Source organism: Bacteroides sp. f07 (assembly GCF_042854785.1).
Taxonomy (GTDB): Bacteria; Bacteroidota; Bacteroidia; order Bacteroidales; family Bacteroidaceae; genus Bacteroides.
Window position 1 is genome coordinate 346,028 of record NZ_BAABXI010000001.1, and the last position, 230,686, is coordinate 576,713.

At 42.7% G+C, this 230,686-nt stretch carries 165 protein-coding genes, 2 tRNA genes, 1 other RNA gene and 1 pseudogene (2 of these 169 cut by a window edge); 92 read left to right on the forward strand and 77 right to left on the reverse strand.

Going from position 1 to position 230,686, the window contains the following annotated elements; genetic code table 11:
• From ACGHVY_RS01470 to ACGHVY_RS01490, 5 genes are all read right to left on the reverse strand, one after another.
• A protein-coding gene (locus ACGHVY_RS01470; protein ID WP_390596640.1) for a Gfo/Idh/MocA family protein crosses the window boundary here: on the reverse strand, window positions 1-83 show its 5' end (the start). 1,171 nt of this gene lie to the left of the window's left edge; the window shows 83 of its 1,254 coding nt (coding positions 1-83); the start codon lies at window positions 81-83; the stop codon falls past the left edge of the window.
• A 62-nt stretch (window positions 84-145) separates the two neighbouring features.
• Window positions 146-218: transfer RNA gene (locus tag ACGHVY_RS01475), tRNA-Gly, on the reverse strand.
• Window positions 219-226: 8 nt separating this feature from the next.
• Window positions 227-309: transfer RNA gene (locus ACGHVY_RS01480), tRNA-Tyr, on the reverse strand.
• Window positions 310-361: 52 nt separating this feature from the next.
• Window positions 362-856, reverse strand: coding sequence for a 6,7-dimethyl-8-ribityllumazine synthase (gene ribH, locus ACGHVY_RS01485; RefSeq protein WP_390596643.1), 495 nt, complete (start codon window positions 854-856; stop codon window positions 362-364).
• 159 nt (window positions 857-1,015) lie between these two features.
• Entirely contained in the window at window positions 1,016-1,699 is a 684-nt protein-coding gene (locus ACGHVY_RS01490) for a tol-pal system YbgF family protein (RefSeq protein WP_303877075.1), read from the reverse strand.
• Window positions 1,700-1,859: 160 nt separating this feature from the next.
• Here ACGHVY_RS01490 and recF point away from each other — a divergent pair, with 160 nt between their 5' ends.
• Together recF and ACGHVY_RS01500 are read left to right on the forward strand one after the other, a co-directional pair.
• Window positions 1,860-2,969, forward strand: coding sequence for a DNA replication/repair protein RecF (gene recF, locus ACGHVY_RS01495; protein WP_390596645.1), 1,110 nt, complete (start codon window positions 1,860-1,862; stop codon window positions 2,967-2,969).
• Window positions 2,966-3,253, forward strand: a complete 288-nt coding sequence (locus ACGHVY_RS01500; RefSeq protein ID WP_175630220.1) for a DUF721 domain-containing protein — start codon at window positions 2,966-2,968, stop codon at window positions 3,251-3,253. The genes recF and ACGHVY_RS01500 overlap by 4 nt, the downstream gene beginning before the upstream one ends.
• Here ACGHVY_RS01500 and ACGHVY_RS01505 read toward each other — a convergent pair.
• From ACGHVY_RS01505 to gap, 7 genes are all read right to left on the reverse strand, one after another.
• A complete protein-coding gene (locus tag ACGHVY_RS01505) occupies window positions 3,240-4,031 on the reverse strand; it encodes a histidinol-phosphatase (RefSeq protein ID WP_390596648.1) in 792 nt (263 codons plus the stop codon). The two genes, ACGHVY_RS01500 and ACGHVY_RS01505, sit on opposite strands and share 14 nt — an antisense overlap.
• A complete protein-coding gene (locus tag ACGHVY_RS01510; RefSeq protein ID WP_390599636.1) occupies window positions 3,976-4,500 on the reverse strand; it encodes a 5-formyltetrahydrofolate cyclo-ligase in 525 nt (174 codons plus the stop codon). Before ACGHVY_RS01510 ends, ACGHVY_RS01505 begins: the two co-directional genes overlap by 56 nt.
• Window positions 4,478-6,229 carry a S41 family peptidase gene (locus tag ACGHVY_RS01515; protein ID WP_390596651.1) on the reverse strand — a complete coding sequence of 584 codons (1,752 nt, stop codon included), beginning with the start codon at window positions 6,227-6,229 and terminating at the stop codon, window positions 4,478-4,480. The genes ACGHVY_RS01510 and ACGHVY_RS01515 overlap by 23 nt, the downstream gene beginning before the upstream one ends.
• Window positions 6,230-6,259: 30 nt before the next feature.
• On the reverse strand, window positions 6,260-6,709 hold the full coding sequence (locus ACGHVY_RS01520; protein ID WP_390596654.1) for a dCMP deaminase family protein: 450 nt from the start codon (window positions 6,707-6,709) through the stop codon (window positions 6,260-6,262).
• Between the two features lie 12 nt (window positions 6,710-6,721).
• On the reverse strand, window positions 6,722-7,228 hold the full coding sequence (locus tag ACGHVY_RS01525; RefSeq protein ID WP_390596657.1) for a DUF4847 family protein: 507 nt from the start codon (window positions 7,226-7,228) through the stop codon (window positions 6,722-6,724).
• A gap of 16 nt (window positions 7,229-7,244) precedes the next feature.
• Complete coding sequence (locus ACGHVY_RS01530; RefSeq protein ID WP_390596660.1) at window positions 7,245-9,305, reverse strand: M3 family metallopeptidase; 2,061 nt, start codon at window positions 9,303-9,305, stop codon at window positions 7,245-7,247.
• A gap of 171 nt (window positions 9,306-9,476) precedes the next feature.
• Complete coding sequence (gene gap / locus ACGHVY_RS01535; protein ID WP_073347768.1) at window positions 9,477-10,487, reverse strand: type I glyceraldehyde-3-phosphate dehydrogenase; 1,011 nt, start codon at window positions 10,485-10,487, stop codon at window positions 9,477-9,479.
• Window positions 10,488-10,628: 141 nt separating this feature from the next.
• On the opposite strand from gap, the gene mscL reads away from it, so the two are divergent.
• Both mscL and guaA read left to right on the forward strand, forming a co-directional pair.
• Window positions 10,629-11,075, forward strand: coding sequence for a large-conductance mechanosensitive channel protein MscL (mscL, locus tag ACGHVY_RS01540; protein WP_308746877.1), 447 nt, complete (start codon window positions 10,629-10,631; stop codon window positions 11,073-11,075).
• A 129-nt stretch (window positions 11,076-11,204) separates the two neighbouring features.
• Complete coding sequence (gene guaA / locus ACGHVY_RS01545) at window positions 11,205-12,728, forward strand: glutamine-hydrolyzing GMP synthase (RefSeq protein ID WP_308746876.1); 1,524 nt, start codon at window positions 11,205-11,207, stop codon at window positions 12,726-12,728.
• 122 nt (window positions 12,729-12,850) lie between these two features.
• On the opposite strand, the gene ACGHVY_RS01550 is transcribed toward guaA, so the two are convergent.
• The gene (locus ACGHVY_RS01550) at window positions 12,851-13,516 is read right to left on the reverse strand and encodes a Crp/Fnr family transcriptional regulator (protein ID WP_308746875.1); all 666 of its coding nucleotides are present in this window, start codon (window positions 13,514-13,516) and stop codon (window positions 12,851-12,853) included.
• A gap of 137 nt (window positions 13,517-13,653) precedes the next feature.
• On the opposite strand from ACGHVY_RS01550, the gene ACGHVY_RS01555 reads away from it, so the two are divergent.
• On the forward strand, window positions 13,654-14,253 hold the full coding sequence (locus ACGHVY_RS01555; RefSeq protein ID WP_308746874.1) for a MarC family protein: 600 nt from the start codon (window positions 13,654-13,656) through the stop codon (window positions 14,251-14,253).
• A gap of 23 nt (window positions 14,254-14,276) precedes the next feature.
• Here ACGHVY_RS01555 and ACGHVY_RS01560 read toward each other — a convergent pair whose 3' ends face one another.
• Window positions 14,277-14,927: a rhomboid family intramembrane serine protease gene (locus ACGHVY_RS01560; protein ID WP_308746873.1), complete on the reverse strand. Its 651-nt coding sequence runs from the start codon at window positions 14,925-14,927 to the stop codon at window positions 14,277-14,279.
• Between the two features lie 214 nt (window positions 14,928-15,141).
• On the opposite strand from ACGHVY_RS01560, the gene ACGHVY_RS01565 reads away from it, so the two are divergent.
• Genes ACGHVY_RS01565 through ACGHVY_RS01575 form a run of 3 tightly spaced genes read left to right on the forward strand, consistent with a single transcriptional unit; the run spans window position 15,142 to window position 19,828 of the window.
• The gene (locus tag ACGHVY_RS01565; protein WP_390596666.1) at window positions 15,142-17,079 is read left to right on the forward strand and encodes a glycogen debranching enzyme N-terminal domain-containing protein; all 1,938 of its coding nucleotides are present in this window, start codon (window positions 15,142-15,144) and stop codon (window positions 17,077-17,079) included.
• A 17-nt stretch (window positions 17,080-17,096) separates the two neighbouring features.
• Window positions 17,097-18,365, forward strand: a complete 1,269-nt coding sequence (locus ACGHVY_RS01570) for a glycosyltransferase (protein ID WP_308746871.1) — start codon at window positions 17,097-17,099, stop codon at window positions 18,363-18,365.
• Window positions 18,366-18,382: 17 nt separating this feature from the next.
• Window positions 18,383-19,828: a glycoside hydrolase family 57 protein gene (locus tag ACGHVY_RS01575; protein WP_390596669.1), complete on the forward strand. Its 1,446-nt coding sequence runs from the start codon at window positions 18,383-18,385 to the stop codon at window positions 19,826-19,828.
• 300 nt (window positions 19,829-20,128) lie between these two features.
• Here the strand turns inward: ACGHVY_RS01575 and ACGHVY_RS01580 are convergent, their stop codons facing one another.
• On the reverse strand, window positions 20,129-21,829 hold the full coding sequence (locus tag ACGHVY_RS01580) for a DUF4270 domain-containing protein (protein WP_390596671.1): 1,701 nt from the start codon (window positions 21,827-21,829) through the stop codon (window positions 20,129-20,131).
• Between the two features lie 19 nt (window positions 21,830-21,848).
• Complete coding sequence (locus tag ACGHVY_RS01585; protein WP_390596674.1) at window positions 21,849-22,688, reverse strand: glycogen/starch synthase; 840 nt, start codon at window positions 22,686-22,688, stop codon at window positions 21,849-21,851.
• A 142-nt stretch (window positions 22,689-22,830) separates the two neighbouring features.
• On the opposite strand from ACGHVY_RS01585, the gene panC reads away from it, so the two are divergent.
• Both panC and panD read left to right on the forward strand, forming a co-directional pair.
• A complete protein-coding gene (gene panC, locus ACGHVY_RS01590; RefSeq protein ID WP_308746868.1) occupies window positions 22,831-23,676 on the forward strand; it encodes a pantoate--beta-alanine ligase in 846 nt (281 codons plus the stop codon).
• An 18-nt stretch (window positions 23,677-23,694) separates the two neighbouring features.
• Window positions 23,695-24,048: an aspartate 1-decarboxylase gene (gene panD, locus ACGHVY_RS01595; RefSeq protein WP_004301789.1), complete on the forward strand. Its 354-nt coding sequence runs from the start codon at window positions 23,695-23,697 to the stop codon at window positions 24,046-24,048.
• Between the two features lie 80 nt (window positions 24,049-24,128).
• Here panD and ACGHVY_RS01600 read toward each other — a convergent pair whose 3' ends face one another.
• The 14 genes from ACGHVY_RS01600 to miaA form a co-directional block, all read right to left on the reverse strand.
• Window positions 24,129-26,429 (reverse strand): bifunctional dihydroorotate dehydrogenase B NAD binding subunit/NADPH-dependent glutamate synthase, encoded by a 2,301-nt coding sequence (locus ACGHVY_RS01600; RefSeq protein ID WP_390596677.1) that lies wholly within the window; start codon window positions 26,427-26,429, stop codon window positions 24,129-24,131.
• Between the two features lie 144 nt (window positions 26,430-26,573).
• Window positions 26,574-27,785 carry a glucose/galactose MFS transporter gene (gene gluP / locus ACGHVY_RS01605; protein WP_308746867.1) on the reverse strand — a complete coding sequence of 404 codons (1,212 nt, stop codon included), beginning with the start codon at window positions 27,783-27,785 and terminating at the stop codon, window positions 26,574-26,576.
• 83 nt (window positions 27,786-27,868) lie between these two features.
• Complete coding sequence (serS, locus tag ACGHVY_RS01610) at window positions 27,869-29,143, reverse strand: serine--tRNA ligase (protein ID WP_390596682.1); 1,275 nt, start codon at window positions 29,141-29,143, stop codon at window positions 27,869-27,871.
• A gap of 148 nt (window positions 29,144-29,291) precedes the next feature.
• The gene (gene rpmA, locus ACGHVY_RS01615) at window positions 29,292-29,555 is read right to left on the reverse strand and encodes a 50S ribosomal protein L27 (protein WP_065537887.1); all 264 of its coding nucleotides are present in this window, start codon (window positions 29,553-29,555) and stop codon (window positions 29,292-29,294) included.
• Between the two features lie 22 nt (window positions 29,556-29,577).
• Window positions 29,578-29,895 (reverse strand): 50S ribosomal protein L21, encoded by a 318-nt coding sequence (gene rplU, locus ACGHVY_RS01620; protein WP_024986326.1) that lies wholly within the window; start codon window positions 29,893-29,895, stop codon window positions 29,578-29,580.
• A gap of 593 nt (window positions 29,896-30,488) precedes the next feature.
• Window positions 30,489-31,124 (reverse strand): HAD-IA family hydrolase, encoded by a 636-nt coding sequence (locus ACGHVY_RS01625; RefSeq protein WP_390596686.1) that lies wholly within the window; start codon window positions 31,122-31,124, stop codon window positions 30,489-30,491.
• 56 nt (window positions 31,125-31,180) lie between these two features.
• Complete coding sequence (locus ACGHVY_RS01630; RefSeq protein WP_390596689.1) at window positions 31,181-32,065, reverse strand: TraB/GumN family protein; 885 nt, start codon at window positions 32,063-32,065, stop codon at window positions 31,181-31,183.
• 34 nt (window positions 32,066-32,099) lie between these two features.
• Window positions 32,100-32,612: an NlpC/P60 family protein gene (locus ACGHVY_RS01635; RefSeq protein ID WP_308747433.1), complete on the reverse strand. Its 513-nt coding sequence runs from the start codon at window positions 32,610-32,612 to the stop codon at window positions 32,100-32,102.
• Window positions 32,613-32,659: 47 nt separating this feature from the next.
• Window positions 32,660-33,364: an ABC transporter ATP-binding protein gene (locus ACGHVY_RS01640; RefSeq protein WP_390596691.1), complete on the reverse strand. Its 705-nt coding sequence runs from the start codon at window positions 33,362-33,364 to the stop codon at window positions 32,660-32,662.
• Window positions 33,365-33,402: 38 nt separating this feature from the next.
• A complete protein-coding gene (locus tag ACGHVY_RS01645) occupies window positions 33,403-34,896 on the reverse strand; it encodes a DUF5687 family protein (protein WP_390596694.1) in 1,494 nt (497 codons plus the stop codon).
• 23 nt (window positions 34,897-34,919) lie between these two features.
• Window positions 34,920-37,757: a M16 family metallopeptidase gene (locus tag ACGHVY_RS01650; protein ID WP_390596697.1), complete on the reverse strand. Its 2,838-nt coding sequence runs from the start codon at window positions 37,755-37,757 to the stop codon at window positions 34,920-34,922.
• Between the two features lie 82 nt (window positions 37,758-37,839).
• Window positions 37,840-38,640, reverse strand: coding sequence for a 3-deoxy-8-phosphooctulonate synthase (kdsA, locus tag ACGHVY_RS01655; protein WP_390596700.1), 801 nt, complete (start codon window positions 38,638-38,640; stop codon window positions 37,840-37,842).
• A 104-nt stretch (window positions 38,641-38,744) separates the two neighbouring features.
• Window positions 38,745-39,671, reverse strand: a complete 927-nt coding sequence (locus ACGHVY_RS01660; RefSeq protein ID WP_308745074.1) for a YegS/Rv2252/BmrU family lipid kinase — start codon at window positions 39,669-39,671, stop codon at window positions 38,745-38,747.
• 57 nt (window positions 39,672-39,728) lie between these two features.
• Complete coding sequence (miaA, locus tag ACGHVY_RS01665) at window positions 39,729-40,649, reverse strand: tRNA (adenosine(37)-N6)-dimethylallyltransferase MiaA (RefSeq protein ID WP_390596703.1); 921 nt, start codon at window positions 40,647-40,649, stop codon at window positions 39,729-39,731.
• Between the two features lie 175 nt (window positions 40,650-40,824).
• On the opposite strand from miaA, the gene ACGHVY_RS01670 reads away from it, so the two are divergent.
• The 10 genes from ACGHVY_RS01670 (at window position 40,825) to bglX (ending at window position 60,298) form a co-directional block, all read left to right on the forward strand.
• Window positions 40,825-43,647 carry a hypothetical protein gene (locus tag ACGHVY_RS01670; protein ID WP_390596706.1) on the forward strand — a complete coding sequence of 941 codons (2,823 nt, stop codon included), beginning with the start codon at window positions 40,825-40,827 and terminating at the stop codon, window positions 43,645-43,647.
• A gap of 183 nt (window positions 43,648-43,830) precedes the next feature.
• A complete protein-coding gene (locus tag ACGHVY_RS01675) occupies window positions 43,831-44,610 on the forward strand; it encodes a family 16 glycosylhydrolase (RefSeq protein WP_390596708.1) in 780 nt (259 codons plus the stop codon).
• Between the two features lie 20 nt (window positions 44,611-44,630).
• Window positions 44,631-46,664 (forward strand): glycoside hydrolase family 2 protein, encoded by a 2,034-nt coding sequence (locus tag ACGHVY_RS01680; protein ID WP_390596711.1) that lies wholly within the window; start codon window positions 44,631-44,633, stop codon window positions 46,662-46,664.
• Between the two features lie 23 nt (window positions 46,665-46,687).
• The gene (locus ACGHVY_RS01685) at window positions 46,688-48,511 is read left to right on the forward strand and encodes a glycoside hydrolase family 2 protein (protein WP_390596714.1); all 1,824 of its coding nucleotides are present in this window, start codon (window positions 46,688-46,690) and stop codon (window positions 48,509-48,511) included.
• Between the two features lie 41 nt (window positions 48,512-48,552).
• On the forward strand, window positions 48,553-51,693 hold the full coding sequence (locus tag ACGHVY_RS01690) for a SusC/RagA family TonB-linked outer membrane protein (protein ID WP_390596717.1): 3,141 nt from the start codon (window positions 48,553-48,555) through the stop codon (window positions 51,691-51,693).
• Window positions 51,694-51,708: 15 nt separating this feature from the next.
• On the forward strand, window positions 51,709-53,364 hold the full coding sequence (locus ACGHVY_RS01695; RefSeq protein WP_390596720.1) for a RagB/SusD family nutrient uptake outer membrane protein: 1,656 nt from the start codon (window positions 51,709-51,711) through the stop codon (window positions 53,362-53,364).
• 19 nt (window positions 53,365-53,383) lie between these two features.
• Complete coding sequence (locus tag ACGHVY_RS01700) at window positions 53,384-54,400, forward strand: hypothetical protein (RefSeq protein ID WP_167962862.1); 1,017 nt, start codon at window positions 53,384-53,386, stop codon at window positions 54,398-54,400.
• A gap of 29 nt (window positions 54,401-54,429) precedes the next feature.
• A complete protein-coding gene (locus tag ACGHVY_RS01705; protein ID WP_390596723.1) occupies window positions 54,430-57,114 on the forward strand; it encodes a hypothetical protein in 2,685 nt (894 codons plus the stop codon).
• Window positions 57,115-57,122: 8 nt separating this feature from the next.
• Window positions 57,123-58,064, forward strand: a complete 942-nt coding sequence (locus ACGHVY_RS01710; RefSeq protein ID WP_245208446.1) for a glycosyl hydrolase — start codon at window positions 57,123-57,125, stop codon at window positions 58,062-58,064.
• A 35-nt stretch (window positions 58,065-58,099) separates the two neighbouring features.
• Complete coding sequence (gene bglX / locus ACGHVY_RS01715) at window positions 58,100-60,298, forward strand: beta-glucosidase BglX (RefSeq protein ID WP_390599637.1); 2,199 nt, start codon at window positions 58,100-58,102, stop codon at window positions 60,296-60,298.
• A gap of 284 nt (window positions 60,299-60,582) precedes the next feature.
• On the opposite strand, the gene ACGHVY_RS01720 is transcribed toward bglX, so the two are convergent.
• The 10 genes from ACGHVY_RS01720 to ACGHVY_RS01765 all read right to left on the reverse strand — a co-directional run bounded on the left by ACGHVY_RS01720 (window position 60,583) and on the right by ACGHVY_RS01765 (window position 72,370).
• Window positions 60,583-63,240 carry a TonB-dependent receptor plug domain-containing protein gene (locus ACGHVY_RS01720; protein ID WP_390596726.1) on the reverse strand — a complete coding sequence of 886 codons (2,658 nt, stop codon included), beginning with the start codon at window positions 63,238-63,240 and terminating at the stop codon, window positions 60,583-60,585.
• A gap of 120 nt (window positions 63,241-63,360) precedes the next feature.
• On the reverse strand, window positions 63,361-64,566 hold the full coding sequence (locus ACGHVY_RS01725; protein WP_390596729.1) for an ABC transporter permease: 1,206 nt from the start codon (window positions 64,564-64,566) through the stop codon (window positions 63,361-63,363).
• Window positions 64,567-64,630: 64 nt separating this feature from the next.
• Window positions 64,631-65,275, reverse strand: a complete 645-nt coding sequence (locus tag ACGHVY_RS01730) for an ATP-binding cassette domain-containing protein (protein ID WP_390596732.1) — start codon at window positions 65,273-65,275, stop codon at window positions 64,631-64,633.
• Between the two features lie 19 nt (window positions 65,276-65,294).
• The gene (locus ACGHVY_RS01735) at window positions 65,295-66,842 is read right to left on the reverse strand and encodes a DUF4836 family protein (RefSeq protein WP_390596735.1); all 1,548 of its coding nucleotides are present in this window, start codon (window positions 66,840-66,842) and stop codon (window positions 65,295-65,297) included.
• A 41-nt stretch (window positions 66,843-66,883) separates the two neighbouring features.
• Entirely contained in the window at window positions 66,884-67,582 is a 699-nt protein-coding gene (locus ACGHVY_RS01740) for a 16S rRNA (uracil(1498)-N(3))-methyltransferase (RefSeq protein WP_390596738.1), read from the reverse strand.
• Between the two features lie 8 nt (window positions 67,583-67,590).
• Window positions 67,591-68,184 (reverse strand): bifunctional nuclease family protein, encoded by a 594-nt coding sequence (locus ACGHVY_RS01745; RefSeq protein ID WP_308745082.1) that lies wholly within the window; start codon window positions 68,182-68,184, stop codon window positions 67,591-67,593.
• Window positions 68,185-68,196: 12 nt separating this feature from the next.
• The gene (locus ACGHVY_RS01750; protein WP_390596742.1) at window positions 68,197-69,447 is read right to left on the reverse strand and encodes a nucleoside permease; all 1,251 of its coding nucleotides are present in this window, start codon (window positions 69,445-69,447) and stop codon (window positions 68,197-68,199) included.
• Window positions 69,448-69,868: 421 nt separating this feature from the next.
• The gene (locus ACGHVY_RS01755; protein ID WP_390596745.1) at window positions 69,869-71,047 is read right to left on the reverse strand and encodes a class I SAM-dependent rRNA methyltransferase; all 1,179 of its coding nucleotides are present in this window, start codon (window positions 71,045-71,047) and stop codon (window positions 69,869-69,871) included.
• Between the two features lie 6 nt (window positions 71,048-71,053).
• The gene (locus ACGHVY_RS01760; protein WP_390596748.1) at window positions 71,054-71,698 is read right to left on the reverse strand and encodes a 3'-5' exonuclease; all 645 of its coding nucleotides are present in this window, start codon (window positions 71,696-71,698) and stop codon (window positions 71,054-71,056) included.
• A 6-nt stretch (window positions 71,699-71,704) separates the two neighbouring features.
• On the reverse strand, window positions 71,705-72,370 hold the full coding sequence (locus ACGHVY_RS01765; RefSeq protein ID WP_308745087.1) for a DUF5063 domain-containing protein: 666 nt from the start codon (window positions 72,368-72,370) through the stop codon (window positions 71,705-71,707).
• A gap of 124 nt (window positions 72,371-72,494) precedes the next feature.
• On the opposite strand from ACGHVY_RS01765, the gene ACGHVY_RS01770 reads away from it, so the two are divergent.
• The 8 genes from ACGHVY_RS01770 (at window position 72,495) to ACGHVY_RS01805 (ending at window position 84,935) form a co-directional block, all read left to right on the forward strand.
• A complete protein-coding gene (locus ACGHVY_RS01770; protein WP_308745088.1) occupies window positions 72,495-74,993 on the forward strand; it encodes a DNA translocase FtsK in 2,499 nt (832 codons plus the stop codon).
• Window positions 74,994-75,012: 19 nt separating this feature from the next.
• Window positions 75,013-75,660, forward strand: a complete 648-nt coding sequence (locus tag ACGHVY_RS01775; RefSeq protein ID WP_390596752.1) for a LolA-like putative outer membrane lipoprotein chaperone — start codon at window positions 75,013-75,015, stop codon at window positions 75,658-75,660.
• Window positions 75,661-75,698: 38 nt separating this feature from the next.
• Window positions 75,699-76,649, forward strand: coding sequence for a thioredoxin-disulfide reductase (gene trxB, locus ACGHVY_RS01780; protein WP_308745091.1), 951 nt, complete (start codon window positions 75,699-75,701; stop codon window positions 76,647-76,649).
• A 575-nt stretch (window positions 76,650-77,224) separates the two neighbouring features.
• A complete protein-coding gene (locus ACGHVY_RS01785) occupies window positions 77,225-80,305 on the forward strand; it encodes a SusC/RagA family TonB-linked outer membrane protein (protein ID WP_390596756.1) in 3,081 nt (1,026 codons plus the stop codon).
• A gap of 16 nt (window positions 80,306-80,321) precedes the next feature.
• Window positions 80,322-81,893: a SusD/RagB family nutrient-binding outer membrane lipoprotein gene (locus ACGHVY_RS01790; protein ID WP_390596759.1), complete on the forward strand. Its 1,572-nt coding sequence runs from the start codon at window positions 80,322-80,324 to the stop codon at window positions 81,891-81,893.
• Between the two features lie 21 nt (window positions 81,894-81,914).
• Window positions 81,915-83,066 carry a glycoside hydrolase family 18 gene (locus ACGHVY_RS01795; RefSeq protein ID WP_308745094.1) on the forward strand — a complete coding sequence of 384 codons (1,152 nt, stop codon included), beginning with the start codon at window positions 81,915-81,917 and terminating at the stop codon, window positions 83,064-83,066.
• Window positions 83,067-83,101: 35 nt separating this feature from the next.
• Window positions 83,102-84,244: a DUF1735 and LamG domain-containing protein gene (locus ACGHVY_RS01800; protein ID WP_308745095.1), complete on the forward strand. Its 1,143-nt coding sequence runs from the start codon at window positions 83,102-83,104 to the stop codon at window positions 84,242-84,244.
• A 160-nt stretch (window positions 84,245-84,404) separates the two neighbouring features.
• A complete protein-coding gene (locus ACGHVY_RS01805; protein ID WP_390596762.1) occupies window positions 84,405-84,935 on the forward strand; it encodes an RNA polymerase sigma-70 factor in 531 nt (176 codons plus the stop codon).
• Window positions 84,936-85,041: 106 nt separating this feature from the next.
• On the opposite strand, the gene ACGHVY_RS01810 is transcribed toward ACGHVY_RS01805, so the two are convergent.
• The 15 genes from ACGHVY_RS01810 to ACGHVY_RS01880 form a co-directional block, all read right to left on the reverse strand.
• Window positions 85,042-87,471 (reverse strand): family 20 glycosylhydrolase, encoded by a 2,430-nt coding sequence (locus ACGHVY_RS01810; protein WP_390596765.1) that lies wholly within the window; start codon window positions 87,469-87,471, stop codon window positions 85,042-85,044.
• 158 nt (window positions 87,472-87,629) lie between these two features.
• On the reverse strand, window positions 87,630-88,919 hold the full coding sequence (locus tag ACGHVY_RS01815) for a thioredoxin domain-containing protein (protein ID WP_390596768.1): 1,290 nt from the start codon (window positions 88,917-88,919) through the stop codon (window positions 87,630-87,632).
• 17 nt (window positions 88,920-88,936) lie between these two features.
• Window positions 88,937-90,097, reverse strand: coding sequence for a hypothetical protein (locus tag ACGHVY_RS01820; RefSeq protein ID WP_308745099.1), 1,161 nt, complete (start codon window positions 90,095-90,097; stop codon window positions 88,937-88,939).
• A gap of 1 nt (window position 90,098) precedes the next feature.
• On the reverse strand, window positions 90,099-91,238 hold the full coding sequence (locus ACGHVY_RS01825) for a hypothetical protein (protein WP_390596771.1): 1,140 nt from the start codon (window positions 91,236-91,238) through the stop codon (window positions 90,099-90,101).
• 10 nt (window positions 91,239-91,248) lie between these two features.
• Window positions 91,249-92,955: a S8 family serine peptidase gene (locus ACGHVY_RS01830; RefSeq protein WP_390596773.1), complete on the reverse strand. Its 1,707-nt coding sequence runs from the start codon at window positions 92,953-92,955 to the stop codon at window positions 91,249-91,251.
• 31 nt (window positions 92,956-92,986) lie between these two features.
• Window positions 92,987-93,994 (reverse strand): peroxiredoxin family protein, encoded by a 1,008-nt coding sequence (locus tag ACGHVY_RS01835; protein ID WP_390596774.1) that lies wholly within the window; start codon window positions 93,992-93,994, stop codon window positions 92,987-92,989.
• A 96-nt stretch (window positions 93,995-94,090) separates the two neighbouring features.
• Window positions 94,091-95,182 (reverse strand): hypothetical protein, encoded by a 1,092-nt coding sequence (locus ACGHVY_RS01840; protein ID WP_390596776.1) that lies wholly within the window; start codon window positions 95,180-95,182, stop codon window positions 94,091-94,093.
• Window positions 95,183-95,232: 50 nt separating this feature from the next.
• On the reverse strand, window positions 95,233-96,801 hold the full coding sequence (locus ACGHVY_RS01845; RefSeq protein WP_390596778.1) for a RagB/SusD family nutrient uptake outer membrane protein: 1,569 nt from the start codon (window positions 96,799-96,801) through the stop codon (window positions 95,233-95,235).
• Window positions 96,802-96,820: 19 nt separating this feature from the next.
• Window positions 96,821-100,399: a SusC/RagA family TonB-linked outer membrane protein gene (locus tag ACGHVY_RS01850; protein WP_390596780.1), complete on the reverse strand. Its 3,579-nt coding sequence runs from the start codon at window positions 100,397-100,399 to the stop codon at window positions 96,821-96,823.
• A 26-nt stretch (window positions 100,400-100,425) separates the two neighbouring features.
• The gene (locus tag ACGHVY_RS01855) at window positions 100,426-101,586 is read right to left on the reverse strand and encodes a FecR family protein (protein ID WP_390596781.1); all 1,161 of its coding nucleotides are present in this window, start codon (window positions 101,584-101,586) and stop codon (window positions 100,426-100,428) included.
• 66 nt (window positions 101,587-101,652) lie between these two features.
• A complete protein-coding gene (locus ACGHVY_RS01860) occupies window positions 101,653-102,207 on the reverse strand; it encodes an RNA polymerase sigma factor (RefSeq protein ID WP_390596783.1) in 555 nt (184 codons plus the stop codon).
• A gap of 31 nt (window positions 102,208-102,238) precedes the next feature.
• Window positions 102,239-102,940, reverse strand: a complete 702-nt coding sequence (locus ACGHVY_RS01865; protein ID WP_073347808.1) for a Crp/Fnr family transcriptional regulator — start codon at window positions 102,938-102,940, stop codon at window positions 102,239-102,241.
• Between the two features lie 116 nt (window positions 102,941-103,056).
• Window positions 103,057-105,246 carry a glutamine synthetase III gene (locus ACGHVY_RS01870; protein WP_390596784.1) on the reverse strand — a complete coding sequence of 730 codons (2,190 nt, stop codon included), beginning with the start codon at window positions 105,244-105,246 and terminating at the stop codon, window positions 103,057-103,059.
• A gap of 324 nt (window positions 105,247-105,570) precedes the next feature.
• The gene (locus ACGHVY_RS01875; protein ID WP_390596786.1) at window positions 105,571-107,370 is read right to left on the reverse strand and encodes a hypothetical protein; all 1,800 of its coding nucleotides are present in this window, start codon (window positions 107,368-107,370) and stop codon (window positions 105,571-105,573) included.
• Between the two features lie 6 nt (window positions 107,371-107,376).
• On the reverse strand, window positions 107,377-107,790 hold the full coding sequence (locus ACGHVY_RS01880; protein ID WP_390596788.1) for an HU family DNA-binding protein: 414 nt from the start codon (window positions 107,788-107,790) through the stop codon (window positions 107,377-107,379).
• A 554-nt stretch (window positions 107,791-108,344) separates the two neighbouring features.
• Between ACGHVY_RS01880 and ACGHVY_RS01885 the strand changes: the two genes are divergently transcribed.
• The 5 genes from ACGHVY_RS01885 (at window position 108,345) to ACGHVY_RS01905 (ending at window position 113,690) form a co-directional block, all read left to right on the forward strand.
• Window positions 108,345-108,734: a DUF5640 domain-containing protein gene (locus tag ACGHVY_RS01885; RefSeq protein WP_308745111.1), complete on the forward strand. Its 390-nt coding sequence runs from the start codon at window positions 108,345-108,347 to the stop codon at window positions 108,732-108,734.
• A 72-nt stretch (window positions 108,735-108,806) separates the two neighbouring features.
• Window positions 108,807-109,343: a DUF4468 domain-containing protein gene (locus ACGHVY_RS01890; protein ID WP_308745112.1), complete on the forward strand. Its 537-nt coding sequence runs from the start codon at window positions 108,807-108,809 to the stop codon at window positions 109,341-109,343.
• Between the two features lie 60 nt (window positions 109,344-109,403).
• Entirely contained in the window at window positions 109,404-109,979 is a 576-nt protein-coding gene (locus ACGHVY_RS01895) for a hypothetical protein (protein ID WP_308745113.1), read from the forward strand.
• Window positions 109,980-110,147: 168 nt separating this feature from the next.
• Window positions 110,148-112,355, forward strand: a complete 2,208-nt coding sequence (locus ACGHVY_RS01900) for a DUF5686 family protein (RefSeq protein ID WP_374047380.1) — start codon at window positions 110,148-110,150, stop codon at window positions 112,353-112,355.
• Window positions 112,356-112,559: 204 nt separating this feature from the next.
• A complete protein-coding gene (locus tag ACGHVY_RS01905; RefSeq protein WP_390596790.1) occupies window positions 112,560-113,690 on the forward strand; it encodes a retron St85 family RNA-directed DNA polymerase in 1,131 nt (376 codons plus the stop codon).
• 16 nt (window positions 113,691-113,706) lie between these two features.
• Here the strand turns inward: ACGHVY_RS01905 and ACGHVY_RS01910 are convergent, their stop codons facing one another.
• The gene (locus ACGHVY_RS01910) at window positions 113,707-119,628 is read right to left on the reverse strand and encodes a DUF3320 domain-containing protein (protein WP_390596792.1); all 5,922 of its coding nucleotides are present in this window, start codon (window positions 119,626-119,628) and stop codon (window positions 113,707-113,709) included.
• A gap of 168 nt (window positions 119,629-119,796) precedes the next feature.
• Between ACGHVY_RS01910 and rpsA the strand changes: the two genes are divergently transcribed.
• From rpsA to ACGHVY_RS01940, 6 genes are all read left to right on the forward strand, one after another.
• On the forward strand, window positions 119,797-121,593 hold the full coding sequence (rpsA, locus tag ACGHVY_RS01915) for a 30S ribosomal protein S1 (RefSeq protein WP_390596794.1): 1,797 nt from the start codon (window positions 119,797-119,799) through the stop codon (window positions 121,591-121,593).
• Window positions 121,594-121,727: 134 nt separating this feature from the next.
• The gene (locus tag ACGHVY_RS01920) at window positions 121,728-122,666 is read left to right on the forward strand and encodes a ribonuclease Z (protein ID WP_308744370.1); all 939 of its coding nucleotides are present in this window, start codon (window positions 121,728-121,730) and stop codon (window positions 122,664-122,666) included.
• Window positions 122,656-124,203, forward strand: a complete 1,548-nt coding sequence (locus ACGHVY_RS01925) for a L,D-transpeptidase family protein (RefSeq protein WP_390596796.1) — start codon at window positions 122,656-122,658, stop codon at window positions 124,201-124,203. The genes ACGHVY_RS01920 and ACGHVY_RS01925 overlap by 11 nt, the downstream gene beginning before the upstream one ends.
• 25 nt (window positions 124,204-124,228) lie before the next feature.
• On the forward strand, window positions 124,229-124,780 hold the full coding sequence (locus tag ACGHVY_RS01930; RefSeq protein WP_390596798.1) for an RNA polymerase sigma factor: 552 nt from the start codon (window positions 124,229-124,231) through the stop codon (window positions 124,778-124,780).
• Window positions 124,781-124,827: 47 nt separating this feature from the next.
• Window positions 124,828-125,205 carry a hypothetical protein gene (locus tag ACGHVY_RS01935; protein WP_390596799.1) on the forward strand — a complete coding sequence of 126 codons (378 nt, stop codon included), beginning with the start codon at window positions 124,828-124,830 and terminating at the stop codon, window positions 125,203-125,205.
• Window positions 125,206-125,231: 26 nt separating this feature from the next.
• Window positions 125,232-125,687, forward strand: coding sequence for a hypothetical protein (locus tag ACGHVY_RS01940; RefSeq protein ID WP_308744374.1), 456 nt, complete (start codon window positions 125,232-125,234; stop codon window positions 125,685-125,687).
• A 118-nt stretch (window positions 125,688-125,805) separates the two neighbouring features.
• Here the strand turns inward: ACGHVY_RS01940 and mazG are convergent, their stop codons facing one another.
• Together mazG and ACGHVY_RS01950 are read right to left on the reverse strand one after the other, a co-directional pair.
• Window positions 125,806-126,594 (reverse strand): nucleoside triphosphate pyrophosphohydrolase, encoded by a 789-nt coding sequence (mazG, locus tag ACGHVY_RS01945; RefSeq protein ID WP_390596801.1) that lies wholly within the window; start codon window positions 126,592-126,594, stop codon window positions 125,806-125,808.
• An 86-nt stretch (window positions 126,595-126,680) separates the two neighbouring features.
• Window positions 126,681-127,733 (reverse strand): DUF3810 domain-containing protein, encoded by a 1,053-nt coding sequence (locus ACGHVY_RS01950; RefSeq protein ID WP_308744376.1) that lies wholly within the window; start codon window positions 127,731-127,733, stop codon window positions 126,681-126,683.
• 254 nt (window positions 127,734-127,987) lie between these two features.
• On the opposite strand from ACGHVY_RS01950, the gene ACGHVY_RS01955 reads away from it, so the two are divergent.
• Together ACGHVY_RS01955 and ACGHVY_RS01960 are read left to right on the forward strand one after the other, a co-directional pair.
• Window positions 127,988-130,627, forward strand: a complete 2,640-nt coding sequence (locus tag ACGHVY_RS01955) for a valine--tRNA ligase (RefSeq protein WP_390596804.1) — start codon at window positions 127,988-127,990, stop codon at window positions 130,625-130,627.
• Window positions 130,628-130,745: 118 nt separating this feature from the next.
• Window positions 130,746-132,641, forward strand: coding sequence for an ATP-binding protein (locus ACGHVY_RS01960; protein ID WP_390596806.1), 1,896 nt, complete (start codon window positions 130,746-130,748; stop codon window positions 132,639-132,641).
• 61 nt (window positions 132,642-132,702) lie between these two features.
• On the opposite strand, the gene ACGHVY_RS01965 is transcribed toward ACGHVY_RS01960, so the two are convergent.
• Entirely contained in the window at window positions 132,703-133,278 is a 576-nt protein-coding gene (locus tag ACGHVY_RS01965; RefSeq protein ID WP_308744379.1) for an RNA polymerase sigma-70 factor, read from the reverse strand.
• Window positions 133,279-133,414: 136 nt separating this feature from the next.
• Here ACGHVY_RS01965 and ACGHVY_RS01970 point away from each other — a divergent pair, with 136 nt between their 5' ends.
• From ACGHVY_RS01970 to ACGHVY_RS02005, 8 genes are all read left to right on the forward strand, one after another.
• Entirely contained in the window at window positions 133,415-134,431 is a 1,017-nt protein-coding gene (locus ACGHVY_RS01970) for a FecR domain-containing protein (RefSeq protein WP_390596808.1), read from the forward strand.
• A 168-nt stretch (window positions 134,432-134,599) separates the two neighbouring features.
• A complete protein-coding gene (locus ACGHVY_RS01975) occupies window positions 134,600-137,983 on the forward strand; it encodes a TonB-dependent receptor (protein WP_390596809.1) in 3,384 nt (1,127 codons plus the stop codon).
• A gap of 18 nt (window positions 137,984-138,001) precedes the next feature.
• A complete protein-coding gene (locus ACGHVY_RS01980) occupies window positions 138,002-139,543 on the forward strand; it encodes a RagB/SusD family nutrient uptake outer membrane protein (protein WP_390596811.1) in 1,542 nt (513 codons plus the stop codon).
• 39 nt (window positions 139,544-139,582) lie between these two features.
• Window positions 139,583-140,962 carry a SusE domain-containing protein gene (locus tag ACGHVY_RS01985; protein ID WP_390596813.1) on the forward strand — a complete coding sequence of 460 codons (1,380 nt, stop codon included), beginning with the start codon at window positions 139,583-139,585 and terminating at the stop codon, window positions 140,960-140,962.
• A gap of 23 nt (window positions 140,963-140,985) precedes the next feature.
• Window positions 140,986-142,563 carry a DUF4874 domain-containing protein gene (locus ACGHVY_RS01990; protein WP_390596815.1) on the forward strand — a complete coding sequence of 526 codons (1,578 nt, stop codon included), beginning with the start codon at window positions 140,986-140,988 and terminating at the stop codon, window positions 142,561-142,563.
• A gap of 95 nt (window positions 142,564-142,658) precedes the next feature.
• Complete coding sequence (locus tag ACGHVY_RS01995; protein WP_390596817.1) at window positions 142,659-144,227, forward strand: beta-N-acetylhexosaminidase; 1,569 nt, start codon at window positions 142,659-142,661, stop codon at window positions 144,225-144,227.
• Between the two features lie 29 nt (window positions 144,228-144,256).
• Window positions 144,257-146,554: a beta-galactosidase gene (locus ACGHVY_RS02000; protein WP_390596818.1), complete on the forward strand. Its 2,298-nt coding sequence runs from the start codon at window positions 144,257-144,259 to the stop codon at window positions 146,552-146,554.
• Window positions 146,555-146,626: 72 nt separating this feature from the next.
• Window positions 146,627-148,750: an alpha-N-acetylglucosaminidase gene (locus tag ACGHVY_RS02005; RefSeq protein ID WP_390596820.1), complete on the forward strand. Its 2,124-nt coding sequence runs from the start codon at window positions 146,627-146,629 to the stop codon at window positions 148,748-148,750.
• Window positions 148,751-149,367: 617 nt separating this feature from the next.
• Here ACGHVY_RS02005 and ACGHVY_RS02010 read toward each other — a convergent pair.
• The 5 genes from ACGHVY_RS02010 to ACGHVY_RS02030 form a co-directional block, all read right to left on the reverse strand.
• The gene (locus ACGHVY_RS02010; protein ID WP_308744387.1) at window positions 149,368-149,814 is read right to left on the reverse strand and encodes a hypothetical protein; all 447 of its coding nucleotides are present in this window, start codon (window positions 149,812-149,814) and stop codon (window positions 149,368-149,370) included.
• Between the two features lie 61 nt (window positions 149,815-149,875).
• Window positions 149,876-150,982: a DUF6340 family protein gene (locus tag ACGHVY_RS02015; RefSeq protein ID WP_308744388.1), complete on the reverse strand. Its 1,107-nt coding sequence runs from the start codon at window positions 150,980-150,982 to the stop codon at window positions 149,876-149,878.
• A 195-nt stretch (window positions 150,983-151,177) separates the two neighbouring features.
• The gene (gene secA, locus ACGHVY_RS02020) at window positions 151,178-154,498 is read right to left on the reverse strand and encodes a preprotein translocase subunit SecA (RefSeq protein ID WP_308744389.1); all 3,321 of its coding nucleotides are present in this window, start codon (window positions 154,496-154,498) and stop codon (window positions 151,178-151,180) included.
• Window positions 154,499-154,603: 105 nt separating this feature from the next.
• On the reverse strand, window positions 154,604-156,178 hold the full coding sequence (locus tag ACGHVY_RS02025) for an alkaline phosphatase family protein (protein WP_390596822.1): 1,575 nt from the start codon (window positions 156,176-156,178) through the stop codon (window positions 154,604-154,606).
• Window positions 156,178-157,365, reverse strand: a complete 1,188-nt coding sequence (locus ACGHVY_RS02030; protein WP_390596823.1) for a DUF4105 domain-containing protein — start codon at window positions 157,363-157,365, stop codon at window positions 156,178-156,180. Before ACGHVY_RS02030 ends, ACGHVY_RS02025 begins: the two co-directional genes overlap by 1 nt.
• 192 nt (window positions 157,366-157,557) lie before the next feature.
• Between ACGHVY_RS02030 and ACGHVY_RS02035 the strand changes: the two genes are divergently transcribed.
• The 15 genes from ACGHVY_RS02035 to ACGHVY_RS02105 all read left to right on the forward strand — a co-directional run bounded on the left by ACGHVY_RS02035 (window position 157,558) and on the right by ACGHVY_RS02105 (window position 173,523).
• Window positions 157,558-158,289: a type III pantothenate kinase gene (locus tag ACGHVY_RS02035; RefSeq protein ID WP_390596825.1), complete on the forward strand. Its 732-nt coding sequence runs from the start codon at window positions 157,558-157,560 to the stop codon at window positions 158,287-158,289.
• Complete coding sequence (locus ACGHVY_RS02040; RefSeq protein WP_390596827.1) at window positions 158,276-159,565, forward strand: outer membrane protein transport protein; 1,290 nt, start codon at window positions 158,276-158,278, stop codon at window positions 159,563-159,565. Before ACGHVY_RS02035 ends, ACGHVY_RS02040 begins: the two co-directional genes overlap by 14 nt.
• A 63-nt stretch (window positions 159,566-159,628) precedes the next feature.
• On the forward strand, window positions 159,629-160,954 hold the full coding sequence (locus ACGHVY_RS02045; protein WP_308744394.1) for a hypothetical protein: 1,326 nt from the start codon (window positions 159,629-159,631) through the stop codon (window positions 160,952-160,954).
• A 43-nt stretch (window positions 160,955-160,997) separates the two neighbouring features.
• Entirely contained in the window at window positions 160,998-161,612 is a 615-nt protein-coding gene (gene lptC / locus ACGHVY_RS02050; protein ID WP_308744395.1) for an LPS export ABC transporter periplasmic protein LptC, read from the forward strand.
• A gap of 53 nt (window positions 161,613-161,665) precedes the next feature.
• Window positions 161,666-162,922 carry a hemolysin family protein gene (locus ACGHVY_RS02055; RefSeq protein ID WP_390596829.1) on the forward strand — a complete coding sequence of 419 codons (1,257 nt, stop codon included), beginning with the start codon at window positions 161,666-161,668 and terminating at the stop codon, window positions 162,920-162,922.
• Window positions 162,923-163,041: 119 nt separating this feature from the next.
• Window positions 163,042-165,183, forward strand: a complete 2,142-nt coding sequence (locus ACGHVY_RS02060) for a SurA N-terminal domain-containing protein (RefSeq protein WP_308744397.1) — start codon at window positions 163,042-163,044, stop codon at window positions 165,181-165,183.
• Between the two features lie 141 nt (window positions 165,184-165,324).
• Window positions 165,325-166,359, forward strand: a complete 1,035-nt coding sequence (gene rlmN / locus ACGHVY_RS02065) for a 23S rRNA (adenine(2503)-C(2))-methyltransferase RlmN (protein WP_390596831.1) — start codon at window positions 165,325-165,327, stop codon at window positions 166,357-166,359.
• Between the two features lie 18 nt (window positions 166,360-166,377).
• Window positions 166,378-167,418, forward strand: a complete 1,041-nt coding sequence (locus ACGHVY_RS02070; protein ID WP_390596833.1) for a DUF4837 family protein — start codon at window positions 166,378-166,380, stop codon at window positions 167,416-167,418.
• Between the two features lie 4 nt (window positions 167,419-167,422).
• Window positions 167,423-168,517 (forward strand): 4-hydroxythreonine-4-phosphate dehydrogenase PdxA, encoded by a 1,095-nt coding sequence (pdxA, locus tag ACGHVY_RS02075; protein ID WP_390596835.1) that lies wholly within the window; start codon window positions 167,423-167,425, stop codon window positions 168,515-168,517.
• 84 nt (window positions 168,518-168,601) lie between these two features.
• Window positions 168,602-169,846 carry a sigma-54 dependent transcriptional regulator gene (locus ACGHVY_RS02080; protein WP_308744402.1) on the forward strand — a complete coding sequence of 415 codons (1,245 nt, stop codon included), beginning with the start codon at window positions 168,602-168,604 and terminating at the stop codon, window positions 169,844-169,846.
• On the forward strand, window positions 169,833-170,360 hold the full coding sequence (locus tag ACGHVY_RS02085) for an LptE family protein (protein ID WP_308744404.1): 528 nt from the start codon (window positions 169,833-169,835) through the stop codon (window positions 170,358-170,360). Before ACGHVY_RS02080 ends, ACGHVY_RS02085 begins: the two co-directional genes overlap by 14 nt.
• A gap of 5 nt (window positions 170,361-170,365) precedes the next feature.
• Window positions 170,366-171,124, forward strand: a complete 759-nt coding sequence (locus ACGHVY_RS02090; RefSeq protein ID WP_390596837.1) for a tetratricopeptide repeat protein — start codon at window positions 170,366-170,368, stop codon at window positions 171,122-171,124.
• Between the two features lie 6 nt (window positions 171,125-171,130).
• Complete coding sequence (gene secG / locus ACGHVY_RS02095) at window positions 171,131-171,526, forward strand: preprotein translocase subunit SecG (RefSeq protein ID WP_308744406.1); 396 nt, start codon at window positions 171,131-171,133, stop codon at window positions 171,524-171,526.
• Between the two features lie 255 nt (window positions 171,527-171,781).
• Window positions 171,782-173,170, forward strand: coding sequence for an MFS transporter (locus ACGHVY_RS02100; protein ID WP_308744407.1), 1,389 nt, complete (start codon window positions 171,782-171,784; stop codon window positions 173,168-173,170).
• Window positions 173,171-173,175: 5 nt separating this feature from the next.
• Window positions 173,176-173,523: a PqqD family protein gene (locus ACGHVY_RS02105; RefSeq protein WP_390596839.1), complete on the forward strand. Its 348-nt coding sequence runs from the start codon at window positions 173,176-173,178 to the stop codon at window positions 173,521-173,523.
• Window positions 173,524-173,658: 135 nt separating this feature from the next.
• On the opposite strand, the gene ACGHVY_RS02110 is transcribed toward ACGHVY_RS02105, so the two are convergent.
• The 3 genes from ACGHVY_RS02110 to ACGHVY_RS02120 form a co-directional block, all read right to left on the reverse strand.
• On the reverse strand, window positions 173,659-173,943 hold the full coding sequence (locus ACGHVY_RS02110) for a hypothetical protein (protein WP_308744409.1): 285 nt from the start codon (window positions 173,941-173,943) through the stop codon (window positions 173,659-173,661).
• A 24-nt stretch (window positions 173,944-173,967) separates the two neighbouring features.
• Window positions 173,968-175,035 (reverse strand): DUF4831 family protein, encoded by a 1,068-nt coding sequence (locus ACGHVY_RS02115; RefSeq protein ID WP_390596840.1) that lies wholly within the window; start codon window positions 175,033-175,035, stop codon window positions 173,968-173,970.
• 73 nt (window positions 175,036-175,108) lie between these two features.
• Window positions 175,109-176,620 (reverse strand): NAD(P)H-hydrate dehydratase, encoded by a 1,512-nt coding sequence (locus ACGHVY_RS02120; protein WP_308744411.1) that lies wholly within the window; start codon window positions 176,618-176,620, stop codon window positions 175,109-175,111.
• Between the two features lie 594 nt (window positions 176,621-177,214).
• Between ACGHVY_RS02120 and ACGHVY_RS02125 the strand changes: the two genes are divergently transcribed.
• From ACGHVY_RS02125 to ACGHVY_RS02165, 9 genes are all read left to right on the forward strand, one after another.
• The gene (locus ACGHVY_RS02125) at window positions 177,215-177,439 is read left to right on the forward strand and encodes a winged helix-turn-helix domain-containing protein (RefSeq protein ID WP_308744432.1); all 225 of its coding nucleotides are present in this window, start codon (window positions 177,215-177,217) and stop codon (window positions 177,437-177,439) included.
• 245 nt (window positions 177,440-177,684) lie between these two features.
• Window positions 177,685-179,229 carry a peptide MFS transporter gene (locus tag ACGHVY_RS02130; protein ID WP_308744412.1) on the forward strand — a complete coding sequence of 515 codons (1,545 nt, stop codon included), beginning with the start codon at window positions 177,685-177,687 and terminating at the stop codon, window positions 179,227-179,229.
• Between the two features lie 41 nt (window positions 179,230-179,270).
• Window positions 179,271-179,807: a hypoxanthine phosphoribosyltransferase gene (hpt, locus tag ACGHVY_RS02135; RefSeq protein WP_308744413.1), complete on the forward strand. Its 537-nt coding sequence runs from the start codon at window positions 179,271-179,273 to the stop codon at window positions 179,805-179,807.
• 58 nt (window positions 179,808-179,865) lie between these two features.
• Window positions 179,866-180,435 carry an adenylate kinase gene (locus ACGHVY_RS02140; RefSeq protein ID WP_308744414.1) on the forward strand — a complete coding sequence of 190 codons (570 nt, stop codon included), beginning with the start codon at window positions 179,866-179,868 and terminating at the stop codon, window positions 180,433-180,435.
• 73 nt (window positions 180,436-180,508) lie between these two features.
• On the forward strand, window positions 180,509-181,672 hold the full coding sequence (gene obgE / locus ACGHVY_RS02145; RefSeq protein WP_390596844.1) for a GTPase ObgE: 1,164 nt from the start codon (window positions 180,509-180,511) through the stop codon (window positions 181,670-181,672).
• The gene (pgeF, locus tag ACGHVY_RS02150; protein WP_390596846.1) at window positions 181,669-182,481 is read left to right on the forward strand and encodes a peptidoglycan editing factor PgeF; all 813 of its coding nucleotides are present in this window, start codon (window positions 181,669-181,671) and stop codon (window positions 182,479-182,481) included. Before obgE ends, pgeF begins: the two co-directional genes overlap by 4 nt.
• A 55-nt stretch (window positions 182,482-182,536) precedes the next feature.
• Window positions 182,537-183,202, forward strand: coding sequence for a B3/4 domain-containing protein (locus tag ACGHVY_RS02155; protein ID WP_390596848.1), 666 nt, complete (start codon window positions 182,537-182,539; stop codon window positions 183,200-183,202).
• Between the two features lie 33 nt (window positions 183,203-183,235).
• On the forward strand, window positions 183,236-183,883 hold the full coding sequence (locus tag ACGHVY_RS02160) for a M23 family metallopeptidase (protein WP_390596850.1): 648 nt from the start codon (window positions 183,236-183,238) through the stop codon (window positions 183,881-183,883).
• Window positions 183,884-184,049: 166 nt separating this feature from the next.
• Window positions 184,050-186,275: a beta-N-acetylglucosaminidase gene (locus ACGHVY_RS02165; RefSeq protein WP_390596852.1), complete on the forward strand. Its 2,226-nt coding sequence runs from the start codon at window positions 184,050-184,052 to the stop codon at window positions 186,273-186,275.
• On the opposite strand, the pseudogene ACGHVY_RS02170 reads toward ACGHVY_RS02165, so the two are convergent.
• From ACGHVY_RS02170 to ACGHVY_RS02180, 3 genes and pseudogenes are all read right to left on the reverse strand, one after another.
• A pseudogene (locus ACGHVY_RS02170) lies at window positions 186,276-186,344 on the reverse strand (AraC family transcriptional regulator); the annotation flags it as partial. It lies immediately after the preceding gene.
• A 260-nt stretch (window positions 186,345-186,604) separates the two neighbouring features.
• The gene (locus ACGHVY_RS02175; protein WP_390596854.1) at window positions 186,605-187,756 is read right to left on the reverse strand and encodes a lactonase family protein; all 1,152 of its coding nucleotides are present in this window, start codon (window positions 187,754-187,756) and stop codon (window positions 186,605-186,607) included.
• Between the two features lie 23 nt (window positions 187,757-187,779).
• Window positions 187,780-190,620, reverse strand: a complete 2,841-nt coding sequence (locus tag ACGHVY_RS02180; RefSeq protein ID WP_390596855.1) for a glycoside hydrolase family 3 N-terminal domain-containing protein — start codon at window positions 190,618-190,620, stop codon at window positions 187,780-187,782.
• A gap of 154 nt (window positions 190,621-190,774) precedes the next feature.
• On the opposite strand from ACGHVY_RS02180, the gene ssrA reads away from it, so the two are divergent.
• Window positions 190,775-191,171: a transfer-messenger RNA gene (gene ssrA, locus ACGHVY_RS02185) on the forward strand.
• Window positions 191,172-191,250: 79 nt separating this feature from the next.
• Here ssrA and ACGHVY_RS02190 read toward each other — a convergent pair.
• A complete protein-coding gene (locus tag ACGHVY_RS02190) occupies window positions 191,251-192,672 on the reverse strand; it encodes a DUF4419 domain-containing protein (RefSeq protein ID WP_390596856.1) in 1,422 nt (473 codons plus the stop codon).
• Window positions 192,673-192,870: 198 nt separating this feature from the next.
• On the opposite strand from ACGHVY_RS02190, the gene ACGHVY_RS02195 reads away from it, so the two are divergent.
• The 13 genes from ACGHVY_RS02195 (at window position 192,871) to ACGHVY_RS02255 (ending at window position 220,310) form a co-directional block, all read left to right on the forward strand.
• Window positions 192,871-195,516: a hypothetical protein gene (locus tag ACGHVY_RS02195; RefSeq protein WP_390596857.1), complete on the forward strand. Its 2,646-nt coding sequence runs from the start codon at window positions 192,871-192,873 to the stop codon at window positions 195,514-195,516.
• A 17-nt stretch (window positions 195,517-195,533) separates the two neighbouring features.
• Complete coding sequence (locus ACGHVY_RS02200) at window positions 195,534-197,177, forward strand: GH39 family glycosyl hydrolase (RefSeq protein ID WP_390596858.1); 1,644 nt, start codon at window positions 195,534-195,536, stop codon at window positions 197,175-197,177.
• 711 nt (window positions 197,178-197,888) lie between these two features.
• Window positions 197,889-200,660 carry a two-component regulator propeller domain-containing protein gene (locus ACGHVY_RS02205; protein ID WP_390596859.1) on the forward strand — a complete coding sequence of 924 codons (2,772 nt, stop codon included), beginning with the start codon at window positions 197,889-197,891 and terminating at the stop codon, window positions 200,658-200,660.
• 162 nt (window positions 200,661-200,822) lie between these two features.
• Complete coding sequence (locus tag ACGHVY_RS02210; protein WP_390596860.1) at window positions 200,823-201,341, forward strand: sigma-70 family RNA polymerase sigma factor; 519 nt, start codon at window positions 200,823-200,825, stop codon at window positions 201,339-201,341.
• 98 nt (window positions 201,342-201,439) lie between these two features.
• Window positions 201,440-204,622, forward strand: a complete 3,183-nt coding sequence (locus ACGHVY_RS02215) for a SusC/RagA family TonB-linked outer membrane protein (protein WP_390596861.1) — start codon at window positions 201,440-201,442, stop codon at window positions 204,620-204,622.
• A 14-nt stretch (window positions 204,623-204,636) separates the two neighbouring features.
• Complete coding sequence (locus ACGHVY_RS02220) at window positions 204,637-206,592, forward strand: RagB/SusD family nutrient uptake outer membrane protein (protein WP_390596863.1); 1,956 nt, start codon at window positions 204,637-204,639, stop codon at window positions 206,590-206,592.
• A gap of 118 nt (window positions 206,593-206,710) precedes the next feature.
• Window positions 206,711-208,444, forward strand: a complete 1,734-nt coding sequence (locus tag ACGHVY_RS02225) for an IPT/TIG domain-containing protein (RefSeq protein ID WP_308744649.1) — start codon at window positions 206,711-206,713, stop codon at window positions 208,442-208,444.
• A 163-nt stretch (window positions 208,445-208,607) separates the two neighbouring features.
• Window positions 208,608-211,412, forward strand: coding sequence for a hypothetical protein (locus ACGHVY_RS02230; RefSeq protein ID WP_390596865.1), 2,805 nt, complete (start codon window positions 208,608-208,610; stop codon window positions 211,410-211,412).
• 216 nt (window positions 211,413-211,628) lie between these two features.
• Window positions 211,629-213,875, forward strand: coding sequence for a beta-galactosidase (locus ACGHVY_RS02235; protein ID WP_308744647.1), 2,247 nt, complete (start codon window positions 211,629-211,631; stop codon window positions 213,873-213,875).
• A gap of 13 nt (window positions 213,876-213,888) precedes the next feature.
• A complete protein-coding gene (locus ACGHVY_RS02240; protein WP_390596867.1) occupies window positions 213,889-216,336 on the forward strand; it encodes a glycosyl hydrolase family 95 catalytic domain-containing protein in 2,448 nt (815 codons plus the stop codon).
• A gap of 77 nt (window positions 216,337-216,413) precedes the next feature.
• Complete coding sequence (dinB, locus tag ACGHVY_RS02245) at window positions 216,414-217,505, forward strand: DNA polymerase IV (protein ID WP_390596869.1); 1,092 nt, start codon at window positions 216,414-216,416, stop codon at window positions 217,503-217,505.
• A 107-nt stretch (window positions 217,506-217,612) separates the two neighbouring features.
• On the forward strand, window positions 217,613-219,547 hold the full coding sequence (locus tag ACGHVY_RS02250) for a heparinase II/III family protein (RefSeq protein ID WP_308744644.1): 1,935 nt from the start codon (window positions 217,613-217,615) through the stop codon (window positions 219,545-219,547).
• 61 nt (window positions 219,548-219,608) lie between these two features.
• Window positions 219,609-220,310, forward strand: a complete 702-nt coding sequence (locus ACGHVY_RS02255; RefSeq protein WP_308744643.1) for a DUF4627 domain-containing protein — start codon at window positions 219,609-219,611, stop codon at window positions 220,308-220,310.
• A gap of 89 nt (window positions 220,311-220,399) precedes the next feature.
• Here ACGHVY_RS02255 and ACGHVY_RS02260 read toward each other — a convergent pair whose 3' ends face one another.
• Together ACGHVY_RS02260 and ACGHVY_RS02265 are read right to left on the reverse strand one after the other, a co-directional pair.
• Window positions 220,400-221,578, reverse strand: a complete 1,179-nt coding sequence (locus ACGHVY_RS02260) for a C1 family peptidase (protein ID WP_390596871.1) — start codon at window positions 221,576-221,578, stop codon at window positions 220,400-220,402.
• Between the two features lie 98 nt (window positions 221,579-221,676).
• On the reverse strand, window positions 221,677-221,814 hold the full coding sequence (locus ACGHVY_RS02265; protein ID WP_004301914.1) for a hypothetical protein: 138 nt from the start codon (window positions 221,812-221,814) through the stop codon (window positions 221,677-221,679).
• A gap of 301 nt (window positions 221,815-222,115) precedes the next feature.
• Here ACGHVY_RS02265 and ACGHVY_RS02270 point away from each other — a divergent pair, with 301 nt between their 5' ends.
• The 4 genes from ACGHVY_RS02270 (at window position 222,116) to ACGHVY_RS02285 (ending at window position 227,085) form a co-directional block, all read left to right on the forward strand.
• Window positions 222,116-224,803 (forward strand): transglutaminase domain-containing protein, encoded by a 2,688-nt coding sequence (locus ACGHVY_RS02270; protein ID WP_390596873.1) that lies wholly within the window; start codon window positions 222,116-222,118, stop codon window positions 224,801-224,803.
• Window positions 224,804-224,926: 123 nt separating this feature from the next.
• Window positions 224,927-225,304 carry a hypothetical protein gene (locus ACGHVY_RS02275; protein ID WP_308744640.1) on the forward strand — a complete coding sequence of 126 codons (378 nt, stop codon included), beginning with the start codon at window positions 224,927-224,929 and terminating at the stop codon, window positions 225,302-225,304.
• 120 nt (window positions 225,305-225,424) lie between these two features.
• Window positions 225,425-225,856 carry a LapA family protein gene (locus ACGHVY_RS02280; protein WP_308744639.1) on the forward strand — a complete coding sequence of 144 codons (432 nt, stop codon included), beginning with the start codon at window positions 225,425-225,427 and terminating at the stop codon, window positions 225,854-225,856.
• Between the two features lie 14 nt (window positions 225,857-225,870).
• Window positions 225,871-227,085: a sodium ion-translocating decarboxylase subunit beta gene (locus tag ACGHVY_RS02285; protein ID WP_390596876.1), complete on the forward strand. Its 1,215-nt coding sequence runs from the start codon at window positions 225,871-225,873 to the stop codon at window positions 227,083-227,085.
• Here the strand turns inward: ACGHVY_RS02285 and ACGHVY_RS02290 are convergent.
• The 4 genes from ACGHVY_RS02290 to ACGHVY_RS02305 form a co-directional block, all read right to left on the reverse strand.
• On the reverse strand, window positions 227,080-227,829 hold the full coding sequence (locus ACGHVY_RS02290) for a copper homeostasis protein CutC (RefSeq protein ID WP_308744638.1): 750 nt from the start codon (window positions 227,827-227,829) through the stop codon (window positions 227,080-227,082). The two genes, ACGHVY_RS02285 and ACGHVY_RS02290, sit on opposite strands and share 6 nt — an antisense overlap.
• A 126-nt stretch (window positions 227,830-227,955) precedes the next feature.
• The gene (gene rny, locus ACGHVY_RS02295) at window positions 227,956-229,491 is read right to left on the reverse strand and encodes a ribonuclease Y (RefSeq protein ID WP_308744637.1); all 1,536 of its coding nucleotides are present in this window, start codon (window positions 229,489-229,491) and stop codon (window positions 227,956-227,958) included.
• Between the two features lie 119 nt (window positions 229,492-229,610).
• The gene (locus tag ACGHVY_RS02300; RefSeq protein WP_390596878.1) at window positions 229,611-229,901 is read right to left on the reverse strand and encodes a cell division protein ZapA; all 291 of its coding nucleotides are present in this window, start codon (window positions 229,899-229,901) and stop codon (window positions 229,611-229,613) included.
• Between the two features lie 11 nt (window positions 229,902-229,912).
• Complete coding sequence (locus tag ACGHVY_RS02305; RefSeq protein ID WP_024988162.1) at window positions 229,913-230,227, reverse strand: hypothetical protein; 315 nt, start codon at window positions 230,225-230,227, stop codon at window positions 229,913-229,915.
• A gap of 177 nt (window positions 230,228-230,404) precedes the next feature.
• Here ACGHVY_RS02305 and ACGHVY_RS02310 point away from each other — a divergent pair, with 177 nt between their 5' ends.
• Window positions 230,405-230,686, forward strand: the 5' portion of a protein-coding gene (locus ACGHVY_RS02310; RefSeq protein ID WP_390596880.1) for a nucleosidase. 285 nt of this gene lie beyond the right edge of the window; only the first 282 of its 567 coding nucleotides appear in the window; its start codon is at window positions 230,405-230,407; its stop codon lies off the right edge, out of view.

Consider the following 230,686-nt stretch of genomic DNA (forward strand, 5'->3'; position numbering starts at 1 on the left):
AATCCTATGATTCCGATATGGACAGTAGGGATAGGAGAATGTGCTAACCGGAGTACGTGAGTTTGTGCCAGAGAATCTTTCATAATCATAGTGCTCTAAAGTAAAACAAAAAAAGAGAATCTAATTTCTCAGATTCTCTTTGGAGAGCGGAAGACGGGGCTCAAACCCGCGACCCTCAGCTTGGAAGGCTAATGCTCTATCAACTGAGCTACTTCCGCAATTTTTGTGGGCAAAGATGGATTCGAACCACCGAAGTCGAAAGACAGCAGATTTACAGTCTGCCCCATTTGGCCACTCTGGTATTTGCCCTTTTTTTTGCTTTTGAGTTAGTTTGTTTCTCAATTGCGGTGCAAAGATACAACTATTTATTTAAACTCCAAACAAAATCGATCATTTTTATTGCAGAAATTGCACATTCGTCTCCTTTGTTACCCAGCTTGCCACCGGCACGATCCTCTGCTTGCTCCATTGTATTGGTGGTAATTAATCCGTAAATGACTGGTATATCGCCAGTTGCGTTTAATTCGGTAATACCTTGGGTAGCTCCCATGCAAACATAATCAAAATGTGGAGTATCTCCTTTAATTACGCAACCAATTGCAATAATTGCATCAATATCGCAATTTTCCATCATTTGGTTGGCGCCAAATGTAAGTTCGAAACTTCCCGGAACAGTTTTTACCAGAATATTTTCTTCTTTTGCTCCATGTTTTTTTAATGTATCGACCGCGCCTTTCAGCAAAGCGCCTGTTATATTGAAATTCCATTCGGATACAACGATGCCGAATTTCATATTTTCAGCATTCGGAACTGAATTAAAATCGTATTCGGATAAATTATGATAAGCTGTTGCCATGAGTAAATTATAGATTAAAAATTAAAAATTGGAAGTTTGGAAAGGTTTCTGGAAAAAAGGCACGGATTACACGGATTTCACGGTTGTAGTTGATAACTGTTTTTAATCCGTGTCAATCTGTGTAATCCGTGCCTAATATCTTATATATAATAAGGTATCTTATTTTTTCATCAGTTTAGCCTGCTCGATATATTTGTCGATGTCCATAGCTTGGTAAGATTGGAAGTATTTGTCCTTGATCTTGGTATAAGCGCTTACTGCATCGTCAAATTTGCCTTGTTTCACCAGGATTTCTCCGGCTTGCAACAAGAAGATCGGACTCAATGTGTTGTTGTCAGCTTTGTCTGCTGCCGACAGCAAGGTAGAAGCTGCCTTGTCCAATTGTCCGAGTTGTGCATAGCAGTTACCTGCAGCACCCAGGATTGCGGGAGCAACCATTTGGTCTTTTCCGTTAAAGTCATCCAGCATTTTCACTGCTTCTTCATATTTGCCGAGTTGTGCATAGCAAATACCTGCATAGGCTTTTGCCAGATTAGCCGCCTTTGTTCCACTGTAATCGTCGGCTACTTTCAGGAAGCCGGCGAAACCGATGCTGTCACCGTTCAGTGCTTGCTCGAAAGCATCCTGTTCAAAGTATTCCTGTCCTTTGAAAAGAGCTGCCTGTGCTTTTTCTTCACGTGGTTCAGCATAGAGGTTTTTGTACATGATAATACCTGCTACAATAATAATCACAGCAACAACACCGCCGATGATTGCGTTTTTGTACTTGATAAGAAATGCTTCCGATTGTGTCAGTGCATCTTCTACGTTCAGATGTTCGTTCTGATTCTTTTGTTCTGCCATTTTATATGATTCTTTTTGTTATTATTCACGGTTTGATATTTCGACTCGCAAAAGTAGTTTTTTTATATCTACAAATGAAATTTAGAGCCATCTTTTTTTGTTTTACACCCGAAAACCACGAAAATCTTGCTACTTTTGTGAGCAAATTAACGTGTACATAATGATACTGAAACGAATATCCATATTAAATTATAAGAATTTGGAAGAAGTGGAGCTGGGATTCTCCGCCAAACTGAATTGTTTTTTCGGGCAGAACGGAATGGGAAAGACGAATCTGCTGGATGCGGTGTATTTCTTGTCTTTCTGTAAAAGTTCCGGCAATCCGATTGATTCTCAGAATATTCGTCATGAACAGGACTTCTTTGTTATTCAGGGGTTTTATGAAGCTGAGGACGGGACTCCCGAGGAAATTTATTGCGGGATGAAACGTCGCTCCAAGAAGCAGTTCAAGCGTAATAAGAAGGAATATAGCCGCTTTTCCGATCATATAGGTTTTTTGCCTTTGGTGATGGTGTCGCCTGCCGACTCCGAATTGATTGCCGGGGGAAGTGACGAGCGGCGTCGGTTTATGGATGTTGTGATTTCGCAGTATGACAAGGAATATCTGGATGCGCTGATACGGTATAACAAGGCGTTGACACAACGGAATACTTTGCTGAAAAGTGAGTTTCCTGTGGAAGAGGAACTGTTTTTGGTGTGGGAGGAAATGATGGCGCAGGCCGGTGAAATTGTATTCAAGAAGCGTGAAGCGTTTATCAAAGAGTTTATTCCTATCTTTCAGTCTTTTTATTCTTTCATTTCCCAGGATAAGGAATATGTAGGATTGTCTTATGAATCTCATGCGCGGGAGGCTTCTTTGCTGGAAGTGTTGAAGCAAAGCAGAGAGCGGGACAAGATTATGGGATTCTCTTTGCGCGGGATTCATAAAGATGAGCTGAATATGCTGTTGGGCGAATTTCCGATAAAGAAAGAAGGTTCGCAGGGACAGAACAAAACGTATCTGGTAGCTTTGAAGTTGGCGCAGTTTGATTTTCTGAAACGTACCGGAAAAACTGTCCCTTTATTGTTGCTGGATGATATTTTTGATAAGCTGGATGCTTCGCGTGTGGAACAGATAGTCAAATTGGTGGCGGGCGATAACTTCGGACAGATATTTATAACGGATACGAACCGTGGACACTTGGATAGTATTTTGCATAAAGTGGGTAGTGATTATAAGATTTTCCGTGTGGAAGAAGGAGTCATTCACGAAATGGAGGCTGAACAATGAAACGCAATGATGCCGAACAAATAGGAAAACTGATTCAGCAGTTTCTTCGCCAGGAGAGTCTGGAGTCTCCGTTGAACGAACAAAGATTGCTGGATGCCTGGCCCAAAATACTGGGACCTGCGGCAACCTATACCAGCAATCTTTATATTCGTAACCAGACTTTATATGTGCATCTTACTTCTGCCGCTCTACGTCAGGAGCTGTTGATGGGGCGCGAAATGCTGATACGTGCACTCAATGAGAAAGTAGGAGCTACGGTAATTACAAATATCATTTTCCGTTAAGGAAAGGAATCCGGTCTATTGTTTTTATTCCCAGTTCTTTCAGAATCTTGGTGGCGCGGTCATAATAGAAAGGCGTTTCCAAATATTGGTTATTATGTGCATCCACTCCGATAATGGCAGTACAACCTTCGTGGGCTGCTATTTCCCAAAAATCGGGGTGGGGAATAGTTGTAATTCCATGCGTGTCATTGTAGTCTTCATAGCCGAGGTTATACTCCAACGGCAGATTTAACCGTGCCGCTGTCCGGCAGATATGTCTGCTGACTAGTTTGCAGTGACGGTCGAATCGGGGGTAGGAGCGCATGAATAAATCAGGATGTGCCAGATAAGCGAATAATCCGCTTTCCATCCCTTCGATGGAGCTCTCTTCGTAAAGTTCGAGCATATCCACCGTATCTGTATGCCTGCCGAAGTAGGGGAACTTTTCGTCCGTGTGAAAATGGTGATTCCCGAAAATGACGTAATCCAACTGGTATTCCTTGATGATGCCTTTCAGCCAATGCAGGTAATCCGGGAAATACTCACATTCCAGTCCAATTCTCAGACTGATTTGGTCTTTGTACTTTTCCCGTAACGAACGGAGGCTTTCTACATATTCCGGCAATTCTTCGGGAGTCATGCGGATGTCCGATATATAGCCGGTGCGGTATTTCCACGGGGTATGGTCTGAGAAACCTAATTCTTGATAACCGCCTTTGATGGCGCTTAAAACAAATTCTTCGTCACTCCCTGTCGCATGATGGCAGCGGGTGGTATGGGTGTGATAATTCGTCCTCATTGCTTGTTATGATTATGTCCATGCGAATGTCATATGATTCCGCAGGAACTTCTTCTACTAATTGAAACGGAAAACAAATACCTGCCTTGAAAGCAGACGGAATGCGTGGCAGAAGACGGTCGTAATAGCCCTTTCCCCGTCCCAGCCGGTTGCCTTTTGAGTCAAAAGCGACTCCGGGAACGGCAATGAAGTCTATGGCGGTATAGTCTGTGAATAGTTCACCGGTCGGTTCCTCTATACCATAACTGCCGGTTGCCATATCTTCAGGGCCGCTATATATACGTAATTCCAAGTCGTCACCTACAACTACCGGAAGCACGATCCGCTTTTTATTGCTCCATTTCCGGATAAACGAGTGCGTGTCTACTTCGTCTTTTAGCGAATAATAAAGTAATATAGTATTTGCCGCCCTGAAAGCCGGATGGGCTTCGAGGGCGGCAAGTACTTTAGCTGATTGCAACTTCCGCATAGCTGAATCCTCGTGACGGGTCTTCAGTGATGCTATATACTTGCGCAGTTCTTTTTTTCTTTCCATCTTTTTTGTCCTTTGTCACTTCTTCCTCTTCGACTGCTACCGGAGCTTTAGGAAAAGCTTCTCCTTTTTCGAGTATCTCGATTCCTTTATTGACAGTAGCATCTGTCTTATTGAAGTATTGGAGATAGGCTTCCAGTCCCAGCATATTGTAGATGATGTTGCCATAGATATTCTTTTCCAGCAGTTTATATGATTTCTGGATAAGGATATTTCTTCTTTTCACTCCCTTGCTTTCGGCAAAACGAACAAACTGTTCAACCAGGCCTTGGTGGCGTAGATAGTTCAGCAGTTCTTCTTCCGTTTCATATTGACTGAGCTTTTTCCGGTTGTTGTCCGTGTATTGGAATGTAAACTGGATAGTCAGTCCACGGTTGATGACTGTAGAAAGATAGGAAGTGACTCCTGTCGTATCCTGTGGCACAAATATATCGGGCATGATACCGCCACCGCCGTATACAGTACGTCCCAGGCTGGTGTTATAGCGTTCATTCTCATTTTGCTTGATGCTGTCGCGTGAGAAGAACTCTCCGTGTTCGTAACGGTTGTATAAGTCCAGTTCGTAGTTGCGGTCTTTACCACTTTCGTAAGGTCGTTGGATGCAGCGTCCGGACGGAGTGTAATAGCGGGCAATCGTTAGGCGGATAGCCGAACCGTCACTGAAATCGATAGGCTGCTGGACGAGTCCCTTGCCAAAAGAACGGCGTCCTACTACCGTACCCCGGTCATTATCCTGAATAGCTCCGGTAAAGATTTCACTGGCTGAGGCAGAACCTTCGTCAATCAATACGACGAGCGGCATCTTCTGGCAACTACCTGTGCCGTTGGCAAATTCTTCTGCACGCGGATATTTGCGGCCTTGGGTATATACGATAAGTTTGCCTTCGGGCAGGAATTCATTTACCATACGGATAGCGGCTTCCATATATCCGCCGGTGTTGCCGCGCAGGTCGATAATCAGTCCTTTACATTTCTTATGGTTAAGTTGCGCCAGTGCATTGAGTAATTCTACATGGGTGGTACGGCCGAACTTGCTAACCTTTACGTAACCGATGTCATCATTCACCATATAGGCTGCATCCACTGTGTTTTGTGGAATATCACCACGGGTAATGCTGAAATTCAGTAAGTCTTTTTCTCCCATACGCTTGACTCCCAACTTCACTTGAGAACCTTTAGGCCCTTTGAGAGTGCGCATGGCTCGCTCGTTGGTCACTTTTTTGCCGACGAACAGACTGTCGTCTACCATGACGATACGGTCGCCCGCCATCAGACCTACTTTTTCAGAAGGACCGCCTTGAATGACTGCATTCACATGAATTGTGTCGTTCTGTATAGTAAACTGGATACCGATTCCGCTAAAGCTACCTTCCAGTTCAGAGTTGACTTCTTCGAGATTCTGAGCCGGAATATAAGTTGAATGTGGATCGAGCTCGGCCAGAATTTGCGGCATTGCTTTTTCTACGAGGTCGGTCATATTAACTGTGTCTACATACTGGTCATCTACGATTCGCAACAATGCATTCAGCTTGTTGGAAGAACCGTTTATGATACCCAGGCGGTTACCGGCGAAATGCTTGGCATAAAATGTGCCGATAAGAATTCCGATTACCACGCTGACAGCTATGATGACAGGTGTGAAACGTGAAGAGTTCTTTGTACTCATGTCTATTCCTTTTTTAAAACGTTCGTTTTACTATTTGTCCGAAGCAGAATTGTTATCCGGTTCTGTATAGATGACTTCAATTCCTGCCCGTTTTAATAATTCTATTCCATCTTCCAGGCGATAATGTTCGGAATAAACTACCCGTTTGATTCCTGCCTGTATGATTAACTTCGCACATTCAATGCAGGGTGAAGCCGTGACATACATCGTGGCTCCGTCGCTGCTGTTATTTGAACGTGCTATTTTTGTAATGGCGTTCGCTTCCGCATGCAGAACGTATGGTTTTGTCAGGTTGTTTTCATCCTCACATACATTCTCGAAACCGGAAGGCGTTCCGTTATATCCGTCGGAGATAATCATTTTGTCCTTAACGATTAAAGCCCCTACTTTACGGCGTTCGCAATAGGAGTTTTCAGCCCATATGCTGGCCATGCGTATATAACGTTTGTCAAGTTCTAATTGTTTCTTTTCTGAGTCCATGTCGTTTTGCGATTAGTTGTTTACTACACGGAAAACCATGCGGAAAGTTTGCTGGCTTCCGTTAGGCTTATATAAAAGGTATAAGTTTTTATTGTCTCCTTCATAAGATGTTGCATTGTTGAGCCCTTCCAAGAAATTCTTGGCGAGTCTGTCTCCACCATCGTTTCCTGTGACATTGGCATTAAAATTATTGTTTTTGCCATTTGCGCTCCAAGTTCCTGCAAGTGGATAAGAAGCGATTACGTTTCCTCTTATTTTTCCACTGATAAGATCGCCTTCGGCTACACCTTCAAATACGACATTGTATGTTCCATTTTTGTTGAGTTCTTTAATGCTTGCTTCTTCCTTCAATTTATCTCCCCAAAAATCAAACATTTCATGACTACCGTCAACAGTGATATAATTTAGCTTCCATGTTTTTCCTGTAAAGATGGAAGCTACATCATCCGAATCGTTGCACCCTGAAAATAAAGGAAGCAACAGCAGCAACCCTATAATTTTATATATACTTTTTTTCATACTTATTACCTAATACTTATTTCTTAATTCCGTTTCTGATTAATAAAGCATCAATACTCGGCTCTTGTCCGCGGAAACGTTTATAAAGCGTCATTGGATGCTCTGTGCCACCTTTCGACAGGATATTGTTACGGAACGAGTCGGCAATTTCCTTATTGAATATTCCTTTCTGCTTGAATAGTGAGAATGCATCGGCGTCCAGTACCTCCGCCCATTTGTAGCTGTAATATCCGGCAGCATATCCCCCGGCAAAGATATGAGAGAACTGTGTACTCATGCAAGCCTCCTGTACCACCGGTAATATTTGCGCTTTCTTCCAGGCTTCTTGTTCATAGGTTTTCACATCTCCATCGAAAGGAGTAGTGCGAGTGTACCATGCCATATCAAGCAATCCGAAACTTAGTTGTCTCAGGCAGGCATATGCGATATTGAAGTTCGAAGCATCTACCAGGCGTTTGATTAATTCATCCGGCAAAACCTCTCCGGTCTGATAATGGCGGGCGAAAGTATTCAGAAAATCTTTCTCTATCGCGAAGTTCTCCATAATCTGTGAGGGAAGTTCCACAAAGTCCCAATAAACATTTGTGCCGCTTAAACTCTTGTAAGTAGAATTGGCAAACATACCATGCAGACTGTGTCCGAATTCATGTAGGAATGTTTCTACTTCATTGAATGTCAATAGTGCAGGCTTGTTCTCGGTCGGCTTGGTGAAGTTCATTACAACGGATACGTGCGGACGGCTGTTCTCCCCCGTCTGTCGGTCTATCCACTGGTCTTTGTAACTTGTCATCCAAGCACCGGAACGTTTTCCAAGACGCGGATGGAAGTCGGTATATAGGACAGCAAGGAATTTTCCGTCCTTATCGAACACTTCGAATGCTTCGACGTCTTTATGGTAAACAGGAATCTCCGTGTTCTTCCGGAATGTGATTCCATATAGCTTTTCTGCCAATCCGAACACTCCCTTTTTTACCTGTTCAAGTTCGAAGTAGGGGCGGAGCATCTCCTCGTTGATATTGAATTTCTTATCTTTCAGCTTGTTTGAATAATAACTCCAGTCCCAAGGCATTACAACAAAGTCGTCTCCCTGTTCCTGGCGGGCCAATTCCTGCACTTCTTTGTATTCCTGCCGTGCGGTGGGGCTATAAGCTTCCAGAAGTTGATTGAGCAGTTTATATACAGATTCGCTGTTTTCGGCCATTCTTTTCACAAGCATATATTCCGCATAATCTTTGTATCCCAGCAACTGGGCTATCTTCATGCGTGTATTGGCTATTTTCTTCACGATTTCGATATTGTTGAACTCATTATCGTGCGTACATTTGGTATTGTAAGCCATATAAAGTCTCTGACGTAAATCACGGTTGTCCGCATATGTCATAAAAGGAACATAGCTTGGTGCATGAAGGGTGAATGCCCATCCTTCCTTATCTTCGCTTTTCGCTGTTTCGGCAGCGGCTTCTACGATAATATCGGGCAATCCGGCAAGACTTTCCTTTTTCGTCAATAGCATTTGGTAAAGGTTCGTTTCTTTCAGGTTGTTCTCGCTGAAGTCAAGAGTCAGTTTGCTCAATTCGGTAGTCAGTCGGCGGTATTCTTCGCGAGCTTCACCTTCCAGGTTGGCACCGTGGCGAACGAAACTGTTGTATGCATTTTCCAGTAGCTTACTTTGTTCCTGTGTGAGTTGTAAGTTCTCTTTTTGGTTATACACTTCTTTCACGCGTGCGAATAATTTTTCGTTCAGCGTGATATTGTTGCTATGCTCACTAAGCAGCGGCATGATTCTCTGAGCCAGTTCCTGCAGGTCGTCATTCGTTTCTGCACTAAGCATATTCCCGAAAACGGCTACTACTCTGTCCAATAAGTCTCCCGATGCTTCAAAAGCCTCTATCGTATTACTGAAAGTCGCTTTTTCCAGATTCTGTATGATGGCATCTATTTCTGCATTCTGCTGCTTGATTCCTTCCAGGATTGCAGGTTCATAGTGTTCGGTTTTTATCCGGTCAAAAGGCACGGTTGAGTGCGGAGTTTGGTACTGCCCGAAGAACGGATTCTGGGCATTTGTTATATTGTTCATAGTGCAAACAAGTATCAATGTTATTAATAATCTCTCCATAGAGTCACAAAGCTACTAAAATTGTCGCTTACTCAGCGGATAACAGCTTGCTTTTTAACAATATATAAAATGAAATGTATAAAAAAACCGCTACGGTTGCCCGCAGCGGTTTTATCTATGTTAATCTTCTAATTAAGCGTTAACTGATGCCATGTGAGCGATCAAGTCAAGAACTTTGTTAGAGTAACCGATTTCGTTGTCATACCAAGATACAACTTTAACGAATGTATCAGTCAAAGCGATACCAGCTTTAGCATCGAAGATAGAAGTACGAGCATCACCCAAGAAGTCAGAAGAAACTACTGCATCTTCAGTGTAACCCAGAATACCTTTCAATTCGCCTTCAGAAGCTTCTTTCATAGCAGCGCAGATTTCAGCGTAGCTAGCCGGTTTAGCCAAGTTAACTGTCAAGTCAACTACAGATACGTCCAAAGTCGGAACACGCATAGACATACCAGTCAGTTTGCCGTTCAATGCAGGGATAACTTTACCTACAGCTTTAGCAGCACCAGTAGAAGAAGGGATGATGTTGCCAGAAGCAGCACGACCACCTCTCCAGTCTTTCATAGAAGGACCGTCAACTGTTTTCTGAGTAGCAGTTGTAGAGTGAACTGTAGTCATCAAACCGTCAAGGATACCGAACTTGTCGTTCAATACTTTAGCGATAGGAGCCAGACAGTTAGTAGTACAAGAAGCATTAGATACGAACTGAGTACCTTTAACGTATGTTTTTTCGTTTACACCGCAAACGAACATCGGAGTATCATCTTTAGAAGGAGCTGACATTACAACATATTTTGCACCAGCTTCAATGTGAGCCTGAGCTTTGTCTTTGCTCAAGAATAAACCTGTAGATTCAACAACGTATTCAGCTTCTACTTCATTCCATTTCAAGTCAGCCGGATTTCTTTCAGCTGTGATACGGATAGCTTGACCGTTAACGATCAATTTGCTGTTTTCAACATCTGCTTCGATAGTACCGTCGAACTGACCGTGCATTGTGTCATACTTCAACATATAAGCCAAGTAATCAACCGGGCAAAGGTCATTGATACCTACGATTTGAATATCGTTTCTTTTCATTGCAGCGCGGAAAACGAAACGTCCGATACGTCCGAATCCATTAATACCTACTTTAATCATTTTGTTTAAACTTTTAAGGGTTTTATAATATTTGTTCAAATATCTCTCGGTCTCCGCATTTGTTTTACTTTCAAATGCGGTGCAAAATTACAAAAATGTTTTTATATTCGCGCATTAAATTCACATTAAATATTGAAAAAGATGGGAAAGAGCACATTTTTACAGGACTTTAAGGCGTTTGCCATGAAAGGAAACGTTATCGACATGGCTGTCGGTGTAGTAATTGGTGGTGCGTTTGGAAAAATCGTATCATCATTGGTTGCTAATGTAATTATGCCTCCAATCGGCTTACTGGTTGGCGGTGTGAATTTTACGGATTTGAAATGGGTAATGAAAGCGGCTGAAGTAGGGGCCGACGGTAAAGAGATTGCGCCTGCAGTATCTTTGGATTACGGTCAGTTTCTGCAAGCAACTTTTGATTTTCTGATTATTGCCTTTGCCATATTCTTATTTATACGACTGCTGACTAAGTTGACGGCGAAGAAAAAAGAGGAAGCCGCAGCCGTACCACCCGCTCCACCGGTACCTACAAAAGAAGAAGTGTTACTGACGGAGATTCGCGATTTGCTGAAAGAAAAGAGTATTTGAGCTAATTAAAATAAAGGAGATTTCAAGTGTTATCTTGTGAATCTCCTTTATTTTTTTCTTCATTATTATATAGATTGCGTACTTTTTCCTACTTTTGCAGACCATTTTATTCAAAATCCAACCATTAATATGCAGGAGAAAATAATAATTCTTGATTTTGGTTCGCAGACTACACAGCTTATAGGCCGTCGTGTCCGCGAATTGGACACGTATTGCGAAATTGTTCCTTACAACAAATTTCCTAAGGAAGATACAACAATTAAAGGGGTAATCCTTTCGGGAAGCCCTTTTTCTGTTTATGACAAAGATGCTTTTAAAGTCGATTTGAGCGAGATTCGCGGTAAATATCCTATATTGGGTATCTGCTATGGAGCACAGTTTATGTCGTATACCAATGGCGGAAAAGTAGAGCCGGCTGGTACGCGCGAATACGGACGTGCTCATCTGGCTTCTTTCTGCAAGGATAATGTGTTGTTCAAAGGAGTTCGTGACGGTTCGCAGGTATGGATGAGTCACGGTGATACGATTACGGCTATTCCGGATAATTTTAAGAAAATCGCTTCGACGGATAAAGTAGAGATTGCTGCTTATCAGATAGAAGGTGAGGATGTATGGGGTGTGCAGTTTCATCCTGAAGTGTTTCACAGTGAAGACGGTACACAGATTCTGAAGAATTTCGTGGTGGATGTTTGCGGTTGCAAGCAAGACTGGTCGCCTGCTTCCTTTATCGAAAGCACGGTTGCCGAATTGAAAGCTCAGTTGGGCGATGATAAAGTAGTACTCGGTTTGAGTGGTGGCGTAGATTCTTCTGTTGCTGCGGTATTGCTGAACAAAGCCATTGGCAAGAATCTGACTTGTATCTTCGTAGATCATGGTATGCTACGTAAGAATGAGTTTAAGAACGTGATGGCTGATTACGAATGCCTCGGTCTGAATGTAATCGGCGTAGATGCCAGTGAGAAGTTCTTTTCCGAATTGGCCGGTGTGGCTGAGCCGGAAAGAAAGCGTAAGATTATAGGTAAAGGCTTTATTGATGTGTTCGATGTAGAAGCTCACAAGATAAAAGATGTGAAATGGCTGGCTCAGGGCACCATCTATCCGGATTGCATCGAATCATTGTCTATCACAGGAACAGTGATTAAGAGTCATCACAATGTAGGTGGTCTTCCTGAAAAAATGAATCTGAAATTGTGCGAACCGCTTCGTTTGTTGTTTAAGGATGAAGTTCGCCGTGTAGGTCGTGAATTGGGTATGCCGGAACATCTGATTACCCGTCATCCGTTCCCGGGGCCTGGCTTGGCTGTACGTATCTTGGGAGATATTACTCCGGAGAAAGTGCGTATCCTGCAAGATGCTGATGATATATTCATCCAGGGATTGCGTGACTGGGGATTGTATGATAAAGTTTGGCAGGCAGGAGTTATCTTATTGCCGGTACAGTCTGTTGGCGTAATGGGTGATGAACGTACCTATGAAAGAGCAGTTGCCTTGCGCGCCGTAACATCTACGGATGCCATGACTGCCGACTGGGCACATCTGCCCTATGAATTTATGGGTAAAGTTTCGAATGATATTATTAATAAGGTGAAGGGCGTGAACCGCGTGACTTATGATATCAGCTCCAAGCCACCGGCAACCATAGAATGGGAATAAAATATCCATCATAAGAAAAGCCTCAATGGGATTTCCCGTTGAGGCTTTTCTTATGATATGACTTGCTTGTTGTATTATATGTGTCAGCACTTGTGAAGCATCTGGATATTATTCTAAACTTATTAGATTAGCAGCCGTTGTGCATCCGGAATAAGAACCTCTTTCCGTCGCAATTCAACCAAACCGTTGTCTTGCAATTCATTAAGCGCTTTGGAAGTATTCAACCGGGTGTCGTCCAAATAGCGGGCAAGGTCGTCCATCTTAATTTTGAATATCTTTTCTCCTTGAGGCTTTTCGCAATGCAGCAGAAAAAAACGGATGATTTTGCTTTTCAAATCCAGTGTGGACTCTTCCCATAAACGTGAATAAAGGTTCTGTGCCCGATTGCTCACAATATTCATGTAGTTGAGCCGGAAGATTTCGTAGTTAAACAGGTCGCTGAGTACAAACGCTTTGCTGATGCTCACGGTGTGGGCTTCCGTATGCGCTATATAAGAAGAATTATAATTGGTATTCATTCCGAATAACGACTGCGGCTCTATCAGATAGGGCGCTTCCATTCGCTCAATGACAGTATAAATGTTTTCTTTGGAATTTGTGACGATTGAAACTTCGCCTTTCAGCAGAAAACGGAGCTGTGTACAAGGACTGCCACTTTCAATGATAGTTTCTCCCGCTTTATGCTTGATAAAGTGTAACTTTACCTTATCCAGTATGCTGGTGAAATCTTCATGGCAAAGACCTTGGAATAAAGGCAATTGGAGTAAAGTGTCGAACATCGTTTCCATACGTCGTAATCTCTTGTTAATCGTACAAATTTACTCATAATACAACACTGCTGTCAACATATGACCTCTCTTTTTGTTTTTTTTATTGTTTGAATGCATAAAAATAGAGTATATTTGCAGAAAAAAAGGAGGAAATTATGTTTGCAGGCTTCAATTGGCAACAGATGATCAGTGCGTTTATCGTACTTTTTGCGGTAATAGATATTATCGGTTCTATACCTATTATCATTAATCTGAAGGAAAAAGGGAAAGATGTGAATGCAATGAAAGCTACTGTCATCTCTTTTGTCTTGTTGATAGGATTTTTCTATGCGGGAGATATGATGCTGAAACTCTTCCATGTAGATATTGAATCGTTTGCCGTTGCAGGTGCATTTGTTATTTTCCTCATGTCTTTGGAAATGATTCTGGATATTGAGATTTTCAAGAATCAGGGTCCTATCAAAGAAGCCACTTTGGTGCCGCTTGTCTTTCCTTTGCTGGCAGGTGCCGGGGCTTTCACTACATTACTTTCCCTGCGGGCGGAATATGCCAGTATTAATATTATCATAGCCTTGGTGTTGAATATGATTTGGGTTTACTTCGTGGTAAGTATGACCGGACGTGTGGAGCGTTTTCTCGGAAAAGGCGGTATTTACCTTATCCGTAAATTCTTCGGCATCATTCTGCTGGCTATTTCAGTAAGGCTGTTTACTGCAAATATAACCTTGCTGATTGAGGCGTTGCATAAGTCCTGACAGGAAGTTGCTGTATACCTGTTTTATGTGTTTTCGCCTTCTTCCGGAGTTGTTGCTGCTTCGCTGGCTTCTTCCTCCTCCTCTTCATCTGCAAAAGGTTCCGGTCGTTGAGGCCCGTGATTTACGAAGGCAAATGCGCAGAGCACTCCCATGATTCCACCGCTGAGATGCCCTTCCCACGACATATTGGCGGGAGAGAAGTAGGGAAACATATGCCAGATAATCCCGCCATATAAAAAGGTGACAAGCAGTGAAATGGCAATAAGCGGGACATATTTGCGGAGAATACCGCTGAAAAAGAGAAAGAAAGCCAGTCCGTAGATAAGTCCGCTGGCACCGATATGCCATCCCGGTTTACCTATTATAAAGGTGAGCAGTCCCGCGCCGAGCCAGATAAGCACAAAAATTCTGCCGGCTATTCCCCGGTAAAAGTAAAAAAGACACCAGGAAAGAAAAAATAAAGGGAGTGTGTTTGCCAGTAGATGACTGAATCCGCTGTGTATCAGCGGATGAGTTAAAATACCGGTCAAACCACGCTTTTCCATAGGGTATACCCCCAGATGGGAGAAGTCCCAGTCCATCCCGACTTCGAGCAACTTGAGTATGTATAATATGAAAATTAAGAACAAGGGCTTTGCGGCAGCCACCATGATACGCTGAATATCTTGCTTCATGACATTCTTTTCTTTAGATATTTTACGCAATACTACGAATATTTGCACAAAATCTGAAAATAAAAAGGCTTTTTATTTTTGTTTTTATCTATAATTTGTACATTTGGGCGTTATACCTGTTGTATATACTGTTACAGCCGATATATATGCGGTGTAACATAGATATATATACAATAATAATAGCCAATAATTAACCTTTAAATAATGCACAACTATGAGTTATTTACGATTTGACAAGACCCTCATGACGAATCTGGAAGAATCTCTTCAGAGAGAAATACTCCGGACGAACAAGGCAGGAGCTTATCATTGTACAACGATTGTTGATTGTAACACACGCAAATATCACGGCCTGTTGGTGATTCCTGTTCCCAATCTCGACGATGAAAATCATGTGCTGCTATCTTCTCTTGATGAAACGGTAATTCAACACGGTGCAGAGTTTAACCTGGGATTGCATAAATATCAAGGAAACAACTTTAGTCCCAACGGACACAAGTATATCCGCGAGTTTGATTGTGAGCATATCCCGGCGACGACTTACCGTGTTGGAGGTGTGGTTCTCCGCAAAGAAAAAATTTTTGTACATCATGAAAACAGAATCCTGATTCGTTATACTTTGCTCGATGCGCACTCGGCAACGACGTTGCGTTTCCGCCCGTTCCTCGCTTTCAGAAGCGTACGCGAGTACACTCACGAAAACGCACAGGCAAGCCGCGAGTATCAACTTGTGGAAAACGGTATAAAGACGTGTATGTATCCCGGTTATCCGGAACTTTACATGCAGTTGAACAAGAAGTGTGAGTTCCACTTTCAGCCCGACTGGTATCGTGGTATTGAATACCCGAAAGAACAGGAACGCGGATATGACTTCAATGAAGACCTTTATGTTCCCGGTTATTTCGAGGTGGATATCAAGAAAGGCGAGAGTATCGTGTTCTCTGCCGGAATTTCGGAAACATCCCCTCGCAGACTGAAGCAGACCTTTGAAGCGGAAGTGGCTGACCGTACGCCACGCGACAGCTTCTACCACTGTCTGAAAAATTCAGCCCACCAATTCCATAACCAGCAGGAAGGAGAACATTATATCCTTGCCGGTTATCCCTGGTTCAAATGCCGTGCGCGTGATATGTTCATTGCGTTGCCGGGACTGACACTTGCCTTGGATGAAGTTGATGAATTTGAGGATGTAATGAAAACGGCGGAAAAGGCGGTTCGTAACTTTATCAACGAAGAGCCTGTCGGATACAAGATTTATGAAATGGAGCATCCTGATGTCCTGCTTTGGGCGGTCTGGGCTTTGCAGCAATATGCTAAAGAGACTTCGCGCGAACAATGCCGCCAGAAATATGGAAAACTCCTGAAAGATATTATGGAGTTTATCCGCCAGCGGAAACATGATAATCTCTTCCTGCATGAGAACGGATTGCTTTATGCCAATGGCACGGAAAAAGCGATTACATGGATGAACTCTACAGTGAACGGACATCCGGTGATTCCACGTACGGGATATATTGTTGAGTTTAACGCCTTGTGGTATAATGCATTGCGCTTTGTGGCGGATTTGTCGCGTGAGGGTGGTGATGTATATCTGGCAGATGAACTCGATGCGCAGGCAGAAGTGACAGGAAAGTCATTTGTCGATGTATTCCGCAATGAATACGGGTATCTGCTTGATTATGTGGATGGCAATATGATGGATTGGAGTGTACGTCCCAATATGATATTTACCGTGGCATTTGATTACTCTCCGCTAGACCGGGCGCAAAAGAAACAAGTGCTCGATATTGTGACCAAGGAATTGCTGACTCCTAAGGGAATACGTTCCTTGAGCCCGAAGAGTGGGGGATATAATCCGAATTATGTCGGACCGCAGATACAGCGTGACTATGCATATCATCAGGGAACGGCTTGGCCTTGGCTGATGGGATTCTATTTGGAAGCTTATCTTCGGATTTATAAGATGAGCGGTCTGTCATTTGTGGAACGTCAACTGATTAGCTATGATGATGAAATGACAATCCATTGCGTTGGTTCCATTGCGGAATTGTTTGATGGAAATCCGCCTTTCAGGGGACGTGGCGCTGTATCATTTGCGATGAATGTGGCAGAAATCCTGCGTGTTTTGAAGCTGCTGTCTAAGTATTATTAAAAAAAGGAGGAACGAAGATGAAAGTTTTAATGTTTGGATGGGAATTCCCCCCAAAAATATATGGTGGTCTTGCAGTTGCTTCTTACGGAATAACTAAGGGATTGAGCTTGCAGGGTGATATGGAAACAATCTTCTGTATGCCTAAACCCTGTGGCGAAGAAGAACAGTTCTTGAAAATAATCGGTATGAATCAGGTGCCTGTCGTATGGCGTGACGTTAATTACGACTACCTGAAATCCCGCTTGCAGGCGCATATGTCACCGGAAGAGTATTACTCTTTCCGTGATCATATCTATGCTGATTTTTCTTATATGCATGTCAATGATTTGGGATGTATGGAGTTTGCCGGCGGTTACCCCGGAAACTTGCATGAAGAAATCAATAATTTCTCCATAATAGCCGGAGTAGTTGCTCGTCAGCAGGAATTTGACATTATTCATGCACATGACTGGCTGACTTATCCTGCCGGTGTACATGCCAAGATGGTAAGCGGCAAGCCGCTTTGTATCCATGTGCATGCTACGGATTTTGACCGTTCCCGCGGCAAAGTCAATCCTACTGTTTATTCGATAGAGAAGAACGGCATGGATCATGCCGACTGTATCATGTGCGTGTCCGAGCTGACCCGCCGAACGGTTATTAACGAGTATCATCAGGATCCGAGAAAGGTATTTGCCATGCACAATGCCGTTTATCCGTTGTCACAAGAGCTTTTGGATATTCCGCGTCCCGATCATTCTAAAGAGAAGGTGGTTACTTTCCTCGGACGTATTACCATGCAGAAAGGGCCGGAGTACTTTGTGGAAGCTGCCGCGCTTGTATTGAAACGCACCCGTAATATCCGTTTCGTAATGGCGGGTTCGGGTGATATGCTGAATGCCATGATTAATCTGGCGGCAGAACGCGGCATTGCCGACCGTTTCCACTTCCCGGGCTTTATGAAAGGTAAACAAGTATATGAGGTTTATAAGAATAGTGACGTATTTGTCATGCCTTCTGTCTCCGAGCCTTTCGGTATCGCTCCTTTGGAAGCTATGCAATGTGGAACGCCTTCCATCATTTCCAAGCAATCGGGCTGTGGTGAAATTCTCGACAAGGTGATTAAGACCGACTACTGGGATATTCATGCTATGGCGGATGCTATCTATTCCATCTGTACGAATCCATCTCTTTTCCAATATCTCCAGGAAGAAGGAAAGAAAGAGGTTGACGGAATTACTTGGGAAAAAGTAGGTTTAAGAATCCGTGCTCTTTACGAGGATGTGTTAAGAAACTATGGTAAATAACGAAACAATATACAAAAATGAGAACTATCTGTCTTTATTTTGAGATACATCAAATTATACATTTGAAACGCTACCGTTTCTTTGATATCGGTAATGATCATTATTATTACGATGATTATGCGAATGAAACGGGCATGAATGAAGTGGCCGAACGTTCATATATTCCTGCTCTCAGCACATTGATTGAGATGGCGAAGAATTCGGGCGGTGCTTTTAAGGTTGCGCTGTCCATTTCGGGAGTAGCTTTGGAACAACTCGAGATCCATGCTCCGGCAGTGATTGACTTATTACATCAATTGAATGATACTGATTGTTGTGAGTTCCTTTGTGAACCTTATTCACATGGCTTGTCTTCACTTGCCAATGAAGATTGCTTCCGTGAAGAAGTGCTTCGTCAGCGTGATAAGATGAAACAGATGTTTGGAAAGGAACCGAAAGTGTTCCGTAATTCCAGTTTGATTTATTCGGATGAGATTGGCGGCTTGGTGGCTTCTATGGGTTTCAAGGGAATGTTGACTGAAGGTGCCAAGCATGTGTTGGGATGGAAGAGCCCGCATTATGTATACCACTGTAATCAGGCTCCGAGCCTCAAACTTCTATTGAGAGATTTCAAACTGTCGGATGATATAAGTTTGCGTTTTTCTAATTCGGATTGGGCGGAATATCCTTTGTTTGCAGACAAATATATCAATTGGATTGATGCATTGCCACAGGAGGAACAGGTTATCAATATCTTTATGGAGTTGAGTGCGCTGGGTATGGCTCAGCCGTTATCTTCCAATATCCTCGAATTCTTGAAAGCGTTGCCGGAATGTGCGAAAGCGAAAGGTATTACTTTCTCTACGCCAACTGAAATCGTGACGAAGTTGAAATCTGTTTCCCAGCTTGATGTTGCTTATCCGATGTCATGGGTGGACGAAGAAAGGGATACTAGCTGCTGGCTGGGTAATGTTATGCAACGTGAAGCTTTTAATAAATTGTATAGTGTAGCAGAGCGTGTTCATTTGAGTGACGATCGTCGTATCAAGCAGGACTGGGACTATTTGCAGGCCAGCAATAATTTCCGTTTCATGACTACAAAGAATAACGGTATGTGGTTGAATCGTGGTATCTATGACTCTCCTTACGATGCTTTCACTAACTACATGAATATTTTAGCTGACTTTATCAAACGGGTAGACTCATTGTATCCTTCAGATGTTGACAGTGAAGAACTTAACTCTTTGTTGACTACGATTAAGAATCAAGGTGACGAAATCACTGAGTTGGAGAAAGAGGTTGAGAGGTTGCAGGCGAAAGTTGCAAAGGAAGCCGCTAAAAAGGCTACGGTAAAGAAGCAGACTGCTGCTACTAAAGATCCGGTGGCTAAAGCTGCTACTAAGAAAGCTGCAATTAAACCAGTTGCTGAACTAAAGAAACCGGCGGGCAGGACTAAGAAAGTTGCTGCAAAGAAGGAAGAATAGGTCTAATGCTTTGTTGTTGATAGATTAAAAACCGTGAGCTTGATGGAAATTGAGCTCACGATTTTTTTATTGTTATATTGAGAATGTCCAGGAAATATGTAAGCCATATAAATTTGTCATTCAGAACGTATGAAAAATCTCTTTTTTATTAAATCTGAGAGCAGCTTTTCGGCAAACTCAGGATGACAAAGTAAGATGATAGTAAATGTTATCTTTTTTGGGGGCTATATCTATAAAATAGTAACGCAGATTACATCAAGTAATCCGCGTTATTATTTTATAGATGTTTTCTATGATTTCTTATTTTGATTGAGACTGTGGCTTTTTAAAACTTGTAGATACAACTTCAAGTTGCAATACATTAGCGGGGTTAGTTCCACCTTTCAGGCGTGCATAGCTCGGTTTCAAGTCATGTTGTATACTTATAATCTGACTAGAGCCGTTACCGTAGTAGTTATTGCTTGAAGAAGAATCTTTGGTAACAAGTACCGGAATAAGTACAAATTTATCCCATTCAGTTAATTCTTTCCAAATTCCAATCTCCTCAACTTTTTGCTCTATTTTAGGACCTTTCGGATCATCCGGATCAGGTATTGAAACCATTATAAAACCTTTATCGTCTATTTCTTTCTGCGCAGCTGTGCTATCTGCTAAACATTTATTTATCATTTGTGTGATATTATTAAATGTATATTGTGTAAAGCTAGATGTTGAAGATGAATTATCAAATAAAGAGGAGGTTATACCGTCACTCAACTTATTATTCTTAAAGAAATCATCTTTATCGTTTTTACGTATTAGCAAAACGCTCCTAGGAACAGACATACCAAATTTCTTGTTATTTGTTTCATTGTAGATAGGAATACCTAATTTAACGGCATTCAAAATGTCGCCATCAAGTTGGCTGTTTATTTTACCAATAGGCAGGGTTACTTGAGTAAATATTCCTGCAGGACTTTTTATATAAGTCCAATCAGGATTGTCAATACATGCCTGAATAGCATCTTTTTCATTATTCAAACTATTTGCCTGAATTACTTCACGAGTAGAAGTAAACATACGATACCCATAATAAGTGGAGTCTTTGCTTTCTCCATCATGTATTACTTTCCTTTGTAATATAGAACCTGTAATCGTGTCTACTGCATAACATTTATATACTACATTCATTTGGATTTGGTCTATATAAAGTACTGTGCCGTCACCATAGTCACTCTTTACATAGAGTCCTTTAATAGCCTCTTTAAGTGTCTTTCTATCAAAGTTTGCTCCTGCTTTATAGGCTTCTTCTATTATTTTTTTACCTATTTCTTTAGCAGCCTTATCTTCAAAAGTAACATGCACGCTAGGAACATATGTGCTAAGATTCCGAATAGAGTCTTTAATAGATAGATCAACAGCTGTATAAGCTTTGGTTCCTAACGGTTTTTCTAGAGGATTATAAAATTCTTCAGGGTTAATGTCCGTATAATACGCATCGTCCTCACTAAGCTCTTTTCCTAATTTGTAAACACTTAAGCGGGAAGCTGTTAGTGAGTCTCCGAAATAGCTATCGTACCACAAATAAAGTTCAATTGTGTGGATATTGCCTATAAGTTCACCGTTATTGTACACAAACTCAAGTCCTTCTTTATCTATAGGGTCTCCACCTTCGCCTACCATCGTCTGTGTAGGTTTGTTTTTGTTGTCGAGAGATGTATTCTTTTCATAATTATATACTCCGGGGAACGTCATCCCTTTGGAACAATTCAGTTCAGCCAAAAATCCCGCCTGGTAAGTACCAAACAGGTCATCAGTAAACTTTCCTACATAGCCGATGTTACTCATTGCATAAATCTGACCTGCATGAATAGATTCCGTTGTAACAGGGAATGTCGTCAGTTTTCCATTAATATCTTGGTCACTTCCCGGAAACATTCCCAGTCCTAATCCTGCTGTGTTATCATCACAACCGAAAAACGTGATTGCCAGTAAAGCTATTAAGGCGTATTTTGCTTTCATGATCGTCGTATCTTGATTTTTATTCTTCTTCGTTGTTGCTGGAAGTGGCATCCCATACCTGGTCGTAAAACTCGTTGCAAGCGTCTGCATAGTTTTCCGGAGCCTGGTAATCAAGTACCAATTTGCCTGATTGGCGGGCGTATTCGATGATAGACTCATCTACCTTTTCACTATTCTGTATTACTCCGTCGGAGTAGTCAACAGCAAGTTTGCAAAGAGCAGCGTAATCTACCGGTTCTTTCAAATCCCCCAAGTCTTTCTTTGAAATACCCTTCAGCATCAGCTTTGTGGCGAAGTCGTCGCTAAGTGTATTCTTGAAGTCGTCCTCATAAACAGAGAAAACAACCTTGGCATCACGGAAAGAAGGCTCGTCTTTGTAGGCTTTCTTAATATAAAGAGGAGCCAGAGCCGTCATCCAGCCATGGCAATGGATTACATCCGGACACCAGCGAAGTTTCTTCACTGTTTCCAGTACACCTCGTGCATAGAAGATAGCGCGGCTGTCGTTATCATCATATTCCACGCCATTTTCGTCCGCTGTCTGCATACGGTTCTGGAAATAATCATCGTTGTCGATGAAATATACCTGCATGCGTGCGGATTGGATGGAAGCGACTTTTATAATCAGTGGGTGATCAGTATCGTCGATAATCAGGTTCATACCGGAGAGGCGAATCACTTCATGCAGTTGGTTCCTGCGCTCGTTGATGTTTCCCCATTTGGGCATGAAAGTTCTGATTTCACGGCCTTTTTCTTGTATCGCCTGTGGAAGGTTCCTACCTATATTGGCCATTTCGGATTCTGAAACGTAAGGTGTAATCTCTTGAGTAATAAATAAAACTTTATTCGCCTTTGTCATAATAACAATAGTTCTCTATAATATTCTGCAAAGATACGAAAAAAAAGACACATTAAATAAGATATTCTTTCTTTATGTGGCAAATATTAGTTTATTTTGCAGAGTTTTTGCAAACGAGTAAAACATAAACCAATTGACGAAAATGAAAATAGTGCACACTATCAAGGACTTACAGGCAAATTTGACTGCCCTGAGAGCCCAAGGTAAAACGGTAGGACTGGTTCCTACAATGGGTGCTTTACACGCGGGACATGCATCTCTGGTAAAGCGCAGCGTAAGTGAGAATGGTGTAACTGTTGTGAGTGTTTTTGTAAATCCCACACAGTTTAACGATAAAAACGACTTGGAGAAATATCCGCGTACATTGGATGCAGACTGCCGTCTGTTGGAAGAATGTGGCGCTGCATTTGTGTTTGCTCCTTCCGTGAGCGAGATGTATCCGGAGCCGGACACCCGTCAATTCAGCTATGCTCCGTTGGATACAGTGATGGAAGGTGCGTTCCGTCCAGGGCATTTCAACGGTGTTTGTCAGATTGTCAGCAAGTTGTTTGACGCTGTGCAGCCGGACAAGGCTTATTTCGGCGAGAAAGATTTCCAGCAATTAGCAATTATTCGTGAGATGGTACGCCAATTGCAATATAAGCTCGAAATAGTAGGCTGTCCGATTGTGCGTGAAGAAGACGGACTGGCATTGAGCAGCCGTAACAAGCGTTTATCTGCACAAGAACGTGAAAATGCTTTAAATATTTCTCAGACCTTATTTAAAAGTCGTAACTTTGCAGCCACTCATACGGTGAGTGAAACGCAGAAGATGGTTGAGGATGCGATTGAAGCTGCTCCGGGCTTGCGGTTGGAGTATTTTGAAATCGTAGACGGAAATACATTGCAGAAGATAAATGATTGGGAAGATACTTCCTATGCAGTGGGATGCATCACGGTATTCTGCGGTGAAGTCCGACTGATTGATAACATTAAATATAAAGAATAACTAAAAAGACGAAACCTTATGATGATTGAAGTGTTGAAGTCGAAAATTCATTGCGCACGAGTTACAGAGGCCAACTTGAACTACATGGGTAGTATCACGATTGACGAGGACCTGCTGGATGCTGCGAACATGATTCCGGGAGAAAAAGTGTATATCGCTGACAATAACAACGGCGAACGCTTTGAAACCTACATTATCAAAGGTGAACGCGGCTCGGGTAAGATTTGCCTGAATGGTGCCGCTGCACGCAAGGTGCAACCGGATGATATTGTCATTATCATGTCCTACGCATTGATGGATTTTGAGGAAGCCAAGTCGTTCAAACCGGCTGTTATTTTTCCGGATCCTGCGACGAACAAAGTAGTGAAGTAAGAAAGTATCTCTGATATTTTAATAAAAAGAAAAGCCCCGTCTGCTCAGTGTAGACGGGGCTTTTCTTATCTCGTTTATGGTTATTTCCCAATGCTTGCTTTTATCTGTTCATTCATGGCGGCGGCAGCCTTGCGGCCGTCTCCCATTGCAAGAATGACCGTGGCTCCACCGCGAACAATGTCGCCACCCGCATAAATCATAGGGATGGAAGATTCCATATTGTCGTTGACAGCAATCGTCCCTTTGCGTCCCAATTCCAGTCCTTTGATTGAGCTCGGCACAATCGGGTTGGGCGATACGCCGACACTTACGATAGCCAAATCAATATCGATCGTTTCTGTTGCACCAGGAATAGCTACAGGGCTACGACGTCCGGAATCGTCCGGTTCGCCCAATTCCATCTTTTGCAGGATAACCTGTTTTACGCAACCCTGCTCATCAGCGATATATTCGAGCGGATTATGCAGTGTCAGGAATTCTACTCCCTCTTCCTTGGCATGCTTTACCTCTTCGATACGTGCGGGCATTTCTTCTTCCGAACGGCGGTAGATAATCATGGCGCGTTCAGCTCCCAGACGTTTTGCCGTACGGACGGAGTCCATAGCGGTATTACCGCCGCCAATCACCGCAACATTCTTACCGAAAGTTACCGGGGTATCAGAGTCTTCACTGGCAGCATCCATCAGATTGACACGCGTAAGGTATTCGTTGGACGACATGATATTGATGGAATTTTCTCCAGGGATATTCATAAAGTTGGGCAGACCGGCACCGGAAGCCACGAATATGCCTTTGTAGCCTTCCTCTTTTAGGTCTTCTACGCTGATCGTCTTTCCTACGATGCAGTCTTTGACAAAGTTAACCCCCATCTTGGCGAGGTTTTCAATTTCTACATCTACAATCTTGTTAGGCAGACGAAATTCGGGGATACCATATTTCAATACACCGCCGATTTCGTGCAATGCTTCGAATACGGTTACGTCATATCCATATTTCGCCATATCTCCGGCAAATGCCAGTCCGGCAGGGCCCGAACCGATAACAGCTATTTTTATACCGTTTTTATCTGCGATGACGGGAACAGAAATCTGTCCGCTTTCACGTTCATAATCAGCCGCGAAGCGTTCAAGATAACCGATAGCCACCGGCTTTTCATTCATTTTCAGATGAATACATTTGGATTCGCACTGTTTTTCCTGCGGACAAACACGACCGCAGACAGCCGGAAGCGCACTCGTCTCTTTCAGTGTCTTGGCAGCTTCGAGGAATTCTCCGCGTTCGATGTTCTTGATGAAGCGGGGAATGTCGATACCTACCGGACAGCCTTCCGTACATCCCGGATTGGCACAGTCGAGGCAGCGTTTGGCTTCTGTGACCGCCTGCTCTGCAGTCAACCCCTGGTTTACTTCCTCTTTGCGGCTATGTGAACGGTATTCTGCATCGAGTTCGTTCATTTCGACACGGGGAATGGCTGTACGTTCTTTCGGTTTCATTGATTTACGCAATTCTTGTCTCCATGCAGCATTGCGGCTCTTTTCGTCGATTTCTTTGGTCGCCTCACATTCAGGCTGCAACTTGTGCATTTCTTCGCGCTCGATTTTCTTGAACGCCCCCATACGTTTCAGCATTTCGTCAAAATCCACCTGATGACCGTCAAATTCGGGGCCGTCCACGCAAACGAATCTTGTTTTTCCGCCTACGGTGATGCGGCAGGCGCCGCACATTCCTGTTCCGTCCACCATGATGGTGTTTAACGAAACATCAGTCGGAATCTCATATTTTTTAGTCAGCAGACAAACGAATTTCATCATGATAGCAGGGCCGATAGCGAAGCATTTATCAACTTTTTCGCGTTTGATAACCTCTTCCACGCCTTCCGTCACCAGACCTTTGCGACCGTAAGAACCGTCGTCTGTCATGATGATTACTTCATCGGAGCTTTCGCGCATTTCTTTTTCCAGGATAATAAGGTCTTTGTTGCGTCCTGCCAATACGGTAATCACACGGTTGCCGGCAGCTTTCAAAGCCTGTACGATAGGAAGCATCGGAGCCACACCTACACCGCCACCGGCGCAAACCACTGTTCCGAACTTCTCAATATGTGTAGCTTGTCCCAACGGGCCTACTACGTCGGTAATGTAGTCGCCTTCGTTCAGTTCACAAAGGCGGGTGGAAGACAGTCCGACTTCCTGTATAACCAAAGTGATAGTGCCTTTCTTTACATCGGAACCGGCAATAGTCAAAGGCATACGTTCCCCTTTTTCGCCTACACGTACGATGACGAAATGGCCGGCCTTACGAGATTTAGCAATTAAAGGAGCTTCAATTTCAAATTTGAACACCTTCTCCGAAAAGCGTTCTTTGCTAATGATTTTGTTCATTATCTAATTAATTTGTTGGTTTTATTACGTAACTGCTAGCAGAATGTTATAAATTTCGGCAAAGATACGGCTTATTTACGAAAAACAAAAAGAAAAGCCACTCTTTTGATGAGTGGCTTCCTATATATGAGTGAATCTCTCTTTTTATTTCGTTCTGATTTTGTATCCGGCCACTCCGTAATATAGGATGAACAGGAAGCAGGGGAGACACAGCCAGTATGCCTGTTGGGGAGTGGCTACGTCTTTCAGCCAACCGTAAAGGGTGGGGATAACGGCTCCGCCGAACATTGCCATGATAAGCAATGACGAGCCTGCTTTCGTGAATTTGCCGAGGTCTGCCATGGCGAGCGGCCACAGTGCCGGCCACATCAGTGAGCATCCCAATGCCATAAACGAAATGAAATAGATGGAAATGTGGCTTGGAGTGAGTACTACCAGCAGTGAACCGATGATTGCCAGAATAGAGCAAATTTTCAAGGCTGTTGCCTGGCTGAGGTATTTCGGGATAAAGATGATACCGCAGATATAGCCGATAACAATACCGATAGGAGCAATCCATGCGTAGTTGGCAGCGCCTTCCAAGCCGAGTTCTTTGGCATAATCGACCAGCGTACCGAGTGAGACTGTTTCAACACCTACATAAAGGAACAGTGCCAGACAGCCCAACAGCAAGTGCGGGAACTGAAAAACGGAAGTTTTACTAGCAGCATACGGGCAGGCTTCGGCTTCGTCCTCGCTTTCATCTTCTCCGGCTGCTTTGACTTCGGGTAGCGGTGCGAAGAATGCCATGACACCCAAGGCGACAAAAGCGCAGATGATGATAATGAACGGCTTGCTCAAATCTTCAATACCAATCAGGCTGACATCTTTGCCCAGCAGCCATACAATGAAGATAGCAGGAATAGGCCACGCCAGCTTGTTGCAGATACCCATTATACTGATACGTTTTGCGGCACTGTCCAGTGGTCCCAGTATCGTAATATAAGGATTGACGGATGCTTGCAGATATGCATTGGCGGCTCCGCTGATGAAAGATGCCAACAGGAATAAGGTGAAGCTTTCCTGTGATGCCGACAGGATGAACAGGTAAAATGCCACAGCAAAAATAAAGAAAGACAGTGACATGGTACGTTTGTAGCCAATCGCCTTGATGGTGAGCCCGGCAGGATAGCCGAATACCAGGAATGGAATAAAGGTTGCAGCAATGATAAGGTAAGAAGCCGTGTTCGAGATTCCCAGTGATTTTTGTAGTACGGGAACCAATAGTGAATTAATTCCTAATGCGAAACCAATCGCGAAGAACATGATGCCGATGAATGTCAAAGGCAGTGCAAAACTCTTTGTGTTTTTTGTCATGGGGGTAAATCTGTTAAAAGGTTATGTAAAAAAACTCTTGTAAGAAGAACTTCCTTATTCTTACAAGAGTGAAAATTTCTTTTTTAGTCTATGATGTCGAAACCGCAGTACGGAACCAATGCTTTCGGAATTCTGATACCTTCCGGAGTCTGGTTGTTTTCGAGCAGAGCGGCAACGATACGCGGCAAAGCCAATGCGGAACCGTTCAATGTATGGCAAAGTTCGGTTTTCTTATCTGCGTTACGATAACGGCACTTCAAGCGGTTGGCCTGATAAGTGTCGAAATTGGATACGGAACTTACTTCCAACCAGCGTTTCTGTGCTTCGGAATATACTTCGAAGTCGAAGCAAAGCGCAGCGGTAAAGCTCATATCGCCGCCGCAAAGACGGAGAATGCGATACGGCAATTCCAGTTTCTGCAACAGGCCTTCTACATGATTCAGCATTTCCTGATGAGACTGTTTAGAGTGTTCCGGCTTGTCGATGCGCACTAATTCTACTTTGGAAAATTCGTGCAGACGGTTCAATCCGCGTACATCTTTACCGTAAGAACCGGCTTCGCGACGGAAACATTGCGTGTATGCGCAGTTCATAATCGGCAATTGTTTTTCTTCGAGTATTACATCACGATAGATATTGGTCACAGGAACTTCTGCTGTCGGAATCAGGTATAAGTCGTCTACTTCGCAATGGTACATCTGTCCCTCTTTGTCGGGAAGCTGGCCTGTACCATAACCGGAAGCGGTGTTGACTACTGTCGGCGGCATGATTTCGGTATATCCGGATTTGCGTGCTTCGTCGAGGAAGAAGTTGATAAGGGCACGTTGAAGTTGTGCGCCTTTACCTTTATATACAGGAAAACCTGCGCCTGTGATTTTAACTCCCAAGTCGAAGTCTATCAAATCGTATTTCTTTGCCAGTTCCCAGTGAGGGAGCGCGTCCTTGGGAAGTTCTGTTTCCATACCACCCATCTTTTCTACAACGTTGTCTTCGGCTCCTACACCTTCGGGCACTTCATCGTAAGGAACATTGGGAATGGTATAGAGGATATTCTGCATGTCGGTCGCAGCCTGCGTCATAGTGGCGTCCAGTTCTTTGTTGCCTTCTTTCAGTTCGGCAACGCGTGCGCGTGCAGATTCAGCCTCTTCTTTTTTGCCTTCCTTCATCAGTTGGCCGATAGTGCGTGAAAGCGAGTTGACTTCTGCCAGGTTTTTATCTAATTGGTTCTGCGTGCTACGTCTCTTGTCGTTTAGAGCGATCACTTGATCGATCGTTTCTTTTGCATTTTTGAAATGCTTCTTTTCCAGTCCGCGGAGTACCGCCTCTGTGTTTTCTGTAATTTGTTTAATGGTAAGCATATCTATACTTTTTATGAACTTTCGTTTAATGGATGCAAAGATAAAGAAAAAACGAACAATCAAGCAATGAAAACGGACATAAAAAAGAGAGGAGATGTAATCCTTTTCAGATTACATCTCCTTCTCTCGAATATTTTGGGTTATGCAATTATGCTTCAGTTGCAGGAACTACAGAAACATATCTTCTGTCTTCTCTACCAACTTTGAAACTAACTGTACCATCTACTAAAGCGAAAAGAGTGTGGTCTTTACCCATTCCGATGTTTTCACCCGGGTGGAATTCAGTACCTCTTTGACGAACGATGATGTTACCTGCTTTGCAAGCTTCGCCACCAAATATCTTAACGCCTAATCTCTTACTTTGTGATTCGCGGCCGTTCTTAGAACTACCGACACCTTTCTTGTGTGCCATTTCTTCTTACTTTTTAAATTGATTAAGCTACTACTTCTGTGATTGTTAACTCAGTGAACTGTTGACGGTGACCGTTCAGTTTTCTGTAACCTTTTCTTCTTTTCTTGTGGAAAACAAGAACTTTGTCGCCTTTAACCAAGTTTGAAACAACTTGGCAAACAACTTTAGCGCCTTCTACAACAGGAGCGCCTACAGTTACATTTCCGTCTTTGTCTACCAAAAGAACTTTTTCAAATTCTACTGTTGAACCGTTTTCTGCACCTTCGATGTGGTGAACGAACAACTTCTGACCAGCTTCTGCTTTAAACTGCTGACCGTTAATTTCTACAATTGCGTACATCTTATATATAAATGTATAAGTTAGCTCCGGCGGGTGGTCTTTAATCACTTAAAGAACTCTTTATCGAACCCGTTGCGGAATAATCGGGCACAAAAGTACTACTTTTATTCAATCCAAGCAAATGTTTCCGCTCTTTTTTTATTCAATAGGATTACTTTTTCTTCTCTACATAGTTTTTAAAACGCACAAACATCTGCCATCTACAACAATTTCGCTATAACTGTCAACTAATCAGGTTGTTATAGCGTTGCAGATACCTGTTGCAGATAGGTTGCAGAAACGGTATCTGCAACACACTCGTTATTGGTATTGAAAATCGGAAAGTAGGGGAAGACTTTCGTAATCTATAGGGGGACTTTGTGTTTCATGCCTTGAAACTGTTGGTTTCATACGGTGAAACACTTAGTTTCAAGCCGCTGAAACTTGAGTTTCAAGCGTTAGAAACTAAAGTGTCTAGCTGCGGAAACTGAAGTTTCCTGCCTTGGGTACAGGAGTTCCGACCGTTGAAACTGGAGTTTTGGCACAGGATGAGAGTAAAATCGCTATTAAACTTTTTCTGATCTCTTTTTAAAAGTTCTATTATGAGAAAAGAGCTAAACTAACTTTCCGAGATTCTCCATAATCATCCGATGTGGGTAAACACGAAGTTCGTCGGCAGTGGTCATTCCATTGAGTACGCCTGCAAAATCGACTCCTGCATTCCGGGCAGTTTCCGCATCTACGGTACTGTCACCGATGTATAATGTTTCTTGTGGGGTGCTTCCCAAATGTTCCAATGCAAAGAAAACCCCTTCGGGTGAAGGTTTTGCGGCTTTTACATCTTCTCCGCCTACCACTATATCAAGAAAGTCTTCCGGCAGATAATCGTCCAGGAAGCTCAATATGCGGAAACGGTATTTGGTAGAGATGATTCCGATGCGGGCACCTCGTGCCTTTAACGCTTTCAGTGTAGAAAGGGTGTCGGGGAAAAGACGGGTGTTCGCGTTCATGTGTACATCCGCTTCCAGTCTGTACTCCTGTCGGAAAGCTTCGAGTTGTGCCGGGTCAGTGATTCCGGTGAGAATGCTGAAAGACTCTTCCAGCGTTTTGCCGATAGTACGCTTGATGGCTTCATCGGTAACGGTTAAATACTGGTGGCGGGTGAGCACAATTCTGAAACATTTGACGATGCCACGTGACGAATCGGCTAGGGTATAGTCGAAATCGAATAAATAGGTGTTGTAGTTCATTGGGAAACTTTTCTGCAAAAGTACTAAATACTTTTCTTATTTCGCAGGTTCTACTCTTATTTCACAGGTTCCACCGTATATCCTTGCTTTTTTAGTAGATTTAGTAATCCTTTATTGCCGGGAAGGTGCAGGGCGCCGACGGCAACAAAAGTAGGAGCAGCTTTCATGATAGCCGGTAGTTTTCCAGCCCATGCCTTGTTGCGGTCGTAAATCATGGCATCTTCCTCACCGGGAGTCGCATCGCATTGATTGCCCCTACGCTCTTCGTTGAGTCGGAGCATTTCGTTCAAGTCCTGTTTCATGTAGGCGTTGGTGAGCTTTTTCAGGTTTTCTACTTCGGTGTCGATGTTGTTGAGCGTACACATTAGCAGTTGCGCTTGGCGTTGCAAGGAATAACCGTTGAAGAGCAGGTCAAATTGGAACTCCGCGGTTTCCAGTCCGTCTACTTTTTTTCCGTTTTGGGTGGCTTGGGACTGAAAGAAGGTGTCGAGTTGTTCTTGCGGATTGAATTTGCCTATATGTTTTACATAAGCTACCACTACTACATTATTCAATAGGAATGCAGGTTTCAGTTTGGGGGCTGCGTTTAAATCTATCATCAGGTTCTCTTTGCAGAATTTGTTGGCAGTTGCGAAGTCTTCGGGCGATAGGAGTGAAGCCAGTGTGGTGTCGTTGGCAATCATCATAGCCTGCTGCATCTTCTGCATGGTAGCCGGTGATTGCATTTCGGACATTTTCAGTTCGCCATATACCTGTTGGGTTTCTTTCATCGCTTTTTGAAGTCCGGCAATGCTGTCCATGATGCTGAACGGAGCCAGATGGTGTGTACCTATAATATAGGATGGTTGCTCCATCCCGTTGCCAGATACTTTCCACAAAAGTTGCGCGTTTGCGCTGAATGCCACGCAGATAAATATAACTGCTCCGATAAATGACTTCATAATGTGTTGTTATTTAGAGTTGTTGATTTGATTGTTAACGTATTCTGCCACCGCATATCCAATGCTTGCTATAATAATCTTCGCCCAGCCTGCTGACGATTACTCCCCGGCTCGTGCTGGAATGGATGAATTTCCCGTTCTTCAGGTAGATGCCTACATGGGCAACTTTCTTTCTCGAACGGTTGCTGCTGAAGAATACCAGGTCACCTTCCTTGAGATTCCTTTTGGCTATCTTATTGCTTTTATCTTTCAGCTCTTCCGAGTTTCGCGGCACTTGGGTACGATATACTTTCCGGTATATCTGATAAACCATGCCCGAACAGTCGGTTCCCCTTTTCGAATCTCCGCCGCCACGGTAAGGAGTGCCTATCCAGTCGGCGGCTTCCAGATAGAGTTTATGATTGTCCTCAAGATTGATGTCTACACCCAATAGGAGAGAAGCCCGCGCCAATGCCTGATAGTCCAGGCGGGGAGCGGACGTTCGACAGGAACTGAGAATGGCGGCCAGCCCTGCCAATATGAAAAATAGTTTGAAGTTAACTTTCATCATTTGTCTTCAATCGTAAATCGTAAATTGTCAAATCGTAAATCCCCTTACTCTTCTACATTGAAATAGGCTTCCAGTTCTGTCTCTGCCGAATTGTCCTCATTCATAATGTCCCGGATAATTACTCCATGCTCCAAGAGGGCAATCCGCGGACATACATCTACGGTATGATTCAGGTTATGGCTGGAAATGATAACCGTAGCCCGATGTTCTTCATTATACTTTTTGAGCAGGTGCTTGATGATAGACTGTGAGCTGGGGTCGAGGAAATTGAACGGTTCGTCCAATATCAGTAATTGCGGATAATGAAGCATGGCGGAGATAATGCCAATCTTCTGTTTGTTTCCGGCAGAGTAGTTGCGGATTAGTTTTTTTTGTCCGATGACTTCTCCGTTCATAAAACGTTCGAAAGGAACGAGACGCTCGTCCACTTCTTCTTTCTTCAATCCGTACATCTTGCCGATGAAGTAGAAATATTCTTCAGGGGTGAGGTAATCAATCAGGAAACCGTCGTCGATAAAAGCACCCGTGAAGGCTTTCCAGTCTTCGTTTTGGCTTACGTCGATGTCGTTGATAATCACTTTTCCACCGTCCGCTTTCAGTAAGTCCAGTATTAGTCGAAAGAGAGTCGTCTTGCCGGCACCGTTGTTTCCCACCAATCCGAGCATATCGCCTTGATTGATTTCGTAGTGTTCTATATCTACGGCAACCTTCTCGCCGAAATTCTTTTTAAGTTTGTCAATGGTAATCATGATTTTCAATGTTTATATGGTTAGTGACCCATGAGTGTCTATTGGCGGCTGTCTCTGAAACCTTCCATGTTCTCATATCTCCGTTTCATGAAGCGATGATACACATTCTTTATCCATAAAGGAGAGGTCAGGGTAAATCCCAGTCCAATCACCAACAGGATAATGTAGGCCATTGTTTCGCCTAAGAATGCGTTCAGTGTGCTATATAAGATAAGCGGTACGCCTAATGCTCCGAAATTGACAAGCATTTGTATTGCGCTGTTGGTCTGTCGGCTTGTCACTTTTTCGTTCAGGGTGACAGTCTGTTTGTTGTAAACCGCCAACTGGAAGAAACAGAAATAGATAAAGCCGATGGTATAGAAAAACCAGGCGAAAGCACCCAGCAGGGTGAGCTTGTCCATGATGATGGCGGGAATCATTAATATGAAAGGTATGATTTCGCCGATGCTGTATGTATAATATTTCGCTTTCAGCAGGCTCATGATTGACTCTTTGCGGGACATCAGTCCGTCGATGTAATTGCCTTCGAACGACATTAGCTGCGAAAGGATAATCATTCCGAATACGGCAAAGTTATAAACACAGATAAAGGAAGTCATGAAGTTGCCGTCGTAGACACTGGAAAAACTGAGTGCGATAGAGAAAGCTGCAACTACGATACCGACACTGCGCAGCGAACCTTTACAACGGCGGTTGCGCAAAAGCATTTTCAGTTCCAGTCTCATGTATTCGCCGACTTCTCCGTAGCGTTCGAAGAATTTGTATTCGGATACATTCTTTATTTGGGTATCGTCTGTCTTTGCCAGTTCTGCATAGATAAGCCCCGACATAATCTTGCGGTTGAGCAGCCATAAAAGGATGATGACCAGTATCGTGCCGAGGAAACAAAGAATATTCCCCTGAATGTATCCGTCTCCCAAATCCATAAAGAAATAGAAGAGAGGGCTGTCTTTGGGAATAAAAAGAAGGCAGCCTATTCCACCGTAGAAAGCGATGGGTAATAGAATCCACCAAATACGTTCATTGATAAGTGTGCGGCACAGCAAGTACCAGTAATTGTTGGCAATAATCAGAAGCAGGATACCTATAAGATAGGTGATGACACCAAGAATACCGAAATATTTGGTAATAGTGATGAAGGAAAAAGGGACAAACAGGAACAACCAGAACAGGTTGAACAGGCTGAGTCCGGAGCGGATAAGAAGGAAGTCGATGACACGGTTCCGTTTAACCGGCAGCAAGAGGTAAGGTTTTACCTCTTGCGTCGGTGTTTTTTGGAACGGAACACGCAACAGAAAGTCGAGTGCCAGGATAAATATCAGGACAACTGCGTTCATTACATGATATGGTTCCCGGTTGGGAACCATATCTGAAAATCCGAACGCGAACGTCGTACCGAAGAATATCAGGTAACCGGCCCAGAATGCGCCCATGACATAACCGAGTATTTTAGCGAATTTGTTCTTCTCATACATCGGATGCCGTTTGGCGGCAAGCCTTCCATGTTTGCGTAGTTCGTTGAGTATCATCATTCTGTTGGTATGCTAAAGGAATATTATTTGCTTTCTTCCGGCATGGTCATAATGACTTGAATTTCGTTGTCCTGTTTCAGCAGTTTGGCAAGGAAATCCTGAACTTCTTTTGCTGTGACGCTGCTGACCAACTTTTCATAGTCTTTTGTATTGTCGATGCCGGTGTAGAAGTATTCGTCCAGATTATTGAGCCAGTAGCCGTTTTCTTTCTGGGCGTCTTTGTACTTCTTCAACATATATTCTTTAATTTTCTGCATATGTTCGGCAGACGGACCTTCTTTTGCCATCTTGTTCAACTGTTCTACAACGATAGCAGACAATTTATCTTTCTTGGCTGGGTCGGTCTGGAATACAATCTGAAGAACCAGTTCTTCCTTCGGATACTTGCCGAGGTTTCCGCTACAGTTTACGCCGTATGTACCGCCTTCCTTTTCACGGATTTCTGCTGTGTAAACCATATCCAAGGCTTGGTCGAGGAAGCTGAGCAGGACATTGTTGCGCAAATCATATTTGCAGGTACCGCTGTAAAGGAACATGATGGTAGCCATCGGAGTTTCCTGTTTCTTGGCAAACTCGTTTTTGTATTGTCCTTTGCGGATATCCATCTTGTTGTCTTTGAAAGTTTCCTTGCGGTTGATAGACGGCAGGGCGCCCAGATATTTGGCAATCATAGGTTTCATTTCTTCCAGGTTCACGTTTCCTACCAGGTAGAAAGTGAAGTCGCTTGCATCTTTGAAACGGTCTTTGTACATTTCAAGAATACGGTCGTAGTTGATTTGGTCTACCATGTTTTCTCTCATCTTGATAGCACGCGGGTGATTGCCGTACAAAGCACGTGTCACTGTGTCGCTGAATGCCGTCATCGGGTTGGCGTCTGCATTCTGAAGTTGCGCTTTCAGACGGTTCTTGTAAGATTCGAATGCTTCGTTGTCTTTGCGCGGAGACGTGAATGTCAGGTAAGTAAGCTGCATCATTGTCTCGAAATCTTTCGGAGAGCAGCTACCGGAAATTGTTTCGGTCGTATTGCCGATACCCGAACCTACGGAAGCACGTTTGCCGGCAAGGGCTTTGCCTAAATCAACTTTGCTGAAATTACCGATTCCGCCTACCAGGGCTACACCGTTCAATTGAGAAATATTGATGATTTCTTCGTTCGGGAATACACTTGTTCCACCGAAACTTACCCCCTTCATCATAATCTGGTCAGCTTTGTAATCTGTCGGTTTCACGTACACTGTCACACCGTTGGAAAGTACCAGTTTCGTACTGCCATAAATGTCTCCGGCTTTTTCGGATACGATCTTCCCACCTTTGATGTCTTCGGAGATAAGCGGTTCGTTAGAAACCTTGTCTTCATATGGTTTCAGGTCGAATGACTTCATCTCTTTCAGCAGGGCTGCGATTTCTTCCTTGCTGGGATATTTCACGCCTTCTTTCTCGGGGCCGGCAAGCAGAACCACTTGATTGTTGTCTGTGATTAGCTGCTGCATAAACTTGTTGATTGCATCTACCGGAATGTTCGGTGCCATCTGGTTGACAAGCATATATTCGAATTCGATGCCCGGAATCGGTTCTTTGTCAAGGAAGTTGTTCACATATTCGTCAACGTATGCGCTACTCTTTGTCTTTTCACGTTCGTTATAGGCAGACTCTACAGCTTGCATATAGTTGGCGCGTGCACGTTCATATTCAGTAGCGGTGAATCCGAAGCGGCGTGCGCGTTCAGCTTCTTCCAATACGGTTTTCATCGCTAAGTCGATGCCGTCTATTTTGCTGCCTGCACTCAGGCTGAATGCTTCTTTGGTCTTGGCAAGGAAAAATTCACCGTATCCTGCGCCTGCACTGGTGAAAGGCGGGTTGGCTGTCTGACTAAGTTCGTTCAAACGGTTGTTCAGCATATTCATAGCCATGCTGAGCATATATTGGGTAGCATAATAGGCAATGGTATTCTTCATGGAATCCGGCGTAGCGTCTTGCTTGAAGAAGATGTTTACAGAAGGATTCTTCACTTCTTTGTCAGTACCGATGTAGATAAGCGGTTCCTGATTGTCTTCTACCGGATAGTAGATACGTTCGGCGGGATTGACCGGAGCTTTTACGTCGGCAAAAACCTTTTTCAGTTTCGCTTCTATCTCGTCCACGTTGATGTCGCCGACAATGATAATTCCTTGCAAGTCTGTACGATACCATTTTGCGTAGTAGTCGCGGATGTCCTGGTAAGGGAAGTTGTTGATAACGTCGATGCTTCCGATAGGCATACAGTCGGAGTATTTGGAGTTCGGATACAGGGTGGACTGTGCGTCTGTCATGATGCGGAGCATACCGCTGTTGCGGCTTCTCCATTCTTCACGGATGACCCCACGTTCTTTGTCGATTTCCTTGTCGGCAAGGTTGATGGCATTTGACCAGTCGTGAAGGATGAGCAGGCAGGAGTCTACGACATTGACATTCTCTGTCGGTACGTTGCTGATATTATAGACTGTTTGCTCGACACCGGTATATGCATTCAGGTTGGTTCCGAACTTGATACCTTTCGTTTCGCACCAGGGTACGATGCCTAGTCCGGTTTCATCGCCCGGGAAATTCTTTGTTCCGTTGAAAGCCATGTGTTCCAGGAAATGAGCCAGACCGCGTTGTTGCGGTTCTTCGAGAATGGAACCTACTTTCTGGGCAATGTAGAATTCTACGCGCTTCTCCGGAAGTGCGTTGTGCCGAATGTAATAAGTAAGTCCGTTGTCTAACTTGCCGATACGGACATTTTTGTCCACAGGCAGTTGCTGCATGGGTTGTGCAAGTACGGGCTGAAAATTGCAGCATATGATAAGTACTGCAATGAATAATCCACGTAATAAATGTTTCATGTTCTATTTAATTTAAATAAATGTTTCTGAGTAATTTGTCGTTGTATTTGGCCGCAAATCACAAATAGACAGGGAAAAAACGTTATTTTACAGCTTCCCGTATACGGACTAACTTAGTCAGCAACCCTTCCAGCAGGTCTAATTTGAGCATGTTGGCACCGTCACTTTTGGCTACGGCAGGATTTTCGTGCGTTTCGATAAAAATGCCGTCAACGCCTACGGCAATGCCTGCTTTGGCTATGGTTTCTATCAGTTGCGGCATTCCGCCGGTCACTCCGCTGGTCTGGTTGGGCTGTTGCAATGAATGGGTGACATCCAGGATAACAGGATAACCGAATGTCTGCATTTCGGGGATACCACGATAGTCAACTACCAAATCCTGATAACCGAAAGTTGTTCCGCGTTCGGTCAGCATCACATTTTTGTTTCCGGCTTCCACCACTTTGTCCGCAGCAAACTGCATTGCCAAAGGGGAGAGGAACTGCCCTTTCTTGATGTTAATCGTCTTCCCGGTCTTGGCGGCTGCGACCAGCAAGTCTGTCTGTCGGCAGAGGAAAGCAGGAATTTGAAGGATATCCACATATTCGGCTGCCATTTCCGCTTCTTCTGCGCTATGGATATCTGACACGGTAGGAACTCCGAACGTATCACGTACCTTTTGCAGTATTTTCAGCGCTTTCTCGTCGCCGATACCTGTAAACGAATCCAGTCGTGAACGGTTTGCTTTGCGGTAGGAACCTTTGAATACATAAGGAATCTGCAATGTCTCGGTGATTTTGACCACTCGTTCGGCAATACGCATTGCCATCTCTTCACCTTCTATCACACATGGCCCGGCAAGTAGGAAGAAGTTACCGGCAGGATTGTTTTTAAGTTCTATCATTTTTATGCTATTATTAGTTTATTTCTTAGGTACGGATTACGCGGCTTTTGCAGATTCTGATTTACTGGAAACCGTGTAATCTGCGTAATCCGTGCCTGAATTTATTAATTCGGAATAATAAGTGTCGTCTTTTCAGGAAGTATGCCCACCTCTAAAGGAAAATGCTTGGGCAATAAACGTCCGTCCAAATCCACAGACGCGTTTTGCGCCCGAAGTACTTTCACTTTCTTCGTCCGGTAGCTTTTCACTACTTTATGGTTTAGGATTCTTCCCTGAATAAGCATCCATAAGCCGGAAATGATTTGCAGGAATTCAGGACGGTAGATTACGGATACGTCCAGCCATCCGTTATAGGGAACAGCGCTTGGAGTCTGTCCCCATCCCCATGCACTGCCTACACATACCGTCATGATACGTCCGCGGATATGTTCGTCGTTAATACGTAAATGCATTCTGTATAGTTTCCGCTCGAATATCAGTGAGAATAGGGCGGCAACATATGAAAGGAATTTTACTCCCCAAAAACGTTTGGTCTGGTCGGTGATTTTCACAATCCGTGCACCCAAACCGATATTGACGGCATTAAGGAAATAACGGCGGCAGTGTTCTTTTCCATCATAGAAATTACAGTATCCTACGTCTATTTTCTTCAGCCGGTGGTTGATGATACAGTCAACAGCCGGCTTATACTCAGTGCTGAGTCCCCAGTATTTGGCAAAATCGTTCCCGATACCGTTCGGTATAAGGCCGAGGGCGATATTCTCTTTATCTTCGGCATCGGACAACATGATACCGTTGATGGCATCGTTCAATGCACCGTCACCGCCCACAATGACAATCGTGCGATAGCCGTTGTTTGCTAGAATCTTAGCGAGACGTTCTACCGAACCGAAACCTTCGGATTGCACATAATCATAGTCAACGCCTTTGCTGTCCATGTATTCCTTGATTTCTTTCCAGCGCTTCTTTACCTTTCGGGTACCGGCTTTCGGGTTATAAATCACCCCCCATTTCTTCGGTTCTACACTCATATCCGTATTTCTATCCTACTGTATTTAAAATCTCACTATAAATAACTGCCAAAGATACTAAATCCCTTCCAGTTTTTCTTTTACAAAGGCTATCTTTTCTTCCATCGGCAGCTCCGCGCTCATCCAGTGGATGGTAAATCCTCTTCTTTCCATGCCACGGAACCAGGTCATCTGCCGTTTGGCAAACTGATGAATCGCTATTTCCAGCCCGTTGAACATTTCTTCATAAGTCAGTTTGCCTATGACGTACAAGGTCAGATACTTGTATTCCAGCCCGTAGTATATCAAGTCATCCGGCGCGATGCCTTGTCCGATCAATCGTCGTACCTCGTCCACCATGCCTTCGTCCAACCGTTGTTTCAGTCGTCGGGTAATCTTCTCGCGACGCAGTTCCCGGTCGATATCCACACCGATAATAAGACTGTTCAAATCGGGAAATTCCCGTTCGGGAACAGGGTTGGTTGCATAATACTCTTCAATCTCTATGGCGCGGATGGCACGTTTCACGGTATCTACGTCAGTAGAGTTGTGTAACGTTTTATATCGGCTTAATATTTCCGTCAACTCTTCCAGAGAATGATTTGCCAGGCGGGCGCGCAATTCCGGATTTTCCGGCACGGGCATGAGCTTGTATCCTTTCAGTACGGATTCAAGATACATACCTGTCCCTCCACATAAAACGGGGAGACAGCCTTTTTGTTTGATTGATTCGTAAGAAATCAGGAAATCACGCTGATATTCAAATACATTGTATTTATATCCGGGGTCGGCAATATCAATCAAGTGATAGGGGATAGCACGTCCGTTTACCGTATAATCGGCAAGGTCTTTTCCCGTACCGAGATCCATCCCCCTGTATATCTGACGGGAGTCGGCACTGATAATTTCCGTGTTGAGTTCATTGGCCAAAGCAGCGGCAAAAGGTGTTTTACCCGAGGCTGTAGGTCCGAGTATGGCGATTAAATCATAGTCCGGCATAGCTTCATTCTTTTATATCCGCAAAATTACGAAATAAATTTTACTTGTTTGGGATTCAGTCGCTTTTTTATCGAGATAAGCGTCCCGGAAATTTGCAGAAAAGGCAGGAATGAGTATTTTTGCCTTTATTTAAAACAAGTCAGTGTGTGGTTCGCTGGATTTTAAATCTAATCGTATGATAAGAATTTACTTGCTATTCTTTTTGTTTTTCTGGTGTGCAAATTTATACCCGAACTCTATAGATGAGATAATCAGCAAGCCCGTTCGTTTTTATGCTCCTTCCGAATATAAAAGCGATGCGCAGGTATGGAGTATTTCAAAAGGAGAATATGATGATGTATATTTTGCGACTAATGAAGGCATTGTGCTTTATGACGGAGTACGGTGGGAAAAATATGTTACTCCGAATGAATGTATTATGCGGAGCGTCTTTTATGATGAAGAAAACAAAGTAGCGTATAGTGGCGGTGTGAATGAATTCGGATATTGGAAATATGATGAATACGGAAATTTGCAATACACTCTTTTATATGAGAATTCTCCAAGTGCGCCAACTCAGGAGTTTTGGAAAATAGCCAAAGTGTCGGGAAGTCATCTGGTTTATTTTGAGTCTCCTTTGTCGCTTTTAGTGTATGACACACAAACTGGTAAAACAACACCCTTGGAAGATGATGGGATGAGGTTTCATTTCCTGTTTATAGTTGGTAATGATGTGTATGTACAACAGAGTAATTATCTTTATCGGCTGGATGGATACGAAAAACGGGTAGTGACAGATCAGCTCGAAAACTTCTATTCGGTTTACATGACTTTAACTGGTAACGGCAAGCTTCGTCTCTTCAGTTCGGAAAAGGGCTCATTGTTATTGGATGAAAAAGGAAATGTTGAAAAACGGATATCCTATGAGACAGATATGCGAATCACTTCTATGAGCCGTTTGGGAGAAGATTATCTGGTTGGTACCGGTAATACAGGTTTTTACAGGATCGATGAAAAAGGTACTGTTCTTTCAAGGATAGGAGAGCAAATGGGGCTGAAGAATACGGTTTTGAGTGTGGGAGTAAATAATAGAGGAGATATATGGTTGGGGTTGAACGGTGGGATTATGATGATTGAGGAGAGCGTCAAGGAAGAGTCTTTGTTGCTCGACCCCCAAGAGAATATCGGATATGTATATTGTGCCGTCAATCAAAAAGAGCAGTTGTATGTAGGTACTAATAAGGGACTTTTTCGTGTAAACAAAGCGGATAAACAAGTCAATTTCGCATTAGTCCCTGAATCCAAAGGGCAGGTTTGGAACTTATATAATATCGGTGATGAAGTGATAGTAGCTCATAATAAGGGGTTGTTTAGCGTTTTCAACGGTATGTTCCGTGAAATAAAACATAGCGGCGTTTATGCATTGGTTCCGGTTCCCTCTCGCCCCGGATATTACATTAGCGGAAATTATGTAGGATTGTCCTTGTATGAAATAAAAGATGGTAAACTGGTGTTTCGTAATAACATATCCGGTTACGGAGATTTAGTACAGAACTGTGTATTTGATAAAGATGGAAACTTATGGATTGCTCATTCGAGAAGAGATTATATGCGGTTGCGTTTTAATGATGATTATACTTCTATTGTCGAGTCCGAAATATACACTGTGCCCACTACGGTATCCAAACGTGCTTTTCAGGTAAAGGTGGGCAACGACCTTATTTTTATGAATAATGAGGGCGGTGTTTATAAATATAATGAGTTGAATAATACGCTTCAACCGGATGAGTATTATGCTACCCTGCTGGAAACAATCAACCGGAATATATTGAAAATCCAGGCTTTTGATGACCGGTTTTGGCAAATCAATGAAGATGGCGTTTGTCTTTTACAGAAAAACTATAATAAGGTAAGGGTGAATGCCGGGTTGTTTGCCCGTATGAAAGACAAATTTATACCCAAAGGATTCCGTAAGGTTATTCAGTTGCAAGATAGCATTTATGCTATCGGTCTGGAGAATGGACTGGGGATTATGAATGTTGCCGCGTTGAATGGCCAGCCGTCCATGAAGCAGCCGCATATAAGAAAGGCGGAAATTGTGGGAGAGTCGGAAAATGTACTTTTAAGTTTGAAAGAGGGGAATCTGTTCATTCCTGCGCATATTAATATGGTACGATTGTGGCTGACTTCTTTGAACAGAAGTCAGCAAGTGGAATATCGTATCGTAGAACGTGGCGACAAATGGGAAACCTCTTCCGGTGGTTACGTCCAGTTGTCCTATCTTCATTCGGGAGACTTTACCTTAGAGATAAGGAGTAGCAATGGATATGGTATTTATTCGGACACCAATCAAATTATGTTACATATAGCATCACCGTGGTATGCCACTGTGTATGCTTATTTGTTCTACGGTTTACTGGTTGTCGGAACTATATTCCTTATATATAGAGTAATACTCGTTCAAACAAGAAAAAAGGAAGAGAAAATCCGCTTGAATGAAGAAAGAAAGCGGAAAGAGGAAATGGAACGTTATCAGTTAAGCTGCCTTCAGGAAGAGTTGGGCAATAAGAATAGCAAATTGATGAGTATCACAATGTTGGGCGTACAGAATAATACCTTCCTTAAAAAGATAAAGGATGCCGTGTTGGAGATAGATACAAACCAGTCTCCTGCTACCAGGCAACAGGTACAGCGATTGGTGAAAGATATTGAGCGGCAGTTGAACGATCAGAGCGGTTGGGATAACTTTGCCGAACATTTTAATAATACCTGTAACGGCTTCTTTGACCGCCTGATAGAAAAACACCCTAAACTGACTAATAGTGATTTAAGATTATGTGCCTATATTCGCTTGAATTTAAGCACAAAAGAAATAGCCTCTTTGATGAATGTATCCTCTTCTTCCGTAGAAATGGCTAAATATCGGTTAAGAAAAAAACTGGAATTGGATGAATCTGTTGCTTTACCTTATTATTTGACGGAAGTTATTGCCACATTAAAATCGTTTGTGAATAATTGATTTGTAGGGGGATTGTCTTTGAATTATATAGTTGAAATATAGATGGTTATAGGTTTCGTTGTTAGAGATTTGTAGGGGGATGGTAAATTACTTTTTTCAGGTTGTATAGTGTTTGTAGGGCTTTTATTTTTGGGAAGTGATTAAGACGCTCCTATATTTGCATCAACCAAAAAAAGTAATAGTATGAAAAAACTTCTTTTCAGTGCGGTTTGCCTGTTGTTATTTCAAATCACTTCTCTTTACAGCCAGCATCGGCTGATATGGAGTGACGAATTTAACTCCAAACAATTGGATGAAAGTAATTGGACTATGGCATTGGGGCACGGTTCACAAAATGATGGATGGGGAAATAAGGAACTTCAGAATTATACCTCAGATAATATTTCTTTTAAAAAAGGAAAGTTGGTTATTACTGCCAGAAAAGTAGGTGAGAGCAAGAAAAGAGGAGATTATACCTCTTCCCGTATTTCAACTAAGAATAAACAATCCTTCTTGTATGGACGTATCGAAGCACGTATGAAACTTGCTACAGGCAAGGGGATATGGCCTGCTTTTTGGATGCTTGGAGCAGAAGGCGGTTGGCCGGATGGCGGTGAAATATATATTATGGAGTATGTCGGTTATCAGCCGGGAGTGGCACATTCGGCTCTGCATACACGCTCCAGTCACGGCGGTACGATTAATAAAAAACATGTGGAAGTGAAAGATTTGGAGAAAGGATTTCATGTTTATGGTATCAATTGGGATAAAGACAAGATTGAATTTTATATTGATGACCCGGAAAAACCTTTCTATGTGTATGCTCCGGAAACGAAAACACCAAAGAACTGGCCATTTGACAAGCCACATTATATTTTATTCAACTTGGCAGTAGGTGGTGTTTGGGGTGGGAAAATGGGAATAGATAATTCTATCTTTCCACAAGACTTTGTCATTGACTGGGTACGTGTATATTCTAATTAATTAAAAACGTACTGGATACTATGAAACAGATTTATTTCTTTTGTATTTTCTGTTGTTCGCTGCTTAGTTCTGCTTATGCACAACGGATTTCTATCAATGAGCATTGGAAGTTTGCCAAAGGTGACATGGATTTTTCTATACTTAATCAGCAAGCGGCCTGGACTGATATTACCCTTCCACATACTTGGAACGGGCAGGACGGGCAGGATGGTGGCGACAATTATTACCGGGGTACAGGTTGGTATATGCACGACTTTTTGATAGATGAGAATGACCGTGGAAAATGTATTTATTTACGTTTCGGAGCTGCTAATTACTTTACGGAAGTATATTTGAACGGTGTATCTGTTGGTACACATTCGGGTGGGTACACAGCTTTTACGTTTGATATCACTCCGTTTGTCCGCTATGGCGTATCCAACCAATTAGCGGTGAAAGTGAGTAATGCAGAAGGATTATCGATTCCCCCTCTTTCTGCCGATTTCACCTTTTTCGGGGGATTGATTCGTGGCGTAGAGTTAATTAAAAAGAATAAAGTACATATCACAGCCGAAGATTATGGGTCGGATGGTGTATATATTCGTCAGGATAAAGTAACGAATGACGAAGCGACGCTGTCTTTTACTGCGAAAGTCCGTAATACGGAAACAAAGGCTCGAAAAGTAATCGTTTCTTTCCTGATTAAAGAACAAGATGGCAAGGTATTGGAAAAGCATAAACAGGAAGTAACTATTGAAGCCGATGCAACGATGCCCGTTACAGGTATTTTACGGGTGCATCATCCGCATTTGTGGAATGGTAAGAAAGATCCGTATTTATATACTACGGAAGTACAGGTAAAAATAGGTTCGAAGATTACGGATAACTATGTTTGTCCTTTAGGAATCCGCTATTATTCCATTGATCCGGATAAAGGATTCATCCTGAATGGACATTCATATCCTTTGCGGGGAGTATCGCTACATGAGGAGAGAAAAGATAAAGGGAATGCGGTAAGCGATACCGAACGCAAAGAAGATATTGACAGGATAGTAGCCATGGGAAGCAACTATATCCGTTTATCTCATTATCAACACGGTGATTTTACTTATCGCTACCTGGATTCTTTAGGAATTATCTGTTGGACAGAGACTCCCGTCATCAATAAGATAAAAGATACGGAAGAGTTTGCCGTTAACTGCGAAAACGGATTGAAAAGTCTGATTCGACAGTTGTATAATCACCCTTCGATAGTGGTATGGGGTGTTTCCAATGAGATAAATTATAGAAAAGGGCCTAATCCGGTTCCGTTGATTGAAAGACTGAATAGGTTGGTGCATCTGGAAGACCCGACTCGTCCCAGCACATTGGCTGCCATGTTTTCCGAAAGACCGACAAATTTTATCACAGATGTGTATTCTAACAATCGCTATGATGGGTGGTATTATAACACGGTGGAAGAGATAGGAACATTTGCTGATAAACTCCATCAGAAATATCCGCAGAGATGTATCGGATTTAGTGAATACGGGGCAGGAGCGCATCCGTATCATCATCAGGAAGGGAAAGGAAAACCAGATGTCGACGGACATTGGCATCCGGAAGGTTATCAGACTTATTTTCATGAAGGCTACCTGAAAGCCATCCAGCAACGTCCTTATCTGTGGAGCACTTCCGTATGGGCTGCTTATGATTTTGCTTCGGACAGTCGTAATGAAGGAAATCAGCCGGGAATCAATGACAAAGGCTTGATTACTCATGACAGGCAAATAAAGAAAGATGCCTATTATTTTTATAAAGTCAATTGGAATTCGGAGCCGATGGTGTATATCTGTGAGCGGCGGTTTGTCAATCGTACTCAACCGGAAACGACTCTGAAACTTTATTCCAATTGCGAAAGAGTGATTTTTAAACTTAACGGGAAAGAAATTCCATTAAAGAAAGGGGAGAACCACATCTATCTATCAGAAAAGGTCATATTAAAGCCTGGGGTGAATCATGCAGAGGCTTTTGCTTATCAAGGGGATAAGCGGCTTGAAGATAAGATTGTCTGGTACTATTTATCAGAAAATTAATATAGAAAACTAATATAGATACTATGAGAGATTATTTGAAATTAACTTGGATGTTCACATCCTTGTTGTGGATGCTGTTTCCGTTAGGACAGGATTTATGTGCACAGAGTAATCCGAAATTGGATCCTCTAATCCAAAATGTGTATGGAAGAAAAACGATTTCACTGAATGGCAGTTGGAGTTATCTGTTGGATCAGTTGGAAGTGGGATATTATAATTATCGCCGTACTCCCGACCCTAACGGATTCTTTAAAGACCCTATGGTGGACAACGTGACTGTTTACAAGGAATATGACTTTGATTCCGCACCTGTGATGTCCATTCCCGGAGATTGGAATACATGGGAAGACCGTTTCTTCTTTTACGAGGGAACGATGTGGTTCAAGCATAAATTTCTTTATAAAAAGACAGACAGCAGAGTCTATCTTTACTTGGGAGCCGTGAATTATGATGCGAAAGTGTATTTGAACGGCGTAAAGGTTGGCGAGCATATCGGGGGATATACACCTTTCAATATGGAAGTTACCGGACAGATTAAAGACGGAGAGAACTTTGTGGTAGTAAAGGTGGACAATAAACGTACTGCCGAAGGAGTGCCGACATTGAATTGCGACTGGTTTAACTTTGGTGGAATCACGCGTGACGTTATGTTGGTGGAAGTTCCCCAAACCTATATCAGCAATTACCGTGTGCAGCTCAAGAAAGGCAGTAAAGATACATTGACCGGCTACGTGAAGATGGACGGAACAGAAACTTCGCAAAAAGTACAACTCGAAATTCCTGAGTTGAAGATTAAAAAGGAATTGACTACGGATGCGAAAGGTTACGCTTCTTTTGAAATAAAGGCAAAACCTGTCTTATGGAGTACGGAAAATCCCTATTTGTACCGAGTATCTTTGAGCACAAATGCTGATAAAGTAGTAGATGAAATTGGTTTCCGTACGATTGAGACAAAAGGGCGTCAGATTCTTCTCAATGGTAAACCGGTATTTCTGAAAGGTATCAGCATCCATGAGGAAGCTCCTTTCCGTTCCGGCCGTATTTGCTCGGAAGAAGAAGACCTGACATTATTGAATTGGGCAAAAGAATTGGGTTGCAATTATGTGAGACTGGCGCATTATCCTCATAACGAAAAGATGGTTCGTCTGGCTGAAAAGATGGGACTGATGGTATGGTCGGAGATTCCCGTCTACTGGACTATCCAATGGGAAAACGAAGGAACTTATCAGAATGCGCACAACCAGTTGATGGAAATGATTGAACGTGACCAGAACCGTGCCGCAGTTATCATTTGGTCGATAGCCAATGAAACACCGCATGGGGATGCCCGTGACCGCTTCTTGTCCAATTTGGCGAAAGCTGCCCGTGAAAAGGATAACTCACGTTTATTGAGCATGGCGATGGAACGTTCGGATAAATCGGCTACGGTACTTTCCATTCAAGACAGGATGAGCGAATATGTGGACATTATTTCCTGCAATCAATATTTGGGATGGTATGACGGATTAAATGAAAAGATTGACCGTGTGCGTTGGGAAGTAGATTATGAGAAGCCTTTGGTGTTCAGTGAGATGGGCGGTGCCGCAGTTGCCGGATACCACGGAGATAAGACACAGATTTGGACGGAAGAATATCAGGAAGAATTATATAGGAAAACATTGAGAATGATTGATGAACGTATGCCACCGGTAGCAGGTATTTCTCCCTGGATATTGATGGATTTCCGTTCTCCGAGGCGATTACTTCCGCAAATTCAGGATGGATTCAACCGGAAAGGGTTGATTTCCAATCGTGGACAGAAGAAGAAGGCTTTCTATATACTTCAGGAGTGGTATCGGAATAAGTGATAAAGTATATTTTCTTTGATAAATTAACCAAAAGTAGTATTATGAAAAAGGTGTCGTATGTATGTTTATGCTCTTTCTCTCTGTTGCTGGCTATGTTGCCATTGCAACAGACTATGGGAGAGCAGGTAAGCAAAACAGAGACGTTGACTGCGCAAGGTGCACAGCAACAAGTGCGGAAAATCACCGGTCAGGTGGTGGATGACAAAACGGGTGATCCTTTGATTGGCGTGAATGTGAAAGTGAAGGGAACTACTACAGGGGCGATAACAGACCTGGACGGACAGTTCACATTGATGGTTACGGCTAAGAATCCGGTGATTATCGTTTCTTATATAGGTTACTCACAACAGGAACTGACCGCGTCAGGCAATCATCTGAACATAAAGTTGAAAGAAGACGCTATGGCGCTGGATGAGGTAGTGGTAGTCGGATATGGTGTGCAGAAGAAAAGCTTGGTGACAGGCGCTATCGCTTCCGTCAAGGGAAGTGAACTGGAAATGACCGGTATCATGCGTGCGGACGACGCTTTGCAGGGAAAGACTCCGGGTGTGCAGATTATATCCAATAGCGGACAGCCGGGAACGGGGACTGCTATCCGTATCCGTGGTGTCGGGACGAATGGTACGGCGCAGCCTATTTATATTGTTGACGGAATGGCAGTAGGAGATATCGAATACCTGAATCCAGCGGATATTGAATCTATTGAGGTTTTGAAGGATGCCGCATCATCTGCCATTTATGGAGCTCGTGGCGGTAACGGAGTTATTCTTGTAACCACGAAGAAAGGAAGCGAAGGTAAAACATCGGTTACCGCAAACTTCTCATATGGTATCCAGAACCTTGCCCGGAAAGTGGATGTGCTGAATGCGAAAGAATACTGTATTCTTCAGAATGAAGCAGCCCAAAATGGGGGACAACCTTTACCCTTTACAGATGAGCAAATAGCCCGGTATAACAAAGGTACGGATTGGCAGGAAGCTGTTCTTTATCGCAATGCTCCTACGATGCAGGCACAAGTATCCCTCTCCGGAGGAGATCAGAAAGGTTCTTTTCTTACTTCCGCTTCCTACTTTAATCAGGATGGTATTTTAGCAAAAGGGAAATCGAATTTCAAACGTATCACAGTGAACCTGAATTCAGAACGGCGTTTCTTCGACGATCATCTGAAAGTGGGAGAAAATGTATCCTTGTCGAAAGTAGAGCGGCAGTCGGTCACACAGAACAGTTTGACGGCAGGCCCGTTGGTAAGTGCATTGAATATGGATCCGTTGACTCCGGTGTATGATCCAAAGAATGAAGATCCGCTTTATGGTGGTTTTGGTTCATCGAAATATGTATCCCAGGAAATAGTGAACCCTGTGGCACGTATCCATTATTCCTATGGAAACTCTAATTACTTTAAATTGATTGGTTCGGCTTTTGCGGAAATCAGCTTTCTGAAAGACTTTAAATATCGTTTTTCTATCGGTACGGAACGTACATGGAATGTCTCCTATGGTTATACTCCTTTGTACAGACTGAATTCAACGACAGGAAATACGACCGCCAATGGAGCAAGTCAGAGTATGGAGAATTCCTGGTCTATGAGTTATGAGAATGTTTTGAATTGGGGACACGTATATGGTGTTCATAATATATCCGCTTTGATAGGTACTTCTTATATCGACCGTTCGGCTACGTTCATGTCAGGTAATCGCAATGATCTGATTATTGATGATCCGGAGTATGCTTATTTGAGTATGGCTACGGCTGCTACTGCCGGAGTATCCGGTGGTATGCGCAATCCGTCACGTCTGCTTTCTTATTTTGGTCGCGCCAATTACTCCTATGACGATCGGTATATGATGACCTTTACCTTACGTCGGGATGGTTCGTCCCGTTTCGGACCCAACAATCGTTTTGGTACTTTTCCATCTGTTTCTGTCGGATGGAACTTAATGAACGAACGTTTTATGTCGAAGTTCAATTGGTTGAACGCATTGAAACTGCGTGCAAGCTGGGGACGTAATGGTAACGAAAATATAGGTGATTTCCAATACATGTCTACTATTTCCACTTATGGCTTGGGATATGCTTTCGGAAGCCAGCTTGATGGGCAGGCTATTTCCACGGGTGCTGCTCCTACCAAGGTCTTGAGTCCCGACCTGAAATGGGAAACAATCGAACAGACTAATATCGGAGTGGATGCAACTTTGTTCAATTGCCTGACTGTCAACCTCGATTATTATCGCAAGAATACCAAAGACTTGTTATTGACTTCTCCGACTCCTTTATTCCTCGGAAATACTTTCCCGACAATGAATGCGGGATCAGTTCGCAATGAAGGTTTTGAGGCTTTTGTCAGCTACAAGCAACGAATCAACAAACTGAATATGACAGTAAGTGCCAACATGGCTTATAATAAGAATGAAGTAACTTACGTAGGCACTTATACCGGATTTGTGGCAGGAACTACCGTGCAGGGTATGTCCGGTGCTGTCACAAGAATGGAGAAAGGGTATCCTATGGCGTATTTCTGGGGATATAAGACAATGGGGATTTTCCAGAATCAAGATGAGATAAACTCCTATGTACATACCAATGAAGACGGAACCAGGCAACTTATCCAGCCGGATGCCAAACCCGGTGATTTCCGCTTCCAGGATACGAACAATGATGGAGTTATTGACGATAACGACCGTCAGAACCTAGGCAATCCTTATCCTGACGTAACTTATGGATTTAACCTGAATCTTGAATACCGGGGCTTTGATTTGACTGTGAATACGAGCGGAACAATCGGCAACAAAATTTTCAGCGTATTGCGCCGCATGGATTTGCCAATGAGCAATTACCAGTCATGGGCGTTAGAACGCTGGCATGGGGAAGGGACGTCCAACTCAATTCCTCGTGTGACAACCAATGATACGAATCAATCCTGGAGTAAACCATCCGATTTTCATGTGAAGGACGGCAGTTATTTCAGAGTTAGAAACATTATGCTGGGCTATACGACCAAGTTGTTGAAGAACTATTATATCGAGAGCTTGCGGGTTTATGCTTCGGTAAATAACTTGTTTACTTTTACTAAATACGAAGGTTATGATCCTGAAATAGGAGGTGGAGTGATGAGTACGGGAGTTGATTCAGGTGTATATCCTCATCCTCGCACAGTATCTTTTGGTATAAATGTAACATTCTGATAAAAACATACGATTATGAATAGAAATAATATATTGAAATCATCTATATTGGTGTTTACGTTGGGGCTTACGACTGCCTGTGGTGATTTGTTGGATTTGGAACCGCCTATGACACAGGTGACCGAGAATTTTTACAGAGATCAGAAGGATGCTTTCCAAGCTTTGACATCTGCTTATAATATATTGAATTGGAGTGCTCCGAGCACGGCTTCCGGCAGTCCGCAAAACTGTGCTTTTGAGGTGGTAAGCGAGATCTTGGGAGATGCCTGTTATGCCGGTGGTGCCAATGCCAATGACATTCCTACCACGGGACGTATCAACACTTTTGAAATGCGTGTGAATGACCCGGCACCGGAAGCGTTGTGGAATAAATACTTTACGGGCATTTACCGGTCTAACCAATTATTGGTGAAAATTGACGGAATTAAATTTGCAGAAGAGAATTTGAGAGCCCGATATAAAGCGGAAGCCTTGTTCCTGCGTGCTAATTATTATTTTGATCTGGTTCGCCTGTTCGGAAATGTGCCTTTGATTTTGACTCCGATAACTCCTGCCGATTATGCGCAGGTACAAATGGCACCGGAAATTATTTATAAACAGATTGCAGACGATTTGTTGGCAGCTATTCAGGCAAAAGATTCAGAAGGAAACTACAGTCTTCCGGCTTCTTCCTTGCAACTGGCTGCTGCCGATAAAGGGAGAGTTACACGTGCAGCAGCCCAATCCTTGTTGGCTAGAGTATGGTTGTACTATACAGGATATTATCAACAAAATGAACTTCCCGGAGTCAGTGCCCGGGATATTGTCGGACAAATTGAAGATGTGATAGAAAACAGCGGGCACAGCCTGATGCCAAATGCATATGACAGAGAAGCTACTTTAGCCGGCAAAACTTCGCCTTTGTTTGATGTCGCCAATAAAAACAATGTAGAAGGAGTTTTTGAAATTCAGTACACCGATTTGTCAAAATGGGGTTCTTGGAGTAACCGGCAAGGCTGTTTAGGTAATCAAGCGGTTGTACTTTGGGGAATGCGCGATGTAAGCGGGCTGTATGCTTCCGGCTGGTCATTCGCTCCTGTAAGTAAAAGACTTTTCGACAGGTTCGATTCAAGCGATCCGCGCCGGCTTGCTACTTTTATCAATGCTGAGGCTGCTGTGGGGGACAATGACGGAGAGGGGCTCAATTATACAAAAGGATATCAGAACACCGGGTATTTTAACCGCAAGTTCACGCCTCTAATTGCAAATAACGCTCGTTACGGCGGCACGCGGGAATTGAATTACCGGAATAACTATCCGATGATTCGTTTTGCTGATGTCCTGTTGATGGGAGCCGAACTGGAATTATTATATGGAGACAAAGCGAAAGCGTTGGATTATTATAAACGTGTGCGCGAGAGGGCGATGGGAGCAGGGAGTGTGAACATCTCCCAAAACCAACTGACTTTGGATATGATTGATAACGAGAGAATCTTTGAGTTGTCTTTGGAAGGACACCGTTACTGGGATATTCTTCGTCGCGGACAAGAGTATGCCGATAGAACACTGACTAATGGCGAATCGAATGAATTTAGTGTGACGTACAATAAGGCGAGAGCCGGATTAATGCCGATTCCGCAGTACGACATCAGCCAGTCGAAAGGCTCATTGAAACAGAATCCGGGATATTAACCATTAAAGAAGAAAAGCTATGATAAGAAATAAATATTTATATATCGCCCTAGTTGCCTTGTCTTTTTTGGGCAGTTGCTCACCGGACGACCGGATGGGACTGGAGGCTCCGATTCAAGATTTGAAGATTGTTGTTGTTCCAGGCGAACAGCCCAATACATATACCTTCAAGACAACGCCTGCTGATGTGATTGGATTTTGGGATTTGGGAAATGGAGTAGTTGCTGACGGAGTCAGTTCCGTGAAAGGTGAGTTTCCTTTCCCCGGTAATTATTCAATTACATTGAAGGCTTTCGGACAAGGCGGACAGACCAATTCGGTTTCTATTGTCCTTCCTGTCATAAAAAGTAATTATGATTTATTAAGCGACCCGATTTATGAGAAACTGACGGGTGGCATTAATAATGAAGCTGGAAAAACATGGGTGGTTGATTCCCTGCTTCCGGGACATTTGGTTAAAAATCCCTTGAATAATGGAGGGAATGGTGATTGGTCTGCCCAAATAGCAGGACATTTGAATCGTGCCAACAACAAGACTGGTGGCGGCATGTATGATGATGAAATAACTTTCAAGCTGACAGACAAGGATGGAGCTGCCTTTATTTATGAGAACAATGGTTCCAGTTGTGCGGCTTCTAATCCGATTGCTGCCGGAAACCCGAGTGCCGGGGCGGGGATTTATTCTCTGCTGGTCACGGATCCTGCATGGAAAACTACCCGGGCCGATAAAATCTCGGCTGTATATCCCGGCGGTTGTGGGGATTATCTTGTACGTTGTACTCCGCCCGATAAAATGACATGGACTATCTTGAAGGACGGTGCAGGCAATTATTCCTTATTGTTGCCTAAAACAGCGGATGGCAATGGCGGGTTCCTTTTCTATTTTACGGATTGGAGTGCTAATTATCAGATAAAATCAATAACGGACGATAAGATGGTAGTATGGAAAAGTTGCTCGGACGGAGCTACCCGTCAGATTGTGATGATCCGGAAAGGATGGATTGACCCGGAAGCGGCGACGGCTCCTGCCAATTAAGCGAATGTTGACTATTAAAATTGATAGAAATGAAAAATAATATACTGTTATATTTGCTGGGTCTTATTTTATTAGTAGGGTGTAGCAAGGATGAAGAGAACCGCTATATATCTTTTGCGCTGGATACCGAACATAACAGCGTAGAAGGCAGTTTCGTGCAGGGGGCAGAATTGCTTTCCAGTTGCCAGGCTTCAATCTCTTATGTGAATGCGGCAGGTGGTACGGCTACTTTCAGCTCGGAAGAGGTGAATGGCATTCGTATTGAGAAAACTTCTTTGCCGTTGGATGGTAAAACCGGTACTGTGAAACTGCGGATTACGGGCGTACCTGTTGAATTGGGAATTATGTATTTGCCTGTATTGGTAGAGTATATGGGCAACAAATATGAGACGACGGTATCTGTTGTAATCTTTGAAGATACGGATCCTTCGGGAAGTATTGAATTCCAGATGGAAACCAGCCCAATCACCCATATGAAGTCAGTCGTTGAAATTCCGTTTACCGTTGTGCCTACTATGTCTGCGGTTACGGCTTCCGAAATTCAGGGATTGAATGTGAAGATTACACAGGATTTGAATACCGGACAGGGGGTAGTGACATTAACTCCTACTGCTGAATTATTGTCAGGGACATTGGAGATTACAGCATCGTTCGGAGCCCGTACACCGGTTGTGAAAGAAATCAGCGTAAGTGCATTCGCAGAAGGAGAGGGCACGGCGGAATCTCCTTATAAAGTATCAGATGCCGACGGATTGAACAAATTAAAGTTCGGTTTGGATAAGGCATTTGTTCTCACGGATGATGTAGAAATAGAAGCAAACTGGACACCGGTAGGAACGACCGAATCACCGTTCGCTGGTACTTTGGATGGAGATAACCATAGGATTACATATCATATCAATGCTCCGGCAAGTGACTCACAAGCTTTCTTCGGAGTTGTAGGTGCCGGTGCGGAAGTGAAGAATCTGAATTTTGGCGGAGAAGTAACAGGACGTACCATCGTTGCCGGAGTGGCTGCCAGCAGTGCTGTGCCTTTGGAGAACTGTAATGCGGACGATGTGCTTGTCAAAGGAGAAAATCATCTTGCCGTATTGGTTGCTTCCGGTGATGGAAAAGATAATCGTATTTTGACAGTTGGTAAGAATTTCCCAACGCTGATTAATATCACTATAGGAGATACGTCGGCTAGCGAATTGCTTGATGTTCTTCCAATGGACATATCTGTAAATGTATTGGAGAATGTCACAAACGCGAATATTTCCTACGATAGCTCTAATGGGAAAATTACTGCCGATATAACGAATGGTGGATTTGAATGCGGTGATATTACGGTTGAACTGAAACTGGCGCAGAGCGGAAGCGGTTCAAATGTCGTATCGTTGGCGAAGACGATAACGATTGCTTCAAAGAGGATGAATGAAGGTGGCGATGGTTCTGAAGCTTCTCCGTATATTGTAGCGGATGGAGAACAGTTGGCAGCAATGATGACAAATGCTCCTTCCAGTTACATTGTCTTGCAGAATGATATTCTGCTGTCTGGTGAGTGGCTGCCCGTTGCAGAATTTACAGGCGATTTGGATGGCAAGGGATATGCTGTAACAGGATTGAAGATAAACGCAACAACAGCTAGTTCCGGATTTGTGAAAACAAATAAGGGTATTATCCATGACCTTAAATTTGTAGGTGTAGATATTACCACCACACAATCTTTCGGAACAATTGCCGGAATTAATCAAGGAACAATTCGTGATATAGAAGTATCCGGTAAAATAGCTAGTACGCATACTAGTGATTTGCTGGGTGGTATTGTTGGAGATAATATTGCGCAAGGCGTTATTGAAAACTGTTATGTAAATTTGGATATGACAGCCACTTGCGGTATGGTTGGAGGAATTGCCGGTCGTAACAAAGGTACGGGGAGTGGTGCCATAGTACGCAATTGTACATCGGAAGGAACTTTGACTGTCACCGCTTCTAAAACACGTATCGCCGGTATTGTAGGGCGTGGCGAAGGACCGGACTTGATAAAGGGATGTCTTTCTTCAATGACAATTACCGCTACTACTTCCGGAGCTAATGGCGTTGGAGGAATTTTCGGAGCCAACAATAACAATGACATGAAGATTGAGGAGTGTATGTTTACCGGAACTGTGAAGAGTGGAAATGATGTCGGAGGTATTGCCGGAGTAGGAGTTAATGTGCGAAACTGTCTGGTTGAAAATGCCTCGGTAAGCAATACGGTAAGCGGCTCTAACGGAAATGCAGCAGGCGTATGTGGTACTAATAAAAAGTATGCTACTAACTGTATCGTTCGCAATGCTGAAATATCCGGAATCGTTGGAACTGGTAAGGCTGTTTCCGGAATTAATGGAAACTATCAGAATAATGGAACCGCCAACGGTTGTGTGGTAGAGTCTGCTACAATAAAAGGTGCTAAGGTACAGCGCATTTCTGCTATCAATCCTGCAACTGTGAGCAGCAATCCGGGTGCTCCTTTGGCTAACAACTGGACATGTAATGTCACACTTCTCGACGGGAACAATGAAGATATAAGTTCTTCCGCAACTGATGACGCGGCAGGCTTGGACGGTGGAAAAGTGACCCCGAGTCAGATAAACCAGTCATGGTATGAATCATTAGGTTTTGATATGACTGTTTGGGAATGGAAAGATGGAAAACTGTCTCTTAAGAATGTTGGTTATAAACGTAAATGAGAAGAATTATGAAAAGGATAAATAAGATATTTACATTCATGTGCATACTGACCTTATTCAGTGCTTGCACCAAAGACCAAATGATTACTGATCTTACGGATGAAGATGGAACTGCTACTTCTTCCAACAAGGCAACCATCTATAAGCGTGGCTGTGGATTTAGCTTGGGTACAAGCACGGGGCAGTGGTGGGCGAATATTATAAATCTGAAGGCAAACTGGTATTATACATGGGGACTGACTGGCTGTCAGGACCCATATGCCCCGCAAAATGTAGAATTTGTTCCGATGTTCTGGGGACATACGAACGTAACTCAGTCCAACATTGATATGGTGAATGACTTGTATCGCCAGAAAAAGATATTCTATGTGCTTGGATTTAATGAACCGGATTTATCTTCTGAAGGGAATATGACCGTAGAACAGGCATTGGAAGACTGGAAGAAACTTTCGGACGGGCTTGACCCGGGTATAAAACTGGTAAGTCCGGCTGTATCCTGGCCCGGAGCTGCATGGTTCAATGACTTTATGAAAGGTGTGCAAAGCCAGAATCTGCGAATGGATTATATTGCCCTTCATATTTATATGGGGCAATCTCCCAAAACGTATTCAGATCAGGTAAAGAAAATATTCTCTACTTATGGCAAGAAGATTTGGATTACGGAGTTTGCGCCCAGAGATGACAGCGCGACGTCCGGAAAGCCAGAAACCAATAAAGTCTCAGAAGAGTGGATTCGTAATAATTTTATAGAGCCGGTACTGACAGATTATGAGAATATGGATGAAGTCTTTCGTTATGCTTGGTTCAGCGGAAGTCCGACAATGGCAGGCCTGTGGACTTCAATGTTAGTTGATAAAGACGGTAAACTGACTTCTTTGGGAGATTATTATGCAACGATTCATCCGAATGACGACGCTGCTCCTGCCAATGGAATGACAATGCCACAATGATGCTGTATATGAGAATAAAGATATTTGTATTTGCAATGAGTTGTTTTACCCTGACTGCTTTTGGTCAGGGTAACAATCCTGTTGAGGAGAGAATTGACGAACTGGTTTCGCAAATGACTTTACAGGAAAAGATCGGGCAGATGAACCAGTTGACAGGCATGGGACTTTCAAAAAACATGAAAGAATCAGTTAAGACAGGTAAGGTCGGGACGATTTTGAATGAGTTGAATGTGAATGTGGTGAACGAGCTTCAGCGCATAGCTGTGGAAGAGAGTCGTTTGCATATTCCTCTGATCGTAGCTCGTGATGTTATTCACGGGTTTAAGACTATTTTCCCCATACCTTTGGGACAAGCCGCTTCGTGGAATCCGGAAGTTGCGGAAGAAGGTGCCCGGGTAGCTGCTGTGGAAGCGAGTGCTACGGGGATTCGCTGGACATTTGCACCGATGATTGATATATCACGTGATCCCCGTTGGGGACGTATCGCCGAGTCTTGTGGGGAAGATCCTTACTTGACTTCTGTCATGGGAGTAGCCATGGTGAAAGGTTTTCAAGGGACGGATTTGTCAGCTCCCACAAGTATCGCTGCTTGTGCTAAACACTTTGCCGCTTATGGGGCATCTGAATCCGGTAAAGATTATAATACAACCTGGATTCCGGAAGTCTTGCTGAGAGATGTCTATCTCCCCCCGTTTGAAGCCGTAGCAAAAGCCGGAGCAGCAACTTTTATGTGTTCTTTTAATGATATAAACGGCATTCCATCTTCCGGAAATCCTTATCTGAATCAACAGATTTTACGTAACGAATGGCATTATGACGGAGTTTTGGTTAGTGATTGGGGCTCTATTCAGCAAATGATTCCCCATGGCTTCTGTGCCGATTTAAAAGAAGCGGCTATGAAAGCGGCCAATGCTTCAGTAGATATTGACATGATGGGCTATGCTTACACTAAACACTTGGAAGAACTGGTGAAGAGTGGGGAAGTTAGTGAAAAAACAGTGGATGAGGCTGTTCGTAATATCCTTCGTCTGAAGTTCAGGCTGGGACTATTTGACAATCCTTATACAAAGGTTGAAGGGAAGCCTTATTATACTGAAAAGGCATTGGATAAGGCAAAAAGGGCCGCTGCGGAAAGTGCTGTTTTGCTGAAAAACGATGGAGTATTGCCTTTAAAGAAAGACATAAAAACAATAGCCGTAGTAGGTCCTTTGGCGGATGCTCCGGCTGACCAGTTGGGTACATGGTGTTTTGATGCAGAGCCGGAAAGGGCTGTCACACCTTTGGCAGCTTTGCGCGATTTATATGGCAAGCGAGTGAAAATAATTGCGGAACTGGGGTTGCAATATAGCCGTGACAAGAGTGAAGAAGGAATCGCGAAAGCAGTAATGGCTGCTGAACAGGCAGATGTCGTACTGGCTTTTGTAGGTGAAGAAGCTATATTATCCGGTGAAGCACGTTGCAGGGCGGATATTGATTTGCCAGGCAAGCAGACCGAATTATTGGCAGCATTGAAACGGACAGGAAAACCTGTTGTCATGATAGTTATGGCGGGGCGTCCTCTGACGATTACTCGGGAAGCGGAAATGGCGGATGGCATTTTGTATGCTTTTCATGGTGGTACAATGGCAGGACCGGCTTTAGCCGATTTGATATTTGGTAAATCCGTCCCTTCGGGAAAACTTCCTGTAACTATACCGCGCATGGTAGGACAAGTCCCTATTTATTATGCACATAAAAATACAGGACGTCCTGCAAGTAATATAACTTTGATGGATGACATTGAAATCGGGGCCAAGCAGACGTCTATCGGTTTTACCAGTTACCATTTGGATGCGGGAGACAGACCTTTGTTTCCTTTTGGGTATGGACTGTCTTATACGGCATTTCAATATGGCGATGTGAGGCTTTCTTCCGGGAAACTGAAACAGGGGGATACATTAACTGTCACCTGTGATATTACAAATACAGGGAATTATGATGCCAGTGAAGTGGTGCAACTTTATATACGCGATAGGGTAGCTTCGTTAATTCGTCCGGTTCGTGAATTGAAGGGATTCAAGAAAGTGTTTGTAAAAGTAGGTGAAACTCATACGGTCAGTTTTCAATTGACTTCTGATGATTTAGCATTTTGGCAGAATGCGAAAATGAAGAAGGCGGAAGCCGGAGAGTTTCAAGTTTGGGTTTCTACAGATAGTCAGACGGGGACGCCGGCTCGTTTTCTTTATGAAGAGTAGCTTATGTGTCTTGGGAAATAAGTTGAGATACAGGTAAGTCAGCCCCAAGATATCGGCAGAGTAACGTTAGGATGCTGGTAACGTTGCTTTAAGATGCCGGTATTGTTCTGTCAAGGTACCGTTATCTTTAGCTTACCACAGGCGTGACGACTTCTCTTCTCACGGCTGTGGCGAATTAGGGATAGCGGCATCTTAGCAGAACAATACTTACTTGATAAGATAAGGATAATTGCATCTTAACGGAATTGTACTTGCTCGGTAGGGTGAAGATGATAGGTCGTATGTCATCCTTTGTTTATAGTTTGTATGACTCGGCATGCTTTCCCCTTTTTATCCACACCTTCTATTATTATATCTTCCGGTGCAGTGCTGTCCGGAGTATAATATTCAATGGTTACTTTTCCTTCTGCGTCCAATTGTAGTGACGGGTTCCAGTAGATAGTACTCCGTAAGTCTGAACGTTGTGCATTCTTCTTTTCGGGGGTATCGTAAGCAGGTACATAGAACTCAACCGAATCGCTGTATCCCAGTGGGGTGCACGTGATAATACCCTGTGCAGGTTTTGCGGGAAGGTCTTTTCCATCTTTTAATGTAATGACAATGGCACCTGCCGAACCACGGGAACCTAATATGGCGGCATCGGCTCCACGAAGAAGACTCAGACTAGACATATCGCTGGTTTGTATCATGGTCAGTATGTCGTTGTCGTCTTCATAGACGACGTCGTCAATGACAATGACCGGTTGTTCGGGATTATTGCGGATATGTATTTCGTTGCCGTTGGTTACACTGACTCCCGGAAGTCTGCTTACCGCATCGAAGGCGGTTTGGGCTCCACCACTTTCGAGTTTGTCTCCCTCGATGGTGTAAGTATTGATTCCGCCCGTGTAGATACTTTCTGAACGGGGCTTGGAACGGTTGCCTGTGATAAGTACTTCTTTCAGGTTATATACTCTCATACCGCCTTCCATATAATACTGGTCGCGTGTGTTGAGCAGATAGTCTTCCATGAAAGTTGCCGTGGCGTCGCGGAATGGAGATTTGTGCGAAGCAAGCGGGTATTTGGGAGTGTCGATTTCTATGTCTACTCCGGCAAATCCTCTTTTGGTACGCGCTTGGACGAGGAAAGTCGTGCTATCCCTGAAGGATGTATTCACGATAAATTCTCCTTTTTCATCTGTGGTGGTAGTGGCAATGATATTCTGTTTGGGAGCCAGGATACAAATAGGCCCTTTCTTCACATTACTTCCGAAGAAGCCTTTGATTCGTCCGCTGATGGTTTGCCCTTTTTCCATATAATTAGTGAGATTCAGTGAGGGGGCAGTCAGTACGTTTTTTATGTGATGTCTGCGCCATCCGTGAGTCATCATTAAGAAGTCAAGTGTTCTTAGTGTCCTGGGGTCTTGATGAAGAAAATAATATCCGGGGTCTTCTATATATCCTTTCAAATCAGAAGTCAGTAGCAGATTTGATAGGATATTATCTGCGAGAGAATCCGGTTGGATGCTTCTCCGGTCAGTGATGCTGATAGAGAAATTGCCTTCTATGGGGTTACCGTTATTATCTTTTGCTGAAATTTGTAGGGATACTTTTTCTCTTTTCCCGTATGTAGGTTTATCGGACTGGATTTGCCATTGGTGGGGATTCCGGTCGGGCACAAAGACTAACCGTTCACTAAGTGCGTTTCCTTGTTGGTCGATGAGCATAAAATGGGTAATGCCTGCGGTGAAGAGGCTATCATTCATTCTTCCGAAAGTCCTGTCGGTATTGATTGGTTGAAGAATAGCTAGTTTCCCACGGGTATGTGCTATTAAAAATAACTTTTGCGGCCATTCGGTAGTCTCCGTTTTCTGAATTTCATAGCGTATTTCCTTTTTGTAATGTGATATGGACAGTCCGATTCCTTTTTGCTCTACTGCGGGCAGGTCGAATCGTTTGCTGATGCCGTCGTTGGTTTTGGCTATCACATAATAGGAGTTTCCGTTGGTTGGATTTAATGTGAACACTCCCATGCCATCATGTTCTGAACGGAAAGCGGTCAATGTATCCCCTTTGGCATCGAACAGGAATCCTTCTATTTCTTTCGAGAAGCCATCGGTTCCCTGAGCTTTGAAAGCAATGTTTTGATGAGCGACAGCCAATAAAGCGCCACCTTCCGGGAAGAATTGAACGTTGAAGTCCTTGTTGAATAAAGGCAGATAAAAGGTCTTCTTATATATATACTGCGGGTTGTCAAACTCGACTTCGATATGTCGCGTTGCTGTGGACTTTAAATCCGGTAAGGAGATGGAAATCAATCCGCTCTCATCTGTCTTTCTTTTGCCTTTGTCTTTTACTTTGCCATTCTCAATGTAACGGTAGTGAACGGTGGTGTTTTTAAAAGCTTCCTGGATATTACTTGCGAATTTGACTTTAGCGGTATAATGCGTTTCGTCTTCTTTCTGATATTCAATATTCGAAACGATGGTGTTATCAATAGAATTACCAATCTTCAAGTTATGTGAATAAAAGAATTCCGGTTCTTGGTTGAGCATCCAATTGCTGTATGCCCGCAGGTAATAATCGCCGGCGGGAAGGGTAGGCGGGAGAGCAAAGGCATTGTGAAAGCCTAAGGAATCCCTGCGAATCTTTTTCCGTCCTATGATGGAGTCGGAACGATTGATGAGTTCTGTAATGATGAAATTACTCTGTGTGTTATCTTGGTGTGTGACTGCGTTTACCAAATATCCTTTGAACCATATTTTCTCTCCAGCTCCATAGAATGGTTTGTCAAGATGCAGGTACAACTTTTCCTGAGGTACATTTTTCAGGAGATTGAAATACGCAATAATCGTATCCTGCATATTTTGTGCGGATGCAGATAACGTAAACAGGCTTGAAAATATTCCGGCAAAGAAAACCTTCAAACCTTTATCTGTAAGGAACGTAGTCTTGCTTTTCATATCATATATGTCTTTGTGAAAACTGCGTAAAAGTACCACTTATTTCGAGAACGCAAAAAGGATTTATCGAAACAATACTGAATGTGTATGATATTATAAACTTTTGCAATATTATTGCATCTATGCCTTGTGCATCCAGATGGAAAGTATCTTTCTTTTGACTGCAAGTATGTTGATTACCGATACTATGATGAATAGAAGGATGCCCATGCTGATGGCTGCCCATAAGGTGCCTGTTTCCAGTTGCGGAAAAAGTAGCCTGATACTGTCAAGGTAGTAGCTGCGTAGCCAGCAGACCAGTCCGATGGATAGAACGAGTACGATAGTGTTCAGTCCTACTGTGAGTAACTGATAGGGTAATGCTACTCTGCCGGGACTGTATCCAATCAGCAGCAGGCTTTCCAGCTTGGCCGTATTCTTTTGCAGCAATAGGAAAATACTTAGCATCAGGATATAGAATGAAAGGATGCTGATAAATAAACCGACTCCCAATACGATGCCTACGATAAGGCGGAGAAAATATGTCGTTTTTCCGGCATCCAGTTTTCCGTCTTCCGTTTCATATCCTTTCTTTTGGAAATAGCTGGCAATGGAAGAATCTGCCGGATTGTTGACTTCGATAATCAATCGGGCAGGCTGTGCTTCCGCGTTCGGGGCGAAATTTTCGTTGGCCCATTTCATAAAGGCTTGGGGAACAAGGATGGTATTCAGGCGGTTGGAGAAACCGACAATATTTCCTTTGTACTGTTCTACCCGTCCGTTGCCGCGCATCATAATGTCCATTTGGATAAGACCCATTAATCCTTCCGATAGTTTAGGCAGGCTTCGGCTTTGGGCGAAACCGAAGTTATAAAGATTCAGATAGTTGCGGGGGATGATGATAGGGATTGTATGAGTCTCTTCGTCAAAGTGCCATTTGTCGAGCTTGATGTCAACAAATTCATCTGGAACCGATTCGAAAAACATATCTGTGGAGAGATGAATACCTGCTTCCCGCACTCCCAGTCCTGCCGATACTTTGAATTGGGAAGGAGTGAATGTTCCTATGGCCTTGGTGAACGGCTGTTTTTTCAGGTCGGCGATGTCTTCGGCAGTAAAGGTGTTGTTCTTTCCGGCAAAGGAGCCGAGTGTGCTGATTTTCTTTGTTGCTATGATGAAGTCTTGCTTCATAAAACTGTCGCCTTCGGTGAATACCGGGATTACATCTTTATAAAACTGCACACTGAGCAATACAATCATCATACCGAATAGATTGGCTAAAAAGAAACCGGCTAGTTGACCGATACTGATATGTTGGCGGAGAAGTTTCCAGACAAGGGTATTCATTGTTTTATACTTAATAATTTTAATACGTGCCTAATTACTTTATGATAATGCATAGCCATTTCTTTTATAAGCTGAGAATATGTTGATAAGGCAATTCTATATGCTTGCCGATGGAAGTCGCTATTACTCCGGCTCCTTGCTTTTCGGCTTCGGCAATAATGAGTTCTCCCATGATACGGCTATTGTCATCGTCCAAATGACTGATAGGCTCATCCAAAAACAGGAAATCGAACGGCTGGCAGAGCGCGCGGATAAAGGCGACACGCTGTTGCTGCCCGAAAGAAAGTTTACCGGCTTTGGCGTTTGTTTTATCTGCGATACCCAGTTGCTCGAAAAATCGAAGGATTTCCTTTTTCTTTTTGTATCCGGTAAGGTTGTTTTTCAGTTGCACATTCTCAAAAGCGGTAAGTTCGGTGAAGATGCGTAAATCTTGAAAAAGCATACTCAGTGAATGTTTTCTCAGGTCGACCCATTGCTTCACGGAGTATGCTTTGATATTGGTTTCATCGAAATTGATAATCCCCTGATAGTCGTTGCGGTAGCCGTAGATATAGCTGCACAATGACGATTTTCCGGTGCCGGAAGCAGCTTCAATCAGGTACATTTCTCCTTTCCGGAAGATAAGATCCTGATGCCATACGTCTGAGGTCACCGAATTACGGTCAGCAAACACTTGGGGAAGTGTTTGCTGTAGGTGAATACTATTCATACCGTTTGTTTACAGATTATTACATGCCGGCAAATTGCTTGGCAAAGTCCACAATTTGTTTAAGGGCATTGACATCTTTATCTTTCAGGCAGAGGTCCATTTCGCAGATTTCTCCTTCAGTGCTTATAGACAAGAAAGATATTTTATTGGCCAGTTCAAGATAAGTCTTCACTTCCTGACCGCCGAAACCTGCTGCCATTTTAACAATAGGAAGTTCGAGTATAGCATCGGTATTAATGGCAAAGAAAACTGTTTTTCCCTTCATCTCCGATGCATAAGGGGCTTCCTTGATGGACTTGTCCGCTGCCTTGCCCACATTTTTGTAGAGTAATTCATCGTTGGTGGCATACATTTGTTTGTCTTTGATTCCAAAGAATATATTCATACCTTTGGTTTTGTAGACATATTCGTCTTTTCCCAGTTCCAGAATATCTTCTCCTCTTTTCAAGCCCAACGATTGTTTGTTCTTATAAAGAGCTTCGAGTGCGTTTCCGTTTTTTACATCTGCGTATAGCATGAAGGTCGGAGCGCTGTTCATGGTTACGTTAATCAGTCCGGCAGAAATATCACCATTGAACGAACTGAATAATTCCTTCATTTCGTCCGCTTTAGCGATAGATATCGTATTACGGAAATCCTTGTTTTCGCTTAATAAGTTGTAAAGTCCTTCTCCTTTTACACCTGCATTAATGAACATTAATGTAGATGCTGGGAAATATTTAACAAAAGTACCGTTGACCTTTTCAAATGACTCCTTCTGTTTTTTCAGCAGTGCTTTTACTGCTTCGTTTTCTGTATAGTTCTCGGTTTTGAGGGCAATCTTTCCTTTTTCAAAATTCAGTCCGCCTACAATAGTGATGTCTTCCGGCTTCACTTCGGTGGGTAAGCCCATACTTGCCTGACTGCGGTAAGTTGCGGGAATAGCTGTCATAGAAGCGAAGAAGTTAACGTCACTTTTCTGTTTTTCCATTTTTTGGAAAGCACCGGATTTCACAACACTGTTGTCCGCAGACTGTTTCATCAGGGCAGTGATGCCTTCTTTGGCTTTTTCTATTTGGGAAGTACCGTTGACAGTAACAATCATTACGGTAGAGTTGTTGAAAGCAAGCAAACTACCTTTCATTGTTGTGAAGCTGTATCCGTCAGCTTCGCTGACCGGTTGGCAGATTTGTTCTTTAGCCATCACGTCCAATGAAGTGTGCAAATTATCCTCATTGTTGACCTTACCTACAACGGTCGAATATGGGAAAGAGGAGGAGGAAAACGCATAGAATGGGGATTCTACATCAATACCCGATTCGCTGGGATTCTTCATGACTTTTTCCAATTGCTGGAAAGTAGCGGCATTCATTCCGCTTTTCAGTGCTTCCAGTACTTTTTGTTTGGCGGCTTCATTCTCTTTATTATCCAGTCCCGCTTTGCTGGCGAGGGATTTGAGGTTGATAGAAGCGACTACCGAGGCATCAGCCGGTATCACGTTGGTGTACTCTGATGTCTTGGAACATGCTGCCAGAAAAACAATCAGTACTGCCAGTACCGAGAGTCGTGAAATCATTTTCTTTGCCATACTTATATTATTTAAAGTTGTATAATCATTGATTCGGACGGTTATTGATTTGACAGATTCAGCGTGTGGCAAGCTACCAGTGCTGCTGTTTCTGTACGAAGCCGTGATTTACCCAGGCTGATAGGGGCGAATCCCCGCTCAATGGCTTTCTTCACTTCTTCTTCACTGAAATCTCCTTCGGGGCCTATCAGTACAAGGGCGTCTTCTCCGGGTTTCAGGATATCCTTCAACATCGGTTTCTCTCCTTCGTAACAATGGGCTATAAACTTCTGTCCTTTGAATTCCTGAGCAATGAACTTATTGAAATCGGTCATTTCATTCAGTTTCGGCAGACGGGCTTTGAGTGATTGCTTGATTGCTGAAACGAGAATTTTCTCGATTCGTTCGGTCTTGATGACTTTACGTTCGGAGAAACGGCAGTTGAGGAAAGTCAATTCATCAAAGCCTATCTCGGTAGCTTTCTCTGCAAACCATTCGTTACGGTCCATATTTTTGGTTGGGGCCATGGCAATATGTAAGTGGCACGGCCAAAGCGGTTCTTGAAAGATCGTTTCTTTGATGGTTACCTGGCAACGTTTGTTGGTTGCAGCCGTGATTTCTGCTTTATAGAAATAACCCTTACCATCGGTGAGGGTTATTTCATCTCCGATACTCAACCGTAGAACACGGGTACAATGCTGTGCCTCCTCTTCAGGTAGTTCTTTGCTTTTTTGTATATCGGGAGTATAAAATACGTGCATAATATAAGTTACTGATTTTTGTTTCTTGAATTAATCTGATCCCGTATCTGTGCGGCCAATTCGTAATTCTCGTCTTTAACAGCCTGTTGTAAAGCCTCTTCCAGAGATATGGAAGAGGAACCGGATGAATTGCGTCTTTCTTCAGATTCTTCGCCATTCTCTTTTTCTACGGAACGGACTTTTTCTTCGTCGGATATACGCAGACATTCCTGTTCAAGGATAGATTCGTAAATCAGGATTGGACAGTCGGAACGCACAGCCAAGGCTATTGCATCCGAGGTACGCGCGTCGATACGTATAATTTCCTCATCTTTTTTGAGGTAAATATAAGAGTAGAAAATACCATCTTTCGCTTTGTAGATTAACACACGTATCAGATGGGCTCCTAACACAGTGAGAGTAGTAATGAATAAATCGTGTGTCAACGGGCGGGGCGTTTTAACCCCCTTCAGATATAAAGCGGTGGCTTGAGCTTCTGCCGGACCGATGATGATTGGCAGTTGCCGTTCACCGCTCACTTCGCCTAATAGCATGGCAAATGCGCCTACCTGAGCCTGGCTGTTTGTGATATTTATGACTTGTAATTCTACCTTTTTATCCATTGTCTTTCTTACTTAATTGGTGTGACTCTCCCGCTGGTGCTTGTATTTGAATACTAAAGCAAACAGAATGCCGATAACGAACGCATAAGCTGCAAATATCAGCCAGATATCCGTCCATTCACGACTTACCAGTTTACCGTCGGCATATACAGAGAATGCGTCTACCACAGCACCGCTGGCATATCCGCCGATGATTGCTCCCAATCCGTTGGTCATCATAAAGAATAATCCTTGTGCACTGGCACGGATGGAAGAACTGGTTTCCTGTTCAACAAACAACGAACCGGAAATGTTGAAGAAATCAAAGGCCATGCCGTAAACGATCATGGAAAGGATAAGCATCCACAGTCCGTTGCCCGGATCTCCGAAGCCGAACAGTCCAAAACGGAATACCCATGCGAACATACTGATAAGCATTACTTGTTTGATACCGAAATGCCTCAGGAAGAAAGGTATGGCAAGAATGAACAATGTCTCGGACATTTGGGATATAGATAACAGGATAACCGAATGTTTCACTCCAAAGGATTCTGCAAATTCAGGAATACTGGCGAAGCTACCCAAAAACAGGTCGCCGTACGTATTGGTAATCTGTAAAGCTGCCCCCAAAAGCATGGAGAAAAGGAAGAAAATGGCCATTTTCTTTCTCTTGAATAATACCAGTGCATCCAACCCGAAGGCTGAAAGCAGTGATTTGTTTTCCGATTTAGTGGGTCGGCAGGCCGGCAAGGTGAAAGAATAGAATCCGAGTAACAATGCAGAAGCGGCACCCACATAAAGCTGTGCGCTCGAATTTTTGAATCCCGTAAGGTCTACTGCCCACATGGCACAGATAAAGCCGATAGTTCCCCATACGCGGATAGGAGGGAAGTCTTTGATGAGGTCGCACTTATATTGTTCCAGGGAATTGTATGATACGGTGTTCGCTAGTGATAAAGTCGGCATATATACCAATAAGTTAAGCAGCATTGCCCAATACATCTGGTCATAACTTGTTGCCGTGGAAGCATAGAAGAGACAGGCTGCTCCTGCAATATGGCAAAGTCCATATAAACGTTCTGCATTAAACCATTTATCGGCAATAATACCGATGATTCCCGGCATCACCAAAGAAGCGATACCCATAGTAGCGAAAATGGCTCCGATCTGTCCACCTTCGAAGTGGAGTTCTCTACCCATATAACCACCTAGTGATATTAACCATGACCCCCAAACAAAGAATTGCAGGAAGTTCATAATAATCAAACGGACTTTTATACTCATGACTTTTTTAATTTGTGTTTCTCTTTTGTTGATAATAGATGCAAATATAATATTTTCATTGAATAGGTGGACTAGTAATTTGAGAAAAAGGGGATAAAAAAGGCATAAATGCTAAGAAACGAAGAGATTTGGAGTTGAAATCTAAGAAGCAGGGGGTGTAAAAAAAAGAAGGCTATCTATCCCAGACAGCCAATCTTTGTTAACCTTAAATCTAATACCATGAAAAACACAGTGCAAAGATAAAGGGTTTTATGTTATACAACATAATGTTTTCTTGTAAATCTTCTACTTGTTAACTCTAATTAACTTTAGTGTTTCCTTTTTTCTGTTACAAGCATCTGTTTGGTTATACCAACGGAGTGGTTTCTGACGGAGAAATGACTGATGTCTGAATGGAAACCTGACTCCGACGCTTTGTCGGTTACTCTACATAGAGTACTAATCCTTTCAGGTACTCTCCTTCGGGATGGTAGATATTTACCGGATGGTCGGCAGGCTGGGTAAGCTGGTGCAGAATACGCACACTGCGTCCTGACATGGCTGCAGCGGTAAATACGGCAGTGCGGAAATTATCCTTGGTTACTACTTGTGAGCAGGAAAAAGTAAACAATATGCCGCCCGGTTTGATTTTCTCGAATGCCTTGGCATTCAGTTTCCGGTAGCCTTGCAGGGCGTTTCGCAAAGCATCTTTATGTTTGGCGAAAGCGGGTGGGTCGAGGATGATTAAGTCGTATTGGTCACCCATACGGTCAAGGTACTTGAAGGCATCTTCGGCAAAAGCCTCGTGGCGGGGGTCGCCGGGGAAGTTCAATTCTACATTCTTATTCGTTAAATCAATGGCTTTGGCGGAACTGTCGACAGAGTGGACGAGTGTCGCACCGCCGCGCATGGCGTAGAATGAGAACCCGCCGGTGTAGCAGAACATATTCAGTACTGAACGGTCTTTGGCGTAACGTTCCAATAAAGAACGGTTTTCACGCTGGTCTACAAAGAATCCTGTTTTTTGGCCTTTCAGCCAGTCTACATGGAACTTCAGACCATATTCTTGCGCGATATTGTCACTGCTTCCTCCTTTTAGAAAACCGTTTTCAGGGAAAAGGTCGGCTTTGAAAGGAAGCGTTGTTTCTGATTTATAATAGATGTTTTCGATTTTATCCCCCATCACTTCGGATAGGGCTTCGGCGATTGCCATGCGGTCTACGTGCATTCCTGCCGAGTGGGCCTGCATGACAGCGGTTTTGGCGTAAATGTCGATAACCAATCCCGGAAGATTGTCTCCTTCGCCATGTACGAGACGATAGGTGTTGTTCGTCGGATTGGTGGCGATGCCGATGCTGCGGCGCATATCGTATGCTATTTCCAACTTATGTTTCCAGAAATTATGGTCAATCGGTTCCTGACGGAAAGAAAGTACGCGTACGGCAATACTTCCGATTTGGAAATGTCCTTCAGCGATAAATTCCTTTTTAGAGGTGTATACTTCTACGACTTCACCTTCTTCAGGTTCTCCGTCGAAACGGGAGATTGCGCCGGAGAAAATCCAGGGGTGAAATCTTTTGAGAGACTCTTCTTTGCCGGGTTTGAGGTATACTTTATGCATGATGTTTTATTTATCTGATTCAATTAAATGTTCTTCTTTCTTTTCTTCGGGGGCTATTTCATAATTGCCCGTCTGTTTCAACTCTTGCAACAGGTTATAGATATTGAGACAAGCCCAGGCGTCGGTAGCGGCATATTGTTTTTGCCCGTCGCTCAGTACATCGGCTTCCCAATTGGAGAGGCGTTGTGATTTGGAAATCTTTTCTTTAAACAGGATTGCGTAAATCTTTTGCAGGCTTTTGTCCTGAATGCCGAACTGGCGTACATAATCTTGCAACTCGATACAACTCTGTTGGTTGAAGGGCGCGCGTTTATGCAACATCATGAAGTCATCCTTTAGTGAAAGGCCGACTTTAATCACCCCCGGATTTTCCAATAAGTCGACTAATGGTTGGGTTAATCCGGTCATATTGAGACGAAACAAGAAACAGCATTCCTCGGAAGAAATCTGAAGGAGTGCTACTTTGTGTGATTGTCCTTTAGTGAAGGAAGGACGTGTTTCACTATCAATACCTATTACAGGCCTGGATTGCAGATAAACTACTGCTTTTTCCGTTTCCGCTTCTGACTGGATAACATGAATCCGTCCCGGAAAAAAAGTTTTCGGGAGTTCCTTTAATTCATCTTTATCTATGGTTCTTCTTACAATCATTGTTATTTATTCATCGTGATGGCAATGACAACCGTCCTCGTGGCAGTGGCAATCGTCCTCGTGGCAATGGCAACCGTCTGCTTCACAACAATTGTCGTCATCGCTTGGTTCGTAAAATCCTTCTTCAGTATCCTCTTCCGCTACTTCATTTTCGTCCTGCTGGTTGTACTTTACATCGTGGAGTGCACGCAACGTGTTTACCAGCTTCTGTCCCCACAACATTCCGAAGTTCTCTTGGCAGAGAGCCAGTGAATCGTTCATCGTTTCGTTCAGTCCCAGTTGGAAGACGAATATGAAGTCTTTGATATCCTGATAGATATCTGCCAAATCTTCCGAAATGGACTTCTTGATAGGTTGGTCGCTATAAACCATGTCTTGTACGAATACGTCCAGATAATCGTCTTTGTCGCCCAGTAACTCCGAAAGGTTGATGCGCAGAATCTCGTAGATTTCCTCTGTAACATACGTTTCGAGTAACTCGTCCCCGATAGTCTCACATTTTGGGAGCATGGATGCTTTTAGATAGAGTAGGGGGAGTATTTTCAGGGATGTATCGACAAAGTCGCTTCGCCTCGTGCGTTCGGCACGTTCGAGGAATGCGCAAAATTCGGCGGCTACCGTTACGAACTCAATTACATTCTTATCAAATATCGTTTGGCTTTCTTTTTCCATAATCAGTATTGATTTGAAACGCAAAGGTAAGAAAAAGGATTGAATGAGCGTAGCGCTCGTTATTTTTTTATTATTTTTGCAGCTCAGAATCTGATTCCAATTTTATAAATAGAATAAAAGACTCATGGCAAAGAAGAAATTAGATAAGGAGGCGGAACGCACTCCCTCTTCCCCAAGTAAAATCGTAGCAATAGTTAAAAGTGAAACTGTACATTTTGTCATCGGACTGATGCTGGTCATCTTTTCCGTTTACTTATTGTTGGCTTTTTCTTCGTTCTTTTTTACGGGAGCGGCCGACCAAAGTATTATTGACAGTGGAAATCCGGCTGACCTGTCGGTGGTCGACAATCATGTGAAGAACTACGCAGGTTCACGTGGGGCGCAATTGGCCAGTTATTTGATTAACGACTGTTTTGGTATCTCTTCTTTCTTTATCCTTGTTTTTCTGGCAGTGGCGGGGTTGAAATTGATGCGCGTACGTGTTGTCCGGCTATGGAAGTGGTTTATAGGGTGTACGTTGCTGCTGGTCTGGTTCTCGGTGTTTTTCGGATTTGCTTTTATGGACCATTATCAGGATTCTTTCATCTATCTGGGTGGTATGCACGGGTATAATGTCAGCCGTTGGTTGATTTCTCAGGTGGGTGTGCCCGGTGTATGGATGATTCTGTTGATAACGGCTATCTGCTTCTTTATATATATTAGTGCACGCACGGTTATCTGGTTGCGCAAACTTTTCGCATTAAGTTTTCTGAAACGTAAGAAGAAAGAAGAGGTGGAGGCGACTCCGGCAGATGCCAATAATCCGGAGTTTACGAACTCTCAACCGCAGGAGGTGGAATTTAACCTGAAGCGGACTTACAGGCAGACGCCGCCGGCACCTGTGATGGATGTACAGGTTGAAGAACCGGAAGAAGAGGAAAACTTCCTGGTGAGCAGGTCGGAGACGGAAGAACTTTCTCCTTTATCTGACGAAAGTGAAGGGGTAACTATGGTGTTTGAACCGACTGTTTCTAATCCGGTTTCACCAACACCAAAGGAAACTGTTGAGGATGAAGAACCTGGGTTTGAAGTGGAGCCAGCCGCTTCGGAAGAAGAATATCAGGGACCGGAAATGGAGCCTTACAATCCGACTAAGGATTTGGAAAACTATCGTTTCCCTACTATCGACCTGATGAAGCATTTTGAAAATGATGACCCGACGATTGATATGGATGAGCAGAATGCGAATAAAGACCGTATCATCAATACGTTGCGTAGTTTCGGTATTGAAATTAGTACAATTAAAGCAACGGTGGGTCCTACGGTAACTTTGTATGAAATCACTCCCGAACAAGGTGTGCGTATCTCCAAGATCCGCGGATTGGAAGACGATATTGCGTTGAGTCTGTCCGCCGATGGGATTCGTATCATCGCTCCGATACCGGGTAAAGGTACTATTGGTATTGAAGTGCCGAACAAGAATCCGAAGATTGTTTCTGGACAAAGCGTTATCGGCAGCAAGAAATTTCAGGAATCCAAGTTTGACCTGCCGATTGTGTTGGGTAAGACTATCACAAATGAGGTCTTTATGTTTGATCTTTGCAAGATGCCGCACGTATTGGTGGCAGGTGCAACCGGTCAGGGTAAATCTGTCGGATTGAATGCGATTATTACTTCCTTATTATATAAGAAACATCCGGCTGAACTGAAATTCGTCCTGGTGGACCCGAAGAAAGTGGAGTTCAGTATTTACTCTGTTATTGAGAATCATTTCCTGGCCAAGCTTCCCGATGGGGGTGAGCCGATTATTACGGACGTAACGAAGGTGGTGCAAACGCTGAATTCGGTTTGCGTGGAAATGGATACCCGCTATGACTTGTTGAAAATGGCTCATGTACGTAATGTTAAAGAATACAATGAGAAGTTTATCAACCGTCGTCTGAATCCGGAGAAGGGGCATAAGTTTATGCCGTATATCGTAGTTGTCATTGACGAGTTTGGTGATTTGATTATGACCGCGGGTAAGGAAGTGGAACTTCCGATTGCCCGTATCGCCCAGTTGGCGCGTGCTGTCGGTATTCATATGATTATCGCTACGCAACGTCCGACTACCAATATTATCACGGGTACGATTAAAGCCAACTTCCCGGCCCGTATTGCTTTCCGTGTATCTGCTATGATGGACTCCCGTACTATTCTTGACCGTCCGGGGGCAAACCGTCTGATTGGTAAGGGAGATATGCTCTTCTTGCAGGGGGCCGACCCGGTGCGTGTGCAATGTGCCTTTATCGATACGCCGGAAGTAGAAGAAATCACGAAGTTTATTGCCCGTCAGCAAAGTTATCCTACTCCGTTCTTCCTGCCCGAATATGTAAGTGAAGATGGAGGCGGTGAAGTAGGAGAGATTGATATGGGACGTCTTGACCCGTTGTTTGAAGATGCTGCCCGACTGGTGGTGATTCATCAGCAAGGTTCCACTTCGTTGATTCAGCGTAAATTTTCTATCGGCTATAATCGTGCCGGTCGTATTATGGATCAGCTCGAAAAAGCGGGAATCGTCGGTCCGACACAAGGAAGCAAGGCGCGTGATGTGCTTTGCATCGATGATAATGATCTTGAAATGCGTTTGAACAATTTGCAGTAATCAATCGTTTATTAAACAAATGAGAAAATACATTTTTAGTGTTTTAATAGCTTTACTGTCATTGCCTGTGATTGCTCAACAACAGCAGTCGCAGGCTAAAGCCGTTCTTGATAAAACGGCCGAAGCGTTTCGGAAAGCAGGTGGGGTGAAAGCGGATTTTACTATAAAGGCTGTGAAGAACGGTCTGGCGGAAGGATCGGAGAGTGGAACTATTCAATTGAAGGGAGAAAAGTTTGTGCTGAAAACCTCTGATGTAGTTACTTGGTTTGACGGGAAGACGCAGTGGAGCTATGTGATAAAGAATGATGAAGTGAATGTCAGTACCCCGACTCAGGAAGAATTGCAGCAGATTAATCCGTATACATTCCTTTATATCTATCAGAAAGGATTCTCTTATAAGCTGGGAGCAGTGAAAACATATCGGGGGAAGGCTGTTTGGGAAGTGGTTCTTACGGCTAAGGATAAGAAACAGGATTTGGAACGTATCATTCTTTATGTGACGCAGGATACTTACGATCCTCTGTATATTCTGCTTCAACAACGTGGGCAACAGACACGTAGTGAAATAACCGTTACGAGTTATCAAACCCGGCAGAATTATGCGGATGGTATTTTTACCTTCGACCGGAAACAATATCCGGGTGTGGAGATTATTGATTTGAGATAAAATATTTTTGAATAACAGAACAATAAAGGTATAATAAAATGGCAGAAATAGAAAAAGTTAAGTGCCTGATTATTGGTTCAGGACCTGCCGGATACACGGCAGCGATTTATGCAGGACGTGCAAATTTATGTCCGGTGCTTTATGAAGGATTACAGCCTGGTGGTCAGTTGACTACTACTACGGATGTTGAGAACTTCCCCGGTTATCCGGAAGGCATTAGCGGCCCGCAGTTGATGGAAGACTTGCGTGCGCAGGCCAGCCGTTTCGGAACAGATGTTCGTTTCGGTATTGCTACTGCGGCGGATTTGAGTAAAACTCCTTATAAAATAACGATTGACGGAGAAAAGGAAATCGAAACGGAAGCGTTGATTATCTCTACCGGGGCGACTGCTAAATATCTGGGATTGGAAGACGAAAAGAAATATGCCGGAATGGGTGTCAGTGCTTGTGCTACTTGCGACGGATTTTTCTATCGCAAGAAAGTGGTTGCCGTAGTCGGTGGTGGCGATACTGCTTGTGAAGAAGCGATCTATCTTGCCGGACTTGCATCCAAAGTATACTTGATTGTGCGTAAGCCTTTTTTGCGTGCATCGAAGATTATGCAGGAGCGTGTGATGAATCATGAGAAGATTGAAGTTCTTTTTGAACACAATGCTGTCGGTCTGTATGGGGATAATGGCGTAGAAGGCGTAAACCTTGTAAGACGCTGGGGTGAACCGGATGAAGAACGTTACAATTTGCCTATTGACGGTTTCTTCTTGGCTATCGGTCATAAACCGAATTCTGATATATTCAAGGATTATATCGACACGGATGAAGTGGGGTATATTATTACCGATGGTGATAGTCCACGTACGAAGGTACCCGGAGTATTTGCTGCAGGGGATGTAGCCGATCCCCATTACCGCCAGGCTATTACAGCGGCAGGAAGTGGTTGTAAGGCAGCTATTGAAGCTGAACGTTATCTTTCCGCAAAAGGAATTATCTAATATAGAGGAAGTTATCCGATAACTTTCTCCGACTATAATTGAACAGTAAGAGGTTAAGTTTTAAGTCCTCTTCAGAAAGAATCGCTTAAATTTTACCTAAGGTACGTTGAAACTCGTATCTTGGGTAAGGTTTGAGCGATTTTTATTATAAGTATCTCTCTGGTGCTGTTTTGTATATGCTTCTTTTAATCGATAACGTACATAAGGGTTATTTTTTGCAGGGTGACGTTGCCATAACTATTTATGAGTTTGTTTGGCTTATTTATAATTTCTTCAATAAAAATGTATGCTAATAATATTATGATTTGTATTGAAAATTTATTTGTATGTAATGGGCTGGTTTTTGTCGGATATTTAACATATATTTTATTGTGTCTTTGCTCGTAATGAGTATATTTGTGGCGTTAAACCTTTAAGGTGGGGTAAAAGTGGAAATATTACCTCATGGTGAATATGCTTCTGATATTTCAGGGGTATGTGTTTATTTGCTTAAAATATAGTTTGTATTAATATTTATGTAAATAAATATATTTATTGCATGTAAATAACTTTTTTAATTTTAAATTTATTATTGAATGAAAACAACTCTGAATCGCAAAGGCTTTTATCTGCTCTTTAGCTTTTTGTTGCTTGCAGGTGGTGGGAGTGTGTATGCATCCGACTCGCATGCTGTCAGTCAAGTGCAAGACAATGTAATCAGTGTTTCCGGTATTGTGAAAGATACCAAAGGAGAGCCTCTGATTGGTGTAAGTGTCCTGGTGAAAGGTACGACTAATGGTACGGTAACCGATCTGGATGGAAAATTCTCCTTGAAAGTTTCCACCGGTGATGTCCTTGAATTCTCGTATATTGGCTATGCTGCCCAATCTGTGACGGTAGCCAATGCTAATCCTTTAAATATTGTATTGGAAGAAGATACGGAAGTATTGGATGAAGTGGTGGTCACAGCTTTGGGTATCAAGCGTTCTGAAAAGGCGTTGACGTACAACGTACAGCAGGTGAAAGGTGATGAATTGACCGCTGTAAAGAGTTCTAACTTCATGAGCTCGTTGGCAGGTAAGGCTGCCGGTGTACAGATTAATAATAGTTCATCAGGTCCCGGTAGTGGTGTAAAGGTAGTGATGCGTGGTGCCAAATCTATCAGTCAGAACAATAATGCGTTGTATGTGATTGACGGTATTCCGATGTACAACGTCAATACGTCAAGTAGTGGGGATTCAATGAATTCTCGTGGTAGTACGGAATCTATTGCCGACATTAATCCGGATGATATCGAGAGTATGTCACTGTTGACTGGTCCTTCTGCAGCTGCCCTTTATGGTTATGAAGGTGCTAACGGAGTAGTGCTCATTACTACTAAAAAAGGTCGTAGCGGCAAAACGAGTTTAAGTTATAGTTTGAGTGCTACATTCAGCAATCCGCTGATGATGCCTGAATTTCAGAACAGATATGGTAATATGACAGGTGAATCGGATAGTTGGGGGAATCCTACGGATTATCGCTATGATCCTTCCGGATTCTTCAACACAGGAACGAACATTACTAATTCTGTAGCTCTTTCTACCGGTACCGACAAGAGTCAGAGCTATTTTTCTGTAGCTGCCACTAATGCCACAGGTATTCTGCCTAATAACGATTACGACCGTTATAACTTTACGTTTCGCAACACAGTTAATTTTTTGAATGATAAGTTTACTCTGGATACCAGTGCGAATTATATCATTCAGAATGATAAGAACATGATTTCCCAAGGATCTTATATGTCTCCGTTTCCGGCTCTTTATCTGTTCCCGCGTGGCGAAAGTTTCGACGATGTTGCCACTTACGAGCACTTCGATCCGTTGACAGGTGCCACAACGCAATTTTGGCCTTACGGTCAAATGGGGCTTGACCAGCAGAATCCTTACTGGACGATGAACCGTATGAACCGTGAGACGGAAAGAAGGCGTTATAAACTGGCTGCCAGTCTGCAATATAACATTATGGAAGGACTGAATGTACAGGGACGTGTCAGCATTGACAATACCGAAAATATCTTTACGGAAAAGTTTTATGCTGGGACATTGGCTACATTCTCCGGCCCAAAGGGACACTATAAAGAGGATATCCGTCTCGACCGTCAAACTTATGCTGATGTGATGGCTAATTTCAATAAGACATTCGGTGACTTCAATATAGTTGCCAACCTTGGTGCCTCTATCAAGGATACTCGTATGAAATCCAGTGTAATAACCGGAAACTTGGAATTGGTGACCAATCATTTTACAATTGAGAATCTGTCTCGTACCAATAACTATAAAGTAGAAGCTGACGGTTTGAAACGGCAGACACAGTCAGTTTTTGCCAATGCGGAAATCGGTTGGAGAAGTTTCCTTTATTTGAGTCTTACAGGACGTTCGGATTGGGATTCTGCATTTGCGTTCTCCGACAGAGGAACCAAGGCTTTCTTCTATCCTTCCATAGGTCTTTCCGGCATTCTGAGTGAAGTTATTAAACTGCCCGATTGGTTCACCTTCCTAAAGGCGCGTGTATCTTACACCTCTGTGGGTAACTCTTATGATCCGTATATGACTAAAGTGCGTTATGAATACGATCCCCAGAATCATGCCTACAAGGTGATGTCCCACTATCCGAACTCTGACCTGAAACCGGAAAAGACCAACTCTTTCGAAGCTGGTTTGAATATGCGTTTCTTCGACAATTCGCTGAACTTTGATATTACCTACTATACCTCTGATACTAAGAACCAGACGTTCTACGCACCACTTCCTGCAAGCTCCGGTTTCAAAGACGTAGCTATTCAGGCTGGTAGTGTACAGAACCAGGGTATTGAGATGGCGTTGGGCTATAACAATGAATGGAAAGATTTCGGTTGGAGCTCTAACCTGACATTTACTTACAATAAGAATAAAATCAAATCGCTGGCAAATGGCGTGCAGAATCCTTATACCGGTGAACTGATTCAAATGGACTTTGTTGAAAAGGCACGTTTGGGTAGCGGAAACGCTCCGACGTTGCGTCTGGTAGAAGGCGGCTCTATGGGTGATATTTATACTAACCGTGACTTCAAGCGTGACAACAACGGTTATATCAGCCAGGATCCCAAAACTGGATTGCCTACTATGATTGAGACAGAACACAGAAAGATTGGTTCCGTACTGCCTAAAGTCAATATGGGTTGGAGAAACTCGTTCACTTATAAAGGTTTCCGCCTGAATGTATTATTGAGCGGACGTTTCGGTGGTAACGTGGTTTCCGGTACACAGGCGTTTATGGACCGTTTCGGAGTGTCGGAATATAGTGCGAAATTACGTGATGCCGGTGGGGTAGTGATTAACGGACGAACTATCTCCGCCAAAGATTATCTGGGTATTGTGGCAGCCGGTTCTGGTGAAAGTGACTTCTATGTGTACGACGCTACCAACATTCGTTTGCAGGAAGTAAGTTTAGAATATACTATTTCCAAAAAGAAACTGCGTAATATTGCCGATGTAACGTTGGGCTTAATTGGAAACAATCTTGCCATGATTTATTGCAAGGCTCCGTTCGACCCCGAACAGGTGGCATCGTCTACCAGTACGTTCTACACGGGGGTGGATTATTTCATGCAGCCTAGCTTGAGAAACATGGGTTTCAGTGTAAAAGTACAATTCTAAAAAAATGGAACGAATTATGAGAAAAATCAATATGATTAAGACTGCAAGCGCAGTAACTTTCGCGTCATCGTTGTTGCTGGCTTCATGTACAGGAAACTTTGAAGATTTAAATACGCATCCCACGGATGTTTATGATGACCAGATGACCGAAATTGAAAAGGTCGGTTCGGTATTTCCCGTGATGACCTATCTGCTGAATCCGCAGCAGGAAAACAACAGCCAGATGACAGAACAGATGGTAGGCTCACAGTATGGCGGTTATTTTACGTGTACTAATAAATGGAATGGCACCAACTTCAGCTCGTTCAATCCTCAACTCAACTGGGTGGACACTCCTTTCAAGGATATGTTTACAGATTTCTATCCTAACTTCCTGAAGGTGAAAGAGCAGACCGGAGGTACCGGAACGATTTATGCCTGGGCTTCTATTATACGGGTAGGCGTAATGCTCCGTGTAGCCGACACATATGGTCCTATCCCTTATTCTCAGATGGGACAGGGAGAATTTGCTGTGGCTTATGATGATACTAAGGAACTCTATCACAATATGATTGCTGACTTGACAAAGAGTATTGAAGTACTTTCTGGCGTTAGTGGAACTTCCACTGCATATGCGGATTATGATGTAATGTATCAGGGAGATTTCAGCAAATGGGTGAAATATGCCAATTCCCTGAAACTACGTATGGCAGTGCGTATTGCCGATGTGGATACGGAATATGCCAAACAAGTGATGGCGGAAGCTATTCAAAGTGGGGTGATTGAATCCAACAGTGATAATGCTTATTTGAAGACTATCAATAACCCGTTCCGTCTGGCTTCGCAAGACTGGGGAGATTTGACTGTCAATGCCACAATTTCTGCGTACATGAATGGATATAGCGATCCTCGAATCGGTAAATACATGACAACTTCCAAACAGAATTTTTGTGGGGCACGTATGGGTAATAACAGTGATAATTTCAAAAATAATTATGGGCAGCCGGGTGTTGTTGGAGCAAGTGCCAATTATTCAAAACCCGCATTTGAAAGTAATTCACCGATGCCTGTCTTTTATGCTGCTGAAACCTATTTCTTGAAGGCGGAAGCTGCTTTGCAAGGCTGGATTCCCGGTGGAGAAGCCGCAGCTAAGGGGTATTATGAACAAGGTATCAAGACTTCTATGGAGCAATATAGTGTGAGCATAGGCAACTATCTGTCGAGTACAACGAAACCGACCGGATTCACAGATGCGGTAAATAGTAGTGATAGTTACACATTTACAACAACTGCCGCTTCTGTATCTTGGGAAGATGGGGACAACAAACTTCAGAAAATCATTACCCAAAAGTGGATTGCCAACTTCCCGATCGGCTTCGAGGCTTGGAATGACTTCCGTCGTACGGGTTATCCGGAAATGGTTCCTCCGAAGAATAATTTAAGTTCAGCCGGTTATATAGGAACTATTACCGACAGTCGCATGGTGCGCCGTCTGCCTTATCCTTCTACGGAAAAGGACAGCAACTCTGCAAATGTGGAAGCCGCAATTTCTATGTTGGGTGGTCCGGATAATGGTAGTACGGATCTGTGGTGGGCTAAAAAGAATTAATCCTTAAATTATTTCAAGAATATGAAAATGAAAAATATCAAGACTATAGGATTCTCATTTGCGGTTGCGCTGTTTGCAGCAAGCTGTACGGATGTGGAGTCTATCAATAACGTTGACTTGAACGGAACCGTCAAGACGGATGAATACTATGCCGCTTTACGCGAGTGGAAACAGACACCGGGACTGCCGCAGGTGTTCGTATGGTTTGACAGTTGGACTGGCATTACGCCTACAGGGGAAACTAGTTTGCGCGGTTTGCCTGATTCGGTAACGATTGCTTCCAACTGGGGCGGTCATCCGAAATTCGAACTGACTCCGGAAAGAAGAGCTGATATGGAATATGTGCAAAAAGTGAAAGGGACAAAAGTTGTTGTAACGTTGTTCTCACAGAATGTCGGTGATGACCTGCCGGATAAGGAGATTTATCATACGGCAGGTACAAGTAGGGATCCGGAAGTGGTTAGACCTGCTATCAAAGCATATGCAGAAGACTTGTATAGAGCATGTCTGGAGTGTGGTTATGATGGCTATGACTGGGACTATGAACCAGGAGGAGGAATGGGACGTGGGCAACTTTGGGCTAATCCAGTGCAAAGAACCATTTTTGTAGAGGAACTTTCTTATTGGTTCGGACATGGAGCAATGGATCCCAATCGCGACCGTGGCGACCGTGCTATGCCGGAAAAACGTCTTCTTTTCTTGATTGATGGCGAAGTTGGTGTTCGCACCGGTATGGATAAAGAATGGCTTTCTTATTATGTAGACTACTTTGTACTACAAGCTTATGGTGGAATGGCTGATTGGAGAATGACGGGTGTGTTTGGAGATATGGATGACTGGATTCAGCAAGGTATCATTACTCCTGACGAGATTGTTCGCAGAACTATCGTAACCGAGAATTTTGAGTCTTATGCCAGCACTGGTGGAGGATTCCTAACTACAATGGCTAATTATATTTATAAAGGGACGTATAATATAAAAGGCGAAACGGTTAATATTGACCAGCAAATTGGTGGTTGTGGACTCTATCGTTGTGGTTTCGACTATAATCAGGGCAAGGGAGATTATGACGGTTCTCCGGAATACTATTTCTTGCGTAAAGGTATCACTACTCTTTATAGCATCTATTATGATCGTCTGAATGGCACAGCCAATGGCGGTGAGGAAGAATAAATAACGGTTAAATGAATCTTATAAGCATAAAAGTTATGAAATATATCTATTTATCAAGTCTTATAGTTGTACTGTCGGCATTTCTGTTTGCAGGATGCGATAATGCAGATTACAAAGCTCAGGGAAATAGCCTGTATATTGCAGATGCTGCCGGTACAGCCAAAGCTGCAACAATCACGATGGACGGTGGTGCAGATATTAGCGTCACAGTGCGTCTGGCTCAAAAGCTTGCGGAAGACGTAGAAGTGGAAATCGGGTTTACTCCGGAAATAATTGCAGGTTATAATGCTAATAATGGTACGGAGTATGAAGCGTTGCCAGCGGAACAATTGCCGCAGGGGGCTACGGTTACTATTCCTGCCGGTGAAATTAGTGCCACTTTCCAGTTACATATTGACGACTTCGCCACAAATGGTATTACTTATGCCGTTCCCTTGACATTGGGCAATGTATTGAAAGGAAATGTTGCAAAATCTGCTGCACAAGGTCGGTTTATCTATGTATTGTCTAAACCGTTGAATGTATCTGTTCCGGTGATGAAACCCCAGAGTTCTGAAAAAGCGGAGACAGATCCGGATACTGACTGGGGCGTTTCTGTTGAAACTTATACGCTAGAAACATGGGTACGTATGAGTAAATTGAATAAGAATAATCAGGCTATTTTTAATGTTCGTGCCAACAATGAAGTCTATGTTCGCTTTGGTGATGCCAACTCTCCTTACAATTACTTGCAGGTTAAGGCGCATGGTGACGGTGGAACAGAGACGGCAAGAGACTGGAATACCAATCAATGGTATCATTTAGCTATCGTTTATAATGGAAGTGAACTCATTATTTATCGTGACGGATTGCGTGTGGCAGGAAAGCAAGTGCCCGCACCGAAGGGTGGAATGGTGATTAACGGCTTGCAGATGATTTCCAGCAGTGCTACGTATTTCCCGGCTGAATGTGCTATGAGTCAGGTACGTTTCTGGAGTTATGCTCGTTCGGAAGCTGAAATTCAGAATAATATGTTCTTCGAAGTGAATCCGAAGAATCCGAACCTGATTGGTCTTTGGCCATTGGATGAGGGCGAAGGCAATACATTCAAGGATGCTACCGGACAAGGACGTGATATGACTGCAGGTGATGGTCTTGTCAGACGTTGGGAACATGATGTCCGCTTCGATAAAAAATAAACGACTTTTTTACATAATAATGTGAAATAGGTATTGGTAATACACAAGGGAAGCCCCGGTTTATTCGAGTATCCGTGAGAATACGAGGTAATGCTGGGGCTATTTTTTTGTGTTCTTCAAAGTGATGGGCTTTACCTACATCTCCAAATTTTTTATTACCATGATAGATAACAATAACCAGGTAGAAAACAAATTTTCAGCTCTTTTTTTAGAAAACTATTCTAAGATAAGAAAGTACGCTTATAGATTGCTGAAATCAGAGTATGATGCAGAAGATGTGGCACAGGACGTGTTTGTCAAACTTTGGGAACAACAGGAAATATGGGTGAACAATGAGAGAAAACTAGACTCCTATCTTTTGGTTATGACTAAAAATATTGCTTTAAACATCCTCAAACACCAACGGATAAAACAGGAATATCAAGAGCGTTTTGTGCAGGAGTTCCCATTCTATGAACTGGCTAATAATGATAATTTTTGGGCGGACATATACCATCGGGAAATGCTGCAAAACATCTATATATTACTGGAAACTGTTCCAGAACGGAGAAGGAGTATATTTAAACTCAGCCGTTTTAGGGGCGTAAGCCATAAAGAGATAGCTTGCAAAATGAATATATCCGTCCATACAGTTGAACGACAAATATATTTAACGCAGTTAAAATTAAGAGAAGTTTTCTTGCTCATTTAGCAGCCAAAGGCTTTGAAGTCTATCATGGAACATTTACTTTTTCAAGAATAAACAAAAACGAGACTGTCTAAAATGAAAGTCTCGTTTTATTTATTGATTAACTTGCTTAATAAGCCTCGATTTCATCAATCCACAATTCAGCAGGAATAACTTCCGGACCGTTGTTCTTCTCGAAATTAACGCCATTGCGCAATGTTCCGCCACTCTTAATCTTAACTTTCAAGAAAGTAGCCTGTGTCGGTTCAAATTCGATAGAATCGGTGAAAGCGATTCTTCCTGTTTCCGGATAATCGTGTTGCAGGGCTTTTTCTGCTATCCGGGTATATTCTTTTCCGTCAGTAGATACCTCTACGGCAACTCCACCGGCAGGAAGTATTCTCATGGCAGGATTGAACAAAGAACCGAAAGTAACTTTGCTGACCAAAGTCGGCTGATTCAAATTTACAGTGAATTCCAAGTCTTTCCCTTCAGTGACGGCGAAGCTGCTCCATGGATTATAAGAAGCACCGTTTCCTCGTTTACCGTTAGTCAGGCCAAAAGTAGTCTTGTCTGCTCCCATTACATCATTCTCATCGAATATATCGCCTGTCCATTCCATCTTATAATTGGCGGTAAACGGTTTTCCTGCTAATAAATTGCCATATAGCGGCTTGTGAGTGACTTTGCCTAGCATTTTACCGTCTTTGAAAGCAGCGGTTTTCAGGTCGATATTTCCTTCGAGTACGAAAGGTAATTCATACAGAGTCGAAGTTGGAATAGGTTCACTGCCGTCCGTCGTATATCGGATTTCTGCATTCGGATAGTAACTTTCCAGTAATACCATTAAAGGTCCGTTTTCGTCTGCATGAGTGTTTACGTTTACTTCAAAGAAGTTGAGGCACGGTTTCGTATCCATTACTTTCAGACGCTCAAACACAGTAACCATACGTTCGCAGAAATTCCTCCAGTTCTTGTTGGCATCCAGTGTCCATCCGGTTTCCGCGATAGCCATTGCACGTGGGAAAGCCTGATAATCCGTGCGGTCGGAGTTTTTCATATATTCTCTCCAAATATTACCTTGCATACCAATGACATGCTTCTTCACTAACTCGTCTGCGTCGTCCGGCACAGGATTATAACTGTATGTCTTTTTCAAAGTAGTATATCCGCCGATAGTGGTCGGGGCGATGGCTGGGTCTTCCTGATAGAAGTCCAGGTAAGCATACGGCATAGGAGTCATAATGGCGTTATGGCCGGCTTTGGCAGCGTTCAGTCCACCTTCTACACCACGCCATGACATGACGGTTGCATTCGGAGCCAGACCGCCTTCCAGAATTTCATCCCAACCGATGATGTTGCGTCCTTTGCCATTCAGATATTTCTCCATACGGGTGACAAAGTAACTCTGTAGTTTATCTTCTTTACTATGTTTCACACCGTCCACCTTACTCGGAGTTACATCGTCTCTCAGGCCTAACTGACGGATTAGCTGCTGGCAGAAAGTACTGTTCTTCCATGCCGTCTTGGGACATTCGTCCCCACCGATATGAATGTATTCGCTGGGGAATAGCTCCACCACTTCATCCATTACCCCTTCGAAGAACTTGAAAGTCGTTTCGCTTGGGCAGAAGACTTGTTCGAATACCCCCCAGGTAGGAGATACTTTATATGTCTGTGTAGAATCACAGGATAATTCCGGATAAGAAGCCAGGGCAGCCAATGCATGTCCCGGCATTTCGATTTCGGGAATAACATTAATATATTTGCTTGCGGCATACGCAACTACGTCTTTGATTTGTTCCTGCGTGTAATATCCTCCATGTTCTTCTTCGTCAAACACTTGCGGATAATTTACATAATAGTAGTCAATCAGTGTCTTTTCGCGTTTAGATCCAACTTCTGTCAACTTGGGATATTTCTTGATTTCGATTCTCCATCCTTGGTCGTCCGTCAGATGCCAGTGGAAAGTATTCATCTTGTTCATAGCCAACTGGTCGATGAACTTATAAATATACTCTATCGGTACGTAATGACGACATACATCCAGCATCAGTCCGCGGTAAGCAAAACGCGGAGCGTCTTCAATTTCTACGGCAGGAATCGACCAGTTGGCTTTTTTATCCATTTGTTTTCCATAAACTGCCGGGGGAAGTAGTTGGAAAATGGTTTGCACTCCATAGAAAAATCCGTTGGGCTGGGAAGCGCTAAGCGTAATGAGATTGGAGGTGACGGATAGCTTGTAACCTTCTTTCGCCATACCTTCTTCTACTACGAAGCAGATGGCCGGTTTTCCGTCTGCGCTTTCCGTTTCTTTCAGCGAAATTCCGGCTGTCAGTTTCAGCCGTTCGGCTAATCCATTAGCGATTTCTTTTACTTCGGGTGCATCGGGGGGAACTACCAGTCTGACCTTATTACTTAATTTAAAACGCCCTTCCCTCGGGATAATTTGGTTGGGTTTGGGAACGATGTTGTACTCGTTCACCGCTTCTTTTGTCTTTTGGCAACTGGGGGTAATCATTAGTAAAGACAAAAGAAGAAGAGAAATACTTTTCTTCATGGTCAAAATATGTGTTAAGTTATAAATAGAATTGACAGGACAAATGTACTCGTTTAAATGATAAGTTCCAATAATATGAAAATAAAAGAGCCGGAATTAATTCCGGCTCTTAGTTAAAGTTGTAGATTACTATAGTTGTATAATAAAAGAGAGAATTTTTATTTCAGGAGTTGTTCTTCAATGATTTGTACATACTTCTCCGGAGTGGCACCAACTTCAATAATCGGTTTTCCACCGACAGGAATAAAGAATAACGTAGGTAATGCTTGTACACCAAAGTGGCTGCATAAATCTTTTTCTTTGTCAGCATTAACCTTGTAGAATATCACTTTTCCTTTATACTTATCAGCAAGTTTCTCCATTTCCGGAAGTAGGCGCATACAAGGTCCGCACCATGTAGCCCAGAAATCAATGACTACCGGTTTGTCTCCGTTATAAATGAAATCATTTCCTTTTCTGTAGTCAAAGATGTGTTCAAGGAAGAATTGGCGGGTAATCGGATTCAGCTTGCCATCTTCAATTCGGGTTTCCGTAACTTTAGCTTCTGCTTCCGGTATGGAAACCATATCGAATGGTTGGAAATAAACTTTCTGATGAATATAGTCGATGGATATAATTCCGTAGTCCAGGATCTTCTTACCTAATACGGAACGTTTCAAGAATGGGCTTTTCACTGCCATGGCATCTTCAATCTTTGTTTTTACAAACATCGTTTCAGGTAAGATGAGACCTTCCTCTTCTTGAGTTGCTTCTTTATATCCATTGGAAACTTTTTGGTTGGTTCCTTTTGTATATTGTGTACTCCATGTTTTGAAATCCTCTTCGGTAAGATTCACTAGTCCGTCACTCCATGTATCCAATACAAGAGAAACAGGCTTTCCCTGAATGTTTATCGGACATACTATTCCCAATCCAGTTATCAGATTAAAGTTTTCCCGATAGTTTAGTTTCATGTAGGAAGGACGGTAGGGTTGGGTGACCGTAATTTTTTTCCTCTTCATATCAATGGTCAGAACAGAAGTGCGGAAGACAGCTCCGCTTAACACACCCATAACCCCCAGTTTGCGTAGATAGGGTTCGTCTTCCAGGGCGAAGGCCGGAAGATCGTTGGCAAATGTATTGTTGCCAATAGCCACTGTTGTTATTTCATATACTTCTCCAACAGGTACTTGTTTGAATACAAAATCTTGATAAGAACTGAAAGTACCTTTTTTTTCTGTGTTAATACGTAATTTCCTGAGAGCTTCAGGAAGTAGGGCATTATGTCCCGATAAGTCAAGAACAAAGTTTGCCGTTTCGCCATTAATGGTAGCTTCTACGATAATCTTTCCATCGATGGTCTTGAATGGAATGACCTCTGTCATACTATTCTGTGTTTGTGCGCTGATGCCTCCGGCAATACAGAATGCAAGTAGACAGAGATACATTTTTGTTATTATTTGTTTCATATTTTTTTGTTTAAAGTTCATTTCTCTTTCCTGATTTCAATCCTTTTCTCTTGATTGTCTTTTTTGATGATAATATAGCCGTTATCGCCAGGTATGGCATTCATAATTTCTTCCACCGCCATCTGGCTCATGGGACAATCTTTCAAAGAAGTTCCGTTGATGTTAATCACTTCATCGCCGAAAGCAACTTTATCTTTCATGCTGTCCCATATTGTTGTGATTTCGAATCTCTCATTGCGCGGCAATATACTCACATTCCAAAGAGCGGGAGCACCACCCATATCGATTTTTCCTTCTTCGAACGGTAAAAAGTAAAAACGTCTGCGCATATAATCAATGATTACTTTGCCATATTTCAGTAGATCCACTCCGATGATAGTCCCGTTCATGACAGTCGTTGTACTACCTACGTTCGTGAATTCTTTTCCCATAATGTTGATTGAGGGAACAGCTACTTTCTTTATATCCACCGGTTTACCCAGACCTGTAATCCCGGCAGCTACGATACCATATCCATGATTGGTAACTTGCGAAACATCAGCCAGTCTGTTGCAGTCGTCCGTAGAATAAAGCAGGAAGCCTCCGGCGCCTGTGTCAAACAACACTTTTAAATCATTATCTCCTAATCGGACATTGACTATGGAATGATGTTCTGTTTCATCCAATAATGGAAGTCCGTCTGTTACTTTTAACCTTTCGGGACGATACGGATAGTTAATAACCATTATTTTCGAACGGGAATCGAATGTCACAACCGACTGTGCGAAGGCATCTCCTCCAAGAATTCCGACAACTCCCAGTTCTGTGAAGAATGGGCTTTTAGGTAGCACCATCGTTTTCAACTGTTTGATTTTATAGCTTTTTCCGATAGAGATATTCTGTACGTGGGCTTCTTGATAGTTGGAGCCTTGTGCATTCACATCAGAAATACGCATATATCCTGCGGCAGTAGCTTTCATTTCCGTTGCTGCATCATACATGGTCCCTGTTCTTCCTCCGGTATCGACGATGTATTTTACTTTTATGCCATTAACGGTGACGGGTATGATGATTTTCTCATGGATGAATTCATAAGGAATGGTATCGCAAACCTTATTTTGGATTTGCGCTACCATTTCTAGTCCGCAGTTTAGAAATAATAGCAGCCATAAGCCGGTCAGTATTCCTATTCTTTTCATATCATTCTTTTTTATAGATAATATCTTTTACTCCGGAAGCTGTCTGTATTGTTAGCTTCGTCTGTTTTTTCTCTTTCAATTCCGGTATTCCGTTCAGAATACTTTCGCAGAAGTCATATTTTTTAGTAGGTTTGCCATTAATCTTAATTACTTTGTCCCCTACTTCTATCTCCCCCTTCGTGCTGCTCCAGACGGTAGATACATATAAGTCTCCGTCTTTGACCGTCAAATCGAAGTTATTACATTGATTGTTGATCTTATTATCCGGTTGGAAAGCTTCAAAATAGAATCTTCCTCGTGGATAGTCGATGGTAACTTTACCGTATTCCAGCAATTTGACACCTAGTAACGTATAAGGATGTTTGTTCGTACTGGTCGTCAAGTTACGAAATTTGGTGGCTCCTACTGACAACAGGGGGATATATACTCTATGAGAAGAAGCTTTATCCGCTTGTCCGGCTACTCCGATGCTTCCTTCTCCATATCCTTCGGAAACGACTTCTAAGGATGCCTCCTGTTTTATTTTCTCAAAATCACTTTCAATGAGGGATAGTAGGCTGGGACTACCTGTATCAAATAATACAGTAATGTTGCTGACCGGAGCTATCTGCACATTGACAATTGGCATACCACCTTCTTTCGTGAAATTCAACATTTTCCGTAAAGATACCGTAGAAGGTTTTTCTGCAGAGGTGACTATGATATTTTTTGTCTGCGAATCAATATTGACAATGGTATTTGCAAATAAATCGCTGCCGATGATACCGTCTACTCCAAAACATTCCCAACCTTTTACCTCGTCGATGATCAGTGATGGGGCATGTTTAAAGTTGATAACATTATCGGGAGTTGTCAGGTTTTCTATTCGTGCAGTTTTGTAATAACTTTCCACGTTGTTCACATCTGTCACCTTCATCGAGTCTGTTGCCACTATTTGTAATGTTTGGCAAGCTTTAGTCGTGAGAGCAGTGCGTCCTCCGGTATCAAAGATGAAAGTGCGTCCAGTGCCGTTTACTTTCATTTCGACAATCATTTTTTCGCCTACCATCCGATAGGGTATGGTTGCTTTATATTGTTGGGCGAATAAAGGGACCGCCATGCAAAAGGCGATGACGGTTCCAGTTAAACGAGTATACTTCATAGGCTAATCTTTATTTACTGACTTTTTCTGCTTCCAAAATTGCCTGATAAGCATTTACGATACCTCCGGAAATACATAGATCATCAAAAAGGAACAAATCTTGTGAAGGACTATTGTTCACGCGTATTCCTTTTTCTACTTCTACTCCCTTGCGTGAGGTGACGCTTTTCAATAATATATCACGGATTTGAGAACCGGTCAGTTTTGGGAAATAAGATTTCACAAGGGCAGCTACGCCGGCTACGGTAGCTGAAGCCATTCCTTCGCCAGTTCCTTTCTGGTAAGTATCGCCCATATAGGAAGAATAGATATCCGTTCCCGGAGCATAAATATCAAGAGCCGTTGCGCCGTAATTCGTATTCAATACAGGATTACCTTTCTTGTCAGATGAAGCAACCACCATGAAATTGGTAAGCTCACCATCTTTGCTCATCTTCCGGTTTGGGAAAAATTCGCTTTTATCCATGTCTACTGATAGATCCCATACAGGAACAATAACTAATGCTCCTTTCTTTTCTGCTTCTTTCAGTGCATCTGTTACCCATTGTTTCTGTTCTTCTGGATATAAAGAGTTTTGTTCCGGCAGTAAGATTACATCTGCTCCATGGTTTACTGCATAGCGGATGGCTAGTGCCATATCTTTCAGGTAAGGTTCTCCTTCTCCCGGATGAATGCGCAAGGTCATGATTTCCGCATTATCAGCTATACCGTTACTTCCAACACCGTTGTCACGTTTAGCTGCAATGACACCTGCTTTCATTACACCGGTTGCTGCATCTGATGTTAACAGTACGTTATTACCGTAATGCGTGTCATTAATATCCATAGGATTGTCACCTACAATTTCTTTACGGTTGTCTGTACCATATTTCTTTAAGGCATCTGCATAGGCTGCTTTAGCTGTCTCTACGCTTTTCTTCCCCATATTCTGATATACGGGTTCCCATTTGTCTGTATTATAGAGACTGAAGTAGTAGGCTGTAAACACAAAGGCGACTTCAGAAAGACTGTCTCTTTCTGCTTTGGGATCATAACAACTTTGGAAATCCTCAACGGTTAGTTCTTTTCCCGGAAAACGTTTTTTCATGTCCTTGTCGAACTTTTCAACATATTCTTCTATAACATAAGAAAGTTGCAAGCCGCCATATGTACCTCCAATTCTGGATTCCGGCATAACCTTAAAACGATAGTAATTGTATTCCTCCATATTTCCCGGTGCGGGAACCTCCTGACGTCTTCCGTTAACGATTTTATAATATTTCTTTCCATCAAAGACATAATCAGCGTATTTATCCTTGAGGCGGAAGAATTCACGTTCTCCTTCGCGTGTCAGAGCTTCCATAACCTGTCCGTCTTTGCCGCCGATGAAGTTCCATCCATTGATGTCGTCAACAAATCCGTTCTTATCATCGTCTTTCTGGTTCTGTTTTTCTTTCGGGTTGATCCAGATAGCATGTTTCAAGTCCTCGTGTTCTACGTCCATTCCAGTTCCAATCAATGCAACAACTGGTCTTTTTTTAGCTTTCTTTTTGTTGGCTTTCAGGTAATCATATGCTTTGTTTACTTCGGCTCCGTACACACTGTCCTGGTCGAAAGAGCAGTTAAACCAGTCCAGTTCGGATTGTTTCTTTTGCATTTCAACCTTTTGTTTGATTAACTGGGCCGATGCTGTAATGCTGACAAAACAGCATACAATAGAAAATATAAGTTTCTTCATTGTTGGATGAGTTATAATTTATATAGTTTATTTATTTTCTAATTTTTAATATGGCTTCGCGCACTTGTTCACCTCGAACATTTCGTGCTGCAAGTTTGCCTTCTTTGTCAATGACTACAAGGAAGGGGATAGAGTAGAAGCCATAGGCATTCTGAATAGCACTTGGAGTTTTACTGTTTTTAGGGAAGCCTGTCTTATCCCACAGCATCACCCACGGAAGTTTTTCTTCGTCCAGCATTTTTCTCCATTTAGCTTCGCTGTCATCCAGCGAGACACTGATGAATTCCAGATCGTCAGCTTTCAGTTCATTGTATATGGTCAGCATACTGCGCATTTCTTTGCGACAGGGACCGCACCATGAAGCACAGAAATCTAGTACGACAATTTTTCCACGGAAGTCTTTCAGACTTACATTTTTTCCGTTGGCATCTATGAAAGTAAAGTCGGGACATTCTGCACTGATAATTTGGTGGGATAGGACCTCTACTCTGTTTACCAACCATTTGGCAGATAACGATTTTCTGTCTTGCTCTGGTATCATGTCTAATAGCATTTTGTTGGATTGGTAATCATTTATATCTGCCAGATAGGCTAATGCAGCTGCCATACTGGGAGTGAGTTTTTCTTTGACAGAAGTAGAAATCGTTGCTATATCCGGATCTCTTTCTGTGGGCATATAGGTTTGCAAGGTCAGAAACGGATCGATGCCGGTGAATGAAAGAGAGCTTTGTTCAGGATTCTTTTCATCGAAAAAACCATGAATGTTTACAGGAGTATTTTCGAGGTATATGTTTTGCTCTGTATTCCCAATATATAGTGTATATACATCAGGTAAAATGTTTTTCTTTTCAGTTTCGAATACTCCATTCTGGCTAATGGGACAACTTAAAACGAGTTTTCCGTTCAAGTCCTTAACTTGTAAAGTGGTTGGCTTGAGTAGTCTCAACTTTCCTTTGAACAGTAACCCGTCGTCGCTCCATAAAGGAGTAGTGCTCCATAAGAATAATAATATAAATGAAAGTCTTTTTATTAATTTCATGATTTCTTGTTTATAAGATATTGTAAGATATCTTGTTATTATTTGGTCTATTCTTTAAGATGATTATCTTAATGTTAGAGAGTTTTACCAATAATCTCACCAATCCCAGCCTGCCCAAGGATCATCATTGTCATCTCCTTCATCTGTTTCCGGTAGTTCTGGATAAGGTTTGATATCCCAATCTTCCGGCCCTTGAGCAATAGCTTCCAAATCAATATTATATTTTTTTAGATAGTTTGTTACAAAATCAAACTTAGTGCTTAAAAATGGATAAGTTGCTGAAGGCCACATTGTTTCTCGTTCCTCTTTTGTAAATCGCATGGCTATTTGCAGGTAACCGATAAATGTTTCTTTGGCTGTTGGAGGATTGGTAGAACGGGGAGATGTATAATTTGCTGAGTGTGAATTTACATTACCGGGATAACCTCTTTTAAGATAGTAATTAGCATCAGCTTTACTCTCACTATATTCGGTTGTGACAAGTGGAGTTGAATGGTCGAATCCAGCATCAAACTCTTCTTCTGGTATGATAATATTCCCTCTTGTGATAGCTGTACGTATGACTTCGTCAATGACTTTAAAACGACGTATAGTATAGCTGTCCTTATTTCCAGCAATAGGGCTTTTCCATTCTGTAAGTGGCTCATTGGGAATCATTGTACCGTACACAATGTTACTACAATGAGCTACATCTCCCCAAAAGCAAGTTATCCAACAATCGGTTTGATTTTCATCATGGTCGAGTAATGCTACGTAAAATTCCAGCATTCCAGGTACCATGGATGAATACGAAGAATAATTGTATACAAAATACCAATACATAGGAAAGACTCTATCAGTCACCTCTCGGTTGAGGTAAGGAAATACATGGTTTTTCATAAAAGTGATATAAAATGCACCCATCTCGTCATTGAGACAATTTTCGAATATTTTTGATGAATTGCCGAGTCCACCATTGGTCCAGTTTTTATTGAGATCTTTTTCTGTTATATTTTTATATATCAGTTTGACTCCGAAATTCTTATAGATTTCCATAGCATCATTGTCCCACGGGCTGTCTCCTTGAGGAAATTCGAACCCTCCGGCAAGTGCTAGCGGGTCTGGTGTCGGCTCGATTATATCTTCATCATAACAGGAAGAGAATGTGAGACAGAATAGTAATATCCATACATTATATATTGGCTTCATAATTCTCTGTTGTTTAAAATTGGTAATCATTGTTTCTTGTTATTTATATTTTAGTCTATGACGGGAACTCCGGTTCGTTGCGGTCCGAATGAGTTTTGTTCTAGTAATAAGTTCTTTTGTATAACTTCTTGAGGTATAGGTAATACATACGAAAGATCATTCTTTGTCAGTGTATACACTTTTCCTTCCCATTTATGTTGTATGGGAAGCATACCGTAGCGACGTAAGTCGAACCAACGTTGGCCTTCATAACAAAGTTCTTTTCTACGTTCTTCACGTATTTTAGTGATGAGAACTTCTCCACTTAATCCCGAAAAGGAAGGTGCGTTTCCTTCAACGTATCGTTTTTCCAGTAATGTGTTCATTGCAGTTATGGCGTCTCCTTCAGACTTGTTCATGGCAGCAGCTTCTGCATAGTTCAGATAAGCTTCTGCTATTCGGAAAGAGAGGGCAAAATAATCACTACTTCCTGAAGTGGGAACAGAACGGAGTGTTTTGTATTTGCCATAAGGAAGATAAGTATTATAAAAAGTACTGTTTTCCGGTACCATTTCGTTGTACTGTACCTCTCTGGTGATGTAACGATCTTTGCGTAAATCCCCCTCTTGGAAGCTCTTGAGCAACTCGTCTGCAGCTTTAAACATTCTTCTGTTCTCTTCTCCATCGGAATTATTGTCTTTTTTTTCGATATAACCTTCGTATTCGCCTGTTAGATCTCTTATGGTTCCATAACTCCAAATAACTTCCGGTGAATCATAGGTATTGAATGTATAATAAGGTTCTTTCATACCTGCTTCCGGTGCAGGAATTGTATTCAGGTCACGTAATGAAAAATTCCAGTCTTTGATAACTTTCTCTGCATACGTTTTCGCTTCTGCCCAATTTTCCATATATAGTGCTACACGTGACTTTAATAATTGCACCATAGGTAGGCTGACGAGGTAGTTCGGTTCATATTGCTGTGTGGTAGAGAGAGTTAGAAATAAGCGTTCTGCTTCGTTGATATCGGCAACAATCTGCAGGTATACTTCTTCTACCGTGTTCCGTTTTATCAATATATTGCCTTCATCCCTCATTTTACTATCCAGTTTGAGAGGAACTCCCAGCGATTCTTTGTTATAATTATAAGGAAGTCCATACTGATTGACCAGCATGTAATAATAGAAAGCCCTTAAAGCGTAGGCTTGTGCTTTAATATAATTTTTTTCGGATTCTGTACCAGACACTTCGTCAATATAGTCAAGTGCGGCATTAGCTCCTAAAATATATTCATAGAGGTTTTCCCATGTATTGACCGTTTGGTATCCTAATTTCTCCCGTATTTCGAACATATTGGGTTGCCAACTATACAGAATTTCAAAAACTTCCATCTTTGCCTGGTCATTTTCAGTGAATCCGTAGCCTTCCACCTGATTCTGCTCGATATCATCTGCGAGTATTTCCAGATAGTTGAGAAATCTAGTGTCCTGCTGTCGGGGATAAGCTTCTCCAATAAGCATCTCTTGTAATGCGTTAGCGTCTTTGGGGATGTATTGACTCTGTGACTTGGGCTCTAAAAAATCTCCACAAGCGGTGAGACTGGTAAGTGTTATTGTATAAATTAAATATTTAAGTTTCATATCTCTCTTTGTTTATTGTTTAAAATCCGATATTAAGTCCCAATGAGAAAGAGCGTGGCATGATGCTGTTCTCTAATTCCGGGTCGAAGCCGTTAAAGCGTTTACTGGCTATTACAAATATGTTGTCCATATTGAAATTGACAGACAGGTTTTTGGCATGTATCTTGTCGCACCATTCTTTTTTCATTTGCCAGGATAGTCCGATGTTGCGGCAACGCAGGAATGAAGCATTAACTACCATAGCATCTGATTTTTCCCACATTGGAATGGCAGATTCTCCGTTATCTGTGTTAGGCAAAGTCCAGGCTATTCCTAACGGCCATGTCGGTAGTCCGGGGATATTTGTGTGAGCTTCGTCCCCTGGTTTTTGCCAACGATTCAGTAAATCCCGGTTTATATTCTTAGTCGGATCGGGCATCATATTATGATCCCCTCGGAAATCATTGTAAGGTGACGGCAAACGTTTATGGCTACCTAATAAAAGGGAGAAGCTAGTGTTCAATGACAAAGACTTGTAGCGGAAACTTAAACCGAGACCTCCGGTGAAGAACGGCTCTTTTTCTCCGGAATATACAAGGTAAGTGGTCGGATCGATGTCTTTACTTTTTTCTTCTTCCGGAACTTCAACGTAGTTGAATGTCGGTTTACCATTACTTCCGTCAAGACCTGCAAAGGAGTATGACCAGAATGCACTTAACGGATACCCCTCTTTTAAGATTTGGGTGCCGTTTCCATTCAGGTACATTGTTGTGTTTCTGTCAATCTTAGTTTCTCCGCCTTTATTCCAGTTTTTAGAGGCATTCAGGTTAACATTCAAGGCGAAATCACGTTTCTGAATAGGTGTGAATGATAATGTATATTCAATACCTCTATTGTAAATAATTCCACCGTTACGTTTCATCTGGTCAATTCCGTATTCGAATGGCAAATCAACACCGATTACTGCATTGGAACGTCGGGTGTAATATTCTAGGTTCATGTAAAACATGCGGAATAGTTCTAGATCCACACCAAAGTTCCAGTTCTTGGTACGTTCCCATGAAAGGTATGGGTTGGGGATCTGGCTGATAGTAGAGTAGTAGCGGTTGTATCCGGGTTGTACTCCCTGTTGATTTAAGATTAGTTCGGGACTTTCGCGTGTCAAAGCATTCCCTTGAATACCGAATGTTCCTCTGAAATTAAGTGTAGTGATCCATGACAGATACTTTTGGAAGAAAGCTTCTTCTGATGCCCTCCAGGAGAAACCGAATGAATAAGTCGGGTCGATACGGTGATTGATATCCTGTCCGAATACATTGGAAGCATCATTTCGCACATTGGCATTCACTACATAGCGGTTTTTGAATGAATATGCGAAAGTGGCAAAAAACGAAAGGAAGTTGTTGGTGTTGTTTGTTCTTTGCCAACCTCTGTTATAGATTTCTTTTAATATTCCCCAGCCTGTAGGACTTCCTTCCGGTGATACTACTTCGCTTGGTATGGTAGGTGCTACGATGCGTTCGCCTCTGTCCGGGACATATCCCCAGACGGTATTGGCGGTCCCTTTGGCTGTAGAGGAACGGAGCTCCATACCTAATAATGCATTTAATCGGTTGTCAGCGTTGAATGCCTTGCTGAATTGTAATTTGTTCTGAATATTGTAAGAGTACTGATTATTATCATTTGTATACAATTTACCTCCGAATGGAAGTTGTGCGGCCTTAAATTCAGGGCTGGTTGGAGTTACGGAATTAAAATCGTATCCACGATACTCGTTGGCTATGTAGTATGTACGTTCAGTAGCCCAGCTTTCATTGGTACTATTATTGTTTGAATAACCTCCGGTAAATTGATAGGTTAACCAGTCGAGGATATGCCAGTTTACATCTAAAGAGGCGGACATAAAATTTGAACGCGCTTTCGAGCCACTGTTATCTCGTTCATTGATGAAATTATATGAAAGAGTTTCTTTATTACCTGTTTTATAGTGGTATCCGTTCTCTTGCATATAGTAAGCGTCTGGATCAATGGCACGGTTCGTGCTAGTGGCGTAACTCATAGGATTGACATTATCGAAGAAACCGTTGGTGGTAGAAACACTACCGTTTAATGTCAGGCTGATAGTTAGTTTTTCTATTGGACGTAACATGAGGGCGATGCGTCCGGTCATACGTTCGTTATCATTCCCTATTTCTTGACCTTCGCTGTTGTTATACCCCATAGATGCCGAATAGCTGAACTTATTTGTTCCACCAGAAACGCTAATATTGTGAGTATGGCTGAACGAGCGGCGTGTCAGACGTTTGAACCAGTCTGTATTGCGGGTTTCCATGGCGTTATAAAGTGCTCTGTATTCGATGTCTGAAATATCGTGTTCCTGTAACATACGTAACAGACCTTCATAAGTGTTAGGATCTTTGTAGGGCATTGTTATGTAAGAGATGCCGGCATCGAATGCCTCTTGTGAAAAACGGATACGTTCTTGAGAGTTCATAAAATTGAACATTCCATAATTGGGACGTTGTCCGATGTTGAAATTGGTAGAGTAGTTCACTGTCAGTCTGTCAGTAGTATTTTTTTTAGTTGTGATTTCGATTACCCCATTAGATGCTTTCGAACCATAGATAGCAGTGGCGGAAGCATCTTTCAAAATTGTGATGTTTTCGATGTCGGCAGGATTTAGCCATGAAATTTGATTACCGATGATATCCTTTAAGTTTTTGGTCATCAGTTCACCGTTATCTAGTGTTACTTGGAAATCTTCTTGGATAATGCCGTCTACTACCCACAATGGATCACGATTTCCTTGCAGCGTACTGGTTCCTCGAATCTGAATTTTAGGAGCAGTACCTACACGGCTACTTGAATTAGTGACAACCATACCTGCTACACGTCCTTGCAACATCTGGTCAATAGTAGTATAAGAAGGCATTATAATATCTTTCGCTTTGATCGTAGTTATAGAACCTACGAGGTCGCGACGTTGAATATTTTGATATCCGGTCACTACAACTTCATCAATTTCTGTACTGGAACCACTCAAGGTGACATTGATTGTTTTCTTACCCGTATATTTTACCGTTTTCTTTTCCATTCCGATAAAAGAAAAAGTAAGGATCAATCCCTCCTGTGCCGGAATATTGAAAGTATAATGTCCGTCTAGTCCGGCGATGGCCCCATGTTTAGATCCCCGGATTGTAACAGTGGCCCCAGGTAATGCTTCACCACTGGTGTCGCGAATCCAACCGCTGATGGTTACTTTTTGATTTTGCCTTTTCTTTATTACGATTGCACTACCGGAAATTTCATAAGTCAAATTTGTACCTTCCAGACATTCATCTAGAATTTCAGTAATAGTTTTATCTTTAGCCTTAACAGTGATATCAGTTACATTAGCAATATCTTCCGTGGCATACATAAAGATAAATTTTGTACGATTTTGTAGATACCAAAGTGCTGATTCCAAAGTTTCTCCTTTTAAGTCGATAGAGATTCTTTGGTTGTCTTGCGCTTGAATCATAAGTGAAGAAAGGGAGAGTATCCATAAAAAGCAGAGTTTCACAAAGTTTCTGCTTACATGAGATATCTCCCGTGATAGGAATTGCGTTCGTCTTTTCATAATGCGTTAGTTATATATGTATATTATTATTGTTTATAGGAAATATGTAAGATGCCTTCTCGTTGCTTGATATTTACCAAGTTTAATCCTTTTATCATGTCGATAATCGGGTTCATGTTTTCGTAACGATTAAGGTAAGCCCCGATTCGTACTTGTTTGGCAGTTTCATCTTCGAATGAATATTGGAATCCATACCATTTAGAAAGATATGACATTACATTCTCAAGAGGAATATTTAAAAAGATGAATGAACCGGACTTCCAGGATGTATACAGGTCTGTGTTTACATTAGTGACAATATTTGTGTTAGTACTTTTATTATAAGTGTAGTGCTGGTTGGGGATTAATTCAAATACGTCATTTTCACTGTTAATTTTTACAGCTCCACTGACCAATGTTGTACTTTCTACTTCTTCATCCGCATAAGCCCTTACGTTGAAAGAAGTTCCTGTCACCTGAATAGAAGTATGCGGTGTTTGCACGATAAACGGATGTGTTTTATCTGGAGCAACATCGAAATAAGCTTCACCCTCAACCTGTACGATACGTTCATTATCGTTGAAACAAATCGGGTAAGTCAGTTGGGATTCTGCATTCAAATGTACTTTTGTTCCATCCGAAAGGACAATGTGACATTCCATTCCATGCAATGTACGAAGCGTATTTTTGATATCCTTCATTTTGGGATTGTTGGCAGGAGTCTGATAATTAATCCCTTTGGAGTCAATGATGAATACTTCAGTTGCACCTTCCGGTAGAATATTATCAAAAAGATTGAAAGTGGTTCCATTACTTAAAGTCAATTCTCCACCATGGGTTCCCGGAGTGATTTCGCCGATTGGTTCTCCGGATACCCAATTATATAAAAGGTAGGAAACCGGTATTATCAGCAGCAGGATAAGAGCCGCATATTTCAGACTTTTTTTCCATGAAAGGAAACCGGATGATTTTTCTCCTCCTAGTAGCGGGTAGATTCTGTCCCATGCTTTTTGCGAAGAGAAACTTTTAATTAACTGTGTGTTTCTTTCATACGTTTCCTCATTCAATATTCGTTTGGCTAGCTTTTGATGCTCCGGATTTTCATTAATCCATTCATGGTAGGCTTTTTCTTCCTCCGGGATAGATGAATGAGTGAATAGAGAAGCAAGGGTTTTTGCAATTCTAAAGTTTTCTTTGAATGAATTCATCGTTTTTAGGATTTGTTTGTATATAAAACAATCCAATCGAAAAAACGGGGTAATCAAAAAGTCACTTTATTTACATAAAAAGAGTAATAAGGTATAATTTATGCCCTTAAGAGTTTCGCGGAGCTTGCGATAGGCTATTTTTTTTAACGTATGGACAGTCCCTTCTGAGATTTGCAATTTGTTAGCAATCTCATGGTTTTTTAAGCCTTTCATAGAGTATAAGATGATATTCCGCATTTGAGTAGGCAATTCTTCTACCGCTTTGCGAACTATGCGGAATGTTTCCTGCTCAATTATGGCTGCTTCGAAACCGTTATCAAACTCTTCTTGTCCGGAGAAAACAGGAATTTCTAATTGTTCATGTTTGAGATGATTCAGACATTTATTTCTGGTGACGGTATAAAGGAAACTTTTTACTTTCGGGATGTCATTGAAATCTTCTTTTCGTTCCCAATATGCTAGTAATGCATCTTGTGCGATATCTTTGCAGACTTCTTTGTCCTCAATATAGTGGGAGGAGAAAACACAAAGAATAGGGTAGTAGTCATCAAATAGCTTTTTGAAAGCGTTTTTGTTACCCCGTTTTATGTCTGCAATGATATTTTCTATATATATGCTCACTATTTAGAGTCGGATTGCGATAAGCGGTATGTTATCCAATCTTGCTTATTTTCTTCAATTTCTCTTCTTCGATGATTTTTATCTTTCTTCCATCGATAGTAATCAGCCTCTCCGTAGCAAACTGGGACAGCGTGCGGATAGCGTTCGAAGTAGTCATATTCGAAAGATTTGCCAAATCTTCGCGTGACAGGTAAATACTCAGGGTTGAACCGTCTTCTTCTAGTCCATAACTTTCTTTCAGGAAAATCAAGGATTCTGCGAGACGTCCGCGGATATGTTTTTGAGTCAGATTGACAGTGCGTTCATCGGAGATGCCAAGGTCGATAGAAAGCTGGCGGATAAAGAACATTGCCAAGTCATTATTTTGGGCAACTAAAGTAGTAATGGCACTCATTGGTATAAGACAGACAACAGAAGGCTCGAAAGCAGCGGCGGCAGTTACAAAATCCTGTTTGGCAAAATAGGCACGATAGGCAAAGTATTCGCGTGGCTTAATCATGCGGATAATCTGACTTCTACCCCCTACGCCATCTTTAAAGATTTTGACTTTGCCACTGATAAGGCACATCAGATGAGATGGTGTTTCGCCTTCACAATAGATGGTTTCATTCTTTTTGTAGGTCTGTATCGTATAATTATTCATCAGAAACTCCTTTTGTTCATTATTCAAAGGAGCTATCATATCGGATAGTGGTTCCGAAATATCGATGTCTGACATGTTCATTTTTACCATGGGTGCTACAAAACTGTGTTATACAGCACAAAAGTAAAAATAAAAAATGAGAAAATGCACAAATCTATAAAAAGATTGCACAAAAGTGGGAGCTTTCGTGCAATCTTCCTGGCGTTTTATTTGGTAAACAGCAGTTCCCTGTATTTAGGTAACGGCCATATTTCGTCGTCCACTTCCATTTCCAAGTGGTCAATATGGTCGCGGATTTGATCGAGGTACGGGCGTACTTTTTCTTCGTATGCAAACGCTTTTTCCTTATAGTTCTCCAAGTGGTTGGCTACCTTTCGTGCTTCGGTCATTTCGCGAACCAATACTTTGATTGAAGTCACCCGGTGAGAGATTTCCCGGATCAGTTCTTTGCGGTCGGCACTCAGCACTTCGTATTCTTCGGCAGAGAAGATTTCCTTCATTCCGCGGAGGTTTTCAAGCAACCGATTCTGATAGGCAACGGCAGTCGGTACAATGTGGTTGATGGCGAGGTCGCCCAATACACGGCCTTCAATCTGAACCTTCATGGTGTATTTCTCCAGTTCCACTTCCAGGCGGCTGTTCAATTCCGTCTCGTTGAAAATACGTTCGCCGATGAGTACGGCTTTGGATTGATTGTCAACATAGTGCATCAGGGCTTCCGGGACGTGGCAGATATTAGTCAGTCCACGGCGGGCAGCTTCCTGCTTCCATTCTTCGGAATAACCGTCGCCTTCAAAACGGATAGGTTCGGAAGCGATGATTGTTTCTTTCAGCAATCGGAAGATAGCTTCATCTTTGCCTACTCCTTCCTCCATTAGTTTTTCCACTGATGCACGGAATTCGTTCAACTGGTTTGCCATGGCAGCATTGATAGCAATCATGGCAGCGGCACAGTTGGAAGAAGAACCTGCGGCACGGAATTCAAAACGGTTTCCGGTGAAGGCGAAAGGAGAAGTACGGTTACGGTCGGTCGTATCGAGCAGGATTTCGGGGATACGTCCGATGCCCAGTTTCAATGTAGTCTTTTCTTCCGGTGTCATCTTTTCGTTTCCCACCTGGCGGACAATTTCGTCAAGGGTTGCCGAAAGTTGTGAACCCAGGAAGCAGGAGAGGATGGCGGGTGGAGCTTCATTGGCTCCCAGACGGTGGCTGTTGCTGGCACTCATAATGGAGGCACGCAGCAGATTCTGGTTTTTATAAACCATCATCAGTACATTGACCAGGAAAGTAAGGAACAGCATATTTCCTTTCGGATTCTTGCCCGGTGCAAACAGGTTGACGCCTGTGTCGGTGCAAAGAGACCAGTTGTTGTGCTTGCCGGAGCCGTTCACGCCGCTGTAAGGTTTCTCGTGCAGAAGTACGTTGAAGTGATGCTTGCGGGCAATGCGTTTCATCAAGTCCATGACGAGCTGATTATGGTCGTTTGCCAGATTACAGTTCTCGAAGATAGGAGCCAGCTCGAACTGGTTGGGTGCTACTTCGTTATGACGGGTCTTGGCGGGAATCCCCAGTTTATGACATTCTATTTCGAGTTCTTTCATAAATGCAGTGACGCGCGGCGGGATAGAACCGAAATAGTGGTCTTCCAACTGCTGGTCTTTGGCAGAAGAATGTCCCATCAATGTCCGTCCGGTCAGACAGAGGTCGGGGCGTGCATTATATAAGGAAGAGTCGACAAGAAAATACTCCTGTTCCCATCCCAAGTTTGTATAGACGCGCGTCACGTTCTTGTCGAACAACTGGCATACCTCCGTAGCCGCTTTATCTACGGCAGCAAGTGCCTTCAACAACGGAGTCTTGTAGTCCAGTGCTTCGCCCGTATAAGAAATAAAGATGGTAGGGATACAAAGAGTCGTATCTACTACGAATGCCGGTGAAGAGACATCCCATGCCGTATAACCGCGTGCCTCGAAAGTATTGCGGATACCACCGTTGGGAAAAGAAGAAGCGTCCGGTTCTTGCTGGATAAGTAATTTCCCGGAGAAGCGTTCGATAACTCCGCCGTCTTCACCAAACTCGATAAAGCCGTCATGCTTTTCGGCTGTTCCGTCTGTCAGAGGTTGGAACCAGTGTGTGTAATGAGTGACGTTGAGTGACTTGGCCCAGCTTTTCATACCGTTGGCAACCAGGTCTGCCACTTCGCGGCTGATAGGGGTACCCTTTTCGATGGCATCGGTCACAGCCTTATAGGCTTCCTTAGGAAGATACTCCTGCATCTTCTTGCGGTCGAACACGTGGCTACCATAATAATCAGAGAGTTTGTTGGAAGGAGCAGTAACTTCCAAAGGTTTCCGGTTGGAAAGCTCTTGTAATGCAAAAAATCTCATTTTAGACATAAATGGTCTGTTTTTTATCGGTTGATGGCGCAAAATTATATGTTTTTTCTGAAAGTACCCCTATTTTTTAGGGGGTAATTTTGGAAAATAGTATATTTTTTGAGAAATACCCCTCTGGTATAATAGACGGATTTAGCAGACTAGGGTAATTCCCTGCCACATTTTTGTTTTTATTTTAAGTATTATACGGGGGAAAACAAAAATGTGGCAGAGCTTATAATCAATGATTTAGTACTAAAAATAGCCCTGAAATAAGAGAAGTTTACAGAAAACTTATATGGAGTTTTTGCTTTTTGGGGAAGATAAACTGCATTTTCTTTTCAATTATTTGAATCTCAGGATTTTAACTGTCCTGTTGTCATGTTTCCATCCTTTTTCCACTTCTACATATTGTTCCAGTTCCTTTGTCGTGATGCCTCTTCCCGTATTCAGTCCCATCTTCTTGTATACCTGTTTGAGCATGCTTTTTATTTCCTGAACGGAAAATTCGGAACCTGCGGGAAAAGTACGTTGGATGGCCGTCCGCATTTGTCCCGATTTCTTAATCGTATGTTCGCTGCTGACATTCAATGCCGTACGCAGTTTGTTCTCGTTATAATCGGATTCCCGGATAAATTCAGCTCCGAACCGGCAGAAACAATCGTATATATACCTGTCGGCGGTCGAAGTAATCAGATTTCCTAACATACGTTGGTAACGCTTTTGCAGTTTCTTGTCAGTGGCTCTATTTATCTTCTCCATCTCTTCCAGTTTGCGGACGATAAGCTCCGCCCGCTTTTTCTTTGCCAGTCGGTGCTGGATTGCCATACGCTCATTGTCCGAAATCGGCATAAGGCGTTCTTCATGTGAGAACTCAAAATAATTGGTCTGCTGATAGGCATTACACAACAGCTCGGTAGATGTATATAGACGTTTCACTTGTTCCTTCTCATAGAAATTAGCTATCAGGAACGGATCGGGTTTTCCGTTCTCGTCCAGATAAGGAAGATAGGAATTTTCTCCAATAGCTTCCTGCAATAAGGTACGTTCGCCTATATTCGACGTCCGTGCCAGTTGTGCTTTCCATCCGTTGAAAACGGTAGTTGCTCCCTGAATCCAGCAGTCAATTTCCGATGAAGACATACATTCCAGTTCCGGACGGATAGAAGCAATATGTGTCACACTGTTTACTCCGCCCCGGAAACGCCCGATGATTTGGATAGCTTCGGTAGCCGGGTCGATAACCGATTGTGCGGCGCCGTATAAATCGCTGATGAAAATCACATGCGGGGGATTCTTGCACACGATGTCTACTGCCGAATAGAAACGTGAGGTGAAGAAATTATAGCGTTCCAGTTCGGTAATCATCATTGATTTCTTGCGTCGGTTACCTTTCCATAGTTTGTATTGCCCGTCTTCGCTGCAAAAAGTACATGCATTACTCAGTTCGGGTATCAATCGGTAAAAACTGTCTATCGAGTCGATGCTGTTGCAGAAGATGCAGACCGTTCCGCGCTTCGCTTCAATCACTTCTTGTAATGTTTCCAGTACATTATTCGTAGTGATAAGTTTCAGTTTTTGGCGATATGCGTAATCCGGTTTAATCAGTACGCGTGTAAAGCCGTCGAAACGATTATCCTTTTCGGGTATGATAGGGGTGGCGGATATCAGTGCCTTGTTTTGGAAATGAAAGAAATCGTTCATCGGTTCGCGGATAGAATCACGGTAATGTACGTCCTGCACTAACTTCTCGCATTCATCAAATAGGATGAAACATTCTGTGTACATATCTATCCCCACCGCTTGCATTGCTTCCTTGATTTTCGTGAAACCTTCGGGAGTAGTCAACAACTTGTAATCTTTATCACGGTTTTCTTCCAGAAAATCAGCTACCTTCCGGATAGTCACCCCTTTGTAGACAGCCAGCGCGTTCTTGTGTTTCTTCGCTTTCGACTCGATAACAGGTACGTTAGGTTCGATAATGATCGATTTCCGCTGTGCTGTCAGTTCGCAATGTGTAGCTCCCAGTCCGGGCAGTAACTTGTTGATGATACAATTGGTCGGGATAAAGTCTTTACCGGCGCGTTTCAGTGCATCCGCGAAGTACTCACCTTTTCGGATGGAGTAAGTTCTGTCGTATTCCATATTGTTTTAGTATTTTCGTTTGTTATGTCTTTCAGGATTGTATTTCTCAAATCCTGCCGCAGTTATCCGTCTCTTCAAGCGCTTTTCCGCTTTGAATACGATATTCTTCACTTCTATGGATTCCGCGCGATGGTTTTTGCCGGGCTCTTTGTCTTCACAGAAACTGCCATTGAGGGAGAAACTGCCAAAATCGTCCAGATTGAGAATATTGCCATTTCTCAGAATGGCTTCTATGCCTTCCAATACCATGCTGAGGTTTTTGTATACATCGCCTTTGGAAATGTTATGCTTGTCGGCCAGATACTCAACGAACGCTTTGGTGTCCAGTGTATCCCATGATAATAGTTGTACCCGTACATTAGTTTCTTTGTCACCACTGAAAGTATCTGCAAAGCGGGTTGTCTTGTAAAGTATGCTCATAATAATTCCTTTTAGATTATCACTGTTTGTTGCAGTTGGGCATTCACCGGAATGGATTAGTGTAACTGGATTGTTGCACAAGTGTATCTGGCTAGTTGCCCAAGTGCAACAGATTAATTCAAGCGGATGAAATTGCTAAAAGATAAGGGGAAATTATTAATCTGTGTGGTAGAAGTGATTAATTCTTCCTTATGAATTGGTAAAAACATCTTGTCGTTTATAATATTGCAAAGGTAGAAAAAAGATATTGTGCGGCAAAGGAAAGAGCGTTTTTTCGAAAAAAGATAATAAAAAGTTTGATTATATGTGAAGAAGTACGTTACTTTGCAGCATCATTCACAAATTAAAAGCAGGCAATATGAAGACAGGTCTATTTTTCTTACTGGTATTATCATTTTTATATGGATACAATAGTATTGATGAAGATAACGGTAAACTATCTCTGAATCCCTCCACTAACCATATTATATCAAAAAAAGTGCAATAATCTTATTTCTTTTTGAGGTTTTGCTAATAAAACACAAACGATATAACAAACTAAATATTTATATAAGATGAAAAAGAATTTATATTTTGTGTTAATTCTGTTATTCCCAATACTATTGGGTTTGGGTAGTTGCTCTTCTTCTGATGATGACTGGATTGATTTGAACTCTGAAGAAATAATAGGGACATGGTCTACTGGTACGGAAGGTGTTCATAAATACCTGAAATTCGAGAATGATGGGACTGGATATTACGCACTTCTCAACGGGGCTGATTTTGCAACCAATTATTTGTTTACCTATAAAATCTCAGGTAACAATATTAATATTGTAATCACTTATTCTGATGGTGGAAATAAGCTCGAGGGACAGGAAAGAGTATGGGAATGTTTGTTCTCAAAAGATGTCTTGAAAATAAGCAATGGTCAGGAAAGTGGAACTTATAAGAGAATAGAATGATTTTCTATATAAGTTAATCTATCATTTCAGTACTTGTCATTTAATGAATTTCTAAATATTAAAGATGTGATTATGAATAAAATTCTTATTTTTCTTTTAGTTGTTTTGCCTATTGGTTTATGTGCGCAGAATTCTTCTAAAATAGAGGAGGTCAAAGAAGTTTCGTTGAGCAAAAATGAATTGTTCTCAAAAGCTAAGATGTTTATTTCGGATAAATGGAATAATCCTACACATTCAATACAGAATGAGGATAAAGATAGTGGAATAATACAAGTTAAAACGGAAAAAGAATTTTCTATTAGCGTGGGGATGGGGCTAAAATGTGTATATAAGTATGAGTATTTGACGAAGTTTAGGTTTAAAGATAACAAATATAAAATAGAAATATACGATATTAATTGTGTCTCAGCAGAACAAACGGGTGCCGGTAAGGTATATAGTGTGCCTTTAATTCCATATTTTACAGGAGATAATGTTCCTGATACTAAAAAAATGGGACGTGGAATTTCTAAGAAAAAAGCGATTGAAATGATGGATGAATTGCGGGCTGAGTTCAATGCAATATTAACTCAATATAATAAGTATATTTCAATAGAAGATGATTTCTAATTAGAGAACTGGCAAAGTGTTATTTGAGGTATCTATAAACAATAATATCAATATATAGTTATGAAAAAGATATATAGTTTGTTTCTTGTTCTATTTATAGCGAATTATATTTATTCTCAGGATTCTCATATTGAATTTAAGGGAATATCTTTAGATGGGAGTTTGTCTTCTTTTGTGGAGAAAATGGAGAAGAATGGTTTTACTTTACAAAAATCTCCAAGAGAGCATGTGGCTTTAATGAAAGGTTTGTTTACAGGCAAATGGGTAGAAGTCTTAATTCTCTCTTCTCCTAAAACGAAGACTGTATGGAAGGTTAGTGTTTACTATTCAAAACAGGAATCATGGACATCTTTGAAAAGTGATTATAATGAAATGGTGGAACTTTTTACAAAAAAATATGGAGAGCCTAAAGATCATTTTGAGTTTTTCTCTTCACCATATTATGAAGGAGACGGATATGAATTGCAAGCATTACGTAAAGAAAAATGTAATTATATAAGTTTTTGGACACTTGACAAAGGGGGGATTATAGTAGATATTAATCAGTATGGGCAAATTCAGGTTAGATATGAAGATAAAGTAAATGTGAAGATAAAGGAGAAAGAAGAAGATGAAAATTCATTGAATGATATTTAATTTGCTATCTTTTATTTCCTATACTAAAATGGTTATGTATGTAGGAGAGGGGCTATCTGTAATGCTGGATAGTCCCTCTGTCTTTTATTACTAGTTTTCTTCAATAACTCTTTTTAGTACCCTAATCTCCTTGCTTTTCGATATTCTTTTTTATATTTGCCTACGTTAATGAAGGAGATACGACGATTGAGAGATAAAATACTGATAGGATGCATACTATGCATGTTCTCTTTTACTTTAAAGGGGGCAGCCGGTAACTATATAATGAATCCTTATACCCGTCAGGAAATTTCTGCCGATTCCATCATTGGGCGTGTCATGACTTTTGCGCCTTTATATGAAACGATAGTCAGTGATTATCGTGCCAACCTGTATATAAAGGGTAAGATGGATATTCAGAAAAAGAATTTTATCCTTCGCTATGTACCTTCTATGTTCCGTTTGCAAAAGGGGGTGCGCGAGTATCTGCTCGAAACTTACAGTGACCTTCATTATACCGCTCCCAATATATACGATCAGAAAGTAAAAGCCTCACAGGGAACTGTAAGGGGAAACAGAGGACTGCCGGGATTGCTCGAATATTTTAATGTGAACATCTACTCTTCTTCTCTGCTGAATGACGAACGGTTACTGTCGCCATTGGCCAAGAACGGGCAAAAATATTATAAATACCGGATAGACAGTGTGATGGGAGACCCGAATAATCTGGATTATCGGGTACGTTTTATTCCCCGGACAAAGAGTGACCAGTTGGTAGGCGGTTACATGATTGTCAGTAGTAATGTCTGGAGTGTCCGGGAAATCCGTTTTTCGGGACGGTCGGAACTGATAACATTCACCTGCTGGATTAAGATGGGAGACGTAGGCAAGAAAAATGAATTTCTGCCTGTGCGTTATGATGTGGAAGCCCTTTTTAAATTTCTTGGCAATAAGGTTGATGGCAACTACACCGCTTCTTTAGATTACAAATCCATCGAACTGAAAGAAAAGAAAGTGCGCAAGAAAGAGAAGACGAATTATAATCTGTCGGAATCATTCTCTTTGCAATGCGACACGAATGCCTATAAGACAGATGCTTCGACTTTTGCCATCATGCGACCTATCCCTTTGGATGAAAACGAGAAGAAACTGTACAGTGATTATAGGTTGAGGCGTGATACGGCTATTATACAGAAACCGTCCAAGAGCCAGTCTTTCTGGGGGACAATGGGCGACCTGATGGTGGAAGATTACAAATTCAATCTGTCTAATATCGGAAGTGTCCGCTTCTCTCCGTTTATAAACCCGCTCCTGTTCAGTTATAGTGGAAGCAACGGTTTGTCTTATCGGCAGGATTTTCGCTACAACCGTCTTTTCAGGGGAGATAAATTGCTCCGTATAGTGCCTAAACTCGGATATAATTTTACCCGCAAGGAGTTCTACTGGTCATTGAATGCCGACTTTGAATATTGGCCGCAGAAACGGGGATTCTTCCGCCTGAATGTGGGTAATGGTAACCGTATTTATAGTAGTAAGGTGCTGGACGAGTTGAAAGCAATGCCGGACAGTATCTTTAATTTCGATTTGATTCATCTTGATTATTTCAAGGACTTGTATTTTAACTTCCGGCATACTTTGGAGGTAGTTAACGGTTTGGATATCAGTCTGGGGTTCTCCGCTCACAAGAGAACGGCTGTGGAGCCTTCCCGCTTTGTGATAACCGGTGATTATCCGATGCCGCCTCCGGAATTTATGGAGAAATTCAAGAATACCTATATCAGTTTCGCTCCCCGTATCCGGGTGGAATGGACGCCGGGACTCTACTATTACATGAATGGAAAACGAAAGATAAATCTCCGTTCTTTATATCCTACCTTCTCGGTCGATTACGAGCGGGGCATCAAAGGTGTATTCAAAAGTACAGGCGAATATGAAAGGATAGAGTTCGACCTTCAACATCAAATCCGGTTGGGACTGATGCGTAATATCTATTATCGTTTCGGATTTGGCGCATTCACCAATCAGGATGAATTGTATTTTGTGGATTTTGCCAACTTCTCCCGTCACAATCTTCCTGTAGGTTGGAACGATGAAATTGGCGGTGTGTTTCAGGTGCTCGACGGACGTTGGTACAACTCCTCCCGCCGTTATGTACGCGGACATTTCACCTATGAAGCTCCATTCCTTATACTGAAGCATCTGATGAAATATACCCGCTACGTACAGAATGAACGGATTTACGTCAGCGCCCTTGCTATGCCTCATCTTCAGCCTTATCTGGAAGTGGGATATGGCATCGGTACACATATTTTTGATGTCGGAGTTTTTGTGAGCAGTGAGAACTGGAAGTTCGGTGGAATAGGCTGCAAATTTACATTTGAGTTATTCAACCGATAGTTTTTTACGTTCTTGTTGCGTAAATCGAAAGATTTTTCTACCTTTGTATAGAAGAGGATGAGGACAAAATTTAGCACAAAAGAGGTGTAGTCGCCTCATAAGCACAGGTATTTTCCTAGAAAATAAATTCTTAGGTATAAATACCTAAATTTATTTTAGTAAATAACTCATCCTCTTCTCTCTTTTTTATATACATGATACAAAATGGACGGTATTTTAATAACGATACTTATAATCACTGGTTTCCTGATTTATAGAATGATTTCTTCGAGTAGGAAGCAAGAGGGCTATAAAAGGTGGAAAGCAACAGCAGGTGGGAAAGAGAAAAATCCTTCCGAGTCCGAATCTGGGCATGGCATCTGGCTTCGACGAGCTCTAGGGGTAACTGCTCCACGTGCTCCGTATGTTCCCAAGTTTGATGAAGAAGCGGTCGTTTGGTGCGCCAGCCTATTGGGGGTAGAAGCCAACAAACTGAAAGAAATACTCGAAAATATCCCTGCCCATTATCACGAGTTTTGGGTAAGAAAAAGAAAGGGCGGGTATCGGATGATTTCCGCTCCGCATAAGGAACTTCAATCTATCCAGACAATTATCAACACCCGGATCTTATCATCGGTGACTACCGTTCATCCGGCAGCAGTCGGCTTCCGTTGCGGACATTCGGTGATTGACAATGCCGGTCCTCATTTGGGAAAGCGGTATGTGTTGAAAATGGATATTCATGATTTTTTCTTTTCTATACGAAGTCCGAGGGTGAAGGATACATTCGAGAGGATGGGATATCCGGCGAATGTGGCAAAAGTCTTTAGGATATTGTGTTGTCTGCATAATTGCTTACCTCAGGGAGCTCCTACAAGTCCGTCATTGAGTAATATTGTCGGCTACGAGATGGATAAGAAATTATCTGCGTTGGCTGCAGAGTATGGGTTGACATATACCCGCTATGCCGACGACTTGACTTTCTCGGGCGATGTGTTTCCTAAAGACCGGATAATTTCTCGGATTAAACAAATAATCCGGGACGAGAAATTTGAGCCGAATCATAAAAAAACTCGTTTCCTGCATGAGTATGACAGGAAGATTATCACAGGAGTATCTGTCAGTTCCGGTGTGAAACTGACGATACCTAAAACAAGAAAGCGGGAGATTCGGAAGAATGTTTATTTCATTCTGACAAAAGGATTGGCGGAACATCAGCATAGGATTGGTTCCAAAGACCCTGCCTATTTAAAACGGCTTATCGGGGAACTTTGTTATTGGCGGTCGATAGAACCGGATAACGTTTATGTATCCGATTCTATTATAGCCTTGAAACGTTTGGAGCAACGGCATTAATCAGTCTTTAACGGTATTAATAGGCAATCGTTACCCGTTCATTCTCTATTTTTGCATAATCTCTTTTCACTGCTTCGCGGATTCCTCTCTGCATGGCAGCGTCTATGGTCGAACCCATGCGGGGAAAGCCGAATGTCTGCGCACATGCTTTTACCAAATCTGCTATAGGCAGGCTGATGGAGTCGGTTAGTATCTGACGGATGGCATTGGCTATTTCTTCAGGGGATATATCTGTTACATCCCGGTCGGAAACCGGTCGGTAAGCCGGATACGAACAGCATTGCTCTTTATCTTTCCAACAATAAACATATCCGTCATGTTCCGTGCAGTAGATATTCAGTGTATCGAGGATAGCTTCTATGTGAGCTTCTATCCGTGGCCCTAGGCGGCTAATTCCCCATTCGGACAGAATCTTCTTGCAAAGTAACGATTTACTGACAGGAGCTTCGTTCTCTATAATTTTCCGTATTTGGGAAACAAGGATGGGGGAACTTTCCGTGAGGAAGAAATCTTCGGACAGATATTTGTCCGGAGTGACTTCGGCGGATTTATACTTCTGCTGCCTGTTTGGTTTAATGGGAACAGAATCCTGCTGCTTCTTGGCAGCAACTGGAGATGCTTTGAGAGGAAATGAGGTTTCATTTGCATTCCCTTCGGAGATTGAAACAGGCTCTTTGTTTTGTTTTTCTTCTGTTATGGTTGTTGGAATAGTATTGGTTTTAACATGGTTGGTTTCAATACTTGTTTTCGATTCAGCACCTGCTTTTGATTCTTTCTTTTGGGAGATTGCTTCCTGTATGGACGCAATTACTTCATCCGGCTTTTCCCACCAGTCCATTGTCCATATGCGGCAGATGTTCCAGCCGAGTGCTTTCAGGACATTATTCTGAACAATTTCCCGGTCGCGTGCGGTTTTAGTACGTTTGTAATTTTTCCCGTCGCAGATGATGCCTAGTTGGTAATTGGACTCGTTTTGGGTATCTACTATGCCTATATCTATTTTATAACCTGAGCATCCGATGTCGGTATGCACCGTGTATCCCAGTGAACGCAACTTGTCGGCAATGATTTTTTCGATAGAAGCAGATGTTTCCGGTAGTGAACCGGCAGAACCATTGATGACGTTTCTTGTTCCTTTCTCTGCGTATTCCAGGAAACGTTTTAGTCCGGCTACTCCGACGGAAGAAGTCCGGTTCAAGTCTATCATGTCCGACCGTAGGGTAGAGTAGATTATCATCTCGTACCGGGCACGGGAGACTGCTACGTTGAGTCTCCTTTCTCCACCCGCACGGTTTAGCGGGCCGAAGTTCATGCTGACACGTCCTGCGGCATCCGGCCCGTAACCTACCGAAAAGAGAATCACGTCCCGTTCGTCTCCCTGCACGTTCTCCAAGTTTTTGATAAATAGCGGCTCTTCACATTCCAAAGCAAGTGTTTCCAGTTCGGGGTGGGCAATAAAGAGGTCGGACAATAAATCTTCTATTAAAGCCTGCTGGACGATGCTGAAAGTGACTACGCCGATGCTTTTCTTCCTTAATTCATCGTTTCTCAATCTTCTTTCAATTTCATCGACTACTGCTTGTGCTTCCGCCCGGTTCTGACGCGACTTGCCTTTGTCATAATAGCCGTTGATATTCACCATTCTGACCTTGGATTCGATATTGTCCGGAGAAGGGAATGTCATCAACTTATTGTCGTAATATTCGGAATTGCTGAAAGCGATAAGACTTTCGTGTTTGCTTCGATAGTGCCATAGCAAGTACTTGGAAGGAATAGACAAGGCGAGGCAATCATCAAGTATACTCTCCAAATCTTCCATTTCAATATTATCTTCATCAATGGTATTGACCGAGAAGAAGTTTGTCGGCGGCATCTGTTTCGGGTCACCTACAATAACCACATTCTTGCCTCGGGCAATGGCGCCTACGGCTTCATAAGTCGGCATCTGCGATGCTTCGTCAAAGACTATCAGGTCAAACTTGTCCGCATCCGTATCAATGAATTGGGCAACGGAAAGAGGACTCATCAGCATGCACGGGCACATACGCGACAACAACGTCGGAATTTGGTCGAACAACTTACGGATGGATATACCACGTGCATTGTTGCGGATGTTCTTCTGGAGTATGCCAACTTCGGAGCTTTGGATAGCTTCATGAGTGAAGGATGGAATATTGGAAGCCAATCTGGCAAACAACTCCTTTTTAGTCGTTTCTTCGAATTGAGTGGATATTAGCTTGTACTTCGCTATAATATCATTGAATATCTTGCCATTGAATAACTCCAAAGTCGGTTCTTTGGAAATGATATACTGAATGGCAACCTGATAAAAGCTCTTGTAGAAACTGCCGGCAAGTTGGGCGGTAGGGATATTCTTCTCTTTATATTCCGTAGCTATAAATCCGATGTTAAGTCTGTCGAACGTCCGGTAAGCTTGTAACCATTGATACCAGTCTTTGAGCTTATCCAAATTCTCTTTCCATGTTTGGGCTTTTGATATGCCTGTGTTTATCCAATCGGTGGAATTTATATAAAGCTCTACTGCTGATATGCCTAAAGTTCCGGAAAGTTTGTGTTCTATGTTCACGAGTTCATTCGCATACCGATGTAACTCATTGAGAGAATGGGCATGAATATCTCTGAATGTTTGTATTCCTTCAGTCAGTTGTACAGACAGGTTGCGTTTGATTAGTGAGACTTTGGCGACATCTTTCGAATAGCTCAACAAATGTGAATGGAGAGTAACCATGTCATTGATAATCTGTTCAATTACATTCCAATCTTCATTCTTGCCGAATCGTCCGAATAGGGTAGGCAGTTGGCTTGCGTATTTCTGAACGGCTTCTGCTTCTTCCCGGTATTGGACAATCTGGTGGAGCAATGATTTGATGGTATCCGGCTCGATGGCTTTCAGTGCATATACATGGAGCGCTTTCTTTATTTTTCTTTGCCCGAAATACCTGGGAATAAACCACTGGGCGGATACTCGGTTCCACTCGGCTAACATTGCTTTGGCGTTCGTTTCCAGGATTTCTTTGGTGAATCCGGTTTCAATCGTCTTTCTTAGTTCGTCACGTTTACGACCATGGTTCACTACTTCACGATATTCATCAAGAGTCTCATTCAGCGATGGAAGAGTCAATAATCCGGGAGTAAGTTCGGGAATATCAAGTATTTCTCGGATAATGTTCGCAATCGTTTGAAAGTCTGTACGTGTGGGGTGCGTTTCCGTATCTGTCAGAAGAACGGAGAATGCGTTTAGTTTCTGTCGGATAACTTGTAGTAAGTCAATAAAGTCAGTGAGTGAACGTGCGGCTTCGTCCTTTCCGGCAAAAGAATATTCTGAAATAGAGATACCCGTCAACGGATGCTGGTAAGGGTGTCCGCACGCATTGGCTGTTCGTACCAAAGATTCGATGGCGTCTTCCCATTGGGTAAATGTTTCTTTATCCAATGTCTCCAAGTAGGAGAGGGGAATATCGAAACAAGGTTCGGCATCCGATGATTGAAAATGAACAATCGCATCATATAATGAAATGCCGAACGGATACTCTTTATGCAGGGCTTCGATATATTTATTCAACTCTGCCCGTAAGCCAAGTAAGCGTTCGGCTTCTTCCTTGAATGCTTCGGGTGGTGTCTGCCTGATAATTTCGGTCGTCTCTTTCAGTTGTGAGATAACCGCAGATTTCTTCGTCTTGTTAGAGTGGATTTCCAAGCAGAACGGAGCAAGGCCGATAGCGGCCAATCTGTTTTGGACAACGGAGAGGGCAGCCATCTTTTCTGCTACAAATAGTACCCGCTTACCTTTATAGAGCGCGTTGGCGATAATGTTGGTGATAGTCTGCGATTTTCCTGTTCCCGGTGGGCCGTGCAGGATAAAAGTTTGGTCGTGCACCGCTTCATATATGGCTTCCAGTTGGGAAGAATCGGCGATGATAGGCAATACGATATCGGCAGGAGACAGTTGCTTGTCCATGTAACTTGCGTCCATCTCTTCCGTAGCAGCTTCCCATTCTATCTTTCCGTTGATGAGGCTGGATACAATCTTGTTCTGAATCAGTTTGTGGGCATTGTTGTGAATATCATTCCACATGATAAACTTATTGAAAGAGAATATGCCCAGAATGGCTTGCTCTTCAACGTCCCATTTGCGTTGGTTTTTGATGCAATTTCGGATGATGGAGTAGATTAACTTTACGTTCACACCGCTTCCGTCGGTTGGCAACGGGGCTAATCCGGGTACGCTGATGCCGAAATTTTGGCGTAGCATCTCCAATAATGTAATGTTCATCATTGTTTCCTCTTCACGGGAACGGATGACATATCCTCTAGCTGCCGATTTGCGGATGATTTCGACCGGTAATAGCAGTATCGGTGCGTAACGCGGACGTTCGCTGGAAGGAGTTTCATACCATTTCAGCAATCCCAATGCTAGATAAAGCGTATTGGCTCCGTTCTCTTCGATAGATGTCCGTGAAGAACGGTAGAGATGCGTCAATGCCTTGCCTAAATCATTCTCGGATAAGTAAAAACGCAATCTTTTCTGTGAAAGCTCCGAATTGACAAAATCGACAATCGGATTGGATTCGGGAACGGATGAATAGATGCCGAACTCCATAGCCGGACTTTCCCAGTCGGCAGGGCGGTGAAGGATACGGAACTCTTCCCCGTCCGCCAAAGCATCTTCCAGGCTGGCAAGATTTGCCGGAATAAGTTGGAGCGTATTTTTCGTAATACGGATATTCAGCAGGTTATTGCGCAGGCTTAAATCGAGCAGCCGCCTTTCCCATACTAACTGTTTGGTGATGGCTGTTTGAGTTTCGCTGCCTGATAAATCATAAGGATTAATACTTTGCGGCGTAGCATGAACCGTGTTCTTCTGGATAGTCAGTGGGTTTTCTCCTATTTCCCAAGTCTGTCCGTGCAATATGCGTTGGGGGATGGGGCGGATTCCCGAATGTCTCGCTCTTTTCACATCTACCGCAAGTATGAAAGGAGTGCCGTCTTTCAGTTTGCCGTCCGCTTTCTTCACGGCATCGTCGAAGTCGGACTGATGCCCCATATTCATACAGGTCGTTTCCACTAAAGTGATGTCGTAGATTCCTTCTGCCGTCCTTTTGGTTAATAAGGAAACATCGTCTATTGTAGGGTCGGGAAAGGTTTCCGGCACTAGCCAGGCTCCCGCGAATGCATGACCTTGAGTAATGACGACAAGTGCGTTCAGCCCGATAGCTTCCAGGCACGAAGCATAGAGCAAGGACATATCCAGGCAAGTTCCCAGTTTCTGAGCCATCACGGAATCAGCCAGCCGGACACGTTGACCGTACTCTTCAAAACTTGCGGGAACGGTACTGTATATAATCTGCTGTTCTGAGATGGCGGTATAAATAGCTGCCATTTGCTTTCTTACCCTGTCCGGGTTGCGGCTTTGATATTCGTCGAGAGACGGGTTGTCCGTCCACTGTCCTAAGATGGCAGCCGCCCTTTTTATAATAGGTGAGATAGCGGTATGGTTGGGAGTAATAAAGGCGGCCAGCATTTCGGGGAGTACATTGAGTCCGCCCCATTGGTCATAAGCCAGAATGTCGATAGGGTAGGTCCGGGTAAATATCAGCGTTTCCCCGGAAGTGATTTCTACCTTCAGATTGCCGGATAAACGTTCGGTCAGTTGTGTGAGATAGTTGGCTGATAACGTGAGACTGGGCGATTGCAGAGATACTGTACTGTTAGCCGGAATCTGTTCGATAACCGTCGGAACAGTATTCCCGAAAGCCGGTTCAGCCGTGATTTGCACTTGTATGTCCTTTAATGGGGCAGAGGTTATGTTCTCAATGGAAAGTTGATGAATGACCGGTGCGCTGTTTTGTTGTATCGCAAAATTAATGAGCGGCAAATAGCCGAATTGTACCTTGACTTTGTCCAATCTCTCGTCCATGGCAAAAACTGTATATATTAAGACTTGCAATATTACAAAAAATACGGATATGACCATCTTTTATTCAGTCATTCTTTTGTCAGTCAAGAAAATATTCCTACCTTTGCGCCCGATTTATAGAAAATATAATGTCTTATTTAATTAAAGTATTAAACAATTTATTTATTAATGGAAAACTTAAAGAACGTAGCTCCTATTGAAGATTTCAACTGGGATGCTTATGAAAACGGTGAGGCAGTAACAAGTGCAAGCCACGAAGAACTGGAAAAAGCTTACGACGGTACGCTTAACAAGGTTAACGACCGTGAGGTTGTTGACGGAACCGTAATCGCAATGAACAAGCGTGAAGTAGTTGTGAACATCGGTTACAAATCAGACGGTATCATCCCTTTGAATGAATTCCGTTACAATCCTGACTTGAAAGTAGGTGATACAGTAGAAGTATACATCGAAAACCAGGAAGACAAAAAAGGACAGCTCGTCCTGTCACACAGAAAAGCCCGCGCTACTCGTTCTTGGGATCGCGTGAACGCTGCTCTGGAAAATGAAGAAATTATCAAGGGTTACATCAAGTGCCGCACTAAGGGTGGTATGATCGTAGACGTATTCGGAATCGAAGCATTCTTGCCGGGTTCTCAGATTGACGTTAAACCGATCCGCGACTATGATGTATTCGTTGGCAAAACAATGGAATTCAAAGTGGTTAAAATCAACCAGGAATTCAAAAACGTTGTTGTATCTCACAAGGCTCTTATCGAAGCTGAACTGGAACAACAGAAAAAAGAAATCATCGGTAAACTCGAAAAAGGACAAGTTCTTGAAGGAACTGTTAAAAATATCACATCTTACGGTGTATTCATCGACCTTGGCGGCGTAGACGGTTTGATTCACATCACTGACCTTTCTTGGGGACGCGTTAGCGATCCGAAAGAAGTTGTTGAACTGGATCAGAAACTCAACGTTGTTATCCTTGACTTCGATGACGAAAAGAAACGTATCGCTCTTGGTTTGAAACAACTGACTCCGCACCCATGGGATGCTCTTGATACTGACTTGAAGGTTGGTGACAAGGTGAAAGGTAAAGTTGTCGTTATGGCTGATTACGGTGCATTCATCGAAATCGCTCCGGGCGTAGAAGGCTTGATCCACGTTTCAGAAATGTCTTGGAGCCAGCACCTGCGTTCTGCTCAGGACTTCATGAAGGTAGGTGACGAAGTGGAAGCTGTTGTTCTTACACTCGACCGCGAAGAACGTAAGATGTCTTTGGGTATCAAACAACTGAAACAAGATCCATGGGAAACTATCGAAGAGAAGTATCCTGTAGGTTCTAAACATACTGCAAAAGTACGTAACTTCACTAACTTCGGTGTATTCGTAGAAATCGAAGAAGGCGTAGACGGCTTGATCCACATCTCTGACCTTTCTTGGACTAAGAAAGTAAAACACCCGTCAGAATTTACTCAGATTGGTGCTGACATCGAAGTTCAGGTATTGGAAATCGACAAGGAAAACCGTCGTTTGAGCCTTGGTCACAAACAACTCGAAGAAAATCCTTGGGATGTATTCGAAACTGTATTTACAGTAGGTTCCGTACACGAAGGTACTATCATCGAAATGTTGGATAAAGGTGCTGTTGTAGCTCTTCCTTACGGTGTAGAAGGTTTCGCAACTCCGAAACACCTTGTAAAAGAAGATGGCGCACAAGCTCAGTTGGATGAGAAACTTGAATTCAAAGTGATTGAGTTCAACAAAGACGCTAAGAGAATCATCCTGTCTCACAGCCGTATCTTCGAAGATGTTGCTAAAGCTGAAGAAAGAGCAGAAAAGAAAGCTGCTTCAGGTGCTAAGAAGACATCCGGCAAGAGAGAAGATTCTCCGATGATCCAAAACCAGGCTGCTTCAACTACACTGGGCGACATTGACGCTTTGGCTGCATTGAAAGAACAGTTGGAAGGAAAGAAATAATCAGAAGTATTTCTAATAGATAGAAAGACGTTCCGTTAATCGGAACGTCTTTTTTTATGCCTTGTAGGTTCCTTGATGAAATTTTGTCCGTTCCTTTGCCGGATTGAATCTGAAATGCTTTATCTTTGCATACCATGGAAAAATTTGAGTTACATATATTAGGGTGCGGTTCCGCTCTGCCCACTACACGACATTTTGCGACCTCCCAAGTCGTCAACCTGCGTGAAAAACTATTTATGATTGATTGTGGGGAAGGTGCACAGATGCAGTTACGGCGTTCCCGGCTGAAGTTTTCCCGATTGAATCATATCTTTATCTCTCATCTGCACGGCGACCATTGCTTTGGTCTGTTAGGATTGATTTCAACATTCGGCCTGCTGGGCAGAACCGCCGACTTGCATATTCACTCTCCGAAAGGGCTTGAAGAGTTGTTTGCTCCGATGCTTGCCTTCTTTTGTAAGACATTGGCTTATAAAGTATTCTTCCATGAATTTGAAGCGAAGGAACCAACCCTTGTTTATGACGACCGTTCCGTGTCTGTAACTACGATTCCTTTGAAGCACCGCATTCCCTGTTGCGGCTTCCTTTTTGAAGAAAAACAACGTCCCAATCACATTATCAGAGACATGGTGGACTTCTATAAAGTGCCGGTCTATGAATTGAACCGTATCAAAAACGGTGCGGATTTTGTTACTCCCGAAGGGGAAGTAATTGCCAATTCACGTTTGACCCGCCCTTCGGCTCCGGCACGCAGATATGCTTATTGCTCCGATACAATTTATCGTCCGGCCATTGCGGAACAAATCAAGAATGTGGATCTGCTTTTCCATGAAGCGACTTTTGCGCAAGGGGAGCAGGCACGGGCTAAAGAAACTTATCATACAACGGCTGCACAAGCTGCGCAACTTGCTTTGGATGCCAATGTGAGACAGTTGGTAATCGGACATTTTTCCGCCCGTTATGAGGATGAGTCTATTTTACTCAATGAGGCATCCGCCATTTTTCCACAAACTATTTTAGCGAAAGAAAACTTATGTATCGATGTCGACGGAGGGACTGTATATGAAAAGTAAACAGTTGTTTTGGGGAGTGATAATCTTGTGTATCGGTTGCCTGGCGGCTTGCAAAAAAGAGAAGCCTTTATCTCTCATACCGGACTCTTTGGCAAACCTTCGGGAATTACTTAACCCCGCTTATCGGATTAGTACAGACAGTATCTATCAGATGATTCATTCTTATCTGAATGAGAGTAAGCAGGCAACTCCCTGGGACTCGGCTTTGGTTGCTTACTATCAGGAGAAAGGTGATTTCTTTTGGCTGAATGATTCGCTGATCTCGGATAAGCCGACCGTGCAAGCGGCGGATTCCATGCTGTATTGGCTGGAGAATATCTCCCGACATGGTGTTAATCCGCATCTTTATCCTACGGATAGTATTCGTAAAGCATTACACCAGATACGGACATTGCAATTACAGGAGGGAAAGACAATGAACCGTCTGTTAGCGGGTGTTGAATATCAGTTGACGGCTGCTTATCTATCGTATGTGTGTCAGTTGACATTCGGTTTTTTGCCTTTAGAGGACAGATGGAACGACTCAATCAGCCGGATACCTCTGAAAAACTATGATAAGAGTTTCGCAATGGCTGCCTTGGATTCTTTGCGGACAAATGCGAACGCGGCTTTTCGTAAAGCGCAACCCTCTTCTCCGCTCTACCGGAAAATGCAGGAAGAACTGGAGCGTGTGAATGCCTGGGGAAAGACGGATACTACGGATTATTACCGTGACCGCTTGTTGGTAAATATGGAACGGGCGCGCTGGCAGTATGCTCTGGATAAAGGAAAGAAATATGTAGTAGCCAATGTGGCGGCATTTATGTTGCAAGCCATCAACGAAGAGACGGACTCCATTCTGGAAATGCGTATCTGCGTGGGAAGCGTGAAGAACAAGACGCCGTTACTGTCTAGCAGAATTTACTATATGGAACTGAATCCCTATTGGAATGTTCCTCAAAGTATTATCCGGAAAGAGATTATCCCTACCTATCGCAGGGATACGACTTACTTTACCCGTAACCGCATGAAGGTATATGATAATAAGACCGGTCTGCAAGTAGACCCTCATAGTATCAAATGGGCTAAATATGCAGGAAAGGGTGTACCCTATACAGTGAAGCAGGACAATAAGGCAGGAAATTCATTGGGGCGTATTATCTTCCGTTTCCCGAATCCTCATTCTGTCTACCTGCACGACACTCCTTCCCGCTGGGCTTTCACACGCAAAAACCGGGCAGTAAGCCATGGCTGTATACGACTTCAGAAAGCTCTTGATTTCTCATTCTTTCTATTGAATAAGCAGGATTCATTGCTTGAAGACCGCATCCGCATTGCAATGGACATCAAGCCGGTGAGTGAGGAAGGGAAGAAGTTGTCTGTCAGTGAGGCTTACCGTGAACTGAAACATTATAGTTTAGAGAAATATATACCTTTATTTATAGATTATCAGACTGTTTATCTGTCAGCCGATGATAAATTGAGTTATTGTGAGGACATTTATAAATATGATCCGTCTATACTAAAGGCTATGAGCAACTTGAATTTGAAACCATAAATAAACATACAGATAACGATAGATTATGACCCCCTATAACGAACGCGAAGTTCTGAAACTCCTTCAAGAGGAGAGTACCCAGCGGCGAGGATTCGAAATGATTGTGGCGCAGTATAGCGAGCAGTTGTATTGGCAAATCCGCCGGATGGTGCTGTCGCATGAGGATGCGAACGATCTACTGCAAAACACTTTCATCAAGGCATGGACTAATATCGATTATTTCCGTGCTGAGGCGAAGCTGTCTACCTGGCTCTATCGCATCGCGCTGAACGAATGTCTTACTTTCCTGAACAAACAACGCGCCATGACTACCGTAGCTATCGACGACCCGGAAGCGATGGTGGTGCAGAAACTGGAAAGCGACCCGTACTTTTCGGGCGACCAGATGCAACTGTATTTACAGAAAGCATTGATGACTCTGCCGGAAAAACAACGTATGGTATTTAACCTGAAGTACTATCAGGAAATGAAATACGAAGAGATGTCGGAAGTATTCGGCACATCGGTTGGCGCATTGAAAGCTTCTTATCATCACGCGGTGAAGAAAATAGAGAAGTTTTTAGAAGAAATTGATTAAACCTTTTAGAACGTGCAACGTCTAAGAAAAAGAGAGGAGAAAAACGTATGAAAGAAGAAGATATCCTATTGAAGAAACTTGGTAAGGAAAATTCCTTCAAAGTGCCTGATGGTTACTTTGAAAACCTGGCTTCAGAGGTGATGAATAAGCTTCCTGAAAAAGAGAAAGTCGTTTTTAAGGAAGAGCCTGTCAGCACATGGACAAGACTGAAACCATTGCTTTATATGGCAGCCATGTTTGTAGGAGCCGCCTTGATTATCCGGGTAGCGTCAACAGACCATAAACCTGTCACAGTAGACGAGGTGGCAGTGACGGAAGTGGATACTGAAGTAATATCTGATGAAATGATTGATGTAGCACTGGATCGTGCCATGCTGGATGATTATTCGTTATATGTTTATTTGAGTGACGCAAGTGTAGAATGATTTATTAAAACCGATTGAATATAAAAATGAGAAAAGTAATCGCATTAGTCGTTTTGTTGTGTGGCTTTATGCCTGTTCTTTGGGCTGCTGATGGATGTGACCAGCATTTATCCCGTGAGGAGTTCAGAGCAAAACAAAAAGCGTATATTATTGAACAGGCCGGATTGACAAAAGACGAAGCTGCCAAGTTCTTCCCCGTTTATTTTGAACTTCAGGATAAAAAGAAAAAGTTGAATGACGAGTCGTGGGATTTGATGCGCAAGGGTAAGGATGATAAGACTACGGAAGCCCAATACGAAGAAATCAACGAGAAAGTTGTCAATAACCGTATCGCTGCCGACCAACTTGATAAAACTTACTTGAGCAAGTTTAAGAAGATTCTTTCCAGCAAGAAGATATTTCTCGTACAGCGGGCGGAAATGCGTTTCCATCGGGAGATGATAAAAGGAATGAACCGCGGTAAAGATTCAAAGAAGAAATAAATCAAAGATAAAGAGAAAACAGAGCGTCTATTCATACGGATTAGACGCTCTGTTTGAGTAAGATAGAGGCTCTGTTTGGTAGTAATAGAGCCTCTGTTTTTAGTGATACTTCGGGTTCTTACAGCCCTTTTTTCTTTGCCTCATTCCAAATGGCATCCATCTCTTCAAGAGTCATGTCTTTCAGGTTCTTTCCTTCTTTGATGGTATGTTCTTCCAGATAATTGAAGCGGCGGATGAACTTCTGGTTAGTACGTTCCAATGCATTGTCGGGATTAATTTTATAAAGGCGGGCCGCGTTGATAAGGCTGAACATGACATCTCCGAACTCGGCTTCTGCCTTGTCCTTATCCATATTGGCTACCTCTTCCTGAAACTCTCCGATTTCTTCTTTCACCTTATCCCAAACCTGTTCGCGTTCTTCCCAGTCGAAACCTACGTTGCGGGCTTTGTCCTGTATGCGATACGCTTTGATAAGTGAGGGCAGGGCAGCGGGAACACCGCTCAATACACTCTTATTGCCATCCTTTTCTTTTAATTTCAACTGTTCCCAATTCTCGGATACCTCTCCTGCCGTTTCTGCTTTTACTTCTCCAAATACGTGAGGGTGGCGGAAAATCAGTTTGTCGCACAGCTTGTCGCAAACATCTTTGATGTCGAAATCTCCCGTTTCCGAACCTATCTTGGCATAGAAAGCAATGTGTAGCAACACGTCTCCTAATTCTTTGCAAATATCCTTCTTATCATCTCTCATCAGCGCATCGCAAAGTTCATAAGTCTCTTCTATCGTATTGGGACGCAGACTTTCATTCGTCTGTTTGCGATCCCAGGGACATTTGACACGCAGTTCGTCGAGAATATCCAGGAAGCGTCCGAAAGCTTCCATCTGTTCTTGTCTGGTATGTGACATCGTTATATTTTTTTTGATTTTATAAATAGTGCACTATAAAAGTGCACAAAGTTACTATTTTATGCACTTCCATAGTGCAGTTTATCTTATTTGTTTTTCCACTCCCGATAAGAAATCAGCAGCCCTACCACTTCCGAATAGTTCTGCCGACCGCTTTCTATCTTGTTCCCTTTCAGATAAAGATCATATATCCAATCCTGTACAGTACCTACCACCGGGCTATATTTGGCTGCCCAATACGCTTGATTATCCTTTGCCAGTTGGATGATTTCCGGGCGGATACGATTGAAAAGTTGTGTATATTCTTCTTCGGAAAGCAGTCTCTGCGCATTCCGCAGGACATGACCGAGCACCGAGAAATAACCGGAGAAACGAATCCCCATAGCTTGAGAACGGGTGCAAACTTGATAAGCATAGAAATTAGCTTCAGCTTCGCTTGTAATACCCAGCAGATGCGCCAACTCGTGAGCATAAGTAGCCGGATAATTAGCAGGAAGTAAATCCCCGTTCAAAGTAAACTCACAGAAGAAAGGCCCCATGCTGCCAGTCACGCCCACCATCGAGATAAACGGGGTAAACAGCATAGTCTTTACTTTAGGAGATTCGTGTGGCGGACGGTGCACACGAAGGCTGTCGCTTAGCTGATTGTATAGCCGTACGGTTTCTTCACGTACCAAATCCTGGTTGATACTATTTATCGGAGTATAAGAACGATTGAGTTGCGTGATATAATCATTCACAAACTCCTTGAAATTCTCTGGCGTATAAGCTATATAAGGAATCTCAGTCCGCTGATAAAAGTTCTTTTGAGAATAATTGAGTCCCCAGGCAAGATAGAACCACACATAAATCCATAACAGGTACTCTCCATCATGCAACAAAACTCTCTTCCAAGGCAGTTTCTTGCGAAAACGACCGTAAAAAGGATAAACGATAACCCCTACGATACTGAGGAAGATAAATAAATCTCCTATCGCAAAAGGGAATAGATTGGAAATAGCTGATAAACCATAGGAGATAAAGGGATAGATTGTATGGGAATATACAGTTGCCAAAGCAGGAATCAACTGCGTCATCCATACTAAAAGCAGTAATACTCCCAATACTATATGTCTATTTTTCAACCACCGTTTCATCATTCATTCAGATTTTGGTCAACAAAAATATGCATTTAATAGACGTTATGCGAAAAAATGCCTCTATATTTTATCCAAAAACTGTTAACTCCAACTTTCTTATATTACCTGATATGAAAGGTCCTTTTTACTATAAACCATATAAAAGATAGCTGTGACAGAAGAATCAAGCCTGAGGGTGGCAAGATTTGAATTTAAATTATTAATTTTGCACCCGTTATTTTTGAATATACAATCTATCATATACATAAAACAACATGGAATTAGCAAGTAAGTACAATCCCGCTGACGTGGAGGGAAAGTGGTACCAGTATTGGCTGGACAATCATTTATTCAGTTCGAAACCCGATGGTCGTGAACCTTACACCATCGTCATTCCGCCCCCTAACGTCACTGGTGTGTTGCACATGGGACACATGCTTAATAATACCATCCAGGATATTTTGGTTCGCCGTGCCCGTATGGAAGGCAAGAATGCCTGCTGGGTGCCGGGGACTGACCATGCATCTATCGCCACTGAAGCGAAAGTCGTAAACAAACTCGCAGCCCAGGGCATCAAGAAAACAGACCTGACTCGCGATGAGTTCCTGAAACATGCCTGGGACTGGACAGACGAACACGGCGGCATCATCCTGAAACAGCTCCGTAAACTCGGCGCATCCTGCGACTGGGATCGTACAGCCTTCACCATGGACGAGAAACGTAGTGAAAGCGTACTCAAAGTTTTCGTAGACCTGTTCAATAAAGGATTGATCTATCGCGGTGTCCGTATGGTAAACTGGGATCCGAAAGCGCTGACCGCTCTTTCTGACGAAGAGGTTATCTACAAGGAAGAGCACGGAAAACTGTATTATCTCCGTTACAAAGTAGAAGGTGACGCAGAAGGTCGCTATGCAGTAGTGGCAACTACGCGTCCCGAAACAATCATGGGCGATACGGCAATGTGTATCAACCCGAACGACCCGAAGAATGCATGGCTGAAAGGAAAGAAAGTAATCGTTCCGCTGGTAAACCGTGCAATTCCCGTGATTGAAGACGACTATGTAGACATCGAATTTGGTACAGGTTGTCTGAAAGTGACTCCGGCTCACGACGTGAACGACTATATGTTGGGTGAGAAGTATAATCTGCCCAGCATCGACATCTTCAACGACAACGGTACATTGAGCGAAGCTGCCGGCATGTATATCGGTATGGATCGTTTCGATGTCCGCAAGCAAATCGAAAAAGACCTTGAAGCTGCCGGCTTGCTGGAAAAGACGGAAGCTTATACGAATAAAGTAGGATACTCCGAACGTACCAACGTAGTGATCGAACCGAAACTGTCTATGCAGTGGTTCCTCAAAATGGAGCATTTTGCAGAGATGGCATTGCCGCCTGTAATGAACGACGAACTGAAGTTTTATCCGGCAAAATATAAGAACACCTACCGTCATTGGATGGAGAACATCAAAGACTGGTGTATCAGCCGCCAATTGTGGTGGGGGCATCGTATTCCCGCTTACTTCCTGCCGGAAGGTGGGTATGTAGTAGCTGTAACTCCCGAAGAAGCTTTGGAGAAAGCTAAAGAAAAGACCGGCAATGCTGCCCTGACGATAGACGATCTCCGTCAGGATGAAGACTGTCTGGATACTTGGTTCTCTTCCTGGTTGTGGCCTATCTCTCTGTTCGACGGAATCAATAATCCGGGCAACGAAGAAATCAAATATTACTATCCGACAAGTGACCTTGTGACCGGGCCGGATATTATCTTCTTCTGGGTAGCCCGCATGATTATGGCAGGTTATGAATACGAAGGACAGATGCCGTTCAAGAACGTTTACTTTACAGGTATCGTTCGTGACAAGCAGGGACGTAAGATGTCCAAGTCTCTTGGGAACTCTCCCGACCCGTTGGAATTGATTGAGAAGTACGGTGCCGATGGTGTGCGTATGGGTATGATGCTTTCGGCTCCTGCCGGAAACGACATTCTTTTCGACGATGCGCTTTGCGAGCAGGGACGTAACTTCTGTAATAAGATATGGAATGCTTTCCGTCTGATTAAAGGATGGACGGTTGACGATAGCCTTCAAGCCACAGAAGCAGCAAGACTGGCTACCCACTGGTTCGAGTCTAAACAGAACGAAGTAGCGGCAGAAGTGGCGGACTTGTTCAAGAAGTACCGTTTGAGCGAAGCATTGATGGCTGTTTATAAATTGTTCTGGGATGAATTCTCTTCCTGGTATTTGGAAATGATAAAACCGGCTTACGGACAGGGTATTGACCGGGCCACTTATAACGCTACCCTTTGTTATTTGGATAATTTGCTGCATCTTCTCCATCCGTTTATGCCGTTTATCACCGAAGAGTTATGGCAACAGATGTATGAGCGCAATGCAGAAGAGGGAGAAAGTTTGATGGTGAGTGCTTTAAGCATGGATACATATGTTGATACCAACGATGTTGCACAGTTTGAAGTCGTGAAGGAAGTCATCAGTAATATCCGTAGCATCCGTCTTCAGAAGAATATAGCACAGAAAGAAGCGCTTGAGTTACAGATACTGGGTGAGAATCCGGTTGCAGAATTCAATGCGGTCATTCAGAAGATGTGTAATCTATCTTCTATCGAAGTCGTTGAAAACAAAGCTGAAGGAGCCGCTTCTTTCATGGTAGGCACAACCGAGTTTGCCGTGCCATTAGGCAATATGATTGATGTAGAAGCAGAAATCGCCCGTATGGAAGCAGAATTGAAACGTAAAGAAGGATTCTTGCAGGGAGTGTTGAAGAAACTCAGCAATGAGAAGTTTGTAAATAATGCCCCGGCAGCCGTTCTCGAAATGGAACGTAAGAAACAGGCGGACGCTGAAAGTATCATCAATTCTTTGAAGGAAAGTATTGCAGCCTTGAAGAAAGCATAATTTCTGACACCTGATTTTATTAATTAAGGCATCTCAATCAGATTTGGGATGCCTTTCTTTTTGAAAAAAGAAATTAATGTTATCTTTGTTTCCAACTAATATTATAGAACATCTATAGATGAAACAAGTGTTGAAGGTTCTCTCATTTTTCGGATTATTCCTTATTATTGAAGGAATCTTATCACCCATGTCGGCTCGGACCGAAAATTCAAATAAAGAAGTATTAGTACTGAACTCCATTAATTTTAATTTACCTTGGGCTAAACATTTTTATTGGTATGTGCACGATGCCCTTCAGAAGAAGGATATATCTGTCAAGGCGGAGTCACTTAGCGTACCTGCTTTAGCAAACAGGATGGAAGCGAATGCCATAGTCGGTCATTTACGGCAGAAGTATCCGGTTCCGCCTAGTGCTGTTGTGCTGATTGGAGATCCGGGGTGGATTGTTTGCCGTGAATTATTTGATGACGTTTGGAAGGATGTTCCGGTGATTGTGACGAATGCCCGCGACCGCCTGCCTGCATCTTTGGATGTTCTGTTGTCGCATGCTCCGTTGACGGAAACGAACAGCGTCTCCGGTGAAGAATGGAGACGGGGGGATAACATAACAGTCTTGAAGCAGCATTATTATGCAAAGGAAACAATCGAACTGATTTATCAACTGATACCTGATATGAAACGTTTGGCATTCATTTCAGATGACAGATATATCAGTGAAGAAACCCGTGGAGACGTCAAAGAAGCGGTAGAGAAAAACTTCCCTGATTTACAGTTGGAACTTCTTTCCACCACCCACTTATCGACAGAAATGCTGCTGGATACGTTACGCAGCTATGAACCGAATACGGGAATCATTTATTATTCGTGGTTTGAATCACACAACGAAAACGATAACAACTACCTTTTTGACCATATCCAGGAGATTATCACCAATTTCAGCCCGTCTCCTCTATTCCTTCTTTCTCCCGAAGACTTGTCGAATAATACGTATGCCGGCGGCTATTATGTTTCAACAGAATCTTTTTGTGATGCTGTATTGGAAAACCTGGAACTTATCTTGAATGGAGAGCAAGCGCGGAATATCCCGGGCAAAGTGGGAGGAAAAGGGAACGCCTATCTTTCTTATCCGGTATTGAAATCCTACAATATCCCTTCATCGCGCTATCCGAAGAATGCTTTCTACGTTAATGAGCCCAAAGCATTTTTTCTGCAATATCGTGCCGAAATCCTTTCCGGTTCTATCTTCTTGTTTATTTTGGTCGTTGCTATTACCTATTATATTCGTCTTCTTCGAAAAGCATATAGCCGCTTGCGTGAAGCAATGGAGAAGGCAGAGCAGGCCAACCAGCTCAAGTCTGCCTTTCTTGCCAATATGAGCCACGAAATTCGTACGCCATTAAATGCGATTGTCGGTTTCTCCAATATGCTTCCCGAAATAGAAGACCGTGCGGAGATGCGTGAATATGCGGATATCATCGAAACCAATACAGACCTGTTGCTTCAGTTGATTAATGACATTCTGGACTTATCGAAGATTGAAGCCGGAACATTTGATTTTTGCCCTTCATTGATTGATGTGAATCAGACTCTCACCGAAATCGAACAGGGTATGCAGTTGCGTCTGAAAAACGATACTGTCACGTTTACTTTTGCCGAACGGCTGCCGGAGTGTACTTTTTATATAGATAAGAACCGTCTGATACAGTTGCTTTCCAACTTTGCAATCAACGCTATCAAATTTACTGAGGTGGGAACTATCCGCATGGGGTATCGTATGGTAGATGACGGAATGATTTACTTTTATGTGTCGGACACTGGCTGTGGGATGTCACATGAACAATGTGCCCATGTGTTCGAACGGTTTGTGAAATACAATCCTTTCATACAAGGCACGGGACTGGGACTTTCTATCTGTCATACTATCGTTGAGCGCTTGAAAGGGGAGATTGGAGTGGACTCGGAAGAAGGTAAAGGTTCTACTTTCTGGTTTACTTTGCCTTACCGGCAGGAATAAGAAATTAATAAATTGATGAATTTCATAAGTATCCGGCAGGATTTTGTAAATTCAGCCGGTTTTAAGGAAATAAGAGTGGTAATAGTAGCGGAAGATAATCTTTCAAGTCCGTGCGTAGCTGCTTTAACGCCTGTTGAATGCGGTAATCTATTGTTTTGGGAGATACGCCCAGTGTTTCCGCAATTTCTTTATAGCTCATATCCCGGAAACGGTGCATCACGAAAGCTTCCCGATAGCTTTCGGGTAGTGTTGCAATGGCTTCTTCAATTCGTTTGGTAAGCTCTTCAATCTGATAGTAGTCCGTATCTTGCAGCATTTCCTGCATCTCTTCATAGAAGCGGGTGTCGGCACGTTGGGTGGCGTCGATGTGGGCGAGTTTGTTTAAGGCCCTGCGGTACACCATCTTAAAAAGATAAGAATTAAGGGAAGATTCGATAACCAGAGTTTCCCGATTTTCCCAAATCCATAAAAGAGAATCTTCCACAATCTCTTCCGCATCTTCCAGGTCAACAAACCGGTGACCATACGCACACAATATCGGATAATATCTCCGAAAGAGCGTGTCGAATGCTTTCATATCTCCGTGTCGGATGGCTGATAACAAAAAAATGTTCTCTGACTGGTAGTTTTCTTTCATGTATTAGCTTTGTAATTTCACTGCAAATATAGCTTTTTTATAAGAAAACAAAGATTTTCAGAAAAAAAATGGATTTTAGTTTAGGAATCTATCCGGAGTCTCTTGTCTCATATATAAAAGACAAGAAAAACAGAATATGGATAATACAGATAATAATAGAATAGACGAATTGCTTCCCCGTTATTGTGAAGGGCAAGTGGCGGAGGAAGAACGTTTGCAGGTCGAGACTTGGATGAGTGAATCGGAAGAAAACCGGCGGATAGCAAAGCAGATTCATACGCTTTATCTGGCTGCGGATACCATTCAGGTAATGAAGAAAGTCGACACAGAGAAAGCATTGTCGAGGGTAAAAAGCAGGATGACAAGTAAGAAGAAAACGATGTGGTGGGAATGGGCGCAACGGGCAGCAGCTGTTCTGTTCATTCCACTCCTCGTTACTTTGATGTTGCAGTATTTGGGAAACGGTGAGCAAGAATTGGCACAAATGATGGAGATAAAGACTAATCCCGGAATGACAACCTCATTGACATTACCCGATGGTACACTTGTTTTCCTGAATTCGGAATCAACACTAAGTTACCCGTCACGCTTTGACGGAGATACGCGAAACGTAAACTTACAGGGAGAAGCTTATTTCGAAGTTGCCAAGAATCCGGAAAAGAAGTTTATAGTCTCTACTCCTCATCGGTCACAAATAGAAGTACTGGGCACTCATTTCAATGTAGAAGCATACGAAAAAGAAAATAGGGTTTCGGCCACATTGGTAGAAGGAAAAATAGGCTTTATCTACAAATGCGATAATACTTCGAAGAAAGTACTAATGGCACCCGGACAGAAATTGGTCTATGATTCGAAAGACACTAAGGTACAACTTTATGCCACTTCCGGTGAATCGGAGACAGCTTGGAAAGAAGGTAAGATTATATTCAGAAACACTCCTTTGGAAGAAGGCTTGCGAATGTTGGAAAAACGGTATAATGTAGAGTTTATCATTAAAAACAATCGTTTGAAAGGAGATTCATTTACAGGTACATTCACCAACCAACGCCTGGAACGTATCCTTGAATACTTCCAGCTTTCCTCTCAAATCCGTTGGCGTTATCTTGACTCCCCGAATATAACAGATGAAAAAAGTAAGATAGAAATATATTGATTTGACAACCTTAAAAACTGAAATGCAATGAAAGACAGACCCCCTTAAATAAAAAACATACGGGATGATATTGGCGTATCTTCCCGTATGGAAATCGGTAAATCTTTTGAGCTTGTTTGGCGACAAGCCTAGATAAACTTTTTATTAACTTTAAGTCATTACAAATTTATGCAAAATTATTTTAGCATCCAATTTTTATGGGTGGTAAAGTCGCTTTGGCGAGTTTCTAATAAAATCCCATTATCTATGAGACTGTTGATTTTATTCTTTGTATGCTCTATCGGGTTGGGCTATGCGGCCGATAGTTACGCGCAGAAAGTTATGATTAGTATTGATGCTCACAATCAGCGTGTAGAGGATATTCTGAAAGAGATTGAGGAGCAAACGGATTTTGACTTTTTTTTTAATAATAAACATGTCGATTTGAATCGTCGCGTATCCGTATCAGTTGATAAAAGCAATGTTTTTAATGTATTAAAGAGAGTGTTTGCAGGGACTAATGTGAAATTCTCGGTACTGGACAAAAAAATAATATTGTCTACAGAGATGCAATCGTCGCAACAGGAGAAAACAATCATTGTAAGTGGTGTGGTAACTGATGTGAACGGTGAACCGATAATTGGTGCCAGTATATTAGAAAAAGGGATAAATGGTAGTGGAACCATTACAGATTTGGATGGTAGATTTTCATTGAAGGTACAATCGCCAAAAGCAGAATTGGAGGTTTCCTATATAGGTTATCAGACACAAATAGCGAAACTTGTTGTGGGGAAATCTTTGACAATTGTATTAAAAGAAGATACCAAGACTTTGGACGAAGTGGTAGTGGTAGGTTATGGAACACAAAGCAAGAAGACACTGACCGGAGCTGTTTCTATGATGGATATGGATGATATAGAGGCTTCAACTGTTACTACAGCGTCACATGCCCTTGCAGGAAAAGCGGCAGGGTTGAAAGTTAACTTGCAGTCTGCCCAACCGGGCGGCGGTTCTAAATTTCGAATACGTGGCGAAGCATCTATTGCGGCAGGAAATGATCCATTGTTTGTGGTCGACGGCTTTCCTATCGGTTCGGGAAATTCTCTAGGCTCTGGAACAGTCTATAATGCAGGAACTACCGATAATGTACTTGAATCTTTAAATCCGGATGACATTGAATCTATTTCGGTATTGAAAGACGCTGCTTCCACGGCTATTTATGGTGCCCGTGCCGGGCATGGCGTGATTCTGATTACCACGAAGAGAGGTAAAAACAGAAAGGCTTCCATTTCTTACTCTGCTTCCGGTTCAGTACAAAGTATTCGTGCCAATTACGATATTATGGATAAGAGACAATTCATGGATATGCGCAACAAGCAGTTGTATGAACAATACCTAAGCAAATATGGGTTAGGTATCTATGAAGGATATGTGACACCGACAGAGACTCCGCAGGGATTTACCCCACAGTATACAAATGATGAAATTAAATATGGAATAGGTACCGACTGGCTGGACGAAGTGACCCGGACGGGATATATGCAACAACATAATCTGTCAATCAATGGAGGTGGGGAGGCTATGCGTTATATGGCATCCGTCAACTACATGAAGCAGAATGGCGTGGTAAAGAATAACGGTACAAGCCGTATGTCGGCACGTTTCAATTTTGATTACGATATCAATAAGTATGTGTCCGTGGGACTGACATCTACCTATTCGCAAAATAAATATGACAATGTTCCTTTGGGAGATGGTGAACAGGAGAATTCGGGGATATTAGTAGCAGCTATCCGCGCCAATCCTGCTACTCCTGTTTACGATTCCAACGGTGATTATTATATTGACCCTAATCGTTCCACAGCACCTAATCCCGTATCTCTTTTGGACATCGTGGACAAGACGACTAAAGATCGTATTTTAGGATCAGCTTTTATTGTTGTGAAACCGGTAGAAGGATTGGAACTCAAAGTAAATTTGGGTGCAGACCGTAAATTCCAGAAACGCTCCAATTATCTTCCAAAAACTACCTTGGAGGGACAGCGTAACAACGGTGCTGCGAATATTAGTCAGGAAGACGGTTGTGATTACCTCATGGAACTGACGGCAACGTATTCGAAAGCATTTAAAGACCACATTCTGAAGGTATTGGGCGGATATTCTTTCCAAAAGTTTACAGGTTCGGGAGTGACTGCTGGGAATACAGAATTCCTGATGGATGGTTTTCTATATAACAATCTTAGTTCGGGAGGTGGTGCCAAGCCTTCTGTTTCTTCGTGGGCATGGACAAATAGTCTTGGTTCTTATTTTGCACGTATCAATTATATGTACGCCAATCGTTACCTGTTTGAAGCTACGGTGCGTACCGATGGTGCTTCTAATTTCAATCCGGAAAATCGTTGGGGATATTTTCCCTCAGTTTCTTTGGGTTGGGTGATGAGTGAGGAGAAGTTTATGGAAAAAACACGGTCGTGGCTGTCGAATCTGAAATGGCGTTTCTCTTATGGGCAAACAGGTAACTCGAATATTGGTAATTACGTGAACTCCGCTTATGCCGTAGGACGGAATTATGTATTGGGAGGAACGGAACGTAAAGGAGTGTATACTTCGAAACTGGGTAATCCGGCATTGACGTGGGAGACAACCAAGGAATTTAATGTGGGAATGGATCTCGGATTGTTTGATAATCGCATTCGCCTGACTGCGGAGTACTTCAACCGCCGTATTACGGATTTGTTGGTAAAAGAAAAACCGCTGCTCTCTTATCATGAGGTGAATACGATTGCTGCCAATTCAGGAGCTACGCAAAGTCAAGGTGTTGAAGTGACGTTGAACACGGTCAATATATCTCGGAAAGAATTCAGTTGGAATTCGACATTGACACTGGCACATTACAATGACCGTTGGCTGGAACGTGCCGCAGATTGGAAGCCGGAACCTTATGAAAAGGCAGACGATCCGATTCGTGCATGGTGGTCGTATCAGTCGATGGGACTTTTACAGGTGGGAGAAAAAGCTCCTGAGGCACAGAAAGACTTGTTGCCAGGACAGGTGAAAATTAAAGACCAAAACAACGACGGAGTGATAAATAGTTACGATCGTGTATATATGGATAATGGTGACCCTAAACTTACGTTTGGATTTAATAATTCGCTACGTTACAAAGATTTCGATTTCACCATTTATTTTTATGGAGAAACAGGAAGAAAACGTGGTGCTTCTTATAAAGAAGACTGGATACGCATCGATAATGGAGTGAATATCTCTACTTTTGCTTATAAGTCATTCAGCAGCTTCAATCAGGCTGCTACTGATCCCTCTTATCTCTCTAATTCGTATGGATATGGTGACTATTATGTCAAGTCAGTCTATTATGTTCGTTGCGGGAATATAACCTTGGGATATACTTTGCCTATTAGTAAGAAATTCATGCAAACTTGTCGTGTGTATGCGAACGTCAGCAATCCGTTTGTCATAACCAACTGGACAGGGCTTGATCCTGAAACTGACAATGGAGTATATTCATATCCCAATATAACGTCTTATAGTCTGGGTATTAATATTAAGTTTTAATTCATATTTATGTCGATCATGAAAAAGATATATATCAAAGTTTTAGTGGCTTGCAGTGTGCTTTTCGCTTTCAATAGTTGTGCGCTGGAGAATGAAATATACGAAGATATTAATCCGGATGTATTTCCTCAAAATGAAGAGGACATAAAGGCAATGCTGGTGGCCAATGCCTATAATGTGTTTTCTTCCGATCAATACAACGGTATTTTTGCTGTAGCTACCGGTTATCAGACCTGTTCGGACATGGTGACCGACCAGGCGGAAAATTCGTGGGTAGGATGGGATTACCGTTATAATTCCTACGAAGCCGGTGACTGGTATCTGGATGGAGATGCCGGAACAACCAACCGAAGTCCGTATCAGTATGCGAACCGTCTTTCGGCAATGAGTTTGACGATCGATCGCATTAAAAATGTGAATATTGCCCCAGAGAAACTTGCCCGATATACAGCAGAATTGAAATGTGGAATCGGATTCCTTGCATTCCTGCTGTATGATATGTATGGTCCGATTCCGTTGCCGGATATGGAAACATTGAAAAATCCGGTGGTAGACAATATCCTCCCTCGTGCCACAGAGGAGGAAATGCGAACTTATATAGAAACCAATTTGAAGGAAGCCGCTGCTATATTGCCTTATAAATACGATGCTTCTGATTACGGTCGTTTCACGAAAGGATTAGCAAACACTTTATTGCTGAAATTCTACATGCGAATCGGTGATTGGAATAATGCGGTGGTTGTTGGTGAAGAGTTGACGACAGACAAAGAATATGGTTATCAGGTAGTGGAAGACTATAATTCACTGTTTACACTGGATACAGAACGGAATATGGAAGTGATTTTTGCGGCGCAGGCAATAGACGGCTCTATGGAGAACAATTGGATTGCCCATGTGTTGCCCGCCGATTTTCCTACTCAGTCCGGCCTGTCCAAATGGGGAGGATTTAAGATGGCATGGCCTTTTTATGATACGTTTGAGACGGGCGACAAACGGTTGGCGAGAATATATGCCGAATATATCGGTGATGATGGTACGGTACATAATCGTGGCAACGACCGAGATAATGGCTCTATGGGAATCTTGTATTATGGGGCGGTTCCTGCAAAGTATGGTTTGGAAGGTGTAAAAGGAGAAAATAATGAAACGGATTTGGTCATTTACCGATATTCTGATGTCAAAACATTGTATGCGGAAGCATTGGTGCGCAAGAATAATTCGGTAAGCCAGATTTCCTTGAATTATCTGAATGAAATTCGTACGAAACATGGAGGGCTGCGGGCATACACTATGCAGGAAGTCTTCAACCCGAAAATATATTTGGAAAAAATGCTGCAGGAGCGCGGACATGAATTTTACTTTGAAGGAGTGCGTCGCCAAGACTTGATTCGGCATGGGAAGTTTATCGATGCTGCCATAGAGAAAGCGCAGTTTGCCGGCAAATCTATCGAAAAGATTGCAACAAAAGTGGACGGGAAATATAAATACGAACTCTTTCCATTGCCTTTGAAGATTATTACTGAAGGACAGGGAATAGTGAAGCAGAATCCCGGTTATTAATCTAAGGTTATCAATGAATTTATATAATACGATTTAAATATGAAGTATTTTAGAATGCTTGCCCTGTTGGGAGTTATTTCATCCCTGACGGCTTGTCAGAAAGAAGAATATAAAACAGAAATACCGGAGTCAGGAGTTAGCTTGCTGCTTCCGGCAGAGGGAGATATGCTTGATTTAAATAGAGAAGAGATTACCTCTTATACATTCTCCTGGGATAAAATATGTGAGGGTGGGAATACGTTGATTATCAGTGCCTCACCCGTGCTGAAGGATTTGCCGCCTTTGCAGACTGTAGCGATTGAGGTAGGAGATAAAGCTTCTTATGATATGACGGTGATGGAGGCGGATGCCTGTTTTGCCGGTTTGGGAATTGGTGGCGGAAAGTCCGGTACTCTGTATTGGACTGTGAAGCCTACCGATAAACTGAGTGTGGCAGCAACGGAAATCCGTTCGTTTACCACTAAACGAATACAAACAGAACTGGTTACTCCAGAAGATCAGACTGCCATTACTCTGAATGTAGACACTCCGGATGAGGAAGTTTTCTTCTCTTGGAAAGTGGACAAAGATTCTGAAGGTACGGAATATCAGTTGTGTTTCGGATTGGATGGTCAGATGTCACAAGGAAAAGTCGTGACGGATGCAGGTAATGCAGGTGAATTTTGTTTGACCCATCAGCAGTTGCAGGACATATTGGAACAACTGCCTTTCAAGCCTTATGTTCAAAACAATATTTATTGGAATGTTATAAAGAAAGCAGATGGAAGCATGGTGTCCCGTTCGTCTCATATCATCAAAATGGAGGGTATGTTAATCTTTACAGATGTGCGTGGAGATGAGAAGATTACTTATCGTGTGACGAAGATTAAATATTCTTATGGAGAAGAGTTTATTTGGTTGGCGGAAAATCTGCGTGCTACTAAATATCCGGACGGAAGCGATATTTCTTTTAGCAGTTATGAGCGTTGGAATGCACCGACGGATGTATCTGAAGGTCATCAGAGGGCATACGGTTATTATTATTCTGTAAATATTGGCAATAAGGTTGTACCTGAAGGTTGGAAATTGCCGTCAAGGGAAGATTATTTCAACTTGGTGAGTGAAGCGAAAGCCTGTGTCAATGGCGGAGCGGATGTGATAAAACATCCAATTTTCTGGAACTGGAATGGTGGAGCGACTGAATATGCGAATGCTTGGGGATTGGGATTGGTGCCCAACGGGTATGTCCAGTGGGCAGGTGCCGATGGAAAACCTGTCAACTATAACGGAGCGGCAGGCGATAATAACTGTTACTTGTTAGCTGGAGATCTTCAGAATAAAATTCTTTTAATCAGTGATTGGGGATGTTCACAAGGAGAGGTCTATGAAGTGGAAGCATGGGGCGGCGCTCCGGTACGATTGATTTATGTAGGAAAATAAACAAATGGTAAAAAAATAAGATTATGAAATTACTGAATAAAAATATGTTTTCTTTATTAACGGCAATGTGCTTTGCTGCATGCGCTTCTTGTACGGATACCACATTGGTTCAGGTTGGTGATTATGATAACACAGGTGGAGGAAGCGGACCTTCCATAGAAGAATCTCAATGGGAAGTGAAACCGATAGCTCCTTTAGTCAATCCGGACAGGGGATATCATTTGGAATGTCGGTACTTTGCCGACAATCTGGTCAATCCTTTTGCGGAAAGAGAAGTCTATCCTATTGGTTTTTTAGATGATAGGGAGAAAGAGTTTTCATCACAGGATGGTAGCACAAGGTTAGTGCAGCAATACATTTATCTTTCTAAATATGCCACTCGTGATATTGACGAGCAAGGTTTGCAGAACATCCAAAAGATTTTTGACGGCTTGCGTGAACATGGATATAAGGCTGTCTTGCGTTTTGCTTACAATTGGTGGGGCGAGAACCAGTATAATGCCAACTGGCGTGAAGAGGAAGAGCAGGAACCTTATGTGTACAGGCACATAGAACAGTTGGCTCCGGTTCTCCAGAAAAACATAGGTTTGATAGCCGTGATGCAGGCAGGATTTATCGGACGTTGGGGAGAATGGCATAATACGACTCTTGCTACTAATCAGGCTGCCAAAAATAAGATTGTGAGTCGGTTGCTTGCAGCAATCGGTGAACCGTATAATGTCGAGATGCGTTATCCCACTCAGAAAAATGACCTGACATTGGAAGATGAGAAAGGACGTTCACGTCTAGGCTATGGCAATGACTATTTCACGGCGGGCGAGCATTCACTTGCCTCGGGCAATGATTTTGTTCCCGGAGATGTATGGTATAATCAGGTTGCGGATGAGGCGCATAATGTCTATATTAGCGGTGAGATGCCTTATGCGGAAGAATCCGAATGGGGATTGCATGAGTTAATAAACCGTAATGTGGCGTTAATGGTATTTCGAGATCATCATTACTCGGCTTTTGATATTACGCAGAACTATGGGTTGAATATTCGTTCCTGGAAAAATAGTAGGATTACTCCGAGTGATCTGAACAGGAGTAAGATTCTTTTCGATGAAAGTTATTTCTTGGAGAACGGAGTAAACGTAGCCCGCACTTACTATGATTTTGTACGCGACCATTTGGGATATCGCATTAATGTAAAGAACGTGGAACTGAATGCCGGTGGAGGAAACTTGACTTATAAGATAGAACTGACTAATACAGGATTCGCAACGATAATGAATCCCAAGGAAGTTTATTTGGTGCTGATACCGGAAGGTGGTAATGAAGTGAAGGAACTGGTGAAACTGGATGTGAACCCGAAAGACTGGCAACCGTATGATGTGGTGAAAAAAGATTACAATGTTTTAATACATACATTGGAAGGTGTGGCTGAAGTGGCAGGACTTGCCGGAAAGTACAAGGTCGGTATTTGGATGCCGGAAGTGGCAAGTAATTTGAAATATAATGCTGATTATGCTGTGAAGTTTGCTGTTTCGGAGCAGATGGCTCCGTGGAGTGACGATGCAGGTAGATATGCAGTGAACATTGTTGGTGAAATCTCTTTTTAGACAGCAATGTTTGAAAGTATGAAATAATTTGGTATTACACATCACAGAGGGAAGTCTGGTTTTACTTGGAACTTCCCTCTTTACAGAAAAAGCATATGAAGTATTTTTTTTTATTATTAAGTTTTTTCTCATTGACATTATATGCACACAAGGCAGCTACCCCCATTTTGCCTTTGCCCGAACATATAGAGTACGAGGATGGAACTTTTGTTTTCTTGGATGAACTCCGTATATATGCCGGACAGGCCGGACAAACCTTCCGGTATATGGAAGCGGAACTGAAGAAAAGATTCGGAATTTTTGTAAAGCGGGTGGACAGGCAAGCGGATGCTAATTGCCTGTTGTTGAATACAAATCGAAACAGTCAGTCGGAAGCATATACTCTAACCATTAAATCCACTTATATAAAAATAGAAGCTGACTCAGAAAACGGAGTGTTTTATGCGTTGCAATCATTATTTCAACTATTAGACGCGGCAAGCGGACAGCCCAAAAGGCTGAGCACGCAGACTATTATTGATTCTCCCCGGTTTAGTTGGCGTTCCTTCATGTTGGATGAAGCTCGTTTTTTTAAAGGAGAAGCAGAAGTTATCCGTTTATTGGACGTAATGGCTCAACTTAAAATGAATGTTTTCCATTGGCACCTGACTGATGACCAGGGGTGGCGTATTGAAATCAAAAAATATCCAATGCTGACCGAGATTGGAAGCAAGCGTAAGGATTCTCAGTCAGGTGGATTTAACAGCAAAACGTATATAGGCAAACCTCACGAAGGGTTTTATACTCAAGAGCAGATTAAACGAATCTTGGCTTATGCCAAAGAACGCCATATTAAAGTAGTGCCGGAAATAGAAATGCCCGGTCATGCTTCAGCAGCTATTGCCTCTTATCCTTGGTTAGGATCATCCGATGAGAAGATTGAAGTTCCGGTTCGTTTTGGCAAGCTTTATTCTGTTTATAATGTGGTTGAGCCGCATGTACAGACTTTCTTGAAAGATGTAGTTAGTGAAGTTATTGATTTATTCCAATGTGACGTAATTCATATTGGAGGTGATGAAGTGCGTTTCAATCAATGGGAATCAAATCCAATGATAAAGGATTATAAAAAGAAGAAAGGTTTTACTTCTTTTATGGATGTTCAGATAGACTTTACTAATCATATGTCACAATTTATTCAGAAACGGGGATGCCGGATGATGGGGTGGAATGAGATTTTAGGGAAGAATTTGCATAAGGATGATAACATTGTTTTTACAGATCCCAATCAAAAGATAGCATCGAATGTCATTGTGCAGTTTTGGAAAGGTGAATTGGATGAGATGAGAAAAGCAGCGGAGAATGGTTATCAACTGGTTAATTCGTTCCATGCCTATACTTATCTGGATTATAGTAATGAGACTACTCCGTTGCGTAAGGCGTATGAGTTTAATCCTATCCCACAAGGACTTCCTAGGGATTATGAAGAAAATATAATAGGCATCGGAGTACAGATGTGGGGAGAGTTCATTCCTACCGTTGCACGTATGAATGAGCAGTTGTATCCGCGGATTGCAGCTTTGGCTGAAGTAGCATGGAGTAAAAGGAAAAATAGTTATAATGATTTTTTAGCCCGGCTTGTATGGGTAAAGGAGAGATGGAGACATTGGAATATAAATATTGAATAGTAATGATGCAAAGTAAACTTTTATTTTTAATGTCTGCGATAACCGTTTGGCTGTTATCTGCTTGTTCGTCTATGTCTGTAGAACAGGTTAAAATAGAAAATGGTACTTTTAATATCAACGGAAAAGAGGTGCAATTGATTTGTGGAGAAATGCACTATCCCCGTATTCCGCACGAGTATTGGCGTGACCGTCTCCATAGGGCGCGTGCGATGGGACTGAACACTGTCTCTGCTTACGTATTCTGGAACTTTCACGAGCGGCAGCCGGGCGAGTTTGATTTCAGCGGACAGGCGGATATTGCCGGATTTGTCCGTACGGCACAGGAAGAAGGACTGTATGTCATTCTTCGTCCCGGACCGTATGTATGTGCGGAATGGGATTTCGGCGGATATCCTTCATGGCTATTGAAGGAAAAAGACATGACCTACCGTAGCAAAGACCCGCGTTTCCTGTCCTATTGCGAACGATATATCAAGGAACTCGGCAAGCAATTATCTCCCTTGACTATCAACAATGGCGGTAACATTATCATGGTGCAAGTGGAAAATGAGTACGGCTCGTATGCGGCGGATAAAGAATACCTCGCCGCTATTCGTGATATGATAAAAGAGGCGGGCTTTAATGTTCCGTTGTTCACCTGTGACGGTGGCGGACAAGTAGAAGCCGGACATATTGACGGTGCATTGACCACACTAAATGGTGTATTCGGTGAAGATATTTTCAAAGTGGTGGATAAGTATCATCCGGGCGGCCCTTACTTTGTGGCAGAATTCTATCCTGCCTGGTTTGACGAGTGGGGAAAGCGTCATTCGTCTGTCGCTTATGAGCGTCCTGCCGAACAATTGGACTGGATGCTGAGCCACGGAGTATCTGTCAGTATGTATATGTTCCATGGCGGAACAAATTTCTGGTACACGAATGGAGCCAATACTGGCGGCGGTTATCAGCCCCAGCCGACAAGTTATGACTATGACGCACCTTTGGGCGAGTGGGGAAATTGTTATCCCAAATACCATGCATTCAGAGAAGTGATTCAGAAATACCTGCCCGAAGGGACTGTATTGCCAGAAGTGCCTGCCGATAATCCGACCACCACTTTCGCTACAGTCGAATTAAAGGAAAGTGCCCCTTTGAGTGCCGCTTTTCATCAGACTACACAATCGGAAGAGATACTGTCAATGGAGGATGTAGGCGTTGATTTTGGATATACTCATTATCAGACAACCATTCCAAAAGCAGGAAAGCAAAAACTTGTCATACAGGATTTGCGCGACTATGCCGTGATTCTGATAGATGGCAAACAAGTGGCTAGCCTGGATCGCCGTTACAATCAGAATAGCGTGACATTGAATGTACAGAAAGCACCCACTACGTTGGAGATTCTGGTTGAAAACACCGGGCGTGTGAATTACGGCCCCGATATACTGTTCAACCGAAAAGGTATCACCAACCAGGTTCTGTGGGGCGATGAGAAATTGGCCGGATGGTCTGTTACTCCCTTACCTTTATATAAAGAGAAAGTTTCGGAGATAAAATTCGGTGAGACTATCAAAGGAGTTCCCGCTTTCCATAAAGGGACATTTACGGTTCAGCAGAAAGGTGACTGTTTTGTCGATATGAGCCAATGGGGAAAAGGGGCTGTGTGGGTAAATGGGAAATCACTCGGACGTTTTTGGAACATCGGCCCTCAGCAAACGCTTTATCTGCCCGCTCCATGGTTGAAAGAAGGAGAGAACGAAATTATTGTCTTTGAAATGGAAGATACGGGCAATCGCGCTTTGCGCGGATTGGATCGGCCTGTTCTGGATAGCCTGGGTAGGGATAAGAACTATCAGAAAGGACAACACCGTGCAATAATGGGTACCCCGATTCTGGAAGACGGTGACATCGTATTGAAGACCGCTTTGCAAGAAACCAATGAATGGCAGCCATTCGACTTCCCTGTTGCAACTACCCTCCGTCACTTCTGCATCGAGACTCTTACTTCCTACACAGAAGATAATCAGGCCTGTATTTCGGAAGTGGAGCTGCTGGACGATAAGGGGCGGACGATTGATAAGAAAAAATGGGAGGTTGTTTATGTGAGCAGCGAGCTGGTTGATAAGAACTTGGGGATAGGAGAGAATCTATTTGACGGAGATATTTCTTCTTTCTGGCATACGGATGCGGATACCGGTTCCCATCATCCTCACCGGATTATCATTGATATGAAGGAAATATATAAAGTTTCTGCTATCCGTTTTAAAGTTCGTAAGGGTTCGTTCTTATCCGGAAAGGTGAAAGACGTAAATATATATGGTCGTCCGCAATTCTTTTTGTTTCATTGATTAAAACGTGATTAATTGAAAAATAGTTGACTCTTATTTATTATATTTGGAGAATCTAAAAAATAAACTACTATGTATATGCGTTTTGTGTTGACTTTATTACTCGGGACTATATGGCTATGTAGCTGTCAGTCAGAGAAACTGCCGGTCAATTCTTTGGCTGGGCGTGTGACGGAAGGTACTTCGGACGGTCGGATTCTTTTCCGGATTATTGCTGACGGAAGCAACCCGGCAAAGGATTACTTTGAAATATCTTCGGAGAACGGTAAAGTTCTGATAACCGGAAATTCCGATTTATCATTGGCCACCGGGCTGAACTGGTATCTGAAATATGTGGCCGGTATCCATCTTTCTTGGAATAATCCGTCTCAGAAATTGCCGGAAGTATTGCCGCTTCCTGAAGAGAAAATACGTCAGGAGACGGCTATGAAGAACCGTTACTACCTGAACTATTGTACCTATTCCTACTCTATGGCTTTCTGGGATTGGGAGCGCTGGGAGAAGGAGATAGACTGGATGGCATTGCACGGCATTAATATGCCTTTGAGCATTACAGGAATGGAAGTTGTATGGTACAATCTGTTGAAACGTGTCGGATATACAACAGAGGAAATCAATGAGTTTATTTCCGGTCCGGCTTTTATGGCATGGTGGCAGATGAATAATCTGGAAGGATGGGGCGGGCCGAACCCCGATAGTTGGTATCAGCAGCAAGAAGCACTTCAAAAGAAGATAGTATCCCGTATGCGGGAGTTGGGTATTGAGCCCGTATTTCCAGGTTATGCAGGGATGGTTCCCCGTAATATAGGCGAGAAACTGGGGTATCAGATTGCTGACCCCGGCAAATGGTGCGGCTTCCCGCGTCCGGCTTTCCTCTCTTCGGAAGACGAGCATTTCGATTCCTTTGCAGCGATGTACTATGAAGAATTGGAGAAACTTTACGGAAAAGCTAAATATTACAGTATGGATCCTTTTCACGAAGGCGGAAATACGGAAGGAGTGGACTTGGCAAAAGCCGGGGCTTCCATAATGAAAGCTATGAAGAAAGCAAATCCGGAATCAGTTTGGGTGATTCAGGCATGGCAGGCAAATCCGCGTCCGGCTATGGTTGATGCGTTGGAGGCCGGGGATATGCTGGTACTGGATTTATATAGCGAGAGACTTCCCCAGTGGGGTGATCCGGATTCAATGTGGTATCGTGAAAAAGGTTTTGGCAAACATGACTGGCTTTATTGTATGTTGCTCAATTTCGGCGGTAATGTCGGTCTGCACGGGCGGATGAATCAGTTGGTGAACGGATATTATGATGCGTGTGCACATATAAATGGGAAAACATTGCGTGGAGTAGGGGCTACTCCCGAGGGTATTGAGAATAATCCGGTGATGTTCGAATTGTTGTATGAGTTGCCGTGGCGTGCCGGACGTTTTTCACCGGACGCGTGGCTGCAAGGCTATCTGAAGGCCCGTTATGGTGGTGAATTATCACCGGAAGTTCTGGAAGCATGGAGAGCGTTGGAGCATACGGTTTATAATGCTCCTAAAAACTATCAGGGTGAAGGAACGGTAGAGTCCTTGTTGTGTGCCCGTCCGGGATTTCATTTGGACAGGACATCGACATGGGGATATGCCAAACTGTTCTACTCGCCTGATTCTACATCAAAAGCTGCCGGTATGCTGCTTTCTGTTGCCGGACAGTACAAGGGGAATAATAACTTTGAATATGATTTGGTGGATATAGTGCGTCAGAGTAATGCTGATAAAGGTAATGTATTGCTCGAAGAGATATCTCAGAGTTATGACCGGAAAGACAAAGGGAATTTCCGGAAGCAGACACGGCAGTTCCTTGACCTCATTCTCTCGCAAGACAGTTTACTGTCTACCCGGAAAGAGTTTTCCGTTTCTTCCTGGCTGACTGCCGCACGTTCTCTAGGGACTACTGACGAAGAAAAGAAACTCTACGAATGGAATGCGTCTGCATTAATCACTGTCTGGGGTGATAGCATTGCTGCCAATCAGGGAGGCTTGCATGATTATTCTCATCGTGAATGGAGCGGGCTTCTGAAAGATTTGTATTATCCGCGTTGGAAGGCTTTCTTTGAGCAGAAACAGCAGGAATTGGACGGCAAGTCTGTTGGTGAGACGGTTAATTTCTATGAAATGGAAAAAGCCTGGGCAGAGAAATCGCATGGATATTAATCTAAAAGTATAAGATAGTAGCGATTCTTTTCTTGTACTTTTAGCGAGGGTTCATCGGGTTCACCCTGTTGCTGGAACCCTGATGGATAAAGCGATAGCGGGTGAAAGAGAGGGGAAAAATCCGGTTGGAACCGTTCTTCACTCTTTCACCTTTGTTTTTTCGATATGCTATGAGCTAATTCAATTATGCTATAAGCTAAAAGAAATATGCTATAACCAAAAAGAAATTAGGTAATGGCAAATAATCTGTCAATCAATATGTTAATAGTTGAGTTGTCAAGTGTTAATAGCTTAATTATCAGGTAGTACTACTTGATATGTTGGGTATATATAGCTGACGTGTTGGATCTATATGCCCAACGTGTCAGCTATATATATCCAACATATTGGATCTATATGTCCAATAGACACTGCAAGCGAAACGATAATGAAGGTGAAAGCGATGAAAGGTAATTTCTCTTTGTCTTTTTTCCTTGCTTTCACCCGCTATGGCTTTATTCATCGGGTATTTAGCAATAAGGTGAAACCGGTGAACCTCCGGTTAAGCGCATAGAGGACTTTCTGCCGGCAAGCCACAATATTATTGCCGTATATGATTTATTGCCGTATATGAGATTTTACTTTTCCAGCAACTCTTTCAGGAAATCATCCAACTCCTTATCCAGTCCTTTCAGCAGCTCGTCATTCACCAATATCGTATCATCATCTACCAGCAGCAATTCCGTCACCGTTTCCTTATCTTCGTCCACCAATACGAACGAGTAAGGTTTCAGGATAGTCACCTTGTCAAAGTCGCCTGCATCTTTCATTCTGCAGAGGATGGTACGTAGGGAAGGTTCCACATTTTCCAGAAAATCATCACCGTCATACGTAGCCCATTCTTCTATCATGATGTTTGCCAACTCTTCATCATCATCGTTGTAAATAGTAAGTTGTCCCGAAGTCTGATCCGGTTGGAGATGAATGTCGGTAACGGTCGTTTGCTCGCAGTTACATGTATAGTTAGCGACTGCCTTTTGGATAGCCGCTTCGATAATAGATAGTGATTGTTGGCTCAATTTCATGGGTTCCTTCTTTTTGTTAGTTCAAAGGTATAAAAAAAATAAGATTTGATATACGATTTTCTTAAAAATCGTCATTAAATCGACTCATTTGCATCTTTAACTTAGGTAATTGGCTGTTTCTCTCCTTCAACTCCGCCAGATACAGGCTGGTGAGATAATAATTCGGCACATCGTCAATGGTGGCATGCATATTTTCCGATACATTCTTTTTCTCAATTTTCTTGGCTAGCTGCTGAGCTTTTTCAGCCCATTCCACTGCTTGTGCCAGACTGTCTTTCATCTCATAGTAAACCGCGATATTGAGGGCAGCCTGCATCTTCTTCTTTTCGCTCTTTGTTCCTTCGAAAGCCTGATGCCAAAGTTCATACGCGTTGTCCCATGAATTTTCGCGTACATAAACGGCGGCGTCCCGCATCGGTACCGAACCGCCGGTATAAAGATACCGTGTTCCTTTTTTCCACACCGGAACAATATACTTCACCGGAATCGTTCCTGCAAATTCGGCAGCTTCCTGCAACATCTTCCTGTCGGGAATCATATGCGTGGCAGCTTCTATGGCCGAAGCACCGAATTCTTCCCAAAAGATGCTGTCGTTAGGGTGAAGCGTAGTCATCGGTCTGCTCCGTTCGGGTAGATAAATTCTGACTGTAGGGTATGCCTTGACGTCCACAGCTCCTTGGAAGCAGTTGAACTCATCCAGGTAACGGACAGTCTTTGTCGCTTTGAGTTGCAGATTTTCTACGGCAATGATTAAATCCACTCCTAAATCCGAAGCCAATTTATGTACTTCTTCCTGACTCAGCGTACTTTCACGCGGCAACTTATCATTTGCCCGCAAAGCGGAATCGCAAATCACCACTTCGTCAAAGTAGTTCTGATGCGCAATCTCTTCGGCCAGTGCCTCTGTTGCCACTTTAGTGTCTCCATTCACGTAAGCCGTTGCACGACTTACTATCGGTGAGTTCTCTTTGATTTTTTCAGTTTGTGCCATCAGTTTGTTATCCGGCGTATTGCTGGTATTATTTACGATGGCAACTTTCCGAAGTTGGGGAGGGAAGCTAAGGTCGGCAGCTTGCAGGTAATCAATGGAAATCTGCTCCAGGCTTTGGCAGCTACTCAATGCTAGCAGGAACAAAGAAACGAAAGCCAGTGAATAAGATTTTGCCATAGTTTTGTTCTATTTAGTAATTTGACAAAAGTACTATTTTGAAAGAATAAAAGAAAGTCTCAAACAGTTTTTAACCGTTTGAGACTTTCTTTATAAATATGATGATAGAGAATCGAGATTAAAAATGCAGAATCCTACGCAAAGAAAACATTCGTTTCCTGACTCTCAACTCTCCATTCTCAGCTCCCAACTTATTTAAGCGTTTTTACCGTGACAGTTTTTATACTTCTTACCGCTTCCGCATGGGCAGGGATCATTACGTCCCACAGTCTTTTCCGCACGGATTGGTTCACGTTTCTGCTGTTCGCGAGTATCCTGGTTGGCAGCAGCCTGCTGATTCGGATCAGTCAACTCTTGTTTGTTTTCACGATACTTGCTCATGTCCTGGCGTTGCTCGGGAGCAGCCTGACGTACTTCTACACGGCGGGCAGCTTGTTCGTCCGGAGCTTCCTGCACAGGGATTTGTCCGCGCATCAGGATAGCTACCGTCTGGTTATTAATCTTGTTGACCATTGCGTCAAACAAAGTAACGGACTCCAGTTTGTAAATCAACAGCGGGTCTTTCTGCTCGTAGCTGGCATTCTGTACAGAATGTTTCAGTTCGTCCAGTTCGCGCAGGTTCTCTTTCCATGCTTCGTCGATAACGTGAAGCAGGATTGACTTCTCGAATGCTTTTACCACCTCTTTGGATTCCGATTCGTAAGCTGCTTTCAGGTTGCAGGAGATGTTATACATACGTTTGCCGTCCGTGATAGGAATCAAGATGTTCTCGTACATATGTCCCTGGTTCTCATATACCTGTTTGATGACCGGATTGGCAATCTGAGCCAGACGTTCAGTCTTGCGCTTGAAGTTCTCCATCGCAATGTTGAAAGTCTTTTCAGCCAATTTATCCTTCTTCTCGTTGCGGAATTCCTCTTCGGTGAACGGAGTTTCCATAGCCAACGTCTGAAGCAGTTCCATTTGGCAGCCTTCAAAATCATTGTTTTCGATGGCGTTTGCGCAACGGTCCCAAATCATATTCACGATATCCATACCGATACGTTCACCCATCAATGCGTGGCGGCGTTTCGTATAAACAACCGTACGTTGTTTGTTCATTACGTCGTCATATTCCAACAGACGTTTACGGATACCGAAGTTGTTTTCTTCCACTTTCTTTTGGGCACGTTCGATGGAGTTGGAAATCATCTTGTGCTCAATCATTTCGCCTTCCTGGAAACCGAGCTTGTCCATTACGCTTGCGATACGGTCGGAAGAGAACAGACGCATCAAGTCATCTTCCAGTGACACGAAGAATACGGAAGAACCCGGGTCGCCCTGACGTCCTGCACGACCACGCAACTGGCGGTCTACACGACGGGATTCGTGGCGTTCCGTACCGATGATTGCCAAACCGCCCGCAGCTTTCACTTCCGGACTCAGCTTGATGTCGGTACCACGACCTGCCATGTTGGTAGCGATTGTCACCGCGCAACTGAAACCGGCTTTCGCTACAATCTCAGCTTCTTTCTGGTGCAACTTCGCATTCAATACGCTGTGTTCAATCTTGCGCATGGTGAGCATCTTGCTCAGCATTTCGGAGATTTCTACCGAAGTAGTACCTACCAGTACCGGGCGTCCTGCCTGAACCAATCGTTCGATTTCTTCGATTACAGCTTTATATTTTTCGCGTTTGGTCTTGTAAACGCGGTCATTCATATCCTTACGGGCAATCGGACGGTTGGTCGGGATAACGACTACATCCAGTTTGTAGATGTCCCAAAGTTCGCCTGCTTCCGTTTCGGCAGTACCGGTCATACCGGACAGCTTGTGATACATACGGAAGTAGTTCTGTAAAGTAATCGTAGCGAAAGTCTGCGTAGCGGCTTCTACTTTCACACGTTCCTTGGCCTCAATAGCCTGGTGCAATCCATCGGAGTAGCGGCGGCCTTCCATGATACGGCCGGTCTGCTCGTCCACAATCTTCACTTGTCCGTCGATAACTACGTATTCGTCGTCCTTCTCGAACATGGTGTATGCCTTCAATAACTGGTTGATGGTATGTACGCGTTCCGATTTAATGGCGTAGTTAGTCAGCAATTCATCTTTCTTCTGAAGTTTTTCTTCGTTGGTCAGGTTCGGTACATTTTCCAGTTCCGAGAGTTGTCCGGCGATGTCGGGAAGAACGAACAAAGTAGGATCTTCAGAATTACCGGTAATCAAGTCCACACCTTTATCTGTCAGGTCTACACTGTTCAGCTTTTCGTCAATTACGAAATACAATGGGTCAGTAACCTCGTGCATACGCTTGTTGTTCTGCTCCATGTAGATTTCTTCCGTCTTGAGCATACCGGCTTTGATACCCTGCTCACTGAGGAACTTAATCAAAGCCTTGTTCTTCGGCAGACACTTGTGGCTGCGATACAACGCAAGGAATCCTTCTTCCACCTCTTTCTTGTCATTCGATGCGATAAGTTTCTTGGCTTCGGACAGGTATTTGGTTGCCAGTACTTTCTGTGCTTCTACCAGGCGTTCTACCAATGGGCGGAGTTGCTCGAACAACTGGTCGTCACCCTTCGGTACAGGGCCGGAGATAATCAACGGAGTACGGGCATCGTCAATCAAAACGGAGTCAACCTCATCGACAATGGCATAGTTGTGCGGACGTTGCACCAGGTCTTTCGGGCTGATAGCCATATTATCACGCAGGTAGTCGAAACCGAATTCGTTGTTCGTACCGAACGTGATGTCAGCCATATATGCCTGGCGGCGTGCATCGGAGTTCGGTTGGTGTTTGTCGATACAGTCCACACTCAGACCGTGGAACATATAAAGAGGTCCCATCCATTCGGAGTCACGTTTTGCCAGATAATCATTCACGGTCACCACGTGCACACCGTTTCCGGTCAATGCGTTCAGGAATACCGGGAGAGTGGCTACCAGGGTTTTACCTTCACCGGTTGCCATTTCTGCGATTTTACCTTTATGCAGAACGACACCACCGAACAACTGAACATCGTAGTGAACCATGTTCCATACCGTGTCGTTTCCACCGGCCATCCAGTGATTCTGATAAATCGCCTTATCGCCTTCGATGCGTACAAAATCCTTTGTAGCAGCAAGCTGACGGTCGAAATCGGTAGCGGTCACTACTATTTCTTCATTTTCAGCAAAACGTTTGGCGGTAGCTTTGACAATAGAGAAAGCAACGGGCAGAACTTCGTCCAGTGCCTTTTCATATTTTTCCAGAATTTCTTTTTCCGTCTTGTCTATTTGTGCAAAGACTTCTTCGCGGTCTTCCAGTTCGATACTTTCGACACTTGCTTTCAACTCTTCTACTTTCGCACGTTCGGCAGTAGCCGATTCATAGATGTATTTTTTGATTTCTTCCGTTTTTGCACGGAGTGCATCGTTGTCTAGTTTCTCAACCTCAGGGTAAGCAGCTTTGATTTTCTCTACCCAGGGCTTGATTTCTTTCATGTCTCGCGTGGATTTGTTTCCGAAAATCGAGCTTAAAAATTCATTAAATCCCATTTGTATAAGTATGTTTATTATTTATCTATTTAAAATTTCTTGCGCAAAGTTACATTAAAATGCTGATTTATTAATGTTTTGCACCCTGTTTTTATGAGTAAACTTTTACCGTAAGTCGGTAATGGGTGCGGCAGAACAGGCATTGGGAGCCCGGATGCGCATGAAATGTGCCAGTGTAGGCGCAATATGTTCGATAGTTACAGGAGTCTGTATGATAGCCGGCTTCACCGAGTGACCGATGAAAATCAGCGGTGAAGGAATAAACGAATGACGTACTACTTTACTTTCGTTGCTGTTTTCGTCCACTATAGTCCATCCGGGAAGGACGTCGATTACCAGGTCGCCCGAACGTTTGCGATGGTATCCGTTACGTATCTTATGAATCTCCGGAGTCCATGAACCCAGTAAAAGCCTGTTGGCGGAATATGCTTCGTTCACTCCGCTGAATTGCATGAGGAATTCGGCGGATTTCTCTTGTACATCCGTCAAGTTCAGTTGCTTTTGTTCCAGCAACTTATGGTTCAGATAAATCTGCTGGTTATGATGCGTTTCCACGTATTTGCCTTCACCGTAGGTAGCCATCAGATACATATTCAGCAAAGCTGCGCAACGGTTGAGGTAAAATTCTCCGCCGGGAATCTTATAAAGTCCCGAATCGGCTGATTCGCTGTCCGTATATCCGGTGGAAGTGATGAAAATAAGTACATTCTGCAGACCTACTTTCTTGTCAAGCAACTCAAGTAAGTTGGCTATACTGCGGTCGAGACGTACATAGGTGTCCTGCATTTCCATGGCACATTCCTGTACGGATTTATGCGCATAGTTTCCGGCGTAGTAAGTGAGTGCCAATAAGTCAGTAATGTCATCCATGCCGATCGAACTTTTGTTCAGTGCTTCTTCGGCAAGAGCGTTTACTTCATCGTTCACAAAAGGGCTGGTGATGAAACGCCGGTACTTATTGTTACGGTCATCGTCAAATTTATATTTGAAAACCATGTCCCGCCAATCTGGCAGAAAAGTGTACATTCCACGTGGGAAAACAGGTTCCCAAGTAATGTTTGCAATACGGAAATCAATGGCTTGGCGGTCATTGTACTGGCTTGCCCACCAGGGAAATTCTCCGTAATAAGTGGTTCCGCTCCATTTTCCCGTGTTGGGATTAATCCAGAAAGCACCGTTCCCGGCATGTCCGGCAGCAAAAATCGCTGCGTCACATTTGGGGGCGATGGCATATACGAGCCCTTTGCCCTGAGTCGCAATTTTGAGCTCGTCGGCAATGGTGGAAGTCAGTAATTTGGCGGGTGAGCAGGTCTGGTCTGTATAATAACCCATAAATGCTGTGTCGTCCGTGCTGTTGACGGGGCGTAGGGTAGATACGTCCATCCATCGTTTGGAGATGATTCCGTTCATGGAAGGAGTCGTGCCGCTGTAAATGGCGGCTATGGCCGAAGAACGGTCTACACCGCTGAAAGTATATTGGGCGTTACAGAACACTCTTCCCTCTTTCCAGAGACGCTTGAAGCCTTTTTCGCCGTAGAGTGACGAAAATGCTTCCAGATAGTCCGTACGCAGTTGGTCAATCGTCAATCCTACCACAAGTTTAGGGGCAGTAGGAAGCGACTGAGCTTGTAGCCCTGTGAAGGTGAGTACGGTGATAAGGGAAGTCAGTAGTCCTTTCATTATTTCTTTTTAGATGTCACTATTAAGTTGCTCGCTGAACGTATCAGCAAACAGAGTGCCAAAGGTACAACAGCAAAGTCAAATCTTTGCGGAATTAGTGGAAAAAGCACTATAAAAAGTGTTAAAACGGCTAGATTCAAGGTCAAATACCAGCATTTCTTCCTTTTTCGGACACAATAAATGATGTATGGCAGGAAAAAAAGTTGCCCCGGATGGAACACCAGCAACAAGAAATTGGAGCTGACAGCCGGATGTTCGGAGAAGAGGGCAAGAAAAGCAAGGACGCATCCCACGATACCTGCCGCACCGAAGAGGAACAGGTCGATTCCCCATAATCCGGTTCTCCGCTGGATGCCGCAGATGGTAGTGCCGGCCGTTAGTATAAATAATAGTAACGCGCATTGTAGCGGAGTGGGTATCCAACTGCTTTCATCCGGTTCGGGAGTCGCGTCTACCACCAGTTCGGCGGCTTCAGCGAGCGGACGTTGGATGGAGTCGTTCTTAATTTGTGCACCGGCAAAAGCGTCCATCAGATAGAAAGGTGCAAACATCATCTGTCGTTGCGTGATAGGTTGGTCTGCTTCGCTTCCGATACATAAATCAATGCCGAAACGTGCCCACGGATGCCCTTTGCAATATTGATGTACAATGTCGCGGAAAGAACGTGAGCCATCTTGTGGCTCTGCGGGATAAATCACTTTTCCTGCAATGCTTTCTTCTATCTTGTCGCGAGGGCGGGTCGCACAATTATCGTAAAAGAAATTATAACGGTACACCCGGTTTTCAGGACGGTAATTGTCTTGCAGCAATTGGATTAATTTGATTTTCTCTTCATTGGTCATGTTCAAAGTTTGCTGCCATACGCTGCGATTAAAGAATGCGTATTCTCCTGCAAAATGGGGGTAGTCGACAACTCCTAATCGGTAGTCTGTTTCTCCAAGAGAGAAGCGGAGTTCGAAATTAGGGATGTCGAAACTGAATAATCCGTAATTGAATACGACATCAATCCCTTGTGAGGGGTTTTCGTAACGGATAGCGGTGTGCCCGAATAGGGTGTATATTATTTCACCGGGTGCACAAGTCAGCAGGCTGAGACGGATGGAGTCATTGCTATTGGCAGTTGTTTGTCCGAAGGGCAGAAGCAACAGAAAAAGAGAGAAGATAGAATATAAAAAAGACCGTTTCATCAGTAGGCTTGTTTTATTTTTGCGGCGAATATACAAAGAATTGTTGGAATCGGAAAACAGAGCGTCTGTTTTATCTGGATAGTTTTTTTGTTTGGCTGAAAAATCTAAAATGAAAAACAAGATAATTCCTTCTATATGCTTTAATTTCTCTTTTTTTACTTTACCTTTGCGCCCGCTAAAGATGAAAATGCATTGAATTTAATTATCGACATAGGGAATACAATGGCAAAAGTCGCCCTCTTCAATAATGGGGAGATGGTGGAAGTGTTGGCCGAATCCAATCAATCGTTGGGCTGTTTGCAAACTCTTTGCTCCAAATATCCGATAGAGCAGGGGATTGTGGCTACTGTCATTGATTTGAATGAGCGGATACTTGCAGAGTTGGCTGTTTTGTCGTTTCCTTTGCTATGGCTCAATCACAAAACACCTTTGCCGGTGGTCAATTTGTACGAAACTCCCGAAACGCTGGGGTATGACCGGATGGCTGCTGTGGTAGGTGCCAATGAACAGTTTCCCCATAATGATATATTAGTTATTGATGCAGGGACGTGCATTACTTACGAATTTATTGACTCGAAGGGGCAGTATCATGGTGGTAATATTTCTCCCGGCATGCAGATGCGCTTCAAGGCACTTCATCAGTTTACCGGACGCTTGCCTATGGTAGATGCTAACGGACGTCAACTTCCGATGGGACGGGATACCGAAACTGCTATACGTGCCGGAGTCTTGAAAGGCATGGAATTCGAAATTTCAGGTTATATTCAGTCTATGAAGCATAAATATCCTGAACTTTTGGTTTTTTTAACGGGCGGAGATGATTTTTCTTTTGATAGCAGCGTAAAAAGTGTCATCTTTGCAGATAGATTTTTAGTGTTGAAAGGATTAAATAGAATTTTAAACTATAATAATGGTAGGATTTAAACACACACTATGTGCGCTTTTGCTCACGATGGTTACCGGAGTGGCAATCGCTCAAAATAATACAAACTCTCCTTATACACGATATGGCTATGGCGACTTGTCCGATCAGAGTTTCGGAAATAGCAAGGCGATGGGGGGGATTGCTTTCGGACTCCGGGATGGAGCACAGATCAATCCGTTGAACCCTGCTTCGTATACAGCCATTGATTCGTTGACTTTCCTTTTTGAAGGAGGGGTCAGTCTGCAAAATATGAATGTTAGTGGTGGCGGTGTGAAGCTGAATGCTAAGAACTCCAGTTTCGACTATTTGGCAATGCAGTTCCGTTTGCATCCCAGGATAGGGATGAGTGTAGGGTTGTTGCCGTTTTCTAATGTGGGATATAGCGTATCAGACGCTCAGACGTCGACCGACCAGGAAACAGGCAATGTGTTGAATTACACCCGAAGTTTTACCGGAGATGGTGGATTACATCAGCTTTACGGGGGAATAGGTGTGAAAGTGCTTAAAAACCTTTCAGTGGGTGTGAACGCTTCTTATTTTTGGGGTGATATAACACGTACGCGAACTGTAATTTATCCTGAGACAACTAGTTCTAGCTCTTATATACAACAGGTGGGAGTTTCTGTCTCGGATTACAAACTGGATTTCGGGGCACAATATACGCTGGATTTGGGTAAAAAACATTCAGTGACAATCGGAGCAGTTTTTTCTCCAAAGCATAAACTGAATAATGACTATACAGTGACAACTCAGGCTAGTGCGACTAGCAGTGACAATTTGGATGCTACGTTGGAACTTCCGAATATCTTTGGAGGAGGATTCACGTACAATTATGACAAACGTTTGACAGTCGGTATGGATTATAGTTTGCAGCAATGGTCTAAGGCTAAATTCGGTGTAGCTGCAACGGATGATGCCATGCGTAAGGAATTTGATGAAACTTATGCCTATTGCGATCGTCATAAAATATCAGTGGGAGCGGAATACATTCCTAATTTGATAGGACGTTCTTACCTATCCCACATCAAATATCGTTTGGGAGCTTATTATACGACTCCGTATTATAAGATCGACGGCAAAAAGGCTGCCCGTGAATATGGTGTAACTGCCGGTTTCGGTTTGCCTGTACCTCGTTCACGCTCTATCCTCAGTGTCAGCGGACAGTTTGTCCATGTCAGTGGTCAGGAAGCTGCTTTTGTGAACGAGAATATCTTCCGTGTGAGTATCGGATTGACGTTCAATGAACGTTGGTTCTTCAAACGCAGGGTAGAATAATTGAGTTGAAATAACGTGAGAGAGAATAGACGACTTTATAATAACAACTAAAATTTAAATACAATGAAGATTAAAACGCTTGTGGCTATGTTGGTCCTTTCAGCAGGGGCAACCACTGCAATAGCACAGGATGCGTCTAACTGTAATTCGAACAGTAGTATTTCGCATGAAGCTGTGCGTGCAGGTAATTTTAAAGATGCGTATACTCCTTGGAAAGCTGTGTTGGAAAACTGTCCTACACTCCGTTTCTATACCTTTACCGACGGATATAAAATTCTGAAAGGCTTGATGGCACAAATCAAGGACAAGAATAATCCGGAATACCAGAAATATTTCAATGAATTGATGAATACGCACGATTTGCGTATTAAATACACGCCTGATTTCTTGGCTAAAGGTACAAAAGTATCTTCTGCTGACGAAGCATTGGGTATCAAAGCTGTAGACTATATCGCTTTGGCTCCGAAAATTGATGTTAATCAGGCTTATCAATGGTTGAGCCAGTCGGTTAATGCAGTGAAGGCCGAATCGGCTGCTGCTACTTTGTTCTATTTCTTGCAAATGTCATTGGATAAACTGAAAGCGGATCCTAGCCATAAGGAGCAATTTATCCAGGATTACCTGGCTGCCTCCGAATATGCTGATACTGGTATTGCTGCTGAAACTAATGAGGCAAAGAAGAAAAACTTGCAAGGTATCAAAGATAACCTGGTTGCTTTGTTCGTAAACAGTGGTACTGCTGACTGCGAATCATTGCAAGGCATTTATGGTCCGAAAGTGGAAGCCAATCAGACAGACTTGGAATACTTGAAGAAAGTAATCGATATCATGAAGATGATGAAGTGTACTGAAAGCGAAGCTTACCAGCAGGCTGCTTATTATTCATACAAGATAGAACCGACTGCAGAAGCTGCTACGGGATGTGCTTACCAGGCATTCAAGAAAGGTGATATCGATGGTGCTGTGAAGTTCTTTGATGAAGCTATCAATTTGGAGACTGAAAATGCGACGAAAGCTGAAAAAGCATATGCTGCTGCTGCCGTATTGGCTTCTGCCAAGAAACTTTCTCAAGCTAGAGCTTATTGTCAGAAAGCTATCAGTTTCAACGAAAATTACGGTGCTCCTTATATCCTGATTGCTAATCTTTATGCAATGAGTCCTAACTGGAGTGATGAAAACGCTTTGAATAAATGTACCTATTTTGCAGTAATCGACAAATTGCAACGTGCAAAACAAGTAGACCCAAGTGTAGCTGAAGAAGCAAACAAGTTAATTGGCAGATATTCTGCTCATACTCCGCAGGCTAAGGATCTCTTTATGTTAGGTTACAAGCAAGGCGACCGCATTACTATCGGCGGTTGGATCGGAGAGACTACAACGATTAGATAAATATATGTTGCGAAAACGAAGTAAACGTTTGTTGCATAAAAGCATGAGCATAACAATTGTCCTTGGGACAATTGTTATGCTTCTTTTATTTCCTTCATGCGGCGGTAAGACGAAAGCAGTGGGTGAGGCTATCACCGAACGCGATTCTCTTCCGATGATGAGTACGTTGGGAGTCACTACTCTTATATCCGATTCGGGAGTGACACGTTACAGGGTGAATACGGAGGAGTGGCAGGTGTATGACCGTAAGAAACCTTCTTATTGGGCATTTGAAAAAGGAGTATACCTCGAACAGTTCGACTCGATCTTTCATGTAGAAGCCAGTATCAAAGCGGATACTGCCTATTACTATGACAAAGAAAGGCTTTGGAAGTTGATGGGGAATGTAGATATACAAAACCGGAAAGGGGAACGTTTTAATACGGAACTGCTATACTGGAACGAAGCCACTCAAAAAGTATATTCCGACAAGTTCATACGTATCCAGCAACCGGACAGGATTATCACCGGGCAAGGGTTCGACTCCAACCAACAAATGACTGTTTATACCATTCGTAATATAGAAGGTATTTTCTATGTGGACGATGAAGCGGGTGGCCCTCCCCAACCGGAAACAAAAGCACTGCCGGATTCTGTGAATAAAGATGCTGCGAAATAGGCGAAGTAATATCAATTGTACCTCGTGAATCGTCTAATCGTAAATCAAAACTTATGAATATTTATATCTCTCTAATAATCACCATGGTCTTCTCCGCTTTCTTCTCAGGAATGGAGATAGCTTTTGTTTCGGTAGACAAACTGCGTTTTGAAATGGAGCGAAAGGGCGGAATAACGTCCCGTATCCTTTCTATCTTCTTCAAGAATCCGAATGAATTTATCTCTACCATGTTGGTGGGGAACAATATCGCATTGGTTATCTACGGTATCCTGATGGCGCAGATTATCGGTGACAACCTGTTGTCGGGATTCATTGACAATCATTTCCTGATGGTGTCGGCGCAGACTATTATCTCTACTCTGATTATATTGGTGACCGGAGAGTTTCTGCCGAAAACAATCTTCAAGATTAATCCCAATCTGGTGTTGAATGTTTTTGCTGTTCCGCTTATTATTTGTTATGTCGTTTTGTATCCTGTTTCCAAATTCGCTTCCGGCGTATCCTGTTTGTTCCTTCGTGTTTTTGGAATGAAAGTAAATAAGGATGCTTCCGATATAGCATTCGGAAAAGTCGATTTGGATTACTTTGTGCAGAGCAGCATTGACAATGCCGAGAATGAAGAGGAACTGGATACGGAAGTGAAAATCTTTCAGAATGCGCTTGATTTCTCGAATATAAAAATCCGTGATTGTATCGTCCCGCGTACGGAGGTAGTGGCTGTCGACCTGACCACTTCGCTGGACGAATTGAAGAACCGCTTTATAGAGTCCGGTATATCCAAGATTATCGTATATGACGGGAATATCGACAATGTAGTCGGTTATATCCATTCGTCGGAAATGTTCCGTGCTCCAAAAGACTGGCACGACAATGTAAAGCAGGTACCGATTGTACCTGAAACGATGTCCGCCCACAAATTGATGAAGCTGTTCATGCAACAGAAGAAAACGATTGCCGTAGTGGTAGATGAATTCGGCGGGACGTCCGGCATTGTATCGCTGGAAGACTTGGTGGAAGAAATTTTTGGCGATATAGAAGACGAACATGACAATACTTCCTATATCTGTAAGCAGATTGATGAACACGAATATGTATTGTCTGCCCGTCTGGAAATAGAGAAAGTCAATGAAACGTTCGGACTTGATTTGCCTGAGTCGGACGAATATTTGACGGTGGGTGGGTTGATCCTGAACCAATATCAGAGTTTCCCGAAGTTGCATGAAGTCATACAAGTAGGATGTTATCAGTTCAAGATAATCAAGGTTACAGCGACGAAAATAGAACTTGTGCGCCTGAAAGTCTTGGAATAATAGCGATAATCAAGAAATTTTTGGCTAATAAATAGATGCATATTAGCATTTTTTGTATCTTCGTGCGCTAAAACGACAAAAGAAAGAAATAATAATAAACATAAATCGTATTAATCAAAATGGCAACGTTACAAAACATTAGGTCGAAAGGACCTCTATTGGTGATTGTTATCGGCTTGGCGCTGTTTGCTTTTATTGCGGGTGACGCATGGAAGGTAATGCAGCCGCATCAGGCGCATGACGTAGGTGAGGTGAACGGAGACGCTCTTTCCGCTCAGGAGTATCAGAATTTGGTAGAAGAGTATACCGAAGTGGTGAAACTCATGCGTGGAGTGACCGCCTTGAACGATGACCAAACCAATCAGGTGCGCGATGAAGTATGGCGTTCCTACGTAAACAATAAACTGATTGAAAAAGAAGCTAAAGCATTGGGACTGACTGTTTCTACTGCTGAAATTCAGGATATCTTGAAGGCGGGTGTTCATCCTTTGCTGAGACAGACTCCTTTCCAGAATCCGCAAACAGGAAACTTCGACAAGGATATGTTGAACAAGTTCCTTGTTGAATATGCGAAGATGAGTGAATCCCAGATGCCGGCACAGTATGCAGAACAGTACAACAATATGTATAAATACTGGTCATTCATCCAAAAGACATTGATCCAAAGTCGTCTGGCTGAAAAATACCAGGCATTGGTATCTAAAGCTCTTCTTTCTAACCCGGTGGAAGCACAGGATGCTTTCGACGCAAGAGTAAACCAATACAATGTATTGTTGGCCGGCGTTCCTTATTCTTCAGTAGTAGACTCTACTATCGTGGTGAAAGAATCGGAATTGAAAGAACTGTATAACAAGAAGAAAGAGCAATTCAAGCAATATCAGGAAACTCGTGACATCAAATACATTGATGTACAGGTGACTGCCAGTGCGGCAGACAGAGCTGCTATCCAGAAGGAAGTAGACGAAGCAACTGCACAGTTGGCTACTACGACAGATGATTATACCTCTTTCATTCGTTCGACTGGTTCCGAAGCTCCTTATGTAGACTTGTTCTATAACAAGACAGTGTTCCCGTCAGATGTAGTGGCACGTTTGGATTCCGCTTCCGTAGGTACTGTTTACGGCCCTTACTACAATGGCACTGACAATACTATCAACTCTTTCAAAATAGTTGCCAAGGCTGCTGCTGCCGACTCTGTCGAATTCCGTCAGATTCAGGTATATGCAGAAGATGCAGTGAAGACTAAAACATTGGCTGATAGTATCTATAACGCTATCAAAGGTGGTGCTAACTTTGTAGATCTGGCTAAGAAATACGGTCAGACGGGTGACGCTAACTGGTTGGTTGCCGCACAGTATGAAGGTGCACAGATTGATGGTGACAACTTGAAATTCATCTCTACTATCAACAATACAGGTGTGAATGAACTGGTAAACTTGCCGATGGGGCAAGCGAACGTAATTCTCCAGGTGACTAACAAGAAATCTGTAAAAGATAAATATAAAGTAGCTGTTATCAAGCGTGAAGTAGAGTTCAGCAAAGAAACATACAACCGTGCTTACAACGATTTCAGCCAGTTTATCGCTGCTAATCCTACTGTTGAAAAGATGGTAGCTAACGCAGAAGAAGCTGGATACAGACTGCTTGACAGAGCGGACTTGAACAGCTCTGAACATGGCATCGGCGGTGTGAGAGGTACAAAAGAGGCTTTGAGATGGACATTTGAAAAAGCGAAACCGGGTGAAGTTTCAGGTCTGTACGAATGTGGCGAAAGCGACCACATGATTGTAGTCGGTCTGGTAAGCATCAAACCGGAAGGATACCGTCCGTTGAAAGCCGTACAAGAACAGTTGAGAGCTGAAATCATTAAAGATAAGAAGGCGGAAAAAATCATGGCTGACATGAAAGCGGCTAACGCTACTTCATTCGACCAGTATAAGTCTATGGCTGATGCTGTGAGCGACTCTTTGAAGATGGTGACATTCGCGGCTCCTGCTTATGTATCTGCATTGCGCAGCAGCGAACCGCTGGTAGGTGCTTACGCTTCCGTATCTGAAGTGAACAAGTTGAGCGCGCCTATCAAGGGTAACGCCGGAGTTTTTGTCCTGCAAGTATATGGTAAAGACAAGTTGAACGAAACATTCGATGCTAAAACAGAAGAAGCTACATTGGCTAATATGCACGCTCGTTTCGCCAGCCGTCTGATGAATGACTTGTATCTGAAAGCAAATGTGAAAGATACACGCTTCCTGTTCTTCTAAGATTAAATCGTAAAACGATAACTGCAAAAGGTCGTTCCTCTTTCGGGAACGACCTTTTTTGTTAACTTTTACATTATCACTATGCGGAAATCGACTTTATTTCCTTACATTTGCAAATATAAACCATGAACGGAAAGAATAATGTCTAAATATCCTCTTTTAGGAATGAATCTTGTTGAGCTTCAATCGCTGGTGAAAAGACTGGGGATGCCCGGCTTTGCCGCCAAACAGATTGCATCCTGGCTCTACGAAAAGAAGGTGGCCTCGATTGACGAAATGACTAATTTGTCATTGAAACACCGGGAGTTACTCAAGCAGAATTACGAGGTGGGGGCAGCCGCTCCGGTAGATGAAATGCGTTCTGTGGACGGCACGGTGAAGTACTTGTACAGAGTCGGTGAGAATCATTTTGTCGAATCGGTTTATATTCCCGATGACGACCGGGCGACGCTGTGTGTCTCTTCCCAGGTGGGCTGCAAGATGAACTGTAAATTCTGTATGACCGGAAAGCAGGGATTTACCGCCAACCTGACTGCCAGCCAGATTATCAACCAAATCCATTCATTGCCGGAACGCGACAAACTGACCAACGTAGTAATGATGGGAATGGGCGAGCCGCTCGATAATCTCGATGAAGTATTGAAAGCATTGAATATAATGACTGCTTCCTATGGATATGCATGGAGCCCGAAGCGCATCACGCTTTCCACAGTCGGTCTGCGGAAAGGATTGCAGCGTTTTATCGAAGAGAATGACTGCCATCTGGCCATCAGCCTGCACTCTCCGGTGATTGCGCAGCGTTCTGAACTGATGCCGGCGGAAAAGGCGTTCTCTATTACTGAAATGGTGGAACTGTTAAAAAACTATGATTTTAGCAAACAACGCCGACTTTCGTTTGAATATATTGTTTTTAAGGGGCTTAATGATTCGCAAGTCTATGCCAAAGAGTTGTTGAAACTTCTTCGCGGACTGGATTGCAGGGTGAACCTGATTCGTTTCCATGCCATACCGGGGGTAGACCTTGAGGGTACGGATATGGATACGATGATCCGCTTCCGTGACTATCTGACATCACACGGGCTTTTCACTACTATCCGCTCTTCAAGAGGAGAAGATATTTTTGCAGCCTGCGGTATGCTGTCGACAGCGAAACAAGAGGGAAATAATCAGAATTAATATATAAAACCGAACATCATGAAAAAGTACCTTTTTTATTTGAGCATCGCTTTGGTAGCCTTTGTCGTTGCTTCTTGTGGTCTGAAAGGAAACCACACTTCTAGTGGACGTGCATACGAGCTTTTGGTAGTAGTAGATCACGGTGTTTGGGATCGTGCAGCCGGAAGGGCTTTGCATGATGCACTCGATTCTGATATGCCCGGTTTGCCGCAATCGGAACCTTCTTTCCGTATCATGTACACTTCACCGAAAGATTATGATTCTACGTTGAAGTTGATACGTAACATTATTATTGTAGACATACAGGATATATATACGAAGGCTTCTTTCAAATACGCGAAAGATGTGTATGCTAATCCGCAGATGATTCTGACTATCCAGGCTCCGAACGAAGAGGAGTTCGAGAAGTTTGTGGAAGAAAACAAAAAGACGATTGTAGACTTCTTTACCCGTGCGGAAATGAACCGTCAGATTACTTTGCTCGAAGAGAAGCACAGCAATTTTATCTCACAGAAGGTGGATAGCCTTTTCGGATGCAACATCTGGCTGCCTGCCGAGTTGACCAACTCCAAGACGGGCGAAGACTTCTTCTGGGCTTCTACCAATACGGGCACTGCCGACCGTAACTTCGTAATGTACTCTTATCCTTATACTGATAAGGATACGTTTACTAAAGAATATTTCGTTCACAAGCGTGACTCCGTGATGCAAGCCAATATTCCCGGATTCAAAGAAGGCGTTTATATGTCGACCGACAGCTTGCTGACTGATGTCCGCCCCATCAACGTACAGAACAGCTACACACTCGAAGCGCGCGGACTGTGGCGTATGAAAGGCGACTTCATGGGTGGTCCGTATGTATCGCATACTCGCCTGGACGAGAAAAACCAGCGGATTATTACAGCAGAAATATTTGTTTATTCACCGGATAAAATGAAACGCAACCTGGTTCGCCAGATGGAAGCATCCCTTTATACACTGAAACTTCCGAATGAAGTTCAGCAGAATCAGATTCCATTGGGTGGAGTAACCAAAGGGGCGGAACAAACTAATAAATAAAAACATGGAAGATAGCAAAATAAGAATTGGCATTACCCAGGGAGATATAAACGGGGTAGGCTATGAAGTGATTTTAAAGACATTTTCAGACCCTACCATGTTGGAACTTTGCACTCCGATTATTTACGGTTCACCGAAAGTGGCTGCTTATCATCGGAAAGCATTGGATATACAGACTAATTTCAGTATCATCAATACGGCTTCCGAAGCGGGATACAACCGTTTGAGTGTATTGAACTGTACGGATGATGAAGTGAAAGTGGAATTTTCCAAACCCGACCCCGAAGCGGGGAGAGCTGCCTTGGGAGCTTTGGAACGTGCCATTGAAGATTATCGCGAAGGGCTGATTGATGTAATCGTGACTGCTCCTATCAACAAACATACGATTCATTCGGAAGAATTTTCATTCCCCGGACATACGGAGTATATCGAAGAGCGTCTGGGCAATGGCGAGAAGTCATTGATGATTCTGATGAAGAATGATTTCCGCGTGGCGTTGGTGACGACGCATATCCCTGTCAGGGAGATTGCGACCGCGATTACCAAAGAACTGATTCAGGAGAAACTGATGATATTCCATCATTGCCTGAAACAGGATTTCGGTATCGGTGCACCGCGCATTGCAGTGCTGTCACTCAATCCTCATGCTGGAGACGGTGGTTTGCTGGGCATGGAAGAACAGGAAATAATTATTCCTGCCATGAAGGAAATGGAAGAAAAAGGAATCCTTTGTTATGGCCCTTATGCGGCCGACGGCTTTATGGGTTCGGGTAATTATATTCATTTCGACGGTATCCTGGCTATGTATCACGACCAGGGGCTGGCTCCGTTCAAGGCGTTGGCTATGGACGATGGCGTGAACTATACGGCAGGTCTGCCGGTAGTGCGCACTTCTCCGGCTCATGGCACCGCTTATGACATTGCAGGCCAGGGGCTGGCAAGTGAAGATTCTTTCCGCCAGGCAATCTACGTTGCCATCGACGTGTTCCGCAATCGCCAACGGGAGAAAGCGGCTCGTACCAATCCATTAAGGAAACAGTATTACGAGAAACGGGATGATAGTGACAAACTAAAACTGGATACAGTAGACGAAGATTAACGATTAACGGGGTAGTGGTTAGTGATTAACTGTTACTAATTGGGCGGTTAATCACTAATCGCTAACCACTAAACCCTAAACGAAGTGACAAGAGCGGAGATACAACAAGTGAAACAGCGTTTCGGTATTATTGGTAATACCGAAGCATTGTCACGTGCCATCGATGTTGCCATTCAGGTAGCTCCTACCGATTTGTCCGTGCTGATTACGGGAGAAAGCGGTGTCGGAAAGGAGAGTTTTCCACAGATTATTCATCAATACAGCCGGAGAAAGCACGGACAGTATATTGCTGTCAACTGCGGAGCTATCCCGGAGGGTACGATTGATTCCGAACTGTTCGGTCATGAGAAAGGCGCTTTTACCGGTGCTATCGGTGAGCGGAAAGGATATTTCGGTGAAGCGGACGGCGGTACTATTTTCCTTGACGAAGTAGGGGAGTTACCGATGCCTACCCAGGCGCGTTTGCTTCGTGTACTGGAGAGCGGTGAGTTTCTGAAAGTAGGTTCGTCCAAAGTGCAGAAGACGGACGTGCGTATTGTGGCGGCTACCAATGTCAACCTTGTACAGGCCATTTCAGAGGGACGTTTCCGTGAAGACTTATATTATCGGTTGAATACCGTGCCCATTCAGATACCGCCTTTGCGTGAGCGGGGAGAAGACGTATTTCTGTTGTTCCGTAAATTTGCGGCGGACTTTGCGGAGAAGTACCGGATGCCGGCTATTCAGTTGACAGAGGATGCGAAAAAGGAACTGCTGGCTTATTCATGGCCGGGCAACGTGCGCCAGTTGAAGAATATCACGGAGCAGATTTCGATTATCGAAACGAACAGGGAGATTAACGCTGCTATCTTGCAGACCTATCTTCCTACTCAAAATATGCAACGGCTCCCTGCATTGATGGGAACGCGTGAAAGTAAAGGCTTTGAAAGCGAGCGGGAAATTCTTTATTCCGTTCTGTTTGATATGCGTCAGGAAGTGGCCGAACTGAAGAAGATGGTGCACAACCTGATGGCTGAACGTGCCGGACAGGTGGGCCAGGTAGGAGCGGTAGTTGCTACTCCGGTGGTGACGGCGTCTCATCAACCGTCCGTGCCTGCCATTATCCATGCCGTACAGCAACCTCAACCCGCTGTTTGCAGGGAGGATGATGACATACAGGATACGGAAGAGTATGTCGAAGAAGCTCCTTTGTCACTGGATGAAGTAGAAAAAGAGATGATTCGCAAAGCGCTTGAAAGGCATCACGGAAAACGAAAGAGTGCCGCCAAGGATTTGAATATTTCTGAGCGTACACTTTATAGAAAAATAAAAGAATATGATTTGGATTAAGAAGATAACACGCCCTTTGCTACTGGTCGTTCTGCCGGTAGTGGTCATTGCGTGCACTGTTTCCTATAAGTTTAACGGTTCATCTATCAACTACGATAAGGTGAAGACGATTTCTATTGCCGACTTCCCGATCAAGTCGGAGTACGTATATGCTCCGCTGGCAACGAAGTTTAATGAGGACTTGAAAGATATATTTATCCGTCAGACCCGTCTGCAACTGTTGAAACCGAACCAGAATGCAGACTTGCAGATTGAGGGCGAAATCACGGGATACAATCAGTACAACCAGGCAGTATCCGCCGATGGTTATTCTTCGGAAACGAAGCTGACCATTACGGTCAATGTCCGTTTTGTCAACAACACCAACCACGCCGAGGACTTCGAACAACAATTCTCCGCTTTCCGTGTCTACGACTCCAGCCAATTGCTGACTGCCGTACAGGACGGGTTAATTGCCGAAATGTCTAAAGAGATAACCGATCAAATATTCAATGCAACCGTAGCAAACTGGTAATATAAATGACTTCTGCTAACTTTCAACAATGGATTCAGCATCCTGAAACGCTGAACAGGGATACTTTGTACGAACTGCGCAATCTTCTTGCAAGATATCCGTATTTTCAGTCGCTCCGCTTGTTGTATCTCAAGAATCTGTATATTCTCCATGATATTAATTTCGGCGGGGAACTGCGGAAAGCCATTCTTTATATCGCCGACAGACGGAAACTGTTTCAATTGATTGAAGGAAGCCGTTTTGATCTCCAATCCCGGAAAAAGGGGGTGCCCCTGGCGGAAGTACTGAAGGATGAACCTTCCGTAGACCGTACACTGGCATTGATTGATGCTTTCTTGTCTACGGCTCCCGAAGAAGTGACCGCCCAAACTGGATTTGACTATTCGGTGGATTATACTTCTTATTTGCTCGAAGAGGCTCCCGCGGCGGATGAATCGGTAGAAGAAGCACCTAAATTGAAGGGATTCGAACTGATTGACGACTTTATAGAAAAGAGCGAAAGCGACTCTCCCCGTACAATGAAACTTTTGCGGGAAGAAGCGGAGGAATCTGTTACCCCTTCGGACGAAGCAAGTGCGGAAGAAGAGGAAGATGATAGCTGTTTTACAGAAACTTTGGCTAAAATCTATGTTAAACAGCAACGATATTCAAAAGCTCTTGAAATAATTAAAAAATTAAGCTTGAAATATCCAAAAAAAAATGCTTACTTTGCAGACCAAATCAGATTTTTGGAGAAATTGATTATTAACGCTAATTCAAAATAACTAAAAATGTACTTATTATTCGTTATCTTAATGGTGATTGCAGCCCTGTTGATGTGCTTCATCGTGCTGATTCAGAACTCTAAAGGAGGCGGACTTGCTTCCGGTTTTTCTTCATCTAACGCTATTATGGGCGTACGCAAGACTACAGATTTTCTGGAAAAAGCAACATGGGGGCTGGCCATCTTCATGGTTGTAATGAGCATTGCTACCGCTTATGTTATTCCTCGTTCTGCTGTTGCTACAGACGCAGTGTTGGAACAAGCACAGAAAGAACAACAAACTAACCCGTATAACTTACCCGCAGGTACGGCTGCGCCTCAGTCTGAAGCTCCTGCTACTAACGCACCTGCTACGGAAACTCCGGCACCGGCTGCTGAAACTCCTGCTCCTGCTGCTGAGTAATTCGCTTCGGGTTATAGAGATATTTGGGTAAAACCATTCATGAGAGAGCGGAAAACGTTCTCTCATGATTTTTTATATAGGCACGGATTACACGGAATTACACGGTTTTTGATTAATCAATCTCTTAAAATCGTGAAATCCGTGTCATCCGTGCCTGAATATTATAATAAAACTATCTTATTTTGATGAAAACAATGGAGATTTAATTAACTTTGTTGCCCGTTATGATATTATTAATTACCTTAAAATATAACAATGACAGAACAATTGAAAAAGAAATTGAATGACTCCGCAGTACTACGCTGGAGTGTTCTAGCATTGGTCGCATTTACTATGCTATGCGGCTATTTCCTCACTGACGTAATGTCTCCGCTCAAACCCATGCTCGAAAAAGAATTATTATGGGATAGTCTTGATTACGGTTTCTTCACGAGTGCTTACGGCTGGTTTAATGTATTCCTGCTGATGTTGATTTTCGGCGGTATCATTCTGGATAAGATGGGTGTCCGCTTTACCGGAATGGGAGCGTGTATGTTGATGGTTTTGGGTTGCGGATTAAAATATTATGCAATTTCTACGACCTTTCCGGAAGGTGCCATGCTTTTCGGATTCAAGACGCAAGTTACTTTGGCTGCATTGGGATATGCCATCTTCGGCGTTGGCGTGGAGATTGCGGGTATCACTGTTTCCAAGATTATCGTGAAGTGGTTCAAAGGCAAGGAGATGGCATTGGCTATGGGACTTGAAATGGCTACGGCGCGTATCGGAACAACCTTGGCAATGGTGATGACAGTGCCCTTGGCTGACTTTTTCGGATATACGGATGAGAGCGGTGCATTCCATACCAATATTCCTGCTCCGATTCTGTTTTGCCTGATAATGTTGTGTGTCGGTACGATTGCTTTCTTCATTTATACTTTCTACGATAAGAAACTGGACGCATCTCTGGACGCAGAGGGCTTGGAGCCGGAAGAGCCGTTCCGTATGAAAGATATCGTATATATTGTCACAAACAAAGGATTCTGGTTGATTGCACTGTTATGTGTGTTGTTTTATTCGGCGGTATTCCCGTTTATCAAGTATGCAGCCGATTTGATGGTGCAGAAATATAACGTAGATCCGAAGCTGGCGGGAACAATCCCCGGATTGCTGCCGATTGGTGCTATTGTGTTGACTCCGTTGTTCGGTTCGTTGTATGACCGTATCGGTAAGGGAGCTACCTTGATGGTGATAGGTTCTGTCATGTTGATTTTTGTACATACTATGTTTGCTTTACCTATCTTGAATGTGTGGTGGTTCGCTACTATCATTATGATTATCTTAGGTTTTGCTTTCTCACTGGTGCCTTCGGCTATGTGGCCTTCTGTTCCGAAGATTATTCCGGAAAAACAGTTGGGTACGGCTTATGCCCTGATCTTTTGGGTGCAGAACTGGGGATTGATGGGTGTACCTTTGTTGATCGGATGGGTGTTGAACTCTTATTGTAAAGGTCCGGTGGTAGATGGTGCACAGACTTATGACTATACGTTGCCGATGAGTATTTTTGCTCTCTTTGGGGTATTGGCCCTGATTGTTGCTCTGATGTTGAAAGCGGAGAACAGGAAGAAAGGTTACGGATTGGAAGAAGCAAATATTCAGAAGTAATAAGTATGGCTGCTAAAGAGAAAATAAACCTGTTAGAGGTCATTCCCTGTCGCAGTGAACATATTACAGCAGAACGGGAAGGAGAGACTATTGTGCTCTCCTTTCCCCGTTTTAAGTATTCGTGGATGCAACGCTTGCTTGTGCCGAAGGGAATGTCGAAAGAGCATCATGTGCATTTGGAAGAACACGGTACGGCTGTATGGGAGCTGATAGACGGAAAACGCACGGTTCGCGAGATTATAGAAGAACTTGCAGGGCATTTTCAGAATGAAGCGGGTTATGAGTCGCGCGTATCTGCTTATCTGTATCAGATGCGGAAAGATGGATTTATAAAGTTGATGATGCCGACGTAGCGTCGGAGCAAGGTTTTCCAATCGGTATGTTGGCATTTTAGGTACAGATGACATGGATTACGCTGTTGCTTTATACGGTCATATTTCAGAAAACCGTGGATTTCATGTTATCTGTACCTAAATTTTAATTATCGTTTATTTGATGAATGCAGCCCAAAATATTATGGCAATTGCAACCAATACGCCCATAATGATGAGCGTTCCCCATACAAAATAGTTACTGTCTTTTTCCTTTTTCTTTTCAGAATCTTGGATGATACGCCCCATTTCTTCCGACGTTGTATCAGGCAACGAGGAATGTCCGCCGACTTGGTTCATATGCTTTAACTTCTCGCTGGTACGTTCGCGTCGCAGGCGGGAAGCCTCCCGCCCTTCGCTTAACCGACGTATCATATCGAGCATATGTCCTTCACCACCCATATTCTTTTCTTTTTTAAAGGTTTCTTATTTGCCTTCTTCTCTGTCTACTTTGATTAATCCGCCTGTGTTCGGGTCAAAGTATACTTTGATAGTAGAATTTTTGTTGAACAATACCGGAGCTAGATATTCTATTATACCGAATTGGGTAACAGGAAGTTCGCCCTCATATAGTTTCCTCTTGCCGTCGGTCAGTGTAACCAATGCCTGTCCGGGTACGTTGTAAGCAATCCCATCCAAGTCCTTCTTCTTTTTCCCGTCCTCTTGTGGTATCTTGACCGTTTTCAAGTCCTTCAGGCTGATATAGAATGGAGTTCCTGCCAAATCATTGTTGGCAACTACGCCCAGTTTCTTGGAGAAGCGGAAAGCAACTTCGTTATTGAACTCTTTGTCAGGTGTAAGGCGTACGGTAAATGTCCTTTCCTCCTTATCCTGTATGCCGGAGAACATTTTGGTCATGGCATCTTCCTGCATATTCAGGTTGTCGAGCATGATTTTAAGTTGTGCACCGTCTGAAGGTGTGTTGTCTGCTTGTCCGCGTAACAAAGCATTTTTGCTTTCGCGAATATTGTAGATTTCTTTAGCTACCAGTTCCGCCATTTTGGCGGTAGAACTTGCCATCAGAATTTCCTCGGTCAGAAAGTCGCGGGGATTCGCTTTCTTTTGGAAAGCGGGAGTGGTCGGAGTACTTTGCTTTGTGGAACTGTTTGGACTGTAAGGTACATTGATGGATTTCACTATACCATTCTCGGTCAGTTCCATAAGGGGAGCTACTGTTTTATCTTTCAGTTTTACGAAGTAAGTGGCTTCGCTGTTCGGCACTCCTACCGATTTAACTTTTACGCTGGTCAGTTCCCAATACGTTTCAGGCTCGGCGGATACATTGTTCAACCGCAGATAGCGGTCGGCATATTTGCTAAATTCCCCAGGAGTATAAGTTACCTTATTGGCTTTTATTTCAAGTTCTATTTGGGTTTTGGGAAGACTGTATACCACTCCATAGTCCTTGCCACGGGTGACGCCGGTCAGTACTTCGGTTTGTGCGTAAGCGGAAGTTGCCATAAGTAGGCCCGCTGCTATAATCAACTTTTTCATATTCGGTTCTCTTTTAACTGGTTTTGAAAACAAAGTTAATGAAGTTATTGAAAAAACTGTAAGTTCTTAACTTTTATTCGCTTACAAGTCGCCAGGCGGTGGGCAGGCAGGTGACGATGTCACTTGCTATCAGTCCAATCATGCCTTGTTTCTTTTGGGCGATATCTCCTGCCAGTCCGTGGATATAAGTGCCTATTTTAGCAGCTTCCTCGGTAGGATATCCTTGTGCCAGCAATGCCAGGATAACCCCGGTCAGTACATCACCACTGCCGCCGGTTGCCATTCCCGGATTCCCTGTCGGGTTGAAGTAACATTTGCCTTCGGGAGTGATAATGGCGGAATAAGCACCTTTCAGGATGATGTGGACATGGGCGGTGTGGGCCAGTTCGCAGGCTTTCATCAGGCGTTCATAAGAATCCTGACATTTTCCGGTAAGGCGTTCCAGTTCCTTCGGGTGAGGGGTGAGGATAGAGCCTTTTGGCAGGTGTGTAAGTGTATGGCGGTGGTTGGCGAGGATATTCAGTGCGTCGGCATCCAATACGACGGGAGTTTGGCAATGTTCCAGTTGCTCGATGAGGGCAGCTTCCGTTTCCTCGTTCCGTCCCAAGCCCGGACCGATGCCGACGGCTTGATAGTCATCGGTGTCGGTAGGTACGGCGAAGTAGTTTTCGCTGGCGTCAGTCTCTACCATTGCTTCGGGTACGGAAGTTTGCAGAATGTCGTTGTTGCATATCGGAGCATGCACGGTGAGTAATCCTACACCGGAACGCAGACAAGCACGGGCAGCCAATACCGATGCACCCGCCATTCCTTTCGAACCGGCTATCAGCAGTGCATGGCCGAAATTTCCTTTATGGGCAAATTGCTTGCGGGGTTTGATAAGCGAACGGATTTCTTCAATCTCCAGCATTTCGTAGTTTGTCTCCGTCTCTTCGATTCCCTCTTCGCTCAACTGGATATCCAGTAATTCCCATTCGCCTACGAACTCGGTGTTTTCCGCAAAGAGGAAAGCTAGTTTCGGCAGTTGCAGGCTGAAAGTAACGTCTGCACGGATAATATTGCTTTTGACGTTGAACGTATTCTCTTCTCCCATCAGTCCCGAAGGAATGTCGATGGCTACTACCATGGCGGGAGAGGAATTGATATATTTCACTACGGCTGCGAATCCGCCGCTTAGCGGTTTGTTCAGTCCTGAACCGAATAGTCCGTCAATCACTAGATGGTCGGGTGTCAGGACCGGTGGGACGAACTGCGTACTGATTTCGTGGAATGTTACTTCTTCCATCATTTCTACCAGTTCTTTGTTTGTCTGGCAGTCAGGAGAAAGATTGCCCTTTGTATTGAAGAGATATACTTCTGTCTTATATCCTTTTTCAGCCATCATGCGGGCTACGGCAAGGGCGTCTCCACCGTTATTACCCGGTCCTGCAAAAACAGTGACGGGTGTTTCCGTATTCCATCTGTCCGTAATGGCTTTGGTTAATGCTGTTGCTGCACGTTCCATCAGGTCTATTGACGCAATCGGTTCGTGTTCAATGGTATAAGCATCCAATTTCTTGATGCTGCTACTTGGAAATATTTTCATTGCAATGTTCTTTTAGTTTTCGAACCACAAATGTACATGATTCTTCTGACTTTTCTCGTTTGTTATGGGAAGAAAACGTGTTAATCATGGTTGGATAGCGTGTAGGATATGGTTTGATTGTCTATGGGTAGGCTGATTACATTAAGAGTTAGTTCAAAACCGTACGGAAATGAGCTAAACGGTACGGAAATGAACTAATCTTAGTTTTTCTAAAATTAGATTGGCAGTATGCAATGCTTTAATCCCCGTTATATATAAATTTATTCGTCTGACAGTTGTTGAACTTTCGTCTGACAACTGTTATTCTTCCGTCTGACAACTGTCAGACGAAAAAGCAACAATTGTCAGACGAATAAAGTCATGCATCATCAATCATAAATTCATTCAGTATTAACGACAAATTTGCACAAGTTCGAAATTAGTTCATAACCGTACGGAAATGAAACAATCTTTTGCTACGATTGCTTTTGGTTATTTGCATTTTTCGAAAAAAATGTTATCTTTGTAGGTAGGTAATGCGAATAACATTATTTTCCTATGCTCACAATGATTAAATCATATAATAACTGATTGTTTAATCTTCTAAAAGTTTGCATTATGGAAAAGACTAGAATTGGCTTGAATGCAGGAAAAGTATGGCGCATCTTAAATGAAAAAGGTGAACTTTCAATCTTCGATTTGTGCCGTGAGTTAGGTTTGACTTTCGAAGACGTAGCTCTTGCTATTGGTTGGCTGGCTAGGGAAAGCAAAATCTTTCTGAGAAAAAGGGAAGGAATGCTTTTTGCTAGTATCGAGAATGTCGAATTTACTTTTGGCTAAAGTGATGATTAATTTAAAATTAAGGTGGAACTCCACTTGATTATTTATGCCGTTGAAAGCTTAATGAGGTGGATAAGTGGGAGTAGCTGTGCCTGAAATCCTGTTTCTTTACTTTTTTCTCTGATTTTTTCCACCTATCCAATAAATACTCACAAGCGATTCCTACAAGAGTTTATCGACTTTGACTTGTTTATTGTTATTTTTCCTACCTTTGCACCTCATAAACTACTAAAACACATAAATTCATGAGTGCATTGAAAGGACATCCTAAAGGTCTTTATCTGATTTTCGCGACCAGCACGGCAGAACGTTTCAGTTATTACGGAATGCGTGCCATCTTTATTCTTTTCCTGACGCAGGCATTATTGTTTGACAAAGAAGCCGCAGCATCCATCTACGGTAGCTATACCGGATTAGTTTATCTGACACCCTTAATTGGCGGGTACATTGCCGATAAATACTGGGGTATCCGTCGTTCCGTATTTTGGGGAGCGATGATGATGGCAGTGGGGCAGTTCCTTATGTTTATGAGTGCTTCTACTTTAGAAAATAAGGAGCTTGCCCACTGGATGATGTATGGCGGGCTCGGGTTTATGATTTTAGGTAACGGCTGTTTCAAGCCAACAGTCTCTTCTATGGTAGGACAACTGTATGAACCGGGAGATAAGCGTCTCGATGCAGCATACACTATCTTCTATATGGGAGTCAATGTAGGTTCCTTTGCCGCTCCGTTGATTTGTGGTTATTTGGGTGATACCGGAAATCCGAATGACTTTAAATGGGGATTTCTTGCATCCGGAATCATGACACTGTTCACCGTTATTCTTTTTGAAACTCAAAAGAATAAATACCTTTTCTCTCCTTCCGGCGAACCGATTGGTATCCTTCCGGATGCCAAGAGGGAGAAAAAAGAAGATAAAGCCGAACACATCTCCCATCCGAAGATGGACAAAGGAACAAAAATACGTAACATAGTAATTATCATTGCCCTTACTGCTGCCCTGTTGGCCTTTTTCAGTTATGCTTTTGACGGCGACTGGGTGAGTGTCGGTATTTTTACGGCTTGTATCGTTTTCCCCGTTCTTATTCTGCTTGACGGTTCATTAACTAAAATAGAGCGCAGCCGTATCTTCGTTATCTATATTATAGCATTCTTCGTCATATTCTTTTGGGCGGCATACGAACAGGCAGGTGCTTCTCTGACGCTTTTCGCTTCCGAGCAAACCGACCGTAGTATTTTCGGCTGGGAGATGCCTGCTTCCTGGTTCCAGTCTTTCAATCCTCTTTTTGTGGTAGTTCTCGCCTATGTTATGCCGGGGGTATGGAGCTTCCTTAGCAAACGGAATATGGAGCCTGCTTCTCCGACGAAGCAAGCTATCGGTCTGTTACTTCTTTCCTTGGGTTATCTTTTCATTTGCTTTGGAGTGAAGGATGCCATCCCCGGAGTGAAAGTCAGCATGATTTGGCTGACGGGACTTTACTTTATCCATACAATGGGTGAAATAGCTTTGTCACCTATCGGACTCTCTATGGTAAACAAGCTGACTCCCCTGCGTTTTGCTTCTCTGATGATGGGTATATGGTATCTTTCCAATGCCACTGCCAACAAGTTTGCAGGCATGTTGAGCGGGCTTTATCCCGAAGACGGAAAGGTGAAAACAATCCTCGGTTATCAGATTGCCACGATGTATGACTTCTTCATGTTGTTCGTCGTCATGTCGGGTGTTGCTTCGCTGATTCTGTTCCTTCTTTCGAAGAAATTACAGAAGATGATGCACGGGGTAGAATAAAAAATTGTATTTTTGCGACAACTTTTTTAAAATAACCGGTTATGGATACCATTCAGATAAAAGACAAATTATTTACCGTTTCTATTAAGGAACAAGATATTCAGAAAGAAGTGATTCGCGTAGCGAACGAAATTAACCGCGACTTGGCAGGTAAGAATCCGCTTTTCCTTAGTGTGTTGAACGGTTCGTTCATGTTTACCGCTGATTTGTTGAAGCATATCACAATCCCTTGCGAGATCTCATTCGTGAAACTGGCTTCTTATCAGGGGGTGACTTCCACTGGAGTGATTAAAGAGGTCATCGGTCTGAATGAAGACATCGCCGGACGTACGGTTGTCATTGTAGAAGACATTGTGGATACGGGACTGACCATGCAACGCTTGCTGGATACATTAGGTACGCGTAATCCCGAAGCAATTCATATCGCTTCCCTGTTGGTGAAACCGGAGAAGTTGAAGGTAGACCTCAACATTGAATATGTGGCGATGGAAATTCCGAATGACTTCATCGTAGGCTACGGGCTCGACTATGACGGCTTCGGACGTAATTATCCCGATATTTATACAGTAGTAGATTAATAGTAAATAGGTACCAGTTAAATGGTAAATAGTAAATCGTTAAATTGTAAATAACAAGATGTTGAACATTGTAATTTTCGGTGCTCCGGGTTCAGGAAAAGGAACACAGAGCGAACGTATTGTAGAAAAGTATGGAATCAACCACATCTCGACAGGAGATGTATTGCGTGCGGAAATCAAGAACGGCACAGAGCTGGGTAAAACCGCTAAAGGTTACATCGACCAGGGGCAATTGATTCCTGACGAATTGATGATTGATATTCTGGCAAGCGTATTCGATAGCTTTAAAGATAGCAAAGGTGTAATTTTCGACGGTTTCCCGAGAACAATTGCACAGGCGGAAGCATTAAAGAAAATGTTGGCTGAAAGAGGACAGGATGTTTCTGTTATGGTAGACCTTGATGTCCCCGAAGATGAGCTGATGGTACGTCTTATCAAACGTGGCAAAGACTCCGGCCGCGCAGACGACAACGAAGAGACTATCAAAAAACGTCTGCATGTATATCATTCACAGACTGCCCCGCTGATTGACTGGTACAAGAACGAACAGAAATACCAGCACATTAACGGTTTGGGTACTATGGAAGGTATCTTTGCAGAAATCTGCGAAGCAGTAGATAAATTATAATAATTATTCAAATAAGTCAGTAGCCGGAGTGTCTTGCTTTGGCTACTGACTGTTTTAACATACAGAAAAGAATATGGCTGAATCGAATTTTGTTGATTACGTAAAGATATACTGTCGCTCGGGCAAGGGCGGAAGAGGCTCTACGCACATGAGGCGCGAGAAATATTGTCCTAACGGAGGTCCCGATGGGGGCGATGGCGGAAGAGGAGGTCATATCATCCTGCGCGGCAACCGCAACTACTGGACACTGCTTCACTTGAAGTATGACCGTCATGCAATGGCAGGCCATGGCGAATCGGGAAGCAAGGGACGTAGCTTCGGAAAAGACGGCGCGGATAAAATAATAGAAGTACCCTGCGGAACGGTGGTTTACAATGCCGAAACCGGAGAGTATCTTTGTGACGTGACGGAAGACGGACAGGAAGTGATTCTGCTCAAAGGCGGCCGCGGCGGTCAGGGCAACAGTCATTTCAAGACGGCAACCCGCCAGGCTCCACGTTTTGCACAGCCGGGAGAACCGATGCAGGAAATGACCGTTATCATGGAACTGAAACTGCTTGCCGATGTCGGCTTGGTAGGTTTCCCCAACGCGGGAAAGTCTACACTGCTTTCTTCCATTTCGGCGGCAAAACCTAAAATAGCCGATTATCCGTTTACTACGCTCGAACCGAATCTGGGGATCGTTTCCTATCACGATGGAAAATCTTTCGTGATGGCGGATATTCCGGGAATTATCGAGGGAGCCAGCCAGGGCAAAGGTTTGGGACTGCGTTTTCTGCGTCATATCGAACGTAACTCATTGCTGCTGTTTATGGTTCCGGCAGACAGCGACGATATTCGTAAAGAATACGATATCCTGCTGAACGAACTGCGTACCTTCAATCCTGAAATGCTGGATAAACAACGTGTACTGGCTATCACCAAGAGCGATATGCTCGACCAGGAATTGATGGACGAGATTGAACCGACATTGCCGGAAGGCATACCACACGTATTCATTTCTTCTGTTTCCGGTTTGGGAATTTCCGTATTGAAGGATATTCTTTGGGAAGAACTGAACAAGGAAAGCAATAAGATAGAAGCAATCGTTCACCGTCCGAAGGACGTGACTCGTCTACAACAGGAACTCAAAGACATGGGTGAAGATGAAGACATCGACTATGAATATGACGAAGATGTTGATAGCGACGACGATGATTTCGATTATGAATACGAAGAAGATTGGGAAGATAAATGATTTCACTTACAAAATATAACGAGCTGCTGGGGTACGAGTCGTTGAAGGCATACCCCGGAGTAGTTCATTTTGTAACTACGCGTCGTGGTGGTGTCAGTAAAGGAACTTATGGTTCGTTTAATTGCTCTCCTTATACCAATGACTCGTGTGTGAACGTCAACCGTAATCAGTATGAGTTGTTTCAACTAATGGAGCATCAGATTAAGGAATTACTTATTCCGGAACAGGTGCATGGTTGTGAGAGCTTGGTTATTGGTGAATCTTTTTTTGAAGATTCTTTGGAAAGAAGACGGCAACTTCTGCAGGGAGTGGATGCATTGATTACCAATGTGCCGGGATATTGTGTTTGTGTCACGACTGCGGATTGCGTGCCAGTGTTGTTGTATGACAGAAAACAACGGGCAGTAGCTGCCGTTCATGCCGGATGGAAAGGAACGGTGAAACATATCGTCGCCAATGTGATGGAGCACATGAACCGGTATTTCGGAACTCAAGGTGAAGATGTGGTAGCTTGTATCGGTCCGAGCATTTCGCTTGAGTCCTTTGAAGTGGGTAATGAGGTTTATGAAGCTTTTGAAGAAAGCGGCTTCGATATGTCCGCCATCTCTATCAAAAAGAAGGAAACGGGCAAATATCATATAGACTTGTGGGAAGCCAACCGGATTGAACTGCTTGATGCGGGAGTGCCTGCGGAACAGATTGAAGTAGCCGGTATCTGCACCTATATTCATCATGATGAATTCTTTTCGGCACGTCGGCTGGGTATTGATTCCGGTCGTATATTGTCGGGGATAATGATTAGAAAGTAAGATTCGGCGTCTGCAACGTCGTTTTTTTACGCTGATAATTGGTTTATGATAAGTTATGTTTGAAATAAAAGTATCTCAGGAAATAAAGAATGCGTGTCCGGTTTTTGCCGGAGCAGCCGTGTATGCCGCAGTAAAGAACACAGCTTACTGCGAAGGGCTTTGGAAGGAAATCAATGCTTTCACTGGACAACTGACTTCCACTACGCAAATGGAAGACATTAAGCGTCAACCGGTTATTGCCGCCACCCGCGAGGCGTACAAGCGTTGCGGAAAAGACCCCGGACGTTACCGTCCGTCGGCAGAAGCCTTGCGTCGTCGTCTGATGCGTGGGATTCCTTTATATCAGATTGATACATTGGTAGACCTAATCAATCTTGTTTCTCTCCGCACGGGACACTCTATCGGTGGCTTCGATGCCGATAAGATACAAGGCACGCATCTCGAACTCGGTATCGGAAGAGCGGAAGAACCGTTCGAAGGCATTGGGCGCGGAGTGTTGAATATCGAAGGGTTGCCCGTATATCGTGATTCTTTTGGCGGAATCGGAACGCCTACAAGCGACCATGAACGTACAAAGATGGACGTCGGAACTACTCATATTCTTGCTATCGTCAACGGTTACAATGGAAAAGAAGGTTTGAAAGAAGCTGCCGAAATGATTCAGTCCTTGTTAAGAGACTATGCGGAATCGGACGGCGGTGAGCTTTTATTCTTTGAATAATCAACCCTGTCTGAGTTGAAAAAGAAAAAATACATGAAGAACATACTTATTTCACTTATAGTCTTATTATTGCCTGTTATCATCCACGCACAGAATAAATCTCCTTTCTCTGCCAGGGAGATAAAAGATGTCCGGGTGGCTACTCCCGGATTATTTGCTAAAAGTAACTATCTCTATCTGCATCTGGATTCTTTGCAGGAACATGAATATGCCTTTCCATTGCCCGGTGGCAAAGTAATCTCTGCCTACGGAACTCGTGGGGGACATTCGGGCGCAGATATCAAAACGTGCGCGAAAGATACGATTCGTGCAGCTTTCGACGGCATAGTCCGTATGTCGAAACCGTATTATGCGTATGGAAACCTGGTTGTCATCCGCCATCCCAACGGATTGGAAACCCTTTATAGCCATAACTTCAAGAACCTTGTCCAAAGCGGCGATACCGTAAAAGCCGGACAGCCTATCGGACTGACGGGACGTACCGGTCGTGCCACTACGGAGCATGTGCACTTTGAAACCCGTATCAACGGACAGCACTTCAATCCGAACCTTATCTTTGATATGAAAGAAAAGACCTTGCGGAAAGGATGCGTTAAGTGTACAAAAAACGGGAATGGGATTGTAGTGAAAACGCATACTCCCGATAACCGTGTCGCACAGAATAATCAGATGAAGAAGTAATGAAGAGTGCATCTTTATGGTTGGTGAATGGACAATGAAAGTAATAAATCTTTTTTTGTCTTAAACTCTGTATTATCTATATCCGATAAACTTGCTATTTTTGATTAATTTGTATTTCTTTGTGTAACTGTTTATGTTCTAATAACTAACCCCCTTATTACTATTTATGAAGAACAACAAGATTTACTTTCTGGGAGCCTGTCTCCTATGTACTGTAACTGCATTTTCGCAGAATATTAACTTACAACCTGCTCCCCAAGAGCTTATTACCCGTGACAAGACCATCGACCTGCCCGCCATCTATCAACTGGAAGGTGAAAAAGAAGCAAACCCGCATGCTGTGGAAGTCCTCAAAGAACTGCTTTCGGGTAAGCAAAGCACCAAACAAGGGCTCCGTATCTATATCGGTGAGAAAGGAGACAAGAGTGTACGGAAGTATGGTCGCTTGATTCCTAATCGCGATGAAGCCTATTATCTGTCAGTGACCGACAAGGAAATCGTACTGGCAGGAAGTGACGAACGGGGTACCTATTATGCTTTACAGACTTTTGCGCAACTGCTGAAAGATGGAAAATTGCCGGAAGTGGAAATTAAGGATTATCCTTCCGTCCGTTATCGGGGTGTAGTGGAAGGGTTTTATGGAACTCCCTGGAGCCATCAGGCGCGTCTCAGCCAACTGGAGTTCTATGGCAAGAACAAAATGAATACCTATATATACGGTCCGAAAGACGACCCGTATCACAGTGCTCCGAACTGGCGTCTGCCTTATCCCGCGAAAGAAGCCGCGCAGTTGCAAGAACTGGTAACGGTAGCCAATAACAATGAGGTGGATTTTGTATGGGCCATCCATCCGGGACAGGATATCAAATGGAATCAGCAAGACCGTGATATACTGCTGGCTAAGTTTGAGAAAATGTACCAGCTCGGAGTTCGTTCATTCGCCGTCTTCTTTGATGATATTTCCGGCGAAGGAACCAATCCGCAGAAACAGGCGGAACTTCTGAACTATATTGACGAGAACTTTGTGCAGGTGAAACAGGATGTGACTCCGCTTATCATGTGTCCCACCGAGTACAATAAAAGCTGGTCGAACCCGAAAGGCAACTACCTGACTACCTTAGGAGAGAAACTGAACCCTTCCATTCAAATCATGTGGACGGGCGACCGTGTAGTCTCCGACATAACCCGTGACGGCATTTCCTGGATTAACGAACGCATCAAACGTCCGGCATACATTTGGTGGAATTTCCCTGTATCCGATTATGTACGCGACCATCTGCTTCTCGGTCCGGTTTATGGCAACGACACCACGATTGCCGGCCAAATGTCCGGCTTCGTCACGAATCCGATGGAGCATGCCGAAGCGTCTAAAATTGCTATTTACAGTGTGGCAAGCTATGCCTGGAACCCTACGAAGTATGATACCTGGCAAACATGGAAAGATGCTATCCGTACTATCCTGCCGGATGCTGCGGAAGAACTTGAATGTTTTGCTATACATAATTCCGATTTGGGCGTCAACGGGCATCAGTACCGCCGTGAAGAATCACAGGACATTCAGCCTGCTGCCGAACGTTTCCTTAAAAGCTATGTGGAGAATGGGAAGTATGAAATGGCGGACTTTGAAGCATTGCAGAATGCATTCGAATGTATGACGGAATCTGCTGATATCCTGCTGATTAATACAGAAAATAAACCCTTGATTCAAGAGATAACCCCTTGGCTGTATCAGTTCAGACTGCTGGCTGAAACTGGGAAAGAAGTGTTGAATATGGTGAAGAGTCGGGATAACTTCTCTCATTCTTATTTCCTACGGAAGTACAACCATGTGAAAGCCTTGCAGCAACAAATGTTTGATATTGACCAAACGTACAATCAGAACCCCTACCAACCGGGAGTAAAGACAGCTACAAGAGTGATAAAACCGTTGATTGACCGCACTTTTGCAATTACCGTCGAACGCTATAATCAAAAGAACGGAACTTCTCTGGATGCTATTACAGACTATATGCCGCACAGGCTTATAAGTGACGTAGACCAGATAAAGAACCTGCCATTGCAAATAAAAGTGAACCGGGTGCTTATCTCACCGTCCAATGAAGTGGTGAAATGGGGAGCGGGGAAAATGGTTGAAATAGAACTGGATAATACTTATCCGGCAGAGAGCATACAAATCGACTTCGGAAAGAAAGAGTCGTCTGCATGGGGACGTTTTGAAATCTCCGTAGACGGTAAGGAATGGAAGGCGATAGACCTGGTACAAAAAGGCAGCAAGCTTACGGCGGGATTGCAGAAAGTTCCGGTGAGGTTTGTCCGGTTTACAAATACGGGCAATGAAGAACAAGAAGTGTATCTGCGCCAGTTCGTGCTGACGATAGAAAAGGGGATGTAATTACCCTTTCTTTGACTTGCGGTATTCCCGTGGCGACATTCCCATGATTTTGCTGAATAGGCGGGAGAAATCAAGTGAAACCATATCAAAAGCAGGTCAACTCCTGATAGGAGGAGTAATATTTCAAGTCAACCTATAGAAAGAATAAGAAAACAACAAGTCAACCATTATCAGGGAAGTACACGTTCTCAAGTATTCTCACTGCGATGAGAAAAAATCTCATCGCAGTGAGAACTTTTTCTCATTACAATGAGAATTTTTTTCCATTGGGGTGAGAATAATCCCTTGCTAGAATAGGCTGTGACTGACTTTGTCAGTTATGTCATAAGTTACGGCACAAATTTTATACAGACAGGTTTGTCTACCTTTATATCTTTGTGTATATCCGATAGTAATCCTGTATCTGTATTCCTTTCATAAACCTGAATCGCATTACTATCCCTGCAAGCCACCAATAGATATTTTCCATTAGGCGTAATGATAAAGTTACGCGGATGAATCCCTGTCAGTTGGTAGCCTGTTTTCGTTAACTTCCCGTTTTCAGAGTCGATACGGAAGATAGCGATACCGTCCGCTTTCAGCCGGTTACTGGCATATAGAAACTTACCGTCCGGGCTGATATGAATATCACCACTGCCTTTTGCTCCGACTGTATCGGCGGCTATTGTCTGAATCTCTTCCAAGTTTCCATTCTTATATTCGAATGCGATTACCGTGCCCGAAAGTTCGTTTATCAGATAAGCATAGTTGCCATTCGGGGCAAATGTCAGGTGCCGGGGACCTGAACCGGCTTCCACTTTAAAGGCGGCAGGAGAACCTTCTTTGAGAAAACTCTCTTTGTTCTCTGCATCTGCGTTCGGATTAATGATAAACTTATGTATCTGGTCTGTCCCTAAATTATCGGCAAACATGTATTTACCGTCCGGAGTGATACGGACACAATGCAAGTGTGGCTTTTCCTGTCGTTCTTTGTCGGCTCCCGAACCTTCGAATTTTATAATATCGGAAGCGGGCAGGAGTGAACCGTCTTTTGCGATGGGAAAAACAGAGATACTGCCGCCACTATAATTGGCGGTTATCACATTCTTTCCATTCGTAATGATATAGCAAGGGTCTTCTCCACCGGTCTTCTGTGAATTCAGCAATTTGAAAGTCCCTTTTTCCTTGTCGAAGGCAAATGCGTTGGCGGCAGCCTGTTCATTATTGAACTCACTGACTGCATACACAAATTTTCCGTCGGCAGAAGGTGCAAGATAGGAAGGGTTTTCTACTTCCACTTCACTGAGTGCGGTGGCTGTCCCGGTTTCTTCGTCGAAACGGTAGCTGTAAAGTCCTTTACTGTCTCCTGCGGTATATGTGCCTATGAGCATTGTTAATTCCTGATTCGCTGATTCGGGACTTTCAGTCTGGGCAGCTTTTTTTGACGTGCAACTGATTGTGGTCATACTGATTATACAGATAGTGGCGATAAATTTTATCATATGGGTTGTTTTAGTATTGATTATTACTTCTTTAATTGAGGTAGTTTTACCTCTGCTATCCCTATCCGGTCACTACCTAATACAATGCGTAAATCGCTGGCGGTAGTTCCTTTGAAACGGAAGTCCAACAGTTTGTTGTACTCTTTCACAGTACCGGAATATACAGTGAGGAATTGTCCGCCGCCACTGGATAGTTGTATCTCAAAGTCTGTCTCCAGTCCGTTCTCACGGGAGAAGGCAATGGATACTCCGTCTATTTTAGCTCCGTTCTGTAAGGCAAAGGTAATGTAATCTCCTTTATTGCCTTCCCAGGATGTAGTTAAATTATTGTCAATTACATTATCCGCTGTTTCTGGGTTGGTGCTGGCACTGACAGGACTACTGGCTTTGGTTGTGTTTGCGGCAGGTGTTTGCCCCGGTTCAACAACAGTCAACGTTCCGTTCAGACGAATATCCGTAGACGAGGCTCCTATCATGAATGTGAAATCACCCGGTTCTACTACCCAATGCATATCGGCATTCAATAATTCCAGTGCTTTACGGTCGACAGGGAAAGTGATTTCTTTTGTCTCGCCCGGTTTCAGATGTACCCGCTCGAATCCGGCAAGGTTCTTCTCATAAGTGGTGACGCTGCTCAGTACATCACGGACATACAGTTGTACTACTTCGTCTCCGGCTCTTTTTCCGGTATTGGAAACTTTACAAGTGACATAAGTCTTTTGATTGGGAGTGATAACCGCCGGAGAGATTTTCAAGTCGGAATATTCGAAAGTAGTATAACTTAGACCGTATCCGAAAGGATATAATGCACCGTTGGCGCGTGACATATTGCCGTCCGGTCCCGGATTCTTACCGCCGTCAATCTGTGATGAGGGTTTGCAAGGGAAGTTAAACGGGATTTGTCCTACTGTTTTCGGGAAAGTGACAGTCAGCTTCCCGCCCGGATTATAATCTCCGAAAAGCACGTCGGCTACCGCTATTCCACCTTTGGAGCCCGGATACCAGGCTTCAAGGATGGCAGGAACAAACTTATCCGCCCAGTTTACAGAAAGCGGACGCCCGTTGATTAGCACCAGTACAACAGGCTTTCCGGTAGCTACTACCGCTTTCAGCAAATCGAGCTGACGACCGGGCAGGTCGAGACTGCTACGGGATTTGTTCTCTCCGCACGTACGCTGTCCGCCACCTAATACTACGACTGCTGCATCTGCCTGTTTTGCCTGACTGACAGCTTTATCTATTTCTTTTTGTTCTTCATCTGTCAGAGGATAGTCTATCAATTCGGATTCCGGCCAATTAGCATCTACCAAGTCGCATCCTTTGGTATAAAGTACATCCGCTTTGCCTTTCATCTTTTCCTGAATACCTTTTAGTACAGAGGTAACCTCTACAGCTAAAGGGCCGTAATGAGTGAGTGCATATGAATGTTCATCCGCATTCGGACCGCAGACTGCTATCTTTCGGATGTTTGAAGCATCCAACGGTAATACATTCTTATCGTTTTTCAAGAGTACGATAGATTCACGGGAGGCTTGCAAAGCGACTTCTTCGTTTTCTTTCTTTTCTACTTCTTCATCTGCTCCTTTCAAATTCGTCTGATAAGGATTATCGAATAAGCCGACAAGGAACTTCACTCTCAGAATGTCGCGTACACGGTCATTGATAACTTCTTCGCTCAATCCCCCTTCTTTGACCAACTCCCTTAAAGGTAATACATACGAATCCGGCGAACGGAACGTACAACGCACATTCAATCCGGCTTCCACGCTTTGGCGAACGGCTTCTTTCATATCCTTGGCAGTCCCATGTTTGGTATAAAGATATTCTACGGCATCACTGTCCGAAACGACATATCCGCGGAATCCCATTTCTCCGCGCAAGCGGGTAGTCAGCCAGTAATAGCTGCTCTGAATCGGAAAGCCGTCATAGTCATTATAAGAACTCATCACACCGAGTAATCCCGCTTCACGGATAACTCTTTTAAAAGGATAGACATGAAGCATCTCCACTTCGCGCGGTGACATCTGCGGGTCGACACGAGCCATTCCTTCGCGTGCGCCTTTATTGTTGCTATAAGCAATGAAGTGCTTTCCGGTAGCTGCTACCTGGTGATTATGCTGCATGCCTTTCACCATCTCGATTCCTAATTCCGCAACTAGATAAGGAGATTCTCCATACACTTCTTCGTAGCGTCCCCAACGCTGGTCGCGTCCTACATCGAGTATCGGGGCATATACATTGGTATATCCCAGCATACGGGCTTCACGTCCGGTAATCAGTCCTATCTGATGAATAAGTTGCCGGTTCCATGTATGCCCCAAGCCCAGTTGGGTAGGGAAGTTGGTAGCTTTATAACTCTCCACTCCGCGAATCCCTTCATTGGTAAAGTCGGTAGGAATACCAAGCCGTGTTTCTTCGATAAAAAAACGTTGTACTTCATTCAGTGCCCAGGCATGTTTGGAAGCTGGCCATACATATTCGTTGTCCGACGGTGGAAGTCCCCATTGCTGGAAACCGTTCAGATGCTCGTCAATAGCTCCGATACCGTCTTTCCAAAGCTGGTTTTTCCATTCGGAAGTAGGCAAGTCATCTTTTAAAACCCGTTTGTACCCGTAAAGAGTCACCATTTGGCATGTTTTCTCTTCCAGTGTCATTTGACTGAGCAAATCTTCTATGCGTGCTTCGATAGGTGCTGCCGGGTCTTCGTAGGTATCTTTAACACCATTCTTATTGAAATCTATCCATCCTTTCTTGTACATTTCCGTACGGACGGGTTTATAAACATCAGGTATTCTAGTCGTTTTTTGTGCCGGGAGGAGTGCACAACTTCCTAGAAATAAGCTGGTCAGTAAAAGTTTTCTCATAATATATTTTTGTGTTAAGAATAAATTTGCTCCGTAAAGATAGTGCTTTGATATAATATTTGCTAACGTCTTCTCGTAATTCCGAAAACATTTCCTATCTTTGCACTCTTGGAAAGCGTTCTGAACAATCGCTATTCTGTACGAATGAAAATTTGGGGTTGACTGGATTTGACAGCGGGCAGAAATGGTAGGTAAGCATGCAGTGGGTCGGTAATTTCCACTTAAATCTCAGTTATCAAAATTTTATCTGGCGAAACTAATTACGCTCTTGCTGCTTAATCGAATCACAGTAGATTAGCTTAATCCAGGCACAAGGTGCCAGGACGAGACATCACTCGGAAGCTGTTGCTCCGAAGCATTCCGGTTCAGTGGTGCAGTCACATCGGGGATAGTCAAAGGCGGCCTCGCACTTTTGATGAAACTTTAGAGGATAAGGCAGGAATTGATGGCTTTGGTTCTGTTCCTGCACGAAAATTTAGGCAAAGATAAGCATGTAGAAAGCTTATGATTTCCTCGTTTGGACGAGGGTTCGATTCCCTCCAGCTCCACTTTATACTAATTATTAGTATTTATAAAAAGAACACTCAATATTGCAAAAGTAATATTGAGTGTTCTTTTATGATGGGGGTATCAATGGGATTTTATTACCTCTTGCGAACCATTTATTTTTATATCCGTATCAGGCAATAATCTTTTAATACGTTCTATTCCCTCTTTAGTAATCTTTCCATATAAACTCAACGATCCGATTTTTATCTTTGATATTTCGTCCGGTATATTGATTGTATCGATAAATTGGATATCCAGCCTTTTTATTTCTTTGAGTTCCAACAGTACAGCCGGAAATTCTTTTACTCTGATATTGATGCCGCTTCCCCAGCCTGCATTTTGAGAATCAGCACTCAATTTACTTTTTAATCCCTCCTTGTTAACATCTTTTTTCCTGATCATCCAGCCGATTTGCGGTCGCAGAGCAAAAGTCTTATTATTTTGTTCTAATCCGATGAAGCCTGCCCAGAATTCTAATGGAGTTTCTTTGACAGCATTGCTATATACTTCCAGATACTTTACATCTACCTTCACTATTTCATCAGGGAGACAATTTGTGCCTTCTAGCTGTTTCAGATTATTTCTTTTCCCTTCCTTATCATAAGGGAAAAACTTCACGATCCATCCATCAATAATGTTTGGGGCTCCATATCGTTTCTGTGAATGATATTTAAACATATTGCGCCAAAAGTCCTTATTAACCTCCCCTTTGGATGCTTTGACGAATTCTTCCAAAAGAGGTTCCAGTTCAGAAATCCACCATTCGAGTTTATATTCTTTCAATCCTCTGGCTTTGTGCAGTAGTTTTTCCCAGTCCTCCGGTGTTCCTTCGAGAGTTATTTCAGGTATTCCACAGACTATGCGTATGATTATAAACTCAAAGTAAGGTTTTACAGCTTCCATGATTGTTATTTCGGAAGCAACTTTCTCTAAAGAGGTAGTCGTTGAGAAATTGCAGGTGAGAAGTTCGGTCAGATGTTTGCCGGCATATTGGGATATTTGTTCAGTAAATTGCGGAAAGATTTTTTCCCATGAAAGAGTAGGGTCCTCCAGTTTTTTATCTTCTCTCACAATTAAGGATAGTTTGCCGGAGAAATCAACAAGCTCATTTCTCATAGATTCCTGATTGGCATTGATATGCCGTGCAAATCCCTGGCTGATTAATAGCCAAATCATATCCGGGGACAATACAAATGGCCTGTGATCCGCATAAGCCTGATACATACCGTTGAAAAAAGAATTAGGGCCAAAAGAAACGAGACTGTCGGGAGATTCGCTCTTTGCAATGATATGATAAGGAACCTCGATATTCTTCTTTTTTATCTCATAAGGCTCTATGTTCATATCTGATAATATAAGACTTTCGTAAATTTCATTCGGGGAGTGTAGATGAAGTAATTCTTCAGGCTTTGAAAGCTTTTCGACCTTAAAAGTGATTCCACCATTTTGAGCGAATGTGGAAACACTGCAAAATATGAATAAGCAAAATAATGTGTTTTTCATAATCTTAAAGAGTTGTATGGTGGCACAAACTTATTAACTACCTCTATATTTTGAATAGACGATATGCAAATATAACAATATAAGAAATAGACTTAATGAAGTCTTGAATATTTTTATTATCATAATTACGTATTGTCGTTTATTTATTCGTATGTTTGAATAGATAGGCTTAGTAAATAAAGAAATAATAATGGTTCTATGAAAAATATATTGTTACTGATCCTTGTCTGCTTAGGTAATATGTGGACATTGAAAGCACAGGAACATCCTGTCATTTATGCTTCTGCATCAGATAAAGCGGCTATTCTGCAAAAAATAGCTGATGAAGAATGGGCGAAAGAAGCGTTTATTAAAATACGCGGAAACGTTGAGAAATATGCAGATCGCCATACTGCGGATCCTCAATGGATTATTTCACGTCTTGCTATGTATTGGAAAGAGGGTGAACGCTATACTCAATGCTATTTAAAAAATCAGAATTGGGATAGGGGGGAAGGAGATGCACCTGTTCCTACAGTTCGTATGCCGGGTATGCGTACTTGGAATAAATATTATAATGTTCCTTTAGAAGACAGGCAACCATATAATGAAACGGGAGATATGCTTGGACTTAATAGACAAAATCCTTCAGCTCCCCCTGTACTAGTGCCATATAAAGAGAGTGGCCATATGGTGCGTGGCAACAATGTAGAAATACTGACTCTTGCCGAGAATGCGGCATTTGTTTACTGGGTGACAGGAGAAGAGAAATTTGCACGCTTTGCGGCGGATATTTTTAATACATGGTTGATAGGGACTTATTATATGAATCCCATTCTCGATCCTGAAAAATCGACAGGAGGTACCGGAGGTTGGGAACCGGGAGGAATTTGCGGATATTATGATTATGAACAGATACATGACGATCTTGCTTTACACGCCGCTACTGTATATGATTTTCTTTATGATTATCTGAAAGCTAATCCTCATGTTCATCTGAAAGAAATAGGAAAAGAAACTAAAGAAGTTGCAGGAGTTGTTTTTAAACGTTTTATTGATATTGGTTTTATTCGTGGTGGAAAATCAGGTAACTGGAATGTGAATGGTTGGAATATGATATTACGTCCAATTCTTGTGCTGGAAGAGAATGAAGCATATCCGGATAGGAAAGGAAAAGATTATTATCTGCATTATTTAACGAATGAGTCGACGATATATCATGATGCTATTCCGGATATGGTTAAGGCGTATGATCCGGTGACAGGTTTATGGCCGGAATCGCCCGGATATTCTTTCGGAACAATTCAAATGTTATTGGATTGGGCTATATTGTTGAAGCGTTCGGGGATAGATGTTATTGCTGATAATCCGATTTTGCAGAAAGCGGCAATGGCGGTTTTTCCCTGGATGGATGATGCAGCCAATATGGTTGTATTTGGAGATTCACGTGGAGGCAGTGCAAATTTTCTTACGTTTGAGAATTTATTGACATATTATACACAAACCGCTAACAAAAAAGGCATTGAATCTACTGCCGCCGCTTTAAATAAAGGACTTTTATTGGGGAAATATGACCGTTCAAATGCCGATTGGACAGGTATCTGTACTTATGTTCCTACTATTCCGCTAGTAAAATCAGAGACAAGTGAAAGGACTTCCTATTCTCCGCATCACCGTTTCATTACAATGAAGAACTGGACTGGTCCGTTTAAAATGATGGCTGCGCTTTATGGTGGAACAGATGGATATCATTTGACAGCAAATGGATTAGCCCTACAATTATATGGTTATGGATATGCTTTGGCACCGGATGCTGCCGCTTATGAGTCTTATTGGAGCAAGGATCATGTCTATCATCAGTCTCCTGTAGGAGCTAATACTATACTTCCCGGCTATTCAGAAGGGAAAATTGTTATTGAAGCGATGGAGCCGATGGTAGAATCTGGGAGATTTGTGAATGAGAAGACACTCACTCCATTCTTGAATTTTGCAGATATATCGGCAGGAGAGAAAAGAAGAACCGTTGCCTTAGTCCGTACATCTGATTCAGACGGCTATTACATTGATATTTTCCGTTCAGATTTGAATGATAATGATTATCTGTTCCATAATGTTGGAACAAATCTGGAAGTGGTTGATGTACGCGGAAATATTCTTCCATTTAATCAACAGGATAAATTTGAGAGAACGTATCATGCGGGTTATGAATGGTTTACTAATATACGAAAAACTGAATATGACCGGAATTTTATAGCGAGTTGGACGATGCCCGAAAATATAACAGCCCGTTTATGGATGACAGGAGAAAAGGGGCGTCAGATTTATAAGGTAGATGCTCCGGCTACTACCCTAAATAAAGGATTGACTCCGGGGAATGTGTCTATGCCACCTTCTGTAACACCTACCTTGATTGTTCGTCAGGAAGATAATAATGCAAAAGCTCATCCGTTTGTTTCAGTTTATGAAGCCTATAAAGGTGATACTCCTCACGTTAAACAAGTTACGGCTATGTCAGTTGGGGAAAACTGTGCAGGAGTAAAAGTGCTGACAGGAAATAAAAGAGAAGATTATGTATTCAGTGCAACAGATTCACAAGTGTATTCATTGGCTTCACGTACATTTTTTAGTGGGACATTCGGCTTGATAAGTGAGGTGGGTGGAAAAATATACTCCATGTATTTAGGAAAAGGACGACTTCTCCAAAAAGGAAATTACTCATTAGAAGCGGAACAGAATGTTTATGCAACAATTTATCAGGTAGACGGAATTTGGTTTTATTCTGCTACAGGGCCAGTGAAGGTAAAAATTGGAAAGATGGAGAGAATCTTGGACGAAGGATATAATAAACTACTAAATATTAAATAATAATTTATAAGATTGTAATGGATAAGAAGAACTTTTTTGTGACACTAGCGGCAGCGGCTCTATTTGCAGTTCCTGTTTTTTCACAAACAATTGACGTAAAAGGAGATGCTGAACCATTCACTCATTATTGGAGTGTCGGAGTTGGAGCAGGTCGTGCAAATGAAGGTTTGCGTGCCGGATGGTTGGAGCATTTGAAATTAGTGAAAGACTATTGTGGATTTCAATATGTACGTATGCACGGTTTGTTTGGTGATGACATGTTTGTCTATTTCAAGAAACCGGATGGGCGAGTGGTCTATAACTGGCAATATATAGATGAAGTTTACGATCGTATGCTGGCTTTGGGGGTAAAACCTTTTGTAGAATTATCATTTTTCCCGAAAGACATTGCTGCAAAAGATAGCAAGCAACAAATGTGGTATCAGAATAATGTATCTGTGGACCGCAATAACTTTGATAAATGGCATAATTTGGTAAAGGAGTTTACACAACATGTTGTTGACAGATATGGCATCGATGAAGTTTTAACTTGGTATTTTGAAGTATGGAACGAGCCGAATCTGAATCTGAACCCAAAAGCCGGTTTTTTTGACGGGACAAAAAGTGATTACTTTCGTATGTACAAAGAGTCTGTTAAGGCTATAAAATCTATAGATAAAAGACTGAAAGTAGGGGGACCTGCAACCAGTAATTTTATAGCAGATAATCGTCATGATGGTGAAATAATGGATCATAAAAAGTCTGTTTTCTATTCACAGGATATAATAAATACCAAACAATGGAAAGGTGTATGGATTGAAGATTTTCTTCGTTTTTGTGAAAAGGAAAATCTGCCGGTTGATTTTATTTCAACTCATCCGTATCCCACAGATTATGCTTTAGATCCGGATACGGGGCGTAGTAAGGATGCCATTCGCTATGTACATTCCCTGCATGATGATATAACATGGCTGCGTCAGCAGATTGCGAGCAGTAAATATCCTAATGCGGAAGTTCACCTGACAGAGTGGAGTACAAGTCCTAATAGTCGTGACCGTATGCATGATGTCCTGCCGCCGGCAGCCTATATTCTGAAAACCAACTTAGATTGTTTGGGGATGGCCAATTCGTTGATGTACTGGACATTCACGGATGTATTTGAAGAAAAAGGCGGTGGTGAGGAAATTTTTCATGGTGGTTTTGGAATGATTAACTTCCAAGGGTTGGTGAAACCTTCTTTTCATGCTTATCGTATGTTGCACCAATTAGGCGATGAGAAACTGTATTATAAAGATCCGTTGTTTGTGAGCCGTTCTTCCCGAACAGGCAAAATATCGGCTGTAGCCTTTAATTATCCGTCAGAATACGAAGAAGCCGTGCCTTCGGCTGCAAATTTTAACAATTACATGCAAGCATCATCTAAAAAAGTGGATATAGCATTGAAAGGATTAAAACCGGGCACTGCTTTTGAAATTGAAATATTGGATAAGGATCATGGTAATGTGTATGATGATTACTTGAAAATTGGTGCTCCACATTCGCCCGGTTACAAAGAAATCGATTATTTGAGGCAGGCTGCTTGGAATACGGATAAACAGATTATTAAGGTGAATTCAGAAGGCACTTTTGTTTGGAAGTCTGAATTGGCTCCGTGGAGTTGCGTGTTAATTCGTGAACTATAAAAATGAAAAGAATGCCCGAATATGAAAAAACGATTATCCTTAAAAATAGAATATTAAAACAATCAAGAGAGGGCATGATTACCACTCCCTATTAAGCGGAACGGAAAAACTCAGCTAATCCTGAACAGGATATTCTCGTTTTTTATTATTTTGCGTATTTATTGGTTAAATTGAAATGTGTTTTGCTCTTTAAATTAGTTGAAAGTATGACTAAGTATTGAATGACCAATCATTATGATACTTTTATTATGTTTGGTGTTAATACTATAGCTAGAGAGAAAACAAGCTCTCAATGCCTCTTTTTTGTGTTCCCCGGTGGCAATCGATGTGTTCCTCGGTGCCGGTCCACTTGACCGGCACCGAGGAACACATCGATTGTTTTAAACCAACGGATGCTTTATGAGTGCAAAAAGTGCATATTTGTTCTGACCTTATGCAATAAAATTCTTTATTTATGCATATTAATGCGGTGATTTATACAGTTTATTCTTTGATTTATCATTTTTAGAACAATCGGTTTTCTATAAAATCTTAAAAAACGAACATCAGGAAAGAAGCTTGACCGATGTTCCCTGCATTGTATGGATTCTTGTTGACAATAAGGGTTGATATGAAGCATCCCTTGTTGACAACCGGCTTTATTTTTTCAATGTTATATACTTCTTGAACGAAATAATAATGTATATTTGCAGGGAACAGAATGTGAAAAGGATGAAAAACATACTCATTGTATTATTTATTATATTGCTAAATATACTTAATCCACAATATCTGTTGGCGAGAGACTTGAAGTTTAACCGTTTGACAGCCGAGAATGGTTTACCTTACAGCACGGCTAATGTGATGCTTCAAGATGATAATGGATTTCTATGGATTGGTACTCATACAGGCTTGTGCCGTTACGACGGGATTAATACGGAGATCTATTCAGAGTTTGAAAACAGGCAGGTTCGATCTTTGGAAGAAACGGAAGGAAATTGGTTATGGGTCGGTATGGAGAATGGGCTTGCCCGTATTAACTTGAAAACACGTAAGATGGAATCTATTCTTTGTGAGGGGAAAAAGGAACTTCAAAGGGTTAGTGCTATCCATTGGGGAAAAGACGAAAAGGTGTATGTAGCTGCTATTGATGGGCTTTTTGTCTATGACAAAGGTATATTGACACATGTGATTGCTGATGAAGGACAAGTGTTCTCTATATTGGAGAATACTCTTACTGACTATTGGTTGCTTACTGAAAAAGCATTGTTAAACCTAGATACCAAGACCGGGAAAGTTACGAGGTATGCTTGGCCGTTGAAATTCAACCCGTTTTTTCTGGCTTCTCTAAATTCGCATAAAAACGTTCTTTATATTTCTGCCGAATACAATTCAATGTTACGATTTGATATGAAGAATCGCCGATTTATGAATGAGTTCGCAATAGAGGATAAGAAAAGAACCTATCCGTTGATTATCGATGGCGGACAACTATTTGTAAATACAACGTGGGGGATAGAGGTGCTCTCATGTACTACGAACCGGTTGCAATATACGATTGTAGCTGATGATATGAAAAACGGGCTCCGGTCCAACCAGTTCTATTCTATGTATAAGAAAGGAACTACTTTGTGGCTGGGTATTTTTTCCGGGGGAATCGCTTATTCGCAGATTGAAAATGATGCTTTTAATGTTTATCGGCTTCCTGGCACGGATTTTACTACATTCAATCGTCAGGTGCGTTCTTTTTGCATTGTCTCGGATGATATAAAATTAATAGGAACAAGGAATGGATTACTGTTGGTTTCTGAAAAGGAAAAACGTGTTCAGACTTTCACCACTCAAGATTATCCGGCATTACTCTCTAATTCTATTTTATTTATTCAACCATTCGGTGGGGACGATTACTTGATTGGTACAACAAAAGGGCTTGTCCTTTATTCTTTGAAAAGGAATTCTTTCAGGATTTTCTCTGAAGAAAATGTATATAAAGGAACACAGTTTTATTCTTGTTTGTCAGATGAAGAGGGGATATGGTTAGCTACATCTGAAAAAGTGCTTTATTATAATATGCATACGAATCAAACGGATATATACCCGCTGGATACTAATAAATATCCGGGATGTTCTGCTTTGTCTTTGTGTTTCGACTCCCGTAATCGTTTATGGATAGGAACTTCTGAAGGTGTTTTTTTATTGGATAAGGTTACTCATAAAATAACGGATACCTTTGAGGGAAAGGATAAATTGAAGAATATATCTAAAGCACAGATTAATAATATATCCAGAAGTAAGAATGGAAAGATGTTCATTTGTACCGATCGGATGGGGCTGATTGTTTTGAATGAGCGGGGATCGGAGATTGATATTTATTCAGAAGATAATATTTTGCCACATAATACAGTTTATAGCGTTTATGAAGATGAGCAGAATGTGTGGTGGATTGCCACAATGAAAGGGATTCTGCGTTATAATCGGGTGACTAATAAGAAACAGTTGTATGATTTATCAGCTGGGATACCTAGTGGGGTATGCCGCTCATTTAGTAAGGATAGTCAAAATAGATATTGGTGGGCTAATGAAATGGGATTGGTTGTTTGTGATCCTTATCAGTTGTCACAAGCTGTATTGTGTGATTTGCCACGTATTAGTTCTGTTAAGGTTGCAGGGAAGCGGCAACAATTGTTGGAAGATCAGGAACAAGGTCCTGTAACTCCGGCTTATGCAAAATCAATGGTATTACCTGCGTTTCAGAACAATTTGGAATTATGTTTCTCCATGCATACCTATCTAGGGGCATTGGATTCTTATCAATATATACTGGAGGGGTTTGATGAAAGATGGAAATATAATATTGAGAATAACTGTTTGTCCTATACTGATTTGCCGGCGGGGAAATATCTATTGAGAGTTCGTGGACAAGGAAATTCTGATTATGAAACTCAATTGGAAATTATTGTAGAATATCCATGGTATGTTACGTATGGTATTGCTGCTATAGTTGTCATAATTGTGCTATTGGGTATCGGATGGAAATATTGGCGGAGAAAAGTGGCGATAGTAGAAATGAAACAGGATCCTGACGATGAATTGTTAAATACGGCGGCGTATAGACCTAAAACTCCAAGATCCAGTCAGGAAAAGTTGGATCGCCTGTATGAACAACTCATTCATTATTTTGAAACAGAAAAACCATATTTGAACAAACAGTTGAAGAGTGCGGATATTGCCGCAGCGTTATCCTGTTCTATTTCTTCTTTATCAGAATGTCTTTCTTTTAAATTGAATACTAACTTTTCCGATTTTGTTGCTCATTATCGAGTGGAAGCTTTTGTTCAAAAGCAAAAACAGGAGGATATTTCTTTATATACATTAATGTCTATTGCAGAATCTTGTGGGTTCAATTCAAAGTCTTCTTTCTTCCGGTTGTTTAAAAAGCAAATGGGATGTACTCCATTAGAGTATATTCAGAAGCAAGATCATGACAGAGTATCAAAACAATGATTTGGGACTTTGCTTTTAACTGTTTATACTGTTGATATATAGATATTTATCTGTTTATAGTCTTTCTTCCTTGTATTGATACCTACCGCTTTCAAGTTTATGCCTTTATATGGGAGCAACAGTTTATATTTGCATTCGTAATCATAACCCAAAGTTTATATTATGGAGAATGTAACTGATAGATCCCAGAGTATTATTGTAGATTCGTACATTGAATATTATTCTCGTGTGGTGGATTTTATAACGTATAGAATTAACAATCGTTGTGATGCGGAAGATTTGGCACAAGATGTATTTGTACGTCTGATGGAATATAAACAAATACTTTGTGAGGATACTGTAAAACATTTCATTTATACCATTTCCCGTAATATTGTAACTGACTATCTTCGCCGTTATTATAAAGCAAGAGAGATCAGTAGCTATCTCTATGATGAGACTTCTTCTGCTTGTACGAATGAAACGGAAGAAATTGTCTTGGCCAATGACATTTCTTCATTGGAGAAGAAAAAATTGGCAACCTTTCCGAGGCAACGAAAACAAATTTATTATTTGACGCGCTTTAAAGGGCTTTCGTCAGTAGAAATTGCTACTCGTCTGAATGTTGGGAAGCGAACGGTAGAATGTCATTTATTTATGGCAAGGAAAGAGATGCGTACATATTTGCAACAGTGTATATAAAAAGAGATAATAAACTATATAGTGTTAATTTTAAATTGGAATTTATGGAAAATGATTTTCTTAGATTCTCACCCAAAAGAGTTTTATATTCTGTGGTGATGGCATCCACGTTATGGGTCGGAAGTCCTCAATTGGTATTTTCGGAGGTGAGAGATGTTCTGGCTATTCTACAATCTGGTTTCGTAAAGGGGCAAGTAGTAGATGAAAAGGGTGAACCGATTATTGGAGCTAGTATTTCAGTGAAGGGAACGACTAATGGAGTAATTACTGATATGGATGGTAATTTTACATTGAATAATGTTTCTAAAGGGGTGTTGATCATTTCGTATGTGGGTTTTCAAACACAAGAAGTGAATATAACAGGAAAGCCACTGAAAATTGTTTTGAGAGAAGACTCCGAGATGCTGGATGAGATTGTAGTTGTTGGGTATGGAGTTCAAAAGAAAGCGACTCTTTCCGGGTCTGTTACCCAAGTAAAAGGAGATGAAGTACTTGCCGGAAAATCTACGCAGAGTGTGGCTTCTGCACTGCAGGGGACCATTCCCGGGCTGACAATAACGCGTACTTCTTCTCGTCCGGGAAATGAAGGTACTTCGATAACATTACGTGGGGGTATCTCTGTGAATGATGATGCCAATAAACCAATGATCATTATTGATGGGGTAGAAGCTTACGAATGGGAACTTTCGCAAATTAATCCCAATGATGTTGAAAGCATATCTGTATTGAAAGATGCAGCCGCTGCAATTTATGGTACTAAAGCTGCCGGTGGTGTTATGCTGGTGACAACTAAGCGTGGACAAGAAGGAAAAATCAAAGTCACTTATTCGGGAAGTGTACATGCTAATATTGTAGGAAAACGTTATCCGGTCGCTAATGGGCAAGAATGGGCAAAAATGCATAATATGGCTGTGGAGAATGACTATAAATATGGTGCAGATCATACGTACGGTTGGAAGTTAGGCTGGTCGGAAGAAACGTGGCATTCCCTTGCAAATGGTGAATATATTGAAGGTATGGTAAGTGGTGCTTATAGGGTATTGGACCCTTATGCTGACCAGTTTGATGCTGTTTATGGAACAACATGGGGACAATCACATAACGTAATGGTCAGGGGAGGTAATGATAGAGTGAAGGTTATGACTTCATTAGGATATGCTAATGACCGGTCTTTAATAGACGTGGTGTATGATGGACAGAAAAAATATAATTTTCGTACGAACCTTGATTATAAAATTAATGATATTGTGAAGACAGAGTTCAATGTCTCTTATGATAAACGGAATACCAGTAGCCCTCAACAAGGCGTGGGACATGGTTTGCAAGATATGTATTTATTCCCGATATATAATGAATACGGGCAATTTTATGATACTTTTGGGAATAATAATCTTGTGGCTAAAATGGTTGAAGGAGGACGTAATAACAATACGGAAGAAATCATGCGTTTAGGAGGTAAACTGACTTTAGACCTCAATAAATATGTAAAGGGACTGTCTTTACAAACTTCTGCCAACTTTCGTATCCGACATCATAAAAAAATAGAGCGTCAGACTCATGTTACTCTTTATGACAGGGCGGGTGAAACAACCTCTATTGACGGTTATCCTGATTATTCCCAAGGGGCAGGTTCTATTCATTATCAATCGTCAGATGATGATTGCTGGGTAAAAAACACTTTAGAAGAAACCTTTTATCAAACTTACAATGCTTTGTTGAATTATAATCGTTCATTTGGTAGTCATAACGTATCACTAATGGCGGGTTTGACCGGTGAAAAAACAGGATATGAGAAATACTACCAATATCGTAAAGGTATGGCCAATGACGAACTGGATGATATTAATTTAGGAGATGTTACTACTGCTGAAGCTACTGGAGGCAGAAATGAGGTAGGAATGATTTCTTGGATTGGCCGATTGAACTATGATTATAAGGGAATTTATCTGTTAGAAGGTTTGTTCCGTCGTGATGGATCTTCCAGATTTTCAAAGAATAATCGTTGGGCTAATTTTTATGGTCTTTCAGCTGGCATACGTTTCTCTGAATTTGAGTTTGTAAAGAATTGGAATGTATTTGATAATTTAAAGTTGCGTGGCTCTTACGGTGAAACCGGTTCACAAGGAGGTATTGGCCAATATGATTATTATTCAACAATTAGTAAAGGGAATACAGTATTCGGATTTGACGGTACAAAAGTGAACACGGCATGGATTTCTTCTATGACTTCAGAAGATAGAACCTGGGAACGTGTCTCTACTACTAACGTTGCGGTTGATTTTGCCGTACTTAATAATCGTCTTAGCGGTACATTTGAATATTATATCCGTAAGAATAATGATATGTTGATTGATATCACTTATCCTAAGACATTGGGGGCAACGGCTCCAAAAACAAATTCCGGAGGTTATCGTGCTAATGGTTGGGAACTACAGTTGAATTGGAATGATCGGATAGGAAGAGATTTCAGTTATAGTGTCGGATTAAGTTTGTCCGATGCGCATACTAAAGTAACTAGTTATGAAGGCGCAGCTGCTATCACTTATGGTAAAAATAAAATAGTAGAAGGAAAACCGATTAATTCAATTTACGTATTCAAGACTAATGGGTATTTGCAGAATGAAGAAGAAGTCACTGCTTATTATGGAACGATTAATGGAACAGGTACATTGGCTCCTACTCAAAATAGTAATAATCAGTTACGTCCTGGATGCGTGAGGAAAGTCGACTTGGATGAAAATGGAGCGATTACTACGGATGACCTCTATTATTATGGTGACTCTAATCCACACTATCAGTTTGGAATTAGTTTGGGAGTAAAATATAAAGGGTTTGATTTTTCGGCATTCATTCAGGGAGTTGGTAAACAGAATCTTATTCGCGAAGGTAATATGCGTGGTCCTTTCGTTAGTTGGTGGATGAATCAAAATAAGACCTATCTTGATAATACATGGACAGAAGGAAATACTGATGCTCGTTTTCCTTTGCTGTCATTTAATGGTTCTGTAAATGATTGGAATTATAGTCAATATAACGATATCAATGTGATGAATGTTTGGTATGCTCGTTTAAAGAATGTGGCATTGGGGTATACGCTGCCTAAGACATGGATGAAAAAAATAGGGGTGGAAAATCTACGCTTGTATATATCGGCAGATAATCTGTTTGAATTGACACATGTAGATGATAAATTTGACCCTGAAGCACAGGCTTCAACGGGACAGGGCAAGATTGATTGTTATGCACGTACGATTTCTTTTGGTATTGATCTCACATTTTAAAAAGCATGTAAATTATGAAAACAGGTAAAGTTATATACATCCTATTATTAGGTTCATTGGTTGTTACAAGTTGTATAGATGACTTTTTGAATCTTAAGCCTCTGGATTCTGAAACAGAAGCTATATTTTTTCAAAATTTGGAACAATTTCAGGCTGCTGCTGATAATCTTCATACTAATATTTACGCATGGCAGTCCAATGGAAAGAAAGGTAGTGCAAATAACACTTATGCCATTCGTTTTGATTATGGGACAGATTTGATTACAGTTTCTCACGATGCAGTGAATGGGACAAATGCGGCCGGCACTTCTGATGATTATTATTCTCAATCGTATGAATGGTTACGTGGCTGTAACCAATTAATAGAGAAGGCTGCCTCTTATTCTGGCCCTGACGAAATAGCAGGTCCGGTTGGACAAGCTCATTTCTTTCGTGCATGGCATCATTTCTTTTTGTTACAACGTTTTGGTGGAATACCATTGATGATGAGTACTCCCGATGTCTTTTCAGATGTGGTATGGGGTAAGAGGGCATCTCGATATGAAGTTGTAAAAGCTATTTTGGATGATTTGGACACAGCCATTTTTAACTTGAAAAACACGACAGTGTCTTCGACTTCAAACGATGGTCATGTTACAATTGAAGCTGCAAAAGCTTTTAAGGCACGTGTTTGTTTATATGAAGGTACTTGGGAGAAATATAATGGTATAGGTACGGCTGATCCTACCAATGGGGATGGTGTGAAGAATGGTGCTGGGACGGTAATTCCCGACGGATATCCTTCTGTGACCGATTTTTTAACCATGGCCAAAACACTTTCCGATGAGATTATCAGTAGTGGGACATTTGAATTGTTTTTAGGGGTAGAGAATGTTCCCAATTCGGCTAATCCGGATTTGTATGCACATAAGAGTTATTTTTATCTATTTAACTTGGAAGGTAGTGATTCTAATCCTGCCGGGCTGAGTAAGGCTAGTAATAAAGAAGCAGTTTTTCGTGCTGTCTATGATCATACGAATAGGAAGAGCAATATGAATCTGACGCATTCGGAGCCTGCTAAGATGACACGGAAGTTAATTGATATGTATTTGTGTACTGATGGTTTGCCAGTTCATGTATCTCCTTTATTTAAAGGATATATTGATATGAATACGGAATTTGAGAACCGTGATTATCGGCTGACAGCTTGTCATCCTAAGACATTGGATTATGTTTGGGGATGGGGGAAATATGGTACTGGTGCAGATTATATGACAGATATAACTTCTTTGTCTGCCAATCAGTATCAATATTGTCCTAATTTGACGACTAATACAACTTCAGGAACCCGTGGACGGAAATTTTGCTCGGAGTTGTCTACCATAACCGATGCTGGTCAGGAAGCAATGGATTGTATGTTAATACGTTTGGCTGAAATATATTTAATTTATGCTGAAGCTACTTGCGAGTTGGGGAATGGTACTATTTCTGATGAGGATTTGGATAAGTCTTTAAATTTAGTTCGTGCCCGTGGTGGAGTGGCTCCTTTGAATGCTGCTTTGATAGCTAAAGCAAGAACATTGGGATGTGATATGTCTTATTTAGGAGAGATCCGTCGTGAACGTGCTTTGGAGTTGTATGCTGAAGGCTTACGTATTGCGGATGTATGTCGTTGGGGAATTGCGGAACAAGTCTTTGGGACAGAAAAATGTGGTGTCTATATAAGCTATGAAGATACTAATACGTATTTGGTTACAATGAAAAATCCTGTAACAAACGAAGATGTTTTTAAATCAAGTGTTTGGACTGCTGATAATATAGAACAAGAAACTATTACTTATGAAGATCCTGCGTATACTCCAACCAAGCCAGGGTGTGTGATTGTAGAAAAGAAGGTCAATAGAAAATTTTCAAAGAAGAATTATTTGCAACCTATTCCTACAGATGAGATAAAGTTGAATCCGCAGTTATTGCAGAATCCGCAGTGGTAATGAATGTAATTAATAAAAGATGAATATGAAAAAGCTATTTAATTCTATAATGATTTGTGTTCTGTTATTTTCGAGCACTTTCATAGGAACTGCATGTTCAGATGATGAAAAAAATGGATTGAATAAATATCCAGTTCCTGTAATCTCCGAGTTTTCTCCAAGCGAAGGTCTTCCAACTAGTGTGGTGACGATAAAGGGAGCTAATTTTGGAACAGAACGTACAGAGCGTGTGGGACGTGTGTATTTCGGAGGTGTCGAGGCTACTGACTATGAAAGCTGGTCGGATAATGAGATTAAAGTACGAGTACCGCAGAAGGGAATTACTGGTAACATTACTCTGTGGGTATGGAAGAATCATACAGAAACAACCGATGAATTTATTTGTGTTCCTGGTGCCGAGATTACTTCAATCAATCCGAGTCCCACTTTTCCTGGTTCGCAGATTACAATAAATGGAAAGAATTTCCAATATTTCATTGATAAAGGGGTTACTGCTCAGGATGTTATTGTTGAATTCTGTGCCGAAGAGGGAATTACCAAGGCCACTGCTGATGCTTTAACAGCGACTTCAGTTACCGTAACAGTACCTACGGATGCAAAAGGTGGTGCTATTACTATTGATTTTAATGGTTATCAAAAGATTAGTGGTCCCGAATTGCCGTTAGTTGGAGATTTGAATTTACCGCTCATCAACTATTTAGAAACAAGCGGAACAATAACCATTGAAGAAGGTGGTATTGGAAGTACTAAGGATGGTGCTCATGTCATATATCAGTTTGACGCTCCTGCAACCGGATTGTTCGACGTATATCTGATGACAGGAACGACGAAAGATGGAAGTTCGCTGAACGTTAATATCGGTGATAACCTGAATACTTTGAAAACAGCTGCATTGAACGAGACTTTGACCCATGCAATGAAGAATACCGGCTCATGGGCAACCAATTGGAAAGACCAATGGGGAGCATTCTATCTTGAAGAAGGCAAAACCTATTATCTGAAAATCACATTCCTGCAAGTGGGAACAACTTGGGTTGGAAACGTCGGTGAAATTGGATTGACTTTATCTGCTGATCAAAATCAAACACCAGTAAATGGGAGTAAACCAGGTGCGGATTATGTAATTTATAAACATGATTTCAATTCGGGTACATCCTATCTTCCTTTTACAGACGCATGGGCTTGGGAACCCAATTATATTAAGATTGTAGATAAATATTTGGAATTTTATTACAACTATAAAGCTCTTTTGGAGGATGACCGTCGTATGCGTCGAGGGGCCGAAGTGACTTGTAATTTCAAAACGACAACCGAAGGATGGTATGGTTTTAAGGTTTATTTGCCCGAAGGCAAGTTCCCTATGAACGAGAGTGGCATCATCATTGCGCAAATTTTCGGTCAAGGGTGTAAAAACAGTTGGGCGGGGCATCTTTCCATTGATCAGGGAATTTTGAAACTTTCGCATCGTCATGCTCTGATTGATCCGGTAGTAGGAATCGTTGGCAAACTCGAAACTAATAAATGGTACTCGGTGGTGGTTTATTTCAAGGCCGGTCGGAACAACAAAGGCCATCTGAAAGCATGGATAGGCGATAATATGGTCGAGGGTTCACCTGCATACGATTCCGGTAATTGCAATTTTGGTTTTGCGCATTGGATTGATGATGATACTTTGGACGATACTGGAAATAATTCTGAGTGTGTTGGTTATAACGGAACTTATGATGCTTTGGGTTGTAAATTCGGATTGTATGTGACTAATAAGGTAGATATGACTATCCGTTTTGATGACCTCAAAGCCCTTGAGGGTAATCCTGCCGGAGCATTTGATATTGTGAAGCCGGGTAAGTGATAAGCATGAAGGATAACTGTTTAAGTATTAGATCTCATATATTTTAAAGATGGGAGAGCGCATCCGGAGTCACAGACGAAATGATGCGCTCTTTGTTTTTTTACGTTATCAACAATAATATATAATAATGGTAAAGTGTGATTTTAATCGAAAAAGAAATACCATGGTTCATATAAGGAATAAATATTTTTATCTTTTTTCCATCTTCCTGTTGTTGGATGTGTGGATAGCATTTGCACAGTCGACCATTAGCGAAAAAGACTTTCGCACGAATATGCATCCTCGCGTATTTGTTACGATGGACGACAAACAAGCTATTCTGGCGAAAATAGAATCGGTGAACTGGGCAAGAGACATTTATGAGGCGCTGAAAGCCGATGTGGATCCAATCATTGCTATGCACCAGGATAATCCTGGATACGTGGTTTCTCGTATGCAGATGCATTGGGAACCAGGAAAACGCTATACGCATTTCTATACCGAAGGAAATTATGTCACCCGCAGGGAAGGTAATGCCAAATATCCTACAGTTAGAGTGACCTACGGACGTGCCGCCAGCAACTCCGTGCCTTTGGCTCCACTGGACAAAATTATTCCTTACGGGGATGGTTCGCTGACCAAACCTGCCAGTATGAATCTTGGCATTGTGAAGCTGACTGAATCATCTAACAATGAATTATCGGATTTGGGCAACGAAACTCCGTATGATACCGTCCCGTTCACCAAGACCGGACTTGGAACGGAAACCGTGAACCGGGCTTTCATTCAGTTGGCTTGGAAATCGTCTATCTTATATTACTTGACGGAAAATAGGAAATATGCCAAATTGGCTGCCGACATCTTGTGGAATTTTGTTCGTGGGGCAGCACAACAAGAACAACTTAATTCGGGTTGGGAACAAAATCATAAAGAGGGAAGTCTCAATGGCTACCTTTCTTTCGAGACTTTAGGTGATACCCGCCATTTCGCTACTCTTCCATTGGCATACGACATGATTTACGATTATTTGCGGCAAGAGTATTTTGATTCGGAACAATTTGTCAAAGGCATTGATGGTGAGATATGGGCACCTCCTCATCCCGAAGGAAAAGAATGGGCTTTAGGTTGTTTCGAGAAGATGTTCAAGCGTTTGATAGAAAACAAACTGAACCGTGGAGGAGGACTGAAAGGCAACTGGAACATGAATGAACAGCAATCTGCCATGCTTTATGCCTTGGCGCTTGACGAGGATTTCACTTATCAGGATGGCAAGGGGCGTGCTTATTATGTAAACAAATTGGTTTACGGTCCTACCACGGAACATCATGGGGCTTATCTCGATGTGCTGCGTGCCAACATCAGTCCTACTACCGGATTGTGGCCTGAAGCTCCGGGCGGATACGGACAAGGCTCTATTGGGCAATTGGTGCGTTTCGGCTTCATTTATTATAAAAATGGTCTTGATTTTTTGTCCAAAGATCCTTTGCTGAGCAAAGCCTCGAGTTCAATGACACAAATGTTATTTCCCAATGGTTATGTTACTAACTTTGGTGATGCTACATATGCTACCATGAATACCGAACAACTGGAACTTATGATGGCATACTGGCACGATAAGAAAGATAGTTTGCAAGAAAGAAAATGTGCAGAATGGATGAAATATGCCCCACAACGGAACTTGCACAATGAATTTTATTATGCGTTGTTTTTCTATTTGCCCGAAATCCCTCGTACTGATAGTGCTCCTCAATTGGCGCGTACATCCTATTCCGAAACATACTCTTTAGTATTCGGTCGCAATGATGCACCCGACCCGAAGGATGCTTTGGCTTTTACTTTGATGGGATTTGGCAAGGATACCGGGCACAGGCAACCTAATGGCATGAACATGGAGTTGTATGGGCGTGGACATATTTTGGCACCAGATCAAGGTGTAGGTCAGGATTATTGGGGGGCGGACACACATGAATATAAAATTAACGTAGCTGGACACAATACCGTGAGTCCGAATGGAAAAGGTGCGGACAATAACATGCCGCAGAATCTGGAAATTGTACATGCCGAACCTGTCGTCATTGATGGAAAAACTCCTGACTACGAGGTATCTCCCTACCACCAGTATGTAGATGCGGTAAATCATTTCCATACTTCGGAAATCAAGGCGGAACAACGCCGTATGCTTTCTATTATCCGTACTTCGCCACACACTGGCTATTATGTAGACATATTCCGGTCGGACGTGACAGATGGGGAAGACCGTTACCATGACTATATTTATCATAACATGGGTACCGGCTCCGAATTCTTCCTTTCGTCGGGGCAACCGATGCCGATGTCTGCCTCTCCCTTGGATTCGTTGTCCGGTAAAGGATATTCTTATTTCACTACATTGGGTAGCTGCGAGAATCCTGACAACTTTTATGTAGACTATCATTTGGGTATAGATGATACTCATATGAGGATGTTTGTGCCGACAGGTAAAGGAAGGACCGTTTATCAACTGAACTCTTTGTTCAATCATCGTTATTATGAACCGTCTTTACGTACGCTTCCTGTACCGGCATTACTGATAAGGCAAAAAAGTGAAGCTTGGGACCATCCTTTTATAACAGTGTATGAACCATACGGCAACGGAGCAAAAAGCCAAATTCGTTCGGTCTATACAAGTAAGACTCCAAAACAAAAAGGTGTAGCCAAGTTGTCGGTCGAATATTTCAAGAAAGACAAAATGGACCATATCATTCATTCGGTGAATGAAAAAACAGAAGCGAAGTATATGGGCATCCGGTTTATGGGCACCTATTGTGTTGCAACCATGGAGAAAGGACGACTTGTTTCATTGTACATAGGAAACGGATACTCGTTCAGTATGGACGGTTTGGAAGTTACTCTTGGTGAGGGAAAGCCTTTTGATGTTTGGCTGGAATGGAGAGACGGAGAGTGGATTTGTCATTCAAGGGAAGCTGTAAAAATAAAAATGTTGAAATAATTACTTTTTTATATCATGAAGACTATCTTTTGAATATAGTCAGACTAATGAGGGGGGAGAGCTTCCTGAAACGGAGCTGAACCTAATATTATTGACTCTTAAAATTTCGACAATAAAATAATAGATATTGTAGTGTGTATGATAAAATATATAGTTGGTTTATTGGGATTTCTTCCTATGTTTATTTCAGCTCAAAATATTACGGATCTAGCAGTAATGAATGACCGAACGGCAGACACTTTCATTGGAAACGGTACGCAAGTAGTGTCCATAGATGATTCAGTGTTTATTCATCCGGATAGAATCCGTTATGACCGGCAATGTATACAGATTGAAGGGAAGGACATGTTCCTGTTTAGTGCTGCGTTCCATTATTTTCGTGTGCCTCAACCTTTGTGGGCGGATCGTTTTAGAAGGTTGAAAGATGGTGGTTTTAATTGTGTGGAGACATACATTCCCTGGAATTGGCATGAACGGAAAATGCCTCGTTCGCCGCAGGATGAGTCTTGTTTGGACATGAAGGAACTGGATGACTTCCTGAAAATGGCGGAAGATTTCGGGCTTTATGTGATTGTCCGTCCCGGACCTTATATTTGTGCAGAATGGAGTGGAGGTGGTTTTCCGCAATGGATTATGCAAAAGAAACCTGCAAAGACTACTTTTGATACCTGGCTGCAAAGTAATGACCCTGAATTTATGCGTTGGAATGAGCATTGGTACAGAGCTGTATGCCGTGTAGTGGCACCGCACCAATTAACGCGGAAGGAGAAAGGGCATACAGGTGTTATCTTTTTCCAGGTGGAGAATGAATTTAATCGAATTAAATGGTTTCCGAAAGAGGCTAAGAAAGACTATTTGATCCAACTTACGCAAATTGTTCGTAAATATGAAATAGATGTGCCGGTTATAACTTGCTGGACGGATGAAGCTCGTAATGTGGAAGAGGGGGGGCTTAACGGCGTGGTAGATATGGTAAATAGTTACCCGCGTTGGGAAATAGAGAAGAATTTCGGCCGTTTGATTAATCAACAGTTACGTACCCAACCCGGTAAACCGCTAATTTCGGGAGAATTGCAAGGTGGGTGGATGAGTGAAGTGGGAGGAAAACTAAGTTGGGAACAGGATGGTTTAATGCCGGTACAAACGCAGAATATTACCTTATATGCATTACAGCGTGGTTTTTGTGGGATTAATTATTACATGACTGTAGGTGGTACTAACTTTGATGATTGGGGAGCCAGACAAATGACTACTACCTATGATTATGCAGCTGCCATTGCTGAAAATGGTTCGATTAATGAGCGTTATCGTCGTTTTCAGGGATTAGCGCATTTATTGAAGGAACATGGTACTAAAATAGCCCGTGCTGATGTGTTTCCTATAGAGTATATTTCTACTGATCCGGATGTGAAGTTGGTGTTACGCAAGGCTTCCAACGGTGACCGGTATTATTTTGTGAGAACAGAGGAGCATACCCGTCATCATTTTGGTACCATACAGACTTCTGATTTGACTTTTGATTTTTCATTGGAACCATTTGGCGCTATGATATATTATTTGCCTTCAGGTGGCAGTCAGGGAGATTGGTTACCGAAACTTCCCGATACGGAATCTCGTCCGGCAGTTGAAGCGGATACTATCAGATTGATGCCTGATATGCAGATGGCTGATCCGCTCCCTACTCGCTGGACGAAGTTGGAGAAAGGAGAGTGCATTGATCACGATGGCATTTACGGACGTCATTTTGTGTATTATCGTACGTATGCTCCGCAGGGAAAACTGCTTGAAGTGGGACGTATTGGTCATAAATTGATTAACGGCACGGATGCAGACGAGGTGTTGGTGTCCGTTCAAGGAAAGATACTGCCTATGTTGAAGGAAGATGCATATAGTGTTTTTTATCAACTGCCGGGAGATTCGGCTATAAACAGGAAGCTCGAAATAGTTATGCTTTTTGAAAGCAAAGGGTTACATCATCATACAAAAAAGATAGTAGAAGACTATTGGGGCATAGGACTGAATTATGTGAGATGCGGAGACAAGGAACTTTCTTTGGAATATGCATACACAGAGAACGAACGCGGACTTAACTTGTCTAAAGGCGGAGGATTACAAGAAAAGATACTGCCAGAAACGGCTGAATTAGATGAATCGCTTCTGTCATGGTATTCATATTCGTTCACTTTGCCCGAGCAGCCTCGTGGAGTATGGTTCCCTTACCATCTTCGTCTGGAACATTCGGGGAATGGATTTATTTACATAAACGGTCACTGCATCGGTCGTTGTTGGCAGAAAGGTCCCCAGCATGAATATTATATTCCCGAATGTTGGTTGAATATTGGTGGTGAAAATCATTTGGTAGTTAGTTTATGTCCAACAAGAGATGGAGCCGAAATACGAGGGGCGGAAATCATACCTGTCACTTGGGTGGCGGAAAGACGAGAAAGATTAGTGGTTGACTAATAAGAATATTTTTATGATAAGATTAGATAGGATTTTTATGGCATTGGTGTGTATGGTATGTTCATTGAATGTATCCGCTGATGATTTGAAATTGTGGTATAGCCGCCCGGCTACGGTTTGGACTGAAGCCTTGCCTTTAGGAAATTCTCGGTTGGGAGTGATGGTTTATGGCGGTGCGGGCAGTGAGGAACTTCAGTTGAATGAGGAAACTGTGTGGGGAGGAGGTCCTCACCGTAATGATAATCCAAAAGCTTTGGTTGCATTACCTCAAATCAGACAGCTTGTGTTTGAGGGGCGTTATCGGGAAGCACAAGAAATAGTGGCACAAAATTTTGAAACTCCGCGTAACGGTATGCCTTATCAAACAATAGGTAGTTTGATGCTTGACTTTCCCGGGCATGAGAAGGCTACGGATTATTATCGTGACTTGGACATAGAAAGGGCCATAGCAACTACACGTTATAAAGTAGGAGAGGTGACTTATAATCGGGAGGTTTTCACTTCCTTTGCGGATAATGTGGTCATAGTTCGATTGACTGCAAATAAACCGGAGGCTTTATCATTTATGGCTTCTTATAAATCTCCTTTGCAGCATGAAATTCGCAAGTCGGGAAAAAGACTTGTGTTAATAGGGAAAGGAACAGGACATGAAGGTGTGCCTGGTGCCATTCGTGTAGAGACACAGACTGAGGTAAAGAATGAGGGAGGTCATGTAGTAGTGACTGGAGAGAATATTCAGGTGAATGGAGCTGATGCTGTAACTCTTTATATTTCCGCTGCAACTAATTTTGTGAATTATAAAGATGTCAGCGGAGATGCACACAGAAAGTCAAAGGCTTATTTAGATATTGCTTGTAAGAAAAAATATGAGCAAGCACGTGAAGAACATATAGCTTATTATCAGAACCAATTCAACCGTGTGAAGTTGGACTTAGGGACTTCGGAAGAAGCAAAAAGAGAGACACATCTACGGGTGAAGCACTTTAATGAAGGAAAAGATGTATCATTGGCCGCTTTAATGTTTCAATATGGTCGTTATCTGCTCATCTCTTCTTCCCAACCGGGCGGACAACCCGCAAATCTGCAAGGAATATGGAATGATAAATTATTGGCTCCTTGGGACGGAAAATATACGGTTAATATCAATCTGGAGATGAACTACTGGCCGGCTGAGGTGACTAATCTGAGTGAGACACATTTGCCGTTGATGCAAATGTTGAAAGAATTGTCGGAAACAGGGAAAGAAACAGCTCGTACAATGTATGGCTGTGATGGCTGGGTACTGCATCATAATACGGATATATGGCGTTGCACAGGACTTGTAGATAAAGCATTTTGGGGAATGTGGCCGAATGGAGGCGCATGGTTATGCCAGCATTTATGGCAACATTATCTTTTTACCGGTGATAAAGCTTTTTTAAAGGAGGCATATCCCATAATGAAAGGAGCTTCAGATTTCTTTCTTCATTTTTTAGTGGAACATCCCAAATACGGATGGATGGTGACTTGTCCGTCCAACTCACCGGAACATGGACCGGAGGGGGATGAAAAGAAGAATGCACCTTCTACTGTGGCCGGCTGTACAATGGACAATCAGATCGTTTTTGATCTTTTCTCCAATACTTTGCGGGCTTGTAAGATATTGGCGGAAGATGCTGCTTATGCCGAACATTTGCAAAAAATGATTGATCGTTTGCCGCCTATGCAGATTGGTAGATATAACCAATTACAGGAATGGCTGGAAGATGTGGACGACCCTACGAGCGAGCACAGGCATGTGTCTCATCTTTTTGGATTGTATCCGGGTAATCAGATATCTCCTTATACAGATCCTCTGTTATTTCAAGCTGCAAAAAACTCTTTAATTTATCGGGGAGATCAAGCAACGGGATGGTCGATTGGGTGGAAAATAAACTTGTGGGCAAGGCTTTTGGATGGTAATCGTGCTTTTAAGATTATTAATAATATGTTGGTATTGGTAGAACCGGCAAATCCAAGTGGACGCACATATCCGAATCTGTTTGATGCACATCCCCCTTTTCAGATTGATGGAAATTTCGGTTATACGGCAGGAGTTGCTGAGATGCTTTTGCAGAGTCATGACAATGCTGTACATCTGCTTCCGGCGTTACCAGATGCTTGGCGGAAAGGTACTGTTGAAGGACTGGTTGCCCGAGGAGGTTTTGTTGTGGATATGAAATGGAATAGTGCTCAGTTGTCTGAAGTGACTATACATGCTCGTTTAGGTGGGAATCTTCGATTACGCTCTTATGTACCTTTAAAAGGGGAAGGTTTGCGTGAGGCGGCAGGTGAAAATGGGAATCGTTTTTTTCAGTTTGAGCGAATAAAGGAACCGCTTGTGTCTAAAGAGATTAGTTTGCAGTATCCTTTATTGTATAAGGTGTACGAGTATGATATAATGGCTGAACCTGGAAAGACTTATTATTTTGAAAGAGGATAGCTTGAAGACCTATTCTCAATAAGAAATATTTTATTTATTCGGGGATTTATAGTAAGTTTGCTATAGTAACTGAATAAATGCTCCAGAGAAAGATTATACATATCGACATGGACGCTTTCTACGCCTCTGTAGAACAACGTAATAACCCGGAACTTCGCGGCAAACCGGTAGCTGTAGGTCATGCTGAAGAAAGGGGAGTCGTGGCTGCTGCCAGTTACGAAGCCCGGCGTTATGGGGTCCGTTCCGCTATGTCCTCACAAAAGGCGAAGCGGCTTTGTCCCCAGCTTATATTTGTATCTGGCAGGATGGATGTTTATAAATCCGTTTCCCGTCAGATACATGAGATTTTCCATGAATATACGGACATTATTGAACCTCTTTCCTTAGATGAGGCTTTTCTTGATGTAACAGAAAATAAGAAAGGCATTTCTCTGGCCGTAGATATAGCGAAAGAGATAAAACAGAAGATTCGCGAACAACTGAACTTGGTAGCGTCTGCCGGAATATCCTATAATAAATTTCTGGCAAAAATAGCTTCTGATTATCGCAAACCGGATGGACTGTGTACCATACACCCGGAACAGGCATTGGATTTTATCGCCCGTCTTCCTATCGAATCTTTTTGGGGAGTAGGTCCCGTAACTGCTAAAAAGATGCACTTGCTCGGAATCAGCAATGGTTTTCAACTACGTAAATGCTCGTTGGAGATGTTGACGGCACACTTCGGTAAAGTGGGAGCACTCTACTATGAATGTGCGAGAGGTATTGACGAACGTTCGGTAGAAGCAGTCCGTATCCGTAAATCCATTGGGTGCGAACGTACGCTGGAACGGGATATTTCAGCCCGTTCATCGGTTATTATCGAACTGTATCACGTAGCGGTAGAATTGATTGAACGTCTCAGCCATAAAGATTTCAAGGGGAATACACTTACCTTGAAAATCAAGTTTCATGATTTTAGTCAGATAACCCGAAGTATGACCCAATCGCAGGAGTTGACAACTTTAGACCGGGTACTTCCGCTAGCGAAAGAATTACTGAAAAGTGTGGAATATGAGCAACATCCCATCCGGCTCATCGGACTTTCCGTTTCCAATCCGAAAGAAGAAGCGGATGAGCAGCATGGTGTTTGGGAACAGTTGAGTTTCGAATTTAGTGACTGGGAATAGTACGATTTTTGAAGTATGTACTTTTTTGTCATTAGGTTCGTATGATTTGCTCACCTTACTTTTATAGAGATACACTATCTTTGCCATACTTAAATGAACAAAATACCATGAATCGAATGAAACATTTGTTTTGTGTTCTTTTGGTAGCAGTCTTGGGAAGTTTCTCTTTCAAGGCAAATGCTTATACCGAACGCAATATGCTGCAAAAGGCAGCAGACGAAACTACGTTGAAAAACGTGTTAGTGATGAAACAAGCATGGATACCTTATCCTGCTTATACAGATCGTGCCGCTTGGGATTCACTGATGGGCCCCAACAAACAACGCCTTATTGAAGCCGGCGAGAAACTTCTCAACTACAAATGGCAACTGATTCCTGCCACTGCCTATCTGGAATATGAACGTAGTGGTAACCGGAAAGTGATGGAAGTGCCTTATGACGCCAACCGCCAGGCACTCAATACTCTGATGCTTGCCGAATTGGCCGAGGGTAAAGGACGTTTTATCGACCAACTACTGAATGGAGCCTATATGAGTTGCGAAATGAATTCTTGGGTTTTATCCGCACATCTACCCCGCCAGAGCAGCAAACGTTCGCTTCCTGACTTCCGTGAACAGATTATTGACCTCGGTTCGGGTGGTTACGGCGCTTTAATGGCATGGGTACACTATTTTTTCCGTAAACCGTTCGACAAAATTAATCCCGTAGTATCTTTACAAATGCGAAAAGCCATCAAAGAACGCATCCTCGATCCTTATATGAACGATGATGAAATGTGGTGGATGGCTTTCAACTGGAAGCCGGGAGAAATTATCAATAACTGGAATCCCTGGTGTAACTCCAATGCCCTGCAATGTTTCTTCTTGATGGAAAATAATAAGGATAAATTGGCAAAAGCGGTTTATCGTTCCATGAAGTCGGTAGATAAGTTCATTAATTTCGTGAAATCCGACGGGGCTTGCGAAGAGGGAACATCTTACTGGGGACATGCTGCCGGAAAACTTTATGACTATCTTCAAATTCTTTCCGATGGTACAGGCGGTAAAATATCTCTTTTCAACGAGCCGATGATTCGCCGCATGGGGGAATATATGTCCCGTTCATACGTTGGCGATGGCTGGGTAGTGAATTTTGCCGATGCTTCGGCAAAGGGCGGTGGCGATCCCCTGCTGATTTATCGCTTCGGTAAAGCTGTAAACAGCGATGAAATGATGCATTTTGCAGCATACTTGCTGAATGGCCGTAAACCGTATGCTACAATGGGGAATGATGCTTTCCGTTCGCTTCAATCCTTGCTTTGCTGCAATGACTTGGCAAAAGTAACTTCGAAACATGATATGCCGGACGTTACCTGGTATCCCGAAACGGAATTCTGTTACATGAAGAATAAGAATGGCATGTTCGTCGCTGCCAAAGGCGGATTCAATAATGAAAGCCACAACCATAATGATGTAGGGACATTCTCTTTATATGTAAATACGATTCCTGTGATTATTGATGCAGGTGTGGGTACTTATACGAAACAGACATTCGGTAAAGACCGTTATACTATTTGGACAATGCAAAGCAATTATCACAACTTGCCGATGATTAACGGTGTGCCGCAAAAATTCGGTCAGCAGTATAAGGCGACAAATACCGTTTGCAACGAGAAGAAGCGTGTTTTCTCTACGGATATAGCTGCCGCTTATCCGGCAGAGGCGAAAGTGAAGAGTTGGGTTCGCTCTTATGCGCTTGATAATAATAAACTCATCATCAATGATGCTTATGCTTTGGATGAGGCTATTGAACCTAATCAGGTGAATTTCTTAACTTGGGGAAATGTAACGTTTCCGTCAGCCGGAAAGATTCAGATTGAGGTAAAGGGACAAAAGGTTGAAATGCATTATCCGTCTCAGTTTAAAGCCGGATTGGAAACAATCAAGTTGGATGATCCGCGTCTGTCCAATGTGTGGGGCAAGGAGATTTACCGTATCACGCTAAAGACAGAAGAGAAAAAAGTGAGCGGTAAATATGGTTTTGTTATTCAGCAGGTGAAGTAGAATTGAGAAGATTTAAAAAGTTAGAAGAAATAAATGGTATAATTAATTAAATTGCAGTAAGATGAAAAAAGTATTATTTGCCAGCTTTTTGGCTATTGCAGGAGTAAGCGTAAGTGCTCAGAACCTGATTAAAAACGAGAAATTCGCCACAGAAGTAACCAACAAGGTGACCAATGCCAATAAAGCTACCGCAGGCGAATGGTTTATCATGAATAATGAAGCTGACGGAGCGACTACTATTGCGTGGGAGCAAACCGGTGATGCCAAGTATCCCAATGCTATGAAAATAGATAATTCGGGTGCTGCAAAGAATACTTCCTGGTACAAGGCGTTTGTGGGACAGCGTGTTACGGACGGATTGGAAAAAGGTATCTATGTGCTTACTTTCTACGCAAAGGCCAAAGAAGCGGGTACTCCGGTGAGTGTGTATATCAAGCAGACTAACGAAGAGAAGAATGATAATGGCAAGTACAATACTACGTTCTTCATGCGTCGGGATTATGATGCCGATTCTCAGCCGAATGCTTCGGGTGCACAATACAACTTCAAGATTAAAGATGCTGATAAATGGACTAAAGTAGTAGTTTACTACGATATGGGACAAGTGGTAAATGCCATTAGCAGCAAGAAATCTAATGCAGCCTTGGAAGTTGCCGATACGGACGATGACGCTGCTATCCTGAAAGACTGTTATGTAGCCATTCTTGCTCAGAATAAAGGTGGTGTTGTAGAAATCAGTGATGTGACGTTGAGAAAGAAATAAAGCAAAGAGGTTTTTAATAGTAGGTTAATAAAAATATAGGGCGATCAAGTAGTGATACTTTGTCGCCCTATCTATTTGGAGAATATTTTTTATTTAATACCGAGTTTCTTTTTCAGTCCCTTTGGCAGAGAGTCTTTATGTACCATGACGCTGATTGTTTTGGCGCGTACATAACTTTCGGACATATTCTGATATCCGCCGAACTTGTTGCCGTCTGCTCCCCAGGAATTTTTGGTAATGTAGTATTTAGTACCATTCTGATCTTTTGCAATACCGGTTATATGCATCAGGTGGTCATCAGTCGTCACAAATTTCTCGTAACCTTCTTGGCGGATTTCGGGCGTTACGTTGATTTCCGGATAGGGATGCTCGAACTTGAACACCTCTTCCATACGTTGGTACTTGGGCATTGCTTCAAAACGTGCACGGTCGGTAGTAGAGTAGTCTTTCACATCTTCCACCTGCGGGTTGATGGCAACTCCGTTCTTATACGAGAAGCCTTGTTCGCTGACATCACCGTCCCAACATACGGTATATCCGTTGTTCAGTGCGTGGTTGATGGCTTCCATCAGTTCATCCAGTGGAAGATTATACATCGGCTGGTTTTCCCAGTTATCAGGTACTTCGGGTGAAAACGTTTCATAATAGGGTTTATGGGTGAAACTGGTCAGTTCTATATAATCATCCATATTCAATCCCAGACTTTCAGTGAAAGACTGGGGAGTATATTCTTTTCCTTTATAGGTGAATTTTTCGGGAAGCTTGCCCAAGTAAGTATCGAACAGGTTATTGATGAGGGCGTAAAATTCCGGAGTCCGCTTTTTCGAGGCGATGTTAGCATCCACCAAAGCTTTGAAATAACGTGTCAATGCTCCATGATTATGGTCTTTTGTATCGTTGAGCAAACCGGAATAAACTTCCTCAGGAACAATTCCTACTTGTTTATAGGCATTTGTGAATGTATGTGCCAGACTTCCTTCGCCGATGCTGCCTTTTCCGCGGCGGAGATAATTATCTTCCATTTGGTTCATGTACTTCTGACGGACGATATACATTTCCGAGAGATCATATTCTCCTTTTCCCATACGTAGTAGTTCGGACTCCATGAAAGAGGTGGTGGCAAAACACCAGCAAGTTCCGGTAGAACCCTGATCTTTGACGGGAGTTGTTTTGTGGGATACAACGGTTGTGAATTCATAACCGGGTGTTTGCGCAAAAAGGGTTACAGTTGACAGAAGCAACGCAACCGAAAGCAAAAATTTCTTCATGATATTATGTGTTTTATTACATTCATACCACAAAAGTATAAAAAAAGCGAGGATACTTGAAAGTTCCTCGCCCAAATTAATATAATTAGTGTGTTTATTTACATGGCAACCTGCTGTGACAGCAGTTTTTGAAGTTTACCGTTCAAGGTTTGGCACATTGCACCATTTCCCATTGCCTGATAGCGTTTGATACGGTACTGTAACATCATAATTTTTTCATTTGCATTCTTTTTCATAATTTGTTTCCTCTTTTTTTGCCCTCCACGTTTTGAAGAGCGGTTTTACATCTTGTTTTCTTTATTAACACTGCAAAGGTACAAAATGTTTTTGGTTTATATGCTGTAAAACATAAAATTCTTCTTTTTATTTTGAATTTTCTTTTTATAGGGTGTTTGGGCATGGCAGTTATTACAAACCTATTACATACATTTACAGTTACTTGTGCTGTTTTTCTAAAAAAAACTTGTAATTTTGTAGATGTGTACTTTTAGTATACATCTTTATTTTACGATTCGTTTATTTAATTAACACATAAATATGAAAACACTTATCCATCTTCTGCTTGTCCCATTTTTCTCTGTTATATTATTTTCTTGCAGTGGATCTCACTTTCTGAAAGAAGAAGGTTATCGTAATCAGGTACTTCAGGATTTTGAACAGAAACAGAAAGCTCTCCCTGATGGGGAGCTGTTCTCTATCTTTTCGGATAGCACTTTGACTCTTTCGGAACGTGAAGCCTTGATGTTTCTGTATGCGTATATGCCGATTGGGGATATAACGGATTATCACGGAAAATATTATTTGGCAAATATTCGTCTTTCTGAGCAGGCTCGCCATGAGATGCCTTGGGGAAAGACTGTTACTGATGAGTTATTCCGGCATTTTGTGCTGCCTGTCCGTGTGAATAACGAGAATCTGGATGAATCCCGCAAGGTCTTTTACGGAGAGTTGAAGGAGCGGGTAAAAGGTCTTTCGATGAAAGATGCGATTTTGGAGGTGAACCATTGGTGCCATGAGAAAGTGGTGTATCGCCCGAGTGATGCCCGTACCAGTTCACCGCTGGCTTCGGTGCAAACAGCCTATGGGCGTTGCGGGGAAGAATCTACTTTCACGGTTGCTGCGCTACGTTCAGTAGGGATTCCTGCACGTCAGGTTTACACTCCCCGTTGGGCGCATACTGATGATAATCATGCATGGGTAGAGGCTTGGGCTGATGGTAAGTGGTATTTCCTTGGAGCTTGTGAACCGGAACCTGTTTTGAATCTAGGATGGTTCAATGCGCCTGCAAGTCGGGGGATGTTGATGCATACGAAGGTGTTCGGGCGTTATAACGGGCCGGAAGAGATTATGCTTGAGACTCCGAATTATACTGAGATTAATGTAATTGATAATTATGCTCCTACCGCAAAGGCAGTAGTGACGGTGACAGATACGGACGGGCGTCCTGTCTCCGGTGCCAGAGTCGATTTTAAAGTATATAATTATGCTGAGTTCTATACGGTAGCCACCAAATATACCGATGCGGACGGTCACGCTTCGTTGACAGCCGGAAGAGGGGATATGCTGGTATGGGCTTCCGATAAGGGGGCGTTTGGTTTTTCTAAATTATCTTTTGGTAAAGAAGACAGGTTAACTCTTGTATTGGATAAGAAAGAAGGAGAAGCATCTACATTTGATTTGGAGATTGTGCCTCCGATAGAAGGGGCTAACTTGCCGGAAGTAACTCCGGAGCAACGCAAGGAAAACGATTGCCGGCTGGCTTTAGAAGATTCTATCCGCAATGCTTATGTTTCTACCATGATGACTGAGGAACATGCGAGAGATACGCTTTCCCGGTTCAATCTGAGTGATACCGACAGGGAGACGATGGCGAAGATGTTGGTTGCTTCCCGGGGAAACTATCACACATTGCTTGTTTTTCTGGAAATGGCTGCCGGACAGAAGAGAGAAGACTATGCTTTGGCATTGTTGCGGCAACTTTCTGCTAAAGATTGGCGGGATGTATCCATACTTAATCTGATAGAATGTTTGATGACAGCTCCCGACTTGGAGAAAATGGGAGTACAGGCAGGTGCGGAAATTGCCAACCTTCGTGTAGAAAATGAGATGTTGACACCTTATCGCCATTATTTTTTGCAAGCATTCCCGAAGAAAGAAGCGGAAGCGTTTGTAGAGGAACCTTCCCGGTTGGTGGAATGGTGTAAGAAAGAGATTAAAATTGATAATGAATTGAACTCTCAACGAATCCCTATTTCTCCGATAGGAGTTTGGAGAGCACGTGTTGCGGATGAAAAGTCGCGTGATATTTTCTTTGTTGCGATGGCTCGTTCTTTAGGCATACCTGCCAAGATAGATAAAGTGACGGGAAAAGCGCAATATGTAGATAAAGAGGGGCGTACGTTCGATGTGGATTTTGTAGCAAATAGCCAGGCGCAGATTCCTGTTGGGATATTGCGTGCGACTTATAAACCTATCAGTTCGTTGCCTGATCCAAAGTATTATTCTCATTTTACTCTTTCCAAATTCAAGGATGGAGTATTTCAGTTGTTGAATTATGAGGAAGGGGACGCAGACATGGGTGCGGGTACTACTTGGACAAATCTGTTGAAAAATGGCACTTCATTAGATTCAGGTTATTATATGTTGGTCACCGGAACGCGTATGGCAAGTGGTGCGGTGCTCTCAAAAGTCACTTTTTTCACCATAGAACCGGAAAAGACAACAACCGTCGATTTAGTGATGAGAGAAAGTGAAGAACAGGTACAGGTAATCGGAAACTTCAATTCGGAATCGCTTTATACTCCTATATCGGGCGATAGCTTATCTACAGCGCAAAGTCTTCTTCAAACTTGTGGGAGAGGTTATTTTATTGTCGGTGTGTTGGGAGTGGGGCAGGAGCCTACTAATCATGCACTAAGAGATATAGCTGCCTTGGGCAGTGACTTTGAGAAATGGGGGCGGAAAATGGTTCTTCTTTTTCCATCTGAAGAACAATACAATAAGTTTCATGCCGCTGAGTTTCAAGGATTACCGTCTACCATTACTTATGGCATAGATATGGATAATAGTGTTCAGAAACAAATCGCTAAATCTATGAATCTCTCCAATCAGAATATGCTTCCTATGTTTATTATCGCCGATACATTCAATCGTGTGGTTTTCGTATCTCAGGGATATACCATCGGCTTGGGGGAACAATTGATGAAAACCATTCATGGATTGTAGAAAGCATAGATAAAGAAGAAATTGCAGGTAATAATAGAGTGTGACAGTATGCAATAATCGTTAATTCTCTGTATAGAGCGCACTTTTATGCGAATTAATTGTTACGTTTGCAGGAGAGTTATTATGAAGTATCTTTTGTGCATACTGTCACTTGCATTTTTACTTATAGGGAGTAGTCTGGCGACCCATAAAGAAGATGCTCAGGGATTTCGGGAGACAACCGTAATCTCTGTGGATAGTGATATATCAGCTACTACAACATTCTCTTCAACTCCTGCGGAAAGCTATTCTTTAGGAATCCTGACAACCTTTTCGCTTCCGCGAAACATCACTCCTGTACGGACATTGAAGTTTAATGATATTCCTGTCATTGTTCAATTATTGAGTTCCCGCTCTTTCCGTTTGCCCGAAGACAAAAGGAAGATGCTTCTTTCCGACACTAATTATCTGAAATATTCGAATCGATATTACATTTATACCTTGGCACATATCTTGATTTAGCCTTTTTTCTGAGTATTCCTGAGAATTTGCGCAAATATGTTTAATAGGTCCGGATTACACTGATTTCCGGGCATGTCATGTTTGTGCATAAATGATTATATAATCTGTTTTTATACTACTATGATTCATTTATTACTATCTACGTTGGCTATGATGGGGTTGACCTTTCTCATAGGCTTTTTCGTTGCGGCAGTTATAAAATTGATAGCTTATGCTGCCGATTCATTCGACTTTTATAGTTCCCATCGATTGGAGTTGCTTCGTCTGCATCGTTGGCGTCAGCATCGTCAGAAAGTGGAAAAACTCGTCAGGCAGATACCGCTTGAGGCAGAAGAGGCTATGGGAGATTACCGTGAAGACTTCAGTCGTGGTATCAACCGTAATTTTACCGGTTATGCCGGCTATTATCATGGCGTAAGTCCGGGTGCTTCGGATGAAACCCTGATGGATTATTATTATCCGCGAGATACCCGTGAGTTTTTTCTTAAGGAAGAAGAACGGGCACATGTTAATAAGAAAAACTCAAAGAAGTCAGTTACTGACAAACAATAAAAAAGACACTCATTATGGAAAATATAGATTTTGCGACCTTATTTCAAGGTATTGGTACAATGATGGCGAGCGGTTGGTTGCTTGCTTCTGCCAGAATCTTTTTGGTGATTCTCGGTTTGTTACTTATTTATTTGGGGTGGAAAGGTGTGCTCGAACCTATGGTTATGATTCCGATGGGATTGGGAATGGTAGCTATCAACTGTGGGACACTGATTATGCCTGACGGCACATTGGGTAATCTTTTTCTCGATCCGATGCTTTCGGATACTGATGCATTGATGAATACGATGCAGATAGATTTCCTGCAACCAGTCTACACGCTTACGTTCAGTAACGGACTGATAGCTTGTTTTGTCTTTATGGGTATCGGTACACTTTTGGATGTCGGTTTCCTGCTTCAGAAACCATTTGCAAGTATCTTTCTGGCATTGTGCGCAGAGTTGGGAACTTTCCTGACAGTACCTATCGCTGCAGCTCTCGGCTTGACTTTAAAAGAAAGTGCCTCTGTCGCTATGGTAGGCGGTGCCGATGGCCCGATGGTTCTGTTCACTTCACTGGCTTTGGCGAAACATCTGTTTGTCCCTATTACGGTGGTGGCTTATCTTTATTTGGGATTAACATACGGCGGTTATCCCTACCTGGTGAAACTCTTGGTGCCCAAACGCTTCCGTGCAATCAAGATGGTGACGAAGAAAGCTCCGAAAAACTATGATGCTAAAGTGAAACTGGCTTTCTCCGCTGTTCTTTGTGCTGTTCTCTGTTTCCTGTTTCCGGTTGCTTCTCCTTTATTCTTCTCTTTGTTTTTGGGAGTTGCCGTTCGCGAGTCCGGTATGAAGCATATTTATGATTTTGTTAGCGGGCCGTTACTTTACGGCTCAACCTTTATGTTGGGATTGTTATTAGGAGTACTTTGTGACGCACATTTGTTGCTCGACCCGAAAATTCTTAAATTATTGGTGCTGGGTGTTGTAGCCTTATTGCTTTCCGGTATCGGTGGAATTTTGGGTGGTTATATCATGTACTTTATAAAACGGGGAAATTATAACCCGGTGATTGGTATCGCTGCCGTAAGCTGTGTGCCTACTACCGCCAAAGTAGCCCAAAAGATTGTCAGCAAAGATAATCCGGACTCTTTCGTCTTGGGAGATGCTTTGGGTGCCAATATCTCGGGCGTGATTACTTCGGCTATTATCACAGGTATCTATATCACAGTTATTCCTTATTTATAAAGATATAGCTTGAATCGTATCCATAACTCTTCGGGCGGTTGTTACATTTCGTTCATATTCGTCGATATGTACAGTGCCGCCCATGGATACTGATTCATTCTTGTATTCCATTTCACTTTTAATACTTTCGCGGGCTGAGAAATGAAATTCCTGTATCCCTGTTTCCAGAGCGATTCGGGCAACATTCTTTTCGTTCACACCACATCCGGCAAGTAAGATGATTCTTCCTGCTGCTTGCTCCTGTAATTCTTTGAGTAGGGGAATACCTTGTTCGGCGGTTGCCTGCTGACCGGAAGTCAGAATCCGGTGACAGCCAAGTTCTATAATCTGTTCCAATGCTTCTTTGGGATTACGGCAAACATCAAAAGCTCGATGGAAAGTGACAGACAGCCCTTGTGAGGCTTTCATTAATTCCTGCATGACGGTGAAGTCGATTTCACCATTAGTGGTCAGACATCCAAAAACAACTCCGTCAACTCCGAGGTGTTTAGCCATCTCTATATCTTTCAACATCGTTTTTACTTCCATAGGCGAGTAGAGAAAATCGCCACCCCGGGGACGGATAATGACGTGCAGACGGGTTATGTCCAATACTTCACGAGCCATGGATATTTCTCCGTAAGATGGGGTCGTTCCACCTTCAGGAATACCTGCACATAGTTCTACCCGGTTGGCTCCGCCTGCCTGAGCAGCCAGGCAGCTTTCCACTGAATTGGCACAAACTTCAAATTGGTATTTTTTCATAAGTTGATGAATAAAAATGAAAGAAATGAAAAAGTGTTTGCTGTTATTAAAAAGGAATATTCATTTATTAAAAAAGGGCGAATTGCTTCGCCCTTCTATCTTTAAATTCTTTTTGAGTCTTTGGTCTTACTTGGCGAAGCTAACCGCACGTGTTTCACGGATTACGGTAATCTTCACTTGTCCTGGATAAGTCATTTCATCCTGAATCTTCTTGGCGATTTCGCCTGACAGGTTTTCAGTCTGTTTATCATCAATCTTATCCGCACCGACGATAACGCGGAGTTCGCGTCCTGCCTGGATTGCATAAGTCTTCGTCACACCCGGATAAGACATTGCCAATTGTTCGAGGTCGTTCAGACGCTTGATATAAGCCTCGACGATTTCGCGGCGTGCTCCCGGACGAGCGCCTGAGATGGCATCACATACCTGTACGATAGGAGCCAGCAAGCTGGTCATTTCCGTTTCGTCATGGTGAGCACCGATGGCATTGCAGATATCCGGTTTTTCCTTATATTTCTCCGCAAGCTTCATACCCAGCAATGCGTGTGGCAATTCCGGTTCTTCATCAGGCACTTTACCTATATCATGCAGCAAACCTGCACGTTTTGCTTTCTTCGGGTTCAGTCCCAGTTCCGATGCCATTACAGCACAAAGGTTGGCTGTCTCACGGGCATGCTGTAACAGGTTCTGGCCATAAGAAGAACGATATTTCATCTTACCGATAATACGGATCAGTTCGGGATGCAAGCCGTGGATACCAAGGTCAATCGTAGTACGTTTACCGGTTTCGATGATTTCTTCTTCCACTTGTTTGCGTACTTTAGCCACCACTTCCTCGATACGGGCCGGATGGATACGTCCGTCAGTAACAAGCTGGTGCAAAGCCAGACGTGCAATTTCACGGCGAACCGGGTCGAAAGCTGAAAGTACAATAGCCTCAGGAGTATCGTCTACAACGATTTCCACGCCTGTTGCAGCTTCCAATGCACGGATATTACGTCCTTCTCGTCCGATGATACGTCCTTTTATTTCGTCCGACTCGATATGGAATACCGTAACAGAGTTTTCAATGGCAGTTTCCGTAGCAACCCGTTGGATAGATTGAACTACGATACGTTTCGCTTCTTTGTTGGCAGTCAACTTGGCATCATCCATGATGTCGTTGATATATGACTGAGCCTGCGTTTTGGCTTCCTCTTTCAGAGATTCCACCAGGCGTTCTTTCGCTTCTTCGGCAGACAATCCCGAAATTGCTTCCAACTTGTCTATTTCCTGTTGTTGCAGTCTGTCAAGTTCTTCTTTTTTCTTATCGACAATCACCAGTTGCGCTTCCAGATTCTCTTTGACAGCTTCGGCTTCCATTTTCTTGCGTTGGATTTCTTCCTGGCGCTGTCCGAGCACCATTTCGCGTTGTTTCAGCTTGTTTTCCGCTTGCTGAATCTTCTGATTCCGCAATGCTACTTCTTTTTCAAGGTCCGCTTTCTTGTTCAGGAATTTTTCCTTAACTTCCAGTAGCTTGTTTTTCTTGATTACTTCCGCTTCTGTCTCTGCTTCTTTCAGGATATTGTCGTATCTGGACTTCAATGCATACCGGAATAGTATGTATGAAAGAACTCCACCTACGATGAAGCAAGCAATTGCTGTTGTTATTATTGCTATCATTCTACATTTAATTTAATATATAAATAAAAACGCACCGCCAAATATCAAAGCAAGTTCTTGCTCGGATATTGTGCAGTGCGTGGTTGTTTTTTCTCTTATCAGCGAATGGCCGGTCAATTTTATTCTTCCTTGAAATAATCTTCCAGCAATTCAGTTAGTTCTTTTACCTTCTCCGTATAGGGGGCGGTATCGTTACGTTGCATCAATTGCAGTTTCTCTAACGAGAACTGATAGGCTACCATGGCAATAATTTTTTCCGGTTCGAGGTTCTTGTAAACTTCCCGGTACTTATTAAGCCTGATATTTACCTGTTTGGCAGCTTCCCGCACCATTTCTTCTTCCTCACGGTTGATGGTTAACGGGTAGTTTGAGTCTGCTATCTGCAGGTTTATCTTTATTTTATCGTTCATACATCTTCTTCTTATTCATTTAACAAAGCGATGCATTTATCGACTTCACGCACTAATTTAGACAATCGCAGCTTCGTCTCTTTTACGTCGCTGCCGTTAAGGCTGATTGCCGTAGCTGTTTTTAGGTTTGTGTAGCTGACTTCCAATTCATCGTATTGCGCCTGTACCTTCTCATTCTTTAATTTTTCAATATCGAGAAGTTTCTTCAACTCGGCATTTTCACGCTTTAACTCATCGTGCAAATAGATCAAATGCCGTAGCTGCGTCTCAAAGGTATTCAATAACTTTTTTTCTTCTTCTGTCATCACTACACCAAAATTGTACACAAAAATACGATTAACTCTGATATTACAAAAACTTTTCGTGATAAAATGTGCATTTTAGGGTAAAATAGCGGGTTGGACGAGAGAATGGGGGAGTTCTGTAGCAATAATTACTTTATAAAATCAGTAATGGTCAGGAAAAACTATATCTTTGCAGTTCAATAAAATTAAGGAAACCTCATGTTGAAAATATTAGTAACTTACGCCGTCCAAGGCGAATTTGTGGAAATAAAGTGGCCTGATGTAGAGCCGTATTACATCCGTACAGGCATCGGTAAAGTGAAATCCGCTTTTCATTTGGCAGAAGCTATTCGACAGGTACAACCCGACTTGGTTTTAAATATCGGAAGTGCCGGAACTGTCAATCATCAGGTAGGGGATATCTTCGTCTGCCGGAAGTTTGTAGACCGTGATATGCAGAAGCTGGCAGGGTTGGGAATGGAATGTGAAATCGACTCTACG

Bases quoted from the DNA above. Each gene is read 5' to 3' on its own strand.
- ACGHVY_RS01625 (WP_390596686.1), bottom strand. From the start codon at position 31,124: ATGAACTACAACACCTATTTATTCGATTTCGACTATACCCTAGCCGAT.
- ACGHVY_RS01995 (WP_390596817.1), top strand. From the start codon at position 142,659: ATGAAGTATTTTTTTTTATTATTAAGTTTTTTCTCATTGACATTATAT.
- ACGHVY_RS01500 (WP_175630220.1), top strand. From the start codon at position 2,966: ATGAAACGCAATGATGCCGAACAAATAGGAAAACTGATTCAGCAGTTT.
- ACGHVY_RS02270 (WP_390596873.1), top strand. From the start codon at position 222,116: ATGAAAACACTTATCCATCTTCTGCTTGTCCCATTTTTCTCTGTTATA.
- ACGHVY_RS01805 (WP_390596762.1), top strand. From the start codon at position 84,405: ATGATAGATAACAATAACCAGGTAGAAAACAAATTTTCAGCTCTTTTT.
- ACGHVY_RS02100 (WP_308744407.1), top strand. From the start codon at position 171,782: ATGACAGAACAATTGAAAAAGAAATTGAATGACTCCGCAGTACTACGC.
- ACGHVY_RS02235 (WP_308744647.1), top strand. From the start codon at position 211,629: ATGAATGACCGAACGGCAGACACTTTCATTGGAAACGGTACGCAAGTA.
- ACGHVY_RS02265 (WP_004301914.1), bottom strand. From the start codon at position 221,814: ATGAAAAAGAATGCAAATGAAAAAATTATGATGTTACAGTACCGTATC.
- ACGHVY_RS01490 (WP_303877075.1), bottom strand. From the start codon at position 1,699: ATGGCAGAACAAAAGAATCAGAACGAACATCTGAACGTAGAAGATGCA.
- ACGHVY_RS01750 (WP_390596742.1), bottom strand. From the start codon at position 69,447: ATGAGTATAAAAGTCCGTTTGATTATTATGAACTTCCTGCAATTCTTT.
- ACGHVY_RS01765 (WP_308745087.1), bottom strand. From the start codon at position 72,370: ATGGAAAAAGAAAGCCAAACGATATTTGATAAGAATGTAATTGAGTTC.
- rpmA (WP_065537887.1), bottom strand. From the start codon at position 29,555: ATGGCACACAAGAAAGGTGTCGGTAGTTCTAAGAACGGCCGCGAATCA.
- ACGHVY_RS01570 (WP_308746871.1), top strand. From the start codon at position 17,097: ATGAAAGTTTTAATGTTTGGATGGGAATTCCCCCCAAAAATATATGGT.
- ACGHVY_RS02160 (WP_390596850.1), top strand. From the start codon at position 183,236: ATGAAGAACATACTTATTTCACTTATAGTCTTATTATTGCCTGTTATC.
- ACGHVY_RS02230 (WP_390596865.1), top strand. From the start codon at position 208,608: ATGGTTCATATAAGGAATAAATATTTTTATCTTTTTTCCATCTTCCTG.
- ACGHVY_RS01775 (WP_390596752.1), top strand. From the start codon at position 75,013: ATGAGAAAATACATTTTTAGTGTTTTAATAGCTTTACTGTCATTGCCT.
- ACGHVY_RS01910 (WP_390596792.1), bottom strand. From the start codon at position 119,628: ATGGACGAGAGATTGGACAAAGTCAAGGTACAATTCGGCTATTTGCCG.
- ACGHVY_RS01940 (WP_308744374.1), top strand. From the start codon at position 125,232: ATGAGAAAAGTAATCGCATTAGTCGTTTTGTTGTGTGGCTTTATGCCT.
- serS (WP_390596682.1), bottom strand. From the start codon at position 29,143: ATGCTTACCATTAAACAAATTACAGAAAACACAGAGGCGGTACTCCGC.
- ACGHVY_RS01745 (WP_308745082.1), bottom strand. From the start codon at position 68,184: ATGGATAAAAAGGTAGAATTACAAGTCATAAATATCACAAACAGCCAG.
- ACGHVY_RS01630 (WP_390596689.1), bottom strand. From the start codon at position 32,065: ATGAAGTCATTTATCGGAGCAGTTATATTTATCTGCGTGGCATTCAGC.
- ACGHVY_RS01650 (WP_390596697.1), bottom strand. From the start codon at position 37,757: ATGAAACATTTATTACGTGGATTATTCATTGCAGTACTTATCATATGC.
- ACGHVY_RS02190 (WP_390596856.1), bottom strand. From the start codon at position 192,672: ATGAAAAACACATTATTTTGCTTATTCATATTTTGCAGTGTTTCCACA.
- ACGHVY_RS02110 (WP_308744409.1), bottom strand. From the start codon at position 173,943: ATGGGTGGTGAAGGACATATGCTCGATATGATACGTCGGTTAAGCGAA.
- ACGHVY_RS01730 (WP_390596732.1), bottom strand. From the start codon at position 65,275: ATGAATAGTATTCACCTACAGCAAACACTTCCCCAAGTGTTTGCTGAC.
- ACGHVY_RS02205 (WP_390596859.1), top strand. From the start codon at position 197,889: ATGAAAAACATACTCATTGTATTATTTATTATATTGCTAAATATACTT.
- ACGHVY_RS01505 (WP_390596648.1), bottom strand. From the start codon at position 4,031: ATGAGGACGAATTATCACACCCATACCACCCGCTGCCATCATGCGACA.
- ACGHVY_RS01530 (WP_390596660.1), bottom strand. From the start codon at position 9,305: ATGAACAATATAACAAATGCCCAGAATCCGTTCTTCGGGCAGTACCAA.
- ACGHVY_RS01585 (WP_390596674.1), bottom strand. From the start codon at position 22,688: ATGACAAAGGCGAATAAAGTTTTATTTATTACTCAAGAGATTACACCT.
- ACGHVY_RS01845 (WP_390596778.1), bottom strand. From the start codon at position 96,801: ATGAAACTTAAATATTTAATTTATACAATAACACTTACCAGTCTCACC.
- ACGHVY_RS01955 (WP_390596804.1), top strand. From the start codon at position 127,988: ATGGAATTAGCAAGTAAGTACAATCCCGCTGACGTGGAGGGAAAGTGG.
- ACGHVY_RS01645 (WP_390596694.1), bottom strand. From the start codon at position 34,896: ATGATGATACTCAACGAACTACGCAAACATGGAAGGCTTGCCGCCAAA.
- ACGHVY_RS01880 (WP_390596788.1), bottom strand. From the start codon at position 107,790: ATGAGCATACTTTACAAGACAACCCGCTTTGCAGATACTTTCAGTGGT.
- ACGHVY_RS02290 (WP_308744638.1), bottom strand. From the start codon at position 227,829: ATGAAAAAATACCAATTTGAAGTTTGTGCCAATTCAGTGGAAAGCTGC.
- ACGHVY_RS01710 (WP_245208446.1), top strand. From the start codon at position 57,123: ATGAAAAGGATAAATAAGATATTTACATTCATGTGCATACTGACCTTA.
- ACGHVY_RS02105 (WP_390596839.1), top strand. From the start codon at position 173,176: ATGGCTGCTAAAGAGAAAATAAACCTGTTAGAGGTCATTCCCTGTCGC.
- ACGHVY_RS02120 (WP_308744411.1), bottom strand. From the start codon at position 176,620: ATGAAAATATTTCCAAGTAGCAGCATCAAGAAATTGGATGCTTATACC.
- pgeF (WP_390596846.1), top strand. From the start codon at position 181,669: ATGATTTCACTTACAAAATATAACGAGCTGCTGGGGTACGAGTCGTTG.
- ACGHVY_RS01850 (WP_390596780.1), bottom strand. From the start codon at position 100,399: ATGAAAAGACGAACGCAATTCCTATCACGGGAGATATCTCATGTAAGC.
- ACGHVY_RS01575 (WP_390596669.1), top strand. From the start codon at position 18,383: ATGAGAACTATCTGTCTTTATTTTGAGATACATCAAATTATACATTTG.
- ACGHVY_RS02090 (WP_390596837.1), top strand. From the start codon at position 170,366: ATGACTTCTGCTAACTTTCAACAATGGATTCAGCATCCTGAAACGCTG.
- ACGHVY_RS01600 (WP_390596677.1), bottom strand. From the start codon at position 26,429: ATGAACAAAATCATTAGCAAAGAACGCTTTTCGGAGAAGGTGTTCAAA.
- ACGHVY_RS02300 (WP_390596878.1), bottom strand. From the start codon at position 229,901: ATGAACGATAAAATAAAGATAAACCTGCAGATAGCAGACTCAAACTAC.
- ACGHVY_RS01580 (WP_390596671.1), bottom strand. From the start codon at position 21,829: ATGAAAGCAAAATACGCCTTAATAGCTTTACTGGCAATCACGTTTTTC.
- ACGHVY_RS01865 (WP_073347808.1), bottom strand. From the start codon at position 102,940: ATGGTAAAAATGAACATGTCAGACATCGATATTTCGGAACCACTATCC.
- ACGHVY_RS01950 (WP_308744376.1), bottom strand. From the start codon at position 127,733: ATGATGAAACGGTGGTTGAAAAATAGACATATAGTATTGGGAGTATTA.
- ribH (WP_390596643.1), bottom strand. From the start codon at position 856: ATGGCAACAGCTTATCATAATTTATCCGAATACGATTTTAATTCAGTT.
- ACGHVY_RS01810 (WP_390596765.1), bottom strand. From the start codon at position 87,471: ATGAAGAAAAGTATTTCTCTTCTTCTTTTGTCTTTACTAATGATTACC.
- ACGHVY_RS01840 (WP_390596776.1), bottom strand. From the start codon at position 95,182: ATGAAGCCAATATATAATGTATGGATATTACTATTCTGTCTCACATTC.
- rny (WP_308744637.1), bottom strand. From the start codon at position 229,491: ATGATAGCAATAATAACAACAGCAATTGCTTGCTTCATCGTAGGTGGA.
- panC (WP_308746868.1), top strand. From the start codon at position 22,831: ATGAAAATAGTGCACACTATCAAGGACTTACAGGCAAATTTGACTGCC.
- ACGHVY_RS02165 (WP_390596852.1), top strand. From the start codon at position 184,050: ATGAAGAACAACAAGATTTACTTTCTGGGAGCCTGTCTCCTATGTACT.
- ACGHVY_RS01895 (WP_308745113.1), top strand. From the start codon at position 109,404: ATGAAAAAGATATATAGTTTGTTTCTTGTTCTATTTATAGCGAATTAT.
- ACGHVY_RS02220 (WP_390596863.1), top strand. From the start codon at position 204,637: ATGAAAACAGGTAAAGTTATATACATCCTATTATTAGGTTCATTGGTT.
- ACGHVY_RS01830 (WP_390596773.1), bottom strand. From the start codon at position 92,955: ATGAAGAAACTTATATTTTCTATTGTATGCTGTTTTGTCAGCATTACA.
- ACGHVY_RS01515 (WP_390596651.1), bottom strand. From the start codon at position 6,229: ATGAGTACAAAGAACTCTTCACGTTTCACACCTGTCATCATAGCTGTC.
- ACGHVY_RS01785 (WP_390596756.1), top strand. From the start codon at position 77,225: ATGAAAACAACTCTGAATCGCAAAGGCTTTTATCTGCTCTTTAGCTTT.
- guaA (WP_308746876.1), top strand. From the start codon at position 11,205: ATGCAGGAGAAAATAATAATTCTTGATTTTGGTTCGCAGACTACACAG.
- ACGHVY_RS01735 (WP_390596735.1), bottom strand. From the start codon at position 66,842: ATGGCAAAGAAAATGATTTCACGACTCTCGGTACTGGCAGTACTGATT.
- secA (WP_308744389.1), bottom strand. From the start codon at position 154,498: ATGGGATTTAATGAATTTTTAAGCTCGATTTTCGGAAACAAATCCACG.
- ACGHVY_RS02115 (WP_390596840.1), bottom strand. From the start codon at position 175,035: ATGAAAAAGTTGATTATAGCAGCGGGCCTACTTATGGCAACTTCCGCT.
- trxB (WP_308745091.1), top strand. From the start codon at position 75,699: ATGGCAGAAATAGAAAAAGTTAAGTGCCTGATTATTGGTTCAGGACCT.
- ACGHVY_RS01510 (WP_390599636.1), bottom strand. From the start codon at position 4,500: ATGCGGAAGTTGCAATCAGCTAAAGTACTTGCCGCCCTCGAAGCCCAT.
- ACGHVY_RS01555 (WP_308746874.1), top strand. From the start codon at position 13,654: ATGTTTGCAGGCTTCAATTGGCAACAGATGATCAGTGCGTTTATCGTA.
- ACGHVY_RS01825 (WP_390596771.1), bottom strand. From the start codon at position 91,238: ATGAAGTATACTCGTTTAACTGGAACCGTCATCGCCTTTTGCATGGCG.
- ACGHVY_RS01685 (WP_390596714.1), top strand. From the start codon at position 46,688: ATGAGAGATTATTTGAAATTAACTTGGATGTTCACATCCTTGTTGTGG.
- rlmN (WP_390596831.1), top strand. From the start codon at position 165,325: ATGTCTAAATATCCTCTTTTAGGAATGAATCTTGTTGAGCTTCAATCG.
- ACGHVY_RS01790 (WP_390596759.1), top strand. From the start codon at position 80,322: ATGAGAAAAATCAATATGATTAAGACTGCAAGCGCAGTAACTTTCGCG.
- ACGHVY_RS01795 (WP_308745094.1), top strand. From the start codon at position 81,915: ATGAAAATGAAAAATATCAAGACTATAGGATTCTCATTTGCGGTTGCG.
- ACGHVY_RS01935 (WP_390596799.1), top strand. From the start codon at position 124,828: ATGAAAGAAGAAGATATCCTATTGAAGAAACTTGGTAAGGAAAATTCC.
- ACGHVY_RS01920 (WP_308744370.1), top strand. From the start codon at position 121,728: ATGGAAAAATTTGAGTTACATATATTAGGGTGCGGTTCCGCTCTGCCC.
- ACGHVY_RS02040 (WP_390596827.1), top strand. From the start codon at position 158,276: ATGGTAGGATTTAAACACACACTATGTGCGCTTTTGCTCACGATGGTT.
- ACGHVY_RS02085 (WP_308744404.1), top strand. From the start codon at position 169,833: ATGATTTGGATTAAGAAGATAACACGCCCTTTGCTACTGGTCGTTCTG.
- ACGHVY_RS01980 (WP_390596811.1), top strand. From the start codon at position 138,002: ATGAAAAAGATATATATCAAAGTTTTAGTGGCTTGCAGTGTGCTTTTC.
- recF (WP_390596645.1), top strand. From the start codon at position 1,860: ATGATACTGAAACGAATATCCATATTAAATTATAAGAATTTGGAAGAA.
- ACGHVY_RS02195 (WP_390596857.1), top strand. From the start codon at position 192,871: ATGAAAAATATATTGTTACTGATCCTTGTCTGCTTAGGTAATATGTGG.
- gap (WP_073347768.1), bottom strand. From the start codon at position 10,487: ATGATTAAAGTAGGTATTAATGGATTCGGACGTATCGGACGTTTCGTT.
- kdsA (WP_390596700.1), bottom strand. From the start codon at position 38,640: ATGATAGAACTTAAAAACAATCCTGCCGGTAACTTCTTCCTACTTGCC.
- secG (WP_308744406.1), top strand. From the start codon at position 171,131: ATGTACTTATTATTCGTTATCTTAATGGTGATTGCAGCCCTGTTGATG.
- ACGHVY_RS01675 (WP_390596708.1), top strand. From the start codon at position 43,831: ATGAAAAAACTTCTTTTCAGTGCGGTTTGCCTGTTGTTATTTCAAATC.
- ACGHVY_RS01550 (WP_308746875.1), bottom strand. From the start codon at position 13,516: ATGGAAACGATGTTCGACACTTTACTCCAATTGCCTTTATTCCAAGGT.
- ACGHVY_RS01820 (WP_308745099.1), bottom strand. From the start codon at position 90,097: ATGAAAAGAATAGGAATACTGACCGGCTTATGGCTGCTATTATTTCTA.
- ACGHVY_RS02025 (WP_390596822.1), bottom strand. From the start codon at position 156,178: ATGAAAGGACTACTGACTTCCCTTATCACCGTACTCACCTTCACAGGG.
- ACGHVY_RS02255 (WP_308744643.1), top strand. From the start codon at position 219,609: ATGAAAAAAGTATTATTTGCCAGCTTTTTGGCTATTGCAGGAGTAAGC.
- ACGHVY_RS01835 (WP_390596774.1), bottom strand. From the start codon at position 93,994: ATGAAATTAATAAAAAGACTTTCATTTATATTATTATTCTTATGGAGC.
- ACGHVY_RS01875 (WP_390596786.1), bottom strand. From the start codon at position 107,370: ATGGAATACGACAGAACTTACTCCATCCGAAAAGGTGAGTACTTCGCG.
- gluP (WP_308746867.1), bottom strand. From the start codon at position 27,785: ATGACAAAAAACACAAAGAGTTTTGCACTGCCTTTGACATTCATCGGC.
- ACGHVY_RS01970 (WP_390596808.1), top strand. From the start codon at position 133,415: ATGGATAATACAGATAATAATAGAATAGACGAATTGCTTCCCCGTTAT.
- ACGHVY_RS01760 (WP_390596748.1), bottom strand. From the start codon at position 71,698: ATGATTGTAAGAAGAACCATAGATAAAGATGAATTAAAGGAACTCCCG.
- mazG (WP_390596801.1), bottom strand. From the start codon at position 126,594: ATGTCACATACCAGACAAGAACAGATGGAAGCTTTCGGACGCTTCCTG.
- ACGHVY_RS02005 (WP_390596820.1), top strand. From the start codon at position 146,627: ATGTATATGCGTTTTGTGTTGACTTTATTACTCGGGACTATATGGCTA.
- ACGHVY_RS02240 (WP_390596867.1), top strand. From the start codon at position 213,889: ATGATAAGATTAGATAGGATTTTTATGGCATTGGTGTGTATGGTATGT.
- ACGHVY_RS02250 (WP_308744644.1), top strand. From the start codon at position 217,613: ATGAATCGAATGAAACATTTGTTTTGTGTTCTTTTGGTAGCAGTCTTG.
- ACGHVY_RS01905 (WP_390596790.1), top strand. From the start codon at position 112,560: ATGGACGGTATTTTAATAACGATACTTATAATCACTGGTTTCCTGATT.
- ACGHVY_RS01985 (WP_390596813.1), top strand. From the start codon at position 139,583: ATGAAGTATTTTAGAATGCTTGCCCTGTTGGGAGTTATTTCATCCCTG.
- rpsA (WP_390596794.1), top strand. From the start codon at position 119,797: ATGGAAAACTTAAAGAACGTAGCTCCTATTGAAGATTTCAACTGGGAT.
- ACGHVY_RS02280 (WP_308744639.1), top strand. From the start codon at position 225,425: ATGATTCATTTATTACTATCTACGTTGGCTATGATGGGGTTGACCTTT.
- ACGHVY_RS01700 (WP_167962862.1), top strand. From the start codon at position 53,384: ATGATAAGAAATAAATATTTATATATCGCCCTAGTTGCCTTGTCTTTT.
- ACGHVY_RS01695 (WP_390596720.1), top strand. From the start codon at position 51,709: ATGAATAGAAATAATATATTGAAATCATCTATATTGGTGTTTACGTTG.
- ACGHVY_RS01855 (WP_390596781.1), bottom strand. From the start codon at position 101,586: ATGAATTCATTCAAAGAAAACTTTAGAATTGCAAAAACCCTTGCTTCT.
- ACGHVY_RS01525 (WP_390596657.1), bottom strand. From the start codon at position 7,228: ATGAAAAAAAGTATATATAAAATTATAGGGTTGCTGCTGTTGCTTCCT.
- dinB (WP_390596869.1), top strand. From the start codon at position 216,414: ATGCTCCAGAGAAAGATTATACATATCGACATGGACGCTTTCTACGCC.
- mscL (WP_308746877.1), top strand. From the start codon at position 10,629: ATGGGAAAGAGCACATTTTTACAGGACTTTAAGGCGTTTGCCATGAAA.
- ACGHVY_RS02260 (WP_390596871.1), bottom strand. From the start codon at position 221,578: ATGAAGAAATTTTTGCTTTCGGTTGCGTTGCTTCTGTCAACTGTAACC.
- ACGHVY_RS01680 (WP_390596711.1), top strand. From the start codon at position 44,631: ATGAAACAGATTTATTTCTTTTGTATTTTCTGTTGTTCGCTGCTTAGT.
- ACGHVY_RS01965 (WP_308744379.1), bottom strand. From the start codon at position 133,278: ATGAAAGAAAACTACCAGTCAGAGAACATTTTTTTGTTATCAGCCATC.
- ACGHVY_RS01755 (WP_390596745.1), bottom strand. From the start codon at position 71,047: ATGCATAAAGTATACCTCAAACCCGGCAAAGAAGAGTCTCTCAAAAGA.
- ACGHVY_RS02015 (WP_308744388.1), bottom strand. From the start codon at position 150,982: ATGGCAAAATCTTATTCACTGGCTTTCGTTTCTTTGTTCCTGCTAGCA.
- ACGHVY_RS02140 (WP_308744414.1), top strand. From the start codon at position 179,866: ATGTTGAACATTGTAATTTTCGGTGCTCCGGGTTCAGGAAAAGGAACA.
- ACGHVY_RS02275 (WP_308744640.1), top strand. From the start codon at position 224,927: ATGAAGTATCTTTTGTGCATACTGTCACTTGCATTTTTACTTATAGGG.
- ACGHVY_RS01890 (WP_308745112.1), top strand. From the start codon at position 108,807: ATGAATAAAATTCTTATTTTTCTTTTAGTTGTTTTGCCTATTGGTTTA.
- hpt (WP_308744413.1), top strand. From the start codon at position 179,271: ATGGATACCATTCAGATAAAAGACAAATTATTTACCGTTTCTATTAAG.
- lptC (WP_308744395.1), top strand. From the start codon at position 160,998: ATGAGCATAACAATTGTCCTTGGGACAATTGTTATGCTTCTTTTATTT.
- ACGHVY_RS01900 (WP_374047380.1), top strand. From the start codon at position 110,148: ATGAAGGAGATACGACGATTGAGAGATAAAATACTGATAGGATGCATA.
- ACGHVY_RS01690 (WP_390596717.1), top strand. From the start codon at position 48,553: ATGAAAAAGGTGTCGTATGTATGTTTATGCTCTTTCTCTCTGTTGCTG.
- ACGHVY_RS02000 (WP_390596818.1), top strand. From the start codon at position 144,257: ATGTCTGCGATAACCGTTTGGCTGTTATCTGCTTGTTCGTCTATGTCT.
- ACGHVY_RS01635 (WP_308747433.1), bottom strand. From the start codon at position 32,612: ATGAAAGTTAACTTCAAACTATTTTTCATATTGGCAGGGCTGGCCGCC.
- bglX (WP_390599637.1), top strand. From the start codon at position 58,100: ATGAGTTGTTTTACCCTGACTGCTTTTGGTCAGGGTAACAATCCTGTT.
- obgE (WP_390596844.1), top strand. From the start codon at position 180,509: ATGGCTGAATCGAATTTTGTTGATTACGTAAAGATATACTGTCGCTCG.
- ACGHVY_RS02210 (WP_390596860.1), top strand. From the start codon at position 200,823: ATGGAGAATGTAACTGATAGATCCCAGAGTATTATTGTAGATTCGTAC.
- ACGHVY_RS02130 (WP_308744412.1), top strand. From the start codon at position 177,685: ATGAGTGCATTGAAAGGACATCCTAAAGGTCTTTATCTGATTTTCGCG.
- ACGHVY_RS01885 (WP_308745111.1), top strand. From the start codon at position 108,345: ATGAAAAAGAATTTATATTTTGTGTTAATTCTGTTATTCCCAATACTA.
- ACGHVY_RS01960 (WP_390596806.1), top strand. From the start codon at position 130,746: ATGAAACAAGTGTTGAAGGTTCTCTCATTTTTCGGATTATTCCTTATT.
- ACGHVY_RS01640 (WP_390596691.1), bottom strand. From the start codon at position 33,364: ATGATTACCATTGACAAACTTAAAAAGAATTTCGGCGAGAAGGTTGCC.
- ACGHVY_RS02200 (WP_390596858.1), top strand. From the start codon at position 195,534: ATGGATAAGAAGAACTTTTTTGTGACACTAGCGGCAGCGGCTCTATTT.
- ACGHVY_RS02010 (WP_308744387.1), bottom strand. From the start codon at position 149,814: ATGAAATTGAGCCAACAATCACTATCTATTATCGAAGCGGCTATCCAA.
- ACGHVY_RS02215 (WP_390596861.1), top strand. From the start codon at position 201,440: ATGGCATCCACGTTATGGGTCGGAAGTCCTCAATTGGTATTTTCGGAG.
- ACGHVY_RS02285 (WP_390596876.1), top strand. From the start codon at position 225,871: ATGGAAAATATAGATTTTGCGACCTTATTTCAAGGTATTGGTACAATG.
- ACGHVY_RS01800 (WP_308745095.1), top strand. From the start codon at position 83,102: ATGAAATATATCTATTTATCAAGTCTTATAGTTGTACTGTCGGCATTT.
- ACGHVY_RS01815 (WP_390596768.1), bottom strand. From the start codon at position 88,919: ATGAAACAAATAATAACAAAAATGTATCTCTGTCTACTTGCATTCTGT.
- miaA (WP_390596703.1), bottom strand. From the start codon at position 40,649: ATGCCGGACTATGATTTAATCGCCATACTCGGACCTACAGCCTCGGGT.
- ACGHVY_RS01705 (WP_390596723.1), top strand. From the start codon at position 54,430: ATGAAAAATAATATACTGTTATATTTGCTGGGTCTTATTTTATTAGTA.
- ACGHVY_RS01740 (WP_390596738.1), bottom strand. From the start codon at position 67,582: ATGCACGTATTTTATACTCCCGATATACAAAAAAGCAAAGAACTACCT.
- ACGHVY_RS01770 (WP_308745088.1), top strand. From the start codon at position 72,495: ATGGCAAAGAAGAAATTAGATAAGGAGGCGGAACGCACTCCCTCTTCC.
- panD (WP_004301789.1), top strand. From the start codon at position 23,695: ATGATGATTGAAGTGTTGAAGTCGAAAATTCATTGCGCACGAGTTACA.
- ACGHVY_RS02180 (WP_390596855.1), bottom strand. From the start codon at position 190,620: ATGAGAAAACTTTTACTGACCAGCTTATTTCTAGGAAGTTGTGCACTC.
- ACGHVY_RS01660 (WP_308745074.1), bottom strand. From the start codon at position 39,671: ATGAGTGTAGAACCGAAGAAATGGGGGGTGATTTATAACCCGAAAGCC.
- ACGHVY_RS02045 (WP_308744394.1), top strand. From the start codon at position 159,629: ATGAAGATTAAAACGCTTGTGGCTATGTTGGTCCTTTCAGCAGGGGCA.
- ACGHVY_RS02060 (WP_308744397.1), top strand. From the start codon at position 163,042: ATGGCAACGTTACAAAACATTAGGTCGAAAGGACCTCTATTGGTGATT.
- ACGHVY_RS01975 (WP_390596809.1), top strand. From the start codon at position 134,600: ATGCAAAATTATTTTAGCATCCAATTTTTATGGGTGGTAAAGTCGCTT.
- ACGHVY_RS01930 (WP_390596798.1), top strand. From the start codon at position 124,229: ATGACCCCCTATAACGAACGCGAAGTTCTGAAACTCCTTCAAGAGGAG.
- pdxA (WP_390596835.1), top strand. From the start codon at position 167,423: ATGGAAGATAGCAAAATAAGAATTGGCATTACCCAGGGAGATATAAAC.
- ACGHVY_RS02175 (WP_390596854.1), bottom strand. From the start codon at position 187,756: ATGATAAAATTTATCGCCACTATCTGTATAATCAGTATGACCACAATC.
- ACGHVY_RS01670 (WP_390596706.1), top strand. From the start codon at position 40,825: ATGATAAGAATTTACTTGCTATTCTTTTTGTTTTTCTGGTGTGCAAAT.
- ACGHVY_RS02055 (WP_390596829.1), top strand. From the start codon at position 161,666: ATGAATATTTATATCTCTCTAATAATCACCATGGTCTTCTCCGCTTTC.
- ACGHVY_RS01990 (WP_390596815.1), top strand. From the start codon at position 140,986: ATGAAATTACTGAATAAAAATATGTTTTCTTTATTAACGGCAATGTGC.
- ACGHVY_RS01870 (WP_390596784.1), bottom strand. From the start codon at position 105,246: ATGTCTAAAATGAGATTTTTTGCATTACAAGAGCTTTCCAACCGGAAA.
- ACGHVY_RS01520 (WP_390596654.1), bottom strand. From the start codon at position 6,709: ATGGACTCAGAAAAGAAACAATTAGAACTTGACAAACGTTATATACGC.
- ACGHVY_RS02030 (WP_390596823.1), bottom strand. From the start codon at position 157,365: ATGAAACGGTCTTTTTTATATTCTATCTTCTCTCTTTTTCTGTTGCTT.
- ACGHVY_RS01925 (WP_390596796.1), top strand. From the start codon at position 122,656: ATGAAAAGTAAACAGTTGTTTTGGGGAGTGATAATCTTGTGTATCGGT.
- ACGHVY_RS01560 (WP_308746873.1), bottom strand. From the start codon at position 14,927: ATGAAGCAAGATATTCAGCGTATCATGGTGGCTGCCGCAAAGCCCTTG.
- ACGHVY_RS02155 (WP_390596848.1), top strand. From the start codon at position 182,537: ATGTTTGAAATAAAAGTATCTCAGGAAATAAAGAATGCGTGTCCGGTT.
- rplU (WP_024986326.1), bottom strand. From the start codon at position 29,895: ATGTACGCAATTGTAGAAATTAACGGTCAGCAGTTTAAAGCAGAAGCT.
- ACGHVY_RS01720 (WP_390596726.1), bottom strand. From the start codon at position 63,240: ATGAAAAGCAAGACTACGTTCCTTACAGATAAAGGTTTGAAGGTTTTC.
- ACGHVY_RS02070 (WP_390596833.1), top strand. From the start codon at position 166,378: ATGAAAAAGTACCTTTTTTATTTGAGCATCGCTTTGGTAGCCTTTGTC.
- ACGHVY_RS01565 (WP_390596666.1), top strand. From the start codon at position 15,142: ATGAGTTATTTACGATTTGACAAGACCCTCATGACGAATCTGGAAGAA.
- ACGHVY_RS01725 (WP_390596729.1), bottom strand. From the start codon at position 64,566: ATGAATACCCTTGTCTGGAAACTTCTCCGCCAACATATCAGTATCGGT.